We start from the raw sequence: 229,261 nt of genomic DNA, 5'->3' as shown, positions 1-229,261 counted from the left end.
GCGACCTTGGCCGCGGGCCGCCCCGGTGATGAAAGCTACTCTGCCGGCGAGACGTCCGCTCATTTGCTCTCCTTTTGTGCCGCTTTGACGAGGTTGCCCCCGATGATGAGTCGCTGGATCTCACTGGTGCCCTCGTAAAGGCGCAGCAGGCGGACGTCGCGGTAGATGCGCTCGACGGGAACCTCACGCATGTATCCGCTGCCGCCGTGGATCTGCACCGCGAGATCGGCTACCTGACCGACCATTTCGGTGCAGAACAGCTTCGCCGCCGACGGTGCGATGCGGCGGTCTTCACCGCTGACCCACAGCTGAGCGGTATCGCGCACCAGCGCCCGCCCGGCGAGCACGCCGGTCTGCTGGTCGGCGATCATCGCCTGTACGAGCTGGAAGTTGCCGATCGGCGTGCCGCCCTGCGTGGCGGTGGCCGCGTATGCGACGGACTCGTCGAGTGCGCGTTGCGCGGTGCCGACGGCCAGCGCGGCGATGTGGACGCGGCCCCGCGCCAGCGAGGTCATCGCCGCCCGGTATCCGATGTCCTCGCTGCCGCCGACGAGTGCGCTTGCGGGCACGCGAACGTCGTCGAAGCTGACGTCGGAGGTCCATGCGCCCTCCTGGCCCATCTTGGCGTCCTTGGCACCAACCGCCACGCCGTCGGTGTCGGCGGGCACGAGAAAGACCGCGATGCCTGCGCCGGCGTCGTCCGCCGGACGGGTGCGTGCGAAGACGACGAACAGGTTGGCCGTCGGCGCATTGGTGATGAATCGCTTCTGGCCGTTGATGATCCAGTCTGAGCCATCGCGGATGGCCTTGGTCCGCAGCCCCGACGGGTTCGACCCGGCGCCCGGTTCGGTCAGCGCGAACGAGGCGACGACCTCGCCGGTCGCCATCGGTTCGAGCCAGCGCGACTTCTGCTCATCAGTGCCGAATCCCACGAGCACCTGTCCGGCGATGCCGTTGTTGGTGCCGAACATCGAGCGCAGCGCCAGCGACGTGTAGCCCAGCTCCATCGCGAGCTCGACGTCCTGCGCGAGATTCAGGCCGAGCCCGCCCCACTCCTGCGGGATCGCGTAGCCGAACAGACCCATCTTCTTGGCCTGCTCGCGCAGATCGTCGGGCACGCGGTCGTCGGCGAGGATCTCCTGCTCGCGGGGGACGACGGCGGTGCGGACGAAGTGACGTGTCTGCGCCAGGATCTCCTGGAAATCCTCGTCGCTGACCTCGGGTGTCGTCTCGGATGTCGTCATCGGGGGGACGTTCCTCTCCGGCGAGTGGGCCCATGGACCGGGAAATCATATATGAAATATGATGTGCGACCGACGGGCCCCCTACCGGGCTTCCGCTAGCCAAGAGGAGTGATCAGGTGTCGTTGTTGACCGGACAGACCGCCGTCATCACGGGTGGTGCGCAGGGTCTCGGGTATGCGATCGCGGAACAGTTCATCGCCGAGGGGGCGCGTGTGGTGCTCGGCGATCTGGACCTCGGTGCCACTGAGGCCGCGGCGAAACAACTGGGCGGCGATCAGGTCGCACTCGCCGTGCGCTGCGATGTGACCAAAGCCGATGAGGTCGACGGGCTGGTCGCCGCCGCCGTCGAACAGTTCGGCTCATTGGACATCATGGTCAACAACGCGGGCATCACGCGCGACGCGACGCTGCGCAAGATGACCGAGGATCAATTCGATCAGGTGATCTCGGTCCACCTCAAGGGCACGTGGAACGGGCTGAAGGCGGCGGCGGCGATCATGCGGGAGAACAAGCGCGGCGCGATCGTCAACATGTCGTCGATCTCCGGCAAGGTCGGGATGATCGGGCAGACGAACTACTCGGCTGCCAAGGCGGGCATCGTGGGCATGACGAAGGCGGCCTCCAAGGAGCTGGCGCACCTCGGCGTGCGGGTGAACGCGATCCAGCCGGGGCTGATCAGGTCCGCGATGACCGAGGCTATGCCGCAACGGATTTGGGACTCGAAGGTCGCCGAGGTGCCGATGGGCCGGGCGGGTGAACCGTCGGAGGTCGCCAAGGTGGCACTGTTCCTCGCCAGCGATTTGTCGTCCTACATGACGGGGACGGTGCTCGAGGTCACCGGGGGACGGCACCTGTGAGCACCCGCGAGGCCGTCATCTGTGAACCGGTGCGCACACCGATCGGGCGATACGGCGGCATGTTCAAATCGCTGACGGCGGTGGACCTCGGCGTGACAGCGCTCAAGGGCTTGCTGGAGCGCACCGGGGTCGCACCCGACGCGGTGCAGGATGTCATTCTGGGCCACTGCTATCCGAGCAGCGAGGCGCCGGCGATCGGACGTGTGGTGGCTTTGGACGCCGGCCTACCGGTGACGGTGCCCGGCATGCAGGTCGACCGCCGATGCGGCTCTGGTCTGCAGGCGGTGATTCAGGCGTGCCTGCAGGTCGCCAGCGGCGACAACGATCTCGTCGTCGCAGGCGGTGCCGAGAGCATGAGCAACGTCCCCTTCTACTCGACGGATATGCGTTGGGGTGGAGCGCGATCGGGTGTCCAGGTGCATGACGCGCTGGCGCGCGGACGCACCACCGCGGGTGGGCGGCACTACCCGGTGCCCGGGGGCATGCTGGAGACGGCCGAAAACCTGCGCAAGCAGTACGGAATCTCGCGGCTGGAGCAGGACGAGCTGGCGGTGACGTCGCACCAGCGGGCGGTCGCCGCGCAGAAGGACGGCATCCTCGCCGAGGAGATCATCCCCGTCGGGGTCCCTACCCGCCAGGGTGAGGAGATCATCGACACCGACGAACATCCGCGCGCCGACACGACCGTGGAGTCGTTGGCCAAGCTGAAACCCGTTCTGCTCAAGAGTGACCCAGATGCGACCGTCACGGCGGGCAACGCCAGCGGGCAGAACGATGCCGCGTCCATGTGCATCGTCACCACCCCGGACAGGGCCGAGCAGCTTGGCCTGACTCCGCTGGTACGGCTGGTGTCGTGGGGTTCTGCGGGAGTTGCGCCCAACATCATGGGCATCGGTCCCGTACCGGCGACCGAGGTGGCGCTCGCGAAGGCGGGACTGTCGCTGAGCGACATCGACCTGATCGAACTCAACGAGGCGTTCGCCGCGCAGGCGCTGGCGGTGATGAAGGAGTGGAAGTTCGGCGCGGCCGACCTCGACCGGACCAACGTGCACGGCTCCGGTATTTCGTTGGGACACCCGGTCGGGGCCACCGGCGGACGGATGCTCGCCACCCTGGCGCGGGAGCTTCAGCGTCGCGAGGCCCGCTATGGGCTGGAGACGATGTGCATCGGCGGCGGGCAGGGCCTGGCCGCCGTGTTCGAAAGGGTAGGGGCGTGACCAGGCTTGCGCAGACGCTCGGCCTGACCGAGTTGCAGACCGAAATCGTCGCCAACGTACGGCAATTCGTCGATAAGGAGATCATCCCTGCGGCACAGGAGCTCGAGCACGCCGACACGTATCCGCAGGCGATCGTCGACCAGATGAAGGAGATGGGCCTCTTCGGGCTCATGATTCCCGAGGAGTACGGCGGGCTCGGGGAATCGCTGCTCACCTATGCGCTGTGTGTCGAGGAACTCGCCCGCGGCTGGATGAGCATCTCCGGGGTGATCAACACCCATTTCATCGTCGCGTACATGATCCGCCAGCACGGGACCGATGCGCAGAAGCAGCACTATCTGCCGCGGATGGCGACCGGTGAGACGCGCGGCGCGTTCTCGATGTCCGAGCCCGAGCTCGGATCCGACGTCGCCGCGATCCGCACCAAGGCCAAGCGCAACGACGACGGCACCTACACGATCGACGGCCAGAAGATGTGGCTGACGAACGGTGGTAGCTCGACGCTGGTCGCCGCGTTGGTGCGTACCGACGAGGGCGCCGAGAAGGCGCACCGCAACCTGACCGCGTTTCTGATCGAAAAGCCAACGGGCTTCGGCGAAGTCGTACCCGGACTGACCATTCCCGGGAAGATCGACAAGCTCGGATACAAGGGTATCGACACGACGGAGCTGATCTTCGACGGGTACGTCGCTCAGGCGGGCGACATCCTCGGTGAAGCGCCCGGCCAGGGTTTCTTCCAGATGATGGACGGCATCGAGGTGGGACGCGTCAACGTGTCCGCCAGGGCCTGCGGCGTCGGGATCCGTGCGTTCGAGCTGGCCGTGAAGTACGCGCAGCAGCGGCAGACGTTCGGCAAGCCGATCGCGGAGCACCAGGCGATCGCGTTCCAGCTGGCTGAGATGGCGACCAAAGTCGAAGCGGCACATCTGATGATGGTCAACGCCGCCCGGCTGAAGGACTCCGGCGAGCGCAACGATGTCGCGGCGGGGATGGCGAAGTACCTTGCGAGCGAGTTCTGCGCCGAGGTCACCCAGCAGAGCTTCAGAATCCACGGTGGTTACGGCTACTCGAAGGAGTACGAGATCGAGCGGCTGATGCGCGACGCCCCCTTCCTGTTGATCGGTGAGGGGACGAGCGAGATCCAGAAGCAGATCATCAGCAAGCGACTGCTCGCCGACGACTATCGGATCTGACCGTGTCCGTTCCCGAGATTCCGCAGGCGCTGGCCAGGACGCAACTGGCCGAAGATGTCGCGCGCATCGTGCGCAAGCGCATCTTCGACGGCACTTATGCCGCAGGCACATACGTGCGGTTGGACCAATTGGCGGCAGATCTCGGTATCAGTGTGACACCCGTGCGCGAGGCGCTGTTCGAACTGAAAGCGGAGGGGCTGCTGGCGCAGCAGCCCCACCGCGGCTTCGTGGTGCTGCCCGTGACGGGTCGCGATCTGACCGATGTATCCGACGTGCAGGCCTACATCGGAGGTGAACTCGCCGCCCGTGCTGCGGCGAACATCACCGACGAGCAGCTGCATGAGCTGCAACGGATTCAGTCGCATCTCGAAGATGCCTATGCCGCCGACGACGACGAACTGGCGGTGAAGCTGAACCACGAGTTTCACCGCGCGATCAACGTCGCGTCGGACTCTCCGAAGCTCGCTCAGCTGATGTCGCAGATCACCCGCTACGCACCGGAGTCGGTGTTCCCGATCATCGCGGGCTGGCCGGAGAGGTCGAACAAGCACCATCGTCGAGTGCTTGACGCGCTGGAGAAGCGCGACGAAGACCTCGCTCGCACAGCGATGTCGGAGCACCTCGCCGAGGGAGCGCAGCCGCTGATCGAGCACCTCACGGCGCGGGGAGTGGTCACCTAAGTATCGGGAGGGGTCACCTAACTCTCGCGAGCAGACGCGAAACCCCCCATTTTCGACCCAGAAAAGGGGGGTTTCACGTCTGCTCGCGCAAGAGGTCGCGCAGTGCGCGGACGTCGACCTTGCCTGTCGCTTTACGCGGAATCGCGTCGTCGGAGTCGACGGTGAGCCACACCGTCGGGACCTTGAACGCGCTGAGCCGCTGACGCGCCGCGGCGCGCAGCTCGTCGACCGCCAACGCGGAGATCACGGCAGCGCCGACGGCTCCGGACACCTCGGTCACGAAGGCGCCGTCGACGCCGTCGATCGTGCGTAGCGCCGTTTCGACCTCACTCGGATACACCGTCGCGCCGCTGACCTTGAACATGTCGTCGGAGCGACCGTGATAGAACATGAAGCCGTCATCATCAAGGTGGCCGAGGTCGCCGGTGGGGTAGAAGCCGTCGGTGGTGAACACGTCTTCGCGGCTGCGGCGACAGATCCCCCGCATGACGTGGGGTCCGCGGATCTGGATCTCACCGATCGTGCCGGGTGCGACGGGGGTGCCGGTATCGGTGTCGACGATGCGAACCTCCATGCCGTCGAACGGTTTTCCGCAGCTGCCCCACGCCGACCGCGGCATGTCGGTGTCGGCTGGATAGCCGCAGTACGGGCCGAACGACTCGGTCATCCCGAACAGCCGTGCCCGTGCGCCGGGCTCGGATCGCTGCTCGGCGGGCAACAGCGCCTCGAGGCTGCCCGGTCGCAACGACGACAGATCGGCTGCCACGGAATCGGTTTGGCGTGCGAGCGCCTCCGCCTGGTCGGGCCACCCGCGGAACAGGGTGACGCGCTCACGCTCGAGCAGCCGCAGCGTCGTCTCCGGTCGAGGTATCTGCTCGGTCACCAATGTGGCTCCGGCCAGCAGCGCCGACAGCACACCGCTGCCGAATCCGCCCACCCAGAAGAACGGCATCGGTAGATACAACCTGGTGTCGGCGTCGATACAGCGCGCCGCCAGCCCCGACCGCACCGCGCCCAGCGCATTGCCATGCGAATGGATCACACCCTTCGGCGGACCGCTGCTGCCCGACGTGAACATGATCGCCAGCGTGTCGCTCGGGGTGACTGTTCCCATCATCGCGTCGACCACGTCACCACCCGTGCTCCGGGGCAGCGCTGCCGCGTCCCACACATCGCGCAGCGCAGGAAGGTTCGACCGTTCTGCCGCGACGTCGTCGAGGTAGCGGTGGCCGCGGAACTCCTGCACCGCGATCAGGTATTGGACGGAGGCGACGCGCAACTGGGCGACGAGTTCGGGTGCCTGCAGCAGCGTGCTCAACGGCACCAGCACGGCCCCGATACGGGTCAGCGCGATCGCTATCCGCACCCACTCCACACTGTTCGGCATGATCAGCCCGACGCGGGTGCTTTTCGTGACACCCGCGGCCACGAATGCCGCCGCAAGATCGCGGGTCGCCACGTCCAATTCGGCGTAGGTCATCCTGATGTCGGGGTCGATCACCATCGGCTTGTCGGCATTGTGCGCCGCGTGCTGCCGCACCAGTTCGTTGATCGTGTCAGGCATCGAACACCTTTGTCAGACGCGGGAAGTCGATCTTGCCGCTGGACATCAGGGGAACATCGGAACTGGCGATGGCGGCGAAGCGACGGGGAATCTTGTAGGCGGACAGCTCGGTCCTGAGTCGCTCCCGCAGGTCGGCCTCGTCGAAGGCGGCGCCGTCGTCGAGCACGACGACCGCGGCCACCACCTGCCCGCGCTCGGGGTCGGGCAGGCCGACGACGTGTGACACCAGGCCGGAGACCTTGGCGATAGCCTTCTCCACCTCCGCAGGCGCGACGTTCGCGCCGGCGGTCTTGATCATTGCGCCCTGACGACTGATGAAGTACACGAAGCCGTCGGCATCGGTGCGTACGAGATCGCCTGTGTGGAACCAGCCGTTGGCGTCGAAGCACTCCTCGCGGCTGCGCTTGTAGTAGCGCTGCATCAGGAACGGGCCTCGCAGACACAGTTCGCCGACCTGGCCGATCTCGGCGGTCTCACCGGTGTCGGGGTCGACGATCGCGGTCTCGAAACCCGGCGCCGGCTTGCCGAATGACCCGCGCCGATGTTCGGGTTGATCGGTCTCGTCATCGCTGATCGTGACGACGCTGCCGGCCTCCGTCATGCCGAGCATGCCGTGCCGCAGTTCGGGATCGGCGGGCCGGACCTCGGGCGCCATGATCGGGTACAGGTTGCCGCGGCGCATGGATGACAGATCGCGGTGCGCGAGGCTGGGATGACGGGCCAGATGCGCGATGCCCGCGACGAATCCGTTGGTCATGGTCGGCTTCTCGGCTTCGAGCAGGTCGAGCGTGTCGGCCGGATCGACGGCGTTCGAACACACCAGCGTTGCACCGGCGAGCAGGCAGGCCAGTATCGCGAACGCCACACCGCCCACCCAGAAGAAGGGGGAGTTGCAGAACAACTTGTCGTCTTGGGTCAGGCCGCGGATCTCGTTGAGTACGCGCTGGTGTTCGAGCAGCGACGCGTGCGTGTGCACGACGCCCTTGGGGGCGCTGGTCGACCCCGACGTGTAGATGATCGCCAACACGTCCGACGCATCGACATCGGCCTCCATCGCCTCGAGCAGGGCCTCGTCGACGATGTCCTCAGGCGTGGTTTCGACCAACACGTGCCGCAGCAGCGGAAGGGCCGACTTGTCGATGTCGGCCAGCCGCTGCCGGTAGTCGTGGCCCCGGTATGCCGCTGCGGCCAGCAGGATCTGGACGTCGGCGTGGGCGAGCTGCGTCGCCATCTCGGGTGCGGTGGCGAACGTCGACACCGGGACGACGACGGCGCCGATCCGCGCGGCGGCCAGCATCGCGACGATCCAGTCGGCGCCGTTCGGATACAGCACCCCGACGTGCGTGCCCTTGCCCGCACCGAGAGCGAGGAGTCCACGAGCCAGGCGCGCGGAGCGGCGGTCCGCCTCGGCGTAGCTGAGCCTGTCGCCGTCGCATATCAGCAGCGGATGGCCGCCGCGACGGCGTGCCTGACCACGCAGGACGTCGGCGACGGTGTCAGGCATGTTCGACGGAGGTGAAATGAGCGCGGACGGCGGTCAGATCGGCCTTTCCGGACGGTGTCCGCGGAATGGCGTCCACGACCGCGATGTCGGTGGGAATCTCGTATCCGGCCAAGCGCGTTCGGAGGTGGTCGAGCAGCGTGTCCGCCTCGACCGGCGCCCGTAGTTCGACCATGGCCACGGGTGTCTCGCCGAGCCGCGGGTCGGGCCGGCCCACGACTGCGGCGCCCCGCACCGCCGGGTGGCTCTCCAGCGCCGTGCGCACATCGTCGGGCATCACCTTGAAGCCGCCCCGGATGATCGCCTGATCGGCGCGGCCGAGGATCCAGAGGAATCCGTCCTCATCGATGCGCGCCATGTCGGTGGTGCGCAACCACTCCCCGCCGGGCCCGAGCTGGCCGGGCTTGACCTCGAGCAGTCCCGGCTGATTCACGCCGACAGGCGTGCCGTTGTCGTCGACGACGCGCAGCTGTGCGCCCAGCGTGGCCCTGCCAACGCTTCCCCGCTTGCTCTGCCAGTACTGCTGATAATCACGCAGCGTCCAGCCGGCGACGCCGCCACCGAACTCCGTTGCGGCATATGACGTGAGGACCGGTATGCCGAACTTCTCGGTGAACGCGTCGGCATCGTCAGCGGACAGGGGTGCCGTCCCCGAGGTCACCGCGCGGATGCTGTGCAGATCGTCGCGGGTCAGGTCGGAGTGCAGCACTGTCCGCAGCGCCGCGGGCACCAACGACACCGCCTGGGGACGGTGCCTGCGCACGGCATCGGCCCACCGATCAAGCTCAAATCGATCCAGTAGCGCGAATGATCGCGCTTCACAGACACATTGAAGGACACGGAACACGCCGCCGATGTGCACCAGGGGAGCGTTGACGATCGCGACCCCGCGCCGCGGTTCGGTAGGGGACGGGGCCCCGTCGAAGTCGGTGCCGATCACGCTGCGTGCCAGCATGTCGTAGGTGAGGTCAATTCTCTTGGGCGGGCCGGTCGTGCCGCTGGTCAGCATGCGCACCGCCACTCCGGGGCGCCCGGCGTCCGGGTCGTGCTCCGACGCCGCGCTGACGTCGGGCACGTCGGCCAGGGCGCCGATCGCCACGGTGGTCGTGTGCGGCGCAGGCGACACCAGCGTCGCCAGATCCTCGCCGGTGCCGATGACCACCGGCAGGCGCAGCGACTCGATGTCGGCCCTGATGCGATCGTCGCCGCGGGACGGGTTGATGACGACGACCGTGCCGCCACCCATCAGCACGCCGAGGAAGGTCGCGACGTGAGTCGGCGTGTTACGCAACAGGATCCCCACCTGGCGCCCTGTCACGTCGAGCGACTCGATGCGCCCCGCCAGTGCGGCGATCTCACCCCACGTCACCCACTGACCCTCGTATTCCACACCGGGCCCGTCGGGGCGTAGCTCGAGGACGGTACGGACACGGCGGCTGAGGGCATGTCCGGTCATCAACGCAGCCTCGGGGTCGGCCTGCCGCTGGGGGAGCGCTCGGCGAGTTCGGCCTGTCCGATCGGGTTTCCCAACCTTGTGTAGATCAGGTTCTGCTCCATCGCCGCCCGATAGGGTTTGTCCAGCGACTCCCAGATCGCCTTGACGGTGCCCTGTGTCGCCGACGGCGGTTTGGCCGCGATCGATGCTGCGATCTCGTGGGCACGCGCCCAGAGGCGTTCCGCGGGAACGACTTCGGTCACCAGGCCGATCTGTCGTGCGGTCTCGGCGCTGACACGTTCGTCGTTGCCCATCAACGCGATTCGTAGCGTCTCGCCCAAGCCCACCCGGCGCATCAGGCCGATCGGCTCCAGCGCGCAGACCAGACCGGCGCTGACGTGGGAGTCGAAGAACGTCGCGTCCTCGCTGCAGATGACGACGTCGGACTCGTTGACGAAATAGAAGGCGCCCGCGGTGCACATGCCCTGCACGGCGCACACAACGGGTTTCCACATCTTCTGCCACTTGGGGCTGAGGTATTCGCCGGGATCCTCGTGGTTCCAGACGTTCTCGGGTTGACCGTAGGGCGATTTGATATCGAGACCCGCGGAAAATGCCCGCTCGCCGGCGGCGCGCACCACCACGGCGTGGACCGAGTCGTCGAGTTTGACCGTCCGCCACGCTTTGGCCATCTCCTCGCACATCGTCCTGTTGAAGGAGTTGAGGGAATCCGGCCGGTTCAGCGTGATGGTGGCGACGTGGTCGGCCGCGTCCACGTCGAGCAGGATCGTCTCGAAGGCCGGCGCGGTCATCGGCACTGCCAGTTCGGGGCGCGCTTTTCCATGAACGCCTTCGGGCCCTCGTCGGCGTCCTCGGTGCGGACCACGCGTTCGCGGAAGGTCTCGGCCAGGATCTCGGCTTCGTGCAGCGGCAGGTCGAGCGTCTTGTGGATGGCCAGGCGAGTACCCCGAACCGCCAGCGGTGCATTGGAGTTCACGATGTCGGCGATCTCGTGGGCGCGTTCGAGGAGCTTGTCGTGCTCGACGACCTCGCTGATCATGCCGAGCTCGTAGGCCCGTTGCGCGCTCATCCGTTCGTGCTTACCCATCAGCGCCATCCGCAGCGCGATGTTGCGGGGGAGCACGCGGGCCAACCGCACCATCTCACGGCCCGCCACCAGGCCGATGCTCACGTGCGGGTCGAAGAACGTGGCCTTCTCCGACGCGATCGCGATATCGCCGGTGGTGATCCAGTCGAGTCCGGCGCCGCAGCACAACCCGTTGACCGCCGTCAGCACGGGCTTCGCCATGCGACGAAACGGCGGTGTGCCCTCCTGCGGCGCCTCCCACTGATCGTAGGTGGTCAGGTACGGCCGTTCATAGATAACCCTGCCGTCCTCGGGAATCTCGCCGACGTCGGCGCCGGTGCAGAACGCGCGACCGGTTCCAGTCACGATCAGGATCCAGACGTTGTCATCGTTCTCCGCCTCGTCGTACGCGGTGCGAAGTTCGGAGATCATCGCGGGGCTGAGCGCATTGAGTGCGTTGGGCCGGTTCAGCGTGATCGTGGCCTTGTGCCCGTCGACCTCGTAGGTGATGTCGTTGTATGACATGGTTTGGTCCTCTTCCGTCCGGGTCACCGGCCACCGAAATCCGGCGTGCGCTTCTCGCGGAACGCCGCGAGTCCTTCCTTGAAATCCTTCGTACGCGACGACAACTCCAGGTTGAACAGTTCCTGGTTCATCGACTGTGGCAGCGTCGCGTGTTGTCCGTAGTGAATGGCCTGCTTGGCGAGTCCGATGGCGACGGTGGGCCCGGAGGCCAGCCGCGCCACCAGTTCCGCGGCGACGTCGTCGAGTTCGTCGTCGCCCACACATCGGTGGATCAGGCCCCAGTCCGCGGCGTCTGGTCCGCTGACCTTCTCGCCGAGCAGCAGCATGCTCTTGGCCCGCGCCAGCCCGACCAGCCGGGGCAGCAGCCATGTCGAACCCGAGTCCGGGCTGAATCCCCGGTCGAGGAACGGTTCCCAGAACACCGAATCTGACGCTGCCACAGTGAAATCGGCGGCGAGCGCGAGGTTGCAGCCGAGTCCCGCGGCCCAGCCACGCACGCTGCACACGACAGGCAGCTGGATGGTGTGGACGAGTTCGATCACGCGGTGCGAGCCGTGCGGGACACGACGTACGAGATCACCGGTACGGGGACGCTCGGCGCTGGGGTTGCTCGACCAGTCGACGCCCGCACAGAAATCGCTTCCCGCACCGCGGATATGGACCGCTCGGAGTGAATCGTCACTGGCTGCCTCGGTCAGCGTGTCGACGAATGCCTTCACCATGGACGGGCTCAACGAGTTGCGCCGGGACGGCCGCTCGAACCTCACGTGCAAAACGCCATCCACGCGCGAGGTCGTCACCGCCCCATCGTCAGCCACCGTTGCCTCCGCACTTCCCTCGCTATACGGTTAGGGATACAGTATTGCTATCTTGTACAAGTTAGCAAGGAAAGCGCCTCGACGGAACCGCCACTGGGCGAAAGGGGACTCATGGCCGAGGGCACACCCCGATTCGGTGAGCAACCGCTGCCGCAGACAGTGGCCGCCGCCGGGGCGCTGCGGCGACTGACCGGGCTGCTGCTGTCGTTGGAGCACGAGCATCCGACCGTCGATGCCATCGTCGACCAGACCGCCGAATGGGAGCGGCAACTGGCGCCCGCTGCGCCGCCTGACCCCACGCCGCGTATAGGCCCGCAGAGCACCGATTCCCAGCGGGTGTATCTGGACCACGCCTTCAACGTCGGTGCCTACAATCCGTGCTTCCCCGAGTACACGTTCGACCACCTCGACTCCGACACCGCATCCGGCCGCGTCACGTTCCCCGTCGTCTACGAGGGCCCGCCGGGGTTGGTCAACGGTGGCTTCCTGGCGGTGTTCTTCGACTGCATCACCCAACATCAGAGCTGCGCATCGGGACGCACCGGCAAGACCCGCTCGCTGACGGTCACCTTCCGCCGGCCCACCCCGGTTCTGGTCGAGCTCGCATTCGACGTCGTTCGCGCCGAAGCCGACGGTCGGGTCACATCGACGGCACGTCTGCTGCTCGGCGACGAGGTGTTGTGCATCGGCGAATTCAGCACGGCCGCCTCGTCACCCGACAAACTGAGCGTCTTCGACTTCGGTCACCGGAGAGCGACCGGCTGATGACCAGCGTGCAGCGGATTCGTCAGCCACGCGTCGCCGAGATCGTGGCGTCGCGGCTGCGCGACCAGATCCTGTCCGGCCGCATCAAGGAAGGCGACGTGCTGCCGTCACAGGACGTCCTGCTCGCGGAGTTCGGCGTCAGCCCGCCGGCACTGCGCGAGGCCATCCACATCCTTGAGACCGACGGGTTGATTTCGGTGCGTCGCGGCAACATGGGCGGCGCGATCGTCCACCCGCCCTCGGCCGAGCGCACCGCACACATGATCAGCATGGTGTTGCAGACACGATCGGCCAAACCCGCCGACGTCAGCCTGGCGTTGATGCATCTGGAGCCGATCTGTGCAGGCATGTGCGCAGCCCGCGAGGATCGGATGACCGAGGTCGTCCCCTATCTCGAAGCGGAGATCAAAACGCAGACAGAGCAATTCGACAACCTGTCGAGATACGTGCCCAACGCCCGCCGGTTCCACGAGGCGATCGTGTCGCGATGCGGCAACGAACCGATGATTCTGCTGATCGGCTCGTTGGAGTTGATCTGGTCGGCACACGAGTCGTCGGTGTGGAGCGACGAAGGTGATCCGATGGAGCACAAGACCATGCGGGCCGCGCTGCGCGATCACCAACGGCTGCTGGACGCCATCCGCGACGGCAACGAGGCTCGTGCGGTCAAACTGGCGAAGGACCACCTGGCCGTCGCGCGGCGCAACACACTCGCCGTGGGAGCGGACAAAACCATTGAGGCCAAACTGATTTCGAATGTCGAGTGAAGGACTTGCGATGACCACCACCGATGACCGGGTGCTTTACGACATCGATCGTGACAAGCGCATCGCCACGATCACGCTGAACAACCCGAGCCAGCGCAACTCCTACGACGCGGCGATGCGCGAAACCGTCGGCCGCTACCTCGACCAGGTGGCCGAGGACGACGATCTCACCGTGGTACTGCTGCGCGGTGCCGAGGGCGTGTTCAGCACCGGTGCCGATATGAACAACGCGTACGGCTGGTACGGCGACAAGGATGCGCCCGAGGCCAAACGGCGGCCCAGTCAGCGTCGTCGCCTGACCGTCGACCGCAAGTCGTTCAGCTTCTACCACAATTTCATGGGCTTCCCGAAGGTCACGGTCGGCGAGATCAGCGGCTATGCGCTCGGTGGTGGCTTCGAGATGGCGTTGATGACCGACATATCCGTGATCGGCCGCAATACGAAGATCGGCATGCCCGCGACCCGGTTCCTCGGCCCCGCGCTGGGCAGTCTGCACATGTTCTTCCACCGGCTCGGTCCCGTGCTGGCGCGACGGCTGCTGCTGACCGGCGACATCATCGAAGCCGGGGACGTCGAACACCTCGGCGTGTTCACCGACACCTGCGACCCGGGATCGGTCACCGCGCGGGCGCGGTACTGGGCGGAGAAGGCCGCGAAGATGCCCGCCGACGGCGTCGTCATCGCCAAGGAGGCGTTCCGGCTCGTCGAGCAGAGCCAGGCGTATCAGGGCGAGGAAGTGGCCAGCTACCTGTTTCACGCGTACGGGACGAACCTGCAGTTCGCCCCGGGTGAATTCAACTTCGTCAAGACCCGCGCCCAGCACGGCACCAAGGAGGCGTTCCGGCTGCGTGACGAACACTTCTTCGTGCCCGAGCCGGAGTGAGTACGCTCACCCTTCTGGGAACGAAACATTCTCTGCTACTTTTGTAAAGTCAGCCAAGCCGAAACCCGAGGTCGAAACCATGTCAACACCCGTCATTGTCGGTGCAGCCAGGACGGCGATCGGCCGTTCCTTCAAGGGCACCTTGGTCAACACCCCGCCCGAAACACTGATCACCACTGTGCTTCCCGAGGTGGTCCGCCGGTCGGGTGTGGACCCCGCCGACATCGACGACATCATCTTCGCCGAATCACATTACGGCGGCGGCGATCTCGCGCGTTACGCCGCTGACGCCGCGGGGCTGCACCACGTTCCGGGGCAGTCGGTGAACAGACACTGCGCCGGCAGCCTGACCGCGATCGGCAACGCGGCCGCGCAGATCGGCTCGGGTATGGAGCGGGTCCTGATCGCGGGCGGCGTCCAATCGCTGTCGATGACGCCACTGACGAACTGGCGGATTCCCGGCCCTGAGCTGAAGTTCGAGGAGCGGTGGATGCCGCCCACGCACGTCGAGACCCCCGACGCGCCCTCCAAGGACATGTCGATCACGGTCGGCTGGAACACCGCGCAGGCGGTCGGCATCACCCGCGAGGAGATGGACGAGTGGGCGGCGCGGTCGCACCAGCGGGCCGTCGCCGCACAGGACGCAGGCAAGTTCCTCGACGAGATCATCCCGATGAAGATCCAGCAGTTCGACGGATCGGTCGTGGACTTCAGCGTCGATGAGCATCCGCGCCGCGACACCACCGTCGAGAAGCTGGCCGGACTGAAGGTCCTGCACCCCGAGATCGAGGGCTTCTCGATCACCGCGGGCAACAGCAGCGGCACCAACGACGCCGCGGCGGGCGTCGCGCTCGTCGAGCGGGCCTACGCCGAGGCCAACAACCTGTCAGTGATGGGCACGGTGAAGGCCTGGGCGGCAGCGGGTGTCCCGGCTCGCGACTGCGGTCTGGGCGCGGTGAAGGTGATCGGCAAGGTGCTCGACCGTGCCGGCCTGAAGCCGTCGGATGTCGCGCTGTGGGAGATCAACGAGGCGTTCGCGTCGGTGCCGATCGCGGCCTGCCGCGAGTACGGCCTGGACGAGGAGTTGGTCAACTTCTCCGGAAGCGGCTGCAGCCTCGGCCATCCCATCGCCGCGTCGGGCGCCCGTATGGTGACGACGCTGCTCTACGAGCTGCAGCGGCGCGGTGGCGGTATCGGCGTCGCCGCGATGTGCGCCGGCGGCGGCCAGGGCGGCGCGGTCGTCGTCGAGGTTTAACCACGATTTGTGTACATCGAGGAGCGGTGAGCGCTCCGAAACGCACACAAATCGCTGGAATTCAGCGCTTGCGCGTCGGCTTCTTGGCGCTCCTCGCGTCTTCGATCAGCCGCTCGGCGTGGTCGAGAATGCACTCGAGACCGAACTCGAAGTTCTTCTCGTCGGCCGCGCCCAGGTGATGGCCCTTCTCGGTGACCAGCGCGAGCAACGGCGTCGACTCGCTGTCGATCGCCATCGCCTCGTCGATATCGCTCGGCCCCTCGTTGGCCGCCCGGTTCTTCTCGCGAAGCCGCTCAAGCACCACCGAACCGCGGACGTGCACCGACACCGCGGAATACGTGTCGAACGCGTCCTCGGGCGACAGGCCCGCCTCCGTCAGGCTGGCGATCGCCTTCTCGACCTCCTGCACCCCGACCCGCGCCGCACGCGGGCTCAGCGCTGACCGAATGAGAATCAGATCGGACAGAATCGGGTTACCCAGGAACGTCTTTCGCATCGAGCGGGCGTGGTTGCGCAGCGTCTCGCGCCAGTCTTTCGCCTCGACGTAGGGCGTGGCGAACACGTACTGGCGCAGTGCCCGGTCGGTCATCGCATTGAGCAGGTCGTCCTTCTTGCGGAAGTACCAGTAGATGCTGGTCACGCCGACCCCGAGGTGCTTACCGAGCAGCGGCATGGACAGGTTGTCGATGCCCACCTCTTCGGCCAGGTCGAAGGCGCCCTTGATGATGTCGTCGGGATTGATGGACCCCCGTTCGCGCCGTGGGCGCTTCTCGGCGGTCGCCTGCCTAGCCACGGTTGGCACCTCCATCAAATCGACTGGTGGCTTGAATGTACCGGCAATTGCACGCTGATCTGCATCTTCGCAGGTGTGTCGCCATTCGACCGGTGCGGTGTCCACCGTTTCAGTTCTTTACTGTAAGACCTATAGTAAGTGTTTCTAGCGGGAGAAGCGAAGGAACGCGATCCTGATGGAGGGCGCACAGTGGATCTCGGATTGAAGGATGCGGCGGCCGTTGTCGTCGGGGGTGGCCGTGGCATGGGGCTGGCTTCTGCCCGCTGCCTCGCCGAGGACGGTGCGCGCGTGGCCGTCGTCGGCCGAACCGCGGACGTACTCGAGGCTGCCGCAACGGATTTGGCCGAGCGGGGCAGCCCTGACGCGCTCGGGCTCGTGGCCGACACCACGGACGCCGACCAGGTTCAGCGGGTGTTCGACGAATTGGGCGCGCGGTGGGGCGGTGAGCTCAACATCCTCATCAATGCGGTCGGGCCCGGGTCCGTCGGCGGCTTCGAGGATCTCACCGACGAGCAGTGGCGCGCCGCGTTCGACGACGGCGTGCTGGGCATGGTGCGCTGCGTGCGGTCCGCGTTGCCGCTGCTGCGAAAAGCCGAGTGGGCCCGCATCGTCAACTTCTCCGCTCACTCGACGCAACGTCAGAGTGCGATCCTGCCCGCCTACACCGCCGCCAAGGCGGCTCTGACGAGCATCTCGAAGAACCTGTCGCTGGTCCTCGCCAAGGACGAGATCATGGTCAACGTCGTCTCGCCGGGCAGCATCGCGTCGGAGGCGCTCATTGGGTGGGCGGCAACGGTCGGCGTGGACGGCAACGATCCCTACGCGTTGATGTCGGCCATCGACGAGCACTTCGGGCATCCCGCGCATCTCCCACGCGCGGGCCTGCCCGACGAAATGGGCCCCGTCGTAGCGTTTCTCGCGTCTCGGCGAAATTCGTACATGACCGGTGCCAACATCAATGTCGACGGCGGTAGCGACTTCACTTAGAGGAGGCGGCAGTGGCGACGGCCAAAGAGGCGCGCGAGTGGGCCCGGACCAACCTGCGCGGCATCGGCAACTCCCTGTACACGCCGTTCTGCGGCAACGACGGCGACGACATCGACTGGGACGCCTACCGAACGTTGGTGCGCTACTGCGTCGGCGAGCTGCATCACCCGATGCTCTGGTGCACCAGCGGTATCGCAGAGTTCTGGTCGTTGACCATGGATGAGCGTAAGCGGTTGCTGGAGGTCGCAATCGAGGAGGGCCGCGCCGCCGATCCCAACGTCGTGGTGCAGGCCTGCACCGCCGCCATGTCGGCGAAGGACTGTCTGGAACTGACGCTGCACGCCCAAGAGGCGGGAGCCGACATCGTCTACATCCAGACGCCGATGATGGAAGCTCATGGCGGAGAAGGCGTCCTGAAGTTCTTCAAGTACGTCGCCGAGCGCACCGATATCGCGCTGGGAATGTTCAACTCGCCGTCGTCGGGATACGTGTTGACGCCCGCGGAGAGCGCGCGGATCTACGAAGAGGTCCCGGCGGTGTGCGCCACGAAAGAGGGCGCGTTCCGGCCCATGGCCAGCCGCCTGCTGCACGACCTCGCACCCGATCTGACGATCTGGGAATGCGATACGACGGTCTACCGCGCCGGCTGGCTACGTGCGGGCATCGTCGGGCCCGCGCAACTCGGCACGTCGGGCTACCTGTACGAGACTCCGCAACACCCGGTGCTCTCCGAGTACTGGGAGCTCATCTGGAGCGACAAGCTGTCCGAGGCGATGGACTACGCCGAGAAGTCCGGCATGGACCAGTTCGGCGTCGACATACGCTCGTGGTTCACGTGCTATCCGGGCCGGGCCGACTATTTCACCCACTGGGGCGGCGCGTTCAAGTACGCGGCATCGGTGCTCGGACTGCCCATCGGGTCGTATCCCCATTCGCGGCCTCCGCAGGCCGAGCTGCCGCAGGAGGCGAAAGACACCATCGACGCAGCGTACCGGCGGTACGGACTGGTCGGCGCCTGAGCCGCCGGACGGTTGCGGAAGACGCTACCGATAGGTGTACAGTATGGACATACATCCAGTTCGAATGCCCCAGGAGGCTGACGGGTGAGCGTTGGAGACCGCGTCGACCCTGATGCCGACCCCGACGCCGCCGGGCCGATCGAACCGGTGCGCTACGACGTCCTCGACACCGGCGTCGCGGTTCTGACCCTCAACAGGCCCGACCGGATGAACGGCTGGGGCGGCGGCCTGGCCACCTCGTTCTATCTCTATCTCGACGCCGCCGAGTCCGATCCCGATGTCCGGGTCATCGTGGTGACCGGGAAGGGTCGCGCGTTCTGCGCAGGCGCTGACATGGGCGACCTCACGTCGATCAGCGCCGCCACCGTCGACGCCGCCGCGGACACCGACGTCGGCAAGCTCGTCGGTGCGCGTCATCCGCACTTCACCACCTCGATGCGCAAACCCGTCATCGCGGCGATCAACGGCGCGTGTGCCGGCATGGGCCTGACGATGGCGCTCATGTGCGACGTCCGGTTCGCCGCCGACGGGGCGAAGTTCACCACGTCGTTCGCCCGCCGTGGCCTGATTGCCGAGTACGGGATCTCCTGGATCCTGCCGCGCATCGTGGGTCAGGGGGTCGCGCTGGATCTGCTGCTGTCCGGGCGGGTCTTTCTGGCTGACGAGGCCTACCGCCTGGGTCTGGTCAAAGAGGTCGTCCCGCCGGACGAACTGATGGCGCGCGCGATCGGCTACGCCGAGGACATCGCCGCCAACTGTGCCCCCAGCTCGCTGGCGGTGATCAAACAACAGGTGTACGCAGACACCATGCGCGACGTGTTCGTCGCCAGCGACGACGCCGAGAAGCTGATGCACGAGTCCATGCAGCGGCCTGACTTCATCGAGGGCATCACCAGCTTCTTCGAAAAGCGCCCGCCGAACTTTCCGCCGATCCAAGAATCGGGCCAAGGACTTCCGAAAGGACAGGACTCATGACTTTGGACTACATGGCGATCGACGTCGACAACCACTACTACGAGACCATCGACTCGTGCACCCGTCACCTGCCCAAGGAATTCAAGCGCCGCGGTGTGCATATGCTCACAGAGGGCAAGCGCACGTACGCGGTGATCGGCGGTGTGGTCAACCATTTCATTCCCAATCCCACATTCGATCCGATCATCGAACCCGGCTGCCTGGACCTGCTTTTCCGCGGTGAGATCCCCGAGGGCGTCGACCCGGCGTCGCTGATGAAGGTCGACCGCCTCGCCGACCATCCCGAGTACCAGAATCGCGACGCCCGCCTGAAGTTCCTCGACAAGCAGAACCTCGAGACGGTGTTCATGCTGCCGACGTTCTTCTGTGGTGTGGAGGAAGCCCTCAAGCACGACATCGAGGCGACGATGGCGACCGTCCACGCGTTCAATCTGTGGCTTGACGAGGACTGGGGCTTCGACCGGCCCGACCACCGATTCCTGGCGGCGCCCGTCATCTCGCTGGCCGATCCGGACAGGGCCGTCGAAGAGGTCGAGTTCGTCCTGTCCCGCGGAGCCAAGAACGTGTGCGTGCGGCCCGCGCCCGTGCCGGGCCGGGTGAAGCCGCGCTCCCTGGGCGATCCGTCGCACGATCCGGTGTGGGCGCGGCTCGCCGAGGCCGGCGTCCCCGTGATCTTCCACCTCTCCGACAGCGGCTATCTGGCGATCGCGGCGCAGTGGGGCGGCAAGGCCACCTTCGAGGGCTTCGGCAAGAAGGATCCGCTGGACCAGGTGCTGCTCGACGACCGCGCGATCCACGACTCGATGGCCTCGATGATCGTGCACCAGGTCTTCACCCGGCATCCGAAGTTGAAGGTGGCCAGCATCGAAAACGGTTCGTACTTCGTCTACCGCCTGATCAAGCGGCTCAAGAAGGCCGCCAACACCGCGCCGTACCACTTCAAGGAGGACCCGGTCGAGCAGCTGCGCAACAACGTGTGGATCGCGCCGTACTACGAGGACGACGTCAAGCTGCTGGCCGAGACGATCGGTGTCGACAAGATCCTGTTCGGTTCGGACTGGCCGCACGGCGAGGGTCTTGCCGATCCGATGACCTTCACCGCCGACATCCCGCAATTCCCCGAGTTCAGCTACGAGGACACCCGGAAGGTCATGCGCGACAACGCACTCGAGTTGCTCGGTGCGAACGTGACGGCCTCCGCGTAGTCATGGGGGAATGGACCATCGGGGCGGTGCTCGACGCCATCGCCGACGCCGCACCCGACCGGTTGATGACCATCTGCGGCACGCGTCGCAGCACGTTCGGCGAGTCCGCCGAGCGTACCCGCTGCCTGGCGAATTTCCTTGCCGGACAGGGGCTGGGCGCACATCGCGAACGCGCTGAGCTCGAGAACTGGGAGTGCGGCCAGGACCGCGTCGCGCTGCTCATGCACAACGATCTGTATCCCGACATGGTGATCGGTTCGCTGAAGGCGCGGACCGTTCCGGTCAACGTCAACTACAACTACGCCCCGCGCGAGGTGGCCGAACTCCTGGAGTACCTGCGGCCGCGGGCGGTGATCTACCATCGCTCGTTCGGGCCGAAGTTCGCCGACGTGCTGCCGCCCGCCACCGCCGACGTGCTGATCGCGGTCGACGACGGTGGCTCCGAACCGCTGCTGCCGGGTGCCATCGGTTTGGAAGAGGCGCTGGCTCAAGGGGATACGGATCGCGACATCAGGCCATCGCCCGACGATGTGATGATGGTGTGCACCGGCGGGACCACCGGCCGCCCCAAGGGCGTCATGTGGCGCCAGAGCGACACCTACGTGGTATCGATGAACGGCGCCGACCACGAATCCGTCGACGAGATTCACGCCAAGCTCGGACTGGAGGGGCAACCGTGGTTCGCCGTGTCGCCGCTGATGCACGCCGCGGGCATGTGGACGGCGTTCGCGGGGCTTCTCAACGGGCTGCCGATCGTCCTCTACGACAAGACGCGCTTCGACCCGCGTGCGGTACTGGAGACCGCCGAGCGTGAGAAGGTCGGCATGATGACGATGGTCGGCGATGCCTATGCGGCACCGTTGGTCGACGAATTGCGCAGCGGCACTTACGACCTGTCCTCGATGTACGCCATCGGCACTGGCGGCGCGGCCACCAATCCGAAACACCAACAGGCGCTTCTCGAACTGCTGCCGCAGATCACGTTGATCAACGGCTACGGATCGTCGGAGACCGGCAACGTCGGCTTCGGCCGCAGCCAGCACGGGGAGCAGAAGGACACGTTCGTTCTTCGCGAAGGCGCGCTCGTCCTTTCGGAGGACTACACACGCTTCCTGGAGCCGGGGGAGCAGGAGGTCGGGTTCGTGGCGCGCGCCGGGCGCATCCCGCTCGGCTATTTCGACGACGAAGCCGCCACCCGCAAGACATTTCCCGTCGTCGACGGGAAACGCGTCGTGATCTCCGGGGACAGGGGTTCGCTCGCACCCGACGGCACGCTGAGGTTGTTCGGCCGGGACTCGCTTGTCGTCAACACCGGCGGCGAGAAGGTGTTCGTCGAAGAGGTCGAGGAAGTGTTGCGCGCGTACGCCGGTGTGGCCGACGCGCTGGTGGTCGGACGGCCGAGTGAGCGATGGGGGCAAGAGTTGGTCGCCCTGGTCGCCCTGCAACCGGGTGTCGACATCACTTCTGAACAGCTGCATGATCAGTGCACCTCGCAACTGGCTCGGTTCAAGGCGCCGAAGGAGTTCATCATCGTCGATCAGGTACGCCGGCTCGGGAACGGCAAACCGGACTACCGCTGGGCGAAAGCCACTGCGGCGCAAGAGGCATCCCTGACATGAGCCATAAAGCGATTGATTGTTTGGTCAACGTGCACTTCGGCGAGACCGAGAAACAGCCCGAGTTCATGCTCAAGGTGCGCGACGACTACTTCAAGGGCCCGCAGTCGCTCTACGACCAGGTCGAGTTGCCCCAGCTGCTCGAGGAGATGGAGGAGCGCGGCGTCGAGAAGGCCATCCTGATGGACAGCATCGCGAAACCATCGGTGACGGCCCGCAAGTTCGTCGACCAGCGACCCGACAAGTTCGCCCTCGCCATGGGCGGTGTCAACCTGCTGCGACCGATGCCCTCGCTGCGGGAGCTCACCGCGGTGGTGCGGGATCTGCCGGTGGCCTACACCGCAGTGGGACCGAGCTTTTGGGGCGACGGCCAGTACCCGCCGAGCGACGCCGTCTACTATCCGCTCTACACGAAATGCGCGGAGATCGGGCTGCCGTTGTGCATCAACACCGGCCTGCCGGGACCTCCCATCCCCGGCGAGGCGCAGAACCCGATCCACCTCGACCGGGTTTGTGTGCGATTCCCGGAGCTGAAGCTCTGCATGATCCACGGCGCCGACCCGTGGTGGGACGTCGCGATCCGGCTGATGATCAAGTACAAGAACCTGCGCCTGATGACATCGGCGTGGTCGCCCAAGCGGCTGCCTGAGAGCCTGCTGCATTACATGCGCACCCGCGGACCGGACAAGGTGATCTTCGCCTCCGACTGGCCGGTGCTGCGGATGCACCGCGTGGTGCCAGAGGCTTTGGCGCTGGATCTGCCTGCTGACGTGCTCGACAACTACCTCTACAACAATGCGAATGACTTCTTCTTCGGCCCTCGAGAGGAGCTGTGACGATGGACCGTTACGAACTGCGGAGGCTGGACTACAGCCTCTCCGAGGACCACGAGGCGGTGCAGTCCGCCTACCGGGAGTTCTTCAAGACGCACTGCCCGATCGAGACCGTGCGTGCTGCCGAGGAATCGGGCTTCGATAAGAGCCTGTGGGAACGCCTGTGCGCCATGGGCGCAACCAGCATGGCGCTGCCCGAGTCCAGCGGAGGTGACGGCGCCACCCTCGTCGATCTGACGTTGGTCGCCGAGGAACTGGGCCGAGCGCTCGGCCCGGTCCCGTGGATCGACCACGTGTGCGCGGCGCGGCTGCTGGGTCGCCTCTGCGCCGTCGAGCCGGACGTCGTCAACGGCAAGCAGCTGGTCGCGATCGATCCCCAACACGAGAGCGTATCCGGCGTCCGCCTGATCCCGACCGGCTCGATCGCCGACCACATCATCGTGCGCGACGGTCAAGACGTCGTTCGTCTGACATTCGGAACCAGGCCGGTCAAGGTCGACAACATCGGCAAGCTGCCGATGGCGTGGGTCGATCCGGCCGCGGCCGATGAACGCACGGTGCTGGGAAGCGGCCCGCAGGCGTTGACCGAATACCAACGGGCACTGGACGAATGGCGGGTGCTGACGGCCGCGGCCTTGGTCGGTCTCGTCGAGGAGACGATGACCATCGCCGCGGAGTTCTCCAAGACCCGTTACACCCTGGGCGTCCCGATCTCGACGTTGCAGGGCATCTCACATCCGCTGGCCAACATCGCCATCACCGTGCAGAGCGGACGGAACCTCGCGCGTCGGGCGGCGTGGTTCCTCGACAACGAACCCGACGAACGCCCGGAACTGGCGCCGTCGGCGTTCGTGTTCATGGCGGAAGAAGCGTCGAAGGCGGCGACGATGGCAGTGCACGTCCAGGGCGGACTGGGAGTGTCCGCGGAGGCCGCCGCCACCGCCTACCTCGTGCGCGCCCGTGGATGGGCGCTGGCCGGCGGTGATCCGGGAGTCACCGCCAAGTACATCGCTGAGATCGTCTCCGCTCGGGAAAGCAGGTAAGGGGCGCAATGGATTTCTCACGGGTCGAGCTGTCCGACGACGATCAGGCCTTCCTCGAGGAGGTGCGCACGTTCCTGCGCACCCACGTCACCGAGGAGGTCATCCGTCGGGACCGCGAGACGGGCGACAACTTCGACGAAGGTGTGCATTTGGCGCTCGGAGCGGCGGGCTACCTGAAAAAGGAGTGGAAGCCGGAGTCCGAGGGCGGCTTCAACCGCCTCCACAATCGCATCTGGCAGCTGGAGAAGCGACGGGCGCACGTTCCGTGGGTCACGTCGGGCACGACGGCGATGATCGCCCGCTCGGTCGAGAAGTTCGGCTCGCCCGAACTGAAAGCCGAAGTGATGCCTGGGGTTTACAGCGGCCATATCCGGCTCTGCCTGGGCTATACGGAACCGGAGGGCGGTTCCGACGTCGCCACGTGCAAGACCCGCGCGGTGCGCGACGGTGACGGCTGGGTTATCAACGGTTCGAAGATGTTCACCACCGGCGCGCACAACTGCCAGTACGTCTTCCTGATCACCAACACCGACCCCACCGCCCCGAAACACAAGAGCCTCACCATGTTTCTCGTCCCGCTCGACTCGCCGGGCATCGAGATCCAGGGCATCCGAACCGTCGACGGTGACCGCACCAACATCGTGTACTACAGCGACGTGCGCGTCGACGACAAGTACCGGCTGGGCGAGGTGAACGACGGCTGGACCGTGGTGCGCGAACCCCTCAACGTTGAGCACGGTGCGGTGGAAGCCGCGAAGGACGGTCTTCAGGACGTCTCGATCATGATGCACCAGGCCAGTTTCATGGCCGCCGCTGTGGACAAGGCGGCCGCCAAGGTCGCCGAGGTGCGTCCCGACGGTCGCCGCTTGATCGACGACGGCTCCGTCGCATACCGCCTCGGGCGAAGCGTCGCCCGGATGGAGGCGGCGTTCAGCGCGACGAGCATCTTCGGCCGCGTCGCGCTCGCCCAGACCATGCGCGACATCTCGCCGGACCTGATGGACATCCTGGGGACGGCCGCGTCACTGCCCATCGGCACCGACGGCGCCGCCGACGACGGTGCCGCCGAATATGTGTACCGGTTCGCGCCGTTGGTCGGCATCTACGGCGGCACCCTCGAGGTGTTCCGGAACATGATCGCGCAGTACGTACTTGGCCTGGGCAAGCCGGCGTACGCGCCTGTCGCCAAGAAGGCGTCGTAGTTGGGATCGCAGAAGCGGCGCACGTCGTTGGTGATGGGCGCCAGCGGGTTCGTCGGATCCCATGTGGTTCGAAAGCTCGTCGAACGCGGCGACGACGTCCGGGTGTATCTGCGCAAGTCCAGTCGGACGGTGGCGATCGACGACCTCGACGTCGAACGTCACTACGGCGACCTGTACGACGAAGCGGCACTGCGCGCGGCGATGTCCGGCTGCGACGTGGTGTTCTACTGCATCGTCGACACGCGCTTCTACCTACGTGATCCAGCGCCACTGTTCGAAACGAATGTCGAGAGCCTGCGGCGTGTGCTCGACGTCGCCGTCGATGCTGACCTCCATCGATTCGTGTTCTGCAGCACCATCGGGACGATCGCGCTTGGCGATGGACGTACACCGGTGACCGAGGACATGCCGTTCGACTGGGCGGGCAAGGGCGGACCGTACATCGAGTCACGCCGTGCGGCAGAGGATCTGGTGTTGCGGTATGCCCGCGAACGGGCGCTGCCTTCCGTCGCGATGTGCGTGTCCAACCCCTACGGTCCGCGCGACTGGCAACCGACCCAGGGCCTGATGGTGCAGTACGCGGCGCTGGGGAAGATGCCCGTCTACATCAAGGGGGTGTTCACCGAGGTGGTCGGCGTCGAGGATGTGGCCGACGCGTTTCTGCTGGCCGGTGAACGCGGGCGCATCGGGGAGCGCTACATCATCTCCGAGACCTACATGTCGATGCGGGAGATGCTGGAGACGGCGGCAACCGCAGTCGGGGCCAAGCCGCCGCGGTTCGGTGTGCCGCTCGCTGCCGCGTATGCCTTCGGCGGAGTGTTGTCGGTGGCGAGCCGACTGCTGCGACGCGACCTGCCGATGAACGTGACCGGGGTGCGGCTGCTGCACATCATGTCGGAGGCCGACAACGGAAAAGCCAGGCGCGAACTCGGATGGCGGCCCCGTCCGGCCGCCGAGTCGATACGCAAGGCCGCCCAGTTCTATGTCGAACAGACCGACGGTCAGGTCTCGGCCCGAATCCTGCGCTGATGCCGACTGCTAGGAGCGGATGAACTCCAGCAGGTCGGCCTGGGTCGCCGGCGAGCAGACGTGAAAACCCCTCAAATGAGCCGATTTTGGGGGAGTCCGCGTCTGCTCGGCAATCTGCTAGGTCGTGAGGATCGTCGCCGCCGCGGTGCCGGGGGCACCGTAGAGCTGGGCGAAGCCGACCTTCGGCTCACCGGGTACCTGCCGGTCGCCCGCCTCGCCACGCAATTGGCGGACCAACTCGTGAATCTGACGCAGACCCGACGCACCGATGGGTTCGCCGTTTGCGATCAGCCCGCCGTCGGTGTTGATGGGCAACGCGCCATGGATCTCGGTGGCGCCGTCGGCCAGCAGCTTCTCCTGGTCGCCGTCCGCGCAGAAGCCGCATTCGGCCATGTGGATGATCTCCGCTCCGGCGTCGGTGTCCTGCAGCTGGATCACGTCGACGTCTTCCGGTGCCACACCGGCCTTTTCGAATGCTGACCTGGCGGCGAAGACGGTCGGGGCCGGCACCTCGTCGACGGGCGCGAAGGTCGTGTTGACCTCGTAGGCCCCATAGGTGCGGGTGCGGACCTCGACGGCGCGCAGGTATACGGGCTTACCGGTGTACCGGTGCGCGATGTCGGCGCGACACATGACCACGGCCGCCGCGCCCTCGTCGGGTGCACAGAACATGTACTGGGTCAGGGGGTAGTTGAGGATCGGCGAGTTGAGGATGTCTTCCTCGGGGATGGGCTTGCGGCGGAACGCATTCGGGTTCAGCGCGCCGTTGCGGAAGTTCTTAGCGGCGACCTTGGCCAGTGTCTCCTGCGAGATGCCGTGGTCGTGCAGGTATTTGTTCGCCTTCATTCCGAAGAACTGCGTGGTGAGGTACTGGCCGTTCTCGGCGTACCACCTCGGCATGCCGACCAGCGCCGGGTCTTCGGTGAAAGCGCCGCGTGGGTGCTTGTCCAATCCGACCGCGATGCCGATGTCGTAGTCGCCGAGCCGGATGCCGTCGGCACAGGCCTTGGTGGCACTCGCCGCGGTGGCGCATGCGTTGAACACATTGGTGAACGGGATACCCGACAGCCCGACCATGCCGACGATCGCGTCGGGATTGGCGACCGTCCAGCTGCCTCCGGTGGCCGCCTGGATGTCCTTCCACTCCACCCCGGCGTCGGCGACTGCGGCGAAGATGGCGTCGACGCCCATCTCCATCGCCGACTTGCCCTCGAAGCGACCGAACGGGTGCAGCCCGACACCGATGATGGCGACGTCGTTGGTCATGTGCGAGGCCTTTCCTCCCTAGTCGGGCCATCAGGCTATCCCAACTGTAATGATTACAGTATCGTAGTCGACGTGGCCCCGGTGATTGAACACAAGCCCACGTTCTGCCGGATATGTGAGCCGCTCTGCGGCATGATCGCGACCGTCGAGGACGGCCGTCTCGTCGCGTTGCGCCCCGACAAGGAACATCCGCTGTCGGCGGGGTTCGCGTGCCAGAAGGGCATCGCCTTCACCGAGGTCCAGAACGACCCGGATCGTGTGACGACGCCGCTGCGCCGTGGACCGAACGGCTTCGAACCGGTCACGTGGGACGACGCGATGTCCGATATCGCGGCGCGGTTGTCGGCAGTGCTGCGCCGGCATGGTTCCGGTGGTGTCGGCTGGTATATGGGTAACCCGGGTGCGTTCAGTTACGCCCACACCTTTGCGGCGCTGTTGTTCATCAAGGGCCTTGGCCCCCATGGGCACTACTTCACCGCGTCGTCGCAGGACACGAACAGCCGGCTGATCGCCAGCCAGCTGCTGTACGGCGTGCCGATGTCGGTGCCGATCCCCGACCTCACGCGGACCGAACTGTTGGTGCTGATGGGCGCCAACCCCGTCGTCTCGCACGGCAGCTTCCTGACGGCGCCCCGGATCAAGGACCGCATGCACGACATCGTCAAGCGGGGAGGGCGTGTGGTGGTTGTCGATCCCCGCCGAACCGAAACCGCCGTTGCATTCGAGTGGCTCGGTATCGTGCCCGACTCCGATTCTTTTCTGCTGCTGTCGCTGCTGCAGGTCATGTTCGCCGAGCAGCTCGTCGACATCGCCAGGGTGAGTGGGGACGCGGACGGTGTGGAGTGGCTGCGCTCGCTGAGTGAACCGTTCACACCGGAGGCGACGGCCTCGCACACGGGCATCGACCCCGCGAGCGTCAGGGCGCTGGCGCGTGACCTCGTCCGCACGCCGCGCGCGGCCATCTACGGAAGACTCGGTACCTGCGTGGGTCGGTACGGCACGCTGACGACGTACCTGATCGACGCCGTCAACCTTGTCGCGCGAAACCTCGACGTGCCGGGCGGTTCGGTGTTCAGCACGATGCAGACCGTCGGCCAGAAATGGCAGAACACCATGATGGGCGTCGTGATGCGGCGCTCACGCCGGCGCAGGCGCTCGCGTATCAACGGTATTCCCAGTGCAATCGGTTCCGAGCCGGCCGCACTGATGGCCAAGGAGATCACGACACCCGGCGACCGTCAGATCAAGGCGATGTTCGTGTCGGCGGGCAACCCGGTGCTCTCGGTGCCCAACGGCGACGAACTCGAGGCCGCCTTCGAGACCCTGGAACTGTCGGTGGCGCTCGATTTCTACGTCACGGAAACCACCGCGCGGTGTGACTACATCCTGCCCGTCACCACGATGTACGAGCGCGACGACTTCCCCTACACGTTCCAGGGTTTTCAGGCCACGCCATTTCGTCAAGCCACCGAGGCCGTCGTCGCCCCGGCAGGGGAGGCGCGCACGGAATGGGACATCGTCGCAGACCTCGCATCTCGACTTGGACGGCGGGTCCCGATGTTCGCGGCCTTCGCCGCCGCACGAAAGGCGTTGAGCGCCTTCGGAGCTACGCTGACACCGCGCATCATGATGGATGGGCTCGTCCGGATGTCGCAGGGTGGCGACCTTTTCGGACTGCGCCGCGGAGGACTGTCGCTGCGTCGTCTGACCGAACAGCATCCGCACGGGGTGGTGGTGGCGCCGCATATCCGTACCGGCGTGCTGCGTGACGCGGTGGGCTATCTGTCGCGTCGCGTCCAGCTGGTGCATTCGGAGATCGCCGACGAGGTCGCCAAGCTGACCCGCAACGACTATCCGGAGGGCTACCCGCTGAAGATGATCGGGATGCGAGAGCCACGCTCGGAGAACTCATGGATGCACAACTCGCCGTTGCTGATGCGCGGCGAGCGTCGTCACTACGCGCTCATGCACGTCGACGATGCGGCGGAGCTGCAGATCGCTGACGGCGACATCGTGCAGATCAGTTCGCCGTACGGCCAGATCACTGTGCCGGTCACCTCGACGAAGGACCTCGTCGCCGGCGTCGTCGCCATTCCACACGGTTGGGGCCACAAGGGCACCGGCGGATGGCAGTTGGCCAACCGCGCCGGCGGGGCGAACGTCAATCGGCTGACGTCCAGCGAGCCCGACGACGTCGAGTCGGTGTCTGGAATGGCGTGGCTGACAGGGGTACCTGTGCGCGTCGAGCGGATTGACTCTGCGTCTACGGCGCAAGAAGTCGAGCAACCGACGCCCTGAGCGCAGAGTCAACGTGGGCGGGTCAGCGGGCTAATCCGAAGTCTGCGCGTCGCGCCGCGGGTACCAGGTCGAGATACTCGCGGTGACGGGCGATGAAGCGCTGCACGAACGGGCAGTAGGGCTGTACCGCCAAGCCCTCAGCGCGGGCGATGTCGAGCGCGCCCTTGATCAGCCGAGTCCCGAGACCTTCGCCTTTGCGCGCCGGGTCGATCTCGGTGTGCAGCAATGAGATGACGCCGGGCCGGCGGCGGTACTCGACGTAACCCAGAACCGTTTCGCCGGCGGCGATTTCAATACGTCTGCGGTCGGTGGCGTCGGAGACTGTCGGGTTCATGTCAGGACCCCGCGAGGTAACGATGCACGTGCGCGATCGCCACCCCGCCCTCACCGACGGATGCCGCCACGCGCTTCACCGATCCGGAGCGGACGTCGCCGATGGCGAAAATGCCGGGCGCGCTCGTCTCGAGAGGGAAGGGTTCGCGTTCGGTACTCCACAGTCCTGAGTTCATCGCATCGGTTCCCGTCAAGACGAATCCGTGGCTGTCGCGCGAGATCTCCGGAGGCAACCATCCGGTCGCCGCTTCGGCGCCGATCAGGACGAAGAGCACCTTCGCCTCCCGTCGTGATGTCATGCCGGTCTTGCGATCGATCACGTCGATCGAGTCGAGTTGGTCGTCGCCGTACGCCGTGACGACCTCCGACTGAGTTTCCACCCGGATGTTCGCCTTGGCTCCGATCTGCTCAATGAGATAGTGCGACATGCTTTCTGAAAGCGATTCGCCGCGAACGATCAGCGTCACGGAGCGGGCGTGGTTGGAGAAGAAGATCGCGGCCTGCCCGGCGGAGTTGCCTGCGCCGATCAGATAGAGGTCGTTGCCCTGCGCAAGACCTGCATCGCTGGGCGCCGCACCGTAGTACACGCCGGATCCGATGAATCGATCGATGGAATCGAGTCCGAGGCGCCGCCACTCCACCCCGGTCGCGAGAACGATCGCCCTGGTCCGCAGCATGTCGCCGCCGTCGAGCCCGATGGTCATCTCAGCGGGATCGATGTCTTCGACCCTACGGGTCACGACGATCTCAGCGCCGAGTCGCTTGGCCTGTTGAAGTGCCCGCCTGGCGAGCTCGTCGCCGGAAACCCCGTACGGGAACCCCGTGTAGTTCTCGATCCGCGTCGAGGTGCCCGCCTGACCACCCGGGGCGAACGACTCGATCAGCGCGGTCTTCAGACCCTCGGATGCGGCGTTGACCGCTGCCGTCAATCCTGCCGGACCGCCTCCGACGATCACCACGTCGTAATGCGACAAGGCCGGTTTGACAGTCAGGCCCGAGAGCGTGGCGACGGCACGCATCGTTGGGGCAGTGAGCTGAGTGCCGTCGCGGAGCACTACCACCGGATAGGGCGCCGCGACGGTCGATTGACCGCCGGTGCGCGCGATGGCGCGCGAATCGTCCTGGTCGAGGCGTTCGTACGGAATCTGGTTGCGGTAGAGGAAGCTGTCGCAGCTATGCACCTTCGGGTCGAGGCGGGGACCGATGACGGATATCGCGGCGTCGTTTGGCTGCGCCGTGGCGCTGCTGAGCATTTGGATGCGCTCCAGCGCGGCCGCCCCGACTGCTTCGGAGATTTCCGGCGCCATCGCCGACAGCGTGTGGTAGACCTCGACGGTCACCTTCAGCACACGTGACGGCGCGATGGCCCGCATGCTCGCGGGCAAGGGCGTGCCGAGCGTCATCGGGATCTCGCCTCCGAGTTCGCCGGGTAGCCGGACGCCGATCACCTGCTCGACACCGTTGACCTGCTTCGTCAGCTCCGTCTTGCCCTCGACCACAACGGCCAGGGCACGGATGTCACCCTCGTGCGCGACGTACTCGCCTGCCGCTAGATGTATGTCCTCAACTTCGCCGACAAGGTACTCCAGCGCCTTCTCCTCGAGATTCGAGAAGAGCGGAAGCGCGGCCAGCTCGTCGATGGTGAACATGATTGCCTCCCAGATGTTTCTGTCCGCTTGTCCGCGGGCGGAGAATTCTCATGGGGACACAGTGCGCCGACGAACCAGCGTGACACGTGGGGCATCTGCCTCAACATTCAACGAGGGCTAGGCGATGGCGCCGGCGTTCTTGAGCTCCTCGATGCGATCCCAGTCCATTCCGAGTTCCATGAGCACGATCTCGGTGTGCTCGGACGCCTGCGGGGCACGCGTCGTCTCGAGCGGTTCGTGGTTGAACTGGACGGGGCCGCGCACGACCTTGAACGGGGCTCCGCCGTCGGCGGCCTCCACCTCGACGATCATGTCGTTGGCGATCGCCTGCTCGTCGGACGCGAGATCGACGAGGCTCTGGAACGGCGCCCACTGACCTTTCATGGTCTTCAGCCGCTTGCGCCAGTAGTCGAAGGGCTTGCTCCGGATGGATTCAGCGATCAGTTCCGCTGCCGCTGCGGCGTTTTCGATTAGCGGCATGACGTCGTTGAACCGAGGGTCGTCGGCCAGCTCGGGCAGGTCGAGATGTTCGAACGCATCACGGATATACCCCGTGGGGCTGACTATGCACAGGTTGATGGTGCCCCCGTCGGAGGTGAGGTAGTTGCCGAGGAACGGGTTCACGGTCGGGCCGATCGTGTCGGGCATCTGCGAGCGCATGGTCTCGCCGGTCTCCATGCCCTGCGTGACGCTGGCGCCCGCCGCCCACCATGCGGTGCTCAGCAGCGAGACGTCGAGTTCGACTGCCTCGCCGGTGCGTTCGCGATGAAACAGCGCCGCCGAGATGCCGCCCGCGATGTTCATCCCGCCGATGGAGTCGCCGAACGCCGGGATGCCCTGCGACAACGCGCCGCCGAGCTCTTCGGGGGTCAGCGCATGGCCCACACCGCTGCGCGTCCAGAACGCGGTGCCGTCGAATCCGCCGGTGTCGCGTTCGGCGCCCTTGTCCCCGTAGGCGCTGCCACGCGCGTAGACGATGTTCGGGTTGACCGCACGGATGTGTTCGACGTCGAACTTGTTCTTCTGCCGCTGCGCGGGCATGTAGTTGGTGAGGAACACATCGGCGGTCTTGGCGATCTCGTAGAGCACTTCCTGACCGCCGGGGGTGGACACGTCGATACCGACGCTGCGCTTACCCCGATTGGGGTGCTCGATCAGCGGGTGCCGGTTCGGATCCAGCTGGAAACCGCCCATGTTGACGAAGCCGCGCTGCGTGTCACCGCGCACCGGGTGCTCGACCTTGATGACGTCCGCGCCCCAATCGGCGAGGATCGCCCCCGCGGCCGGAACGAACGTGAACTGCGCAACCTCGAGGACGCGAACGCCGTCCATCACCTTGATCAAGTCGACTCTCTCCAGCCCGTCTCGTCGTTGTAATCGCCTACTGTAATCGTTACAGTTGAGCGTCCAGCATTGTTTGTTCTGAATTGTACGAGGTAACTGGTGAGCCTCACCGAGGACCAAGTAGACCGGACCGAAACCAGCGTCGACGTGGGCGTGCGGGCGGCGGCACGCGCCGAGTCGCGCATGCTGATCGACGGCGAGCTCGTTGCAGCGTCCTCCGGGGCCACCTTCGACAACTTCAGCCCGGCGACGGGGTTGCTGCTGGGTGCGACGGCCGCCGCAGGCGCTGACGACATAAGTCTTGCCATCGCGGCGGCCCGCCGCGCGTTCGACGAAACCGACTGGTCGACCAACCGCGCGTTGCGTAAGCGGTGCCTGACTCAATTGCAGGTGGCCATCGAGTCCGAGAAGCAAGACCTGCGCGAGGAACTGATCGCCGAGGCGGGCGCTCCGGCGATGACGACGCAGACCGCACAACTGGAATGGCCGGTCGCCGAATCGCTGCGCTATCCCGCCGGCTTGATCGACGACTTCGAGTGGGAGCGCACGCTCGATGGCGGCGGGTTGTTCGGCGAACGCAACGTGCGCACCGTGGTCAAGGAACCAGTCGGCGTCGTCGCGGCGATCACCCCGTCCAACTTCCCGATCGAAGTCATCCTCAACAAGCTGGGGCCTGCCCTGGCGGCGGGCAATACCGTTGTCCTCAAACCGGATCCGAACACGCCGTGGAACGCGACGCGGCTCGGCAGGCTCGTCGCCGAGCGCACCGACATTCCGGCGGGCGTGCTGAACGTGGTGACGACCCCGTCCAACGACGTCGCCGGACTCGTCGGCACCGATCCGCGTGTCGACATGATTTCGTTCACCGGCTCGACGGCCGTCGGCAAGCTGTTGATGCGGCAGGGCGCCGACACCATGAAGCGGATGTTCCTCGAACTCGGCGGCAAATCCGTGGCCATCGTGCTCGACGATGCCAACCCCGCTGCGGTCCTGGGCGCCGCGATCGGAGTGTGCGTGCACGCCGGTCAGGCGTGCGCGGCCACCACCCGGATGCTCGTGCATCGGTCGCTGTACGACGAGGCCGTCGCCACCGTCACCGCCGCATACCAGAATGTGCCGGTCGGAGATCCGGTGCTGCCGGAAACCCTTGTCGGGCCGGTGATCAGCGCCGCGCAGAAGGACCGCGTGCTCATGGCTGTGGAGCGGGCGCGCGCAGAAGGGGCCGAGATCACCACGGGCGGAGGCACCGTCGACAACCTGCCCGAACACCTTGCCGGCGGGCACTACGTGGAGCCGACGGTGATCGTCGGGGTCGACAACAGCGCGGCGATCGCCCAGGAGGAAGTCTTCGGCCCGGTGCTGATCGTGATGCCGTTCGACGACGACGATCACGCGGTGCGCATCGCGAACGACAGCGCGTACGGCCTTGCGGGAGCTGTGATCTCGCGATCGATGGAGCGCGGTATGGACATCGCCCGCCGCATCCGCACCGGATCCTTCGGCGTCAACGGCGGGATGTTCTACGGCGCGGATGCGCCGTTCGGCGGGTACAAGAACAGCGGCGTGGGGCGTCAATGTGGCATCGAGGGTTTTCAGCAGTACCTCGAGACGAAGACGATCGCTTGCCGGGTGCCTCGCCAGAGATGATCACGACGCGTCGATGAGCGTCTGCGCGTGGTCGAGAATGCTTTCGAGGATGTAGTCGTAGTCGATGTTGTCGGCAAAACCGATGTAGCGCTTACCGTTCGAGCGCTGCGCGGGAAATCCCTCGGTCTTGGCCTGAATGCGCTCCAGCACGGCGGAACCGCGGGTGTGTACCGAGATCGCTCCGTAGGTGGCGGCGGCCGGTTCGGCGTCTAGACCGGCCTCGATGAGCGCCGTAATGGGTTGTTCGATCTTGTGGAGTGCCCCGCGTACCGCGCGCCCGCTGAACTGGCCGCGGATGAGCACGAGATCGCAGAGGGTCGGATTGTCCCGGAAGTGTGCGCGCATGGTCCGTGCGTGGTCACGAAGCGACGTACGCCAGTTGGTCGCGTCGATGGTCGGCACCGTGAACTCGAACTGCTCCAGCGCTCGATCGGCCATTGCGTCGAGCAGGTCGTCCTTGCGCCGGAAGTACCAGTAGATGCTCGTGACTCCGATGTCGAGATGTTTCGCGAGCACCGGCATGCTCAGGTTGTCGATCGATACCTGATCAGCGACCTCGAAAGCGCCGGAGATGATTTCGTCGACACTGATCGATCCGCGGTCCCGTCGCTTGCGGACCTCGGCCTTCGTGTTGGCGGCCACAACTCAACCGGCGGGGGCGAACGTGACGGGAATGGCGGTGGGGGAGCGGAAGGGTTGCCCGTGGATGTGCGGGTTGTCGTCGGTGACGAGTTCGATATCGGTCAGCCGGTCCAACAGGCACTCGAGCGCGACGCGTGTCTCCATGCGAGCGAGGTGCAGCCCCATACAGGTGTGCTCACCCGCGGCAAAGGAGATGTGCGGCAGGCGTTTCCGGTGGATGTCGAACTCCTCGGAGCGTTCCCACCGACGTTCGTCACGGTTGGCCGATCCGATGCACACGTCGATGACCGCACCCTGCGGAATGGTGACGCCCTCGACTTCGGTCTCCTCGGTGGCGTAGCGCTGCACCGTCGTCAGTGGTGTCTCGTACCGCAGTCCTTCCTCGATCGCGGGTGCGATGAGGCTGCGGTCGGCCTGCACCGCCCGGAACTGCTCGGGATGGGTGAGCAGCAGGAAGATCAGGTTTCCCGATGAACGGAAGGTGGTTTCCAGCCCGGCGGGCAGCAAGAGACGCAGGAAAGAGTAGATGGCTTCGTCGGAGAGCTTCTCGCCGTCGATCTCGGCGGTCACCAGATCGCCGATGATGTCCTCGGTCGGCTTGCTGCGGCGCAGCTCGATCTGTTGCAGGAAATAGTCTTTCAGCGCCGCGGACGCCTCGAAGGCGCGCTTCCATTTGACGTGGTAGCTGATCAACTCGACCGCACGCTTGCGGAACCACGGCAGGTCTTCCTCGGGCAGACCCAACAGCTTCGAGATGACCCGGGTTGGGAACTCGAGGGTGAACTGCTTGACCAGATCGGCGTGGCCGGCATCGATGAACTCGTCGATCAGCCCGTTGACGACCGGGCGGACGATCTCGGGTTCCCATCGCGCCAGCGACCGGGACTTGAACGCCGCGGACACCAGATTGCGGTGCTCCCAGTGCTTCTTGCCTTCCATGGCGAGGATCGTCGGGCCGATGAACAAGCCGATGGTGCTGTCGTAGATGTGGGAGTTGAAGGCCTTGCTGTCACGGAACACCCTGTTGACCGCATCCCAGGAGACCGCGGCGTAGAGGTTTTCGGGAAGCATGGACTCCGGCGTCTTGGACCAGTCCATGACGCTGCCCTTGAAGACACCGAACTCGTGCCGTCTCCTGGCGAACAGGGGATAGGGGTCGCGAAGGAGGTCGGCCGACTCTTCGACCGTCACGTTGTGCACTGAGCTCTCCACGACTGCTCCAGCATCTCCGGGTCCGGCTCGGTCCTGCGAACGGTACTGTAAATATTACAGTAGACTATACCAGCTGGATAGGTGCCCAGCGGTCATCGAGGTAAGGAAGCCGGCGCCGACGTGAATGTCCTGGCCGGTGATCCAGCGTGCCTCCGGCGAACCGACGAACGCGATGACAGGAACGATGTCGTCGACGGTCGCGTGCCTGCCCCGGTGGACCGCACATGTCGAGAACCTCCTTGCCCATTGTCGCTTCGAAGTCGGCGAGGATCGGTGTTTCGACGGGTCCCGGGCTGACGGTGTTGACCCGCACCCCGATCTCGGCCCACGCGGGGCCGGCGAGCCGTTTCGTGTCTAGGATCGCCGCCTGCTTCGAGGTGCCGTATACGGAATTACCTTGCTGCGCAGACTGATCCGTCGTTCTAAGCGTCTCCGCTGATCGCCTGCTCACGCGCCCATCGGTAGTCGGCCTTGCCCGCCGGGCTGCGCTCGATGACGGGGCGGAAGACCACCGCCTTGGGCAGCTTGTACCGCGCGATGGACGTCGACGCATGGTCGATCAGCTCCTGAGGGTCCGCGCTGGCGCCTTCCACGAGGGCCACGATGGCGACGACTTCCTGCCCCCACCGCTCGCTCGGACGGCCGGAGACCACGACGTCGGCCACCGCGGGGTGCGACAGCAGCGCAGTCTCGACCTCCTCGACGAAGATCTTCTCCCCGCCCGAGTTGATGGTCTGCGACTCGCGGCCGAGCAGCTCGATACCGCCGTCGGCCAGATGGCGCGCACGGTCGCCCGGTATCGAAAACCGCACGCCGTCGATGACCGGAAATGTCTTGGCCGTCTTGGCTTCATCGCCCTTGTAGCCCAGGGGAACGTAACCGCGTTGCGCCAGCCAGCCGATGCCGTCGTGGCCGGGCTCGAGAATCGCATCGAGTTCCTCGGACGCGACGAAGGTGTCCGGACCGGCGTTGAACTTGCCGGTCGACACGGCGCCGGGGGCCGACATGTGGTTCATCTGGATCCCGGTCTCGGAGGAGCCGACGCCGTCCATGACGATCAGGCCGGGCTTGACGTCGATCAGTCGCTGCTTGGCGGTCGGGGTCAGCAGCGCCCCGCCGTTGGCCACCACGGCCATCGACGACAGATCCGCCGACGAGCGTTCGATGGCGTCGGCCAGCGGGCGCGCCATCGCGTCGCCGACCACCTGCACGGCCAGCACCTTCTCCCGCTCGATCGTTCGCACGACCTCGTCGGCGTCGAACGTGTGCGGATTCTCCGCGAACACGACCGTCTGCCCTGTGGTGAGCGCGGTCATCACGGCCCACTGTGCGGCGCCGTGCATCAGTGGCGGCAAGGTGAAGATCTTGGTGCCAGGGTTCTCCTTGACGCGCGTCGCGATGTCGTCATAGGACCGGGTGAGTTCGCCGGTGCCCATGTTGCGACCGCCGAACGACGTCATGAAGATGTCGTGCTGGCGCCACAGCACGCCCTTGGGCATGCCCGTCGTGCCGCCGGTGTAGAGGACGTAGAGGTCGTCGGGCGACGGCTCGACCGGCGGCGGCGCGGACGGCCCCGACGCGACGATCGACTCGTAGTCGACCGCACCGTGGACGAGGTCGTTACCTGACTCGTCGGCGATCTGGATGAGCACGCGCAGGTGTGGAAGGTGGGGGAGCACCTCTGCGACGCGGGGTGCGAACCTCGCGTGGTAGACCAGCGCGGTCGCACCGGAATCGTTGAGCAGGTAGTGCAGCTCGCTCTTCACGTAGCGGTAGTTGACGTTGAACGGTGCGACCCGGGCGCGCCACGATCCGAGCATCGACTCGACGTACTCGGGCCCGTTGTAGGCGTAAATGCCGAGCAGGTCCTGGCCCACCTCGTGGCCGGCGAGCTCCGAGCGCTCCTTCTTGACGCCCAATCCGCGGGAGCGCAGGTAGGAGGCGAGCCGGTTGGACCGTTCCAGGATCTGGGCGTAGGTGTAGCGGCGGTCGCCCTGGACGACGTAGTCCCGGTCACCGATCACCGCGGCGACAGTGTCCAAGGCGGCCGGAACGGTGAACTGTGGTGCGGAGTCGGACATCGTGCCTCTCATGGCTGGTGCGGAAGCAGGCGGACCATCAGGCCGTTGGCTTCACTCAGGACGTTGCCGTCAGAGTCTGTCATCGTCGCAGTGATGAAGGCCTTCCGCCCGTCGATGGAATCTATCCGACCGCGCGAAACCAATGGTTGGTCTATCGGCGTGATCTTGCGGTAGTCGACGTGTAGGAAGGCGGTGCGGCTGTTGGCGCGCCCCGCGGCCGTGACGATCATCCCGAAGTGCCAGTCGAAGAACAACGGTATGACGCCGCCGTGCACGGCGTTGTTGCCGCCGACGTGGAAGCGGCTGAACTGGCCCTCCATGACGACGCCGTGGGGGCCGACCTCCGTCATCGTCCACGGCGGCATCAATGGATGACCGAGACCCGGCAGGTGGGGCCCGCGACCGGCGGGCGCAACACCCTGCGGAGCCCGGTGGGCCTCCAGGCGCGCACACAACTCTTCGACCTGGCCGGCGGCGTCGGCCCACAGCGCGTTGTCCGGATTGGTCGACACGACGATGTCCTGCAGGCGTCGCATGGCGGTCATGAACCTGCCCAGTTCGGGACCGGTGTCGACGGGTTGGATCTCGGGGAACGGGGCGCTCTCGGCCGGGATATGACGGTCGGTTTCGGTCACGCTGGTTTCCCTGCCTCGAGTAGGCCGTCGGTGGTCGTGATGGTCGCGAGCAGCGAGAGCATGGTGTCGATGATCGTGTTCGCGTAATTGATGGGGATGCCGGCGACGGCGCCCTGGCACTCCTGGGTGACGATCGCGGTATGGGACGGCTCGACGAGGTCGATTCTCATACCGATGCGGGTACCTCGTAGAACTGCTGCGCCCACTTCCGCAGTGTCATATAGGGTTTCGCGTCGATCTTCGCCAGCGGGGGATTCTCGACGTACTCCTGATAGCGCCAGATGTCGAGGTCCTCCCACACCGTGCGGAGGAACTGCTTCTCGACGCGTTCGCGGACGTCGTCCGGCGGTATGTCGGACGTCTCGCCCTCACGCTTGGGCCACCAGATCGAGTAGAACATCGTCGAGAGTCCGTCCTCGACAGGAGATACGGCAAAGATCAGCCGGTGATTCGACGAGCCCTCGAACACGCTGATCGCCCCGCCGAGGCCGAACATGTGGCTGTGGATGTACAACGCCATCTTGTTCGGATCGTCGCTGCGGGCATCCGGCCAACCGGTGAGGAACTGCCATTGCGGCCCGACGATCTTCCACTCCAGGTTCACCGGGGTGACGGTCGCGCCGTGCACGTAGTGAAAGTGCGAGCTGTCCGGCCCGTTCTCCGCGACGATCTGCGGGTGGACCGGCTCGTTTTCGGTGCGGCGCGAAAACTCAGGGTACGGACGGTAATACGCCGACGGGTCGGTCTCGAACTGCGGGAAGGACGTGAAGATGTCCGGCATCTCCCACTGCGGTTCCTTGCCCTGCGGTTGATGCCAGACGAACACGCAGCCGTGCTGTTCGTTGACGGGAAACACCCGGAGCTTGAGCGCGCGGTTGGGCCGATCCGGTTGATACGGGATGTGGCGGTTGGTCCCGTCGGGTCCCCAGCGCCAGCCGTGGAACGGGCATTCGACACAGTCACCGACGACCTTGCCGCCGTGCCCGATGTGCGCGCCGAGGTGCCTGCAGTGCGCCGACAGCACATGCAGTTCGCCCGACTCGTCGCGGTAGGCGACGAGGTCTTCGCCGAAGTAACGAAGCGGACGGGTCTCGCCCTGAGGAAACTCGGCCGACCAACCCACCATGAACCAGCCGGTGACTTTCCAGGTGAACGGGACTTTCACGTCGCCTCCTAGTGAGCCAGCGTAGTCAACGGAAGATATTACAGTAGAGGTTTCGACAGCTGGGCCGCGCTGGGGTGGGGCTGCGAAAGAGGCTGGCTGTCAGGCGTCGCACGGATGCGTGACCGAACTGCGTACACGCTTGCATTTCCGTCAACCTACGGTAGCGTAGGTTACGCAGCCGTAGGTAAAGCCTGAGTATTGGAAAGACCTCGATGACGTCAACCCAAACTGCATTGCTCACCGAGCTGGAACCGGTGGTGGAGGCGAACCTGAACCGCCACCTCGAGAAGGCCAAGGCGTGGAACCCGCACGACTACGTGCCGTGGAGCCGCGGGCGCGACTTCGCACTACTCGGCGGAGAGGACTGGGTCCCGGAGGATTCGCCCCTCGACGACGTCGCCAAGGCGGCCCTGGTCGTCAACCTTCTGACCGAGGACAACCTGCCCGCCTACCACCGCGAAATCGCCTTGCGTTTCGGACCGGACGGCGCGTGGGGGCAATGGGTCGGTCAGTGGACCGCCGAAGAGGCGCGGCACAGCATCGCGATTCGCGACTACCTCATCGTCACCCGCGGCGTCGATCCCGTCGCGCTCGAGCAGGCTCGCATGGTGCACATGAAGGCCGGCTACGACTCTGGTGACAAGTCGATGCTGGAGGCGCTGGCGTACGTGTCGTTCCAGGAACTGGCGACCCGGATCAGCCACCGCAACACCGGTCGGGCGTCGGGTTGTCCGGTCGCCGAACAACTCCTCACCCGGGTTGCGACCGACGAGAACCTGCACATGGTCTTCTACCGGAACCTCGTCGAGGCGGCGTTCGACATCTCGCCCAACGCAACGATGGAAGCCGTCGCGCGCGAGGTCATCAACTTCCAGATGCCCGGCAGCACCATGCCGGGCTTCGCAGAGAATGCGGTGACGATCGCCAAAGCCGGAATCTACGACCTCCGTTCACATCTCGACGATGTCGTGCGTCCGGTGTTGCGGTTCTGGCAGGTGTTCGAGCGCGACGACATCGACGGCGAGGGCGCGCGTGCGCGCGAAGAGCTGGCAGCGTTCCTCGACCTCGTGGAGGAGAGGGCCCGCCACTACGAGCGGCGCCGCGAGGAACGGCTGGCGGGCGCGGGCGCAGTGTGACCCTGCGCTGACGGCATCGGCTCGGACTCGGTCGACATCCGATTGTGTCAACGGGTCGCCCCGCGCCTGATACTGTAATAGTTACAGTATCTGCCGTCGGAGCGAAGACGAGGTGCCGACCCGTGACCACGCCCAGCCCTGCCCGATTCGATGCGATCGTCATCGGAGCGGGATTCTCCGGTCTGTACGCGCTGCACCTGCTGCGTGAGCGGGGTGTCCGCACGGTCGCGCTCGAGTCGGCCGAGGGCGTCGGCGGAACCTGGCTGTTCAATCGGTATCCCGGCGCGCGCTGCGACATCGAGAGCATCGAGTACTCCTACAGCTTCTCCGACGAGATCCAGCAGGAGTGGGTGTGGACGGAGACCATGCCGGCCCAGCCGGAGATCGAGGCGTACCTGAACTTCGTCGCGGACAAACTGGACCTCCGCCGCGACATCCGGTTCAACACCAAGGTCGTCGCGATGACCTTTGACGAAGATGCCGCCGAGTGGGCGATCCAGACCCAATCAGGCGAGACGTTCGTCGCGTCGTACGTCGTCGCCGCCTCCGGCATCCTGTCGGTGCCCATCGATCCCGACTTTCCAGGGATGGAGAGCTTCACCGGCGCATCGTTGTTCACCGCGCGCTGGCCGAAGGAAGGGTTCGACCTGTCGGGTAAGCGTGTCGGCGTCATCGGCACCGGGTCCACCGGCGTGCAGCTGATCCCGGTGGTGGCGCAACAGGTCGAGCACCTCACCGTGTTCCAGCGCTCGCCGGCGTACACGTTGCCGTGGGAAGTGCGCGCATTCGACGACGGCGAGCTCGACGAACTGAAGGCGAACTACGCCGAAATCCGCGCCGCACAGCGCGATCACGCGGTCGGGGCCGCTCGGCTGAGTGCGTTCTCGGTGATGTTCGAGATGATGTCGAAGCCGCCGCTGAAGTCGGCGTCGCGACAGGACCAGCTGCGCGCGATCGAAGAGGGCGGGGTGCTGGGTGCGCTCAGCTGGGGCGACGTGTTCTTCGATATCGAGGCCAACCGGATGGCCGCGAAGCTGTACGGGGAGGCTGTCGCCCGCATCGTGAAGGATCCGGAGACGGCGGCATCGCTGACGCCGAGCCATCCGTTCGGGTGCAAGCGGCCGATCATCGACCAGGGTTACTACGAGACGTTCAATCGCGACAACGTGACGTTGGTCGACCTTCGCAAGGGGCCGATCGTCGAGATCACGCCGACGGGCATCCGTACCGAGCAGGGCCACTACGACCTCGACGTGATCATCTACGCGACCGGCTTCGATGCGATGACGGGCGCGCTGTCCCGAATCAATGTCCACGGCCGGGACGGAATGTTGTTGGGCGACTTCTGGACATCGGAAGGCCCGTACACCTATCTGGGGATCGCGGTCGCGGGTTTCCCGAATCTTTTCATCGTGCAGGCGCCAGGAAGCCCTTCGGCGGCAACGAATTTCGTGGCCGCACTCGAGCAGCATGTGGAGTGGATCGGCGACTGTATCGGGTACCTGCGAGACAAGGGATACCGCACCATCGAGGCACTGCCGGACGCGCAGCGGGAATGGATCGAGCACACCACCGAACTCGTGGCGCCCACCGTGTTGGTCGATCCGTCGTGCAACTCCTGGTACAACGGCGGCAACGTCCCTGGGAAGAAACGGATGTACATGGGCTACACGGCGGGGATTCCCGAGTACCGGCGGCGTTGCAACGAGATCGCCGACGCGGGCTACACCGGTTTCAAGCTCGCATGAGGCCAGCCGAGCGCGCCCGGATCATCGGGCGGGATTTTGTCGGCGTGGTACCGAGGGCGCATGCCGCCGTTGCAGGGTCCGGTGACTGGAGGCCGGTGTCGCAGCGCGGCGCGCGTCAATTCGGTGAGGTGGTGCTCGACGAACTCGCCTTGTCCGGCATGACCTTGACCGCTCCGCCGCCGAAACTCGAACGGACGATTGACGCCTGTGCGGCCACGGCGAACGAGCTGTCGGGACTGACCGTGGCCGAGGCCAACGCGGAGCCGGAACCGTTGCGGGTCAAGTCCGTTCGACGGCGTCGGATCGGGCGACTGGCCTATGAACAGGTGAGATTCGACCACGATCCGCAGTTGCCTCAGTCGCTGGCGGTTGAGGGTCTGGGTGGTCCCGCGACGGCGCTGGTGCACGTCTGCCGCGTCGGCGACGATAAGCGCCCCTGGCTGGTGTGGGTGCACGGCGCAGGCCAGGGTCAACCGATCGATCTGCTGTTCTCGCGGGCCCGTCGGCTCCAGGAGGAGCTGGGGTTCAACATCGCGTTGCCGGTGCAGCCCGGCCACGGTGCCCGTCGTAACGCGTGGCCCACGTATCCCAACATGGATCCACTGAACAACGTCGCGGGCATGATGCGGGTGGTGTCGGAGGTCCGCGCGGTGATCCGATGGCTGCGGCCGCAGTCCACCGCGATCGCGGTGTCGGGCGTGTCGATGGGCAGTCCGGTGGCGGCGCTGGTGGCGCACCTCGAAAAGGTCGACGGCGTAGCGGTTTACACGCCGATCTTCGGGCTCAACGGAATGATCGCCCAGCACCTCGGCAGGTGGGGACCGTCGGTGCAGGAGACCATCGAGCTGCTGCGCTCCGACAACGTGGCAGCCGTGGCGTCCGTCGTCGACCATCTGGACGTCGAGCCGACGCCCCCTCCGGCGAACCGTCTCATCGTGGGCGCCTGGCACGACAGGATGGCGATGCGTGAACCCGCCCAGCAACTGCACGAACGGTGGGGCGGCGAGCTGTACTGGCATCCGGGCAGCCATGTCGGGCATCTGTTCGCCGGCGGCGTGCAGCGTGCATCGGAGCGGTTTCTGCGTGGAATCAGCGAGCCGTAGTCGCGAATGAACCGGTCGCGAAGGCAACTATGTTAGGTGCGTTGCGTCAAACGTTGCGTCGATTGAGGTGCGGAGGAACTCAATGGTGAGTGCTGGCACGACGCTGGTTCCCGACGGTGTCGACGGCCTGACTCCGCAATGGCTGACCAGTGCGCTTGGGCGCGAGGTGACCGGCGTGCGCGCCGAGCAGATCGCGCAGGACAGCGGGTTCTCGTCGCTGCTGTACCGGCTGCATCTCACCGGTGATGGTGTCCCGTCGACGTTGATCGCGAAACTGCCTGCGGTGTCCGAGGCCCGCGGTGCGATGGATCTGATGGGCGGCTATCGCAGGGAGGTCGCCTTCTACCGCGACATTGCGGGTCGGGCGCCCATGAAGACGCCGAAGGTGCACGTCGCGCGGATCGACGACAACGGCGTCGACTTCGTGCTGCTGCTCGAGGATCTTGCCGGCTGGGACAACGCCGACCATCTGGCGGGGCTGTCGATGGAGCGTGCGCGAACGTGTCTCGAGTCGTTGGCCGGACTGCACGCGTGGTCCTGCCAGTCTGCCAACAAGGCTGCGCTGGAGCATTTTCCGAGTATGGACAATCCGATGATCCGCGAGGCCATGGTGCCGGCCTTCGGCTACGGATGGCAGATGTACCTCGAGAAGAGCGACAAAGCGGTGCCGCAAGAGCTGGCGGGGTTCTTCGAGCACTTCTCGGATCGTGCACCGGCTGCCTTTTCCGCGTTGACCGAACACGACATGCTGATTCACGGTGATATCCGGGCCGACAACCTGTTCTTCGACGGCGACGCAGTCAAGGTGGTGGACTTCCAGTTCGCGGCCCGTGGGTCCGGCGTCGCGGATCTGGCGTATCTGGTCACGCAAGGTTTACCCATCGAGACGCGCACCGGCCAGGACGAGGCCTTACTCCGTGAGTATCTAGGCCACCTGGCCGGTCACGGAGTCGATTACGAATTCGACGTCGCGTGGCGCGATTACCGGATCGCGGCGGTGTACCTGACACTGATGCCGATCGTCGCGCTGCTGACCTGGGAAGTCGTGCCCGAGCGGTCGCGCCGGCTCTGCCTCGCGCTCGTCGATCGCGCGCTCGCCGCCATCGACGAGATCAATGCGCTGGAGGTGTTCGCATGACCCGTTCGGCCCGCGAGGTGGTGGAGCTGTACAACCTCGTCGTCTGGAACGAGCGCAACTTCGATCTTGCCGAGGAGTTGATGGGCGACACGGTGATTCGTCATGACGTCGGTGAATCGACGACGCTGACCCATGAGCAGGCGGTGGCACGCATCGTCGACCATTGGCAGATGTTCGAGACGATTCGCTTCGACCTCAATCTGGTGGTTGCGGGCGATGACGGTGAACACGTGGCGATCGTCTACCAGTCGCCGATGGTGATGAAAGACGGCACCAAGGTCGACGTCGGCAGCATGGAGATCTTCCGAGTGGTCGACGGCCGGATCGTCGAAGTATGGAATTGCGGCTACAAACAAGGAGTCTGGCAATGACTGAATCACCGGCTCAGCCGGCGGCTACTGAACGGGTGCTGGATGAACTCGGCTTCTACCTACTTGCCGGCGCGGGCGGTGAGGGGCCGGCTGGGCTCATGGACGAGGCTCGCCGCGGTGAGGAACTCGGCTTCGGAACCGGGTTCATTTCCGAACGCTGGAACGTCAAAGAGGCGTCGTCGTTGACCGGCGCTGCGCTGGCGGTCACCAACCGGTTGCAGATCGCCACCGCCGCAACGAATCACAACACCCGTCACCCCCTGATCACCGGTTCGTACGCGACCACGATGCATCGGCTGTCGAAAGGCCGCTTCACGCTCGGAATCGGCCGCGGCGTGGCCGCGATGTACGCGGCGTTCGGAGTTCCGGCGGTGACGACCGCCCAGATGGAGGACTTCGCCCAGGTGATGCGACGGCTCTGGCACGGCGAGCTGATCTTCAACCATGACGGGCCAATTGGGAAATACCAGTTGCTGTTCCTCGACCCGGACTTCAACGAGGACATCCGATTGGCGATCGTGGCGTTCGGACCGCAGACGTTGGCGCTCGGTGGGCGCGAGTTCGACGACGTCATCCTGCACACCTACTTCACGCCCGAAACCCTGCAGCGCGCCGTCAAGACCGTGAAGGACGCCGCCGAGAAGGCGGGGCGCAACCCCGACGACGTCAAGGTCTGGTCGTGCTTCGCGACGGTCGGTGACCATCTGCCCGAGGAGCTGCGGCTGAAGAAGACGGTGGCACGGCTGGCGACGTATCTTCAGGGCTATGGCGACCTGCTCGTCAATACCAACGGCTGGGATCCGTCAGTGCTGCAACGCTTCCGGGACGACCCGGTGGTCCAGTCCGTCGGCGGGGGCATCGATCACAAGGCCACCGCCGAGCAGATCGAGCACATCGCCACGCTCATCCCCGATGAGTGGCTGGAGCCGTCGGCGACCGGATCGGCCCGCCAATGTGTCGACCGCATCCGTAAGGAGTTCGACTATGGCGCCGATGCGGTGATCATGCACGGCTGCACGCCCGACGAACTCGAACCGATCGTCGTGGAGTACCGCGCACGGCTGTGATTTGTGTGCGTTCGGGAGCGCCTACCGCTCCTAAACGCACACAAATCGCTGGAATTAGGGCGTGATGACGGTGCGGCTCACCGGTTCTGCGGCCGCCTGCCTGCTGTAGATCGCGCGCTGCAGCGCCGACAGCAGCGCGTTGCGCGTCTCCTCAGGGCTGATGAGGTCGTCGAAGCCGAGATGGCCTGCCGACCGGAACGACGCATCGACCTCGGCCTTGCGCAGCTTGGCCTCCAGGTCCTCGCCGGCGTGCGAGGCCTTCGTCAGCGCGGCGGCGCTCATCGCACCCATCGTGGCGCCCGGATACGCAAACGTCGCGCTCTGATTGTCGAAGCCGAGCAGCGACATCACCATCGACCCGAAACCGTAGGCCTTACGGAGCGTCACGTGCAGCTTGATCGTGGTGGCCGCGGTCTGCGCCGCGAACATCCGGGCGCCGCTGCGCAGCACCCCGGTCTTCTCGGATCGGCTGCCCGGCAGCATGCCCGGATTGTCGGCGAGGAACACGATCGGCAGATGGAATGAGTCGGCGACATTGATGAAATGCGCTGCCTTGTCGGCGGCGTCGGCGTCGATCGAGCCGGCCAGCACCTTGGGCTGATTGGCGACGACTGCGACGGGGTGGCCGCCGAGATGGGCCAGCGCGCAGATCATCGCCCGGCCGAACTTCGGCTGCACCTCGAACCAGCCCCGGTCGTCGAATACCACGTCGAGTACGGCGCGCATGTCGTAGACGCGCCGGTTGCCGCGCGGCACGAGGTCGAGCAGCTCGGGTGTCAGGCGCGGCTCGCTCGCTTCGTCCGCGGGCAGCGACGCGGGATACGACCATGCGCTCGGCGGGAAGTACGACAGGTAGCGGCGGATATCGTCGAGGACCGCCTCGTCGTCCTCGGCCAGGTTGTGGATCACCCCGCTGGCGAGCGCGACTGACGGCCCGCCCAGGTCTTCCTTCGAAATCTCTTCGCCCGTCGACTCTTTCACGACCGGCGGTCCGGCGGTGAAGATCGCGCCCTGGTTGCTCATGATGGTCCAGTCGCACACCGGCGCCACCAGCGCACCGTGGCCCGCCGACGGGCCGAGCAGACCGCCGACCATCGGCACCTTGCCGGAGCACTGCGCCTGGGCCAGCAGATCGGTGGGGGTGCGCCCGTAGTGTTCGCCGCTGGGCCGGAAGCCGGCGCCCTCGAGCAGCATCACGAGCGGAATCCGGTCTCGCAGTGCCAACTCCGCGAGCCGGTAGCGCTTCGCGTTTCCGCCAGGGCCGATACTGCCCGCCAGCGTGGTGAAGTCCTCCGCGCCGACCATCACCGGCGATCCGTTGATGAGCCCGGAACCGGCGACGATCCCGTCGGCCGCGATATCACCGCCCACCAGGGTGCCGAACTCCCGGAAGCTGCCCTTGTCGAGGAGGTGGTCGAGGCGCGCCCGGGCGTCGAGCTTGCCCTTGCCGCGATGCTTGGCCAACCGCTCCGTGCCGCCCATGGCTCGCGAACGCTCACGCCGAAGCTCGAGGTCTTCGAGCGTCTCCTTCCAGCCCTGCTCGTTCGTCATGCGCTCTTCCTGTCGTTGAAAGGCGATCGTCGCACCGGCATGTTCACGTTGACCATACTGAATTGCTTACTGTAGCGTCGGCGGGCATGGGAAGTGGCGCCGGCCTCAAGGTCGACGGCGGCGTGTTCAGCCAACTCCATGCGGTGGTCGACGCCGCGGTGACCCTGGAACGTCGCGGCTATGACGGCTGCTGGACGGCGGAGGTCAGCCACGACCCGTTCCTGCCGCTGACATTGGCCGCCGAACACACCGAGACCATCGAGCTGGGCACCAGCATCGCGGTGGCTTTCGCCCGAACCCCGATGACCGTCGCCAACGTCGGCTGGGATCTGCAGGAGTACTCGAAGGGCCGGCTGAACCTGGGGCTTGGCTCGCAGATCCGACCGCACATCGAGAAGCGCTTCAGCATGCCGTGGAGCCGCCCGGTGGACCGGATGCGCGAGTTCGTGCTCGCGCTGCGGGAGATCTGGGCGTGCTGGCACGACGGGACGAAGCTGCGGTTCGAGGGGGACTTCTACACCCACAAGCTCATGACGCCGATGTTCACTCCGGAGCCGCATGACTACGGCATCCCGAAGGTGTTCATCGCCGCCGTGGGTGAGGCGATGACGGAGATGACGGGCGAGGTGGCCGACGGAGTCCTCGCGCACGCCTTCACGACCAAGCGCTACTTCGAAGAGGTGACCACGCCCGCGCTGCTGCGGGGGATGAGCCGATCGGGGAGGCGGCGCAGCGACTTTCAGGTGTCGTGCCCGCTGTTCGTCGTCACGGGAAACGACGAATCCGAGCTGAACGCCGCGGCCGTCGGCACCCGCAAGCAGATCGCGTTCTACGGTTCGACGCCCGCCTACAAGAAGGTGCTCGATCTGCACGGCTGGGGTGCGCTGCACGACGAACTGCACGCGTTGTCGCTGAAGGGCGACTGGGACGGTATGGGCGCGCTCATCGACGACGAGATTCTCGACACGTTCGCGGTGGTCGCTCCGAACGACAAGCTGGCGGCCAAGATTCGCGATCGGTGCGACGGCTTGATCGACCGCGTCATGGTGGGCTTCCCGAGCACGATTTCGGAATCGACCATCTCGGCCGTATTGCAAGAGCTGCGCGAGCCGACCACATAGCGGAGGAACCGGTAATGGCTACCCGGATCATGGACGAAGCGGCAAAGGTGTTCGCAGATCCCAAGTCCTACACCGATGAGAAGGCTTTGCATGCGGCGCTGACCCATCTGCGCGCCAACGCGCCGGTGTCCTGGGTCGAGGTACCCAATTACCGCCCCTTTTGGGCGATCACGAAACACGCCGACATCATGGCGATCGAACGCGCCAACGACATCTTCACCAACTCGCCCCGCCCGGTGTTGACCACTCTGGCGGGTGATGATCAGCAGGCTGCAATCGGTGTCAAAACCTTGATTCATCACGACGATCCGGAGCACCGTGCGATCCGTGCGATTGGGGCCGACTGGTTCCGCCCGAAAGCCATGCGTGCGCTCAAGCTCCGCATCGAAGAGCTCGCAAGGCGTTACGTCGATCAGATGGTCACAGCGGGACCGGAGTGCGACTTCGTTCAGGAGGTCGCCGTGAACTATCCGCTGTACGTGATCATGTCGATGCTCGGCATCCCCGAATCCGACTTCCCGCAGATGCTGAAGTACACACAGGAGCTGTTCGGGAGCGACGACGAAGAGATGCAGCGCAGTGCGTCCATCGAGGAGTCCATGGACGTGCTGCTCGAGATGTTCGCCTATTTCAACGATTTGACCGCCGCGCGGCGCGCCTCGCCCACCGAGGATCTGGCCTCCGCCATCGCCAACGCAACGATCGGCGGCGAACCGCTGTCCGACATCGACACCGTGTCGTACTACCTCATCATCGCCACGGCCGGACATGACACCACCAGCGCCGTGATCTCCGGCGGTCTGCACGCGCTCATCGAGCACCCCGACCAACGGGAGCGGTTGCGCGCCAACATGGATCTCATGCCGCTGGCGACTGAGGAGATGATCCGATGGGTCACACCGGTGAAGGAGTTCATGCGTACGGCGCAGCAGGACACCGAGGTCCGCGGCGTACCGATCGCGGCGGGGGAGTCCGTGCTGCTGTCGTACGTATCGTCGAACCGTGACGAAGACGTCTTCGACGAGCCGTTCAAGTTCAACGTGGGACGCGACCCCAACAAACACAACGCATTCGGCTACGGCGTGCACTTCTGCCTGGGCGCGGCCCTGGCCCGGATGGAGGTCAACAGCTTCTTCTCCGAGCTGATACCTCGGCTGGACTCGATCGAACTCACCGGCGATGCGGAGTACATGGCGACGGTCTTCGTCGGCGGGCCCAAGCACCTGCCGATCCGCTACTCGCTGCGGTGATCTGAGCGCTCACTTCTGGCTCGCGGTGGCCCTGTTCAGCTGGTCCTGCAGCGTCGACGCGCCGAGACTCTTGTCCTTCTTGTGGTGAGACAGCGCCTGAATGGAGACGTCGTGGCCTTCGGCCGCCTTGCGTAGCGCGCCGACGGTCGCCTGCTCGCGGGTGATGTGGGTGAACGGGTCCCAGTGGTACCACCGCATGGCGTTCTCGTAGGTCATCTTGTTGATCTCGTCGTCGGGCACGTTGTTGGCCTTCAGCACCTCATCGAGTTGCTCAGGGGCGCCGGGCCACATCGAATCGCTGTGCGGGTAGTCGGCTTCCCAGCAGATGTTCTCGACGCCGATCTGGTTGCGCATCGCCACTCCGACCGGGTCAGAGATGAAGCACGTCAGGAAGTGCTCGCGGAACACCTCGGAAGGCAGCTTGCCCTTGAAGTCCTGGCCCGTCCACGTCGAGTGCATCTCATACGTACGATCCGCGCGTTCGAGGAAGTAGGGGATCCAGCCGGTGCCCCCCTCGGAGAGCGCGATCTTCAGGTCGGGATATTTCTTGATGGGCTTGGACCACAACAGATCCGCGGCCGCTTGGACGATGTTCATCGGCTGCAGCGTGATCATCACGTCCATCGGCGCGTCGGGGGCGGTGATGGCCAGCTTCCCCGACGAGCCGATGTGCACGTTCATCACCGTGTCGGTGTCGACCAGTGCCTCCCATACCGGCATCCAGTAGTCGTCGTGGAAGGACGGGTAGCCCATCGCGGCGGGGTTCTCGGTGAACGTCAGTGCATGCACACCGCGCGCCGCGTTGCGCCGGATCTCCTTGGCGCATGCTTCGGCGTCCCAGATCACCGGCAGCGTCATCGGGATGAACCGCGCGGGGTAGGCGCCGCACCACTCCTCGACGTGCCAATCGTTGTAGGCCTGTAACAGCGCCAGGCTGAACTCGGGATCCTCCGTGGCGAACAACCGACCCGCGAAGCCGGGGAAGGTGGGGAAGCAGATCGACCCGAGGATGCCGCCGGCGTTCATGTCCTTGACCCGCTCGTCGACCTGCCAGCAACCTGGGCGAATCTCATCCAGTCCCTGCGGCTCCAGGCCGTACTCATCCTTCGGCCTGCCCGCCACGGCATTCAACGCGACGTTCGGGATGACGACGTCGCGGAACTGCCAGGTGTCCGACCCGTCCGGGTTGTGCACCAGTCGCGGCGCCTCGTCCAGATACTTCTTCGGAAGGTGGTTACGGAACATGTCGGGAGGCTCGACGATGTGGTCGTCGACGCTGATCAGGATCATGTCGTCCTTGTTCACGGCGCACCCCTTTTGTAGTTGCTTACCGTATGGGCAACAGTTTAGCTCGCACGGCAACCGCGTTACGGTGGTTCTCAGCCCCAACCTACGGCGATGTGAGGTCCCGATGTCCCGAATTGCACCTTCCGCAGCCTTCGCTTCGATCCCGGTGGACGACCTCGGTCAGGGCGATCGGATCAACCTCGGTGTGGCGTCGATTCTCGGCCACCGCCCGGAGGTGGCGGGCGCGCTCGGAGCGTTGCGAGCAGCCCTCACGTCGACCGGGACGCTTTCGCCGCGGCTGGTCGAACTGGTGCGACTGCGGATCGCCTTCCACAACCAGTGCCGCAGCTGTATGTCGGTGCGCTACCAGAGCGCCATCGACGACGGGCTCACCGAGGATGTGGTGTGCTCGTTGCAGCAGCCGACGGAGGCCGACGATCTCACCGACGCCGAGCGCAGCGCGCTGCGTTATGCGGACTTGTTCGCCACCGATCACCTGGCGATCGACGACGCCGTCTACGACGACCTGCGCACGCACTTCAGCGAGGACGAGCTCGTCGAACTCGGCGTGCACTGCGCATACGCGGTGGGGATGGGTCGGCTGGCGGCCACATGGCAGGTCACCGACGATGTGCCCGACGCATTCCGGTCGGAGTCGGGTTCGACTCTGGCGCCGTGGGATTCCGCAGGCGTCGTCGCATCCGGGTAGGCGCTAGCAGCACCGCGGATTGGGATTGGAGTCCGTCGCCGCGTGGCGCATCCGCCAGTACTCCCGTTCGGACAGCACACGCTCGCCGGGATGTGTCTGCGTGCGATGGGCGACGTAGCGGCGGTAGTGGTTGTCACCCATCAATGAGCCCCAGTACCAACCGATTTGGCGGCCGATTTCGGCAACGCGTCCCATTGCTTCTGCACCTCCCTCTCGACCTTGGTCGGAATCATTCCCGACGGAGCGAAGATGCGTGACGGCACCGGCTCTTCCTCTGTCGTCGGCGCACCACGACCCCGGATCGCCCGCAGTGCCATGATCACGCCCGCGACGAAGACGATGACCACCAGCGTCGCGAACAGAATGGACAGCGAACCCTGGATGAACGTGTTGCGGACGATTTTCTCCATGTCCCCAGGCGTTTTCGCCGTCGAACACAGCTTGCCCGCCTCCTGCGCGGCACTACAGATGCTGTGCAGCTTCCAGTAGCCGAGTTTCGGGTCGGCCGAGAAGATCTTCTGCCAGGAAGCCGTCAGCGTCACCGTGAGATCCCACAGCAGTGGAACCCCGGGCACCCATGCCCATTTGTACAAGCCCTTCTTGATCACCACCACGGTGACGACCGTCAGCGCGATCGCTGCCAGCAGCTGGTTGGCGATTCCGAACAGCGGGAACAGCGTGTTGATGCCGCCGAGCGGATCGGTGACGCCCATGATCAGGATGGAGCCCCAGCCCGCGACGACGAGGATGCTGCAAACCCACGCTCCGACACGCCAACTCGGGTCCTTGAGCTTGCGCAGCGGCCCGCCGAGGTTGCTCAAGCCGTCCGACAGCATGAAGCGCGCCACCCGCGTGCCGGCGTCGACCGTCGTCAGGATGAACAGCGCCTCGAACATGATCGCGAAGTGATACCAGAACGCCTTGAGGCTCGCGCCGCCGAACACCGAATGCAACACCTCCGACATGCCGAAGGCCAATGTCGGCGCGCCGCCCGTGCGCGACACGATCGAATCCTCGCCGACGCTCTTGGCGGCCTGGGTGATCTCGTCGGCTGTGATCGGTGCCCCCGAGAGTCCTAGGCCGTTGACGTACTCGGCGGCGGTCTGCGCGGTGGCGCCGGTCTGCGCGGCGGGGGCGTTCATCGTGAAGTACAGGTGTTGATTGAGGATGGCCGCGGTGACCAACGCCATGACGGCGACGAACGATTCGGTGAGCATGCCGCCGTAGCCGATCAACCGCATCTGGCCTTCCTTCTCCAGAAGCTTCGGCGTCGTGCCCGATGAAATGAGCGCGTGGAAGCCCGACAGCGCACCGCACGCGATCGTGATGAACAGGAACGGGAACAGCGATCCGGCGAACACCGGACCCGCGCCGCTGCTCGCGAACGAGGAGATGGCCGGAGCCTCCATGACCGGGCGAGCGAGCAGGATGCCGATCGCCAGCAGGGCGATGGTGCCGACCTTCATGAACGTCGACAGGTAGTCGCGTGGGGCAAGCAGCAGCCATACCGGCAACACCGAAGCGGCCAGGCCGTAGATGATGATGCACCAGGACAGCGTCACCTTCGACAGCGTGAACCACTCGGTGCCCCAGCCGGTTTGGGCCACCCATCCACCCGCGACCACCGCCAACAGCAGCAGGACGACCCCGATGAGCGACACCTCGGACACCCGGCCGGGACGTAGGAATCGAAGGTAGAGGCCCATGAAGAGGGCGATGGGGATCGTCATCGCGATCGAGAAGACGCCCCATGGGCTCTCGGCCAGCGCACCGACCACGACGAGTGCGAGGACCGCCAACAGGATCACCATGATGGCGAGGACGCCGACGATGGCGGCCGCACCACCGATCGCCCCGAGTTCGTCGCGCGCCATCTGGCCCAGCGAACGGCCGCGCCGTCGGGTCGAGATCGACAGCACCATGTAGTCCTGCACGCAGCCGGCGAACACCGCGCCGATGATGATCCAGATGGTGCCGGGCAGGTAGCCCATCTGCATCGCGAGCACCGGGCCGACGAGCGGGCCCGCGCCGGCGATCGCGGCGAAGTGATGACCGAACAGCACCCGCCGGTCGGTCGGCATGTAGTCGGTGCCGTTCTCGAAAATCTCGGCGGGAGTGGCGTTGTCGTCGCGAGGCTTGATGACGTTCATCTCGATCAGCCGCGCATAGAACCGGAAGCCGATCACGTACGTACAGATCGCGGCGATGACGAACCACACCGCGTTGACGGTCTCACCGCGGACGAACGCGATGATCGCCCATGCTACGGCGCCCAGGACCGCGATGATCCCGAAGACGATGCGGTGGCGGACGCTGATCGGCGAACGGTCGATGACTGCGACCGGCGGCAGATCCTTGTCGGTGCGGATGTAGGTGACGTCGCCGTCACGCTCCGTGATGCGCTCCGATGGTGTGGTCGATGTGGCCACGGTCCCTCCTCGTCGCTGAAGACGGTGCGCCGGAAGCGGGCCTTCGGCCGCGCAGGCGACTGGAAGAGGGGGTCCCGCTTCGACGATTCTAAGCACCGAGTCGGTCGCAAATCGGCAGCTTGCGAACGATATCTGTGGGGATATCGGCGCGACGAGCCGCAGACTGCGAAGGGCGCTGGCATGATGTGCGTTTGCCAAACGGTCGTTAGAGAGGCGGGAGATGAGTTCAGACACCGTGGACGGCGATGTGATCGGCGGGGTTCCGCGCCGCCGCATCGTGATCGCATCGATGGTGGGTACCACCATCGAGTTCTACGACTTCTACATCTACGCCACGGCCGCGGTGTCGGTGTTCCCGCACCTGTTCTTCCCCAAGGGTGATTCGACGACGGCGTTGCTGGCGTCGCTGGCCACGTTCGGCCTCGCCTTCGTGGCCCGCCCCGTCGGGTCGATCCTGTTCGGGCATTTCGGCGACCGGGTCGGCCGCAAGGCGACCTTGGTCGCGTCGCTGCTGGTGATGGGAATCGCGACCTTCGTGATCGGCCTGCTGCCCACCTACCACCAGGTCGGCGTGATTGCTCCGGCACTGCTGGCGATCATGCGCTTCTCGCAGGGCTTGGCTCTCGGCGGCGAATGGAGCGGAGCGGCACTGCTGGCGACGGAGACGGCGCAGCCCGGTAAGCGCGGTTGGGCCGCGATGTGGCCGCAACTCGGGGCGCCGATCGGATTCCTGCTGGCCAACGGGCTTTTCGTGGGTCTGCTGTTATGGCACGGGCACAGCAATCTGAAACCCGATCTCGACGGCGCATTTCTGACATGGGCCTGGCGGATACCCTTCCTGCTGAGTGCGGTGATGGTGGCCATCGGCCTGTACGTGCGGTTGCGCCTCATCGAGACGCCCGTGTTCACCCGCGCCGTCGAGCGCGGCGAAAAGGTGAAAACCCCACTGACCGAGGTGTTTCGGACCAGTTGGCGTCAACTGATCATCGGCACCTTCGTGATGCTGGCGACTTACACGATCTTCTATATCGTGACCACCTGGGCGTTGAGCTTCGGCACCGGAAAACGGCCTCCGGATGGTGGGGGACTCGGGTTCGGCTATGTCGATTTCCTGCAACTGCAGCTGATCGCGGTGCTGTTCTTTGCGGCGACGCTGCCCCTTTCGGGTTTGATCTCGGACCGCTTCGGCCGCAGACGCTCGCTGCTGGTCGTCACCATCGGCATCATGGCCTACGGCGGGTTGTTCGCCCCGATGCTCGGCTCCGGCGACACGTCGAAGGGCACCATGCTGCTCTTCTTGATCATCGGAATGACGTTGATGGGCTTCACTTTCGGGCCGATGAGCGCGGTTCTACCTGAACTGTTTCCGACCAATGTGCGCTATACCGGCTCCGGAATCTCCTACAACGTCGCGAGTATCCTCGGCGCCGCGGTTGCGCCGTTCATCGCCACCTGGCTGGCGACGTCCTACGGTGTCGGCTGGGTAGGCCTGTATCTCTTCGTGGCGGCGACGCTCAGCCTCATCGCGATTCTGATCATGCATGAAACCAAGGACGCCTCGCTGGATTCCGTGGCCGAGCCAGATCCGAATACCGTCATCACACCGTAGCTGTCAGCAAAGCAGTCAGGGTTGCCTCAGTCGCGAGTGGTGCGCGTTCACCCGTTGTGATCATGGTTCTGCTTCGGCGGCAACAGTTTCCGCGAAAGCCACACCGCGCCAGCCGCCGAGTGGTTTTCTAGGGACGTGAGCACGGCGACGACGCCGGACACCAGCACCAGCAGAAGCGTGAATCTGGTACTGGCGACGTGGGTGTCGGCCATCAACTTCTGGGCCTGGAACATGATCGGGCCGCTTTCGACCACCTACGCCGGCGACCTGTCGCTGAGCAGTACCGAGGCGTCGATGCTGGTGGCCACGCCGATCCTGGTCGGATCGCTGGGACGCATCGTCATCGGATCGCTCACCGATCGCTACGGCGGACGGACCATGTTCATCGCGGTGTCCGCGGCATCCATCGTGCCGGTCCTGGCGGTGGGGGCTGCGGGCACGGCGGGGTCGTACCCGTTCCTGCTGGTATGCGGCTTCTTCCTCGGCATCGCGGGGACGATCTTCGCGGTCGGCATCCCGTTCGCCAACAGCTGGTATGAAGCCTCGCGCCGTGGCTTCGCGACCGGGGTCTTCGGCATGGGGATGGTCGGTACGGCGCTGTCGGCGTTCTTCACCCCGCGGTTCGTGCGGTGGTTCGGCCTCTTCACCACCCATGTCATCGTCGCGGTCGCGCTGGCGCTGACCGCGGTGGCGTGTGCGCTGGTGATGCGCAATTCTCCGAGTTTCACCCCGAACACCGACCGGGTGGTGCCCAAGCTGATCGTCGCCGCGAAACTTCCGGTCACGTGGGAGATGTCGTTCCTCTACGCGGTCGTTTTCGGCGGTTTCGTAGCGTTCAGCAACTATCTGCCCACGTACATCAAGACGATCTACGGCTTCAGTGCGGTCGACGCGGGTGCGCGCACGGCGGGGTTCGCGTTGGCCGCGGTGCTGGCCCGCCCGGTCGGCGGGGCGCTGGCCGACCGGATCGCGCCCAAGTACGTGGTGCTGGCATCTTTCGCAGGTACCGCGGTGATGGCGTTCATCGCCGTGTTCCAACCGCCGCCGGACGTGTGGTCGGCGGCCACGTTCATCACGCTGGCGATCTTCCTCGGCATCGGTACCGGCGGCGTCTTCGCATGGGTCGCGCGTCGGGCACCCGCACAGTCGCTGGGCTCGGTGACCGGAATCGTGGCCGCGGCGGGCGGGCTCGGCGGCTACTTCCCGCCGCTGGTGATGGGCGCGAGCTACGACTCGGTCGACAACGACTACACCGTCGGTCTGCTTCTCCTGGTTGCCACGGCGGCGATCGCCTTCGGCTACACGGCATTGCGATTGCACGCGCACGAGCCGGAAACCCAACGCAGTAAGGACCCGCCATGACGAAGGCACCGCGCACCGGCGGGCCGATCGAAGAACTACTCGAACGCAGCGGGCGGTTCTTCACACCCGGCGAGTTCTCCGACGACCTGCGCACCGTCACACGGCGCGGTGGCCGCGAGGGCGACGTCTTCTACCGCGACCGCTGGAGCCACGACAAGGTGGTGCGCTCCACCCACGGGGTCAACTGCACCGGATCGTGCTCGTGGAAGATCTACGTCAAGGACGGCATCATCACCTGGGAGACCCAGGAAACCGACTACCCGTCGGTCGGCGCCGACCGGCCCGAGTACGAACCCCGCGGTTGTCCACGCGGCGCGGCATTCTCCTGGTACACCTACTCGCCGACGCGGGTGCGCTACCCGTATGCCCGCGGCGTGCTGGTGGAGATGTATCGCGAAGCCAAGGCCCGGGTCGGCGATCCGGTGCTGGCGTGGGCCGACATCCAGGCCGACCCCGAGCGCCGTCGCCAATACCAGTGCGCCCGCGGCAAGGGCGGCCTGGTGCGCGTGACGTGGGCGGAGGCGACGGAGATGATCGCCGCCGCCCATGTGCACACCATCAAGACCTACGGGCCCGACCGGGTCGCCGGTTTCTCGCCGATACCGGCCATGTCGATGGTCAGCCACGCGGCGGGCTCGCGGTTCGTCGAACTGATCGGTGGAGCGATGACGTCGTTCTACGACTGGTATGCCGACCTGCCGGTGGCCTCACCGCAGGTGTTCGGCGACCAGACCGACGTGCCGGAGTCCGGGGACTGGTGGGACGCCGCCTATCTGATGATGTGGGGTTCCAACGTCCCCGTCACCCGCACCCCGGATGCCCACTGGATGGCCGAGGTGCGCTACCGCGGCACCAAGGTGGTCAGCGTGAGCCCCGACTACGCCGACAACACGAAGTTCGCCGACGAGTGGATGCCTTGCGCGGCGGGCAGCGACGGTGCGTTGGCGATGGCGATGGGCCACGTCATCCTCACCGAATACTATGTGCGCCAGCGTGTCCCGTATTTCGTGGACTATGCGCGCAAGTTCACCGACCTGCCGTTCCTGGTCAAGCTGGAGGAGCGGAATGGCGCGCTGGTGCCCGGAAAGAACCTGACAGCCGCGGATCTCGGCCAGGACGTCGAGAATGCCGCGTTCAAACCGGCCATTCTGGACGGTGCGACGGGAACGGTCGCCGTGCCGCAGGGCTCGCTGGGTTTCCGATTCGGGGACGGCGGTGTCGGCCAGTGGAACCTCGACCTCGAGGGCCTGGTGCCCGCGCTGACGGTGGCGGCCGATATTGGTGAGACCGCGCTGATCCGGTTGCCGCGCTTCGACACCGTCGACGGACACGGTGAAACCCTGGAGCGCGGCGTGCCCGTACGCAGGGTGGGCGAACACCTGGTGTGCACCGTGTTCGACCTGATGCTCGCGCAGTACGGGGTGGCCCGGGACGGCTTGCCGGGCGACTGGCCCACCGGCTACGACGACGCGGGGGTCCCGTACACACCGGCCTGGCAGGAATCGATCACCGGAGTCGCCGCCTCGCAGGCCATCCGGGTGGCGAAGGAGTTCGCGCGCAACGCCGAAGACACCAACGGCCGGTCGATGATCATCATGGGCGCAGGCATCTGTCAGTGGTTCCACGGCGACGCCACCTACCGCGCGGTGCTGGCACTGCTGCTGCTGACCGGATCGATGGGCAGAAACGGCGGCGGCTGGGCACATTACGTCGGGCAGGAGAAGTGCAGGCCGATCACCGGGTGGGCGACGCTGGCGATGGGCACCGACTGGTCGCGCCCGCCTCGGCAGATGGCGGGCACGTCCTACTGGTACGTGCACACCGACCAGTGGCGGTACGACGGGTATCGCGCCGACACGCTCGCCAGCCCACTCGGGCGGGGCCGCTTCGCCGGGAAGCACACCATGGATGTGCTGGCATCGGCGGCCGCGATGGGGTGGTCGCCGTTCTTTCCCCAATTCGACCGGTCCAGCCTCGACGTCGCCGACGACGCGCTGGCCGCGGGTTACGAGAAGTCGCAGATCCCGGAATATGTGGCCGGACAGCTCGCCAGCGGCGCGCTGACGCTGGCCGTCACCGATCCCGACGATCCGGCGAACTGGCCACGCGTGCTGAATGTTTGGCGGGCCAACCTGCTCGGCTCGTCGAGCAAGGGCAACGAGTACTTCCTGCGCCATCTGCTCGGCACCACCTCCAACGTGCAGGCCCAGCCCGGCGAGTTGCGGGCGCGCGACGTCACGTACACCGACGAGATTCCAGAAGGCAAGCTCGACCTGTTGATGTCGATCGACTTCCGGATGACGTCGACGACGCTGCTATCGGATGTGGTGCTGCCCGCCGCGACCTGGTACGAGAAGGCGGACCTGTCCAGCACCGACATGCATCCCTACGTCCACGCCTTCAGCCCGGCCATCGACCCGCCGTGGGAAACCCGTTCGGACTACGACGCTTTCGGGGCGATCGCCAGATCGTTCAGCGCGCTGGCCGCCAAACACCTCGGCACGCGTACCGACGTGGTGCTCGGCACGCTGCAGCACGACACCCCTGGGGCGATGGCGTATCCCGGCGGTACCGAGCATGACTGGCGCGTCATGGGGGAGACCCCGATTCCGGGCAAGACCATGGGACCGATCGCGGTGGTGGAACGCGATTACGCGGCAATCGCCGAAAAGTGGGTGACCCTGGGGCCGCTCGTCGACAGCTTGGGCGTCACCACCAAAGGTGTCACCACCCATCCGAATGCCGAAGTGAGTGAACTGGCAGCCAAGTTCGGGGTGATGGACTCCGGTGCGGCGCAGGGTCGTCCGGCCATGACATCCGCGGAGCGGATGGCCGATGTGATTCTTGCGCTGTCGGGTACATCCAACGGCAGGCTCGCCGTCGAGGGGTTCCGCGAGTTGGAGCGACGGACCGGCCGCAAACTGGTGCACCTGGCCGAGGGCAGCGAGGAACGCCGCATCACCTACGCCGACACGCAGGCGCGGCCGGTGCCGGTGATCACCAGTCCGGAGTGGTCGGGCAGCGAGACCGGTGGCCGCCGCTACGCCCCGTTCACGGTGAACATCGAGGAACTCAAACCGTTCCACACCCTGACCGGTCGGATGCATTTCTACGTCGACCACGACTGGCTGGAAGAACTGGGCGAACAACTGCCGATCTACCGGCCGCCGTTGGACATGTCGCGGCTGTTCGGTGAACCCGCGGTCGGCACTGCCGACGGCATCGGACTGACGGTGCGCTACCTGACCCCGCATTCGAAGTGGTCCATCCACTCCGAGTATCAGGACAACCTGTTCATGCTGTCGTTGTCCCGCGGTGGGCCCGTCATGTGGATGAGTCCGGCGGACGCAGCGAAAATCCAGGTCAACGACAATGATTGGGTCGAGGCCGTCAACCGCAACGGTGTGGTGGTGTGCCGCGCGGCGGTCAGTCACCGAATGCCCGACGGCGTGGTTTTCGTATACCACGCCATGGAGCGCACGATCGATGTGCCGCTCACCGAGACCACCGGAACCCGCGGCGGGATTCACAATTCGCTGACCAGGCTGCTGATCAAACCCAGCCATCTCGCCGGCGGCTATGCGCAGCATTCCTTCGCGTTCAACTACCTCGGTCCGACTGGTAACCAGCGTGACGAGGTGACGGTGGTGCGCCGTCGCTCCCAGGAGGTGAAGTACCGGTGAGAGTCATGGCGCAGATGGCGATGGTGATGAACCTCGACAAATGCATCGGCTGCCATACCTGCTCGGTGACCTGCAAGCAGGCGTGGACCAACAGGTCGGGCACCGAGTATGTGTGGTTCAACAACGTCGAAACCCGTCCGGGCCAGGGATATCCGCGCACCTATGAGGATCAGGAGCGCTGGCACGGGGGATGGCGTCTGGACGGCCGGGGTCGGCTGCGATTGCGCGACGGGGGCCGGCTGTCGAAGTTGTTCCGGATCTTCGCCAACCCCAAGCTGCCGTCCATCGACGACTACTACGAACCGTGGACGTATGACTACGAGAACCTGACCTCCGCGCCGCTCGGGGATCAGATGCCGGTCGCGCCGCCGCGCAGCCTGATCAGCGGCAAGCCGATGAAGGTGTCCTGGTCGGCCAACTGGGATGACGATCTCGCCGGCTCACCCGAAATCGTGCCCGGTGACCCGGTTTTGGCGAAGGTCAGCGAAGAGGTGAAGCTGCAGCTGGAGCAGACGTTCATGTTCTACCTGCCGCGGATCTGCGAGCACTGCCTGAATCCCTCGTGTGTGGCGTCGTGTCCCTCCGGCGCGATGTACAAGCGCAGCGAGGACGGCATCGTGCTGGTCGACCAGGATCGCTGTCGCGGCTGGCGGATGTGTGTGTCCGGCTGCCCCTACAAGAAGGTGTACTTCAACCACAAGACGGGGAAGGCCGAGAAGTGCACGCTGTGCTACCCGCGCATCGAGGTCGGGCTGCCCACTGTCTGTTCCGAAACCTGCGTCGGCCGGTTACGTTATCTGGGCCTGGTGCTCTACGACGTCGACCGCGTGCTCGAGGCGGCATCGGTGGAAGACGAGAAGGATCTGTACGAGGCGCAGCGCCGGATTCTGCTCGACCCCACCGATCCACAGGTCATCGCGGGTGCGCGGGCCGAGGGTATCTCCGACGAATGGATCGAGGCCGCCCAACGGTCGCCGGTGTATGCGCTGATCAACACGTATCAGGTTGCGCTGCCGCTGCATCCGGAATTCCGGACGGTGCCGATGGTGTGGTACATCCCGCCGTTATCGCCGATCGTCGACGCGGTCAGCCGTGACGGCCACGACGGGGAGGATGTCGGCAACCTGTTCGGTGCGCTGGATGCGCTGCGAATCCCGATGGAGTACCTGGCTGGACTGTTCACCGCAGGGGACACCGGCACCGTGGAGAGCGTACTGCGGCGGTTGGCGGCGATGCGTTCGTACATGCGCGACGTGAACCTCGGCCGTGAGACTCAGCCGCACATCCCGGCGGCGGTCGGGATGACCGAAGAGCAGATCTACGCGATGTACCGGCTGCTCGCCCTGGCGAAATACGAGGAGCGCTACGTCATTCCGACGGCCTATGTCGCCGAGGGCAGGCGGCTGGAGGAGACCGACTGCTCGTTGTCGTTCGAGGGCGGACCCGGGATGTACGAATCCGGCCCGTTCGGCGAGGCCAGCGGTGGGCCGGTCCCGGTGGCGGTGGAGACGTTCCATGCGTTGAAACACCGGCAGAGTAACGAGGGCATGGCGGCGAATTCCGAGAACCCGTCGCGGGTGAACCTGCTCAACTGGGACGGTAGGGGAGTGCCGTCGGGAATGTTTCCGGGCGGGAAGTCGTGAAACGGCGCGACCGTGATCTGCAGGACCGCCTGGTGTGGCAGGCGGCGTCACTGTTGTTGGCCTACCCCGACGAGCAGCAGGACCGTCGACTCGACACCGTCGACCGGCTGCGGGACCACATCACCGGCCGACCGGCGACGCTGCTGGGCGAGACGGTCGAGGTGTTGCGTGGTTGGAGGCTCACGCGGGCGGCAACCCATTACGTCGAGACGTTCGACCTGAAACGGCGTTCGACGATGCTGTTGACCTACTGGACCGCGGGGGATACCCGCAACCGCGGTGCGCAGATGCTGTCTTTCGCACAGACCTACCGTGCCGCCGGCGTCCAGCCTCCGAAAGGCGAAGCGCCGGATCACCTTCCGGTCGTGCTGGAGTTCGCCGCGGCAGTCGACCCACATGGTGGACGACGTCTGCTCGTCGACCACCGCGTCCCGATCGATGTGCTGCGACAGGCGCTCGTCGATGCCGGCTCGCCGTACGCGCCCACCGTCACCGCGGTGAGTTCGACGTTGCCCGCCGTCGGCGAACACGACGCGCGACGACTGCTGCACGCCGGGCCGCCCTCCGAAGCGGTTGGTCTGCAACCGTTTCAGTTGACTGTGCCGCCCCGCCGGGTGGAAGGGGGCCGTTGACGATGTCCGGGTGGGAGATCTTCTGGGACGTGGTGCCGTACGTGACGCTCGCGATCGTCATCGTCGGCACCTGGTGGCGCTACCGGTACGACAAGTTCGGCTGGACCACGCGGTCGTCCCAGCTATATGAGTCGCGGCTGCTGCGGATCGGCAGCCCGCTGTTCCACTTCGGAATGCTGGTCGTCATCGTGGGCCACATCATCGGATTGGTGATCCCCGAGTCGTGGACCAACGCGATCATGAGCGACCACGTGTACCACCTGCAAGCGGTGATTCTCGGCGGGATCGCGGGAATCGCGACCCTGACCGGAATCGCACTGCTCATTTATCGCCGCCGGACGACGGGCCCGGTGTTCATGGCGACCACCGTCAATGACAAGGTGATGTACCTCGTTCTGGTGCTGGCGATCATCGCCGGGTTCAGCTGCACGCTGATCGGCGCGACGCCGGAGGGTGCCGAGCACGACTACCGGGAGACGGTCTCACCGTGGTTCCGCTCGATCTGGGTGCTGCAGCCGCGAGGTGATCTGATGGTGCAGGCGCCGTTGTACTTCCACATCCACGTGATGATTGCGCTCGTGCTGTTCTGCATCTGGCCGTTCACCCGGTTGGTGCACGTGTTCAGCGCGCCGATCGGCTACCTGTTCCGGCCCTACATCGTGTACCGCAGCCGTGAGGTGTCCGCCGGCAAGGGGGCCGAGATGGTGGGCTCGCATCCGCGGCGCCCCGGTTGGTGAATCGGGCGGTCAGCCGACGGCCACCGCGTCGACGTCGCCCGCGTCGGCCCCTCTCAGACGGCGGTGCATGGCCCTGGCGATTCGGCCGGCCTGAAGCTTCGCCCGCTCCGCCGCCGGACCCTCGTACATCTCGTCGACGGTGGCCTCCCAGATCGCCAGCCAGCGCGCGAAGTGCTTGGCGTACAACGGATGTCGACTATCGAGTTGCCGATGAACCACCAACGCGTTGCCACGGTAGCGTCCGGCGCGGAACAGGACCGTCTCCCAGAAATCGCACATCACCGGGATATGTGACTCCAGTCCCTGTGCGCGCAACTCGCTGAACGGCTCGGCAAGCACGTCGTCTACGAACACTCGACCGTAGAAGCGTCGCAACAGCACGTCGACGTCATCGCGATCGCTCAGGTCACGGGCCGCTTCACTCATCACAACCCCTTGGTTTTTACAAGAGCAGTTGTATAAACTCTAGCGTATGCCGAGGACGCAGACCATGAGCTCCGCGTCACAGCCGGCGGGTCGTCGCGAAGACGTCCTGGCGGTGCTGAGGCGTGCCGACGGCGCCATGACCATCGTGGATGTCGCCGAACAGCTTGGAGTGCATGCGAACACGGTCCGGTTCCATCTGGAAGCCCTGATCGCCGATGGCAGGGCCGAGCGTGTCGAGCCCGATCAGAAAGGTCCGGGCCGTCCGCCGCTGATGTATCGCGCGGTGCGCGGAATGGACCCCGGCGGGGCGCGCCAATACCGGTTGCTCGCCGAAATCCTCACCCTCGGTCTGGTCGGGCAACGCAACGCGAGTGCCAAGGCGCTCGAAGCCGGACGTGCCTGGGCGGACCGGGTGACCCGTCCGGCCCCGAAGGCGCTGGGCATACGTGCGTCGGTCAATCGGCTCATCGGCCTGCTCGACGACCTCGGGTTCGCACCGCAGCGGTTGGACGCCGACGGTGAGACGAACGTCGGCCTACGCCACTGCCCGTTCCTGGAACTGGCCGAAGACAGCCGGGCCGTCGTCTGCCCGATTCACCTGGGCCTCATGCAGGGCGCACTGAAGACGTGGCGAGCGCCCGTCACCGTCGACAGGTTGGAACCGTTTGTCGAGCCCGACCTGTGCTTGGCCCACGTCACCGTCGAAAGGCAGTCATCATGAGCGCGGGTCTCGCCGCCGCCACCGCATTGACGTTCGTCTGGCTCGGGATGGTACTGGCCATCTCGTTCCTCGAGGCGCCGCTGAAGTTCCGTGCGCCCGGGGTCACGCTGCAGATCGGGCTCGGCATCGGGCGGTTGGTCTTTCGTGCGCTCAACGCGTCCGAAGTGGTGCTGGCCGTCGTCATCGGCGTCGCCTTGGTGCTGAGTCAGCCGCGCACCGGCGTCATCGTGGCGCTGGTCGTCGCCGCCGGCGCTCTTATCGCCCAACTGGTTGGAGTGCGACCGCTTTTGACGCGCCGCTCAAATGCGGTGCTGGCCGGTGGGGACGGACCTCGATCCCGTGCGCACTATGTGTATGTCGGGTTCGAAGCCGTCAAGGTCGTTGCGCTGATCGTGGGCGGAATTCTCCTGCTGTCCAGCTGAATCCGCTCCGGTTGTGTTCAACTCCGCAGCGCTAGCGCGCCCGATCCTTAGACTGCGTTGATGGCCGGTGAACCTGTGGATGTCCTATCGGCGGACGAGAGCTGGAACCTGCTGTCGAGTAGGTCGGTGGGTCGGCTCGTCATGTGCGTCGAGGGCTCCCCGGAGATCTTTCCGGTCAACTACGTCGTGCAGCGCAGGACCGTGCTGTTCCGGACCGCGAACTTCGCCAGCAAGCTGTTCGCCCTCGTGATGAACGCCCGGGTGGTGTTCGAAGCCGACGACTACAACGTGTCGGAAGGCTGGAGCGTCATCGTCAAGGGCTTCGGCCGTGTGCTGCACACCAACGAAGAAATCGAGGAAGCGCAGCGAGCCCAGCTGATGCCGTGGACAGCGGGACGCAAGCCGCGTTTCGTTCGGGTGGATCCGACGGAAATCAGCGGTCGGCGCTTCCGATTCGGACCTTCGGTCGATATCGACTGACCGGGGCTGCCAACGAAGGGACCTTTGCCCCTGCCGTTGAGCTCGGAAAAGGTCGACAGTGGTCCCATGGAGCAATTGACGACGCTCGACGCGGGGTTCTTGCACGCGGAGGACTCCGACCGCCATGTCAGCCTCGCGATCGGTGCAGTCGCCGTCCTCGCCGGGCCGATGCCCGATTTCGATTCGCTGACCGCGACCATCGGTGACCGCGTGTTGTCGGTGCCGAGGTTCACGCAGGTACTGCGGACGCAGCCGCTGGACCTCGGCGCTCCCAGTTGGGTGGAGGATACGGACCTCGATTTCTCCCATCACATTCGGCGGGCGGCGCTGCCGGCTCCCGGAGACGACGCGGCCCTGTCGCGTTGGGTTGCCGACGTCATGGAGCGCCGTCTCGACCGTGACCGCCCGTTGTGGGAGTGCTGGGTGGTCGACGGCCTGTCGCAAAACCGGTGGGCGATCCTGATGAAGGTCCACCATTGCATCGCCGACGGTATCGCGGCCAGCCACCTGCTCTCCCGGATCTGCGACGGCGGGGCGGTCGATACGTTCGCGACCGAAATCCGTGCGGCACAGCGCTCGACGCGCAGACCACGACTGCCGGCGCGCTCGCTCAACCCGATCGATTGGATCGCCGGAGCATGGCGCACATCGCTGAGTGTGACGGCTGCCGCCGCGCACGCGCTGCAGGGGGCGGCCGAGATCGCAGGCGGACTGCTGCGTCCAGCGGCGCCGTCGTCACTGACCGGACCGCTGACCAGTATGCGACGATACGCCTCGGTCGAGGTCTCGCTCGAGGACGTCGAAAAGATCTGCGCCGGCTTCGGTGTGACCGTCAATGACGTTGCGCTGACGGCGATCACGGACAGTTACCGCACGATGCTGCTGAGTCGGGGCGAGCTGCCCCGGCCGGACTCACTGCGCACGCTGGTGCCGGTCTCGGTGCGCTCGGCCGATGCCGCGGACGAAACGGATAACCGCGTCTCGGTCATGTTGCCGTGCCTTCCGGTGGAGAAGGCCGATCCCATCGAGCAGTTGCAGTCCGTGCACGCGCGCCTCATGCGTACGAAGGCAAGCGGACAGCGCCAAGCCGGAAACATCTTCGTCACTGCTGCGAAGGCGGTGCCTTTCCCGTTGACGGCGTGGACCGTGCGTACGTTGACCCGGCTACCTCAGCGCGGTGTCGTCACCCTGGCCACGAACGTGCCGGGTCCGCGAAAGCGCCTCTACGTCAAAGGTCGAGAAGTCGTTCGGCTGCTGCCGATACCCCCGCTGGCGATGAATCTACGCACGGGTATCGCGATCATGAGCTATGCCGACCATCTCGCGTTCGGCATCATCGGCGACTATGACGCGGCGCCCGACGTCGATGAGTTAGCCTGCGGCATAGAGCGTGCAATCGCCCGTTTGACGGCTGTGAGCGGTGGTCACTGGCGCTCCACGCCCGTGGGGACGCTCGCACTGGTACGAGGGAGTTGACGATCATGCCCAACACCAAAGAGCTCGATGTCCTCAACCGTCGCCAGTGTCTGGACCTGTTACAACAGGTTCGCGTGGGCCGACTCGTCTTCACCGAGGACGCGCTCCCCGCGGTGCAACCGGTCAACTTCCGGCTGTGGCACGACGACATCGTGATCCGTGTCGCCGGTGGGCCCAAGCTCGAGGCGGCCACCGACAACCAGGTCGTCGCGTTCGAAGCCGATGAACTCGATCCGGACCTGCGTACCGGATGGAGTGTCACGGTGGTCGGGCATGCGCAGCCGATCACCGATGTCGACGACTTGGTCGAGGTCTCAGGAACTTTCGTGGAGCCGTGGGTGCAGGGCAGGCGCGATCACTTCGTGCGGATCCGGACCGAGAAGATCACGGGACGCCGATTCCGCGAACGCAGTGTGCCGCACTTCGGAAGCGACGCTGACAGCTAGCCGCAAGCGGGTCAGCCCCCGCGTTGGTAAAGGGCGCGGACGGTGTCGATGGTGTCGGCCTCGGCCGGGTTCTTGTCGTCGCGGTACCGCAGCACCCTTGCGAATCGCAGCGCCATTCCGCCGGGGTAGCGCGTCGAGGTCTGCACACCGTCGAGCGCGATCTCGACCACCTGTTCGGGCCGTACCTTGACGACGTAGCCGTCGGTGGGACCGTCGGCCAGCTCGGTGAACCGGGCGGTCTGCCAATCCAGCATGGCGTCGGTCATCCCCTTGAAGGTCTTCCCGAGCATGATGAATTCACCGGTCGCCGGGTCTCTGGCGCCGAGGTGGATGTTGGACAGCTTGCCGGTGCGCCGTCCGGAACCCCATTCGACGGCCAGAACCACGAGGTCGAGGGTGTGCACGGGCTTGACCTTCAGCCAGCCGGCGCCGCGGCGACCCGCCTCGTAGGGTGCGGTGGCCGATTTCGCCATCACACCTTCGTGACCGGCCGCCAGCGTGATGTCGAGAAAGTTCTGCGCCGCGCCCGCGTCATCGGTGATGAGCCGGTCGACCCGATGCGTCTGCGGCACCACGGAATCGAGGACCGCTATGCGCTCGCTGGTCGGCAAGTCGAGCAGGTCGGTGCCGTCGAGATGCAGAAGGTCGAACACGAACACCGACAGCGGTTGGGCGGTTCTCGCCGCGTCGATGTCCACGGAGCGCCCGAAGCGGGACGCGGTGACCTGGAATCGATGTGGCCGGCCGTCGGGGCGCAGTGCTATCGCCTCGGCGTCTGCGATCAAGTCGGTGACGGGGAGCGCCAGCGTCGCGTCGACCACCTCCGGCAGTCGTGCGGTGACGTCGTCGAGGCTGCGCGTGTAGATCGAGACCGAGTCGCCCGACCGGTGGATCTGTACCCGCGCGCCGTCGAGCTTGGCCTCGAAAACCGTTGTACCACCGATACGTTCGAGCGCATCGGTGACACCGGTCGCGGTTTGCGCCAGCATCGGACCGACGGGCCGACCGACCGCGAGCGTGAACTGCTCCAGCGCGGCTTCCCCTCCGGTGAGGGCAGCAGCAGCGACCGCAGGCAGGGCGCCGCCGAGCATCGCTGCGCGCCGCACCGCCGGCGCGGGAACCCCGGCCGCCTTGGCCACCGCGTCCGCCATGACGCCGATCAGCGCGCCCTGCCGTAGCTCACCGCTGAGCAGGCGGCGCAGGAACGTCTGCTCGGCCTCCGTGGCCTGGCCGAACAGTGCGGACACCAACTCCGCCCGCCTAGTCTGCGACCCTTTCCCCGCGACCGCGCCGATCTCGCTGAACCGGGCGTCGACGTCCGCGACCGTGAGCGACGGCTCCGTCGCCGCCGCGGGCAACGACCGAAGCGCGGCCCAGCCGACACCGATCTGACGTTGCGGCAGCTCGCCCGACAGCCAGGACACGACCACCGCCACGAGGCCGGCGTCACCCTCCGCACCGGCCGTGCGCAGGAGCTCGGCGATTCTGGCGATCTTCTTCAGTCGCGCCGAGGTGGCGCCGACCTCGGCCGAGGCGGTGGCGACGTCAAGCAACTGCACGCCATCAGACTGGCACGGGTGTCAGACATGTTCGAGGAGGAGCGATTACTTCACCGCGAACGACACGGTGTGCCAGCCGGTTGCGCCATCGGGAGCCGGGTTCGCGATGTCACCTGTCTGGACGGCGCCGGTGTTGTCGATCGCGCGGACCGAGATGGTGTGCAGCCCCCGCTCGGTGGCCTGCCACGGAAAGCTCCAGAGCCGCCAGGTGTCGTCGGCGTAGTTGGCGCCGAGGTCGGCCCGCTGCCAGTCGCCCTCGTCGATGCGCACCTCGACGGCGCGCACCCCGCGGTTCTGGGCCCAGGCCACCCCACCGAACGTCACCGGTCCCCGGGGCACGTCCTGCCCGCTGCGTGGCACGTCGATGCGGGACTGCGTCTTGATGGGTCCGTGCGCGGACCAGCCCAGCGGCGTCCAGTACCCCTGTGCGCGGTCGAAGCGGGTGAGCTCGAGATCGACGACCCACTTGGTCGCCGACACGTAGCCGTAGAGGCCGGGCACCACCAGTCGCGCGGGATAGCCGTGCTCGGTGGGCAGCGGCTGGCCGTTCATGCCGACCGCAAGGAGGGAGTCGCGGTCGTCGGTGAGTGCCTCGACGGGGCTGCCCGCGGTGAACCCGTCGATCGACTTCGACAGCACCATGTCCGCGTCCGAGTGAATGCCCGCCTCCGCCAACAGGTCCCGCACACGGTACCCCGTCCAGGCCGCGTTGCCGATGAGACTGCCGCCGACGGGATTGGACACGCACGTCAAGGTCACCAGCTTTTCGATGACCTCGAATTTCTCCAGATCCTCGAAGCCGTAGGTGATCTCGCGGTCGACCATGCCGTGGATCCTCAGCTGCCAGTTGGCGCGGCTCAGCTGCGGTACCGACAGCGCGGTGTCGATCCGGTAGAACTCGTCGTTGGGTGTGACGAAGGACGGCAGCGTGACGCCATGCGGTTGGACGGCGGCTGGGACGGACGGTGCGGCCACGTCGATCTTCGGCAGCGCGAAGGCGTTTCGATCGCCGGCGACCGAGGTCGTCAGGCGCGACAGCACGGCGCCGCCGACACCCGCCAGCGCGCCCGCTCCGAGAAACGCGAGCGTGATGAGCGACAGTCGCCTACCGCGGTCCGGCGCGTCGGTCACCGGGTCGCTCTCCGGGGCGTCGGTGAACCGGCCCGAGGTGAGCAGCCGCAGCACTGCGACGCCGCAGACGGTGCCGACCACCGTCGGCAGGATGTCCGCAACGCCGGCTCCCTCCCGCGAAAGCACGGCCGCGCAGCCCGCGACCCCTGCGAGCACGATCGCTGCGCTGCCCACCGGCATGCGACGCGTCTCGTATTGGGCCGTTACTGCCGCAATGCCCGCGATCACCGCCACCACGAGCACCGACAACACCAACTTGTCGGCCATGCCGAAGGTCTGGATGGCCCATTCCTTGACGGGGCCGGGCGTCAGGTCGATGACGGTCGATCCGACCGCGGTGCGCGCGTCGGCCTCCGGGCCGAACAGGACGGCGAGCAGTTGGGTCACCCCGAGCGCCACCGCCGCCGCCGCGATACCTGCCATCGCCTTGGCGCCGCGCGCGGTCATGACGCCAAGCTACCCACGCACCGACCCGAAAGGCTTACCAAAAAATGACATCGGATAGGTTGCTTTACGGTTTGGGCACTTTTTGGAAAGGAAGCCACAATGGAGATCGAAGGCAAGAACGCCATCATCGTGGGCGGGGCGTCGGGCTTCGGCAAAGCCACGGCGGAACTGCTGGCCAAGCGCGGCGCGAACGTCGCGGTGCTGGACCGCCCGCAGTCGAAGGGCAAGGAAGTCGCCGACGCGATCGGCGGCTCGTTCTTCGAGGTCGACGTCACCGACTTCGAGGGCACCGAGAAGGTGCTGCAGCAGGCCATCGACAAGCTCGGCGGTCTGCACATCATCGTCACGACTGCCGGCGGCGGCGCCGCCGAGCGCACCGTCAAGAAGGACGGGCCGCACAGCCTGGACACGTTCCGCAAGTGCATCGATCTGAACCTGATCGGCACGTTCAACATCAGCCGGCTGGCCGGTTGGCAGATGAGCAAGCAGGACCTGGTCGACGACGAGCAGGAAGAGCGCGGCGTCATCATCAACACCGCCTCGATCGCGGCGTTCGAGGGTCAGATCGGGCAGGTCGCCTACACCGCGGCCAAGGCCGCGATCGCGGGCATGTCCCTGACCATGGCCCGCGACCTGGGCAGCCTGGGCATCCGGGCGCTGGCGATCGCGCCGAGCCTGTTCGCCACCGGTCTCACCGAGGGCATTCCCGACGAGTTCGCCAAGGCGCTGACGAAGGACGCGGCGTTCCCGAAGCGGCTGGGCAAGCCGGAGGAGTACGCGAAGCTGGTCGCGGCGATCGTCGAGAACCCGATGCTCAACGGGCAGTGCCTGCGGCTGGACGCGGGCCAGCGCTTCGCCCCCAAGTAATTCGGTGATTTCGGTGTAGTTGGTCGCGCTCAGCACGACTAACTACACCGAAATCGCATAGGGTGGCCGGGTGGCGACCGTCGCCGATCACGTCATCGACGCTCTGAAGGTCAGCGGGGTGCGCCGCGTCTACGGGCTACCCGGCGACAGCCTCAACGGCTTCACCGACGCGATCCGCCGTAGCGGCGAAATCACCTGGGAGCATGTCCGTCACGAGGAGACCGCAGGCTTCGCCGCCGCGGCCGATGCGGCGCTCACCGGCGGCCTCGCCGTCTGCGCGGGCAGCTGCGGCCCCGGCAACCTGCACCTGATCAACGGACTGTTCGACGCGCAGCGCAGCCGCGTCCCCGTGCTCGCGATCGCGGCGCACATCCCGCGCACCGAGATCGGTTCGGAGTATTTCCAGGAGACGCACCCGCAGGACCTGTTCCGCGAGTGCAGTGTGTACCGCGAACTCGTCAGCACACCCGAGATGGCACCGCGCATCCTCGAGATGGCGATGCGCGCGGCCGTCGAGGAGAACGGCGTCGCGGTCGTCGTCATCCCCGGTGAGATCTTTCTCCAACGCGCCGACGCCTCCGCGTGGAACGCGCGCCCGGTTCTCCCGTCGCGGTCGGTGGTGCGCCCCGACGACGAGTCGCTGCGGCAGGCCGCCGCCATACTCAACGACGCCCAGGCGGTCACGATCCTGGGCGGCGCCGGGGTGGCCGGCTCGCACGAAGCCCTGGTGAGCCTGGCGGCGACGCTGAACGCGCCGATCGTGCATGCGCTGCGCGGCAAGGAGTTCATCGAATACGACAACCCATACGACGTCGGCATGACCGGGCTGCTCGGTTTCGCCTCCGGCTACAAGGCGATCAAGGAATCCGACGCGCTGCTGATGCTGGGCACCGACTTCCCGTACCAGCAGTTCTATCCCGACGACGCGAAGGTCATCCAGGTCGACATCCGCGGCCGCAACATCGGCCGGCGCACGCCCGTCGACCTCGGGCTCGTGGGTACCGTCAAGGACACGCTGGCGGCGCTGGCACCGCTGTTGCGGCAGAAGGCCGAGCGTGAGCACCTCGATCGGTCCCTGCGCCATTACGCCAAGACCCGCAAACGCCTGGACGAGCTGGCCGTCAACGATCGCGACCGGACGCCGATCCGGCCCGAATACGTTGCCGGCCTTGCTAATCGGCTGGCTGCCGACGATGCGGTGTTCACGGCGGACGTGGGGTCGCCGGTGGTATGGGCGGCGCGATACCTCACGATGAACGGCCGTCGACGACTCATCGGGTCGTTCAACCACGGCACGATGGCGTGCGCGCTGCCGCTGGCGATCGGCGCGCAGACCGCCTACCGCGACCGCCAAGTGGTTGCGCTCGCCGGCGACGGCGGGCTGACGATGATGTTCGGTGAGCTCGTGACGCTGATCCAGAACCGGCTGCCGGTCAAGCTGATCGTGTTCAACAACTCCTCGTTGAACTTCGTCGAACTGGAGATGAAGGCCGCGGGCATCGTCAACTTCGGCACCGATCTGGTGAACCCAGACTTTGCCGCCGTGGCGCAGGCAATGGGAATCTTCGGCCGCCGCGTTGAGCAACCGGCCGATCTGGAGCAGGCGCTAGTGGACGCATTCGCCCACGACGGGCCCGCGCTCGTCGACGTGGTGACGGCCCGACAGGAGCTGTCGATTCCGCCGGCGATCACCGTTGAGCAGGCGAAAGGCTTCTCGCTGTACGCCATCCGCACGATCCTCGCCGGGCGCGGTGATGAGCTGCTCGATCTGGTGACGACGAATGTCGCGCGACGAATTCTCGACTGATCCGATTCAGCTGCGCACTTACCGCAAAATTTCTGATCTTGGCCGCTAATGTTCGCGCATGCGCACATGGGTGGCCGCGGTGGCGGCCGTTGTCCTGCTCGTGGCCGGCTGCGGCGGTGGCGCCAAATCGCAGTCGGCGGCTCAGGGTGAGAAGAAGGATGGGGCGCCGGACACCAGCACCGTGAAGATCGACGGTGACGCGTCGGCGCCGGTAAACAAGGTCGCGATCAAGGCGATCGCGGACCTCGAGAAGTATTGGGGCGAACAGTTTCCCAAGCTCTACGACAAGGAATTCGAGCAGATCGCGGGCGGCTACTACGCCGTCACCGAGGAGAGCCCCGCTCCGCCGTGCACGACCGAAGCCGCGGAGGTCGCGGGTAACGCGTTCTACTGCTCGACCGAGGACGTCGTGGCGTGGGACGCCCAGGGGCTGCTTCCCGACTTGCAGGACAAGTACGGCGAATTCGTCATCGCGGTCGTGATGGCGCACGAATGGGGCCACGCGGTTCAGGCTCGGTCGCACTTCACCGCGCGCACCGTCACGAGCGAGCTGCAAGCCGACTGCTTCGCCGGCGCGTGGTCCCGACATGCGCACGACGACAAGGTGTTCGACATCAACGCCGCGAACTTGGACACCGCCCTCGCAGGTGTCCTCGACCTGCGAGACAACCCCGGCACGTCCAAGATCGACCCGAACGCCCACGGCAGCGGGTTCGACCGCGTCAGCGCATTCCAGGACGGCTTCGACAACGGGCTCGACAAGTGCAAGGACTACCGCGACGACGAGCCGATGGTGCTCGAACTGCCCTTCAACGACGACGAGGACGAGTCGCGCGGAGGCGACGCGCCCTACGACTCGATCGTCAACGGCGTGCCGTATGACATCGAGGACTACTTCACGCAGGTCTACCCGGAGCTCTCCGACGGCAAGGAGTGGCCGCCGCTGCGGTCCATCGAGCCGTTCGATCCCGCCAAGCCGCCGATGTGCGGCGACCAGTCGGCCGAGGGATACTCGCTGTTCTATTGCGTGCCAGAGGATTACGTGGCATGGGACAACGTCGACGCCATGCCGCAGGTGTACCGGCAGGGCGGCGATTACGCGGTCACCACGCTGCTGGCCACGCAGTGGGGATTGGCGGCGTTGACGAGGTTGGGTGACGAGTCCGACGAGAAGACGTCGACGTTGCGCGGGGACTGCCTCGCCGGTGGCTATACGGCCAGCGTCATCCTCTACAACCGTCCCGAAACCAGCACGTTCCACATCTCGCCTGGCGACCTCGACGAGGGCATCAAGGCGCTGCTGGTGTTCCGCGGTGACGGCGATGTCGAACGCCAGGGTGCCGGCTGGGCCAGGGTCAAGGCGTTCCGTCAGGGTGTGATCGACGGAGCCGTATCGTGCCTGAACTATCAGGCGTAGCAAGTGACCTGACAATATGTCTGCATGCCCGATGACGCGCAGCAGCTACCGACACTGAGCGACGAGGACCAAGCCACCCTGCAGCAGTGGGTGCAACAGCAGGGGCTGGGCTCCACCGTCACCGACGTCGAACCGCTCACCGGCGGGACGCAGAACATCGTGGTGCGACTGCACATCGACGGCCGTCCGATGGTGCTGCGTCGTCCGCCGCTTCACCCGCGGCCGACGAGCGACAAGACGATGCTGCGCGAGATCGCGGCGCTGCGCACGCTCGCGGGTACGGACGTCCCGCATCCCGGCTTCATCGCCGGCTGCGAAGACCCCAGCGTGCTCGGCGTCGTGTTCTACCTGATGGAGGAGATCGACGGCTTCAACCCCGGCGCCGAGGTGTCCGAGGCATATGCCCGCGACGAGACGCTGCGACACGACGTCGGCCTGTCGTACGCCGCGAGCCTGGCCCGGTTGGGTAACGCCGAATGGCGGGGCAAGCCGCTCGAGGAGCTGCGGCGGCCGGGGTCGTTTGTAGAGCGCCAGGTTCCGCAGTTCCTCCGGCTGCTGGGGAGCTACCGGCACGACAACTACGACCCCGAATCGCTGGCGGTCACCGACCTCGCCGACTGGCTACAGGCCAACCTTCCCCCGGAGGGCGAGCCCGGAATCATGCACGGCGACCCGCACATGAGCAACGTCCTGCTGCGACGGGACAAGCCCGAGTTGGCGGCGTTCGTGGACTGGGAGATGTGCACCGTCGGAGACCCGCTGCTGGACATGGGCTGGATGCTGATCACCTGGCCGCTGAACACCAGCATGATCACGGCCGGCGCCGCGCTGGCCGCGCTCGGCGGGCTGGCCAGCAGAAGGGAACTGCTCGAGGCCTACTTGAACGCCGGCGGGCGGGAGACGCCGCACCTCGACTGGTACATGGCGATGGCGTGTTTCAAGCTCGGCGTCGTCATCGAGGGCACGTGGTCGCGCTATCTGATGGGTAAGGCGAGCCGTGACGCGGGGGAGGCGTTGCACGCCAGCGCGCAGAACCTCATCGACGTCGGCACGCGGGTTGTCAAGGGCGACAACCCGTTCGACCTGACCTAGCTTCTTCGCGAGCATACGCAAAAGTCCCCGCACACGCCGCGAAAGACGGGCAGTTTGCGCCTGCTCGCGGGTCTAACCGTAGGCGTCGATCCCGAGCTTGACGGCCAACGCCAGCCCCGCCGCGCCGATCGCCAAGCGCATCGGCTTCGCAGGTGCGTGACGCACGACGACGGGCCCCAGCCGCGAACCCGCCAGGCAACCAAGTCCGAGGGGGATCACCGCCGACCACTGCACCGGTGCCGCCACGATGAAGATGACCGCAGCGACGACGTTGGCGATACCGAGGACGACGTTCTTGCCCGCGTTGGCGTGAGCCAGCGTCGGCCCACCTGTGCGCAGCAACACCGCGATCAGCAGCACTCCGGCGGCGGCACCGAAATAGCCTCCGTAGATACAGATTCCGAAGATCGCGACCCATTCGACCAAAGCCGTCACCGCGTGCCTGCGATAGGTGGCAACGGTCACTTCCCTGCGAGGGCGGGTGGGGATGACTATCGCGACCGAGGCGAATCCGAGGAGAAGCGGCACCACCTTCTCGAAACCCTCGGCGGGTAGCGACAACAACAGGACCGCACCCACCACGCCGCCCAGCGCCGCGGCCGGGGCGATCCGTTTGAGCCAGGCGCCCTGGCCCTTGAGTTCGGGGCGTGAGCCCAGGACCGAGCCGATTCCGTTGAACACCACGGCGACGGTGTTGGTCACGTTGGCGGTGACCGGCGGGAGGCCGACCATCAGCAGGGCGGGGTAGGTGGCCACCGACGCCAAGCCCGCGATGCTGCCGGTGAGGCCACCGAGCACCCCTGCCGCGGCGAGAAAAGCCGCATCCCACCACGTCATCGGGCGCACACGTTACGCGGCCGAAGGCGGGGCGTCGCGCCGGGAGATGCTCGAAAAGCCGTTTGCGCGGCCCGTCCGGCGGCGTCTAATATCGCGGACGTGCCGAGGCGACTCGTAGTAGCAACCCGCAGCGGGGTCTGATCCTGACCGACCCCTCGCTGTGGGTCGTCGCTACTTCGTCGGTCATTTCCTCTGAACTGAGAAGACCGGCACATGACTTTCGAAGCAACCAGCGCAGGCCTGAGATCGGGGCCATCGACACTTGCGACCTACCTGGATGGACCGGTGCCCCGCGGTCTGCGCGAGGAGGCCGCCGCCATGTCGTTCGACACGTTCCTCGACTGGTACGCGCCCACCACGGGACCCCTGCGACTGGGCCAGTGGGCCTGCACCGACGCTGACCGTCCGGCCACCCGGCTGGGTCCGCAGCCGCGCACCTTCCAGGCCACGCTGGCCCTGGGTGACCGCATCGCCACGGCGTCGGCCAAGGCGCCGGGGCCGGTCGCAGCGCTGACGGAGATGCTCTACGAGCAGGGGATCGCGGTCGAGATGACCGCCTTTCACCAGTTGCCCGCCGGCGAGAACACCGCCACCTTCATCTGCGGCTCCGACGGCGGACACACCGAATGGGCGATGGGTCTGGCTGCCGACCCGACGCAGTCGGCGTTGCGCGCCGTCATCGCCTGCGCCAACCGGCTGTTGGTGACGGCCTGATCGTCCGCGAATAGCGTTCCGGGCTGCCAATCGGCGCAATCGGCGACCTGGAATGCTATTTCGCGAAGAGGTGACTCAGCGCAGCGGCCGCAGCACGATCGGCATGCCGTCCATCGGCACCGGCATCCCGCCGTAGTCGTAGCGGGCCTCGTAACCCGGCCGCGGCAGCTCCAGGCGGTACCGGCGCAGCAGTCGGTGCATGATCGTCTTGACCTCGAGCTGGCCGAACACCATGCCGATGCACTTGTGCGCGCCGCCGCCGAACGGGCTGAACGCGTAGCGGTGCCTCTTGTGCTCGTTGCGAGGCTCGGTGAAGCGGCCCGGATCGAACTTGTAGGGGTCGGGGTAGAACTCCTCGAGCCGGTGGTTCATCCCCGGGTACGCAATCACGTTGGTGCCCTTGGGCAGGTAGTAGCCGAGCAGTTCGGTGTCGCGGACCGTCTGCCGCATCGCCCACTGCACGGGCGTCACCAGCCGGATCGACTCGTTCATCACCAGATCGAGCGACTCGAGCTTCTCCAGCGAGTCGATGTCCACCGGTCCGTCACCGAGCCGGTCTGATTCGTCGCGGCAGCGTTCCTGCCATTCCGGATTGGCGGCGAGGTAGTACGACATCGTCGTCGCCGTGGACGTCGACGTGTCGTGGGCAGCCATCATCAGGAAGATCATGTGGTTGACGATGTCCTCGTCGGAGAACTTGTTGCCGTCCTCGTCCTCGGTCTCGCACAGCACCGTCAGCAGGTCGTTTCCTTCCTTGCCGCGGCGCTCCTTGACCCGTGCCTCGAAGTAGCTCTCCAGGTATTCGCGGGCCTTCAGGCCACGCCACCAGGTGAACGGCGGCACGCCCGTGCGGATGATGGCGTTGCCCGCCCTCGTGGTGATGGTGAACGCCCGGTTGACCTTCGTGACCAGTTCCTTGTCGGTGCCCGGCTCATGGCCCATGAACACCATCGAGGCGATGTCGAGGGTCAGTTCCTTCATCGCGGGATAGAGCAGGAAACGCGGGTCGTTGCTGACCCAGTCGTTCGCGATGACCTGCGAGACGACCTTGTCGACCTGCTCGGTGTAGCCGACGAGACGCGTCCGGACGAACGCCTCCTGCATGATCCGCCGGTGGAACATGTGCTCGTCGAAATCGAGGAGCATCAGGCCGCGCTTGAAGAACGGTCCGATGGCGGGTACCCAGCCCTGCTGAGAGAAGTCCTTGTTGCGGTTCGAGTAAATCGCCTGTGCGGCATCGGGTCCCAGCGCCGCCACCGAAGGGATGATCGGCGAGTCCATGAGAAACAGCGGACCGTGCTTGCGATAGAGGTGCAGGAAGAAGTCCGGGCCGCCGCGGAACATCTCGACCATGTGGCCGACGATCGGCAATCCGAGGTCACCCATGACGGGCTTGAGATCGCTCCCGGCGGGCGGCTCCGCCCATGCCCGCTGGGGCCAGTCGTGGGCCAGCAGCCGCTTCTCCAGCAAGCCCATCCCCGGCAGGGTGAGCAGCGGCGACGTCGTGACACGCCGCCTGGCCTGGTCGAGAACGTAATCTTTGGTGCTGATCGTCGGCATCAACGCTCCTGAATCAGAAAAGACTGTGGCCGTTGTCACTCTCATCCCCATCCTGGATGGCAGACTTGACGCATGTCAAGTTTGGTGTCGACGTGTCACGGTGCGAAGGTCTACTCCCATGACTGCTGAGTCCGCACCCACCGAACTCCGCCGCAGCAGAGGCGACCGGCAACGCGATGCGATCGTGACCGCGGTGCGGGAACTCCTTCAGGAGCGCTCCTTCGCCGATCTGTCCGTCAGCACCATCAGTGAGCGCGCCGGCGTGGCCCGGTCGGGCTTCTACTTCTACTTCGACTCGAAGTACGCGGTGCTGGCGGTGATCCTCGCCGACGCCAGTGATCTTCTGGACAGCCTGACGCACCACTTCGCGTCCCGGGAGCCGGGGGAGACGCCCGAGGCGTTCGTCAAGCGGATGGTCGGCAGCGCCGCAGCCGTGTACGCGAACGACGATCCGGTGCTGCGTGCCTGTGCGGTGGCGCGCAACACGGACGCGCAGATCCGCGAGATGATGGACGACTTCTACGACGGCATCATCGAGAAGCTGATCACGCTGCTCGAGCAGGATTCCGAGTTGCGGCCGATCTCCGACGACCTGCCCGCGCTGGTGCGCACGATGGCGGCGGTGACCACCATGACGCTGACGCACGACAGTACGTTCGTCGGCCGCGACCAGGAGTACGCGCGCGCCGTCGACATCGTCGAGAAGCTGTGGCTCAACGCGATGTGGGGCGGAGCCCCGAAGCCGAGTAGGTAGTCTCGGCCAAATGGCGGGCGATTTCGCAGGCAAGCGTTGTCTTCTCACCGGAGCCGCCAGCGGTATCGGCCGCGCGACCGCGTTGAAGCTCGCCGCCGAAGGCGCCGAGCTGTTTCTCACCGACCGCGACGCCGACGGTCTGGAGACGACCGTTGCCGACGCCCGCGCGCTGGGTGGTGTCGTCCGCGTGCACCGCGCCTTCGACATCTCCGACTACGACGCCGTCACCGCGTTCGCCACCGACATTCACGCCGAGTATCCGGCGATGGACGTCGTGATGAACATCGCGGGCGTCTCGGCATGGGGCACCGTCTCGACTCTCACACACCAGCATTGGAAGTCGATGATCGACATCAATCTGATGGGCCCGATCCACATCATTGAGTCGTTCGTGCCGCCCATGGTCGCTGCGCGCAACGGCGGGCACCTGGTCAACGTGTCCTCGGCCGCAGGTCTCGTGGCATTCCCGTGGCACGCCGCCTACAGCGCGAGCAAGTACGGGCTGCGCGGTCTTTCCGAGGTGTTGCGGTTCGATCTGGCGCGACACCGCGTCGGGGTGTCGGTCGTGGTGCCGGGGGCGGTGAAGACGCCGCTGGTGCAGACGGTGCAGATCGCGGGTGTGGACCGTGAGGATCCTCGGGTGCAGAAGTGGACGAACCGATTCGGCGGGCACGCGGTGTCGCCCGAACATGCCGCCGAACGCATCTTGAAAGGCGTGCGTCGCAACAGGTTCCTGATCTACACCTCACCCGACATCCGAGCGCTCTACCTCTTCAAGCGGACCATGTGGTGGCCCTACAGCGTGGCGATGCGTCAGGTCAACGTCATCTTCACGCGCGCGTTGCGGCCGTCCAAGTCCGGCTGACGGCTACGGCTTGATGCCCAGTGCACCGGTCATCGTGAAGAACAGATCCGTCTGATCGGTGAGGCCGACGACGTTGGCCGCGCGCGGACCGTAGGCCGCGATCCGCACCTGTGTACCGGTGTGGGTCTCGTCTTCGACACCGACATCGGCGGAAGTGCCGTAGCTGAGGGTCATTTCGGCGTCGTCAGCGGTCGTCAGCTTGATGGTGAGACCGGGGTACATGATGTCGCGCACCCGCTCGATGGGCTGCTTGACGTCCTCAGCGATGCCCCTGAGGTCGTCCTCGCTGAGCGGCTCGACGATCTGGCTGGTATGCCCGTGATCGGCGGTCACGATCACCAGCGTGTTGCCGTCCTGCTTGGCGAAGTCGAGTGCTGCCTTGATTGCTTCGTCGAACGCGAGGGTCTCGCCGATCTGGCCGCACGGATCCGCGGCGTGGTCGCGCTTGTCGATCGACGCGCTCTCGACCTGAAGGAAGAAGCCCTTGTCGGCACCGCTCTTGCTGCTCTTGAGCAGTTCGATCGCCTTCGTCGTCATCTCGGCCAGTTTCGGTACGTCCGAACCGTGTTCCGGATTGTCGCCGCACTTGACGGTCGGCTGCAGATATCCGTGGCGAACGGCGGGTGGACCCGCCAAGGTCACCGGCATGTTGCCGTCGGCGAACAACGCGAGTAGCGGAGCATCTTGGTCGGCCTTGCTCACGCTCGCGAGTTCGCCTGCGGTGCGCACGATTTGGAAGCCCCGCTCCTTGGCCTGTACCTCGAGCGTCTTACTTGCATACTCACCGCCGGTCGCTGTCTGCGCGAACGTCTCGGCTCCTCCGCCCATCGTGACGTCGGGCCGGGTGGCCAGCAGCTGTTCGGTGACAGAACCCTTGCCGCCCTTCTCCAGAGTCTCGTCAACGCAGTCCTCGGCCATTTCTTCGGGGCCGTAGCAGTCTCGTTCGCTGATGTGGGAGAACAACGCCGCCGGAGTCGCATCCTGGATTTCGGAGGTGGTGACGTCGCCGGTGGCGAAGCCCTGGTCCTTGGCGAGTTCGAGGATCGTCTTCTGCGCCTCGCCCTTGATGTTGATGCCCAGCGCGCCGTTGTAGGTCTTGGTGCCGGTGGACCAGCCCGTGGCGCTGGCCGCCGAGTCGGTCACGTAGTCCGGCTTGCCATCCTTGCGGAGCGCGTAGGTGGTGTACGACCCGGTGAGGGGGAGTGCGTCGATGCCCTCGAAAAAGCCGCCCGCACCCTTCTCGTAGTTACGCGCGATGGTGATCTCGGAGTCACCCATGCCGTCGCCGATCAGCAGGATGATGTTTCGCGCGCCGGAGCCGTTGATGGCTTCGCGGACCGCGCCGGTCTGATCGCCGTCGAGGCGGGCGGCGCCGCCGTTGGTGCTCAGTTCGCCCTTAGTCGGACGGTCGAGCAGGCTGCCGTTCGATTCGGTCCTGTCGTCGCTGCCGCACCCGGCGAGCACCAGTACTGCGGCCGTGCTGACGACGCCGACCACCTTGTACGCCGACTTAACCGACATATTTATCTCCTCAGTCACGGGATGAGCCGTGCGCATTGAACGGGACGTAGGTGAACGCCGCTTGTCCTGCGCGCGAACTGTGAGTGCGACTCAGTAGCCGCCTTCAGGCGGTGCCAGCTCCAGCCGCACACCGAGCAGCCGGACAGGGCGGTCGAGTTCGAACTGGTGCAGCAGATCCAGCGCGGTGGCGACGATCGCCGGCTGGTCATTACCCGGCGACGGCAGCTTACGGATCTTGGTGCGGGTGAAGAACGTCTTGGTGCGGACGGTCACCGCCACCCGGGTGGCGACGCGGCCCTGGTCGGCGATCTCGGCGAGTGTCTGTTTAGCGAGTTCGACCACGGCCGAGTCGATTTCGGCGTGGTCGGTCAGGTCGCGGGGGAACGTGGCGACGTGGCTGCGTGAGCGCGGCACCCACGGTTCGGCGCTGACGTTCGTGTCGCCGCCGCCTTTGGCCAGCAGCAGGATCCACAGACCGGTGGTCGGGCCGAACGTCGACGTCAGTAGTTGCGCGTCGGTGGAGGCAAGATCGGCCACCGTCGTGATGCCCATGCCTGCAAGCTTTTTGGCCGTCTTCGGGCCGACACCCCACAGTGCGTCGACGTCGCGGTCACCCATGACCGTCATCCAGTTGTCCTCGGTGAGGGCGAAGATGCCCGCCGGCTTACCGAAACCGGTCGCCACCTTGGCCCGCTGCTTGTTGTCGCTGATACCGACCGAGCAGGACAAGCCCGTCTCCGCGGCCACCACCTCACGGATCTGTTCGGCCAGTTGGAACGGGTCGACCGAATCGCCCTGCGGAACACCGACATACGCCTCATCCCAGCCCCACACCTCCACCGGATGACCGAAGTCGCGCAACAGGCCCATCACCTCTTCGGAGGCCTCGTCGTAGGCGTCGGTGTCCAACGGCAGGAACACCGCATCGGGACACTTGCGCGCCGCGGCGCGCAGCGGCATCCCCGCGTGCACGCCGAACGCCCGTGCCGGATACGACGCACAGGTGACGACCTTTCGGGGCTCGGCCGGATCGCCGTTGCCGCCCACGATGATCGGCAGGCTGGCGAGATCGGGGTTGCGCCGCGCCTCGACGGCAGCCTGGAACTGATCGAGGTCGACGTGCAGCACCCACCGAACGTTCATCGCGCTCAAGTGCCGCAGAGCTTGCGCGCCAGGGTGTCCCAGGCTTCGCCAAGGGATTCCAGCGTCTGGCCGCGTTCGGTGAGTTGGTGATGCACGTAGTCGGGATCGAGAAGCGCGAGCAAGGCGGTGGCCTGGGCGTCGAGATCGCCGGTGGTGCCCGCTTCCTCCAGCAGCACGGTGACGTGGCGCTGGTGCAGGGTGGCAGGCGCGTTGAACCGCATCTGCGGGTCGCGGTTGGCATCCGACAGCAGCGCTCGGTGTGCCCTGACGAATTCCAGTCGGGCGTGGCCGTAGGCGATCAGGCGGTCCAGTGGTGGCGCGCCGGGTCCCAGCGGCGGAGGGCCGAAGAGGAAGGCCTGTTGTTGCACCTTCTCGTCCTCGTCGAGCAGCACGATCATCAGCCCCGCCCGGCTGCCGAACCGGCGGAACAGCGTGCCCTTGCCGACACCCGCGGCCGCGGCGATGTCGTCGGTGGTGACGGAGTCGGCGCCGCGTTCGGCGATCAGGCGGCGCGCGGCCTCCAGCAGTAATGTTCGGTTGCGTGCCGCGTCGCCCCGCTCCTGTGGCGCTTCATCCGAGATCGGTAGCGCGTGCGGAGGCATGTCACCACTTTAATTCAGCCGGGATGAATTCGGACCGGGGTCCGGTTACACAGTGCGAGGATGGATCGGACCAACGAAAGGGATACACAGATGTCGGACGTCAAGGTGCTGGTGCTGGTCGGCAGCCTGCGTAGTGCGTCGATCAACCGTCAGCTCGCCGAGCTTGCCGTCGAGACCGCTCCCGACGGGGTACGGCTCGAGTGGTTCGACCGACTGGGCGAGCTGCCGTTCTACAACGAGGACATCGACACCGACGACGTCGGCGAACCGGTCGTGGCCCTGCGGCAAGCCGCCGCCGCTGCCGACGCGACCCTGGTGATCACCCCCGAATACAACGGCAGCATCCCGGGCGTGCTGAAGAACGCGATCGACTGGCTGTCGCGGCCCTACGGCAGCGGCGCGCTGAAGGATAAGCCGCTTGCGGTGGTCGGCGCCGCGCTCGGTCAGTACGGCGGAGTGTGGGCCCACGACGAGACCCGCAAGTCGTTCGGCATCGCGGGACCGCGCGTGGTCGAGGACCTGAGCCTGTCGGTGCGTACGACGGTGTTCGACGGTAAGCACCCGCGCGAGAACGCCGAGGTCGCCGGGCAGCTGCGCGACATCGTGGGCAAGCTGGCTGCCGAAGTCGGCTGAGGTCGGCTCGAGGAGATTCCGCACAGCGACGCCTCCGGGGTTCCGTGACCCTCGAGAGGCTTTGCTGTTATGTCACTGTGACGGTTGGGGCCAGGCTGCCTGTCGGTGGCCGGTGGTAGACCTAGCCCTGACGTGCGACACGCACAGCCTGTGATGTGCGACACGCCGGATAGTCGAGGTGTCCGATACTCACGACCAGGGAATTTCAAAAATGTTATTCAGAACATCTGGTATCCCTTCGCAATGTCGGACACTAGGTGTAGTGTTTCGAACACCGACAGACCCCCACGGTTTCCAAGCTTCAAAGGGTCGGCCGGAGTCCTGAAATCCACCGGAGTCGTGCCCTCGACCCCGCGGACGACGGCTCCGGGCGGCAGGAATTTTGAGGGCCTCCGGGCCGCTGAATTTCAGCGACAAGCAGTAAATGAATCAGTTGCCAGTCTCAGGTCGCAGAGGAGCCGTACCGAAGATGAGTCACACACCGGTCACCGTGTACACCAAGCCGGCATGCGTGCAGTGCAACGCCACCTACAAGGCGCTGGACAAGCAGGGCATCGCCTACGAGAAGGTCGACATCAGCCTGGACTCCGAGGCACGTGACTACGTCATGGCGCTCGGCTACCTGCAGGCTCCGGTTGTAGTGGCAGGCAACGAACACTGGTCCGGCTTCCGTCCCGACCGCATCAAGGCGCTCGGCGCGGTCGCGGTCACGGCCTAAGGGGTATCCAGACAGCAGAGAGGAGAAAACGATGAGCAATCTCGTCTATTTCTCCAGCGTGTCGGAAAACACCCACCGCTTCGTCGAGAAGCTGGGTCTGCCCGCTACCCGGATCCCGCTGCACGGTCGCATCGAGGTCGACGAGCCGTACGTGCTGGTGCTGCCCACCTACGGCGGTGGGCACGCCAACGGACCCGATCCCGACCGCGGGGGCTATGTCCCCAAGCAGGTGATCGCCTTCCTCAACAACGAACACAATCGGTCGTTGATCCGCGGCGTCATCGCCGCGGGCAACACCAACTTCGGCGCCGAGTTCGGCTACGCGGGAGTCGTCGTCTCGCGTAAGTGCGGCGTCCCGTTCCTCTACCGCTTCGAACTGATGGGCACGACCGACGACGTCCTCGCCGTCCGGGCCGGCCTCAACGACTTCTGGAAGGACCAGACGTGTCACCAACCGTCACAGCTGCAGAGCCTGTAGCCGCCAGCGCGCACGCGCTGCCGGGGGAGACCGACTACCACGCGCTCAACGCGATGCTGAATCTGTACGACGCCGAGGGCAAGATTCAGTTCGACAAAGACCGCGAGGCGGCTCATCAGTACTTTCTGCAACATGTGAACCAGAACACGGTCTTCTTCCACAACTACGACGAGAAGCTCGACTACCTGATCCAGAACGAGTACTACGAGCGCGAGGTGCTCGACCAGTACTCGCGTAACTTCGTCAAGTCGCTGATCGATCGCGCCTACGCCAAGAAGTTTCGGTTCCCGACGTTCGTCGGCGCGTTCAAGTACTACACCAGCTACACGCTGAAGACCTTCGACGGCAAGCGCTACCTGGAGCGCTTCGAGGACCGCGTCGTGATGGTCGCGCTGACGCTGGCCGCAGGTGACACCGCGCTGGCCGAGAAGCTGGTCGACGAGATCATCGACGGCCGGTTCCAGCCAGCGACCCCGACGTTCCTCAACTCGGGCAAGAAGCAGCGCGGCGAGCCCGTCTCCTGCTTCCTGCTGCGCATCGAGGACAACATGGAGTCCATCGGGCGTTCGATCAACTCGGCGCTGCAGCTGTCCAAGCGCGGCGGCGGGGTTGCCTTGCTGCTGACCAACATTCGCGAGCACGGCGCACCGATCAAGAACATCGAGAACCAGAGCTCGGGTGTCATTCCCATCATGAAGCTGCTGGAGGACTCGTTCTCCTATGCCAACCAGCTCGGTGCCCGGCAGGGTGCGGGTGCGGTGTACCTGCACGCCCACCACCCCGACATCTACCGCTTCCTGGACACCAAGCGGGAGAACGCCGACGAGAAGATCCGTATCAAGACCCTGTCGCTGGGTGTCGTGATCCCGGACATCACGTTCGAGCTGGCGAAGAAGAACGAGGACATGTACCTGTTCTCGCCATACGACGTCGAGCGCGTGTACGGCGTTCCGTTCGCCGACATCTCGGTCACCGAGAAGTACTACGAGATGGTCGACGATGCGCGGATCCGCAAGACGAAGATCAAGGCGCGCGAGTTCTTCCAGACGCTGGCCGAGCTGCAGTTCGAGTCCGGTTACCCCTACATCATGTTCGAGGACACGGTGAACCGTGCCAACCCGATCGCGGGGAAGATCACGCACTCGAATCTGTGCTCGGAGATCCTGCAGGTGTCGACACCGTCGGAGTTCAACGACGATCTGTCCTACAAGAAGATCGGCAAGGACATCTCCTGCAACCTGGGCTCGCTGAACATCGCCAAGGCGATGGATTCGCCGGACTTCGCACAGACCATCGAGGTGGCCATCCGCGCGCTCACGGCGGTCAGCGATCAGACGCACATCACGTCGGTGCCGTCAATTGAGCAGGGCAACAACGACTCTCATGCGATCGGCCTCGGCCAGATGAACCTGCACGGCTACCTGGCGCGCGAGCGGATCTTCTACGGCTCCGAAGAGGGCATCGACTTCACGAACATCTACTTCTACTGCGTGCTGTACCACGCGCTGCGCGCGTCGAACAAGATCGCGATCGAGCGCGGTAATGCGTTCGGTGGCTTCGAGAAGTCCAAGTACGCCTCCGGCGAGTTCTTCGACAAGTACACCGAGCAGGTCTGGGAGCCCAAGACCGACCGGGTCAAGGAACTGTTCGCCAAGGCCGACATTCGCATTCCGACACAAGAGGATTGGGTGCGGCTGAAGGAGTCGGTGCAGCAACACGGCATCTACAACCAGAATCTTCAGGCGGTGCCGCCGACGGGGTCGATCAGCTACATCAACCATTCGACGAGTTCGATCCACCCGATCGCGTCGAAGGTCGAGATCCGCAAGGAAGGCAAGATCGGCCGCGTCTACTACCCGGCGCCGTACATGACCAACGACAACCTGGAGTACTTCCAGGACGCCTATGAGATCGGCTATGAAAAGGTCATCGACACCTACGCCGCGGCCACCCAGCACGTGGACCAGGGGCTGAGCCTGACGCTGTTCTTCAAGGACACCGCGACCACTCGCGACGTCAACAAGGCGCAGATCTACGCGTGGCGCAAGGGAATCAAGACGCTGTACTACATCCGCTTGCGTCAAATGGCTCTGGAGGGAACCGAGGTCGAGGGCTGCGTGTCTTGCATGCTGTAGGCCCACGCGGTGGCGGTGGGCGGGGGCCATGCGCAATGGCTCAGGCCCATCGACTCGGACTCGGTGCACTCCTAGACTCGGTTCATGGCTGACCAAAAGCAGAGCTATGACCCGAAGAAGGGCGGCAAGTTCGAGCCGACCACCAAGGCCAAGCCTGCTCCTGCCGCCCAGCCGGGCGGCAACAAGAAGAAGTAGCGACCCGGCCGGCAAGGCCGAGTTCGCTTAGGCGCGCGGATACTCCGACACCGCGGCGCCCCGGGTCAGTCTGTGCCTGAGTTGGCAACCTAGGCGCGTCCGAGCGGCTCCCACCTGAGCGTTAGCCACATCACCAAAGGTAAGCCTTGCCTCATCTGTGTTGCGGCTCTACATTAACCGGAAACATTTCCTCTAAATAGGAGCCGGTTGATGTCGATGCGCAGGGCATTCGCAGCGGGAATGGTGGTCGGCGCCGCCACGGCACTGATCGGTGTCACCCCGCCCGCGTACGCCGAACCCGGCGTGCCGGCAGATCCTGGCGTGCAGGCCGAACCCGGCGTCCCGGTCGAGCCAGCCGCGCAGGCCGAGTCCGAACCCAGTGTGCAGACCAACTACGGCGGGCCACTCGACCCTGCCACGATTGAGAATTTCGCGATCACGTCGGAGGTGCCCTCGCTCGCCGAGCTCGATGCACAGATCCGGCTGCTCGTCGGCACCCCGGCGCCCGATGCGGTCAAGGCCGCGCAGTTGGAGGGCGGCAATCGCGCCGTCATCGCCCCGAAGATGGTCTACCGCATCGGGTTCTTCCGTCCGCCGCGCGGTTCGAGCCTGGTGACCGGTCCCGAGACGCACGAACCCGATCGCCACACCGCCATCATCAACGCCAGCAGGCAGGGCGCTCCCACCATCCAAATCCCCGCCGAGTGGCGGCGCATCGACGGCCGATGGAAGGTGGCGAGCAAGTCGCTGTGCAATGGCATCAAGACCCTCGGGCTGCCCATCCCGTGCAACTTCCAGTGATTGCGTCGTGATCGAAACTACCGAGCTGACAAAGTCATTCGGCCGCCATCGTGCCGTCGACAACGTGACTGCCGAGTTCCCGGCGGGCTCCGTCACCGCCCTGCTGGGCCTCAACGGTGCGGGGAAGACCACCCTGCTGCGTCTGATCGCGGGCCTCGACCACCCCGACGGCGGCACCGTGACCGTGTGTGGTCAGCGCCGGTCGAGCGACCCGCGACTGCTCGGTGTCCACCTCGGCCCCGACGCCATGAATCCTGGGCATACCGTGCGCAGGCACCTGTCCTGGCTGGCCGCGCTCGCCGGGATTCCTCAGGCGCGCGTCGACGCCGTGCTCGACGAGGCCGGACTGCTCGAACAGCGGTCCGTGCGCATCGGCCGGCTGTCATTGGGCGCGCGGCAGCGGTTGGCCATCGCCGGGGCGCTGTTGGGTGAGCCGCGAGCGCTACTGTTCGACGAACCGCTCAACGGCCTCGACGTGCCGGGCATCGTCTGGTTCCGGGCACTTCTGCGCCGGCTCGCCGCCGACGGCGCCACGGTGGTGATCGCCACTCATCTACTCGGCGAGGTGACGCTGACTGCCGATCGAATCGCGTTGCTGGTCAACGGAAAGTTGGAAACCGTCGGTCCGTTGGAGCAGTTGGCCCCCGTGGGTGAGGACACCCGCGAATGGCTCGAGACCACGTTGTTGGAATGCGCGTGAGCACCGCGGGCGCATTGGCCGTGCGCAGCCTGCGCGCTGAACAGATCCGTACCGGCGGGCGCAGCAGGCTGTGGACGGTCATCGTGCCCGCCGCCGCGGTGATTCCGATGGTCATCACGTTCGGGATCGCCGCGGTGGCCGAGGCGTTCGCGCGCATCCCGGGACAACTCTCGGTGCTGCAGGTGTCGACCTCGAACGCCGCCTACTGGGTCATCACGATCACGGTGGTGCTGGTCGCCGTCGCCGCTGCGGACGGGCAGGCCTCCGAAAGTCGCTATCGCGCGAGGGAGTACGTCCGCATCGCGATGCCGCGGCCGTGGGCGGTGCTCGTCGGGCGGTGGGTGTTCTACGGCGCCGTGGGTGCGGTGGTCGCCGCCGTCACGCTGGTCCTCGTGCTCGCGCTGCTGCCGGTCGTCTCGCCGCTGGTGTACGGGCCGGTGTCGGTGACCGATCCGGTCGCGCGGCGTCTGCTCTGGACGGTGGTCGTGCTCGCGTTCTTCGCAGCCGGTGCCGGTGTGGGCGTCGGCGCGATCATCCGGTCGCCGCTCGGCGCCGTCGGCGCAATCCTGCTGTGGGCGTACGTCGTTGAGTCCGCCGCCGGATACCTGCCCAGCGGGGCGTCGCTGCAACGATTCATGCCCCTGCTCAACGCGGTGTATGCGACGGGACAGGACACCGTACTCATCCCGCCGTGGGGCAAAGACACCGCACTGCTCTACACGTGCGCACTGTTCAGTGTGATATTCATGGTCGCCGCAGCCGAAAGGATGATTCGAAAATGACAGGCAGAGAAGCTCTTCCGCTCGCTGAGCGGTCCGACGCCGATCTACCCGGACACTGGCTGCTGGCCCGTTTGGGTAAGCGGGTGCTCCGACCGGGTGGCCTCGAGCTGACGTCCCGGATGCTTGCCGCCGCAGGCGTCAGCGGATCTGACGTCGTGGAACTGGGACCCGGCCTTGGCCGCACGGCTCGCGACATTGTCGCCTTGCGACCGCGGTCGTACGTCGGAGTCGACGACACCGCCGCGGCGACCGACGCCGTGCGCCAGGTCGTCGCGCCGGTACAGGGCAAAGTGGTGGTCGCCGACGCCGCGGTGACCGGGCTCCCCGACGACAGCGCCGACGTCGTCATCGGGGAAGCCATGCTGACGATGCAGGGGGACAAGGCCAAACGCGCGATCATCGCCGAGGCGTTCCGTGTCCTGCGCCCCGGCGGCCGCTACGCGATCCATGAACTGGGCCTGAAACCCGACTCGATACCCCAGGAGACCAAGGACGACATCCGGCGCGATCTCGCGCGCTCGATCAAGGTCAACGCGCGCCCACTCACGACCGCCGAGTGGGTGCAGTTGCTCTCCGACGCCGGATTCGTGGACATCAGGGTGGATTACGCGCCGATGGCGCTGCTCAACCCGGCACGTGTGCTCGCCGACGAAGGACCGCTCGGAGCCCTGCGCATCGTGGGAAACCTCATCGTCCGCGGCGCTGCGCGGGCACGGGTCATCGGCATGCGGCGGACCTTCCACAAGTACCGGCGTTCGCTCACGGCGGTTTCGGCAGTCGGTGTTGTGCCGGCGGCGTGACAAACTCGAGGAATGCCAGTGCCGCGCCACGACCTCGCTTCGCCGCCGGAACGGGCTGCCGGTCAGCAACGGCAGAAGGTGCTCGGCCTGTTGCAGAATGCGTCCGGCCCAGTCGATGCCCAGCACGTCGCCGACTCACTGCAGATACACATCACCACGGCTCGATTCCATCTGACGACGCTGGAGGAGCAGGGCTACATCCGTCGCGGCGGCGGGGCGAAGGTCGCACGCGCGGGGCGGCCCCGGCTGACCTACGAGTTGGCGCCGAGGCTGGACTACGCCGACATCGTGTCGCTCTTCGCCGCCCATCTCGGCGGGACGGCCGAGGAACGGGAACAACGGGCGCTACGCATCGGCGCAGACCTCGCCCACCGGGTGCATCTGGCCAGGAAGCGCGAGGAAACGTCGATCGCCGACCTGGTGGTGGCGACCCTGACCGAACTCGGCTTTCAGGTGCGCTCGGTGCTGAATTCGTTCGGAGAAGTGACGGTTCAGCTGTGCACATGCCCGCTCGCCGAAGTCGCAGCGACCGCACCAGAGGTCGTCAGAGGTATTCAGCAGGGCCTGATCCAAGAGGTGGTCGACCTCAACGCCGACGCGATCGGTGCGTCGTATCGCGTTGCGGTGACACCGGATCCGCGGGGCGGCTCCTGCGAAGTCGGTTTGATTCTCAGCCCTAAGAAATAAACCAAGAATCGTGGAGGTAGGTCCGGTGAGCACGGTCGAGGCACTGTCGCTGTCAACACTGGGTGACGAACAGGTCGCCGCTGCGGCGGCAGCGACCGCGGGTCGCTCTGCCAAGAGCATCTACGGCGGAAGTGGCCGCGTGCTGCGTCAGACCGTGCTGGCGCTGGCGAGTGGTCACGGCCTCGACGATCACGAAAGCCCCGGCGAGGCAACGCTATTGGTGCTGCGCGGTCGGATCCGCCTGGGCAGCACCACGCAAGCGATCGAGGCCGCAGCGGGTGACTATCTCGTGATCCCGGAAGAACGGCACAACGTTGCGGCGCTGGAGGATTCGGTCCTCCTGCTCACGGTCGTCCCGCGTTCCTGACAGCCGGTTACCTCAGTACGTGTGCTCGGGTCCCTGCGCTTTCTTGTACAGCGCCTTGAGCATACGGTCGCGGAACGCGGCGTTGTCGATCAATTTGATCCCGGCATTCGCGAATTTCGGATAGCCCAGCAGCTTGTGGAAGTAGCGGCCGCGCTTGTACTCCCGGCCCCACGCCGCTTCCATCCGCTGCGCGTAATTGGTGAAGTTGTCCGGTCCGCCGTTCTGCAGCGCCGCGATGGCGCATTCGCCCGCCGCGAGACCCGACTCCAACGCCTTGGAGATGCCCGCGCCGGACGTCGGCCTACCCGCACCCAGCGAGTCGCCGGTGAACAGCACGCCCGGTCGCCACGGCGGCCAGGCGGTGAAGCCCATGGGCAGCCTCCACGCCCGCACGCTCTTGTTCTTCTTGAGCTCCTCGATCGGCGGCAGCTCCCAGTCGGCGGGCAACGTGCGCAGGAACTCCCCGAGGAACTGCGTGGCGTTGATCGACTGCCAGTTCTTGTAGCTGTTGACGTAGCCCAGGCCGATATTGAATAGGCCGCCGCCCATCGGGAACACCCAGCCGTAGCCGGGCAGCTGATCGCCCTCGAACACCAGCTTGAGATAGATGTCCAGGCTGTCGGAGTCGGGCCGGTTCGCGTGCATCTCAGAACGGATCGCGATCGCCGAGTAACCGTTGTACTCCGAATCGATCTTCAGGGCACGCTTGATCGGGGAGTAGGCGCCGTCGGCCGCGATGACGGCATCGCCGTACACCGTCTCGCCGTTCTTGAGCTTCACGCCGACCACCCGGCCGCTGCGATCGAGCTCGGGGCCCGTGACCTCGGTGCCCTGGCGTACCTCGGCGCCGGCCGACTCCGCGTGCTTCAGCAGCAGCGTGTCCAGGTGCTCGCGGCTGACGGTGTGGCCGTGGTCGGGCATCCCGGGGCGGCGGGGAAACGACAGCTCCCACTGGCTCGGGCTGAACACGGTCACCCGGTTGACGCGGTGGAAGGTGGCGACCTCGTGGGCCAGGCCCATCTTCTGCAGGTAGCTCACCGCCCGCGCGGTGAGCCCGTCGCCGCAGGGTTTGGCGCGCGGGAATTGCGCTTTGTCCAGGACCACTACCTTGGCGCCAGTCTGCGCGGCCTGCCACGCGGCTGCTGAGCCAGAAGGCCCGCCACCTGCAATGACCAGGTCGTATCGCTGCGTCATGAATCTCGTCTCGTCGATCGGTTGTCGTAGAAATAGTACCCAAGTCGGCGCGACCCATCTCTGCGAGAGAAATGGCCCGACACCGCGATAGTCGTCCTGACCAGGGCCGGTCTGAGCAGGTCAGCGGTATCTGGGCGGTACAGTGATCGGGTGCGACGAGGGTCCAGGCCACGGTCCAGTGGTGAACCGGGTGTCAAGGTCGACGCCCGTAGTGAGCGCTGGCGCGAGCATCGCAAGAAGGTCCGCGCGGAGATCGTCGACGCGGCCTTCCGTGCGATCGACCGCCTCGGTCCCAACGTCAGCGTGCGTGAGATCGCCGAGGAGGCGGGTACCGCCAAGCCCAAGATCTACCGACACTTCACCGACAAATCCGACATGTTCGCCGAAATCGGTCAGCGGATGCGCGACATGTTGTGGGCGGCGATCATCCCGTCGATCAACGTCGAGACCGATTCGGCGCGGCAGATCGTCGGCCGCGGGGTCGAGCACTATGTGGAGCTCGTCAATCAACACCCGAACGTGGTGCGATTCCTGCTGCAGGGCCGGTTCGCCGACCAGTCGGCGGCTGCGATGACGACGGTGAACAAGGGCAGTGAGATCACCCTCGCCATCGCCGACATGATCAGCACCGAGCTCGAAGAACTCGCTCCGGAGCCGGAGGCATTCGAGCTCGCGGCGTTCGCGATCTTCGGCACCGCGGCGTCGGCGACGGACTGGTGGCTGGGCGTCGACGACGACAGCCCGCGGCGGATGCCGACGGACAAGTTCATCGCGCACATGACGACGATCATGGTGGGCGCCATCAACGGCACCGCCGAACTGCTGGGCATCAAGATCGACCCCGACCAGCCGATCCACACCGCGGTTCGGCGGCAGCAACCCGTCGCCTGAACATTTGAGGCACCTCGTTTTTGAGGCAGGCGCCTCAGGTGCTGAGGTCGTGTCCGGCCCGACCATCGGGGCATGACAAAACAACACACCCCCCAAGAAACTGTTGCGGCCGTGCTGGCCAACCCGACCCTGCCTTCCGGTGACGACGAGCGATTCGTCGGCTTCGGGATCATGGGCCTACCGTTCGCCAACGGGCACTACCTGGCGATGCGCCATTTCCCCGCAACGACTTTCGCGCCGCCGTACGTCTCCGTGTGGCACCGCGATCCGTCGTGCAACTGGACGTTCTACGCGACGACGCCCGGACAGCAGAGTTGTGCACGCTACTTCAGCTCGGCCACTCCGAACGACGCGGTCCAGTGCGACATCGGTATCACCTGGACCGGGCCATGGTCTGTGGTCATCGAGATTCCCGAGGTGCTGCAGTGGACCGTCGAGCTGGAGTCCACCCGGGCCACCCGCACGATGAACAGGATCGGTAGCCGGCTGTCCGAGTCGGCGTGGAACGACCCCGCGGCGCTGAAGCGGCTGGGCTGGGTCGCGCGGCGCACGCTCGGTGTCGGCGACGTGCGGCTGACCGGGCGTGCGCCCAACGGCCAGTGCTACTCGATGGCCCCGAAGCAGATGTGGTTCGTCGCCGACTCGAGCGCGGTACTGCACGGTCGCGACCTAGGCCCGAGCGGGCCGCTGCTGCGGCAGGCCCGGCTCGGCGACTTCCGGATGCCTCAGCGGGGAATCGGAATGGTCGGATCGGGTCACTTCGAGACCTTCGACCCGGATCGGCATCTGAGCAGCAGGCCAGCCCTTTCCTACGCCTAAGCTGCATCGTCGTCGTCTCGGCAAGCGTCACGTTGACACCTGGGCCCGCGGTCCGGAGACTGGCATAAATACCCGGTACCGGCGTTCCCAGGAAAGGCCCGATATGACGCTTGCCGAGCACACGCCAGAGACGGCGGCGGCCAAGCCCGTGCACACGCGCGCGCTGATCATCGGCTCGGGCTTCTCCGGTCTGGGAATGGCGATCGCGCTGCAGAAGCAGAACGTCGACTTCGTGATCCTGGAGAAGGCCGACGACATCGGCGGCACGTGGCGGGACAACACCTATCCCGGGTGTGCGTGCGACATCCCGTCGCACATGTACTCGTTCTCGTTCGAGCCCAAGCCGGACTGGACGCACATGTGGTCGTTCCAGCCGGAAATCCAGGACTACCTGCAGGGCGTCACGAACAAGTACGGGCTGCGGCGCTACATCCAGTTCAACTCCCATGTCGACCGCGCGCACTGGGACGACGACGAAATGCGTTGGCACGCCTTCACAAAGGACGGTCGCGAGTTCGTCGCGCAGTTCCTGATCTCCGGCGCCGGCGGGCTGCACATCCCGCTGATCCCGGACTTCGAGGGGCTCGACCACTTCGAGGGCGCCCTCTTCCACTCCGCGCAATGGGACCACAGCGTCGACCTGACCGGCAAGCGCGTCGCGGTGATCGGCACCGGGGCCAGCGCCATTCAGATCGTGCCCGAGATCGTGAAGGACGTTGCGGCGCTTCAGCTTTACCAGCGCACCCCGGCCTGGGTGATGCCGCGGCCCAACAATCCGATCCCGCGATGGATGCGGCAGATGTTCACCTACGTCCCAGGCACCCGCGCGGCGATGCGGGCCGGGATCTATTGGATTCACGAAGCCGTCGGCTTCGCGATGACCAAGCAGCCGCGGCTGCTCAAGATCGGTGAACTGATGGGTAAGGCCAACATTCGCCGCTCCATCAAGGACCCGGAGCTACGCAGGAAGCTGACCCCGAACTACCGGGCCGGCTGCAAGCGCATCCTCAACTCCGACACCTATTACCAAGGCATCGCGAACCCGAAGACGGAAGTCATCACCGACGGCATCGCACGGTTCACCAAGACCGGCATCGTCGCGGGCGACGGCACCGAACGTGAGGTCGACGTCGTGGTGGCCGCCACCGGTTTCCACGTCACCGACTCCTATACCTACGTCGACATCAAAGGCCCCGGCGGCGAGGACCTCGTCGACCGGTGGAACCGCGAGGGCATCGCCGCACTGCGCGGTATCACGGTCGCCGGGATGCCCAACCTGTTCTTCCTACTCGGCCCCAACACCGCGCTCGGACACAACTCGGTGGTGTTCATGATCGAGTCGCAAATCCGCTACGTCGCCCACGCGATCGCGGCCGTCGACAAGTCGGGCGCCCAGGCGCTGGCGCCGACCCGGGCCGCCCAGGACGCCTACAACGCCGAGCTGCAACACGAGCTGGCCGGAACGGTCTGGAGCACCGGCGGCTGCCGCAGTTGGTACCTCGACGAGCACGGTGTCAACCGCACGCTGTGGAGCGGGATGACGTGGCAGTACTGGCTCGCGACGCGCAGATTCGACCCGTCGGAGTACGAGTTTCTGACGGCCGACAGCCGTGTCGCGGCCTAGTTTGCGCGACACGCCCAGACACAACATCTCGTATAGCGGCGGTTCGTCAGACCCCAGTTGTAGTGTTGAAGGCGCTATAGCTGCCCTATAGCTTCCACCAACAAAGACCAGGTGAAACGGGGTACTCGTGAGTGATGGCATGAAACTGATCGACCGCGTCTCGGCCATCAACTGGAACCGTGTGCAGGACGAAAAAGACGCCGAAGTCTGGGATCGGCTGACCGGCAACTTCTGGCTGCCGGAGAAGGTCCCGGTCTCCAACGACATCCCGTCCTGGGGCACGTTGAACGAGCACGAGAAGCAGCTGACGATGCGGGTCTTCACCGGCTTGACACTGCTGGACACCATCCAGGGCACCGTCGGTGCGGTCAGCCTGATTCCCGACGCGCTGACACCGCACGAGGAAGCTGTGTACACCAACATCGCGTTCATGGAGTCGGTGCACGCGCGCAGCTACAGCAACATCTTCTCGACGCTGTGCTCGACGGCCGAGATCGACGATGCGTTCCGCTGGTCGGAGGAGAACCCGAACCTGCAGCGCAAGGCCGAGATCGTCATGCAGTACTACAAGGGTGACGAACCGCTGAAGCGCAAGGTCGCCAGCACACTGCTGGAGAGCTTCCTGTTCTACTCGGGCTTCTATCTTCCGATGTACTGGAGCAGCCGGGCCAAGCTGACCAACACCGCCGACATGATCCGGCTGATCATCCGCGACGAGGCCGTGCACGGTTACTACATCGGCTACAAGTACCAGAAGGGGTTGGCGCAGCAGGACGCCGCCATGCAGGCCGAGCTCAAGGACTACACGTACGAGCTGCTGTTCGAGCTCTACGACAACGAGGTCGAGTACACCCAAGACCTCTACGACGAGGTCGGCCTGACCGAGGACGTCAAGAAGTTCTTGCGCTACAACGCCAACAAGGCGCTGATGAACCTCGGCTACGAAGCGTTGTTCCCGCGCGACGAGACCGACGTCAACCCGGCGATCCTGTCGGCGTTGAGCCCCAACGCCGACGAGAACCACGACTTCTTCTCTGGCTCTGGGTCGAGCTACGTCATCGGTAAGGCCGTCGTCACCGAAGACGAGGACTGGGACTTCTAAGGCGCAGGGCTACAGTTTGCCGGCGACGATGCCGGCGGCCTGATCAATCAGTCCGGAGCCGAGGTATGAGGGCTGCAGGTGCGAATCCCAGTTGAGGCCTCGCCCGCAAATGGGGTCGCCGTCGGCGCACTGGTCGATCGTCCTGTCGGCATAGGCGGGGGCCGGGCCGAGACGCCTGGTGCCGTTGCCGAACAACACGATCGCTGCGACGTGCCGGTTGATATCCGGCGGAAGTGAATTCGCCCTCGCGAACAGATCGGCAGCCGTCGCCCCCAGGGAATAGCCGCCGACCACCATCCGGGTGTTCGGGCAGTCCCTCGCCATCGATCGGATGTGGGCGCCGATATCCCTGGCGCCTTCGGCGGCGTCGAGGTCGGCCACGTAGTTGACGCCATACACGCCGACCGACCTCGCCGTCTTGGAGCGCAGCGCATTGACGAGTGCATCACCGATGGCGCCGACGCCGGGGGGTTCCAGCCGGCCGCGGGCGAAAACCACTTCGGCATCGGGGCACGCCGCCGACGCCACGGGAATCAGGGAAACGGGGACCGTCGCCGAAGCGGCCATCAATATCGCGGCAACGGCGGCGCCGACCGCCAAATTGAAAATTAGTGGGGTTCGTGAGACGCGTGTGATCGAGAAAAGAGACCTCATGATTGATTGTCGGACCAGCGGCGGCGTGTGTTACGTCGCGCACGAATCTCCAACCGTCGCCACCGCGCGGCGACACGAGCCAAATCGCCTGTGGCGCTCGTCATTCGGCGTGCTTGAACACCGCGATGACCGTCAGCAGCAGGATCTTGATGTCCAGCCAGAACGACCTGTTCTCGATGTAGTAGTTGTCCCATTCCGCCCTGTCGGCGATCGACGTCTGCCCTCGCAGACCGTGCACCTGGGCCCAGCCGGTCAGCCCCGCCTTGACCCGATGCCGCTGACCGTAGCGGTGGATCTGCATTTCGAAGAGCTCGACGAATTCCGGTCGTTCGGGCCGCGGGCCCACGAGGCTCATGTCGCCGCGTAGGACGTTGATCAGCTGTGGCAGTTCGTCCAGCGACAACATGCGCATCACCTTTCCCACGAGGGTGCGTCGGTCTTCTCCCTCGACGCCGCCCGGCGCCGTACCTGGCTTCGGTTGGAAGGCGGTGCCGGGATCGCTGGCCTCACGCATCGAGCGGAACTTCAGGCAGTCGAACGGTTTGCCGTCGCGTCCGACGCGACGCTGGCGGTAGAAGATCGGACCGGGCGAACTCAGCTTCACGAGTAGTGCCAACGTCAGAAACAGCGGAGAGATGAGCAGCAGCGCCAGCGCGGCGCCGATGCGGTCAGTCGCGTACTTGATCGCGAACTGCCACCCAGAGGGATTGACCGGAGGAAGCACGAGCAATGGCACCCCGCCGAGATGATCGATGCGGGCCCGTTTGCCGACAGCGTCTTGCAACCGTGGCACCACCCACACCCGGATGTCGTGTCGGTGCGCCTTGCCGATCAGGTCGACCAGTTCGTCGTCGCTGGTATCACATTTGGTGATGACCACCTCTTCGACACCCATGGATTTCGCAACCTCGACGAACTCACCAGGAGTGCCCACATAAGGTACCGGTGGCCCCGTGGTCGACTCGACAGAACGGTTCGGCGGCGTGGATGCCATGATCCCGACCGGCCGTAGCCCGTATTCAGGGAATGAGCGCATACGCGCGATCAGACGGTCAACGACCTGAGTGTTCCCGATTATCAGCGTCGGCCCTGCCGATTTTTGCGCTCGGCGAAAACTGCGCTGAGCCCAGTTACGGACCAGTCGGACGAGCTGCACCAGGATCGCGGCGCACACCCCGGTCCATATCACGTGGAAGCCCGGGTGCGTGTTATTGGCCAGGAGCAAGATGCCCAGCATGACGAAGGACGCGATCGCGATGGAACTCAGGATCGGATACACCTCGTCGAGGAAGTCGCGTGTCAGATTACGCCGGTACAACCCGTCGTGCGTAAACGCCAGGAGCACCACCGGAACGAACAGCCACACAAGCCAGTCGTCGTGCTCGAGGTGGGTCGTGCCCCAGAAATCGGGCACGACCACCGCAACCGACAGCGCCAGCACGTCGAGAGTGATTGTGAGTGCGACACTTCCGACCCTGCTGCGGGCGATGTCGAAAAAGGTGCGGCGCCGTGTCGGTGCCGCCGGGGACTCGACTCCTCGCCGGGGGTCAGCGTCAAGGGTCATGGATGCAGATCGTCTTTCCACACAGATCCATCTCGATACGAACTGATTTTCGCGGTTGCGAGCGCGCTCCGGCGCCGTTCCGACGACGTTCGCGGGAGTGTCAACAAGTTTGCTGTCCGGAAGTCGTGCTCATTCCGGAGCGATGCCGAATATACGCGCGCGGATCATCATGACGAAATCTTCCATCAGCTGGATGTGACCTGATGACCACCGCCGCGGCCGGGTGTTCCATGCGGCCAGCGTGCCGATGGTGTGTCCGTGCCCGTCTTTCAGCGGGAAGCCCGCGTAGGCCACTATGTAACCGTTGCGCACCGCGAAATGGTCGATCAAATGCGGATCCTTGCGGACGTCCTCGAGGATAAGCGGTTTGCCAGATGCGACGATCTCGCGGCCGAGTGAACCCTCGGAAGGCCCTTGTCGGGTGCGGGCCACTTCTCCCTTGAGGCCGATCGCGCTGCACATGTACTGGGTGTCACGGTCGACCAGCGACACGGCGGCAGACGGCACGCCCAGCGCCGCCACCACCATGGCTACAACTCGGTCGAGGCTGTGGGCCCGTTCGGCGTTGAGGAATCCGCTGTCGTACAGCGCCCGGAGTCGGTCCGGATCGGAGAGGACGGCATCGCCGGAGATGGGGCCGGGCAGGTCCAGATGCGCTGCGCGGACGTGCGCCAGCAGTTCCTGGATGTCGACTTCGCCTCGGCGGGCCCGCCCGATGACCATCCTCGCGGCGACAGCACGGGCGATGTAAGTGTCGACGGACTCGCCGGCCATGTCCGCTTCCTCGACCAGTGCGTTTTCCAACCAGTCGTCGAATTCGGGCAACGTGTGCGTCATCGCTGTCACGCTAGTCCGGACCAGCACGTCTGCGGGTCAGTCTGAGGGGTTATGGACTAAATCACGTCGTGCCGTGAGAGCATCAGCCCTGCAAGGTGTCCGCTCACGTTGGGACAGACATGATTCGGAACGTAATCGTCGTGGTCGGTGCGATGTTCGCCGCCGTTGCGGTGCCCCTGGCCCCGCCCGCGGCGGCCGACGACGGCACGATGGTCGTCACCCCGGACGGCAAGATCCGCTGCCTGGTCAGCGCCGACAACGTGCCCCAGGGCGGCGGCCCGATGGTGATCTGCGAACAGACGGACGGCCAGCCGTTCGGGTTGTCACCGTGGGCCGCGACGAAGTTCAGCCAGCGACTGAACCTCGCCGTCAAGCGGGGCGCCGGGCAGTTCTACTGGGCCAAGGTTCCCATCCTCGGCGCCGGGCCGGGAACCCAGAACGTCTCCCTGAGCGTCGGCCAGACCTATCACATCAACGGGTGGACGATCGAACCCGAGGAAACGCGGACCAAGTTCACCAACGACGCCTCCGGCAAGGGCATGTACTTCGGCGTGGCCACCCTGCGCCAGTTCTGATCGGAGCTACTTGCGGCGCAACGTCGCGGTATCGATCACAAACCGGTAGCGCACGTCGCTGGCCAGCACCCGCTGATACGCGTCGTTGATGTAATCCGGTGTGATGACCTCGATTTCGGGTCGTACATCGTGCTCGGCGCAGAAGTCCAGCATCTCCTGCGTCTCAGCGATGCCGCCGATCAACGAACCAGCCAGACTGCGCCGTCCGGACACCAGCACCGGCGCCCCAACTGTCATGGGGTGCTCGGGCATCCCGAGCTCGACCAGTGTGCCGTCCACCGTCAACAGTTCCAGGTAGGCATTAAGGTCGAGGTTCGCCGACACCGTGTTCAGGATGAGATCGAATGTGCCGGAAAGGGTTTCGAACGTCGCGGGGTCGGAGGTGGCGTAGTACTCGTCGGCGCCGAGTCGGAGGCCGTCCTCCATCTTCTTCAGCGACTGGCTCAGCACCGTCACCGTCGCGCCCATCGCATGGGCGAGCTTGACCGCCATGTGTCCGAGCCCGCCGAGCCCGATCACCGCAACCTGCGTGCCCGGGCCCGCATTCCAGTGGCGCAGAGGCGAATACATCGTGATACCCGCGCACAGCAGGGGCGCGGCGGCATCCAGTGTGATGCTGTCGGGAATGTGCAACACGTAGTTCTCGTCGACGACGATCGCGCCGCTGTAGCCGCCCTGGGTCCGCTCGCCGTCGCGACCGATGCCGTTGTAGGTGCCCACCATTCCCGGATTGGTGCAGTACTGCTCCTCACCGGCTCGGCACTGCGCGCATTCGCGACAGCTGTCGACGAAGCAACCGACGCCGACCCTATCGCCGATCTTGAATTTGGTGACCTCGGAGCCGATTTCGGTGACGACGCCCGCGATCTCGTGTCCAGGCACCAACGGGTAGGCGACATCGCCCCACTCACCCTTGACGGTGTGGATGTCGGAGTGACATATGCCGGCGAAATGGATGTCGAACGCCACATCGTGGGGTCCGACCTCGCGGCGTGTGATCGTGGTCTCGGTCAGCGGTGCGGTCGCCGACGTGGCGGCGTACGCGGAAACAGTGGTCATAGCGGCCTTCTACCTCGGGTATTCACTAAGGAAAATTTCGCCGCGACAACGCGGCGGCTCTCACTCAAGTAAAACGAGTGCGACGCCCGCGCGCTTCCTGGCGAAGGTGTGAGTTAGCCCCTAAAGTCCTGGGGCCCGGAAGGCGCCGTTGAAGGACAGCCGCTCGTAGCGGGCCACCTCGGCCGCCGTATAGGGATCGTTGTCGACGATGGCCTGCGCCTCGTCTGCGCTCATGTCGCCGGTCAACAGAATTGCCCCGGACTCGTCCTCCAGGCGGCCCGCCAGCACTATGCGGCCGGCGGCGACCTCGCCCTTCAGCCACTCCAAGTGAGCAGGTCGGGTCTCGTTCACGACGTCGGGCGGCTGCAGATAGGTGGATTTCAAGACGTGGAACATTTGCGCCAGGCTAGTTGATCGGGGCGTTGATCCACGGTAGGTCGGCGAGTATGCCGCGGGCGGCGACGATGCCTTCGCCGGTCTGCCACACCTCATTGTTCACCGCGAAGACTCGGTTGTCGCGATTGGCGGACAGCTTCTTCCACGCGTCGCTTTCCAAAACTCGGGGCGCACGGTCTTTGGCCGCGGGGGAGTCGAACGAGAGGTAGACGATGTCGCCGTCGGCCGCCGAAAAGTCCGGCGAGTCCTCCAGGTCCGCGTCGGTGATACCGATCTCGATATACGGCTTGTCGGTAAACCGTTGAGACGCAGGGCGATCCACGCCCACCGCGGCCAGCACGCTGCCGGGGAAATTCTCCAGGCCGTAGACCCGCATCACGCTGTCGGTGAACTGTACGACCGACGCCTGGAAATGGGTGGCGTCGTTCTCGGCGCCGGTCTTGTCGGCGGCCCGTTCGAAGCCGTCGATCATCTCGTTGGCCACGTCCAGTCGACCGGTCGCGGCGCCGACGGTTCGCATGTTGTCCTGCCACTTGGCGCCGGGCGGGCCGGTGAACACCGTCGGAGCGATCGCGGAGAGCTCACCGAAGTCGCCGGGTGTCAGTGCCTCCGAACCGAGGATCAGGTCGGGGGTCGCGGCCTTGATCGCCTCGATATCGGGTGCGCTACGGGTGCCGGCCGGCGGCACATCATGGAGGACCTGGCCGAGGTAGGACGGTTGGCTGGTGGAGCCGTCGGGCAGCGCGGCCGCGACCACGCGTGACTGCAGGCCGAGCGCACACAGCGTGTCGAGCTGATCGCCGGAGAGCACCACGATGCGCTGCGGATCCGCGCGCACCTCAGTTTCGCCTGCCGCGTGTTGGACCAGTCGGTCCGGTGGGCCGGGGTCGACCGGGGTGGGTTCGGGGGCGCAGGACTCGTCTGGCCTGCGCTGATTGCCCAGGACGCCGGCACTGGCGATCTTCGTGGTGCTGGTGATGGCGGATGACTCGCCTGCGGTGGGCGGCGTGTCGCCGCCCAGGGATCCGCAGCCGCTGACGACGGTGATGGCCAGCGCTGACGCGATCGCCGCCGACGAGGCCAGCAGGCCGGCACGGGGTCCGCTGATCAGCACGTCGCAGACGTTAACATCCGGCCGACTTGCGGCAGGTCAGCCCGTGTGGTGAATCATTTACGACGGTTTGTAGGACCACCACGACTTCCGGGTACACCGGGAGCTAGGATTCATCAGTGAAGACCGCCGGGATTTCCCGACTGGATGTTTGGAGGATCTGTTGGTAGCCGAAGCGCCCCCAATCGGAGAACTCGAGGCTCGCCGTCCGTTCCCGGCCCGGCTCGGCCCCAAGGGCAACCTGGTCTACAAGCTGATCACGACGACCGATCACAAGATGATCGGCATCATGTACTGCGTCGCCTGCTTCATCTTCTTCTTCATCGGTGGGCTGATGGCGCTGTTCATGCGCACCGAGTTGGCGATGCCCGGGCTGCAGTTCCTCTCCAACGAGCAGTTCAACCAGCTGTTCACCATGCACGGCACGGTGATGCTGCTGTTCTACGCGACGCCGATCGTGTTCGGCTTCGCCAACCTGGTCCTTCCGCTGCAGATCGGCGCGCCCGACGTGGCGTTCCCGCGGCTCAACGCGTTCTCCTTCTGGCTGTTCCTGTTCGGCGCGTTGATCGCCACCGCCGGCTTCATCACCCCCGGCGGGGCGGCGGACTTCGGCTGGACCGCGTACTCGCCGCTGACCGACGCCATCCATTCGCCCGGCGCCGGCGGTGACCTCTGGATCATGGGCCTGGCCGTCGGTGGTCTCGGCACCATCCTGGGCGGCGTCAACATGATCACCACGGTGGTCTGCATGCGTGCCCCGGGCATGACCATGTTCCGCATGCCGGTCTTCACCTGGAACATCATGGTCACGTCGATCCTGGTGCTCATCGCGTTCCCGATCCTGACCGCTGCGCTGTTCGGTCTGGCCGCTGACCGCCACCTCGGTGCACACGTCTACGACCCGGCCAACGGTGGCGTGTTGTTGTGGCAGCACCTGTTCTGGTTCTTCGGCCACCCCGAGGTGTACATCATCGCGCTGCCGTTCTTCGGCATCGTGTCGGAGATCTTCCCGGTGTTCAGCCGCAAGCCGATCTTCGGTTACACCACCCTGATCTACGCGACGCTGTCGATCGCCGCGCTGTCCGTGGCGGTGTGGGCGCACCACATGTACGCCACGGGCGCCGTCCTGCTGCCGTTCTTCAGCTTCATGACGTTCCTGATCGCCGTGCCGACCGGTATCAAGTTCTTCAACTGGATCGGCACGATGTGGAAGGGCCAGTTGACGTTCGAAACACCGATGCTGTTCTCGGTGGGCTTCCTCGTCACCTTCCTGCTCGGTGGTCTGTCCGGTGTGCTGCTGGCCAGCCCGCCGCTGGACTTCCACGTCACGGACTCCTACTTCGTGATCGCGCACTTCCACTACGTGCTCTTCGGCACCATCGTGTTCGCAACCTACGCGGGCATCTACTTCTGGTTCCCGAAGATGACCGGTCGCCTGCTCGACGAACGCCTCGGCAAGCTGCACTTCTGGCTGACGTTCATCGGCTTCCACACCACCTTCCTGGTGCAGCACTGGCTCGGTGACGAGGGCATGCCGCGTCGCTACGCGGACTATCTGCCCAGCGACGGCTTCACCACCCTCAACGTCGTCTCGACGATCGGTGCCTTCATCCTCGGCATCTCGACGATTCCGTTCGTGTGGAACGTGTTCAAGAGCTGGCGCTACGGCGAGCCGGTCACGGTCGACGATCCGTGGGGTTACGGCAACTCGCTGGAGTGGGCCACCAGTTGCCCACCGCCGCGGCACAACTTCACCGAGCTGCCCCGAATCCGTTCGGAGCGGCCCGCATTCGAGCTGCACTACCCGCACATGGTGGATCGGATGCGCGCCGAGGCGCACGTCGGCCGGGCGCACGGGCCGGACGACGGCGACGTGACGCGGCTGGACAACGAGAACGTCCGCACCTGACGGGGCCGAAAGGCTAGCTGGGCACATGGTCGCAAGGTGACTTCACCTACCGGCTCGTCGCGCACGCGCTCGTCGCTGCTGATCACCGTCACCGGACCCGACCAACCGGGCGTCACTTCGGCACTCTTCGAGGTGCTGTCCCGGCACAAGGTCGAGCTTCTCAACGTCGAACAGGTCGTCATTCGGCGTCGGCTGACCCTGGGCGTGTTGGTCGCGGGCACCGACGAGGTCACCGGAGGTGCCGAGCTGCGCGACGAGGTGCGCGCCGCCATCGAGGCCTTTGGTTTGGATGTGTCGATCGAGCCCAGCGACGACCTGCCCGTCCTTCGCGAGCCCTCCACCCACACCATCGTCGTGCTTGGCCGTCCGATCAGCGCGGAGGCGTTCGGCGTCGTCGCTCGCGAAGTCGCCGCGCTCGGCGTCAACATCGATTTCATCCGCGGGGTCTCCGACTATCCGGTGACGGGGCTCGAGTTGCGGGTGTCGGTGCCGGAGGACGGAACGTACGGGCAGCTGCAAGCCGCCTTGGCGCGGGTCGCTGTCGAAGAGGGCATCGACATCGCCCTCGAGGACTACAGCCTGTCCCGACGGGCCAAGCGGCTCATCGTCTTTGACGTCGACTCGACGCTCATCCAGGGCGAGGTCATCGAGATGCTCGCCGACCGGGTCGGGGCGCACGCGGCGGTCGCAGAGATCACCGAGGCGGCAATGCGGGGCGAGTTGGACTTCGCGGAGTCGCTGAACCGCCGCGTCGCGACACTGGCGGGCCTGCCTGCCAACGTGCTGGAGGAGGTCGGCGAGCAGATCGAGCTGACGCCGGGTGCGCGGACGACGCTACGGACGTTGCGGCGGCTGGGTTTCTACTGCGGCATCGTGTCCGGTGGCTTCCGTCAGGTCATCGAGCCGCTGGCGCACGAGCTCGAGATGGACTTCGTCGCGGCCAACGAACTCGAGATCGTCGACGGGAAACTGACGGGCCGCGTGGTGGGCCAGATCGTCGACCGGCCCGGAAAAGCCAAGGCGCTGCGGGACTTTGCGAATCAGGCCGGGGTGCCGATGGAGCAGACGGTCGCCGTCGGCGACGGCGCCAACGACATCGACATGCTCAGCGCCGCCGGTCTGGGCGTGGCCTTCAACGCCAAGCCGGCCCTGCGTGAGGTCGCCGACGCCTCGCTCAGCCACCCGTATCTGGACACCGTGTTGTTCATCCTGGGTATCACGCGCGCGGAGATCGAGGCGGCCGATGCCCGCGACGGTGTGGTGCGTCGCGTCGACATCCCCGACGACTAGTTCCTGAGCCTGCGCGAGCAGACGCGACAGTCCCCGACACGCCGCGACTTTGGTGCACTTTGCGACTGCTCGCTGGATTAAACGACGACGGTCGTCGGCTCCGGCGCCGTCGCACCCGTGATGGAATGCCAAGCGCGGGCGAGCAGTTCGATGGCCTCGGTGAGTTGCTCCTCGGGCAGCGCGTACGGAATGCGCACAAACCGCTCCAGCGTCCCGTCGACACCGAATCGCGGCCCGGCGGGCAGCTCGAGTCCGAGGCGCAGGGCCGCCGCCGACAGCGCGGTGCTCATCGGGGCGGGCAGCCGTACCCACAGCGACATACCGCCGACTCCCGGGCCGGGTTCCCAATCGGGTAGATGGCGGCTCAGCAGCGACTGCAACAGGGCGCGACGGGTCCGCAGGATCTCGCGGCGTTCGGGCAGCACCTCGTCGCGGCGGCCGAGAAGTCTTGCGGCGGCGAACTGTTCGAGCACAGGGGTGCCCATGTCGATCGACGGGCGCAGTGCGGCGATCGTCGCGATCGTGGCGCGCTCGGCCCTGATCCAGCCGATGCGCAGTCCGCCCCAGAACGACTTGGACATCGAGCCCACGGTCAGAAGCAGATCGCGACGTGTAGTCATCGACGCCGCCAGGGGAGCGGGCATCGGCCCGTCCAGCCACATGTCGAGGATCGTCTCGTCGATGATCGTGCGGGTGCGCGATTCGGCGATGATGCGCGCCAGGCGTTTTCGGTCGTCGGCGGGCATCGTGAGCCCCGTGGGGTTCTGGTTGTCGGGGATGAAGTACGCCAGGTTTGGGGCCAGTTGGTTGATCGCGGCCTGCACGGCATCGAGTTCCCAGCCCGCCTCGGTCATCGCGACGGGGACCGGGCGCGCTCCTGTGGTGGTGATGGCCGAGAGGGCCCCGTGATAGGTGGGCTGTTCCACCAGCACGCGATCGCCGGGCTGCACATACGTCGTCAGGATCAACGAGATCGCATGGAGTGCACCGGTGGTCACCAACACTTCGTCGGGATCGGTGGGAAGTCCACGCTCACAATATCTTTCGGCAATGGCCTCGCGCAGCGCGGTCACGCCGACGAGCTCGTGGCCGGGGTCGTGGAGATAGGGCGTGACGTCACGCGTCGCATCGACGAACGCCTCCATCACCGCGGAGGCCGGAGCCGACAGGGCCGCGGCGGCCAGGCTCACCGTGGCAGGCAGCGCGTCGGTGCGGATGGCGGGCGTCACCGGCAGCGCCGTCGTGCTGCGCGCCCCACGCCGGGCATGGAGGTAGCCGTCGTCACGCAACTGGGTGAAGGCCGCGGTGACCGTCGTGCGCGATACGTGCAATGCGTCGGCGAGCGTGCGCTCGCTCGGGAGTCGGGAGCCGACGGGGACGCGGCCGTCGATGATCAGCAGGCGGATCGCGTCGGCCAGCCCCTGGTAGGCCGGTCCACTTTGACTGGACGTGCGCCAGTTGCCCAGTTCGCGGGCCAACAAGTCCACATCGAGCGCGCGCCCCGCCATTTCGACCGTCATTTGCAGGCCAGTATGCGGCAACTGGCTATTGATGAGCAAGCCAGTTGGCCCTAATTATCGAATCATGAGTACGAAGTGGATGTCGAAATTGGGTCGGCGACTCGCGCGGGTCTTCAGCTGGGAGGTGCCTGCCGGGTGCGTGGACTACTTCGACCGCGACGCCGAGCGCATGGCTCGCGAAGTGGAACTCATCCGGATGCGCTTCCCCCACCACGCGTGACGGGGCTGCTGCGAGGTACGGCGCTGCTGGTCGGGCTGGCCGGTTACGGCTTCTCGATGGCGATGATGGTGCGTGCCGGGCTGGGCCTGGACCCGTGGGACGTTTTTCACCAGGGCCTGACCCTGCACACACCGATGACCATCGGCGCGGCGTCGGCCGTGGTCGGAGCGGTCGTGCTGCTGGCCTGGATTCCGCTGCGGAACCGGCCTGGCATCGGCACCGTCGCCAATGTCGTGGTCATCGGGATCACCGTCGACGTCGGAATGCTGCTGATGGAGCAGCCGACATCGATGGCGTTGCGGATCGCGATGATGGTCGGTGCGGTCGTGCTCAATGCACTGAGCACCGTGCTCTACGTCGGCGCCGGACTCGGTCCCGGCCCGCGCGACGGCCTCATGACGGGACTTGTGGTGCGAACCGGGCTGTCGGTGCGGCTGGTCCGCACGTCGATCGAGGCGACCGTGCTGGCCGTCGGATGGCTGCTCGGCGGCACCGTCGGCGTCGGCACCGTGCTGTACGCGTTCGGCATCGGCCCGCTGGTCCAATTCTTCGTCCGGATCACCCCGAAGCGCGTCCTCGCCGTCAGCGGCTGGGCCTCGGTGGCCGAAGCCAGCGATTTGGGCGTGGGCAGTCACCCTGAGCGCGACCGAGCACGCCGAAATCGCTTCATTACGATGGGCGGGTGCCAGTCGCCGAAGGAGATACAGCCGACCCCGACCTGCTGATCGACTTCGCCAAGGTGTCGCTGCGCCGCGGCGGCCAGGTTCTGGTCGGTCCCGTCACGTGGTCGGTCGAACTCGACGAACGCTGGGTGGTCATCGGACCCAACGGTGCAGGCAAGACCTCGTTGCTCCGCATCGCGGCGGCGATGGAGTATCCGTCCACCGGAACCGCGTACGTCCTGGGCGAACGACTGGGCCGCACGGACATGTCCGAACTGCGCTCGCGCGTCGGTCTGAGCAGTTCGGCGCTGTCGCAACGGGTGCCCGACGACGAAGTGGTCCGCGACCTGGTGGTGTCGGCCGGCTACTCGGTGCTGGGCCGCTGGCGGGAGCAATACGAAGACGTCGACTACGAGCAGGCGATCGACATGCTCGAAAGCGTCGGTGCCGAACATCTCGCCAACCGCGCCTACGGCACCCTGTCGGAAGGGGAGCGCAAGCGCGTGCTCATCGCGCGGTCGATGATGACCGACCCCGAGCTGCTGCTGCTCGACGAACCCGCCGCAGGCCTCGATCTCGGCGGACGCGAGGACCTGCTCGCGCGGCTCGAGGACCTGGCGCTCGACCCCGATTCGCCCGCGCTGGTGTTGGTCACCCACCACGTCGAGGAGATTCCGCGGGGCTTCTCCCACGGCTTGATCCTGTCCGAGGGCAAGGTCATAGACTCCGGCCTGCTTCCCGACGTGCTGACCGCCGAGAATCTGTCGAAGGCGTTCGGGCAGTCGATCGTCCTCGAATACTCCGACGGTCGTTATTTCGCGCGCCGGGCCAGGAGCCGGGCCGCGCACAGGAGGCGAGCATGACCGAAGACCCGTTGGTGCCGAGACCGGCCGCGACGGTGATGTTGATCCGGGACAAGAATCCCGGCCAGATCGAGGTGTTCCTGATGCGGCGCCACCGCAAGATGGACTTCGTCGGTGGCGTGATGGTCTTCCCGGGCGGCGGCGTCGACGACCGCGACCGCAACGCCGACATCGACTGGCACGGCCCCGACAAGCACTGGTGGGCCGAACGGCTCAACACCGACGCCGACCTCGCCGAGGCGTTGGTGTGCGCGGCGGCGCGCGAGACCTTCGAAGAGTGCGGCGTGCTCTTCGCCGGCGCCGCCGACGACCCGGACCTGCTCGTCGACGATGCGTCGAGCTACCGCGACGCCCGGGCCGCACTCGTCAGCAAGGAGCTGTCGTTCGGTGAGTTCCTGCGCACCGAGAAGCTGATGCTGCGTGCCGATCTGCTTCGGCCATGGGCGAATTGGGTGACGCCGAAAGAGGAGCGCACCCGCCGCTACGACACGTACTTCTTCGTCGGCGCGCTCCCGCACGGCCAACTCGCCGACGGTGACAACACCGAATCCGATCACGCCGACTGGATCACACCCGAAGAGGCGCTCGACGATTTCGCGGCGCACCGGACCTTCCTGCTGCCGCCGACGTGGACGCAGCTCGACGCGCTGGCGGGCCACACCGTCGCCGAGATCCTCGCCGTCGAACGGAAGATCGAGCCGGTCTCCCCGAACATGAACATGACCGACGGAAATCTGGAGTTCGAGTTCTTCGACGGCGAACGCTACAACCAGGCGCTCGGGGGACGCACCCCGTGAAGGAGTTCGTCTCCATCCACACCAGCGACGACCAGCCCGGCGTCGCCACCCTGCTGCTGTCACGGCCACCCACCAACGCGCTGACCCGGCAGGTGTACCGCGAGCTCGAAATGGCCGCGGCGGAGATCGGCGAACGTGACGATGTGCGCGCCGTCATCCTGTTCGGCGGCCACGAGATCTTCTCCGCCGGTGACGACGTGCCCGAGCGATCGCTGCTCAACAGTGCCGAAGCCGCGACGGCGGCGCAGGTTTGCCGGCAGGCCGTCGACGCCCTGGCCGCGATTCCCAAACCCACCGTCGCCGCGATCACGGGGTACGCGCTCGGCGGCGGGCTGAACCTGTCGCTGGCCGCGGACTGGCGCGTGGCAGGAGACAACGTCAGGTTCGGCGTGACCGAGATCCTCGCCGGGCTGGTGCCCGCCGGCGGCACCGCACGCCTGGCCCGCACCGTCGGCCTGTCGAAGGCGAAGGACATGGTGTTCAGCGGCCGGTTCATCGACGCCGAGGAGGCCCTGGCGTTGGGACTGATCGATGAGATGGTCGCCCCCGACGGTGTCTATGACGCGGCGCTGGCCTGGGCGCAGCGGTTCGTCGAACATCCTGCTCAGGTACTGGCCGCCGCGAAGGCGTCCTTCGACCTTTAGGCTGCCCTGTTATGACCGTTGACCCGAAACCTAATCCGCACGCCACCGCGGAGCAGGTCGAGGCGGCCCGCCACGACTCCAAGCTCGCCCAGGTGCTCTATCACGACTGGGAGGCCGAGTCGTACGACGACAAGTGGTCGATCTCCTACGACAAGCGTTGTGTCGACTACGCCCGCGATCTGTTCGACGCGACGGTGCCCGAGGACGAGCTGCGCAACCTGCCCTACGACCGTGCCCTCGAGCTCGGCTGCGGCAGCGGATTCTTTCTGCTCAACCTGATCCAGGCCGGGGTGGCCCGACGCGGCTCGGTGACCGACCTGTCGCCGGGGATGGTCAAGGTGGCCGTGCGCAACGGCGAGAACCTCGGCCTCGAGATCGACGGCCGCGTCGCCGACGCCGAAGGCATCCCGTACGACGACAACACCTTCGACCTCGTCGTCGGGCACGCCGTCCTGCACCACATCCCCGATGTCGAGCTGTCTTTGCGTGAGGTCGTCCGTGTCCTCAAGCCCGGCGGCCGCTTCGTCTTCGCCGGCGAGCCGAGCAATGCCGGCGAGAACTATGCACGGCCGTTGTCGACGCTGACGTGGCGCGTCGTCACGAACCTGACGAAGCTGCCGGGTTTGTCCGGCTGGCGTCGCCCGCAGGCCGAACTCGACGAGTCGTCGCGCGCGGCCGCGCTGGAGGCGATCGTCGACCTGCACACGTTCTCGCCCGGCGATCTGGAGCGCATGGCCCGCAGCGCCGGTGCCGTCGACGTCTCGACAAGCACCACGGAGTTCACCGCGGCGATGCTCGGGTGGCCGCTGCGCACCCTGGAGGCCGCAGTGCCGCCCGGCCGGTTGGGTTGGGGCTACGCGAAATTCGCGTTCAACAGCTGGATCACCCTGAGCTGGGTCGACGACAACCTTTGGCGTCGCGTGGTGCCCAAGGGCTGGTTCTACAACGTGATGGTCACCGGAGTTAAGCCGTCGTAGCTTTCAGCCTCGACGACGTCGCCTATCTACGCAGCGACGCCGGCAGGCAGGCGCTCGGCGAAGTCGCCGGCCTGCGCCTGGAGGCGGCCACTCTGGTCGCCGACATCGCTTCTGTCCGTGAGCGTTTCGGCGACCGGGCGGCGGTCCTGGTGGAGACAACGGTTTTGCGCCGCAAAGCCGCGGCGAAGTTCGACGATGCCGCGGACTGGCTGTTCACCGACGAGGCGCTGCAGCAGGCGACGACTCAACAGGTCGCCGAGCACCGAGCCCGGCGGCTGACGGGTGCGGTCGTGCATGACGCGACCTGTTCGATCGGCACCGAGCTTGCCGCCCTGCGTGATTCGACGGCTGCGCTCGTCGGCAGCGACGTGGATCCGGTCCGGCTGGCGATGGCACGGCACAACGTCGCCGACGTTGACCTGTGCCGCGCCGACGCGCTGCGCCCGATCACCAGTTCCGCCGTCGTCCTGCTCGACCCCGCGCGCCGACGTGGTGGGCGGCGCCGCTTTGATCCGCGTTATTACACCCCGGGCCTCGACCTGTTGCTCGACGTGTACCGCGGTCGGGACATCGTCGTAAAGTGCGCGCCCGGAATCGATTTCGATGGTGTTACCCGGTTGGGGTTCACCGGTGAGATCGAAGTGACGTCCGCCGGCGGCGGTGTGCGCGAGGCGTGCCTGTGGTCGGCGGGCCTGGCCGCCCCCGGCGTGACTCGACGCGCCAGCATGCTGGACACGGGGGAGGAGATCACCGACGCCGAACCCGATGACTGTGCCGCGGCACCGGTCGGCCGATGGATCGTCGACCCCGACGGTGCGGTCGTGCGTGCGGGGCTGGTGCGCCACTACGCGGCCCGGTACGGCCTGTGGCAACTCGACCCCGCCATCGCCTACCTGTCCGGCGATCGGCTGCCCGCCGGGGTGCGTGGCTTCGAGGTGCTCGAGGAGCTCTCCTACAGCGAACGCCGACTGCGCCAGGCACTTTCGGATCGTGACGTCGGTGCGGCCGAAATCCTGGTGCGCGGTGTGGATGTCGATCCCGATGCGCTGCGGCACCGGCTGCGGCTGCGCGGAACGCAGTCGCTATCGGTGGTCATCGCCCGCATCGGGACCGGGGCGTCAAGCCAGGCAAAGGCGTTCATCTGCCGTCCGTCGCGCTGAGGTCCGCGGGCCCTCCGAAACGACACGTACCCTGGCAATGAAGCGCCGGTGGCAGAGCCGGCGCCCGCTTCGAGGACGTCCAACGATGCGCATTCTGAAGTCGGCAGCCGCTGTACTGGGTGCCTGTGCCCTCCTCGGCACCATCGGCACTCCGGTGGCGTCGGCACAGTCGGCGTGCGCCGCGTTGGGAGGCACGGTGAACGCGGACCAGATCTGTCGGGTGCACGCCCAGAACGACACGTACATTCTCGACTTCACGTTTCCCGCGCAATATCCCGATCAGCAGGCGGTGGTCGACTACCTCACGCAGACCCGCGACGGGTTCGTCAACGTCTCGGATATGCCCGGCTCGCGCGGTCTGCCGTACGTGCTCGACGCCAAGGGCACCGGCTACCGCTCGGGACTACCCCTGCTGGGCACGGAGAGTCTCGTGTTCGAGGTGTATCAGAACGTGGGCGGCGCACACCCGGTGACGTGGTATCAGGCGTTCAACTGGAATCACGCCACCCGCTCACCGATCACCTTCGGGTCGCTGTTCAAGCAGGACACCAAGCCGCTCGACGTCATCTACCCCGAGGTGAACACCTACCTGTCTAAACAGCAGGGTCTGGCCGACGCGATTCCGGCGAGCGCGGGCCTTGATCCGGCCAACTATCAGAACTTCGCGCTGACCGATGATTCACTGATCTTCTTCTTCAGCCAGGGCGAGATGTTCCCGGAGTCGGCAGGCCCGGTCCAGGCGTCGGTGCCGCGGGCGGCCGTCGCACCGATGCTGGCGCTCTGAGCCAGCCCTCTAGGCCGGTGCGAAACCGTAGACGCGGCCCTCGCTCGTCGCCGTGACGACGCGGCGGTCGTGGCCGATGGACACCCCGACCGGCCAGCCGCCCGCGCTGGGCAGGGGATAGCTGTTCACCGTGCGGCCGTCGGCCGGATCGAAGACCACCAACGCCTGACCGTCTTCGCCGTCGCGCGCCACCGCATATGCCACGTGTGGGCCGGACCGACTCGACGTGGTCAGCGGTTCGACGTCGCCGCGGGTCCATACGATCTCGCCCTTGTCTCCGGCGTCCTTGATGCCGACGAGCTTGGCGCCTGGACCGCCGCCCGCCACGATCAGTCCGTCAGGCGATACCGACGGCGGCGTCTGCGCCAGATAGTCCAGCGGCACCGACCATTTCGGCTCGCCGTTGGCGGTGTCGATCGCCCACAGATGCTCGTCGCGCCCGTTGACGTACGCGGTCGAGCCGTCCGCGGACAACACCGGGCTGGCCAGCGGTCCGCCGCCAACGGCATCGCTGGTCCATTCGCGGGTCAGCACGGGGTTCTGATCCGGGCGGTAGCGCAGCCCGACCAGCGCGGGAGCGTCGGTGTCCGGTTCCCACAGACTGAGCACGATGATCCCGGTCTGCTCGGAGAATGCCGGTGCCGCCGCCACCGGACAGCGCGCATGTGCGGGTTTGCAGTCGGCGAGGCCGCGCTCGGGATCCTTGGGGTCGACCCCGTCGATCAGGTCGAGCGGGGATCCGTCGACGACGCCCTTGTGTGCGTCGAACACCAGCACCTGACCCAGGTGCGTGACCACCAACAGGTGGCCGGGCGTCAGAATCCGCGGCGTGGTGGGCATCCCGATCACCGGTTGGCGCCAGCGGATCCACTGTGTGGGCGGGAACGAGATGATGGCGCCGGGTTGACCGACATAGAGGTTGTCGAATCCGTCGAAGAGCGGGCTGGACAGCGGCCCCTCAGTTCCCGGGCCCTGCACCAGCCGGGTGCACCAGCGTTGCCTGGCGCGGTTGTCGGCCTCCCACACCATCAGCGAGCAGCCGGCCGGCGTCTGGGCGTTGACGGCCAGGTAGCTGCCGGAGCCCAACGCCACCTGCGCCCCGAGCTCACCCTTGACCGAGCGGACCCACTCCAGGCGCAGCGAGTCGGCGCCGTCGTTCGGTTGGTAGCTGCTGTTGCGGGCGTCGCCGTACTGCGCGGCCCAACCCGACGCCGCGTGTGCCTCGACCCAGGAGTCGGTGTTTCCGCAACCGGCGGACGCGGCCGTGATCAGCGCTGTTGCCGCCAGCACGATCGATCGCCGGAACACTGCGCCCCTTCTGTCGTGGTCTGCCCGCCTTGGAAGTCCCAGTGAGGGTAACCGTTCGGCACCCGATGGCTCGCGTAGGCTTTCCGGCCATGACAACGATGTGGGGCGCGCCGCTGCACAAGCGGTGGCGAGGTTCGCGTCTGCGCGACCCGCGCCAAGCCAAGTTCCTCACCATGGCCTCGCTGAAGTGGGTCATCGCGAATCGGGCGTACACCCCGTGGTACCTCGTGCGTTACTGGCGGTTGCTGAAGTTCAAGCTCGCCAACCCGCACATCATCACCCGCGGCATGGTCTTCCTCGGTAAGGGCGTGGAGATTCAGGCGACGCCGGAGCTGTCCACGATGGAGATCGGTCGCTGGGTGCACATCGGCGACAAGAACACGATCCGCTGTCACGAGGGTTCGCTGCGGTTCGGCGACAAGGTCGTCCTCGGCAGGGACAACGTGATCAACACGTATCTCGACATCGAGCTCGGCGACTCCGTGCTGATGGCGGACTGGGTTTACGTGTGCGACTTCGACCACCGGATGGACAGCATCGAGTTGCCGATCAAGGACCAGGGCATCGTGAAGGGCCCGGTGCGGATCGGGCCCGACACCTGGATCGCCACCAAGGTGACGATTCTGCGCAACACGACGATCGGGCGTGGGTGCGTGCTCGGCTCCCACGCGGTGGTCAAGGGTGAGATCCCGGACTACTCGATCGCCGTCGGCGCGCCGGCGAAGGTCGTGAAGAACCGCAAGCTGTCGTGGGAGACGTCGGCGGCTCAGCGTGCCGAGCTCGCCGCGGCGTTGGCGGACATCGAGCGCAAGAAAGCCGCGCGCTAGGTGTTCTCGGTCATGACGTTGGTTGCAGTCGGCTGATGGGTGGTACCCCGTCGAGTGCGCTGTGGCGGCGTTGAGTGTTGTAGAACTCGACCCAGGGCGCAAGTGCTCGGGCGCGGTCTGCGTTGGAGGCGAACACCCGGCGATAGGACCATTCGCTTTGCAGGGTGCGGTTATAGCGTTCCACCTTGCCGTTCTGCCATGGGCAGTGCGGCTTGATGAACAGGTGTTTGGCGTGCAGTTGGTCGATGACGGCAGCGACGTGGGCCGAGCGCCGATAGCTCAGATGGTTGTCGGTGATCACGCGCTCGATACGCGAAATGCCCTGCGATTGAAAGTATTGCGCCGCCCGAGCAATGAACCCGGCACACGTCGGACCTTTCTCATCGGCATGGATCTCTGAGTACGCCAGCCGGCTGTGGTCATCGACCATCGAGTGCACGTAGTCATACCCGATACCGCGCCTGCGGACCTGTTCACTACGCCCGTGAGCGCGCCACCCACCCCCGTCGGGGATACGACCGAGCTTTTTGACATCGACATGCACCAGCTCGCCAGGCCGTTGTCGCTCATAGCGTCGTGTCGTGGCCTTCGACGACTTGATCACCGCACCGGTCATCGGATCGCAGTCACGCAGGTAGGGCACAGCGCGACGGCGCAGAATCCGTCCCACGGTCCGGGGCGCAATGCCCAGTTCAGGACCCAGCCAGTCCTGGCCCCGACGATGTTTGCGCCGCGCGGCATCACTTGGCGCTCCACCCGCGCCGAGGTCCGCGAGGGGCTGTGGTGCGGTCGTGAGGACCGGTCATGCAGTCCGGCCTCACCTTCAGCGGCATAACGGCTGATCCAGGTGTGGACGCATTTGCGGGAGATGCCCATCGCCGCGGCGATATGGGCCTGCGGCCACCCTTGCTGGTGGCGCTGCACGATCAGCATTCGGCCGTGCAGCGTGGTGCGGGCATTACGGTGGGACACGAGAACCTCCGGGGTGGTGATGGGCCTTCGACAAGCCACACCTCACCCGGAGGTTCTCCTCACATCAAGCCAACACGCCTGCTACCAACGTCATGACCGAGAACAGCTAGGGACCAAACGGCAGCAACGGTCGATGTGCTCGTCGGGTGCACCGGTTTCGACGCCGCCCGGGTCATCGAGTCCAGTCAATGCCGAAACGGTCGCGCAGCGCCTCGCGACCGCGGTCCGTGACCGTCAACGCGCGACTTCGTGTCGCTCGCTTGACCCAGCCGGCCGCAAGAAACCGATCGAACACGGCGCGTCCGAGCGCACCGGAGAGGTGATGCCGCTGCTCGGTCCAGTCCACGCAGTAGCGAATGAGTGGCCTTCTGCCCGTCGGTATTTCGACTCCGGCGTCGGCGAGAAACTCGTGGCCGGATTCGGTCAACTCATAGGTTATTTCGTGACCGGCAGTACTGAGCCTGTCGTGGCTGTCGCGCATCGGATCGTAGCGGCCGTCGCCTCCGACGAGCGCGTTGCGGGCGAGCAGACTACCCATCACCCTCACACCGAGCCGACCGGCAATGTGGTCGTAACAGGTACGCGCAGAACGCAACCGGGCCGCGCGCGTGCCCTCTCGCAGCGACCGCACCGGACGCGACGGGGAGAGCCTGCCGAGTTGTTCCAGGAGCGCGCCGACCTCAGGGCCCGCCAGCCGATAGTAGCGATTTCGCCCATGCGCCTCGACAGTCAGGAGACCGGCCGCGGTCAGCTTTGCCAAATGGCTGCTGGCCGTCGACCGGCTGATGCTCGCTTCGTCGGCGAGCACGCTCGCAGGCAGTGCGCGTCCGTCGTCAAGTGCAAGTAAGACCTTGCAGCGCGCGGGGTCGGCCAGCAATGTGGCCAGCGCCGCGATGTCCACATCGCTCGTGGCGATCTCGGTGGCATCACGCATAACAGACCTCCTCGGTCGAAGTCGCCTCGGTCCGCGACCAGCGCAGCGCCAGCACCGCGCCGACCAGCTGGACCAAGGCGCCAGTGAGGACCGCGATGCGGGCACCGCCGGCATCCATCGCAGTACCCAACACCGCGACACCGACAGTGATACCCACCAGGCGGGCGAGGTTCACCACGCCGGACGCCAGGCCTGCGTACCGCACCGGGACCGCGGACATCGCGAGCGTCACGGCCGGACCGGTCGTCACCGCCAGGCCGACGCCCGTCACGACGAAGGACGCGAAGAGTACCCACAAATCGCCCTGCGGGCCTGCTGCCGAGTACACCGCCATACCTGCTGCCATCACCACCAGTCCGACGGTGATCGGCCAGCGGGGACCGATGCGTTGCCCGACCGCGTTGACCACGGGGATGAACAGCAGATAGGTCACCGGCATCGGAAGAAACCAGAGTGCGGTCGACAGCGTGGTGGCTCCTCGTTGTTGTTGAAACGCAAAGCTGTTCACAAACAACAGGCCGTAGATGCCAAACGTCATCGTGAAGGTCGAGACCAGGGAAGCGGCCAGCGCCCGGCTTCGGAAGAGATCCAGTGGCAGCATCGGATGGTCGCTGCGGCGTTGCTTGGATACGAACAGCCACAGGCACGTAGCCGCTGCAAAGGCCAGCGTGCCGGTGAGCACCCGCCCGGTTGTCCTCCCTTCGACGAGCAGAGCGGTCAACGCGGCTAAGCCGAAGATCGCAAGGGCCTGGCCGCGCACGTCGACGCGGTCCGCATCGGTGTCGCGCGATTCGGGCAGGAATCGGTAGGTCAACGCCAGCGCGACCACGCCGATCGGCACATTGAGCCAGAAGATGTAGCGCCAGCCAACGGTGTCGGTCAGAACGCCGCCCAGGATGGGACCGAGTGCCGTGCTCAGCGCAGCGGCCATGGCCCACCCGGCGGTTGCCCTGCCGCGCTCGATCGGATTCGGAAACGCTGCCGCGGTGATCGCCAACCCTTGGGGCAGCATCAGCGCGGCGCCGACTCCCTGCACCGCGCGCGGCCAGCAGCATCGGCAGGGACGCAGCGCTCGCGCATAGCAGCGACGCGAGGACGAACGTCACCAATCCCACGCGTAACACCGATCGCCTGCCGAACCGGTCGCCGAGCGACCCGGAGGTCAGCAGTAGGGCGGCGAAGGTGACGTTATAGGCGTCGATCGTCCATTGGGCGCCGGAGATTTCACCGCCAAGGTCGTCGCCGATCGCAGGCAGCGCCAGGTTGACCGCGTTGGCGTCGATGAGGCCGATGAACAGTCCAAGGTACGCGGCGATCAGCGTCATCACCGTGCCGATGGTCAGCCGATTGGTGTGCATATTCGCACGCTAGGCGCGAAATGATTCGACGCCGATCGAACTGTTTACCGGTCGGGCAGCGCGTGCTCGACGATGGTGCGCCGTCGATGTGGTTCGCGCTCACGGCGTTTGGCGGCCAGGTAGACCTGCGCGGTTTCGCCTGCAATCGTGTGCCATTCGAAATCGGAGTTGAGCCGCTCGCGGGCGGCGATGGCCCGCTGCTGCGCCGCGTCCAGGTCGTCGAGAACGGTGCGGACGGCGGTCGCGATCCCGGCGATGTCGCGTGGGGGGAACGAGACGCCGGTCTGTCCGTTGATCACCAACTCGCCGAGACCGCCGACGTTGGACGTGGCCAACGGGATTCCGGTGGCGGCGGCTTCGAGTGCGACGATCCCGAATGGCTCGTAGTGGCTGGGTAGTACGGCGACGTCCGCGGTGTGCAGCATGCTCACCAGTTCCTCGTGGTGCAGATGCCCGGCGAACCTGACGGCCTTGAGCACTTTGTGTTTACGCGCCTGCTCGACGAGGAACTCCTGCTGTGTGCCGGTTCCGGCAATCGTCAGCCTCGTGCCCGGATGGGTGCGACGGATGCGGGGCAGCGCGGCGATGAGATCGTGGATGCCCTTCTCGTACTCCAGACGCCCCAGATACATCAGATGGGCGGGGCCCTTGCGTGGACGACGGGCCGCGAAGGGCCAACGCGCTGTTTCGATACCGTTGCGGATGACCCGCGTCTCCACCAGTCCCGGCCCGAAGAGCTCGACGATCTCGTCGCTCATCGACGCCGAACAGGTGATGAGCGAATCGGATTCATGCACCAGCCAGGACTCGATCGCGTGGACCTGCCTGCTGATGGCGCCCGAGACCCAGCCCGAGTGCCGACCGGCCTCCGTCGCATGGATCGTGGAAATCAGTGGCGCATCGAAGTATTCGGCCAGTGCGATCGCCGGATGCGCGACCAACCAGTCATGGGCATGCACGACGTCGGGCTGCCACGGCTTGCCGCGGCGGCCCTTGATGGCCAGTCCGGCGCGGATCATCGAATGGCCCATCGCCAGCACCCACGCCATCATGTCGTTGCCGAAGTCGAACTCGTGCGGGTCCTGTGCGGCGGCGACGACGCGTACGCCTTCGACGATCTCGTCGGTCGACGGGTGCGTGCTGGGATCGGTACCGCTGGGCCGACGGCTGAGCACCACCACTTCGTGGCCCGCTTCGGCCAGCGCCGTCGCGAGGTGGTGGACGTGACGCCCCAGCCCGCCGATGACGACCGGCGGGTACTCCCACGACACCATGAGGATCTTCACGGGCGGGGGAGTCTTCGTGCGTCGAGCGCGCCGAACAGGCCGTCGGCGCGGTTCCAGCCCTCGGCGAGGCGCTGTGCGTGATCGTGGCGGCCCGAAGCCATCGCGCCGGCGATCTCGCGGGTGGCGTGGGCGTGCAGGTGTGCGCGATACCGCGCGTAGTCGGCGGCCGAGTCCTTGCTGACCATGAACGGCCAGTCGCTGGACACCGTCAACAGCGTTTCCCGCAGGATCTGGTCGGCGACGAAGTTTCTGGCAGGCGGTGCGTCCGTCTCGCCGAGCGTCTTGTCCACGGTCGTGAGCGCGGTGTCGACGACCTCGCTGTTCAACTGGACAAGGTCGGCGACCTTTTCGCCCGCCCACACCTGCCAGTCCTTGCCGGAACCCCAAGAGCTGGGCGGCAATTCGACGGGTGACCCGACGAACCCCTCCGCTTTCGCGTCGGACAGTGTGCCGACCCGGATCCCGGCTTCGGGCAGGGCGCGCAACACGCGTTCCAGCCAGACCGGGCCCTCGTACCACCAATGCCCGAACAGCTCGGTGTCGAAGGCGGCGATCACGTGTGCGGGGCGGCCGATGCGTGCGCTCTCGTCGATGAGGCGCTGACGTACGTGGTTGACGAAATCGGCGACGTGGCCGTCGATTGCGGCGTCGGCGCGCTGGGGGTCGTAGGGCGCCTTGTCGTCCGAGGCGACGTTGCGGCCGGTGACCCGGGCCGGCTTGAGGCCTGTCGTGTGGTCGTAGGTGTGGAAGTCGCGATAGGCGGCGTGGCCGGGATAGCCGGATTTCGGCGACCACACCCGATAGCTGACCTGCAGATCACGCCCGAACGCGATGACGTCCGACGAGGCGACGGGCCTGCCGAGCGCGGTATCGCCGTGCAGCGAGGGACCGTCGACCATGAAGTGACCGACACCCGCTGCGGCGTAATCGATTTCCATGCCCGGCGCGTATGCGCATTCCGGTGCCCAGATGCCGACGGGTGTGTGCGCGAAGCGAAGTTGCGCGTCGGCGAGCCCTTCCCGCAGCGCGAACTCGCGCAGCCGCGGATTGAGCAGCGGCTGGAAGGGATGCGACAGCGGTCCGCCGAGCAGTTCGATCGCCTCGGCGTCGATCAGCTGACGCAGCAATGGGCTGCCACCGTGAGCCCACAACGTGGCGAAGTCCTCGAGTGCGCGCTCGGCTTCGGCGTGCTCGCGAATGCCGAACTCCCGCAAGGGATCACCGAGCGTCGTTGCCTCCAGGGCGCGCAACCCCCAGTTGGCGAGCCAGTGGTGCATCCCGGTCAGGCAGTAGGGGTCGTCGAGCTGGGCCGTGACCACCGGCGTCATGCCCAGTGTCAGGAGGTGCTTGCGGTTCTCGGAGGCTAGGGTGCGCAGGACACGCATGAGCGGGATGTAGGCCGCCGACCACGACTGGTAGAGCCACTCCTCGCCGACCGGCCAGCGTCCGTGATGGGCCAGCCAGGGCAGGTGGGTGTGGAGGACGAGGGTGAACATGCCCGGAGTGACGTCGGAGCCCGGAGCCGGAGAACCGGCGACATCGGACCTGCGCGCGGTTTCGGTCATGGCCGCACCGCGATCGCGACCAGGTCCAGGCTTTCGTCGATGTTGCGTTCGGTTGCGTCGAGCAGGTCGAAGTCGTCGGTGGTCACCGAGGCGACGTCGTCGAGCAGCTCGGTGGGCCACGGCGAATCGGCCAGTGCGCGCACGATCTGTGCGTCGATGATGGAGCCCCCATGTCGCGCGTCGAGCTCGACCAGACGGGCACCGTGGAAGACACCCAGCATCGATTCGACCGAAAAGCCCTCTCCGGACAGCAGTTCGGACAGCTCGGCGGCGTTCAGTTCCCGGGTGTGGAACGGGTTGATCGGGGTGTCGCGGCCGGGGGAGAAGGTGATCCGGTTCGGCGTCGACATCAGCAGTAGTCCGCCGGGCCGCAACACACGGAGACACTCGGCGACGAATTGCCCTTGATCCCACAGGTGTTCGATCACCTGGAAATTCACCACGACATCGACCGAGCCGTCGGCAAGCGGGAGCTCGGCCAGGTTGCCCTGCCGCATGTCGACCCGCGGATAGCGGGCGCGCACGTGGGCGACCGCAGACTCGTCGTAGTCCAGCCCGATGACACGGTTGGCCACCTCCGCGATCAGCTCCGCTCCGTACCCCTCGCCGCACCCCGCTTCGAGCACGTCGCGATCCGCGCACAGAGCAGCCAACCGCTCGTAGACGACCTCATGGCGACGGAACCAGTAGTTCTCCTCCGCAAGCCCGGGAACCGTGCGTTCCCCGGTCAATGGCAGGTCTGGACCGTCGGTGACGAATGCGCTCATTGGAAGGCAGGCTAACGTGAAACAGCTCACTGGCGAACAGTTGACCGCCTACGTGCTGCTAGAACGCGAACTTCGACCAGCTATGGTGTTCCTGCGATCCATCTTAAGTTACCCACCAGTAACATGATGGTGGTTGCTTGAAACGTGGTATGCGGGCCGGTCATCGGCCCCTACGAGGAGGACGAACCAGACTCATGACGAACATCGTGGTCCTGATCAAACAGGTCCCTGACACCTGGTCGGAGCGCAAGCTGTCCGACGGCGATTTCACCCTCGACCGTGAGGCCGCCGACGCCGTGCTCGACGAAATCAACGAGCGCGCCGTCGAAGAGGCGCTCCTCATCAAGGAGCGCGAGGGCGATGCCGCCGGCACTGTGACAGTGCTCACAGCCGGACCGGAGCGCGCGACCGAGGCCATCCGCAAGGCGCTGTCGATGGGCGCCGACAAGGCGGTGCACCTCGTAGACGAGGGCATGCACGGGTCGGACATGGTTCAGACGGGTTGGGCGCTGGCCCGCGCGCTGGGCACCATCGAGGGCACCGAACTGGTCATCGCCGGTAACGAGGCAACCGACGGCGTCGGCGGCGCAGTGCCCGCGATCGTGGCCGAGTACCTGGGCCTGCCGCAGCTCACGCACCTGCGCAAGGTGACGGTCGAGGGCGGCAAGGTCGTCGGCGAGCGCGAGACCGACGACGGCGTGTTCACCGTCGAGGCGCCGCTGCCCGCCGTGATCAGCGTCAACGAGAAGATCAACGAGCCGCGCTTCCCCTCCTTCAAGGGCATCATGGCCGCGAAGAAGAAGGAAGTCACGACGCTGACGCTGGCTGAGATCGGTGTCGAGCCCGATGAGGTGGGTGTCGCGAACGCCGGTACGAAGGTGACCGCGTCGACCCCGAAGCCGCCCAAGACCGCGGGCGAGAAGGTCACGGATGAAGGTGACGGTGGCACGAAGGTCGCCGAGTACCTCGTCGCCCAAAAGATCATCTAGCCCCAGACGCCGAACAGAACCCAGAAAGTAACGAAGACACATGGCTGAAGTACTTGTGCTCGTTGAGCACGCTGAAGGTGCCCCTAAGAAGGTCACCGCCGAACTCATCACTGCTGCACGCAAATTGGGTGAGCCCTCCGCCGTGGTGGTGGGCAAGCCGGGTACGTCCGAAGGATTGATCGACGGGCTCAAGGCGGCCGGTGCCGCCAAGATCTACGTCGCCGAGTCGGACGACGCCGAGAACTACCTCATCACTCCGTTCGTGGACGTGCTCGCCTCGCTGGTCGAGTCCGCAAGCCCCGCCGGCGTGGTGCTGGCTGCGTCGGCGGACGGCAAGGAGATCGCCGGCCGGCTGGCCGCGCGTATCGGCTCGGGTGTGCTGACCGACGTGGTCGAGGTCAAGGAGGGCGGCAAGGCCGTTCACTCGATCTTCGGTGGCGCGTTCACCGTCGAGGCCGAGGCGACCACCGAGGTGCCCGTGATCACCGTGCGTCCCGGCGCCGTGGAGGCCGAGCCCGCCGAGGGTGCAGGCGAAGTGGTCACCGTCGAGGTGCCCGCGCAGGCCGAGAACGCGACCAAGATCACCAAGCGTGAGCCCGCCGTCGCCGGTGACCGTCCGGAGCTCACCGAGGCCACCGTCGTCGTGTCGGGTGGCCGTGGTGTCGGCAGCGCTGAGAACTTCAGTGTCGTCGAGGAATTGGCCGACTCGCTCGGTGCCGCCGTCGGTGCGTCGCGCGCCGCCGTCGACTCCGGCTACTACCCGGGCCAGTTCCAGGTGGGCCAGACCGGCAAGACCGTGTCGCCGCAGCTGTACATCGCGCTGGGCATTTCGGGCGCGATCCAGCACCGCGCCGGTATGCAGACGTCCAAGACGATCATCGCGGTGAACAAGGACGAGGAGGCGCCGATCTTCGAGATCGCCGACCTCGGCATCGTCGGCGACCTGTTCAAGGTCGCGCCGCAGCTGACCGAGGCCATCAAGGCTCGCAAGGGCTAGCTCGCAGGACTCGCAAAGTCGCACGTTTCGCCTGGCGGAACGTGCGACTTTGCATTCCGGCATGAATGAAGTGCGAATTTGCACACGTGAGCCCCTAGCTTCGGCCAACTCGTCACCTAGCGCTCACGGACACGTCACGCTCGCGATGCCATCCAGAGATGTGGCTAGGCGACCGTGCAGCCATGAGCACTGCTTCTGTACTCATCGCCCCCGACGACAGTTCCGCTGCGGCATCAACCCCGCGCTACACCCTGCTGCTGTCCACCGACCCGGCGCTCATCGACGCGGCTCAGCGCCTTCGCCACGACGTGTTCACCTCGGAGCCGGGCTTTGCGCTGACCGGATCCGCCGACGGCAGGGACGCCGATATTTTCGACGAGTACTGCGATCATCTGGTGGTCCGCGAGGACAACTCGGGTGAACTCGTCGGCTGCTACCGGATGCTGCCGCCGCCCGGCGCCATCGCCGCCGGGGACCTTTACACCGCAACCGAATTCGATGTTCGTGGCCTCGACGCACTGCGGCCCTCGCTGGTCGAGATGGGCCGTGCGGTGGTGCGCCAGGACCACCGCAACGGTGGTGTGGTGCTGTTGATGTGGGCCGGCATCCTGGCCTACCTCGACCGCTGCGGCTACGACTACGTGACCGGCTGTGTGTCGGTGCCTGTCGCGGGTACCGACGGCACCGCGCCCGGCAGCCAGATCCGCGGTGTGCGGGATTTCGTCCGCGGCCGCCACGCCGCGCCCGCGCAGCACACCGTGTATCCCTACCGGCCCGTGACAGTCGACGGGACGGGCCTCGACGCCATCGATCCGCCGGCGCGGTTGGCGGTGCCCCCGCTGATGCGCGGCTATCTGCGACTCGGCGCGCGGGTGTGCGGCGATCCGGCCCACGACCCGGAGTTCGGAGTCGGTGATTTCCCGGCTCTGCTGGACAAACGACAGGCCGACACCCGCTACCTCACCCGGCTGAGGTCGGTCGGTGCGGCGGCGTCATGACCATCGAGAATCCCTGGGTTCCACGCGCGACGTGTGACACCAGTTGCGTCGCGCCCGAGGCGCCGACCGGTCAGTGGATAGTCGTTGCGTGGCGCGTCGCGATACGCGCCACGTTCGCCCTCTTGTTGCTGTCCGCGGTGCCGTTGTTGGCGATTCCGATGCCGGGCCGCTCCCACGTACAGCGCAGCTATTGCCGCCTGATGTTGCGGTGTCTGGGTGTGCGAATCACGTTGTCCGGCGGGCCGATTCGCAATCTGCAGGGCGTCCTGGTGGTGAGCGGCCACGTGTCGTGGGTGGACATCTTCGCGATCGGTTCCGTCCTGCCGGGGCGGTTCGTCGCCAAGTCCGAGATGATCAACTGGCCCGGACTGGGGCTGCTGGCCAGGCTGATGAAAGTCATTCCGATCGAGAGAGGCAATCTGCGCCGACTGCCCGACGTGGTGTCTGTCATCGCGGAACGGTTGCGGGCAGGGCAGACGGTCGTGGCCTTCCCCGAGGGCACGACATGGTGCGGTCTGGAGTACGGGCACTTCCGTCCCGCGATGTTTCAGGCTGCGGTGGACGCCGGCAGGCCGGTGCAACCGCTGCGGCTGAGCTACCACGGCCGCGACGACCGCCCGTCGACGCTGGCCGCCTACGTCGGAACCGACACGCTGCTCGCATCGATCCGGCGGCTGATCACCGCACAGCGCACCATCGTGCGGGTGCATGTCGAGTCACTGCAGCTGCCCAGCACCGACCGCCGCGACCTCGCCATTCGCTGCGAATCCGCGGTGCGCGGGGACGGGTCGCGTCGAGGACACGGTCACGCGCTGGTGGCCTGACCACGGAATCTGGTCGACCGGTCCTGGGCGGCTACCATGGAACGGCTATGACCTCGTCAGATGTTCTGCGTGCTAGCGGCTCCTCGCCGGTCTATCTGGATCACGCCGCCACCACCCCGATGCACCCTGTTGCCATCGAGGCGATGACGTCTGTCCTGGCGACGGTCGGCAACGCGTCGTCACTGCACGGCACCGGTCGAGCGGCGCGTCGCCGCATGGAGGAAGCGCGCGAGACACTCGCCAAGCTGCTCGGCGCGCGGCCCTCCGAGGTGTTGTTCACCGCCGGCGGAACCGAGAGCGACAACCTCGCGGTCAAGGGCATCTACTGGGCGCGCCGCGACGGCGATCCGCGCCGCCGGCGGATCGTCACCACCGGCGTCGAGCATCACGCGGTGTTGGACGCCGTCGAATGGCTCGTCGAGCACGAAGGCGCCGAGGTGACCTGGTTGCCCGTCGACTCAGACGGATCGGTCTCGCCGTCGGCGCTTCGCGATGCACTGCAGGAGCACGACGACGTCGCACTGGTGACGATCATGTGGGCCAACAACGAGGTCGGTACGATCATGCCGATCGCGGAACTGGCGGCGATCGCCGCCGAATTCGACATCCCGATGCACAGCGACGCCGTACAGGCCGTGGGCCAGCTTCCCATCGACTTCGGCGCGAGCGGACTTTCGGCGATGAGCATCACCGCGCACAAGTTCGGCGGACCGACCGGTGTCGGCGCCCTGCTGTTGCGCCGCGACACGGCGTGCGTACCGCTGCTGCACGGAGGTGGTCAGGAACGCGATGTCCGTTCGGGTACACCGGATGTCGCGGGTGCCGTCGCGATGGCCGCCGCAGCGAAGATCGCGGTGGACGGTCTGGAAGCCCACAGTGTGCGCGTCGCCGAACTACGCGACCGCCTGATCGACGGCGTGATGTCGAGCATCGATGATGTGCGTCTCAACGGCGCGGCCGGTGCGGATCGACTTCCCGGCAACACCCACTTCACGTTCCGCGGCTGCGAGGGTGACTCGTTGCTGATGCTGCTGGACGCCAAGGGTGTCGAGTGCTCGACGGGTTCGGCGTGCACCGCAGGCGTCGCGCAGCCTTCCCACGTGCTGATCGCGATGGGCGCCGATCCGGCGAGCGCCCGCGGCTCGCTGCGACTGTCGTTGGGACACACCAGCACCGAGGCCGACGTCGACGCAGCGTTGGCGGTCTTGCCCGCCGCCGTCGAACGGGCGCGCCAGGCGGCTCTGGCCAGTTCGGGAGTTGTCGACTAGTGCGCGTACTCGTAGCGATGAGTGGTGGCGTGGACTCGTCAGTGGCGGCGGCCCGCATGGTCGACGCCGGTCACGACGTGGTCGGCGTCCACCTGGCGCTCTCTGCCGCGCCCGGCACGCTGCGCACCGGATCACGGGGCTGCTGCTCGAAGGAAGACGCCGGCGATGCACGCCGGGTCGCCGACGTGCTCGACATCCCGTTCTACGTCTGGGATTTCGTGGATCGGTTCGCCGAGGACGTGGTGGACGACTTCGTTTGGTCCTACGCCCGCGGTGAGACCCCGAACCCGTGCGTCCGATGCAATGAGCGAATCAAGTTCTCCGCGTTGGCGGCTCGCGCGCTCGCGCTCGGATTCGACGCGGTGGCGACCGGACACTACGCGCGGCTGTCTGACGGGCGGCTACGTCGCGCCGTCGACGCCGACAAGGACCAGTCCTACGTCCTGGGGGTACTCACCGCCGAGCAGTTGCGCCACGCGGTGTTTCCCGTCGGCGACACCCCCAAACCGAAGATCCGCGAGGAAGCGGCGCGGCGGGGACTGGCAGTGGCCGAAAAGCCGGACAGCCACGACATCTGCTTCATCCCCTCGGGTGACACACGCGCGTTCCTCGGTGCCCGCATCGGCGTTCGAAGGGGCACGGTGGTCGATGCACGCGGAACGGTGCTCGCGGAGCACGAGGGCGTGCATGGGTTCACCATCGGCCAGCGCAAGGGCCTCGGCATCGCCGGGCCTGGACCGGATGGTCAGCCGCGGTACGTGACGGGTATCGACGCCGAGACCGGGACGGTGCACGTCGGGACCGCGGCGGATCTCGACGTGTGGACGCTGACCGGTGAACGGCCGGTGTTCACTTCCGGTGTCGCGCCCGCGGGTCCAATCGAATGCCAGGTGCAGGTGCGTGCGCACGGAGGGATCGGCGATGGTGTCGCCGAGGTGCGGGACGGCCGCATCGTCGTCGAACTGCGTGCCCCGATCCGCGGGGTGGCCGCGGGGCAGACCATGGTCCTCTACCGCCCGGATCCCGACGGCGACGAGGTGCTAGGCAGCGCGACGATCACGCGCTAGCGGCGATCACTCCGGCACATTCGCGAGGATGTTCGTCATCACGATGTCGGGTACCGAGCCGGGGAAGTGACAAAACGTGACCTCAACCAGCACCACCGATTTCACTCGATAATCGCGACCGCAGGCCCCAGGACGTGTCCTCACCATGTCGCCCGCCACCGTCCACTCGCCGACCAGGTCCGCCCCCAAAGTGCTTGAGCCACAGTCGTCGACCAGCGCCACGAGAGTGTCGAACGCGGCGCGGGCCACCTCGGGGGAGCGGTAGGCGGCGACGGCCTCCGAGATGAGTCCGCCGTCGGGAGGATTCTGGAACGTGGTCTTGTGGAATTCCTCGACGTCGGGGCCGAACGTCTGTGTCTCTGCGAACAGCCATTCGCATTGCGGGGGAGCGCCTTTGACGAACGGCTCGATGTCGACCGGAATCTTTCCGTCCATGCTCGGGATGATCGACAGGTCCTCGCCCGCTCCCGTGATCGCCCGCATCTGCGACTGATCCAGCACGACGGTCTCGACGTCCACCGGCGAGCGCGAATCGTCGTCGATTCCCGGGATCGCCCGCACGGCCGTACCGGTGATGGACTGTGTGCACCCCGCTGCCAGTAGCGCCGCAGCGGTCCAGACCATCACCAGCCGGGCCGCTGCGGGCATGGGACCTCCCCTTTCGGGTCGAGCCTAGCCCTATCGAATACTGTTCAACGAGTGAGTGTTTTCGCCGCAGCCACCGGCATCGGATCGTGGCCGGGTACCTCGCCGCGCGAGGCCGCGGAGATCGTCGTCGGAGAACTGCACACTCTGCCGCATTTGGTCGAGCTGCCGGCCCGGGGTGTCGGCGCGGACATGATCGGCCGCGGCGGCGCGCTCCTCGTCGACATCGGTATCGACACCGTGCCGCGGGGCTACCGAATCGCCTCGGGCCGCAGCGGGGTTCTGCGGCGGGCCGTCAGTCTGCTGAACGAGGACCTCGATGCGCTCGAGGAGGCGTGGGAGAACGCCGGGCTGCGCGGAGTCACGCGCACGGTCAAGGTGCAGAGCCCGGGCCCGATCACCCTGGCCGCGCAGTTGGAGCTGCCCGGCGGGCATCGCGCCATCACCGATGCGGGTGCCGTGCGTGATCTGGCCGCCTCGCTCGCCGAGGGGGTGGCGGCACACCGCGCCGAGGTCGCCAGAAGGCTGGACACCGCAGCGGTGGTGCAGTTCGACGAACCGCTGTTGCCCGCGGCGCTCGAAGGTCGGCTGTCGGGCGTCACCAGTCTCACGCCGGTGCACCCGGTGGACGAACCGGTGGCGATCGGTCTGATCGACGACTGCATCGCAACGGTGGGCGCCGACGTGGTGCTGCACAGCTGCGCAGCCGCGCTGCCGTGGAAGATGCTGCAACGCAGTTCGATTCATGCGGTATCGGTCGATGCGTCGACGCTCGTCGCCGCCGATCTGGACGGCATCGGTGAGTTCGTCGAAACCGGGCGGACCGTGCTGCTCGGTGTCGTCCCCTCGACCGCGCCCTCGCCACGCCCGTCGTTCGAGGAGGTCGCTAAGTCGGCGGCCGCCGTCACCGATCGTCTCGGCTTTCCACGAGCGGTCCTGCGTGAGCGCATCGGCGTCACTCCGTCCTGCGGCCTCGCGGGAGCCACCCCAGAGTGGGCCCGCATTGCCGTCGAACTGGCGCAGAAGGCCGCTGACGTGTTCGCCGACGATCCCGACGCGGTGTAGCCCGCACGAACAAAACGCAACTAAAAGGTTGCGCATTGCCCCGCATCGCGGCTAGCGTAAAAAGCAACTAGGAGGTTGCATATGAATTCAGATCGGGTCGAGAAGGAAGTTGTTTTGAAGGCGCCGCTGGACCGCGTCTGGCGGGCGATCAGCGACTCCGAGGAGTTCGGCCGGTGGTTCGGAGTCCGCTTCGATGGGCCGTTCGTCGCGGGGAAGTCGGTCACCGGCACCATGACGCCCACGGAGGTGGATGACGACGTCGCAGCGACCCAGCAGCCTTACGCCGGTGAGGCCGACGCCTGGCACATCGTCGCGGTGGAGCCGCAGCGGCGGCTGGCCTTCCGCTGGCATCCGTTCGGGGTTGAAGCCGGCGTGGATGTCTCACAGGAACCCACGACGCTGGTGGAGTTCACGCTCGAAGACACGCCCGACGGCGTCCTGCTGCGCATCGTCGAATCCGGCTTCGAAGCCGTTCCGGCAAACCGTCGACGGACGGCGTTCGAGGCCAACAGCGAAGGCTGGGCGGCGCAGACCGAGCTAATCCGGAAATACCTGGCCCTTGGCGAGAGAGTGTGAGCACCTCCGTCGTTGCCAGGGCGCCGCTGTTCGACGCCCTGGGCGATCCGAATCGACTGCGTATCATCACGCGCCTGTGCGACGGCGGACCCTGCTCCACGACCAAGATCACCGAGGTGGTGTCGGTTAGCCGACAGGCGGCGACCAAACACCTGTTGCTGTTGGAGTCGGTGGGTTTGGTGAGCAGTCAGCGCCACGGCAGGGAACGGATCTGGCGAGTGCGGCCGGAACCGCTGAGTGACGCGAGCGAATACCTCGACGCGCTGTCACGTCGGTGGGACAATGCAATTGGCCGATTGCGTACTTACGTTGAGGACAATTAAACCGCTCGACGATGACCTTTCCGCGTTCGTGGGACGGGTCGGCCAAGGGTCAGCGCCGCGTGCAACAATGCATCGACGACACCGTCGAATCAGCTTTGCCACCCGCAGGAGAAACTGTGGCCCGATTCAGTCCGCGCCTCGCAGCAGGTGTGGGGTTTCTGGCGGTGTTTCTCCTGCTAGGCGGGACGGCTGCGGTAGCGGTCGCTGATCCGGGCGGTTCGCATTCAAACCGCGGCAGCGGGTTCGATCGCGGCAGCGGCGGTGGCAACGGCCGAGGTGGGTCGGAACGCCACGATCGCGACCGTGTCGGCAACGTCGACAGCGGCAAGCGTGGCGAAGTCGACCAGCAGCGACGCATCGCCGAGAGCCCGACCGTGCGAGTCGGCTCGGGTCGTACCGACGTCGCAGAGGTTGCGCCGAGCACCGCGGCCGATGCGGGTGAAACGGTTCCGAGCGGAACTGGGCCGGGGCTGTACAGCGGCACCGGTGGATCCGGTTCAGCTCGCGCCGGCGCTCCCAGCCTCCGAATGAGTCCTCCGCCCGTGACAGTGGGCAACGGGCGCGAGCCGGGCATCAGGAGAGGCGCCCCGGAACCGCAGTGGCGGGGCCCTGCGCCGCAGGAACCGCTGCCGGTCGCGCCGCCGCCTCCGCCCCCTGCCGCGCCCGCTCCGGCGCCGCCACTGACATCGGTCAAATTGAACCCGATCCAGCCGGTCCTGACGCAGCGGCTGAACGTCGCTGAGCCAGACGACTGGCAGAACCCGTGGTGGGGCCTCGCGGGACTGCTGCTGATCCCCTGCGCGGGCGCGGCTCTCGGGTACCGGCAGGCACGCGCCGCGCACGCGGCGGAGAAGTTACGCCGTCCGTAGGTCCTTGCGCAGGATCTTGCCCGACGCCGACTTCGGGATCGCCTCGATGAACTCGACCTGGCGCACCTTCTTGTACGGCGCGACCTGTCCCGCGACGAAGTCGATCACGTCGTCTGCGCTCAGATCCGCATCGGATTGCTTGACCACAAACGCTTTTGGCACTTCTTCTCCGTCGGCATCGACAACACCGACGACCGCCGCGTCGGCGATCGCGGGGTGGCTCAGCAGCACCGCCTCGAGCTCGGCCGGCGGCACTTGGTAGCCCTTGTACTTGATCAGCTCTTTGAGCCGGTCGACGATGTAGACGCAGCCGTGCGCGTCGACCTGCGCGAGATCGCCGGTGTGCAACCAGCCGTCGTCATCGATGGTCTCCTTGGTGGCTTCCTCGTTGTTCAGATAGCCCGCCATCACGTTCGGGCCCTTGAACCAGAGTTCGCCGGTTTCGCTGAGACCCTCTGTCGGAACATCGATTTCGGCACCGGTCTCAGGATCGACGATCTTGGACGCGGCGTTGGACACCGTCCAACCGACCGAGCTCAGCGGCGCGGTCGCCTTCATGTCATGCGCGCCCGCGTCGAACGGGGTGATGTGGCTGACCGGGCTCAGCTCGCTCATGCCGTAGCCCTGCACGACGCGGCACCCCAGTCGGTCGGCGACGGCCTGACCGAGGTCGGCATCCAGGGGGGCGGCGCCGGACATGACGACCTTCAGTGACGTCATGTCGTAGTCGTCGATCAGCGGGTGCTTGGCCAACGCCACAGCGACCGGCGGCGCGATGAACGCGATCGTGCATTTGTGGTCAGCGATGTTGGCGAGAAACTTGGTCAAGTCGAAGCTGCTCATGATCACCAGCCGCGCCCGGGCATGCAGGGCGGCGTTGAGCAGCACCGTCATTCCGTAGATGTGGAAGAAAGGCAGCACGGCGACGATCACGTCGTCGGCGACCATCCCGTGCAGCGGCCGGATCTGCGCGACGTTGGCCACCAGGTTGCGGTGGGTCAGCATGACGCCCTTGGGATTTCCCGTGGTGCCGGAGCTGTACGGCAGCACCGCGAGATGTGACGACGGCGCGAAGCTGACGTCGGGCGCGGGCAGTCCCGGCGCCATCAGGTCGGCGGCGTTGGGATGGCCGGCGATCTCGTGTCCCTCGCCGTCCAGCACGACGAGGTCGCTGTCGGCCAGACCGACAGCCTCGGCCGCCTCTTTCGCCTGCGCCAGCAGTGGCGTCACCGTCACCAGCATCTTGGCGTTTGAATCGGTCAGCTGTTTGGCGATGTCCTTCGCCGTGAACAATGCGTTGATGGTTGTGGCCGTCGCACCCGAGCGCAGGATGCCGTGAAAGACCACCGCGAAACGCGAGCTGTTCGGCGCCAACAGTCCGACGACGTCGCCGACGCCGATGCCGCGGCCGGTCAGTGCGCCGGCGAACGCGTCGACCCGATCGACCATCTCGCGGTAGGTGGTCTCCCTGCCCGAATCCGCGTCGACGAGCGCGACCCGGTCGAGGTCGGCCTCGTCGATGTCGGCGAACAGATAGTCGTAGATGCTGGCCGATGGGATATCGACTTCGGGGAAGGGACTCGCGAAGCTCATGGCCCTGATCGAACCATGGCCCGCCGACGGCCCGTCAAGCTTGGTCCAGTCGCGCGATTAGCTTCTTGGGTGCCACCAAGCGGTACGACGCGTCAATCAGCTCGGTGACCTCTGTCCAGTCGACTTTCTTGGACGCGAGATCCAGCCCGAGCCACCCCGCCGGCCCGAGGTACGCCGGGAAGAAGAACCGGCGATCCTGCTCCAGGGCGCGACGGTCGCTCTCGTCGACTTTCACCATGATCGACTGCGGGTAATGGTGATAGTGGGCGCCCTTGGTCTCCGGCTTCACGCTGCCTCCGTACATCACGAACATCTTCGTGACGAAGAAGGCCGGCCGGCCGTGGGAGACCTTCTCGAACGCCTCGGGGAACCCAAGCGCGATCGCGCGCACCCTGGCCAGCACCGGGTCGTCCTCGCGGAACATGATCGGGTGCGGCATGCGGTCAGGCTATCTGCTCGGGACGACGTGTCCGGGGCCTCGGTTAGCCTGCGAGGGTGAGTCCTAAGGCGACCCCTGATCCGAAGACCACGTTGGCCGAACAAGCACTGGCCGAACAAGCCGGGGACGACCTCGACGCGGACCTGCGTCGCCGGTGGCAAGAACTGGCCGACGAGGTGCGCGACCACCAGTTCCGGTACTACGTCAGAGACTCTCCGATCATCTCCGACGCGGAGTTCGACAAGCTGCTGCGTGAACTGCAGGCACTCGAAGACGAGCACCCGGAACTGCGCACTCCCGACTCGCCGACGCAACTGGTCGGCGGCGCGGGCTTCGCCACCGATTTCACCTCGGCCGAACACCTCGAGCGCATGCTGTCGCTCGACAACGTGTTCACCCCTGACGAGCTCGCGGCGTGGGCGGCACGCACCAAGGGCGAGATCGGCGAGAACGCCCACTACCTCTGCGAGCTCAAGATCGACGGCGTCGCACTCTCACTGGTCTATCGCGACGGACGGCTGGAGCGCGCCGCCACCCGGGGCGACGGCCGCACCGGCGAGGACGTCACGTTGAACGCGCGGACCATCGACGACATTACCGAAAAGCTCACCGGCACAAAGGAATTCCCGGTGCCGAAGGTGCTCGAAGTGCGCGGCGAGGTGTTCTTCCGCGTCGCCGACTTCGAAGACCTCAACGCCGGGCTCGTCGCCGAGGGCAAGCCGCCGTTCGCCAACCCGCGCAACAGCGCGGCAGGGTCGCTGCGCCAGAAGAATCCGGCTGTCACCGCGCGCCGCAAGCTGCGGATGATCTGCCACGGCATCGGACACACCGAGGGCTTCAGACCCAAGACCCTGCATGACGCGTATCGCGCGCTGCATGCGTGGGGGCTGCCGGTATCCGATCACACCGCGAGGGTCCAGGGCATCGACGCCGTCATGGAACACGTCGCGTACTGGGGCGAGCACCGACACGATGTCGATCACGAAATCGACGGTGTGGTGGTCAAAGTCGACGAGATCGCGCTGCAGCGCCGCCTCGGCGCCACGTCGCGTGCTCCGCGCTGGGCCATCGCCTACAAGTATCCGCCGGAAGAGGCGACCACCAAACTTCTCGACATCAAGGTCAACGTGGGCCGCACCGGTCGCGTCACGCCGTTCGCGTTCATGGAGCCCGTCAAGGTCGCGGGCTCCACCGTCAGCCAGGCGACGCTGCACAACGCGTCGGAGGTCAAACGCAAGGGTGTGCTGATCGGCGACACAGTGGTGATCCGCAAGGCGGGCGACGTGATTCCCGAGGTGCTCGGGCCCGTCGTCGATCTGCGTGACGGAACCGAACGCGAATTCGTCATGCCCACAAAGTGTCCCGAGTGCGGCACCACGCTCGCCCCGGCCAAGGAGGGCGACGCCGACATCCGTTGTCCCAATTCGCGGTCGTGCCCGGCGCAGTTGCGTGAGCGCGTGTTCCATGTCGCCGGGCGGGGCGCGTTCGACATCGAGGGACTTGGCTACGAGGCGGCGACTGCGCTGCTGCAAGCGGGTGTGATCACCGATGAGGGCGACCTGTTCACGCTCGGCAGCGCCGACCTGCTGCGGACCGACCTGTTCAGGACCAAGGACGGCAACCTGTCGGCCAACGGCAAGCGACTGCTGGTGAATCTGCACGAGGCGAAGTCGAAGCCGTTGTGGCGGGTGCTCGTCGCGTTGTCCATCCGGCACGTCGGCCCAACGGCCGCCCGCGCACTGGCCACCGAGTACGGCTCGCTGGACGCGATCATGGCCGCGTCGGAGGAGGAGCTGGCAGCCGTCGAAGGCGTGGGCCCAACGATCGCCGCAGCGGTCAAAGAGTGGTTCACCGTCGACTGGCACCGCGCGATCGTCGACAAATGGCGGGCGGCCGGTGTGCGGATGGCCGACGAACGCGACACCAGCGTCGAGCGCACACTCGAGGGACTGTCGATCGTGGTGACCGGGTCGCTGACGGGGTATTCGCGGGACGACGCGAAGGAGGCCATCGTCGCGCGCGGCGGTAAGGCGGCCAGTTCCGTGTCGAAGAAGACGGCCTACGTCGTCGCGGGGGATTCACCGGGCTCGAAATACGACAAGGCCGTCGAACTCGGCGTGCCGATCCTCGACGAGGACGCCTTCACCCGACTGCTGGAGAACGGACCCGACGCCGTCTAGGTCGCCCGCGTTTGTCGCCATAGGGCACCGGGCACCCGTCCGGTGACGAACTTCGGCGACGAACAGGGGAGTGACGATGGCGATCTGCGATACCTGCGGAAACGATTACGACAAGACGTTCACCGTGAGCTGGGGCGACGGCAAGACCGCGACGTTCGACAGCATCGAGTGCGCGGCGGCTCAACTGGCGCCGGAGTGTGCGCACTGCGGGTGTCGGATCCTGGGCCACGGGATCGAGACACCCGACGCGATCTTCTGCTGCGCGCACTGCGCGCGGAAGGACAGCAACGCCGACGTCAACGACCGCTACCCGGTGCCCGCCGGAGCCTGAGTCAGCGCAGGATCGTCGCGACGATGCCGGCCAGGTAACCCAGCCTCGCCACCTCCGACGGGCGGAACAGCGGGCCACCGGGCCGACCCAGCACCACAGCGGTATTGGGGTTGCCGAGGGGCGCCGCGGCCAGCGTGGTGTTCATGTCGCGCCACAGCTGCGGCACCCAATCCGCTTCGCCGTCAAGCGCTTCGGCGTGCTCCAGCGGAAGCCAGGGCACCTCGGCGGCCTGCGTCTCGGGCGCGCCATGGCTGCCGACTATGCGCTCGGGGCCGGACTCGGTGAGGCGAACGACGGTGCACCAGCCGACGCGCAGTACGCGCGGTGACTCATCGGCGAGCACCTGCAGCTTGTCCTTGTCCGGCGCTGCGGCGATGTGATCGATGAGCTCGAGTTCGCGGTGCGCCTCCAGCAGGCCCGTGTGCGGCCGGATGGTGTCGACGTAGACGCCCTTGATCTGTTCGGCCGCCGTGATCAGCATGTCGGGCATCGCACCGGGAGGCAGGTCGACGACCAGATCGTCGATGGCGAAGCCGGTGCCGCGTTCGACGACGTCGAGCGACAGGATGTCGGCGCCCACGGAGCCGAGAGCCACGGCCAAGGAGCCGAGGCTGCCCGGTCGGTCCTCGAGCTGGACCCGCAGCAGATACGAAGGCACGCGCAACACTGTTTCACAGCGCCCGAGGCTCAGCATTTCCGGCAACGGGGGCCGACGGGGTCCGGAGACGGCAGATTCACCGCCGCAACGGCGGTGACTAGGTGTTCTCGGTCATGACGTTGGTAGCAGGCGTGTTGGCTTGATGTGAGGAGAACCTCCGGGTGAGGTGTGGCTTGTCGAAGGCCCATCACCACCCCGGAGGTTCTCGTGTCCCACCGTAATGCCCGCACCACGCTGCACGGCCGAATGCTGATCGTGCAGCGCCACCAGCAAGGGTGGCCGCAGGCCCATATCGCCGCGGCGATGGGCATCTCCCGCAAATGCGTCCACACCTGGATCAGCCGTTATGCCGCTGAAGGTGAGGCCGGACTGCATGACCGGTCCTCACGACCGCACCACAGCCCTCGCGGACCTCGGCGCGGGTGGAGCGCCAAGTGATCGCCGCGCGGCGCAAACATCGTCGGGGCCAGGACTGGCTGGGTCCTGAACTGGGCATTGCGCCCCGGACCGTGGGACGGATTCTGCGCCGTCGCGCTGTGCCCTACCTGCGTGACTGCGATCCGATGACCGGTGCGGTGATCAAGTCGTCGAAGGCCACGACACGACGCTATGAGCGACAACGGCCTGGCGAGCTGGTGCATGTCGATGTCAAAAAGCTCGGTCGTATCCCCGACGGGGGTGGGTGGCGCGCTCACGGGCGTAGTGAACAGGTCCGCAGGCGCGGTATCGGGTATGACTACGTGCACTCGATGGTCGATGACCACAGCCGGCTGGCGTACTCAGAGATCCATGCCGATGAGAAAGGTCCGACGTGTGCCGGGTTCATTGCTCGGGCGGCGCAATACTTTCAATCGCAGGGCATTTCGCGTATCGAGCGCGTGATCACCGACAACCATCTGAGCTATCGGCGCTCGGCCCACGTCGCTGCCGTCATCGACCAACTGCACGCCAAACACCTGTTCATCAAGCCGCACTGCCCATGGCAGAACGGCAAGGTGGAACGCTATAACCGCACCCTGCAAAGCGAATGGTCCTATCGCCGGGTGTTCGCCTCCAACGCAGACCGCGCCCGAGCACTTGCGCCCTGGGTCGAGTTCTACAACACTCAACGCCGCCACAGCGCACTCGACGGGGTACCACCCATCAGCCGACTGCAACCAACGTCATGACCGAGAACAACTAGGCTTTGCAGTCGTGTCGCAGATCTCCCGAGACGAGGTAGCCCATTTGGCGCGCCTGGCCCGGCTTGCCCTCACCGAGGACGAGCTGGACAGCTTCGCAGGACAGCTGGACGCCATCCTCAGTCACGTCAGCCAGATCCAGGCCGTCGACGTCGCAGGAGTCGACCCGACCGGCAATCCCCTCAAGGACGTCAACGTGTTCCGTCCCGACCAGGTCGAACCGTGCCTGACCCAAGAGGAAGCGCTGGCCCAGGCCCCCAAGGCGGTCGATGGCCGGTTCGCCGTCCCGCGGATTCTGGGTGAAGCCGAATGAGCGACCTGATTCGGCTCGACGCGGCCACACTGGCCGCCAAGATCGCGGACAAGGAGGTGTCGTCCACCGAGGCGACGCGTGCCTGCCTGGATCAGATCGCGGCGACCGACGGCGAATACCACGCGTTTCTGCACGTCGCGGAGGAGAAGGCACTGGCGGCGGCGGCGCAGGTGGATGCGCAGATCGCCGCGGGCGAGACGCTGCCGTCGCCGCTGGCCGGTGTGCCGCTGGCCCTCAAGGACGTGTTCACCACCACCGATATGCCCACCACCTGCGGCTCGAAGATTCTCGAGGGCTGGACGTCGCCGTACGACGCGACGTTGACGGCGCGGCTGCGCGCGGCGGGCATCCCGATCCTGGGCAAGACGAACATGGACGAGTTCGCGATGGGTTCGTCCACCGAGAACTCTGCGTACGGACCCACCCGCAACCCCTGGAACACCGATCGCGTGCCCGGGGGTTCCGGCGGCGGCAGCGCCGCAGCGCTGGCGGCGTTCCAGGCGCCGCTGGCCATCGGGACCGACACCGGCGGCTCGATCCGCCAGCCGGCCGCGTTGACCGCGACGGTCGGGGTGAAGCCGACCTACGGCACGGTGTCGCGCTACGGACTGGTGGCATGCGCCTCGTCACTGGACCAGGGCGGGCCGTGCGCGCGCACAGTGCTCGACACCGCACTGCTGCATCAGGTGATCGCCGGACACGACCCGAAGGACTCGACCTCGGTCGACGCCGAAGTGCCGGACGTGGTGGGCGCGGCGCGCGCAGGCGCCGCGGGAGACCTGAAGGGTGTGCGGATCGGTGTGGTGAAGCAGTTGCGCGGTGACGGTTACCAGGACGGCGTGCTGGCGTCGTTCAACGCCGCCGTCGAACAACTCACCGCGCTGGGCGCCGAGATCAGTGAGGTCGACTGCCCGCACTTCGACTACTCGCTGCCCGCGTACTACCTGATCCTCCCGTCGGAGGTGTCGTCGAACCTGGCCCGTTTCGACGCCATGCGGTACGGGCTGCGGGTCGGTGACGACGGCACCCGCAGCGCCGAGGAGGTGATGGCGCTGACCCGCGCGGCCGGATTCGGTCCAGAAGTGAAGCGCCGCATCATGATCGGCACGTACGCGTTGTCGGCGGGCTATTACGACGCCTACTACAACCAGGCGCAGAAGGTGCGGACGCTGATCGCGCGCGATCTCGACGAGGCGTACCAGAAGGTCGATGTGCTGATCTCGCCGGCTACTCCGACGACGGCGTTCCCGTTGGGGGAGAAGGTCGACGATCCGTTGGCGATGTACCTGTTCGACCTGTGCACGCTGCCGCTGAACCTGGCCGGGCACTGCGGAATGTCGGTGCCGTCGGGACTCTCGCCGGACGACAACCTGCCGGTGGGGCTGCAGATCATGGCCCCTGCGCTCGCCGATGACCGGCTGTACCGGGTGGGTGCCGCCTATGAAGTTGCCCGAGGTCCGCTGCCAACGGCGCTCTGACGGGGGAGGATGGTGCTATGCGGATCGGAATACTGACCGGTGGGGGCGACTGTCCTGGACTGAACGCGGTGATCCGGGCGGTCGTGCGGACATGTGACGTGCGCTATGGCTCGTCGGTCGTCGGTTTTCAGGACGGTTGGCGCGGGCTGCTGGAGAACCGCCGCATCCAACTGGCCAACGACGACCGCAACGACCGGTTGCTGGCCAAGGGCGGAACGATGCTGGGCACCGCGCGCGTGCACCCCGAGAAGCTGCGCGCCGGGCTCGACCAGATCAAGCAGACCCTCGACGACAACGGCATCGATGTGCTGATCCCGATCGGCGGCGAGGGCACGCTGACCGCCGCGCATTGGCTGTCGGAAGAGAACGTGCCGGTGGTCGGCGTACCCAAGACGATCGACAACGACATCGACTGCACCGATGTGACATTCGGGCACGACACCGCGCTCGGAGTCGCCAGCGAGGCCATCGACCGGCTGCACAGCACCGCCGAGTCGCACCAGCGCGTGATGCTGGTCGAGGTGATGGGTCGCCACGCAGGCTGGATCGCGCTGAACGCCGGCCTGGCATCCGGGGCGCATATGACGCTGATCCCCGAGCAGCCCTTCGATGTCGAGGAAGTGTGCCGGCTGATCAAGGCGCGGTTTGTGCGCGGCGACTCGCACTTCATCTGTGTGGTGGCCGAAGGGGCGAAGCCCGCCGAGGGCTCAATGCCGTTGCGCGAGGGCGGAATCGACGAGTTCGGACATGAGAGGTTCACCGGCATCGCCCAGCAGCTCGCCGTCGAGGTCGAGAAGCGGATCAACAAAGAGGTGCGGGTGACCGTGCTCGGGCATGTGCAGCGCGGCGGGACCCCCACGCCGTACGACCGGATCCTGGCTACCCGCTTCGGAGTGAACGCCGCCGACGCCGCGCACGCGGGGGAGTACGGGATGATGGTGTCGCTGCGCGGGCAGGAGATCGGCCGGGTGCCGCTTGCGGATGCGGTGCGTCAGCTCAAGCTGGTGCCGCAGAGTCGGTACGACGACGCCGCGGAGTTCTTCGGCTGAGTTTGTTTGCGCGACCAGACGCAAAAGGGCGTGTCACACCGGCGCGTCGCGGGCATTTGCGTCTGCTCGGCGGGAAAAGGTGACCCACTAGGATCGGAATCATGACTGTCGCGGCTGCTGAGCTTCTTGACTACGACGAGGTCATCGCCAAGTACGAACCGGTGATGGGGATGGAAGTCCACGTCGAGCTCTCCACTGCCACCAAGATGTTCTGCGGGTGCGCCAACCAGTTCGGCGGCGAACCCAATACGCAGGTGTGCCCCGTCTGCCTGGGTCTGCCCGGATCGCTGCCGGTGCTCAACCAGGCCGCCGTCGAATCGGCGATTCGGATCGGGCTGGCGCTGAACTGCGACATCGCGCCGTGGGGCAGGTTCGCGCGGAAGAACTACTTCTATCCTGACCAGCCGAAGAACTACCAGATCAGCCAGTACGACGAACCGATCGCGATCAACGGTTACCTCGACGTGCCACTGGAAGACGGCACCACATGGCGCGTGGAGATCGAACGCGCGCACATGGAGGAGGACACCGGCAAGCTGACACACCTCGGCAGCGACACCGGCCGCATCGAGGGCGCGACCACGTCGCTGCTCGACTACAACCGCGCAGGCGTACCGCTGATCGAGATCGTTACCAAGCCCATCGAGGGCACCGGTGAGCGGGCACCCGAGATCGCCCGGGCATACGTGACCGCGCTGCGGGATCTGTTGCGCGCCTTGGGGGTTTCCGACGTCCGCATGGATCAGGGCTCGATGCGGTGCGACTCGAACCTGTCGCTGAAGCCCAAGGGCGCCATCGAGTTCGGTACGCGCACCGAGACCAAGAACGTGAACTCGCTCAAAAGCGTCGAAGTCGCCGTGCGTTACGAGATGCGGCGCCAGGCAGCGATTCTCGAGGCGGGCGGCACGATCACGCAGGAGACCCGCCACTTCCACGAGGACGGCTACACGACGGCGGGACGCAGCAAGGAGACCGCACAGGATTACCGGTACTTCCCGGAGCCCGACCTCGAACCGGTGGCACCGAGCGAGGAACTCATCGAACAGCTGCGCGCCACCATCCCCGAGCTACCGTGGTTGACCCGCAAGCGGATTCAGCAGGAGTGGGGTATCTCCGACGAGGTGATGCGCGACCTGGTCAACAACGGCGCCATCGATCTGGTCGCCGCGACGGTCGAGCACGGCGCGTCCAGCGAGGCGGCGCGGGCCTGGTGGGGAAACTTCCTGGTGCAGAAGGCCAATGAGGCCGGCGTCGAACTCGACGCGTTGCCGATCACGCCGGCACAGGTGGCCGCGGTGGTGAAGTTGATCGACGAGGGCAAGCTGTCGAACAAGTTGGCGCGTCAGGTCGTCGAGGGTGTGCTCGCCGGCGAAGGTGAGCCCGAACAGGTGATGACCGACCGCGGGCTGGCCGTCGTGCGCGACGACTCGCTGATCCAGGCCGCCGTCGACGAGGCCCTCGCCGCCAATCCCGATGTCGCGGAGAAGATCCGCGGCGGCAAGGTGCAGGCGGCAGGCGCGATCGTCGGCGCCGTCATGAAGGCCACCAAGGGCCAGGCCGACGCGGCGCGCGTGCGGGAACTGGTGCTCGCCGCCTGCAGCTAGGCGTCTGCGCCGAACGTGCGTACTGCGAACTCGAAGGATTTTTGGCAGCAGGCCCGCGCGTCAGGTGTTGTCGGCGTTGCTGCGTGGGAAGCCGCCGCCCTGCGGGAACAGCGGGAAGACGACGTCGTCCAACTTCTCGGCATCGCCGGCGGTCTTGTTGATGGTCGCGGCCCACACGTTGCCGTCGGGTGACACATCCATCGCCCACGCGTGTCCGTGCACGTCCTGGCGGACCACCTCGGGATCGCCGGTGACGGCGCCGGTCTCGGGGGCCAGGCGGACGGCGACCGACTGCTTGGTGTTCACCAGGTTCACCAGCACGGTGCCGTCGAGTGCTGCGCATCCCGCGACGCCGGGCCGATCCGGCCACGTCCACACCGTCGACACCTTGGAGTCTTTGGTGATGCGCTGAAGGCGATCGCCCGTCGGGGTGCGGTCGGTGACGTACAGCGACTGGTCCGACGGGTCGATGCACAGTCCGCCGGCCGCGCCGAGGCCCGACAGCGCCGTCGTCGTCGGGGCCTGATTGACCGTCGTCGGCTGCTCGATCCGCAGCAGCTTGCCCGCCAGCGAACGCGGGTCGTTCGCCTCAGCGGGGTTGCCGGCGTCACCGGTCTGTACCAACAGCGTGGTCGGGCTGGTGAAGATGAGCGCGCCGGTGTTACCCGTGGCCCCCTTCGGAATGCCGGTCAGGATGGGCTTGGGAATGTCGCCGTCGGCGATGCGGATGACCCGGTTATCGGTCGGCGTGCTGACGTAGGCGTACATCAGCCGGTCCTGGCTGTAGGTCGGCGACAGCACGATGTCCATGAGCCCGCCATCACCGCTGCCGTCGACCGGTAAAACGGTCTTGACCTTAGGTTCTGCCCGCACCGACACCTCTTTGACGGTGCCGGTCGTCCGCTCGGCCACCAGGGCGGACTGACTGTCGGGCAGCATGATCAGACCGCTGGTGCTTTCCAGGCAGCCCTGCATCACCCCGGGCGCCGGGCATTCCTTCGGGAACGGCTTCGGCGGCAGCGGCGGAGGGGGCGGTGGCGACGTCGTCGGCCCGGGCGCCAGCTCCGGTTCGGTGGTGAACGGCTGCGATTGCGCGTCGTCGAACCGGGCACAGCCAGACCCGACGAGCAAAGCCGCGCACACGACGGCGAGCACACCCCGCATCGGCCGGCGCATTCTCATGCGAGCCAGGTTACGGATTGTTCGGGCCTACGCGCCACGCACCTGCCGCTCGCGCGCCTGTGCAACACCCGCGAATAGGGTGCCGAAAGCGCCGCGCCAATACGCGGTTCACGGGTGACTAGCACTTACGCTGGCTGTCGTGACCAGTAATCCCCACGACCCAAGCGCGTGGCAGCGGCCGGACGACGCGGCTGGGCGCCCCACGTCGGCAAGTCTGGTCGACCCCGAAGACGATCTCCCGTCGGCGGACTACGGGGGCGATTTCGAAACCACGGCGATCCCGTCGTACGACTCGAGTCGCTCCTCGACAGAGACTCCCGCCTTCTCGCTGCTCAACGACCCGGAACCGCTGCCGTACGTCCAGCCGGGCGGCCGGCATGCCATGACCCCGTACGGGGCGGAACCAGCCGAGTTCGGGCCGGATCACGACACCTCGGGAGCGGACCGGCGGGGCACCCAGGACCTGGGGCTTCTGCTGCTGCGGATCGGCGCGGGCGCGATCTTGATCGTGCACGGCCTGCAGAAGGCCTTCGGCTTGTGGGGCGGCCCCGGCCTGGACGGCTGGCGCGACTCGCTGACCGCGATGGGCTTCAAATACGCCGAAATCCTGACCTATGTCACGACGGTCGGTGAGCTCGCCGCGGGCCTGCTGCTGATTCTGGGCCTGTTCACCCCGGTGGCGGCGGCCGGCGCACTGGCGTTCCTGGTCACGGGATTGTTGGCCGAGGCGATGGCGGCGCACGAAGCGGCCAGGCTGGCGTCGTTCCTCACCGACGGCCACGAGTACCGGGTGTTCCTGGCGTGCGGAGTCGCGGCGCTGGTCCTGACGGGTCCGGGCCGATATGGACTCGATGCCGGACGCGGCTGGTCCCGTCGGCCGTTCGTCGGCTCGTTCATCGCGCTGCTGCTGGGCGTCGGTGTGGGCGTCGCGGCGTGGGTGCTGCTCAACGGCGGCAATCCGCTGGGCTGAGAGCTCACGCGTAGGGGTTGGGGATCCGGCCGCCGCTGATTTCTGCGAGCTGGGGCAGGGTCGAGAAGGTCACCGCGGGAAGCCGTAGTTCCTGACCGCTCTTGAGCTGGGCAGACGCCCACGACGACCTGTCGAATCGCAGTCCGTCGATGTCGTCCCACCCGACCGTTTCGCTGCCCAGCAGCGAACGAGCGGTGACGGTCTTGGCGTCGGCGACGGTCCGGTACCGCACCACCGCCACCGAGAGCATGATCGGGATGACGAGCAGGATCGCCACCCATGGCGGACCGGCGAGAATCACGGCCAACAGGCCCAACGTGAGGAATCCGACCGCGAAATGCGCCATCGGGGAAATCCGGATGACGACGGGCTTCTGGTCGGTGTCCGCGCTCACCTCGCCATCTTCGCACCAGGAGGGGGTGGGTACGGAAATTGACCGCCCCGGCCGGGCCGGGAATTTGACCACCCCGGCCGGGCCGGGAATTTGACCGGTGACCAGTGCGGAGGCTACCGTCAACGGTTATGCAGGCCCTGGGAATGCTCGTAGTAATTGGGAAGCGCGTTGATGCCGCGCTTGCCCTCGCCCGGGCATAGCCAACCGCATCAACGCGCGACCCTCGTACAGCAGCCCAGCTGACGGGGGTTTTTTGTTGCCCCACCACCGATTTGAGACCCTAGAAAACACAGGAACAGAGAGAGACGATCGTGAGCGCACCCACCACGCGACCGCCCGAACAGTCGGAGACCGCGCCTAACGGGGCAGCCGCCGTATCCAAGCCAGGGTCGGCGCAGTCCAAACGCATTGCGCCGCACCAACTCACGGGTGCGCAGGCGGTAATCCGGTCGCTGGAGGAACTCGGCGTCGACACCATCTTCGGCATCCCGGGCGGTGCGGTGTTGCCGGTCTACGACCCGCTTTTCGACTCGAAGAAGCTGCGCCACGTCCTGGTGCGCCACGAGCAGGGTGCCGGACATGCCGCCAGCGGCTACGCGCATGCCACGGGCAGAGTCGGTGTGTGCATGGCGACTTCGGGTCCCGGTGCGACGAACTTGGTCACCCCGCTCGCCGACGCGTACATGGACTCCATCCCGGTGGTCGCGGTCACCGGACAGGTCGGCCGCCAGCTGATCGGCACCGACGCCTTCCAGGAGGCCGACATCTCCGGCATCACCATGCCGATCACCAAGCACAACTTCCTGGTCCGCAACGGCGACGAAATCGCGCAGGTGATGGCCGAGGCGTTCCATCTCGCGCGGTCGGGTCGGCCGGGCCCGGTGCTGGTCGACATCCCCAAGGATGTGCTGCAGGGGCAGTGCACGTTCAGCTGGCCGCCGCAGATCGATCTGCCGGGCTACAAGCCGAACACCAAACCGCACAGCCGCCAGGTCCGCGAAGCGGCCAAGCTGATCGCGGCGTCGCGCAAGCCGGTGCTGTATGTGGGCGGCGGTGTGATCCGCGGCGAAGCCAGCGAGGAGTTGCTGAATCTGGCCGAGCTGACCGGCATTCCGGTCGTCACCACGCTGATGGCGCGCGGAGCGTTCCCGGACAGCCACCCGCAGAACATGGGCATGCCCGGAATGCACGGCACGGTGGCCGCGGTCGCCGCGCTGCAGCGCAGCGATCTGCTGATCGCACTCGGCACTCGTTTCGACGATCGGGTGACGGGCAAGTTGGATTCCTTTGCGCCGGAAGCCAAAGTCATCCATGCCGACATCGACCCGGCCGAGATCGGGAAGAACCGGCATGCCGACGTGCCGATCGTGGGCGACGTCAAGGCGGTGATCGTCGATCTGATCGAGGCGCTGCGGCGCGACGGCAGTATCGGAACGATCAAGATCGACAACTGGTGGGAGTACCTGCGCGGCGTGCAGGCGACCTACCCGTTGAGCTACGGCGCGCAGAGTGACGGAAGCCTGTCGCCCGAGTACGTCATCGAGACACTCGGCAAGATGGCGGGTTCAGATGCCGTCTACGTCGCCGGCGTTGGGCAGCACCAGATGTGGGCCGCGCAGTTCATCAAGTACGAGAAGCCGAAGACCTGGCTGAATTCGGGTGGTCTCGGAACCATGGGTTACGCCGTTCCCGCCGCGATGGGTGCCAAGTTCGGTCGTCCCGAGGCCGAGGTGTGGGCGATCGACGGCGACGGCTGCTTCCAGATGACCAACCAGGAGCTGGCGACGTGTGCCGTCGAGGGTGCACCGATCAAGGTGGCCATCATCAACAACGGCAACCTGGGGATGGTTCGGCAGTGGCAGACGCTGTTCTACGAAGAGCGGTACAGCCAAACCGATCTGGCCACTCACTCGCATCGCATCCCGGACTTCGTCAAGCTGGCCGAGGCGCTTGGCTGCGTCGGATTGCGTTGTGAGCGAGCCGAAGACGTGGAAGCCGTCATCCAGCAGGCGCGTGAGATCAACGACCGGCCTGTTGTGATCGACTTCATCGTCGGCGCCGATGCCCAGGTGTGGCCGATGGTGGCCGCAGGCACCAGCAACGACGAGATCCAAGCCGCACGTGGCATCCGCCCGTTGTTCGACGATCCAGAAGAAGGGCATGCCTGATGTCGACGACTCCAACTCACACTCTCTCGGTGCTTGTCGAGGACAAGCCCGGCGTGTTGGCGCGGGTGGCGTCGTTGTTCTCCCGGCGCGGCTACAACATCCAGTCGCTGGCGGTCGGCGCGACCGAGCAGAAGGACATGTCCCGGATGACGATCGTCGTCAGCGTCGACGAAGCGCCGCTGGAGCAGATCACCAAACAGCTCAACAAGCTGGTCAACGTGATCAAGATCGTCGAGCAGGACGAGGACAACTCCGTCGCCCGCGAGCTGGCGCTCATCAAGGTGCGGGCCGATGCGTCGACCCGCAGCCAGGTCATCGAAGCGGTGAATCTGTTCCGCGCCAAGGTCGTTGACGTCTCAACTGAGTCTTTGACCGTGGAGGCCACGGGTACCCCGGAGAAGCTCGAGGCGTTACTTCGCGTCCTGGAGCCCTACGGAATCCGTGAGCTCGTGCAGTCCGGTGTGGTCTCGCTGTCGCGTGGGCCGCGCGGAATCGGCACGGTCAAGTAGCCCCGAATCACCAGAAAAATCCCCAATCTCCAAAAGAGTCAAAGAGAAGGAAAGTTACGAATGCCAGTTGAGATGTTCTACGACGACGACGCGGACCTGTCGATCATCCAGGGCCGCAAGGTCGGCGTCATCGGCTACGGCAGCCAGGGCCACGCCCACTCGTTGAGCCTGCGCGACTCCGGCGTGCAGGTGAAGGTAGGCCTCAAGGAGGGCTCGAAGTCCCGCGTGAAGGTCACCGAGCAGGGGCTGGAGGTTGATACGCCGGCCGAGGTGGCCAAGTGGGCCGACGTGATCATGCTGCTGGCGCCCGACACCGCCCAGGCTGAGATCTTCAAGAACGACATCGAGCCCAACCTGGAGGACGGCAATGCGCTGTTCTTCGGTCATGGCCTCAACATCCACTTCGACCTGATCAAGCCGCCGGCCAACGTCACCATCGGCATGGTCGCGCCGAAGGGTCCGGGCCACCTGGTGCGCCGTCAGTTCGTCGACGGCAAGGGTGTGCCGTGCCTGATCGCGGTCGACCAGGACCCGAAAGGTGAGGGCCAGGCGCTGGCGCTGTCGTACGCGAAGGGCATCGGCGGCACCCGCGCCGGCGTCATCAAGACGACGTTCAAGGACGAGACCGAGACCGACCTCTTCGGTGAGCAGGCCGTATTGTGCGGTGGCACTGAGGAACTCGTGAAGACCGGCTTCGACGTGATGGTCGAGGCGGGTTACGCGCCCGAGTTGGCGTACTTCGAGGTGCTGCACGAGCTCAAGCTCATCGTCGACCTGATGTACGAGGGTGGCATCGCGCGGATGAACTACTCGGTGTCCGATACCGCCGAGTTCGGCGGCTACCTGTCCGGGCCGCGGGTCATCGACGCCGACACCAAGAAGCGCATGAAGCAGATCCTCGCCGAGATCCAGGACGGCACCTTCGTCAAGCGCCTCGTCGCCAACGTCGAGGGCGGCAACAAGGAGCTCGAGAAGCTGCGCAAGGAGAACGCCGAGCACCCGATCGAGGTGACCGGCAAGAAGCTGCGCGACCTGATGAGCTGGGTCGACCGGCCGATCACCGAGACCGCCTAAGTCTGCGATTTCGGCGTGCTGGGTCACGCTCAGCGTGACCAGCCACGCCGAAATCGCTATGACGCGAGGCGGTTTGCGACCTCAACAACGCGCTTGGCCAGATGGCCAAGCGCGTTGTTCGTTGCGCCGTCGATCTCGGTGATGTTGTCGTGCGTTGCGACGAGGCTCGCGCCGTAGGGGTTTCCGTCGACGAATTTCAGTGGGTCGGTGTAGCCGGGCGGCACGATGATGCCGCCGAAATGCATCAGCGTGACGTACAGCGTGAGAATCGTCGTCTCCTGCCCGCCGTGCGCGGTGTTCGACGACGTGTACGCCGCGTAGACCTTGTCGGCGAGCTTGCCCTCCGCCCAGAAACCACCCAGCGAGTCGAGGAAGTTGCGCAGCTGGGAGGCGACGGAGCCGAACCGCGTGGGCGAGCCGAAGATGACGGCGTCCGCCCAGACGATGTCGTCGCCGGTCGCGGCGGGCAGATCCTTCGTCGCCTCGTAGTTGGCGGTCCATGCGGGGTTCTGTGCGAACGACTCCGGGTCGCGCGTCTCGGCGACAGGGCGGATGCGCACTTCGGCGCCGGCGGCCTCGGCCGCGGCGCCGACGCGCTTGGCCATCGTCGTGCCGTGACCGGTCGCCGAGTAGTAGATGACGGAAAGCTTGGTCATGGCGTCGAGTTAAGCAGCGATTTCGGCGTGTTGGGTCACGTTCGGCGTGACCCAACACGCCGAAATCACTCGCGACTCGTCCACGGAAAGTTGATCCAGAGATCGGTGTGGCGCCACACGTACTCGCAATCGACTTCCGATTGCGGCTTCTGGTAGACGACGGCGCACCGCACCTCGGCGACATGCTCGGCGCAGAAGTCGCGCACGAAACACAGCGTCGCCCCGGTATCCGCGACGTCGTCGGCAATCAGCATGCGAGCACCACCCAGGTCGGCGATGTCCGGCATCGGCGGCAACAGCACCGGCGCGTTCAGCCGCTCGTCCACCCCGGTGTAGTACTCGACGTTCATCATGTGCACGTTCTTGACGCCGAGCGCATAGCCGAGTGCCCCCGCGACGAACAACCCGCCGCGCGCGATCGCCAGGATCACATCGGGTGCGAAACCGTCCGCGACGACGGCGGAGGCGAGTTGCCGTGTGGCGGCACCGAACTGGTCCCACGACAGGTCTTCCCGATCGGCCATTGGCAAACCGTAAACCGTCGCGGGCGCGTCGGCGAGCGCAACGGATTTCTACGGGCGGTGTTCGTGGCCCGCGTTGCCGTGAGTCCGGCGCCGCTCCTTCATCTCGGCTTCGAACACGTGGCGCACGCCCAGCTGCAACTCGTCGCGGACGCGTCGTTCATGGTCGCGGAACACCGACCAGTAGTCGTCGTCGAACTCCTCCACGATTTGAAACGTCCAGCGACCCTGCAGGACGTTGCGACCGACGAGCTCCTTCTCGAGGCGGTCGGCCACCGCGTCGTGGCCGGCGTCGCGCAGTTTGTCGCACGCCTCGCCGAGCAGCAGGTCGGCACGACCCATCAGCTGATGAAACGAGTACAACTCACCCCGCGCCCGCTCCACCCACTCCAACGCCTCGGACACCGCGCCGACGGCCTCGACCGTCGCGTCGTCCACACCATCCGGTCGCAGGGTCCTCTTCGTATCGGGCTCGGTCATGCCGCGCGGATACCCCTGCCCAATCGCGCGAAACCCGCTACGGCGACAGCCGCGGCAGCTTCTTGATGCCGAACTCGCGGCGCAGCATTGTGCGTGCCGCATAGAACCCCGACATGCCGTGGACGCCACCGCCGGGCGGCGTCGCCGACGAACACAGATAGACCTTCGGAATCGGGGTGGCCCACGGGTTCAATCGTGGGGTCGGCCCGGCCAGCGCGTGCACCAGCGAGTTGCCCCCGACACCGATGTCACCGCCGACGAGGTTGGCGTTGTGGTCGGCCAACCGTGCGGCCGGCACCGAGCGTGCCGCGACGACGATGTCGCGGAAACCGGGTGCGAAACGCTCGAACACCTTGGTGATCGTTTCGGTCTGGTCGACGGGTGAACCGTGCGGCACGTGCGCATACGTCCACAGTGGGCGGTGACCCTTCTCGTCGACGCGGTTCGGATCGGCCAGGTGGGGAAGTGCGGCAAGGATCATCGGCCAGTCGGCATGTCTACCCGCGGCGATCTCCTTCTCCGCGTGGGCCATCTGCTCGCGGGTGCCGCCCATGTGCAGTGTGGGAGCTTCGGCCGCGCGCGGATCCGCCCAGGGAATCTCGTCGGACAGTACGAAATCGACCTTCGCGACCCCCGGGCCGAACCGGTAGCGCTGCAACGCCTTTGCGTACCGGCCGGGAACCCGGTCGCGGTAGATCTTCAGCAGTGCGGTCGGTGCGGTGTCGAAAAGCACGACGCCGCTTGGCGGTTCGGTGATCTCCTCACCGGCGGTGATGACGCCGCCGTGGGCACGCAGATCAGCGATCAGCGCGTCCGGAATCGCCTGGCTGCCGCCGACCGGAATCGGCCAGCCCACGGTGTGCGCGAGCGTCGCCAGCATCAACCCGGCGCCGGTGGTCACAAACGAGGGCATCTTGTTGATGGCGTGTGCGGCGACGCCGGTGAACAACGCGCGAGCATCCGCGCCGGCGAGCTTGCCCCACAGCGGAGTCCCCTGTTCGAGCATGTTCCTGGCGATGAAGACCGCGGCGATCGGATCACGAGGAATCGAACGCTTGTCGCCGAGCAGAAGGTTGACGACGCCGTCATCGCGGTCGGTGAGTGGGCCGAGCAGTCGGCGCCAGGAATCACCGTGGACCAACTCCGCACAGGTGCGCTCGAGGTCGTGATATCCGACCGCGGTCGGCTTGCCGGGAAGGGGGTTGGCGTAGGAGACCGACGGCACCTTCAGCGTCACCCCGCGGGCGGGCAGATCGAACTCCGCCAGGAACGGCGATGCGAGTGCCAGCGGATGTACGGCCGAGCAGATGTCGTGGGAAACCCCACCGAACTCGGGGTCGGCGAGGGTCCGTGCGCCGCCGCCGAGCGTCGGTTGCGCCTCCAAAACCTGCACCGACAGACCGGCGCGGGCGCACACGACGGCGGCGGCCAGGCCGTTGGGTCCGCTGCCGACCACGGTGACGTCCACGCTCGCGATTCTGCCGCCCTCCACTTGCGGGATTCTCCCGGCCCCCAGCTCGCGATTCTCCCGCCCACCACCCGGCGAATGCAGCCCATTAGGCTGACCGCGTGAGCCTGCCCGTTGTATTGATCGCCGACAAGTTGGCGCCATCGACCGTGGCCGCCCTGGGTGACCAGGTGGAAGTGCGCTGGGTCGACGGTCCGGACCGAGAAAAGTTACTGGCCGCGGTGCCTGAGGCCGACGCGCTACTGGTGCGCTCGGCGACCACCGTGGACGCCGAGGTGCTCGCCGCGGCCCCCAAACTCAAGATCGTCGCCCGCGCCGGCGTCGGCCTGGACAACGTCGACGTCGACGCGGCCACCGCCCGCGGTGTGCTGGTGGTCAACGCGCCGACGTCGAACATCCACAGCGCCGCCGAGCATGCGGTGGCGCTCCTGCTGTCGGCGGCCCGGCAGATACCCGCCGCCGACGCGACCCTTCGCGAGCACACCTGGAAGCGCTCGGCATTCTCCGGCACCGAGATCTACGGCAAGACGGTCGGCGTCGTCGGCCTTGGCCGTATCGGGCAGCTGGTGGCGCAGCGGCTGGCTGCGTTCGGGACGCACATCGTGGCCTACGACCCGTACGTGTCGGCGGCCCGCGCCGCCCAGCTCGGCATCGAATTGCTCACGCTCGACGAACTGCTGGCCCGGGCCGACTTCATCTCGGTGCACCTGCCCAAGACCAAGGAGACCGCCGGCCTGATCGGCAAGGAGGCGCTCACCAAGGTCAAGCCGGGTGTCATCATCGTCAACGCCGCGCGCGGCGGCCTGGTCGACGAGGCCGCGCTGGCCGAAGCCATCACCGACGGACGTGTTCGCGCCGCCGGCCTCGACGTCTTCGCCACCGAACCGTGCACGGACAGTCCGCTTTTCGAGCTGCCCCAGGTGGTGGTGACTCCGCACCTCGGCGCATCGACGGCCGAGGCCCAGGACCGGGCGGGCACCGACGTCGCCGAGAGCGTGAAGCTGGCGCTTGCCGGGGAGTTCGTGCCCGACGCGGTCAACGTCGGCGGCGGGGTCGTCGGCGAAGAGGTCGCACCGTGGCTGGACCTGGTGCGCAAGCTGGGACTGCTGGTCGGCGTCCTGTCCGCCGACCTGCCGGTGTCGCTTTCGATTCAGGTCCGCGGCGAGCTGGCATCCGAAGATGTTGAGGTACTTCGTCTTTCGGCGTTGCGCGGATTGTTCAGCGCCGTCATCGAAGACCCGGTGACGTTCGTCAACGCTCCTGCGCTGGCCGCCGAGCGTGGCGTCGAAGCCGATATCAGCACCGCCACCGAGAGCCCCAACCACCGCAGCGTCGTCGACGTCCGCGCGGTCTACTCCGACGGGTCGGTTGCCAACGTCAGCGGAACCCTGTCGGGGCCGCAGCTGGTGGAGAAGATCGTCCAGATCAACGGCCGCAACTTCGATCTGCGCGCCGAGGGCGTCTACCTGATCATCAACTACATCGACCAGCCGGGCACGCTGGGCAAGATCGGCACGCTGCTGGGCACCGCCGACATCAACATTCACGCCGCCCAACTCAGCGAGGATGCCGAGGGTCCCGGCGCGACGATCCTGTTGCGCATCGATCGCGATGTGCCCGAGGACGTCCGAGCCGCGATCACCGCGGCCGTGGGCGCCAAGCTGCTGGAAGTGGTGGACCTGTCGTGAAATTGGCGATCATCGCCGGCGACGGCATCGGCCCCGAGGTCATAGGCGAGGCCGTCAAGGTGCTCGATGCCGTCCTACCCGGTGTGGACAAGACCGAATACGACCTCGGCGCGCGCAGGTACCACGCCAGCGGCGAAGTACTGCCTGACTCCGTGCTCGACGAACTGCGCGGGCACGACGCCATTCTGCTTGGCGCGATCGGCGACCCGTCGGTGCCCAGCGGTCTGCTGGAACGCGGTCTGCTGCTGAGGATTCGATTCGAACTTGACCACCACATCAACCTGCGGCCCGCCCGGCTGTATCCGGGCGTGAGCAGTCCGCTCGCCGGAAACCCCGACATCGACTTCGTCGTCGTCCGCGAGGGCACCGAGGGGCCCTACACGGGCAACGGCGGTGCGATCCGGGTCGGGACGCCGCACGAAATCGCCACCGAGGTCAGCGTCAACACGGCGTACGGGGTGCGACGGGTCGTGCACGACGCCTTCGCGCGGGCATCGCGGCGGCGCGGACAGTTGACCCTGGTGCACAAGAACAATGTGCTGACGTATGCGGGCGCACTGTGGTGGCGCACCGTGCAGGAGGTCGGCACCGAGTACCCGGATGTCGAGATCGCCTATCAGCACGTCGATTCCGCGACCATCCATCTAGTCACCGATCCGGGTCGATTCGACGTCATCGTCACCGACAACCTGTTCGGCGACATCGTCACCGACCTCGCCGCGGCGGTGTGCGGTGGCATCGGCCTGGCGGCGAGCGGCAACATCGATGCGACGCGGACGAACCCGTCGATGTTCGAACCCGTGCACGGCAGCGCACCCGACATCGCCGGACAGGGCATCGCCGATCCCACCGCGGCGATCATGTCGGTGGCGCTGCTGCTGTCCCACCAGGGTGAGATCGATGCGGCCGCCCGCGTGGACAAGGCCGTCGAGCAACATCTGGCCACCCGCGGCGACGAGCGGCGCTCCACCACGGAGATCGGTGACCGGATCGTCTCGCTTCTCTGAGCTGGCTCGCGCGGCGACCCTCAGACGGCAATGCTGGTTGTTCGCAATCGGCTCGTCGCTGTTCGCGCTTGCGACCGTTCCGGGGATGTCCGCGATCGCCGGCGCCGGGATCGCCAACCTGCTGTGCTTCATCGGCTCCTGGTTCTTCAGCACCGCGGGCTGGATGCAGCTCGTGTTGTCCGGACCACCGATGCGGATCGGCTGGCTCTCGGCGGCCACTCAGTTCGTCGGGACGATCCTGTTCAACATCAGCACGGGTTCCGCGCTGTGGGCGCATGCGGTCGCACCGGAGCGGCGATTTGTGTGGGCGCCCGACGCCACAGGATCGCTGGCGTTCCTGATCAGTGGCCTGCTCGGAGTGGTCGCCGTGACCGCCGCCGTTGGGATCGTCGAGCTGAAATCCCGTGACTGGCAGGGGGAGTGGATCAACTTGATCGGCTGCGTGGCCTTCGCGGTGTCGGCGCTCGGTGCGTTCGTGAGCAACTCCGGTGTCACCGAGGACGCACTGCTGGCCAACGCAGGCACGTTCGTTGGCGCGTTGTGCTTCCTGGTCGCGGCATTGGTGATGTTGCCGCGGCGCTCTCAACACGCGTGACGCGTCAGGTCCGCTTCGGCTCGGCGGGGACGACGCGTACCGCCAACAGGGGGAGGAGGGCGCTCACGGCGAACGCCGCCGCATAGCCGGCCACACCGATCAAGGCGCCGAAGAGTGGTGCGGCAGCTGCGGAAGCCAGATGTTGACTGGTGTTCTGCACACCGAGCGCGCGTCCACTCCAGAACGGACCGGCGATCTCGGCGATTGCGGTGAACGCCAACCCGTTGTCCGACACGGTGATCACTGAGGCGATGACCATCATCGCCACACTGACCGGGGAACTGAGCCAGTCGGTCAGCGCCAACAGGCCCATGGTCAGCGCGGCGGCGAGCGCGATGGTGCGGATCGGCCTCAGCCGCGAGCCCGCGACGTCCGACCAACGCCCGGCAGCGATTCGGCCGCCGGCGCCAAACACCTGGGCCACCGTGACAACGGCGCCTGCTGACGCCGCCGACCACCCGCGATCGGTCATCAGCCACACCAACGCGAATGTCCACAGCACCGCCTGCGGCACCACCAGCAGGACGGACGCGGCGTGAATACGCGTCAGCACCGTCGACGCGCGGTACGGGTTCGCCAGGTGTTCGGCCGGCGCCTCGGCACGTGGCGGCCGCGGCGGGTCGATCACGGCGACCGCGCAGACCACCGCGGACACCGCGCAGACCACCGCGGGAAACAACAGGGCGACCGAGATGCTGTAGCTCTCGGCCAGCCGCGGAATCACCAAGGCGCCCAGGCCGACTCCGAGAGGGGTCGCGGTCTGGCGGATCCCCATGACCAACCCGCGTTGGTCCGGTGGAAACCAGCCGACCACCAGCCGGCCGCTGGCCGAATTACTGCTCGCCGCGGCCATTCCGCCGAGGAGCAGGAACGCGCCCATCGCGAACAGGGAGTCCACGGAGGCGGCCGCGAACGCCGCGGCGGCGATGAGAGCCGAGCCGAGGGACAACACGATGCGTTCACCGACGCGGTCGACCACGTAGCCCCAGGCGATGAGTGTGAGCACCAGGCCGAACCCGGCCATCGACGAGAGCAGTCCCGCGGCCGCCAGGTCCAGCCCTCGCTCGGAATGCAGGGTCGGAATCAGGAATGCCGCACCGTTGATGAAGACGTTGGCGCTTGTCGTGGCGGTCAGCGCGATGACGAGCAGCGACCAGCGGCGCGCGGTGCTGATCGTCTCGGCGGCCATGACCCAATGTTCGCATGGCTGTCTCATATATCTGAATATATTTCTCAATATATGGGACTCAGTCACAGACAAGTGCGGTCGCAGCGCCGTTGATCGCGGCCACTAGGCTGAGGGAATGCGCCTTGGTCGTATCGCCAGCCCCGACGGGGTCGCCTTCGTTGCCATCGAAGGTCCCCCCGATGACCTCAGCGAGGCGGTCGCTCGAGAGATCGCCGAGCACCCCTTCGGCACGCCGACCTTCACCGGCAGGCAGTGGCCGCTGGCCGATGTGCGGTTGTTGGCACCGATCCTGGCCAGCAAGGTGGTCTGCATCGGCAAGAACTACGCGGCCCACGTCGCCGAGATGGGCGGAGGAGATTTCCCCGACCCGGTGATGTTCATGAAGCCCAACACCGCGATCATCGGCCCGAACGTGCCCATCCAACTGCCCGCCGACGCCAACCCGGTGCACTTCGAGGGCGAGCTCGCCGTCGTCATCGGCCGGCCATGCAAGGACGTGCCCGCCGCCCGCGCCGCGGAGAACATCCTGGGCTACGCGATCGGTAACGACGTATCGGCGCGCGATCAGCAGAAAAAGGACGGTCAGTGGACCAGGGCCAAAGGCCACGACACGTTCTGTCCGATCGGGCCGTGGATCGTCACCGATGTCGATCCGGCCGATCTAGAGTTGCGCACCGAGGTCAACGGAGAAACGAAACAGCTCAGTCGGACGTCGCTGATGATTCACGACGTCGGTGCCATCGTGGAATGGATCTCGGCGGTGATGACGCTGCTGCCCGGCGACCTCATCCTCACCGGGACGCCCGAGGGCGTCGGTCCGATCGAGGACGGCGATACCGTGAGCATCGGTATCGAGGGCATCGGCACGTTGTCCAATCCGGTTGTGCGCAAAGGAAAGCCATGACACCAAGCACCGATATGCGGGTGCGGTTCTGCCCATCGCCGACGGGCACACCGCACGTCGGTCTGATCCGCACAGCGCTGTTCAACTGGGCGTATGCTCGCCATTGCGGCGGCACGTTCGTGTTCCGGCTCGAGGACACCGACGCCCAGCGCGACAGCGAGGAAAGCTATCTGGCGCTGCTGGATGCCCTGAGTTGGTTGGGACTCAACTACGACGAGGGCCCCGATATCGGTGGTCCGTATGCGCCGTACCGGCAGTCAGAGCGCCGCGAGATCTACCGTGACGTGCTCGCGCGCCTCGTGGAATCCGGCGAGGCCTACGAGGCGTTCTCGACAGCAGAGGAAGTGGAGGCGCGGCACGTCGCGGCGGGCCGAAATCCCAAGCTGGGCTACGACAATTACGATCGCGAACTGACCGAGGCACAGCGCACCGCGTTCATCGCCGAAGGGCGCAGGCCGGTGCTTCGACTACGGATGCCCGACGAGGACATCACCTGGCACGATCTCGTACGCGGGGAGACGACGTTCGCCGCGGGCGTCGTCCCGGATTTCGCGTTGACCCGCGCCAGCGGAGATCCGTTGTACACCTTGGTCAATCCCGTCGACGACGCGCTGATGAAGATCACGCACGTGCTGCGCGGCGAGGATCTGCTGCCGTCCACACCGCGCCAGATCGCGCTGTATCAGGCGCTGATCCGAATCGGCGTCGCCGAATGGATACCCGAATTCGCCCATCTGCCAAGCGTGCTCGGAGACGGCAACAAGAAGCTGTCCAAACGCGATCCGCAGTCGAACCTGTTCATGCACCGCGAACGTGGCTTCATTCCCGAGGGCCTGCTGAACTACCTCGCGCTGCTGGGCTGGGGCATCGCCGAGGACCGCGACGTCTTCAGCCTCGACGAGATGGTGGCCGCCTTCGACGTCGTGGACGTGAACTCCAACCCGGCACGCTTCGACCAGAAGAAGGCGGACGCGCTCAACGCCGAACACATCCGGCTGTTGAGCGAGGAGGATTTCACCGCGCGGCTGGCGGCGTTCTTCGCCACCCACGGGCACGACACCGGGCTCGACGAGGCGCAGTTCGCGGAGGCCGCCCGGTTGGTGCAGACCCGGATCGTCGTGCTCGGCGACGCGTGGGACCTGCTGAAGTTCCTCAACGACGCCGAGTTCGCGCTCGACGAGAAGGCCGCGGCCAAGGAGCTCGGCCCGGACGCCGTGGCGGTCCTGGACGCCGCTCTCGGTGCGCTCGAGGCGATCGGGGAGTGGACCACCGGCGAGATCGAAAAGGCCCTCAAGGACTCGCTGTTGGAGAAACTGGCGCTCAAGCCGCGCAAGGCGTTCGGCCCGATCCGGGTCGCGGCCACCGGCGCGACGGTCAGCCCGCCGCTGTTCGAGTCGCTCGAGCTGTTGGGTCGAGACCGCAGCCTGCACCGGCTGCGGGCGGGTCGTGACCACGCTGCCGCCGCCGCAGCCCACGCGTGAAAAAGCACCCGCGAATCTTTGGTAGTCTGCACGTCGGCCCGGAACAACACGCGGCGGCACAGACGTTGCCGTGACAGGGTCGAAAAAGGCTCGTGACCAGCGGTTACGAGCGGCCAATGGGGTATGGTGTAATTGGCAACACAGCTGATTCTGGTTCAGCCATTCTAGGTTCGAGTCCTGGTACCCCAGCCATTCCGGTGAGCTCCGGCGCGAAGGGCGTCGGGCTTCGCGGATTATGAACCGCATAATCCGCTGGGCTATGCTGGCTCTCCGGAAATGTTCTAGCCCCCGTCGTCTAGCGGCCTAGGACGCCGCCCTCTCACGGCGGTAGCGTGGGTTCGAATCCCATCGGGGGTACCAAGTTCGCGCGAGGGGTCCACGTCAGCCGCGGACCGTGCAGCCCCGAACACCCCGACACTTCCCGGGACTTTTGGCCATGTATCTCAGGACGAATGCCTCCTGAGGCCAGGTCGTTCACGACGTTAGCCTCCGATCGGCCGTGTGATTCTCCACGGCGAGTCGAGGAGAACGAAATGTCCGCTAAGTCAGATCCGGAGCTCAAAGGCCACGGCATTGTGGTGGGCGTCGACGGCTCACCCGCATCACGTGTGGCGACCGACTGGGCGGCACGTGAGGCGGCCCTTCGCCGTGTGCCGCTGACGGTGGTGACTGTCGTCCCCCAGGCCGACTTCGGTCCCTTCGTCGATGCTCCCTACTACGCAGAACAACGCGAACAACGCGCGCAGGAGGTCATCGACGACGCGCTGAAACTCGTGTTCGACGCGACGGCCGACGAGCCGAAGATCGCCGTCGACCACCGCGTGGTGTCAGGCAGCGCGGTGTCGACCTTGGTGGAGATGTCCAAGGACGCCGAGCTCGTGGTGGTCGGCTGCCGCGGATTGGGTGGGGTAGCGGGACTGCTGCTCGGTTCGGTCAGCTCCGGGGTGATCCATCACGCGCACTGCCCGGTGGCGGTGATCCACGATGAGGACCCGCTGATGGACTATCCGAGTGCCGCCCCCGTCGTGGTCGGCGTGGACGGTTCGCCGGCGTCGGAACTGGCGACGGGGATCGCGTTCGACGAGGCCAGTCGTCGAGGAGTCGATTTGGTTGCGGTCCACACCTGGATGAACTTCGCGGACTTTCCCACGGACATCCTTCCCGACGAGGTGGCCACGCAGGCTGAGGAGGAACTGGCTCAGCGGCTGGCCGGCTATTGCGAGCGATACCCGGACGTCGTCGTCCGGCGGGTTGTCGGACAGGACAATCCGGCGCGCCGGCTCGTCGAGGAATCCGAGAAAGCGCAACTGCTGGTGGTGGGCAGCCGCGGCCGCGGCGGGTTCGCGGGACTGCTCCTGGGTTCGGTGAGCTCGGCCGTCGCGCAGGCGGCACGGATGCCGGTGATTGTCGCCCGCGACAAGTAATACGTGACCGAAGCCCCTGTGCCGCTGTGTGATTGACCCCGGGAATCCCAGCAGACCGGGTTGAACGGCTACTCCTCGGTGTGCTGGCGGGATTGGTTCAACTTCGACACGAACACCGCCGCCTGGGTGCGACGTTCCATGCCGAGCTTGGCCAATAGCCGTGACACGTAGTTCTTTACAGTCTTCTCGGCGAGGAACATCCGCGCGGCGATCTGTTTGTTCGTCAGGCCCTCACCCAGTAGGTCCAGCAGGACCCGCTCTTGGTCGCTGAGCCCCGAGAGGGGGTCGGATTTGTCGGCGGCGCCGCGCAGCTTCGCCATCAGTGCCGCCGCGGCGCGGTTGTCGAGCAGGGACCGGCCTGCGCCGACCTCCTTGACCGCCCGCGCCAGTTCCATGCCCTTGATGTCCTTGACGACGTAGCCGCTGGCACCGGCCAATATGGCGTCCAGCATCGCCTCGTCGGAGGTGAACGACGTCAGCATCAAGCACCGGAGATCGGGCAGCCTGGACAACAGGTCGCGGCAGAGTTCAATGCCGTTGCCGTCGGGCAACCGCACGTCGAGCACGGCGACGTCGGGTTTCAGCGCGGGAATCCGAGCCATCGCTTGGGTAACCGAATCCGCCTCGCCGACCACCTCGAGTTCGGGATCCGAATTCAGCAGGTCGATCAGCCCGCGTCGCACCACCTCATGGTCGTCGACGAGAAAGACCTTGACCATGAGTTGCCCCTCCTCCGCGCTCGTGCCCGTCACCATACTGACCGGCGACGGCGAAGGAGGACAGAACAACCCGCCGTGCGTACTCATTGCTGTTGCGAGCGCACCTCGACGACCTCGTCGATGGGCCGCCGCGGCGTCGGCGGCGGCAGCTGCTCCAGGCCGGGCGCCTGGCCGACGCGAATGATGACCTGCGGCGTCGTCGTCTGCCCGATCAGCGACGCCACGACGTCGCGTCCGGGCCACAACTCGGTGATGTTGGTCAACGTGCACGTGGCCAGGCCGGCCACGGTCGCCTCGAGCAGAACGGCGGACAGCATCTCGCCGCACTCGAGCACAGTGGTGCGGTCGGTGTCGTACGTCGACAACACGAGAATCCTGGCCTGGTCACGACCCACTTGAGGGCGCCGTTCGGTGTTGGGGGTGACCGGAAAGTGGCGGCCGATCTCGACACGGTCGCTTTCGGATGCGGACACCAACGAGCTGTGTGGAATCCCCTCGCTGGACTCGAAAAGCCCTGTCCACCAATCAAGTTCGGACTGATACGCCGAATCGTAGACTCGGAGTGTTTCGGCGATGTCCGATGCCTGCGCCAATTCGCTGCGCAGTTCGTCCGGTACCTCGTCGAGGCGCACGGCGTCGCTGGTGACGGCTCGTTCCAGCGCAACCGAAACCGACTCCCAGTCGCGTGCCGGGCCGAATGGTAGTCGGTCGGTACGCCGACGGAGTATCGCGTCGGCGAGGGCGCGGTGCCCGTCGGTCACGTAATCCATGGGAGTGAAGTCGACCGATGCCAGGTGCATCCGGTTGTTGGGGTTCGGGTATCGCTCGATGTGCGCCACCCACCCGGCGGCGGCCATCGCCACGCGAAAGTGGTCGAGGACAGCGCCGCAGCCGAGTAGCGCCTCCGCACCCGTGTGGTCGGTGGCGTGCAGGACTCGGTCCGGGTCGAGGTACAGCATCACCGTGCCGCCGTCGACCACCCAGCGCCAGGGCTGGCTGTTGTGCAGCGACGGCGCGCGGCAGGCCAGCTTGAGGGCCTGTTTGATGATTCGGGTGTCGACCACGGTGTCGCGCATGCCTTCAGCATCGGCCCTTAGACCGGCCGTCACCAGGGTCAATGGTCCCCACGGCTGGGTCTTAATACCCTGGAAAGCGACATTCATCACGTCCCATGATTTGACCCATGGAAGCCACGACGATGTCTGATGAGACGACGAGGTCCGACGAGACGACGAGGTCCGATGAGACCCGCGAGCCGTGGACTGTGGCCGGAAACCTCGCCGCGGAGGTCTATGAAACGCACACCGGCGTCGTCATGCTGCTGGGCGACAAGGCCTACAAGGCGAAGAAGCCGATTGCCACGGACTTCCTCGACTTCACGACCGTCGAGCAACGGGAAAGCGTGTGCGAGCGTGAGGTTGCTCTCAACAGCAGACTCGCACCGCACAGCTACCTCGGTGTGGCGCACTTCGTGGGCCCCTCCGGGCGACCGGCGGAACCGGTGGTGGTGATGCGTCGCTACGGCGACCACCATCGACTGTCCTCGCTCGTCAAGGCGGGCGAACCGGTGAACGAGCAGTTGACCGCCATCGCTGACGCGCTCGCACGGTTTCATCGCGACGCCGTTCGCAGCGACACGATCGCGCAGCAGGCCGGCCCAGCCGCCGTCACGGCTCGGTGGGAACAGAACCTGCGCGAGTTGGAACACCACGGGGTGATCGCATCGGACAAGATCAGCGAAATACGTCAGCTGGTCACGGCGTTCATCGCGGGCCGTGAGGCGTTGTTCGCCCAGCGCGTGGCGGACGGCAGGGTCGTCGACGGACACGGGGACCTACTCGCCGACGACATCTTCTGCCCGCCAGGCGAGTTGGCGATCCTCGATTGCATGGAGTTCGACGACGCGCTCCGATTCGTCGACGGTATCGATGATGCCGCCTTCCTGGCGATGGACCTCGAGTTCCTGGGCCGCGCGGATCTGGTGACCCACTTCCTCGACGCGTACCGACGAGCCGCGGGGGAGACGGCACCCGAATCGCTCGTGGACTTCTACATCGCATACCGCGCGGGCGTCCGCGCCAAGGTCGATTGTGTGCGAGTGGCACAGGGCCACCCCGCCGCAGGCGTGGATGCGCAACGACACATCGACATCGCGCTGGATCACCTCAGAGCGGGTGCCGTCAGGCTTCTGCTCATCGGTGGCGGCCCAGGTACGGGTAAGACCACCGTGGCCCGTGCACTGGCGGAACAGATTCGCGCACAGGTGATCTCGACCGATGATGTCCGCCGCGAGCTGCAGCAGAGCGGTGTCATCGAGGGCGAGCCGGGCAGTCTCAACGCCGGCCTCTACGCCCCGCAGAATGTGGCTGCCGTGTACGACGAAGTGCTGCGGCGCGCGAGTGTGCTGCTCCACGGCGGTGTGTCGGTCGTTCTGGACGGGACGTGGCGCGATACGGCACAGCGGGAACGGGCGCGCCGCATCGCGGCCGACGCTGCAGCTCCGTTCTCCGAATTCACCTGCTCGGTGCCGACGGATCAGGCTTCGGCACGGGTCGCGTCCAGGCCTGCGTCGACGTCCGACGCCACGCCTGAGATCGCGGTCGCGTTGGCAGAGGAAGGCCAGGGGTGGTCGGGCGGACATCGGCTGGATACCAGCCGACCAGTGGCCGACTCAGTCACAGAGGCACTTGAAATCTGTTGCTTGCAGTTCTGACAGAGAGTGAGGCAGCAGTGGAGCGATTGACGGCGCTTGATGCCGGCTTTCTCGAGGCGGAGGACGCCGATCCGCACATCAGCCTCGCGATCGGTGGCCTGTCGGTGCTGGAGGGCCCGATCCCGGATTTCGAAACGCTGGCCGCGGCGGTGTTGGAGAGAGCGACCGTGGTGCCCAGGATGAGGCAGGTGCTTCGCACTCACCTGCTTGATCTTCAGCCGCCGGAATGGGAGGACGCGCCGGACATCGATCTGTCCCACCATGTTCATCACATCGCGGTCCCCGCGCCGGGAAGCGACGCCGAGTTGTTCAGGCTGACCGCGGACATCATGGAACGGCGGTTGGACCGAGAGCGCCCGTTATGGGAATGCTGGATCATCGAGGGCCTCGCGGGCGGACAATGGGCAATGCTGCTCAAGATTCATCACTGCATTGCGGATGGAATCACGGTCATGCACATGCTGTCCGAGCTCGTCGACGGGGGCAAGGGCGAAACCTTCGCCACCGAGATCCGGGCTGCTAAACAGCCACCCGCGAAACGGGATGATCTCTTCAAACTCAGCCTGAATCCCCTGGATTGGGCTCGGACCACCTGGAACCTCGCCACAGAGGCTGCGACGGGTGCGGAGCGCGCGGTCGGAGGTGCTGTCAAGATCGCCAGCGCAATCCTCAGCCCCGCAGACGACTCACCGCTCATCGGTCCCGTGACGACCATGCGGCGCTACAGCGCTGCGGGGGTGAGCCTTCGGGACGTTGCGAAAATCCAGGATGCGTTCGATGTGACGCTGAATGACGTGGCGCTGGCTGCGATCACTGCCAGCTATCGGGAGGCGTTGATCCGGCGCGGCAAGCCGCCGAAGCGAAACTCGCTGCGGACGCTGGTGCCGGTGTCCGTGCGGTCGAGTGACGAGATGGACATCGCGGACAACCGCGTCTCCGTGATGCTGCCCTTCCTCCCGGTGGACCGCGAGGACCCGCTCGACCGGCTCCAGACGGTGCACAAACGGTTGACGCGTGCCAAGTCCAGCGGCCAGCGCGAGGCAGGGAGCGCTTTCGTTGCTGCCGTCAACTTGGTGCCGTTCGCGTTGACCGCGTGGACCGTTCGCACGCTGACCAAGCTGCCGCAGCATGGGGTCGTGACGCTGGCCACCAACGTCCCCGGGCCTCGCCACCGACTCCGGATCATGGACCGCGAAGTCCTGCGAGTGATGCCCATTCCGCCGATCGCGCTGAACCTTCGCACCGGTGTGGCGATCGTGAGCTATGCGGATGAACTCACCTTCGGAATCACCGCGGACTACGACGCCGCGCCCGATGTGGACGAACTCGCACGCGGTATCGAGCAGGGAATCGCCGAATTGGTCGACCTGGTCTGAAATACATGAGCCCGATGCAGTGATCTGATGGAAGGAGGATGACATGAAAGCCGAAGTGGGCGACTGGCTGGTGACGAAGGGCCTCACCATCGACCATCCCGAGCGACGGGGATTGATCACCGAAGTGCATTCCGACGACGGCTCGCCACCCTATGTCGTCCGGTGGCTCGACAACGACCACACGGCGACGGTGTTCCCTGGGCCCGACGCGGTCATCGTCACGGCTGCCGAACAACAAGCTCTGGATGAACGCGCACAGCATCACGTCGAGTCCGCCACGTGAGTCCCGACGAGGTGGGCGTCGTTGTCGCCGTTGACGGTTCGCCTTCGGCCGAGGCTGCCCTCAAATGGGCCGCACAGGCTGCCCGCCTCAGGGACACCCGCTTGACCATCGTGCATGTCATTGCGCCGGTGGTCGGCACCTGGCTGGCGACACCCGTGCCGGCTGACGTGTTGAGTTGGCAGAACGACCTCGGTCAGCAGATCCTCGAAGAGGCTGTCTCGATGGCGACGGATGCCGCGGACGGGACACTGCATGTTTCGACCGAACTGCTTCGCGCCACGGCGACGCCGGCGCTGGTCGAGATGTCACAGCACGCCCAAATGGTGGTGGTGGGCAGTCGAGGTAGAGGACGGCTGGCACGTGCATTGCTTGGCTCGGTGAGCATGGGCCTCGTGCACCATGCGCGGTGTCCGGTGGCCGTCATCCGTGCGGAGACACCGAATCTCGACGGGCCGGTTCTGCTCGGCGCCGACCTGTCACCCTCAGCGGAGGCCGCGACGTCACTGGCCTTCGAAGAAGCATCGCGGCGTGGAGTCGAATTGGTGGCGCTGCACGCGTGGTGGGGTTCGGGGGCGTTCGAATTCGACCTCGACTGGGAGAATCTGCGCGTCGAGGTGGACCGACAGGTCGCAGAACAGCTGTCCGTCTGGCATGACCGCTATCCCGAAGTTGCGGTGCGCAGGGTGATCGTTCGCGATCAACCGGCCGTGCGTCTGGTCGACTATCCCGGACCGCCGCAGATGATCGTTGTCGGCAGCCATGGGCACGGAGCGATCGCAAGCACCCTACTGGGTTCGGTGAGCACTGCGGTTGTGCAGGCAGCGCAGACCCCGGTGATCGTCGCCCGCACGTAAAGTCAGTGACAAATGACCACCGGGGTTGTGCAGTGGTTCAAAAGATTTAGCCCGGTGGATCCCACCAGCGTAGCCGCCAGCAGGGTGCGCTTCCGGCTGCCGACGATGACGAGCTGCGACTCGGCCGCATGCCGCAGGAGAACCTTCGCGGGTCCATCCGGCTCGATGTAGTTCGTCACCTTGACGTTCGGATATCGAGCGGTCCACGGCTCGAGCGTGTTGAGTAGCTTCGCCCACTCGAGACTCTCCAGACCATCCCAATCGGTTAGCAGCGGCTCGGTGACCCACGCCGGCGGCCGGACCGACGGCCACGCGTGAACCGCTCTCAACTCGACGCCGAATCTGCTCGCCAACTCGAAAGCAGTTTCAAAAGCGACCGCACCGGTCCGTTCGCCGTCCACGCCGAGCACGATGGGCTTCGTTGTGGGCACGTCACTCTCACCGCGCCACACGACGACGGGACACGCCGAATGTGCCGTTACGGCAAGGGTTGTCGACCCGACCAACAGCGCGGCCGCCGGCGATATGGACCCGGCGCCGAGAACCACGAATCGTGCGGAGCGGCTGCGCGAGATCAGTAACGCGTCGGCCGGCTCATCGGACAGCAACGTGGTCACCTCGAGTCCGGGCGCCGCGGCTCGCACCTGTTCCTCTGTCGATTTGAGGAGCGCGGCTGCCTGCTCGTGGTGTTCGGCGAGCGCGGCAGCACGGATGGCCATGGCGGCATCGGTCACCAGGTGACCGGTTTCAGGTGCGCCGCTGACCAATTCGAGTGGGACCTCGAATTTCAGCGCTACCGCGGCCGCCCATATCGCCGCCGACATCGCGGCGTCGCTGCCGTCGACGCCGACGACGATGGGCTTGGGGGTGTCCGTCACTGGAGTGTCGGTCATTTCGAACCATGCCGGGCGCGGACGACGATCACGGGAGCCTTCGACGCCTGCGCCACCTTGGAACTGACCGAGCCGACCAGCATACCGGCGAGCCCGCCGCGACCGTGGCTGCCGAGGACCACGAGCTGAGCCTTTTCAGACTCCTCGATGAGCCAGCGTGCGGGTTGGTCGCAGACGATTCGGCGCTGGATGTGCACGTCGGGGTACTGCTCCTGCCATCCGGCGAGACGTTCGCCCAGCACCTCGTGTCCTTCTTCTTCGTATTTGTGCCAGTCCATCCCGAGTACTGGAAAGACGCCGACGTCGCTCCACGCGTGCAAGGCCACCAGATCGACGCCCCGTCGGGATGCCTCGTCGAACGCCAGGGCCGTCGCGTCCTCGGATGCGGGCGAGCCGTCGACGCCGAGAAGAACGGGTGCGGAGCTGTCGGCGGGAGCCTGGTCGGTGGGAATGATCACGATCGGGCCGTGCCCGTGGTGGAGCAGACCGCCGCTGACCGAGCCCAGAATCGTGCGGCTGATCGCGCCAAGCCCTCTACTGCCGGCCACCGTCATATACGCGTCGCGTGACGCTGTCGCCAGTGCGGACGGCGGGTCGACATGCATGACCTCGGTTCGTACATCCGGTGGTTGCGCCTCCCCGACGCTTGCCTGGACTGTCTTTTGTGCCTTGTCGAGAACCTCGCGGGCGAAATGCTCCTGCGCCTCGGCGAAGCTCGTTTCCAGATATGCCACCGGCCAGCTGACGACCACCGGAGGGATGGCGTGCAACAGGGTGACCGGTTGGTTGTGCAGGACGGCTTCGTGGGTGGCCCATCGGATCGCCGCCTCGGATTCCGGCGACCCATCGACTCCGACCAGGATCCCGTACTTGGGGGAGCTCATCGTGATTCCTCCTATTTCTTGGAAAAGCGGCCGTTGATATATGTGGTCAACACCGCCATCACGGCAATGACGACAGCAATCAAGACAGCGGCAGTGGGCCAATCCATGGTTAGCCTCCTTTTCGTCCGACGTTACGGCCGGCGGCACACGTCAGGCAGGGCCGTTGGTCCCTTGGCGCGGTGTCTGTCGTCCCCGATCGAACGGTAATCCGCGGCCGGCCGGCGGCGTGGCCGAACGGGGATGTCTAGTCGGCCTTCCTTTTTCGCGCGATGAGCACGGACGCTGCGGTCCGGTGGAATCTGGAATGCCCAGGCGGCCCGAGGATGCGCGCCAGTTCGTCAGCATCGATCGCGCCGACGACCACCAACTGAATCCACTCGTCGTGGGTCTTCAGGAATCGGCCGATATCGGCGCCATCCGCGACGGGATAGACGTGAACGTCGGGGTAGCGGCCCTTCCATTGTTCGACGATGACGTCCAATTCGGTTGTGCCGCCCAACATCAGCACGGGTGCCCGGCGCAGCTTCGCTTCCTCCATGGCTCGCTCGATCACCGACTCGTCACCCGGGTCGCCAGTGGCCGCGACCACGATCCAGTCGGGCGACTCGGGGTGCGCGTCGTCCTGCGGCCGGATGATCGCCACCGGGCAGTGTGCCTCGGTGGCGACGTAGGTGGCGGTCGAGCCGAGGACGTCGCGGGCGAAGCGGTTGATCCCGACCGATCCGACACACAGCATCTCGGCATCGAGTGCCTCTTCGACGAGGGAAACCCCGGGGACACCGGAAACGGTCGCGGTCTGGATCTCGACGGGTTGGCCGGTCGCCTCGATCGCTTTCTGTGCGTTGCGAAGCGCTTCCTCGGCACGCTGAATATCGTCGTAATAGTCCTCGGCAGAGGGGTGAGTCGCTTTGGTGACATACAGCAGGCGCAGCGGCGCAGAACGACTGACCGCTTCAGCGACAGCCCACTGTGCCGCGTGAATTGCCGTGTCAGACCCGTCGATACCCACCACCACCGGCGGGCGCGAGTTGTACATCACTGTGTACTCCTGGTACTCCCGAACTCCGCTCAACAGCGTTGACACGTCAACGGTATTCAGCCGGGCTGTCTTTCGGCCTGGGTCGTTGGTCCCTCGTCGATGGCCGAAGGTCACCAGAGTGCGTGGCGGGTGCCGCGTGACCGGCACAGATCGGTAGCGTCCACACGCATGACCAGTGATCTTGCGAGGCCGCCGGGTTCACCTAGCCTCGACTTCCTGCTCATGACACCGCCGTTCGGGAGACACTGATTTCCACTATGGGCAACCTGCGAAGCCTTAGCGGTTGGCTGCCGGGCGTCGCGCAGTTTCGGAACTACGAGCGCGCCTGGCTACGCGGCGATGTCCTCGCGGGGCTGACCGTCACGGCCTACCTCGTTCCGCAGGTGATGGCCTATGCCACCTTGGCCGGCCTGCCCGCTGTCGTCGGGTTGTGGGTCGCGGTGGTTGCGTTGGCGGTCTACGTACTCCTCGGCTCGTCGCGCAAGCTGTCGGTGGGGCCCGAATCGACCACCGCGTTGATGACGATTGCCGTTCTCGCCCCGCTCGCCCTCGGTGACGGCGAGCGATACGCCATGCTCGCGGCGCTGCTGGCGATTCTCGTCGGAGCCGTATCTTTCCTCGCGGCGCTGGCGCGGTTGGGGTTTCTGGCCAACATGTTGTCCAAACCCGTGCTCATCGGCTATATGACCGGCATCGCGCTGTTGATGATCGCGAGCCAACTCGGCAAGGTCACGGGTACCGCGGTGGAGGGTGCCAACTTCATCCAACTGATCCGGTCGTTCATCACCAACATCGACGAGTGCCATTGGCCGACGATCGTGCTCGCCGTGGGTGTGCTGCTGCTGTTGGAAGGGCTTGGGCGGTGGGTGCCGCGAGCGCCTGGGCCGTTGATCGCCGTGCTCGCGGCGGCGGCCGCGGTGGCGCTGCTGTCGTTGCAGGCCAAGGGAATCAGCGTGGTCGGCTCGATCCCGAGTGGCTGGCCGACGCTGGGGGCGCCCCGCGTGCATCCCAGTGACGCCGTTGCGCTGATTCTGCCTGCGGTCGGAATCGCGATCGTCGCCTTCTCCGACAATGTGTTGACCGCGCGTGCATTCGCTGCTCGCGAGGGCGAGGAGATCGACGCCAATGCCGAGCTGCGTGCGCTCGGGGTCGCCAACCTGGGTGTGGGTTTGACACACGGATTCCCGGTGAGTTCAAGCGGATCCCGCACCGCAGTCGGAGATACCGTAGGCAGCCGCACCCAGTTGTATTCGATCGTTGCGGTGGTGACCGTGCTGGCGGTGTTGTTGTGGGGACGAGGTGTGCTGGCCCACTTTCCGACAGCTGCGCTGGGGGCTCTGGTCGTCTACGCCGCCTGCCGGTTGATCGACGTCGGTGGGTACCGCCGGCTCGCGCGGTTTCGCCGCAGCGAGTTGCTCCTGGCGGTGGCAACCGCCGCGGCCGTCCTCGGTGTCGGTGTGCTGTACGGGGTGCTCGCAGCGGTAACGCTTTCCATCCTGGATCTGCTGCGCCGCGTCGCGCATGCCCATGACAGCGTTCTCGGCTTCGTCCCCGGCATCCCGGGGATGCACGACATCGAGGACTACCCGGAGGCCACCTCGATACCGGGACTCGTGATCTATCGGTATGACGCCCCGCTGTGCTTTGCGAACGCACAGGACTTCCGGCGCCGGGCGCTGGCGGCCGTGACCGAAAACGATGGACCCGTCGAGTGGTTCGTGCTGAACGCCGAGGCGAACGTCGAAGTCGATCTCACCGCGCTCGATGCGCTCGATGCGCTGCGCGAGGATCTCGCGCGCCGCGGCGTCGTCTTCGCGATGGCACGGGTCAAACAGGATCTGCGGCAGGCGCTCGACGCCGCGGGTCTGCTGGAAAAGATCGGCGAGGACCGGATCTTCATGACGCTGCCGACTGCGGTCGAAGCGTTTCGGGAGCGACGAGACGACCGCGACTGACGTCGTTCACAATCGGCGCGTAAGCGCCTCGGAAGCGGCCAACAGATCAGCAGCCCAACGCGCTCCCGGCCGTCGGCCCATTCGGTCGATGGGGCCGGACACCGACACCGCGGCAATCACCGTGCCGTGCGCATCGCGCACTGGTGCGGACACACTCGCCACGCCCGGTTCGCGTTCGGCGGCGCTCTGCGCCCAACCGCGTTTGCGTACCTCGGCCAGCGTCCGATCGGTGAACTTCGCCGCGGGCAGCACCGCCTGTTGGGTGGCGACGTCGGCGTAGGCAAGCAGCACCTTGGCCCCTGAGCCGGCCGTCATCGGAAGTCTCGTGCCGACCGGCACGGTATCGCGAAGCCCTGCAGGTGGTTCGAGCGCGGCGACACAGATGCGTGAGGTGCCTTCGCGGCGGTACAGCTGAACGCTTTCGCCGGTGATCTCGCGCAGGCGGGGCAGTACCACCGCGCCAGCGGCCAGCAGCGGGTCGTTGACCTGCGCCGCCAACTCGGTGAGCCCGGGTCCCAGCCGCCATCGGCCGTCTCCGTTGCGGGTCAGCAGCCGGTGCACCTCCAGGCCTGCGGCCAGCCGATGCGCGGTGGCCCGCGGCAGCCCGGTGCGTTCGCACAACTCGGCGAGTCCGCATGGTGACTCGGCGACGGCGTGCAGCACGCCCACCGCTTTGTCTAACACGCCGATGCCGCTATCCTGTCTCACAGGGAGATACTAGCTTCCCAGAATGTGAGAAAGTCAAGATGGTTACCGAAGAGAAGCCGCGCACGCTGGCAGAGAAAGTGTGGGACGACCATGTCGTCGCCTACGGTTCCGGCGAAGGTGCCGCGCGCGAGCCCGACCTCATCTACATCGACCTGCACCTCGTCCATGAGGTGACTAGCCCGCAGGCATTCGACGGGCTTCGACTCAACGGCCGCGCGGTGCGCAGGCCCGATCTGACCATCGCCACTGAGGACCACAACGTCCCGACGATCGACATCGACAAACCGATCGCCGACCCGGTGTCACGCACGCAGGTCGAAACGCTGCGTCGCAATTGCGAGGAGTTCGGCATCCGTCTGCACTCGATGGGTGATGCAGAACAGGGCATCGTTCACATCATCGGACCGCAGCTGGGGCTGACGCAGCCGGGCATGACGGTCGTGTGTGGCGACAGCCACACGTCGACGCACGGTGCGTTCGGCGCGCTCGCGATGGGCATCGGTACTTCCGAGGTCGAGCACGTTCTCGCGACGCAGACGCTGCCGCTGCGGCCGTTCAAGACGATGGCGGTCAACGTCGACGGCCGACTGCCCGCCGGTGTGAGCGCCAAGGACATCATCCTCGCGGTGATCGCGAAGATCGGCACCGGCGGGGGACAGGGATACGTCATCGAATACCGCGGCAGCGCCATCGAATCGCTGTCGATGGAAGGCCGCATGACGATCTGCAACATGAGCATCGAGGCGGGCGCACGGGCAGGCATGGTCGCGCCCGACGAGACAACCTTCGAGTTCCTGCGTGGTCGTCCGCACGCACCGAAAGGTGCCGATTGGGATGCGGCGGTGGCGGCGTGGCAGCAGCTGCGCACCGATGAGGGCGCCGAGTTCGACACCGAGGTGTACATCGACGCCTCGACCTTGAGCCCGTTCGTCACGTGGGGTACCAACCCCGGGCAGGGCGTCCCGCTCTCGGCGTCGGTGCCAGATCCCGAATTGATCGTCGACGAAGGCGAACGCCAGTCCGCCGAGAAAGCGTTGGCGTACATGGACCTTCGGCCCGGTACGGCGATGCGCGACATCGCCGTCGACACCGTTTTCGTGGGCTCGTGCACGAACGGTCGAATCGAGGACCTGCGGGTGGTCGCCGATGTGTTGAAAGGCCGCAAGGTCGCCGACGACGTGCGGATGCTCATTGTGCCCGGCTCGATGCGCGTGCGTGCACAGGCTGAATCGGAGGGTCTGGGCGAAATCTTCACCGCCGCCGGCGCTGAGTGGCGGCAGGCTGGTTGTTCGATGTGTCTTGGAATGAATCCAGATCAACTGTCCCCGGGACAGCGTTGCGCATCGACGTCGAACCGAAATTTCGAAGGTCGCCAAGGTAAGGGTGGCCGCACACATTTGGTGTCTCCAGCGGTCGCCGCCGCCACCGCTGTGCGCGGCACGTTGTCCTCACCCGCAGATCTGACTTAGTAAGACTTAGCAGCAAGGAATCTTCGATGGAACCATTCCGCACGCATACCGGTATCGGCGTTCCGCTTCGGCGCTCCAATGTCGACACCGACCAAATCATTCCCGCGGTCTATTTGAAGCGGGTAACCCGAACGGGTTTCGAGGACGGTTTGTTCGCCGCGTGGCGGACCGACCCCACGTTCGTGCTCAATGTCTCACCGTTCGACAAAGGCTCGGTGTTGGTCGCGGGCCCCGATTTCGGCACCGGTTCGTCGCGCGAGCACGCCGTCTGGGCACTGATGGACTTTGGATTCAGAGTCGTCATCTCGTCGCGCTTCGCCGATATTTTTCGGGGCAACGCGGGTAAGGCGGGCCTCTTGGCGGCGCAAGTCGCCCAAGATGATGTCGAACTGTTGTGGAAGCTCCTCGAGGAGCAGCCAGGCATGGAAATTACTGTGAATCTTCAAGATCGGAACGTGGTCGCCGGAACGGTCATGGTGCCGTTCAACATTGACGATTACACCGCCTGGCGACTTCTCGAAGGACTCGACGATATAGGCATTACGCTGCGGAAATGCGATGAAATCGAGGAGTACGAGGCGCGTCGTCCGAGCTGGAAACCACGCACGCTGACAACGTGACGAAACGGCTCTGTGAGCCGACGAATTCATTACTTAACCCGGTTATCCGGGCCCCCGGCAGGAGTCCAAGGGGGGCAAGAAAGTTCGCTAGTTTCTCTTGAAATTGCGCGTGGCTCTTGGAAATCAGTGGCCAATAGGTTTACCGTGTCCACTAGTCGGCCCAAAGTGGGCTACTGGTTTTCGGAGGTTTTGGATGAACAAAGCGGAGCTCATCGACGTACTCACGGAGAAATTGGGCTCGGATCGTCGGTCGGCAACCCTCGCGGTGGAGAATGTCGTAGACACCATCGTGCGTGCGGTTCACAAGGGTGACAGCGTCACAATTACCGGCTTCGGCGTTTTCGAACAGCGCCGTCGTGCCGCTCGTGTTGCGCGTAACCCGCGCACCGGCGAGACCGTGAAAGTCAAGCCAACGTCCGTACCGGCATTCCGGCCAGGTGCTCAGTTCAAAGCGGTTGTCTCTGGCGCACAGCGCCTCCCAGCGGAAGGACCAGCAGTGAAGCGTGGTGTGACTGCGGGCGGTGCCCGCAAGGCCGTGAAGAAGGCTGCGGCCAAGAAGGCGGCCAAGAAGGCTGTGAAGAGAGCAGCCGTCAAGAAGGCTGTGAAGAAGACCGCAGCCAAGAAGGCCGTGAAGCGCACCGCCGCTAAGAAGGCCGTGAAGAAGGCAGCAGCCAAGAAGACCGTGAAGAAGGCGGCAGCCAAGAAGACGGTCAAGAAGGCAGCAGCCAAGAAGACGGTCAAGCGTGCCGCGGCCAAGAAGGCGGTGAAGCGCTCGCCGGCCAAGAAGGCTGTGAAGCGCGCTCCGGCCAAGAAGGGCCGCCGGTAGGTTCAACAACGAACGCGCCGTGGGTCTCACGACCCACGGCGCGTTTGTCTGTCAAACGGCTTACTTCTTGACGGCGAGCGGACTTCCGATGTGGTCGGCGGCGATCACATGTCCGTCGAACATCGACAACACCCACGTGCTGCCCTTGCGATTGCGCGACTTGTCGGGACGAACACCGTCGCGCTCACACCACCATGAGATGAGATCCGGAATCACCTTGCCCTGCGTGCAGATCACCGGTGTGCCGTCGGACGCGGCGATCTCGAGGAAACGGTTGCGGGCCGCCTTGCGGTTGTCGGCGTAGGCTTCCTCGGTCAGCAGCGGTTCACACTCGATGGTGGCGCCGAGTTCCTCGGCCAACGGTTCGAGCGTCTGCCTGCAGCGTGTCCGGTCAGCGGCGTAGAGCGTATCGGCGCCGAACGCCAGCAGCACTCCGACGAGAGATTCGGCCTGCGCACGCCCGCGCTTGTCCAATGGACGGTGTCGGTCGTCACCTTTGTAGCGGGACTTACTACCCGCGGTGCCGTGCCTGACAATCAGCACCGTCTTCGTTTCGGCGGGCAGCTTCATGAAGCGGCGTAGCACCTTTCGGTCATGCGGATAACCGAGTGTCTTCACGGCTTGGGAGGCGGGCAGCCACTTGAGTTCGTCGACTTCGTCGTTCGGGGTGAACTCACCGCCGATGGCGCGCGCGGACCAATACCGCACCTTCTTGATGCCCTGGTCGATGGGGTAACTCACGGCGGCGAGGCGACGACCGAGATGCGCTGTGTAGCCGGTCTCCTCGGACACCTCGCGCACGGCGGTCACAGGTTCGGTTTCACCGGGGTCGACTTTGCCCTTCGGAAGTGACCAGTCGTCGTACCGGGGTCGATGGATGATCGCGACTTCGGGGATGGCGGGATCATCACCGGGACGCCACAGCACCGCACCCGCGGCAAGAACGGCCTTGCCCGTAGGAACGGCGTCGGGGATCTCCTTCGGCACGTCAACTCCTGCTGATCATTCGGGCCCCGGAGAGCTCACCGCCGACAGAACTCAAGGGTGCCGGCGCAGATCCATCAGCGACACCTGGTGGTCGCGCACCGTGTGACCCTCTTGCGGTGACGCCGTCCACTTACCGTCGCTGTCCAACTCCCAGCAGCGGGTGGAGGGATCAAGCGCGGAATCGAGGACGTCGTTCAATTGCGATGTCAGCCTCGGATCCTTGACCTGAGCCATCACCTCGACCCGTCGATCGAGATTACGGTGCATCATGTCGGCACTACCGATCCAGAATTCGTCGATGGCGCGGAAGTGGATAATTCGCGAGTGCTCGAGGAAGCGGCCCAGAATCGAGCGCACCGTGATGTTTTCGGAGTAGCCGGGCACGCCGGGTCGCAACGCACAGATACCGCGAACCACCACCTCGACCGGCACCCCCGCCTGCGACGCACGATAAAGCGAATCGATCACCTGCTCATCGACCAACGCATTCGCCTTCAGTCGGATGCGGGCGTCGGCACCTGATTGTTTGGCGGCGATCTCTTGTTCGATTCGCTCGATGATCCCCTTGCGCACACCATAGGGCGCGACCAACAGGTTGCGATACGACTCTTTGCGCGAGTATCCGGTCAGCGAGTTGAACAGATCGGTGAGGTCCGCACCGATGTCCGGTGCCGCCGTCAACAAGCCGACGTCCTCGTAGAGACGCGCGGTCTTGCTGTTGTAGTTGCCGGTTCCGATGTGGCAGTAGCGCCGAATCGTCGATCCTTCGCGCCGCACCACAAGACAGGTCTTGCAATGTGTCTTCAACCCGACCAGTCCGTAGACGACGTGCACACCCGCGCGTTCCAGCGCGCGCGCCCATTTGATGTTGGCCTGCTCGTCGAAGCGCGCCTTGATCTCCACCAGCGCGACAACCTGTTTGCCCGCTGCGGCGGCGTCGATCAGCGCGTTGACGATTGGCGAATCACCCGATGTGCGGTACAGCGTCTGCTTGATGGCCAACACGTTGGGATCCGCGGCGGCCTGCTCGATGAACCGTTGCACTGTCGTGGAAAACGAGTCGTACGGGTGGTGCACCAGCACGTCGCCGTCGCGCAGTGTCGAGAAGATGCTCTTGGGGGTCTCGCGCTCACCGAACGCAGGCGGTGTCGCGGGTACGAAAGGACGGTCCTTGAGCGCAGGGCGATCCTGATCGTAGATCTGCCACAGCGACGACAGATCGAGAAGGCCGGGCACCTCGATGACATCGCCGGTGTCCACGTCGAGTTCGCGCAAGAGCAACTCGAGCATGCTCTCGGTCATGTCGTCGGATACCTCGAGGCGAACCGGCGAACCGAAGCGCCGCCGCGCCAGTTCTCGCTCCAACGCCTGCAACAGATCTTCGTCACGGTCCTCTTCGACCTCGAAATCCGCGTTGCGGGTGATGCGGAACGCGTGATGCTCGACGATCTCGAGTCCCGGGAACAGCACCGGCAGGAAGGCGGCGATGAGTTCCTCCATCGGGAGGAACCGCACGATGTCGGAGGAACCTTCGCGACGCGCCAACTCCACGAAGCGGTCGACGTTGTCGGGCACCTTGATTCGCGCGAAGTGCTGTCCGCCATCCTCCGGCTGCCGCACCGTGACGGCAAGGTTCAGGCTCAGCCCGCTCACGAACGGGAAGGGGTGTGCCGGATCGACCGCCAGCGGCGTCAGCACCGGGAACACCTGCTCATGAAAGTACGTCGACAACCGTGCGCGCTCGTCCTCGTCGACGTCGGCCCACGTGACGATCACGATGCCCTCGTCGGCGAGCGCAGGCCGCACCGCATCGAGGAACACGTGCGCATGGCGGTTGGAGATCTGTTGCGTGCGCTCGTTGATCCGACGCAGCTGTTCACGCGGCGACAGGCCATCGGCCGAACGCACCGACAACCCCATCTCGTCGCGCCGTTTCAGGCCCGCCACCCGAACCATGTAGAACTCGTCGAGGTTGGACGCGAAGATCGCAAGGAACTTCGCCCGCTCCAGAAGCGGCAGCGACGGATCGGCTGCGAGTGCCAGCACACGTGCGTTGAAGTCAAGCCAGCTCAGCTCGCGGTTGAGGTAGCGATCCTCGGGCAGCGCGTTATCGACGGCCTGCAACGTCGCCGCGGGCGGCGCCTCAGGCGCTGAATCTCCTGACTGCGGTGCGCCGGGACGCACGGTCGAGTCCGACGTCGACGGCCGCGCAGCGCCGGCCGACGGCCCGGGGTCGGCGGCGAGGATCTCGGTATCGGCTTCCGTCATTCCTCAGATGATCCCCTATTAAGTAGTCGTGCTGCCAGCGCGATGAGGTAACTGTTATCTGCTACCCGCAATGGCCTGCGCGGTTGCCGAGCCGACCCCGAGCCGACGCGCCACCAGCAGGTCATCGGGGGTGTCGATATCGCAGCGCAGGCCGGGCCATGCTCCGGTCAACTCGATGGCACCCGAATGGCGATGGCGCTGAGCCGAATCTGCGCCGAATTGCGGGTCCAGCGGTGCGCCGAAGGCCATCAACGCCGAGGTACCCGTGCCGTGCCGGTCTCCGACGAAGCTGCGGGGGTAGGTTCGGGCCGCCGTAATGGCCTCGCCCAACTCCTGCGGTTGCAGCGCCGGTAGATCACCCTGCAGCACAACGACGTTCGACGTCTCCGCGCGAACTGTTTCCTCAGCGGCCGCGATGGCGTTGTTCAACGGGTTCCGATGGCCCTGCGGCGTCGGGTCGGCCAGCACGCGCGCGCCCAGCTGACGAGCGGCGTCGCCGGCGACATCGTCGGGCGTCACCACGGTGATCGACTGCACCGCCGGCACCGCCGACGCGGCAGTGACGGTGTCGATCAGCATGGCCAGCACGACGGCTTCGCGGGTCCGTGCCGAGAAGATCGGCGCGAGCCGGGTCTTGGCGGCGGTCAGACGTTTGACCGCGATCACCAGCCCGACATCGGCTTCGGATGACCCGCCCATGAGCGCCATCCTGCCAGCCGCCCGCACCGCGCTAGGGTGAAGGCGTGGTCGACGCGGCGGTGCTGGGCGCCGGAGCTTGGGGAACGGCACTGGCCAAAGTCCTGGCAGATGCAGGCAATGAGGTGAGATTGTGGGCGCGTCGCCCCGAACTGGCTGCGGAGATCAACGACACACATCGCAACCCCTCGTATCTCGGTGACGCCGAGTTGCCGGAGACCATCCGCGCGACCAGTGATCCGGCGGAGGCGCTGGCCGGCGCGTGCACGGTGCTGCTTGCCGTGCCCGCCCAGACGCTGCGGGCCAATCTCGAGCAGTGGGCACGGCTGATCGGCGACGACACCACGCTGGTGAGCGTTGCCAAGGGCATCGAACTCGGCACCTTGATGCGGATGAGCCAGGTGATCGTGCAAGTCACCGGCGCGGACCCGTCACGTGTCGCGGTGATCTCCGGACCGAACCTCGCCAGTGAGATCGCCGACGAACAGCCCGCTGCCACCGTCGTCGCCTGCAGTGACTCCGGGCGTGCGGTGGCGCTGCAGCGCGCGTTCTCGACCGGATACTTCCGGCCGTACACCAACGCCGATGTCATCGGCGCCGAAGTCGGCGGCGCGTGCAAGAACGTGATCGCGTTGGCGTCGGGGATGGCGGCCGGTGTGGGACTGGGTGAGAACACGGCGGCGGCCATCATCACCCGCGGTCTCGCCGAGATCATGCGACTCGGAATCGCGTTGGGCGCCAAACCGGCAACGTTGGCGGGCCTCACCGGTGTGGGCGACCTGATCGCGACATGCACGTCGCGGCATTCGCGTAATCGTGCGTTCGGCGAACGGCTCGGTAAGGGCGGCACCATGGAGTCGGCGTTGCGCGCGGCCGAAGGTCATGTCGCCGAGGGCGTCGCATCGTGTCAGTCCGTGCTGGCCCTGGCCGCCAGCTATGACGTCGAGATGCCGCTTACCGACGCCGTACACCGTGTCTGCCACAAGGGCGCATCGGTCTACGAGGCGGTCGCGCTGCTCCTCGGCCGCAGCACCAAACCGGAGTAACTCGATGGACGGCCGATACGGCGATTCCACTCGGAGCGTCAAAGCGGTTGGCTCGGAGCCGATTCCGGGTAACCCGGTTGTCTCGCCCCCGGTACCCGCGTCGACGTTTCATCTGTCGCTCGATGATTCAGAGTCATTGGACAAGTACGGACGCTACTCGAATCCCACGTGGCGGCAACTGGAATCGGCACTGGCCGAACTGGAGGGCGCCGCAGCGGCGTTGGCGTTCGGCTCCGGCATGGCCGCCATCACCTCGGTGCTGCGGGTTCTCGCGAAGCCGGGACGCAAGCTCGTCGTACCCGCCGATGGATACAACCAGGTTCGTCGCTACGCCCGGGAATACCTTGCACCGCAAGGGGTTACCGTCGTCGAGGCGACCAGCTCGCAGATGTGCGCCGCGGCGTCTGACGCCGATATCGTGCTCGCCGAGACGCCGGCCAACCCCGGCCTCGATGTCGTGGACCTTCACCGGTTGGCAATGGACTGTAGGAGCAGGGGCTCGACGCTGATCGTCGACAACACCACCGCGACGCCGCTCGGTCAGCAACCGCTGTCGCTCGGTGCGGATCTGGTGGTGGCCAGTGCGACCAAATCGCTGTCGGGGCACAGCGACCTGATCGCGGGATATGTCGCAGGCAGCCACGAGGAGTTGATGGCCGCGGTGGAACAGGAGCGCTTGCTCGCCGGCCCCATCCTCGGGCCCTTCGAAGCGTGGCTGTTGCTGCGGAGTCTCGGCAGCGCCGGACTGCGGTTCGAACGGCAGTGTCAGAACGCCCAGGCGCTCGCGGTGACGTTGGCCGGCCATCCCGCGGTCAAATTGGTCCGCTATCCCGGATTGCCCGATGATCCGTCTCATCCGGTCGCGACGCTGCAGATGAGGCGCTTCGGCGGGCTGATCGCCATCGAGTTGGAGGACGCCGAAGCGGTCAACGAACTCGTCGAGCGCAGCGCACTGCTCATCTCGTCCACGAGTTTCGGCGGCATCCACACCTCGCTGGACCGCCGGGCCCGCTGGGGTGATTCGGTCAGCGACGGCTTCGCCCGCATCTCGCTGGGCATCGAGGACACCGACGACCTGATCAGCGATTTCGAGCAGGCGTTACGGTGAAATCGCAGGTCAGCCTACTGACACCGCCCCTACCGGGCCTGAGCGGTAGCCTCTCTAGGTTGTGACTGCCCGCAAGGAATCCGCTGCAACACGACGCATCCGCGTCGCCGTCGTCTACGGCGGACGCAGCTCTGAGCACGCGATTTCCTGCGTTTCCGCAGGCAGCATCCTGCGCAATCTCGATCCGGAACGCTTCGAGGTGGTCGCAGTAGGCATCACCCCCGACGGAGCGTGGGTGCTCACCGACGCCGAGCCCGACGCTCTCGCCATCGCCGACGGACAGTTACCGCACGTCACCGACGCGTCGGGCAAGCAACTGGCCCTCGCAACCGATCCGGGGCACCGGGGCGAACTGCTGTCGCTCGGCCAGGGCGCGGGGGAGGTGCTGGACACGGTCGACGTCGTGTTCCCCGTCCTGCACGGCCCATACGGTGAGGACGGCACCATCCAGGGGCTGCTCGAGTTGGCGGGCGTGCCCTATGTCGGTGCGGGCGTGCTCGCCAGTGCGTCGGGCATGGACAAGGAGTTCACCAAGAAGCTGTTGGCGGCCGAGGGTCTGCCGATCGGCCCCCACGCCGTGCTGCGTCCGCGCCAGGAGACGCTGGACTTGTCGGAGCGCGAACAACTCGGGTTGCCGGTGTTCGTCAAACCGGCCCGCGGGGGATCGTCGATCGGGGTCAGCCGCGTGACGGCATGGGATCAACTGCCTGCGGCCATCGAGCTCGCTCGGCGTCACGATCCCAAGGTCATCATCGAGGCCGCGATCGTCGGACGCGAATTGGAGTGCGGGGTACTGGAATTCCCCGACGGCCGAGTCGAAGCGAGCACCGTGGGCGAGATCCGCGTGGCGGGTGTCCGCGGCCGTGAGGATTCGTTCTACGACTTTGCGACCAAGTATCTCGAGGACGCCGCGGAGCTCGACGTGCCCGCGAAGATCGATGACAGCCTCGCAGATGAGGTCTGCCAGTTGTCGATTCGCGCCTTCCACGCCATCGACTGCCAGGGTCTGGCCCGCGTGGACTTCTTCCTCACCGACGACGGGCCGATCATCAACGAGATCAACACGATGCCCGGCTTCACCACCATCTCGATGTTCCCGAGGATGTGGGGCGCCAGCGGTGTCGACTACCCGACGCTGTTGGCCACCATGGTCGAGACCGCGCTCAAGCGCGGAACGGGCCTGCGCTAGCGCACCGGCGCGGGGTCAACATCCTTGGCAGGCAACAAATTTGCGATCACCCGCGAGATCTCCTGAATCGGCGTCGGTCCCGAACCCGGGGGCAGCGTCAGCGCCACGTAGACGGGGCGGTCGACGGCGAACCACGTGCTGCGCCCGTCGTCATCCGCCCCGGTTTCACCCGCCCCTGCTTCACCCACCCCGGTTTCACCCGCCCCTTCTTCGCCCACCCGGAACCACGACACCGCATCCACGACCTGCAGCGGGCTGCCGAGGACGAACTCCGCGGGCCGCTCCACACCGCACCGCAGCACCACCGGCTCACCGTCCGGTGTCGCGCGCCACGCCGCAGCTCCGGAGGGTGCGGGTTCGGCCACCGTCGCACGCCGGTAGTCGTCGAGCCGCTCAGGCAGCGCCTCGACCAGTTCCAGGCACTGCGCGCTATCGGCCTGCGGGGCGGGGATTGTGACGATCGCGACAGGCTGTTCTGGGACGGGACGCTGGCGCAGGGCCACCACGACCAGGATCGTGACGATGGCGCCGACGGCCACCACGATTGCCGCGATCAGCAACGCCCGGGGCGGGCCGTCACGGGTCTCGGTGTCCACTCCCAAACTTTATGGGTGCGCCCCGTCGGCGATCGGGCAGGTCAACGTCCTGGTGATGCCGGCGACCTGCTGAATACTCGGCACAACGCTGGACTGCAGCTCATCGAGGGTTTCCGAGCCGATTCGCACCACCACGTCGTAGGGACCGGTGACGTACTCCGCGGACAGCACTCCAGGCAGGCCGGCGAGCTGCTTGGCGATCACTTCTGCGCGGCCCACCTCGGTCTGGATGAGCATAAACGCCTCGACCACCCGGCTGTCCTCCCTCCTGGCTGCATAGACTCCGCCGCAGGGACCAAACGTACCGCAGCGCAGGGGAGGTGACATGACGAGTGAGCAGCCCCCCGAGACTCTTGCCGGAGTGGGCGAGTTCGCCGTCATTGACCGGCTTGTCGCCGGCCGTCAACAACCCGATGTGGTGGCGTTGGGCCCGGGCGACGACGCCGCGGTCGTGCGGGTCAGTGATGGGGCGACGGTGGTGTCGACGGACATGCTCGTCGAGGGAAGCCACTTCCGGCTCGACTGGTCCACCCCCCACGACGTCGGCCGCAAGGCGATCGCGCAGAACGCCGCGGACATCGAGGCGATGGGTGCGACGGCCACCGCATTCGTCGTCGCATTCGGGGCGGGGGGTGATACGCCCGCTGCGCAGGTCGTCGAGCTTGCCGACGGGCTGTGGTACGAGGCGCGGTTGCTCGGCGCGGGCATCGTGGGCGGTGACCTGGTGACGGCGCCGCAATGGGTGATCTCGGTGACCGCGCTGGGGGATCTGGGCGGCCGCGAGGCGGTCCGACTCGACGGCGCGCGCCCCGGCGACCGCGTGGCCATCATCGGCGACGTCGGCTGGTCAGCAGCCGGATATGCGTTGTTACGCAACGATATTGACGGCTTCGACACTCTCCGTCGTCGTCACCTGGTGCCGAAGCCGCCGTACGGGCAGGGCCGCGTCGCGTCCGAGGCGGGTGCGACGTCGATGACCGATGTCTCTGACGGGCTGGTCGCCGATCTCGGGCATATCGCGCGCGCATCGGAGGTGGGCATCGACCTGTCGACGGATTCGCTGCGGGCAGACCACGATCCACTCACCGAGGCGGCGGCCGCCGCGGCGACGGACCCATGGGGGTGGGTGCTCGGCGGAGGCGAGGATCACTCGCTGGTCGCGACGTTCCCTGGCGCTGTGCCCGCGGGTTGGCGGGCGATCGGGCGGGTGCTCGATGGCCCGTCGCGCGTACTGGTCGACGGCGAGCAATGGCGCGGACACGCGGGTTGGCAGTCGTTCTGAGTGCCGACGCACGCTAAGTTGACCCATCGTGGGTGCACGACCGCTGACAGAACTCGTCGATGAAGGCTGGGCGCGCGCGCTGGAGCCGGTGGCGCCTCAGGTCGCACAGATGGGAGAGTTCCTGCGCGCCGAACTCGCGGCGGGTCGTCGATACCTGCCCGCCGGTCAGAATGTGTTGCGGGCCTTCACTTTTCCGTTCGACCAGGTTCGCGTGCTCATCGTCGGTCAGGACCCGTATCCGACGCCCGGCCACGCCGTCGGCCTGAGCTTCTCGGTGGCACCGGAGGTGCGGCCGTTGCCGCGCAGCCTGGCCAACATCTTCACTGAGTACACCGACGATCTGGGCCATCCCACGCCCGCGACCGGCGATCTGACGCCGTGGGCCGAACGCGGGGTGATGCTGCTGAACAGGGTGCTGACCGTCGCGCCGGGAACGCCGGCGTCGCATCGCGGCAAGGGCTGGGAGGCGGTGACCGAGTGCGCGATCCGAGCGCTGGTCACGCGAGGGCAACCCCTTGTCGCGGTGCTGTGGGGGCGCGACGCGTCGACGCTGAAGCCGATGCTCAACGGCTCCGATTGTGTGGCCATCGAATCCCCGCATCCGTCGCCGCTGTCGGCGTCGCGGGGCTTCTTCGGGTCGCGACCGTTCAGTCGCGCCAACGAGCTACTGGAGAAGTTGGGCGCCGACCCGATCGACTGGCGCCTTCCCTAGTTGCCGAGTGCACGCTTGTTTACGACGTTCACGGCGTGTCGCGTACAACAAGCGTGCAGTCGGCGCCCCGTGGCGGCTATCCGACGCCGGGGATCGGCGGAGGTGACGGGATCGGCGGGGGTGAGGGGATGGCCGGCGGCGACGGGATGTCGGGCACCGGAATCTCGACGGTGTTGTCGCCATCAGTCGTCGGCGGCAGCTCCGGAGCCGGCGCGACCGTGGTTTCGACGGTCGTCGTCTCGACAGTCGCCGAGGTGGTCTCGGTCGTTGTCGTCGTCGTGGTGGTTGTGGTCTCTTCGTCGGCCTTGTCGCTGCTACACGCCGTCAACAACGAGGCGACCGCAGCGCCGGAGGCTAGTGCGAACAGAGCTGTTTTGGATACACCGCGGGATGTCATGCCGCCACGGCTACCCGCCCGCCCGCTGGGGCTAAACCGTCAGCGCCGTCAGCGCTCTAGCCGCGCGAGACCTTTCCGGCCTTGATGCAGGACGTGCACACGTTGACACGCTTCTTGTTGCCGCCGGGATGGGTCACGGCGCGCACAGTCTGGATGTTCGGGTCCCACCGACGGCTGGTCCGGCGATGGGAGTGCGACACCGACTTGCCGAAGCCGGGGCCCTTCCCGCAGATATCGCACACGGCAGCCATATGTAGAACTCCTCGAATCAGTACTTGGGGGTCTGGGTTCCCGCCGCGACCGGCGGCGGTTCGACCGACAACCTGATCAGGATACCGGCCACCACGAGTATCACCAAAATGGTCTCCACAGGCGGGAACGTTCCGAAGGGAGCTGTCAGCGGCAGTGGATAGGCTTGCGCGCACGGCGGCACCCCGAGCCAGCGGGTGTCGCCACGGTGGGCTGGAGGTGGGCATGTCGAATAGGCGGCTCGACGCCTCCGCATTGCGGGACTGGGCACACACCGCCGTCGGCGACCTCATCACCCACACCGACGAGATCAACCGTCTCAATGTCTTCCCGGTCGCCGACGCCGATACCGGCACAAACATGCTGTTCACGATGCGTGCGGCGTGGGAGCAGGCCGACGCGCTGGCGGGGTCCGACGACGTCGCGGAGGTGGCAGCCGCCCTCGCCCGCGGCGCGCTGCGGGGCGCGCGGGGCAACTCCGGGGTCATCCTGTCGCAGATTCTGCGTGGGTTCGGCGACGTCACCGCCTCGGCGGCCGCCGATCGCGGTGGCGTGCTCGCCGATATCGGCGGACCGCTGTTCGGGGCCGCGCTGCGGCATTCGGTCGGCCTGGTCGTCACCTCGATGGGTGAGACCGTGCCCGGCACCATCGTCTCGGTTTTGCAGGACGCGGCTGGTGCCGCCGAGGCCGCCGTCGCCGACGACGCCGGGCTGGCCGAGGTGGTGGCGGCCGCCGCCGATGCCGCGGCCATCGCCCTCGACAAGACGACCGGACAGCTCGACGTTTTGGCCCAGGCCGGCGTGGTGGACGCCGGCGGTCGGGGACTGCTGGTACTCCTGGACGCGATGAGCGCCACCCTGACCGGGCACGTCGCGCGCCGCGCGGAATACGTGCCGTCTCCGCCGCACGACCACATCGCCCAGCCCGACGCGTCGGCGGCGCCTCAGTTCGAGGTGATGTACCTGCTCAGCGGCTGCGACGCCGCCGGTGTGGAGACACTTCGCGGCAAACTCGACCAGCTCGGGGAGTCGGTCGCGATCGCGACGACAGCCGGCGCAGGGCAGTACTCAGTGCACGTGCATGCCGACGATGCCGGCGCCGCCGTCGAAGCGGCCCTACCGCTGGGCACGCTGAGTCGCATCCAGATCACGTCGCTGACAGGTGGGGGTGCGTGGCCCGCCGGGGGATTCGCCAGAGACCGGGCCGTGCTCGCCGTCGTCGACGGTGCGGGCGCCCACGAGCTGTTCGCCGGCGAGGGCGCGCACGTGCTGCAGCTCGACGCCGGTGCGCCCGTCAGCGCCAAGGACCTGCTGCACGCGTTGGTCAACACCGGCGCGGCGCAGATCATAGTGCTGCCGAACGGATACGTCGCCGCCGAGGAACTCGTGGCGGGCTGCACTGCCGCGATCGGTTGGGGCATCGACGTGGTGCCGGTGCCGACGGCGTCGATGGTGCAGGGCCTGGCCGCACTGGCCATGCACGAGGCCGACAGGCAGGCCGTCGACGACGGCTACACGATGGCCCGCGCCGCCGCTGGGGCCAGGCACGGATCGGTGCGGGTCGCCACCGAGGAAGCGCTGACGTGGGCGGGCACCTGTCAGCCCGGCGACGGGCTCGGCATCTCGGGTGACGAGGTGCTGATCGTCGGAAGGGACGTCGCCGAGGCCGGCGCCGGCCTGATCGACCTGCTCTTGGCGGCGGGGGGTGAACTCGTCACGGTGCTCACGGGCGCGGGCGTCGACGCGTCGGTGGGTGAGGCGTTGGCGCAGCACGTCCATCGCGAACACCTGGGCATCGAACTCGTCACCTACCACACCGACCACCGCGGCGACGCGCTGCTGATCGGCGTCGAGTAGCCGTGGCCAAGCTGACCGACCGGCTCGACTTCGTCATCGGCAAGAAGTCCGCCGCTCCGCTGGAAGAGCACTTCGGTATCCGCACCGTCAACGACCTGCTGCGGCACTACCCGCGCAAGTACAGCGATGGAATGAATGTGCTCGGAGAGGGTGACGAACTCGAATTCGAAGAGGGCGAGCACGTCACGTTCGTCGACCACATCACCGCCACCCATGTCGGCGACATGAAGCCGCAATTCGACAAGAGGACGAAGAAGTTCCGGTCGCGCAAGTGGCTCCGCGTCACGCTGGGACACCGCAAGCCTGAGGTCACGGCTACCTTCTTCAACGCCGACTGGATGATCGACAAGCTCGACAAGGGCACCCGGGTGATGCTGTCCGGCGAGGTTGGATACTTCAACCGCACACTGCAATTGACCCATCCCGCCTTTCTCGTGCTGAATGCCCCGGGCGGCAAGCAGATCGGCACCAAATCACTCAAGACCATCGCGTCGACATCGGGTGACACCGAAGACGACCTACTGAAGGCCTTCGAGCGCGAGTTCTTCCCGATCTACACGGCCAGCGCCAAGGTGCAGAGTTGGGACATCTATGCGTGCGTGCGCCAGGTGCTCGACGTTCTCGATCCCATCGATGAGCCGTTGCCGGAATCGTTTCTGCGCGAGAACAATCTGATCGGCGAGGACCAAGCCCTGCGTGCGATCCACCTTGCCGAAAAGGCGTCGGAACGCGACGCCGCGATCACTCGCCTGACCTATGACGAGGCCATCGGGCTGCAATGGGCGCTGGCGCAGCGCCGGTTCGGCGAGTTGAGCGAGGCAGGCCCCGTCGCTGAGCCCATCGACGACGGTCTGGTCGCGGCGATGCGTCACCAGATGCCGTTCGAACTGACGGCAGGCCAAAAGGAAGTCCTCGAGACGCTGTCCGCCGAACTGGCGTCGAGTCGGCCGATGAACCGGATGCTGCAGGGTGAGGTCGGCTCCGGCAAGACCATCGTGTCGGTGCTGGCGATGCTGCAGATGGTCGACGCGGGCTATCAGTGTGCGCTGTTGGCACCCACGGAAGTCCTTGCCGCCCAACATGCCCGCTCGGTTCGCGACGTTCTCGGCCCGCTGGCGATGGCGGGGCAGCTCGGCGGTGCCGAGAAGGGGACACGGGTCGCGCTGTTGACGGGATCGATGACGCCACAGCAGAAGAAGCAGGTGCGCGAGGAAGTCGCATCGGGTGAAGCGGGCATCGTCATCGGTACACACGCGCTGCTGCAGGATGCGGTCGAGTTTCACCGCCTCGGCATGGTCGTCGTCGACGAACAGCACCGATTCGGCGTCGAACAACGAGATCGCCTGCGCGCCAAGGCTCCCGAGGGCATCACCCCGCACCTGCTCGTGATGACCGCGACGCCGATACCGCGCACCGTCGCGCTGACCCACTACGGCGACCTCGAGACGTCGGTGCTGCGCGAACTGCCGCGGGGTCGACAGCCGATCACCACCAACACCATCTTCCTCAAGGAACGTCCGACGTGGCTTGACCGGGCGTGGCAACGGATCACCGAGGAGGTGGCCGCCGGACGACAGGCGTACGTCGTCGCATCCCGCATCGACGAGGGCGACAACGGGGGTAAGAAGGGCGCGGCCAAGAAACGCACCCAGGAACAGGGCCCTCCTCCGACGACCGTCGTCGAACTGTTTGAGCGGCTGCGCGAGGGCCCACTGTCGGGACTGCGGCTCGGGCTCATGCACGGTCGACTGTCGGCCGACGAGAAGGATGCGGTGATGGCCGCGTTCCGGGCGGGCGAGATCGATGTCCTCGTCTGCACCACCGTCATCGAGGTCGGTGTCGACGTGCCCAACGCGACGGTGATGCTCGTGATGGATGCCGACCGCTTTGGCATCAGCCAGCTGCACCAGCTGCGCGGTCGCATCGGCCGGGGCGAACATCCCAGCCTGTGTCTGCTCGTCACCAAACTCCCGGAGAGTTCGAAGGCGGGGGAGCGCCTCAAGGCCGTCGCGTCGACGCTCGACGGGTTCAAACTCGCCGATCTCGACCTCGCGGAGCGGCGCGAGGGAGATGTGTTGGGCTACAACCAATCCGGGCGTCCCGTGACATTGCGTTTCCTGTCACTCTTCGAACATCTCGATCTCATCCTCACCGCGCGCGATTTCTGCAATGCGCATTACGAGAAGAATCCGGACGACCCGGGAATGGCGGCGTTGGCCGCCCCGTTCGTCGACACCGACCGCATCGAGTATCTGGAAAAGGCGTGAACCGCAAGCGTCTGCTGTGGCTGCTGGCGATCGTTGCCGTCGCGGTACTGGTCGCCGTTCAGGCCACCCATTCGTCGATCGAGCGATCGCAGTTCATCGCCAGCGCAGACACCCCCACGCTCGAACCGGGAGTCGACCCGCTCGCGGGTATCGCCGTCATACCGCTGCGCATCCGCGGCTACGACTATCGGCGGGATGCGTTCGGCGACAGCTGGACCGATGACAACCCCGCACCCGGCGGCCACAACGGGTGCGACACTCGCAACGACATCCTCGACCGCGATCTCGTCGACAAGACCTACGTGTCGATAAAGCGATGCCCCACAGCCGTCGCGACGGGTCTGCTGCACGATCCGTACACCAACGCAGAGATCGCCTTCACGCGAGGCGAACAGACCGGCGCGGCGGTGCAGATCGACCACATCGTGCCGCTTGCGCTGGCGTGGGACCTCGGGGCGCGTTACTGGACCGATGAGCAGCGGCTGAGGTTCGCCAACGATCCGGCGAATCTGTTGGCCGTGGCCGGCGGGGCCAATCAGGACAAGGGCGATCGCGAGCCCGCCAGTTGGATGCCGTCCAACACGGCGTTCCGGTGCCAGTACGCCATTCAGTTCATCGAGGTGCTGCGCGGGTATGCGCTGCCCATCGACGCGCCTTCGGCCACGGCGCTGCGTGATGCCGCGGCGACGTGCCCAACCGGCTGAACTGAAAAGTCAGGAACCCGTGTAGGTTTCGGGATCCGGCCGGAAGCGGGTGCCGTCGTTCAGGCCGTTGAGAGTGGCCATCTCGTCGTCGGTCAGCTCGAAGTCGAAGACCTCGATGTTCTCCTTGATCCGCTCGGGCGACTTGGAGCGCGGAATGACGATGTTGCCGAGCTGGATGCTCCACCGGATGAGCACCTGCGCCGGCGTCTTACCGTGCGCCTGCGCCACGGATCCGATCGTCGGGTTGTCCAACAGATTGCCGACACCCAGCGGGCCGTAGGCCTCCGTGACGATCTCGTGTTCGGCGTTGACCGCACGCAATTCCGCCTGATTCAGCAGCGGGTGCAGCTCGATCTGGTTGACCGCAGGCGGGAAGTACGACAGGTCGATGATGTTCGACAGATCCTCGGCGTGGAAGTTGGCCACACCGATCGACCTGGTGTCACCATCTTGCTTGCGCTTCATCATGCCGCCCCAGGCATCGACGTACCGGTCGGGGTTACCGGCCGGCCAGTGGATGAGGTAGAGGTCGACGTAGTCGAGGCCGAGCCGTTCCAGGCTGGCCTTCAGTGCGTCCTGCGAGGCCTGGAAGCCCTGTTCATCGGTGGCCAGCTTGGTGGTGACGTACAGCTCTTCGCGCGGAATCCCCGATGAGGCGATCGCGCGGCCGACGGCCGCTTCGTTTCCGTAGGCCTTCGCGGTGTCGAACAACCGGTAGCCCGCCTCCAAGGCGGCACTCACCGCCTGTTCGGTTTCGGCCTCGGAGAGTTCGCCGACGCCGAGACCGATCACTGGGAGGCTGTTGCCGTCGTTGAGCGCGACGGTCGGGATTACCGCGCCGGGCGATTGGATCATGACACCTAACCTGTGAAATCGAAGGTCCGTGGATCGGGACCCAACCGTTTGCCGCCCTCGCCAAGCGAGGAAATGGACGCCATGTCCTCCTCGCTCAGTTCAAGATCGAACACGTCGAAGTTACTCACAATTCGTTCGGGGGTCACCGACTTCGGGATGACTATATTGCCGAGTTGGATATGCCACCTAATCAGTACCTGGGCCGGTGTCTTCCCATGGCGTTCGGCGACCTCGGTCACCTTGGGGTTGTCCAGCAGCGCACCCTGTCCGAGCGGGGCCCACGCCTCCGTCGCGATGCCCATCCGCTGATGCACCTCACGCAGCTCTTGCTGTTGGAACAGGGGATGCAGCTCGATCTGGTTGACGGTCGGAACGATGCCCGTGGCGTCGACCAGGATCTTCAGGTGCTCGGGCTCGAAGTTGCTGACGCCGATAGAGCGGATGCGACCTTGATCACGTAGCTGCGCGAACGCCTTGAAGGTGTCGACGAACGTGTTGCGCGCCGGCAGCGGCCAGTGGATCAGATAGAGGTCGACGTAGTCGAGACCGAGTCGCTCGGCGCTCTTGTCGAAGGCCTTCAGCGTCTTGTCGTAGCCCTGCTCGGAGTTCCACAGCTTCGTCGTGATGAACACGTCCTCGCGCGGCAGACCGGACGCCGCGAACGCCTGGCCCACACCGCGTTCGTTACGGTAGGCCGCAGCGGTGTCGATGTGCCGGTATCCGGCCTCGAACGCGATGCTCACCGCACGTTCGGTTTCTTCAGGCGGTGTCTGAAAAACGCCGAATCCAACCTGCGGGATCGCATTACCGTCATTGAGCGTGATCAAGGGAGAGGCCATGACGAAGAGTCTGCCAGTTCAGCAACCGCGGGTCCTCAGCCGCAAGGAGACGATCCTCAATTCGGCCGCCGGCTTCACCCTGCGCGCGTTGCCGCGGATCCCGAACCCGGTCAAGCGCGCGATGCTCGGCGGCAAGTCCATCACTATCGACGGCAACACCCTGGACACCACGCTGCAGTTGATGCTGGCCGGCCAGCGTGCGGTCGGCATCACGGGATTGGTGACCGACGATGAGGTGCCCATCGCCAGGGACAACCTCGAGATCCTCAGCGCCAGCTTCAAACAGCACATCCCGGTCGCCGCGGTGACCAATCTCTCCATCCCCAGTCCCGCGGGCGAGATGCGCGCCAGGCACTACCGGCCGGTCGACGGCGACGGAGCCCCGCTGCTCGTCTTCTACCACGGTGGCGGCCACGTCATCGGGAGCCTCGACACCCACGACGACCTATGCCGGAAAATCTGCCGGGAGGGGCGGATGCATGTGCTGTCGGTCGACTACCGGCTTGCCCCGGAGCACAAGGCCCCGGCAGGTGCCGACGATGCGCTGGCGGCTTTCCAATGGGCACTCGACAACGCCGCCGAGTTGGGCGCCGACCCGGACCGCGTCGCGGTCGGGGGCGACAGCGCGGGCGGCAACCTCGCGGCGGTCGTGGCTATGCGCGCCCGCACCGAGGCGTCACGCCTGCCCGCCGTGCAGCTGCTCTTCTACCCGGTGGTGAACTACCGCGACGAGACGCGTTCCCAGATCCTGTTCGCCGAGGGGTTCTTTCTCACCAAGAACGACATCGACTGGTTCAGCGACCAGTTCCTCGACGGCGCGGACGTCGACGCGTCCGATCCCCGGGTGTCGCCGCTGCTCGCCGACGATTTCTCCGGTCTGCCACCCGCACTGGTGCTGACCGCCGGCTTCGACCCGTTGCGCGACGAGGGCAGGCAGTACGCAGAGGCGATGCGCAAGGCGGGCGTCGCCGTCGACTACCGGGAGTTCGGTTCGCTCGTGCACGGTTTCGCCAACCTGTTCGCGCTGGGAGGCGGCAGCGCGACCGCCACCGCGGAGTCGATTTCGGCGCTGCGCGCCCATCTGGCCCGCAGGTGACGGACGTGGAATAGGCCGCCGGTACTCTTGTCGCGTGGCTTCGAAACCTAAATACGATCTGAAGGCGTCCGATCGCAGGCGGAATCTGGCCGTTCAGATCGGTCTGACGGCAATCGTGGTGATCTTCGCCGTCGCTATCGTGCTCTACATCGTGCTGTCGGCCGACAACAAGCCGACCGCGGGCGAAGCCGAATCCATTCGGATCACCTCGCCGCAGTTGATCAAGAAGGAGGGCACTGACGAGCCCAAGGTCGTGCTGTCGCTGTACGAGGACTTCCTGTGCCCGGCCTGCCGCAACTTCGAGCAGAACTTCGGGCCCACCGTCAACAAGCTGATCGATTCCGGGGCCGTCGCCGCCGACTATTACATGGTCTCGATCCTGGACCGTCAGGGCCAGGGGTACTCGACGCGCGCGGCCAACGCGGCGTACTGCGTCGCAGGTGATTCGATCGATGCGTTCCGCCGCTTCCACGCCGCGCTGTACGCCCAGCAGCCCGAAGAGGGCGTCGGTCCGTTCCCCGACAACGCCCGGCTGATCGAAGTCGCGCGCCAGGCAGGCGCCGGCGGGCAGGTCCCCGAGTGCATCAACAAGGGGACCAACTCCGACATGGTGTCGGGATTGGCCGAGGCCTCCAAGGTGAAGGCCACGCCGACCATCCGCATCAACGGCGAGGACTACAACCCCACGACTCCTGACGCATTGATCACCAAGATCGAGGAGATCGTCGGCAACGTGCCTGCGCTCGACGCCGGCGCACCGCCGCCGGCCGCCGATCCCAAGACGCTCGTTCCTCCCACACCCGCGCCGGCGCCGAAGCCATGACCGTCGCCGCACCCAGCACCGTGGAACCGAGCGAAGCAGCCTCGACACGGTCGGCGGGTGCTGCGGTCGGCAGGCCCAGCGCCATCTGGGTGCTGATCGCCGGGGTGCTCGGCCTTACGGCGTCGCTGACGCTCACGGTCGAGAAGATCGAGATCCTGATCAACCCCGACTATGTGCCGACCTGCAGCATCAACCCGGTGCTGTCGTGTGGATCGGTGATGATCACCCCGCAGGCATCTCTGTTCGGTTTTCCGAACTCGCTCATCGGCATCGTGTCGTTCACCGTCGTGCTGGTCACCGGAATACTCGCGGTTGCCAAGGTCGCGCTCCCACGCTGGTACTGGACCGGGTTGGCGATCGGCAGTCTGCTCGGCACCGCATTCGTGCACTGGCTGGCGTGGCAGAGCCTCTACAGCATCGGCGCGCTGTGCCCGTACTGCATGGTGGTGTGGGCCGTGACGATTCCGCTGTTCGTCGTCGCGACGTGGGTCGCCGCGGGCTCTGCGACGTCCAACAGTGTTGTGCACCTATTGCATTCGCTGCGCTGGTCGTTGGTGGCGTTGTGGTTCACCGGGGTGCTCCTGCTCATCCTGGTGCGCTTCTGGGACTACTGGTCCACACTGCTCTAGACGACGACGGGGGCGCAGCGCGTGATTTCCAAGGTCCTGGTGGCCAATCGTGGTGAGATCGCGATCCGAGCTTTCCGGGCCGCCTATGAGATGGGCATCACGACCATCGCGGTGTACGCCCACGAGGACCGCAACTCCCAGCACCGGCTGAAGGCCGACGAGTCGTATCAGATCGGCGAGACGGGTCACCCGGTCCGGGCCTACCTGTCCGTCGACGAGATCATCCGCGTCGCACGGCAAGCGGGCGCCGACGCCGTCTATCCGGGTTACGGCTTTCTGTCGGAGAATCCGCAATTGGCCGCGGCGTGCGCGGAGGCGGGTATCACGTTCATCGGTCCGAGCGCGGAAATCCTCGAGCTGACGGGTAATAAGGCCAGAGCCATCGCCGCCGCACGGGATGCGGGCCTGCCGGTGCTGACGTCGTCGGCGCCGTCCTCGTCCGTCGACGAGTTGGTGGCGGCGTCGGCGGACATGGAATTCCCGTTGTTCGTCAAGGCTGTTTCGGGCGGTGGTGGACGCGGCATGCGGCGGGTGACCGATGCGTCCGCGCTGCCCGAGGCCATCGAAGCGGCCAGCCGCGAGGCCGAGTCGGCATTCGGCGATCCCATGGTCTATCTCGAACAGGCAGTGCTGAACCCGCGCCATATCGAGGTGCAGATCCTGGCCGACCGGCACGGCAACATCATGCATCTGTTCGAGCGGGACTGCAGCGTGCAGCGCCGCCATCAGAAGGTGATCGAGTTGGCGCCGGCACCGAATCTGGCGCCCGAGTTGCGCGACAAGATCTGTGCTGACGCGGTCGCTTTCGCGCGCCAGATCGACTACACCTACGCGGGCACCGTCGAGTTCCTGCTCGACGAGCGCGGTCACTATGTGTTCATCGAGATGAATCCGCGCATCCAGGTCGAGCACACCGTCACCGAGGAGATCACCGACGTCGACCTGGTGGCCAGTCAGTTACGCATCGCCGATGGCGAGACCCTGGAAGACCTTGGGCTGAGCCAGGACGGATTGCCGGCGCCACGGGGCTTTGCCGTGCAGTGCCGGATCACCACCGAGGACCCGGCGAACGGTTTTCGACCGGACACCGGGCGCATCACGAGCTATCGGTCACCGGGTGGTGCGGGCATCCGCCTCGACGGCGCAACGCATTTGGGCGCCGAGATCGGAGCACATTTCGACTCGCTGTTGGTGAAGCTGACCTGCCGTGGACGCGATTACGCGGCGGCGGTCGCGCGGTCTCGGCGTGCGTTGGCGGAGTTTCGGGTGCGTGGGGTGTCGACGAACATCCCGTTCTTGTTGGCGGTGGTCAACGATCCGGACTTCCGTGCCGGTCGGATCACGACGTCGTTCATCGACGACCGCCCGTATCTGCTGACGGCGCACACCCCGGCGGACCGGGGTACGAAGATCCTGAACTATCTGGCTGATGTGACGGTGAATCAGCCGCATGGTCCGCGACCGTCGACGGTGTATGCGCAGGACAAGTTGCCCGATATCGATGTGTCGGCGCCACCGCCGCCGGGATCCAAGCAGCGGTTGACGCAGCTGGGGCCCGAAGGGTTTGCGGCGTGGATGCGGGAATCCAAGGCGGTCGGGCTGACGGACACGACGTTCCGCGATGCGCATCAGTCGTTGTTGGCGACCCGGTTACGCACCAACGGTCTGGTGATGGTGGCGCCCTACATCGCGCGGATGACCCCGCAGTTGTTGTCGGTGGAGTGCTGGGGTGGCGCGACTTACGATGTGGCGCTTCGGTTCTTGAAAGAAGACCCGTGGGAGCGGCTGGCCGCGCTGCGTGAGGCGATGCCCAACATCTGTCTGCAGATGCTGCTGCGTGGGCGAAACACGGTGGGCTACACGCCGTATCCGGAGTCGGTGACCAAGGCGTTCATCGAGGAGGCCACCGCGACGGGGATCGATATCTATCGCATCTTCGACGCGTTGAACAACGTGGAGTCGATGCGCCCGGCTATCGACGCGGTGCGCGAGACCGGCACGTCGATCGCCGAGGTGGCGATGAGCTACACCGGGGATCTCTCCGATCCGGGGGAGAACCTCTACACGTTGGACTACTACTTGAAGCTGGCCGAGCAGATCGTCGACGCCGGGGCGCATGTGTTGGCGATCAAGGACATGGCGGGGTTGCTGCGTCCGCAGGCGGCTTCGGTGTTGGTGGGTGCGCTGCGTAGCCGGTTCGATCTGCCGGTGCATGTGCACACCCACGACACTCCGGGTGGGCAGTTGGCGACGTATGTGGCGGCCTGGCAGGCCGGCGCGGATGCGGTCGATGGGGCCTCAGCACCGCTGGCGGGCACCACGAGTCAGCCGGCGCTGAGCTCGATTGTCGCTGCGGCGGCGCATACCGAGTTCGACACGGGGGTGTCGTTGTCGGCGGTGTGTGATTTGGAGCCGTACTTCGAGGCGGTGCGCAAGGTGTATGCGCCGTTCGAGTCGGGACTGCCGGCGCCGACAGGGCGGGTGTATCACCATGAGATCCCCGGTGGTCAGTTGTCGAACCTGCGTCAGCAGGCGATTGCGTTGGGGCTGGGGGATCGGTTCGAGGACATCGAGGCCAATTACGCTGCGGCGGACCGTATTTTAGGCCGCCTGGTAAAGGTGACGCCGTCGAGCAAAGTAGTCGGAGACCTGGCGCTGGCCCTGGTGGGGGCAGGGGTCAGCGCCGACGAGTTCGCCGCTGACCCGGCGCGCTTCGACATCCCGGATTCGGTGATCGGGTTCCTGCGCGGTGAGCTCGGAGACCCGCCAGGTGGCTGGCCCGAACCGTTGCGCACCAAGGCGTTGGCCGGGCGCGCCCCGGCCCGACCCCCGGAAGAGCTGGCCGCTGAGGATGAGGCGGCGCTGGCGACACCGGGGCAGGCCCGCCAAGCCACACTGAACCGGTTGTTGTTCCCGGGGCCCACCAAGGAGTTCGAGGCGCATCGGGAGCTGTACGGCGATACCTCCGGCTTGTCGGCCAACCAGTTCTTCTACGGGCTGCGCCAGGGTGAGGAACACCGGGTGCGCCTCGAGAAGGGTGTGGAGCTGCTGATCGGGCTCGAGGCGATCTCCGATCCCGACGAACGCGGTATGCGCACGGTGATGTGTATCTTCAACGGCCAGCTGCGCCCGGTGTTGGTGCGCGACAACAGCATCGCCAGCGAGGTCCCCGCCGCCGAGAAGGCCGACCGGTCCAACCCCGATCACGTCGCGGCCCCCTTCGCCGGTGTGGTGACCGTCGGGGTGGAAACCGGCGACAAGGTCGAGGCGGGACAGACGATCGCCACGATCGAGGCGATGAAGATGGAGGCCGCGATCACCGCGCCCAAAGCCGGCGAGGTCACCCGCGTCGCCGTGTCGGCCACCGCACAAGTCGAAGGCGGCGACCTCCTGGTGGTGGTCAGCTGACCCGCATCGTCGCAGGCGACCTGGGTGGACGGCGAATCACGGTGCCGCGCACCGGAACCCGCCCCACCACCGATCGAGTACGGGAATCGCTGTTCAATCTCCTGACGGCCCGAATGGATCTCGACGGAATCGCGGTGCTCGATCTGTACGCCGGATCGGGGGCGCTTGGCCTGGAAGCGATGTCGCGCGGTGCGGTGTCGGCGACGTTCGTGGAATCCGACCCACGCGCCGTGAGCGTCATCGACAAGAACATCGCGGCGCTTGGTGTCATGGGTACGACGGTGCGGCGCGGTGCCGTCACGTCGGTATTGGCCTCGGCCGTCGCGCGGCCCGTCGACCTGGTGCTCGCCGACCCGCCCTACGAGGTCGACGGTGTCGAGATCGAATCCGTGCTCGCGACGCTGACACAAGCCGGGTGGACGACCGCCGGGACCGTCGCCGTCATCGAACGCCCGGCGTCGGCTCCGGAACTGACGTGGCCGGACGGATGGCAGGTGTGGTCGTCGCGCACATACGGCGACACCCGGCTGGAACTCGCCGAATTCGACGACACCGCCGTTGCTCGGTAGTTGGCCCGCTGCCCTGTACCGTCTTCCCCCATGAGCGGCGCCGTATGCCCGGGTTCCTTCGACCCGGTAACCCTCGGCCATGTCGACATCTTCGAGCGCGCGGCGGCCCAGTTCGATGAGGTCGTCGTGGCGGTCCTGATCAATCCCAACAAGAAGGGGATGTTCACCCTCGACGAGCGCATCGCGATGATCGAGGAGTCCACGGCACACCTGCCGAATCTGCGCGCGGAGTCCGGCGAGGGACTGGTCGTCGACTTCGTCAAGAGCCGCGGCCTGACCGCGATCGTCAAGGGTCTGCGCACGGGGACCGACTTCGAATACGAACTCCAGATGGCGCAGATGAACAAGCACATCGCGGGCGTCGACACGTTCTTCGTCGCGACGACGCCGACGTATTCGTTCGTATCGTCGTCGCTGGCGAAGGAGGTCGCGACGCTCGGCGGCGACGTCTCCCATCTGCTGCCCGAGCCCGTCAACGTGCGGCTTCAGGCCAAGCTCAAGGGTTAAGCACCTCGCTCACGGGGTAGGTAGAAGGCGGCGCACAGCCCATTGCGCCCTAACTAATTCCCATGAGTTTTGGAGGTTTTGCCGTGGTTGAGACGTTTGTTCAGTCCACCGATGACGTCGTGAAGTTCCTCAAGGATCAGCACAACCTGATCAAGGACATGTTCGACGAGGTGTTCAGCGCCTCGGACGCGAAGGCGCGCGAGGAAGCCTTCGTCGACCTGCGCCAGTTGCTGGCCGTGCACGAGACCGCCGAGGAGATGGTGGTCCACCCGCGGGTCCGTCACGAGGCGGCCAAGGGCGACGAGATCGTCGACGCGCGCCTGGCCGAGGAGCACGAGGCCAAGAAGATGCTGTCGGCGCTCGAGGGCATGGACATCGATTCGAAGGAGTTCCTCGACGAGCTCGCGAAGTTCCGCGACGCCGTCATCGACCATGCCGAGCACGAGGAGAACGAGGAGTTCACCAAGCTCGAGAACAAGCTCTCGGCAGACGATCGCGGCCGGATGGCGAAGGCGGTGCTGGCGGCGCAGGCCATCGCGCCCACCCGTCCGCACGCAGGCGTGGAGAGCGCCAAGGCGAACTTCATCGCGGGTCCGTTCGCATCGATGCTCGATCGGGCGCGCGACGCGATCGCCGCGGCGGTCCGCTAGTCCGCATCCCGCGACGGTGAATCCCACGAGATTCACCGTCGAGCCCCACGTATGGGGCCGCCGCTTCGGCGTGTTGACATAATGTTCCCGGCGAAACGCAGACGGACCTGCGGCCTGGGGAAGCGGTGGCGCAGAAATTATCAGCCTGGACGCGACACACCGAGTCGGTAGCTGAGTCACAGGCGTAACACCAGGCACACTGGTAACTGTCAACTATGCCTGGAGGGTGTTGCCGTGTACCGAGTATTTGAGGCGCTCGACGAATTGGGCGCGATTGTGGAAGAAGCACGCGGTGTGCCCATGACCGCCGGCTGCGTGGTGCCCCGCGGCGATGTCCTGGAGTTGATCGACGACATCAAGGACGCGATCCCCGGTGAACTCGACGACGCCCAGGATGTGCTGGACGCCCGCGATACGTTGCTGAGGGAGGCCAAGGAGCATTCGACCTCGACGGTCTCCGCGGCGGCCGCCGAGGCGGACTCGCTGGTCAACCACGCCAGGGCGGAGGCGGACCGACTGCTCGCGGACGCGAAGTCGCAGGCTGACCGCATGGTCGCCGAGGCTCGTCAGCACAGCGAGCGCATGGTCGCCGAGGCCCGTGAGGAGGCCGCGCGCCTGGCCGCCACCGCCAAGCGGGAGTACGAGGCGAGCACGGGACGCGCCAAGACCGAGGCCGACCGGCTCATCGAGAACGGCAACCTCGCCTACGAGAAGGCCGTGCAGGAGGGCATCAAGGAGCAGCAGCGCCTGGTCGCGCAGACCGAGATCGTCCAGACCGCCACGTTGGAGGCCACCCGCCTCATCGACGCGGCCCACGCCGAGGCGGACCGGTTGCGCGGCGAGTGTGACATCTACGTCGACAACAAGCTGGCCGAATTCGAGGACTTCCTCAACGGGACGCTCCGCTCGGTGGGCCGTGGTCGGCATCAGCTGCGCACCGCCGCGGGTACACACGACTACGCCACCCGCTAGTCCCGCGAGGTCGCCGTAAGATCGATATTTATGGCGACCCATGCGAATGCGCCTGCCCGGCGGGCATCGGGGTCGCCGCTTGTGCTGAATATCTCCAGGCTGGGACGCAGGCCGGGCTCGATGATGACCGTCGCCGAGACCGTCGCCAGCCCGGTGCGTATCGGGCTGGATCTCATCGCCATCGCCGAGGACGCGCCGCTCGACCTCGATCTGCGCATCGAGTCCGTCTCCGAAGGTGTGCTGGTTTCCGGCACGGTCTCGGCGCCCACGACGGGCGAGTGTGCGCGCTGTCTGACGGCGATCACCGGGCACGTCGACATCGACCTCACCGAGCTGTTCGCCTATCCGGACAGCGCCACCGACGAGACGACCGAGGCCGACGAGGTCGGACGCGTCAGCAAGGTCGGTGGTGCCGACGCCGTCGATCTCGAGCAGCCGATCATCGACGCCGTCGGGTTGGCTCTGCCCTTTGCGCCGTTGTGCACCGCGGACTGCATCGGGTTGTGCCCCGACTGCGGGGTGCCGCTGGCGACGGCCGAGCCCGGACACCAGCACGAGAAGCTCGATCCGCGGTGGGCGAAGCTGGCCGGCATGTTCGACGAGGACACCCGTGACTGACCGCGCGCCGCTCTTGGAGGCGCTGGGTGTCGATCTGCCCGAAGACCTTCTCACCATCTCACTCACGCACCGCAGCTACTCCTACGAGAACGGCGGCCTGCCCACCAACGAGCGCCTCGAGTTTCTCGGCGACGCGGTACTCGGGCTCACCATCACCGAGGAGCTCTACCACCGCCATCCCGATCGCAGCGAAGGGGATCTGGCGAAGCTGCGGGCCAGCATCGTCAATACCCATGCGCTGGCCGACGTGGGTCGCGAGCTGTCAGACGCCGGACTCGGCGCGTATCTGTTGCTCGGCAAGGGCGAGGAGAACTCCGGCGGCGCCGACAAGGCCAGCATCCTCGCCGACGGTGTCGAATCTCTGCTCGGCGCAATCTATTTGGCGCACGGGATCGCCACCGCGCGAGAAGTGATTCTGCGGCTGTTCGCGTCGCTGTTGGACACCGCGCCGACACTGGGCGCGGGGCTGGACTGGAAGAGCAGCCTGCAGGAGCTCACCGCATCCCGCGGCATGGGTGCGCCGACGTATGTGGTGACGTCGACGGGTCCCGACCACGACAAGGAATTCACCGCGACGGTCGTCGTCGCCGACACGGAGTACGGCAAGGGTGTCGGCCGCACGAAGAAAGAGGCCGAGCTCAAGGCCGCCGCGGCGGCATGGAATGCGCTCGAATCCGCTTCCGATGTAGATGCCTGAACTTCCCGAAGTCGAAGTTGTACGTCGAGGGCTGGACGCGCACGTCGTCGGCAAGACCATCACCGCGGTGCGGGTGCACCATCCGCGCGCGGTGCGGCGTCACGAGGCCGGCCCCGCCGATTTGACTGCACGGCTGCTGAATTCACGGATCGTCGGCACGGGGCGGCGGGGGAAGTACCTGTGGCTGACGCTTGACGACGGATCGGCGCTCGTCGTCCATCTGGGGATGAGTGGACAGATGCTGCTCGGCCCTTTGCCGCGGGAGGATCATCTGCGCATCGCGGTGCTGCTGGACGACGGCACCGCGCTGAGCTTCGTGGACCAGCGCACGTTCGGCGGGTGGATGCTCGCCGACATGGTCACCGTTGACGGCACCGATGTCCCGGTGCCGGTCGCGCATCTCGCTCGTGATCCGCTTGACCCGAAGTTCGACCGCGAGGGCGTCATTACGGTGTTGCGGCGCAAGCACTCCGAGATCAAGCGGCAGCTGCTCGACCAGACCGTGGTGTCGGGTATCGGCAACATCTACGCCGACGAGGCGCTGTGGCGGGCGAGGATCAACGGCGCGCGGTTGGCGTCGTCGCTGACGCGCACACAGCTGGGCGCGGTGCTCGACGCGGCGGCCGAGGTGATGACGGAGGCGCTCGGTCAGGGCGGAACGTCGTTCGACTCGCTGTACGTGAACGTCAACGGCGAGTCCGGGTACTTCGAGCGATCACTGGATGCCTACGGCCGCGAAGGTGAGCCGTGCCGGCGCTGCGGTGCGGTGATGCGACGCGAGAAGTTCATGAACCGCTCGTCGTTCTATTGCCCGAAATGCCAACCGCGACCGCGCGTCCGTCGGGCCTGATTTCCGCGCGAAATTGAATTCCAGCAGGCCTCTACTTGAACTTTCCCTGCTGGAATTCCATTTCGCGACGAGTTGTAGAAATAGGTCATGACGGAACTCTGGGTTGAGCGCACCGGTGTGCGCAGCTATACCGGGCGTAGCTCTCGCGGCGCGCAGGTCCTCGTCGGCAACGAGGACGTCGAGGGCGTCTTCACCCCCGGCGAGCTGCTGAAGATCGCGCTGGCGGCCTGCAGCGGGATGGCCAGCGACGCGCCACTTCAGCGACGACTCGGCGAGGACTACGCGACCACCATCCGGGTGTCCGGGCCGCCCGACCGCGAGCAAGAGCGCTACCCGCTGCTCGAGGAGCGCATGGAGCTCGACCTGTCCGCCCTGTCGGAGGACGAGAGGGCGCGGGTACTCACGGTCGTCGAGCGGGCCATCGATCAGGTCTGCACCGTGGGCCGGACCCTGAAATCCGGTACCAAAGTGACGTTTGAGGTCAATGATGCAGGAGTTAGCTGAGGTACGACTCACCGCGTGGGTGCACGGCCACGTCCAGGGAGTCGGCTTCCGGTGGTGGACCCGCTCCCGCGCCCTGGAGCTAGGGCTGACCGGGTACGCGTCCAACCGGCCCGATGGCCGCGTCCAGGTGGTCGCTCAGGGTCCGCGGCGGGACTGCGAAAAGCTCCTTGAGCTGCTACAAAGCGGGAAAGCGCCCGGCCGTGTCGACAAAGTCATCGCCGATTGGTCCGAAGTGGGCGAAACGCTATCGGGGTTCATCGAGCGTTAGCCCGCGCGACGGTAGTGTGGCGCGTTGTGCACCTCAAGAGTCTGACCCTGAAGGGCTTCAAGTCGTTTGCTTCGCCGACGACTCTGCGCTTCGAGCCAGGCATCACCTGTGTCGTGGGACCCAACGGCTCCGGCAAGTCGAATGTGGTCGACGCGCTCACGTGGGTGATGGGCGAGCAGGGGGCAAAGACGCTGCGCGGCGGGAAGATGGAAGACGTCATCTTCGCCGGCACATCGTCGCGTCCGCCGCTGGGCCGCGCCGAGGTCACCGTCACGATCGACAACTCCGACAACTCGCTGCCGATCGAGTACTCCGAGGTGTCGATCACCCGGCGGATGTTTCGCGACGGCGGCAGCGAATACGAAATCAACGGCACCAGTTGCCGTTTGATGGATGTCCAGGAACTGCTGTCCGACTCGGGCATCGGTCGCGAGATGCACGTGATCGTCGGGCAGGGCAAGCTCTCCGAGATCCTCGAATCGCGCCCGGAGGACCGGCGTGCGTTCATCGAGGAGGCCGCGGGCGTCCTCAAGCACCGCAAGCGCAAGGAAAAGGCGGTCCGCAAGCTCGAGTCGATGTCGGCCAATCTCGCGCGACTGACCGACCTGACGACGGAGCTGCGGCGTCAGCTCAAGCCCCTCGGCAGGCAGGCCGAGATGGCCCGTCGCGCCCAGACCATCCAGGCGGACCTGCGCGACGCCCGGCTGCGCTTGGCCGCCGACGATCTGGTCACCCGTAAGGCCGAGTTCGAGAACACCAATCAGACCGAGACGACGCTGCGACGCGAGCACGACGAGCTGGCGGCCCGCCTCGAGGCCCGCACCGTCGAGCTCAACACCCATGAGGCGGCGGTCGGCAGCCTCAGCGAACGCGCGGAAGCTGCTCAGCAGACCTGGTTTTCGCTGTCGGCGCTGGCCGAACGCGTCAGCGCCACGGTCCGTATCGCCAGCGAGCGCGCGCAGCACCTGGACACCGAGCCCGAAGCCTCCACCGGCCCCGACCCCGACGCCCTGGAAGCCCAGGCGGAGGAGGTCGCCGCCCAGGAACGCCGGCTGCTCGCCGCGCTCGAGGAATCGCGAGCCCGCTTGGAGGCCGCGCGCGCCGAGCTCAGCGAACGCGAGGGTGTGGCCGCCGAAGCCGAGCGCGCGCATCTGGCCGCCGCCCGCGCCGAGGCCGATCGCCGTGAGGGCTTGGCCCGGCTGGCCGGCCAGGTCGACACGATGCGCACCCGGGTCGAGTCGATCGACGAAACCGTCGCGCGGCTGACGACGGGGATCGAGGAGGCCGCGGCCAAGGCTCAGCAGACTCAGGCCGAGTTCGAGATCGTGCAGGGCCGGGTCGGTGAACTCGATGCGGGTGAGGTCGGCCTCGACGAGCACCACGATCGGACGGTCGCCGCGCTGCGGCTCGCCGACGAGCGCGTCGCCGAATTGCAGGCCGCCGAGCGCAGCGCCGAACGCCAGGTCGCCTCGCTGCGTGCCCGCATCGAAGCGCTGTCCGTGGGCCTGGACCGCAAGGACGGCGCGGCCTGGTTGCAGAAACACCACAGTGGCTCAGGGCTTTTCGGCTCGATCGCCAATCTGGTCAAGGTGCGCCCGGGTTATGAGGTGGCGATCGCGGCCGTCCTTGGTGCGGCCGCGGATGCGGTCGCCGCCGAGAATTCGGTCGCCGCGCGTGCGGCCGTCGACGCACTGAAGCAGTCCGACGGTGGCCGGGCGGCCATCGTCCTCGGTGACTGGCCGCACCACTCCGTCCCGAACACCGGCACCCCGCCCGAGGGCGCGTTGTGGGCGCTCGACCTGGTCGATACACCGCAGCGGCTGCAAGGGGCGATCAACGCTCTGCTGTCGGGCGTTGTGGTGGTCCGTGACCTTTCAGTGGGGCTCGACCTGGTCGCGGCCCGCCCGCACCTGAAGGCGGTCACTGTCGACGGTGACCTCGTCGGCGCCGGCTGGGTCAGCGGCGGATCCGACCGCAAGCCCAGCACGCTGGAGATCACGTCGGAGGTCGAGAAGGCCAGAGCCGAGCTCGCCGAGGCGGAAAAGCAGGTCGGCGAGCTGTCCGCCGCGTTGGCCGGCGCACTGGAGGAGCAGGCCGCCCGGCAGGACGCCGCCGAGCAGGCCCTGGCCGCGCTCAACGAGTCCGACGCGGCGATCTCCGCGGTCTACGAGCAGCTCGGCCGACTCGGCCAGGACGCCCGCGCCACCGAGGACGAATGGCAGCGGCTGATCCAGCAGCGCAACGAACTCGAGGCCGTGCGCAGTCAGACCGTTGAGGAGCTCGCCGAACTCGAGCAGCGGCTGCACAACGCGCAGCAGGAGCCGACGTTCGAATCCGAACCCGTCGATCGGCAGGCGACGATGGCGGCGGCCGAGGCGGCGCGGGCGGCCGAGGTCGAGGCGCGACTGGCAGTGCGCACGGCGGAAGAGCGTGCGAACGCCGTTCGCGGTCAGGCGGATTCGCTGCGCAGGGCCGCCGCCGCCGAGCGTGAGGCCCGGTTGCGCGCACAACGGGCACGGGAGGCGCGTGTACACGCCGCCGCGGTTGCCGCGGCGGTTGCGGAGTCCGGTCGTCTGGTGGCGGAGCGGCTCAGCGCGGCGGTGGCTCATGCGTCGCGGGTGCGCGACAACGTTGCCGCCGAGCGTCAGCATCGGGCCGCAGCGCTGGCGAAGGCGCGCGAAGAGGTCAACGAGATCGGCGCCAAGATCGCGTCGCTCACCGACGCCCTGCACCGTGACGAGATCGCGAAAGCTCAAGCGGCGCTCCGTATCGAACAACTCGAGGAGCACATCCTCGAGAGCTTCGGGATGGCAGCCGACGACCTCGTCGCCGAGTACGGCCCCGACGTGCCGCTGCCCCCGTCCGAACTGGAGATGGCCGAGTACGAGCAGGCGAAGGAACGCGGCGAACAGGTGACGATGCCCGCGCCCATGCCGTTCGACCGGGCGACGCAGGAACGTCGCGCCAAGAAGGCCGAGCGGGAACTCAACGAGTTGGGTCGAGTGAACCCGCTGGCGCTGGAGGAGTTCGCGGCGCTCGAGGAACGGTACAACTTCCTGTCCACCCAACTGGAGGACGTCAAGGCGGCCCGCAAGGACCTGCTCGACGTCATCGACGATGTCGACGCACGCATTCTTCAGGTCTTCACCGAGGCGTACGCCGACGTGGAACGTGAGTTCCAGCAAGTGTTCTCGGCGCTGTTCCCCGGCGGCGAGGGTCGGCTGCTGCTCACCAATCCCGACGACATGCTCACCACCGGCATCGAGGTCGAGGCCCGCCCGCCGGGCAAGAAGATCAAGCGGCTCTCGCTGCTGTCCGGCGGTGAGAAGTCGCTGACGGCCGTCGCGATGCTGGTGGCCATCTTCCGCGCCCGACCGTCGCCGTTCTACGTCATGGACGAGGTGGAGGCCGCACTCGACGACGTGAACTTGCGCCGGCTGCTGGGGCTGTTCGAACAACTGCGTAGCCAGTCGCAGCTGCTCGTCATCACGCACCAGAAGCCGACGATGGAGATCGCCGACGCGCTGTACGGCGTGACGATGCGCGACGACGGCATCACCGCGGTGATCAGTCAGCGCATGCGCGGCCAAGAATTGGTCGGGGTTAGTTAAGTGATTTCGGCGTGTTAGGTCTCGCTGAGCGTGACTGAACACGCCGAAATCACATCGGGCTGACGCCGCGATCGCGGAGTTCGGCGAGGTCGGCCGCCCCGCAGCCGTGCAGGCAGATCAACAGCTCCTCGATGAAGCGCTGCAGCCAATCCACCACGGCGGCAGGCGATTCGATCGCCGGTGCCAGCAGCGGGCGCGCCAGCGACACCACATCGGCGCCCAGCGCCAGCGCCTTGGCCGCATCCATCCCGGTGCGGATGCCGCCGGATGCGACCAGCGGTACACCCGGCAACTCGCGACGCACCTCCAGAATCGCCTGCGCGGTGGGAATACCCCACTCGGCCAGGGCCGGGTACCGGATCTCGCCGTACCGGACGAACTGTTCGACGCGCGCCCACGACGTGCCGCCCGCCCCGGCGACGTCCACCGCCGCGATGGGGCAGTCGACGAGCTCGGCGGCCGCCGCGGCCCCGATACCGTGGCCGACCTCCTTGAGCATCACCGGATAACCGATGGTGCCCGCGATCTCACGCAGGCGCGCGATCGAACCGGAGAAATCGGTGTCGCCCTTGTGCTGCATGGCCTCCTGTAGCGGATTGGTATGCACCGCAAGGGCGTTGGCGTTGACCCGGTCCAGCGCTTCCACGAGCGCGGGCACGATGTCCGGGGTCAGCTGGGTGAGCCCGATGTTGCCGATCAACAGCACGTCCGGCGCGATCTCGCGGACACGGAAGGTTGATGAGGCGGCTCCGTTGTCGAGCATGATGCGCTGCGACCCGAGCATCATGCCGATGCCGAGCTGCTGGGCCGCGTCGGCCAGATTGCGATTGATGGTGCCGGACAGTTCCGCGCCGCCGGTCATCGGGCCGATGAGCACCGGGGCCCGCAGTCGGGTGCCCAGGAAGTCCGTCGCCAGGTCGATGGACCCGAGGTCGGTCTGGGTCAGCGCGTTGTACGGCAGCCGGTAGCGCTCCAAGCCGGTGGTCACCGTCTGGAAGTCGACGTCCTCACTGAGACACACGTCGATGTGTCGTCGTTTGCGGGTCTCCATGCCCCCGGGGTCGAGCGTCACCGCCTATCCCTCCTGACACAATGACGCAGTGACGGATTCTGTCTTGTGGATCGCGATCGCGGTCATCGCCGTACTGATCATCGCCGCGCTCGTCGTGGGCCTGGTGCGGTATCGGCGCCGACGGATCAGCTTGTCGTCTGCAGACACCGCCACTCCTGTCGACCGCTCCGGCGGCTATACCGCCTCGTCAAGCATCACGTTCTCACAGTCAGCCCCGGCTGAGCCGGTCGAACGGATCGACACCAGCGGACTGCCCGCCGTCGGCGATGATGCCACCATCCCGCGTGACGCACCGAAGCGGGCCATCGCCGACGTGCAGCTTCCCGAGCCGCCGGTGGTCGAAGAGCCCCCGGCCGAGGTCGCCGCACCACCCGCTCCCGAAGAACCGGCAGTCGAAGAAGCGCCCGCTCCCCAAGAACCCGAAGGGCCACCGGCCGCGCCGCTGACACCCGCCGCACCCGCGATCGACGAGATCGCCCCACCGGATGGCCGGCTGGAGCGACTGCGGGGGCGCCTCGCCAAATCGCAGAACACGCTGGGCAAGAGCATGCTCGGCCTGCTCGGCGGCGGTGATCTCGACGAGGACTCCTGGCAGGACGTCGAGGACACGCTGCTGATCGCCGACCTCGGCCCGGTCGCGACGGAATCGGTCGTCACGGCGTTGCGGTCGCGCATGGCCAGCAGCCGCGTCCGCACCGAGGCCGAGGCCCGCGAGGTGTTGCGCCAGGTCCTGATCGAGGAACTGCAGCCCGGCCTCGACCGGTCCATCAAGGCGCTGCCGCACGCCGACAAGCCCTCGGTGCTGCTTGTCGTCGGCGTCAACGGCACGGGCAAGACCACGACCGTCGGCAAGCTGGCGCGCGTGCTGGTGGCCGACGGACGCCGCGTCGTGCTGGGCGCGGCCGACACCTTCCGCGCCGCCGCCGCCGACCAGCTGCAGAGTTGGGCGTCGCGCGTCGGCGCCCAGGTGGTGCGGGGCCCCGAGGGCGCCGACCCGGCGTCGGTCGCCTTCGATGCGGTGGACGCCGGCATCGAGAACGGCGCGGATGTCGTCGTCATCGACACCGCGGGGCGACTGCACACCAAGACCGGTCTGATGGACGAACTCGGCAAGGTCAAGCGAGTGGTGAGCCGACGGGCCGAGGTCGACGAGGTGCTGCTCGTGCTTGACGCGACGATCGGCCAGAACGGACTGCCTCAGGCGCGCGTGTTCGCCGAAGTCGTCGACATCACCGGCGTGGTCCTCACCAAACTCGACGGCACCGCCAAGGGCGGGATCGTCTTCCGCGTCCAACAGGAATTGGGTGTGCCCGTCAAACTCGTCGGTCTGGGCGAGGGCCCAGACGACCTTGCGCCGTTCGAACCGGCGGCGTTTGTGGACGCGCTGCTCGGGTAGCCGGCACCCGAATTGGCCGGATAGTACGCGCGCTTTCTGTGGTGAAACATGAGCGTAACCACGAATGCCTGCGCGTTCACATTGATGAAACTTGAGCGCATCACGGGTGAAACGCGCGCCACAGAGTCTCTTTGCGAGGCCGATGCGATTGGCCCGCTTCCCAAGGAGGTTCACACAAAGTGGTTCTAGCCTTACCTACAGCCCTACCCGACGATGCGTTTGCGCCCTTCGGTCCAGACGGCCTGAGCGCCGGCGACACCGCGTGGGTACTTACGGCTGCGGCGCTGGTGTTGTTCATGACACCGGGCCTGGCATTCTTCTACGGCGGCCTGTCGCGTCAGAAGTCCGTGCTCAACATGATGATGATGTCGTTCGGCTCCATCGGCACCGTCAGCGTCATCTATGTGTTGTGGGGCTACTCGATGTCGTTCTCCTCGGCACACACCGGTGAAAGCGACATCCTGGGTATCTTCGACAACCCCTTCTCGTTATTCGGGGTAAGCCAACTGCTGGAAACCAAGGAGGTCGGCGAGGACACGCTCTACGTCCTCGGCGGTTTCGGCACGGTACCCGCGATCGTCTGGGTCGGTTTCCAGCTCACCTTCGCGGTCATCACCGTCGCCCTGATCAGCGGCGCGGTGGCAGAGCGGATGAAGTTCGGCACCTGGCTGCTCTTCGGGGGCATCTGGGTCACCCTGGTTTACTTCCCTCTGGCTCACATGGTTTGGGGAGGCGGGCTGCTGTCCGGAGCTGAAAACAGCTTCGCATCATGGATATTCGGTTACGACGAAGAGGCGGGCCTGGCGAAGGTCGCTCCGATCGACTTCGCCGGTGGCACCGTGGTGCACATCAACGCAGGTATGGCAGCGCTGGTGCTCGCGCTGCTGCTCGGTAAGCGCAAGGGCTTCGGCAAGATCGCTTACCGGCCGCACAACGTGCCGTTCGTTCTGCTCGGTGCGTCGATCCTGTGGTTCGGATGGTTCGGCTTCAACGTGGGCTCCGAGGGTGCTGCCGATACGATCGCCGGCCAGGTGTGGGTGAACACCACTGCTGCGACGGCCGCCGCGATGCTCGGCTGGCTGATCGTGGAGCGGATTCGTGACGGGAAGCCGACGAGCGTCGGTGCCGCTTCGGGCGTCGTCGCAGGCCTCGTGGCGATCACTCCGGCGTGCGGTGCGCTGTCGCCGGTGGGTTCGTTGATTCTCGGCGCCATCGCCGGTGTGCTGTCGGCACTCGCCATCAGCCTGAAGTACAAGCTCGGCTACGACGACTCGCTCGACGTCGTCGGTGTGCACCTCGTCGCCGGACTGTGGGGCACCGTTGGCATCGGGCTACTTGCGACCGAAACCGGGCTGTTCTACGGCGGCGGTTTCCAGCAGTTGGTCATCCAGGCGGTAATCGCAGTGGTGGCAGTCGCGTTCACCGGGATCATGACCGTGATCATCGCGTTCATCGTGAAGCCTCTGGGCTGGCGTGTGAGCGAGGAAGACGAGGAGACTGGTATCGATGAAGCCGAACACGCTGAAACGGCTTACGAGTTCGCCTGATCGGCGACAATTTCATCGGAAGGGATGAACTAAATGAAGCTGATTACCGCGATCATCAAGCCGTTCACGCTCGAAGACGTCAAGACCGGGCTCGAGCAGACGGGCATTCTCGGAATGACCGTCAGCGAGGTGCAGGGTTACGGCCGTCAGAAGGGCCACACCGAGGTGTACCGCGGTGCGGAGTACTCGGTTGACTTCGTGCCCAAGGTCCGCGTCGAGGTCGTCGTCGACGATTCCGCCGTGGACAAGGTGGTGGACGTGATCGTTCAGGCCGCACGCACGGGCAAGATCGGCGACGGCAAGGTATGGGTCAGCCCCGTTGAGACCGTGGTGCGGGTGCGCACGGGCGAGCGCGGGAGCGATGCCCTTTGACCGATGTGACGAAATAAGAGGTTGTCTCCCGGCCGTTGCACCGTGAGCGTTTAGAGGTAAGGCCCGGGGGAGGACACGAAATGACAGAGCAGAGACAAGATCCCGCCGCCGGGCGTCCCCGATGGGAGGCTCCGGCGGCGGGCTCTTTACGTCCTGCGACAGACCTCGCCGCGGCCGCCGAGCAGCTGCTCACCAACGACGCCCGCCAACTGGATGCGGCGGCGTTGCGCGACGCGCTGCTGGATCTGCACGAATTCTGGCTCAACACAAAGGCCGCCGAGATCGGCATCACGCCGACCAGCGGCTTCGCCATCGTCGCGACTGGTGGGCTCGGCCGGGGTGAACTGGTGCCCTACTCCGACCTCGACCTGATGCTGTTGCACGACAACATGCCTCACGATGTCGTCGGACAGGTCGCCGAGTTGCTCTGGTATCCGTTGTGGGATGCAAACATTCGCATCGACCACAGCGTGCGGACCGTGCCCGAGGCGCTGGCCGTCGCCAGCGACGACATCTCCGCCGGACTCGCGATGCTCGAAGCACGCCATATCGCCGGTGATGCGGACCTGTCGAACCTGCTGATCGGGGGAGCTCGGCGGCAGTGGCGCACTGGAATCGCCTCGCGCTTCGAAGAACTCGTCAAACACACCCGCGAGCGGTGGGAGCGCAGCGGCGAGATCGCCCACCGCGCGGAGCCCGACCTGAAATGCGGGCGCGGCGGCCTCCGCGACGTACAACTGCTCAACGCGTTGGCGATCGCCCAGCTCGCCGACGTCTATCCCAGCCGGTCCCTCGCGTCTCCGACCGAGTCGTTGGGTGAGGCGCACATGACGCTGCTGAACGTGCGCACCGAGCTGCACCGGGTGGCCGGACGTGGCCGCGAGTTGCTGCTCGCCCAGCACGCTGACGAGATCGGCGCGGCACTGCGGATCGGCGACAGGTTCGATCTCGCTCGCATGCTTTCCGACGCGGCGCGCACCATCAGCTTCTACGTCGAGGCCGGCATCCGCACCGCCGCCAACGCGCTTCCGAGACGCGGACTCTCGGCGTTTCGCCGTCCCACCCGCCGTCCACTCGACGAAGGTGTGATCGAGTTCGCGGGTGAGGTGATTCTCGCGCGCGACGCCCGTCCCGAACGCGACCCCGGCCTGATCCTGCGGGTGGCGGCCGCATCAGCCACCACCGGACTGCCGATGGCGTCGTCTACGTTGGCCCGGCTCTTGGAAACCGCGCCCGAGCTGCGCACCCCGTGGCCGCGCCAGGCGCTCAAGGACCTGCTGGTCATGCTGGCTGCCGGACCGCCCGCCGTGGCCACCATCGAGGCGCTGGACCGGACGGGTCTGTGGGGGCGACTCTTTCCCGAGTGGGGTGCGGTGCGCGACCTGCCGCCGCGCGACGTCGTGCACATCTGGACCGTCGACCGCCACCTCGTCGAAACCGTTTCGCGGGCAAGTGCATTCACCACCAGGGTGTCGCGACCCGATCTGTTGCTCCTCGGTGCCCTGTGCCACGATATCGGCAAGGGTCGCGGCGGTGACCACAGCGTCATCGGTGCCGACCTCGCGGTTCAGATCGGCACCCGGCTGGGCCTGTGGCCGTCGGATATCGACGTCTTGGCCAAGGTGGTGCGCCACCATCTGCTGCTGCCGCACACCGCCACGCGACGCGATCTGCAGGATCCCAAGACCATCGCTTCGGTGGTCGACGCCCTCGGCGGTGACCCCGTCGTGCTCGAACTGCTGCACGTGCTGGCGGAAGCGGACTCGCTTGCGACGGGTCCGGGGGTGTGGGGTGACTGGAAGGCCTCGCTCATCGGAGATCTGGTGCGGCGCTGCCGGCTGGTGATGGCCGGTGAACCATTGCCGCAGCCCGATCCCATTGATCCGCGCTATCTTTCGCTCGCGGCCGATGTCGGCGTGCATGTCGAGCTCACGCCCGCCGACAGTCCCCACATCTACAACGTGACGATGATCGCGCCCGATCGAACGGGGTTGTTGTCCAAAGCGGCGGGTGTGCTCGCGCTGAACTCGCTGCGCGTGCATTCGGCGTCGGTCAATGGGCATGCGGGTTCGGCGATCAACACTTTCGTGGTATCCCCGCACTTCGGATCCCCGCCTGCGGCCGAGCTGGTGCGGCAGCAGTGGATCCTTGCTCTCGACGGTGACCTCGACGCGCTCGCGTCGCTGGACAAACGTGATCGCGAAGCCGCGCAGTACGGGACGGCACGCGCGGGGGAGGTGCCGGACGCGGTGCCGATCAACCACGTCTCCGCCCCGCCGCGGATCCTGTGGTCCGAAGGCCGGGCCCCGGGCGAGTTGGTCGTCCAGATCCGCAGCACCGACCGCACGGGGTTGCTGGCGAGGCTGACGGCGGTGTTCGAACGCGACGGCGTCGATATCTCGTGGGCGAAGGTCACCACCCTGGGTTCGTCGGTGGTGGACCTCTTCGGCATTTCGGGACCCGCGCTGACCTCCGGCGACGTCGAGACGGTGCGTGCCGAACTCGAGCGCGACTTGTACGCCGTCCTGCCCTCACCTGCGCCTGCGAAGCCGGTTTCAGAGGCCAGTTAGGGTCCGGCGGGCAGGAGCGGAGCGACCGGGGGAAGTAGGGTGGAGCGCGTGTTTGAATCGCTGTCCGACCGGTTGACCGGCGCCCTGCAGGGGCTGCGCGGCAAAGGACGGTTGTCCGACGCCGACATCGACGCGACGACCCGCGAGATTCGGTTGGCGCTGCTCGAAGCGGACGTGTCGCTGCCGGTGGTGCGCGAGTTCGTCGCACGCATCAAGGAACGCGCCAAGGGCGCGGAGGTGTCCGGTGCGCTGAACCCCGCCCAGCAGGTCGTCAAGATCGTCAACGAGGAACTGATCACGATCCTCGGCGGCGAGACCCGCCAACTGGCGTTCGCCAAGACCCCGCCGACGGTCATCATGCTCGCCGGTCTGCAGGGCTCCGGTAAGACCACGCTGGCCGGCAAGCTCGCGAAATGGCTGAAAGGGCAAGGACATACGCCGCTACTCGTGGCGTGCGACCTGCAGCGGCCCGGCGCCGTCAACCAGCTTCAGATCGTCGGCCAACGGGCTGGCGTCGAGGTATTCGCCCCGCACCCCGGCACCATCGAGGGCTCCGACGACTCGGCGCCCGGCGACCCCGTCGCCGTCGCGGCCGCCGGCCTCGCCGAGGCCAAGGCCAAGCACTTCGACATCGTCATCGTCGACACCGCGGGTCGGCTGGGCATCGACGACGAGCTGATGAGCCAGGCCGCCGCGATCCGCGAAGCCGTCACGCCCGACGAAGTGATCTTCGTGCTCGACGCGATGATCGGCCAGGACGCCGTCACCACCGCCGAGGCGTTCCGCGAGGGCGTCGGCTTCACCGGCGTGGTGCTGACCAAGCTCGACGGCGACGCCCGCGGTGGTGCCGCGCTGTCGGTGCGCGAGATCACCGGCGTGCCGATCCTGTTCGCCTCGGCGGGCGAGAAGCTCGAGGACTTCGACGTCTTCCACCCGGACCGCATGGCCAGCCGGATCCTCGGCATGGGCGACGTGCTGACCCTCATCGAGCAGGCCGAGCAGGTCTTCGATGCCCAGAAGGCCGAAGAGGCGGCCGCCAAGATCGGCTCCGGCGAGCTGACCCTGGAGGACTTCCTGGAGCAGATGCTCGCGATCCGCAAGATGGGTCCGATCGGCAACCTGCTGGGCATGCTGCCCGGCGCGGGGCAGATGAAGGACGCGCTGGCGGCTGTCGATGACAAATCGCTCGACCGGCTGCAGGCGATCATCCGCGGTATGACCCCGGAGGAGCGCGCCGACCCGAAGATCATCAACGGTTCGCGCCGGCTGCGTATCGCCAACGGCTCCGGTGTCACCGTCGGTGAGGTCAACCAGCTCGTCGAGCGGTTCTTCGAGGCCCGCAAGATGATGTCCTCGATGGCGGGCCAGATGGGCATGCCCTTCGGCCGCAAGTCGAACCGCAAGTCGGCGAAGGGCAAGAAGGGTAAGGGCAAGAAGGGCGGAAGGGGGCCGACGCCGCCGAAGGTGCGCAATCCGCTGGGCGCCGGAATGCCCGCAGGCTTTCCCGACCTCTCGAATATGCCCAAGGGTCTCGATGAGCTCCCGCCCGGCCTTGCCGACATCGACCTGTCGAAGCTGAAGTTCCCCAAGAACTGATGCGCCTGCACCTGCGCGGTCGGGGTTTACCCGACGAAGAGCCGGTGGAGTGGTGGATCGTCGACGGCCAGCTGAGCGCTGAACCCGTCGCCGATGCGGAGACCGTCTTCGACGGCGGATGGATCCTGCCGGGCCTCGTCGACGCGCACTGCCACGTCGGCCTCGGTGAGCATGGTGCGATCGATGACATCGAGGAGTGCGTCGAGCAGGCCAAGGTCGAACGCGACGTGGGCGCGTTGCTGCTGCGCGACGCCGGCTCGCCCATCGACACCCGCAGCCTCGACGATCATGACGACCTGCCGCGGATCATCCGCGCGGGCCGCCACCTCGCCAAGCCCAAGCGCTATCAACGCGGTTTCGCAATCGAGTTGGACGACGAGTCCCAGCTGCCCGACGCGGTCGCCGAACAGGCGCGTTTCGGCGACGGCTGGGTGAAGCTCGTCGGCGACTGGATCGACCGTGAGGTCGGGGACCTGGCACCGCTGTGGTCGGACGACGTGCTCAAGGCCGCCATCGACGCCGCCCACGACAACGGCGCCCGGGTCACCGCGCATGTGTTCAGCGAGGACGCGTTGCCGGGTCTGATCAAGGCCGGAATCGACTGCATCGAGCATGGCACCGGTTTGACAGACGACACCATCGACCTGATGGTCGAGCACGGTACCGCGTTGGTGCCCACACTCATCAACATCGAGAACTTCCCCGGAATCGCCGATAACGCAACGAAATTCCCGGCCTACGCCCGCCACATGCGCGACCTGCACCAGAAGTGTCCCGCACGCATCGCCGCCGCGAGGGAAGCGGGCGTACCGCTTTACGCAGGTACCGATGCGGGCAGCATGGTGGCCCACGGCCGGATCGCCGACGAAATCGAAGCTCTCAAGGGCGTCGGGATGAGTCCCACCGACGCGTTGGGTGCGGCGTGCTGGAACGCCCGAGAATGGTTGGGCCGGCCGGGAATCGCGCACGGCGCCTCGGCTGATCTGGTGTGCTACCGCGACGACCCCAGAGCAGGTGCGGACGTCGTCAATCACCCGGACCTGGTGATCCTTCAGGGCAAAGTGTTCCGCTAGTAGACGTCGCGCAGTTACCGGTGTCACCGCGTCAGCGGGACTGGCTGAAACCCCAGTCGAACAACTTGATCGCCTGGCCGTACAGATCGCCGGTGCCGTACATCTCGACGACGATGAGCCGCCGGTTGCCCCGCTGGGAGGCCGCGACATAGGTGTGGCGGGCGAGGTTCGTGAACCCGGTCTTGCCCGCGAAGTTGCCGGGGTAGCGGGTCAGCAGTTCGTTCTGGTTGGTGAGGGTCTTACCGGGGAACTCCGCCGATTGCGCCCGCATGATCTGCGCGATCAGCGGGTATTTCAGCGCCGCGCGGTAGATGACGGCGAGGTCGTGCGGCGTGGTGTTGGATTCCCAGCCCGGCCCGTCGAGGCCCGACGGCGACGAGGCGTTCGTCGACCGCGCACCGACGGCGGCCGCCTTGCGGTTCATGGCGGGCAGTGCGACGCCTTGTCCGCCGAGCATGTCGGCCAGCATGTTCGCGGCATCGTTGCCCGACACCATCAGCAGCGCCGCGAGCAGCTGGCGCACCGTGTACGGCTGGCCGGGCTTCAGGCCCACGCAGGAGCACTCGACCTCGGTGTGCGACGAGTTGGCGCGTGCGAAGCTGTCCGGGTGCAGGTGGTCCAGCACCACCATCGCCAACAGTGGCTTGATCGTGCTCGCAGGGGCATGCGGCTCATATGGGTTGCGGGAGGCCAGAATTGCGCCAGTGTCCAGATCGGCGAGCAACCATGCCTGCGCCGGTCCGTCGGGCAGCGCGACGGCACCTGCCGGCTCGTCACCCGGCTGGGCTGCAGCAGATGGCGCGACCGTGGAGGCCGCGCATAGCGTGATCGCCAACGCGGCCAACAACTTTCGCACGAACGCCGAGCCTAACCGGCGCGATTCCGGACCCGGTCTCGAACGCGTTGCGATTCAGCAACTTTGCGTCGTTCAGAGCGTGCCGACGCTTGCATTCCTGTCGAGGGAGAAACCCCAGTCGAACAGGCTCGTGGCCTGGTCCCAGTAGGTGGGCTGGCCGGGTTTGTCCATGCCGTACATCAACGCGACGACCAGACGCCTGCCGTTACGGCCGGCCGCGCCGACGAACGTCTTCTGCGCGAGGTCGGTGAAGCCGGTCTTGCCCCCGAGCATGCCCGGATAGCGCTTGAGCAATTCGTCCTGATTGACCAGCACCTTGTCCCCGGTCTTGGTGGGAAAGACCGCGGTCGGCTGCGCGGTGATCTGCGCGAACACCGGGTTGGCCATGGCCGCACGGAAGATGACCGCCAGGTCGTGCGGAGAGGACCACATGTCGATGCCAGGACCGTCGAGTCCCGAGGGCGAGCCGACGTTGGTGCCGTACGCGCCGAGCAGTGCGGCCTTGCCGTTCATCTTCATCACGGCGACGTCCTGGCCGCCGAGCATGCTCGCCAGGGTGTTGGCGGCGTCGTTGCCGGACACCAGAAGCAACGCCTCGAGCAACTGGCGCGCGGTGTAGACCATGCCGGGCGTGACGCCTGCACAGTTGCATTCGACCTTGGTGTCGGCTTCGTTGGCGACGATCGTCGTGTCGAGCGGGAGCTCGTCGAGCACCGTCAACGCGAGCAGGACCTTTATGGTGCTGGCCGGTGCGTACTGGCCGTACTCGTCGCGCGACGCCAACACCGCGCCGGTGTCCATATCGGCGAGGATCCAGGCGCGGGCCGGGCCGTCGGGAATGGGCACCGAACCCGATGGTTGGGTGACGCCTGCGGGTACCGCCGACGCGACCGCGGTCCCACCGGCGACCAAGCACAGCGTGGACGCGATGCAGGCGAGAAACCTCCGCATGACGGGTGAGCCTATAGCCGCGCTGCGATCGTGTTCAATCAACGCATGTTGAGCTTGGAAGAGATATCGGATCGGCTCGAGATCCAGCAGTTGATGGTCGACTACTCGACGGCGATCGACCGCAAGCAGTTCGACGACCTGGATCACGTCTTCACCCCGGATGCCTACATCGACTACCGGGTCACCGGTGGAATCGACGGCCGCTTCCCGCAGGTCAAGGCATGGCTGAAGGATGTGCTGCCGAATTTCCCCGCGTACTACCACATGCTGGGCAACTTCGATGTGCGCATCGACGGCGACTCCGCGTCGTCGCGCACCATCTGCTTCAACCCGATGGTGTTCAACGTCGAAGAGAAGCAGATCCTGTTCGTCGGCATCTGGTACGTCGACGAGTTCGTTCGCACCGCCGAGGGCTGGCGGATGAGCAAGCGCGTCGAAGAGAAGTGCTTCGACAAGTTTTCGACAGGTTGATGTAAGGCTCAGCGGCGAGCCAGTTTGGCGGCGGTGCGGCTCATCCGATCCGAAATGCGCACGGAGAACAGCGGATTGAAGATGTCAGTGCGCAAACGAGTCAGTGTCGAGCTCTTGATGCGCCACTGACCGTCGATCTTCTCGTAGGTTTCGTGATAGTGCCCCCACCCGTCGAGGTTCAGGCCGGGTGCCAACCGCACGATGTCATTGAGCGCCCAGACGCCGCGCGCCGTCGTCGGTGAGGTCAGTTCGATCTCCGGTGCGTGCACCTGGTGCACGGTTGGTTGGTCCTTCAGGTTCTTGCGCACGAATGCGACGAACTTGTCGGCGCCGTCGATCACCTTGCCGCCCGACGGCGACGTGTCGCTGTGAAAGTCGTCGGCGAAGATGGTCCGCCACGCCTGCCAGTCCTTGGTGTCCAGGAACCGGCAGTAGCGTGCCTTCAGCTGCTTGATGGCCTCGATCTCGAGCAGGGTGGTCGCGGCGTCCATCCCGCGAGCGTGACACTCTTGGCTGAAGTTGTAAAGGTCAGGGCGGTGCGAGGCGGAGCCGGGACGAATCCGCACGCTGGAGAGCGATTTTCCCCGGTAGGTCCTGTTCTGGCACAATGGTCGGCTGTCTGCCATGCGACTACGGCTGCATGGCGGTCACACACGTAAAGCAAAACCGGGTGCAGGCAACCGGCCGGCACCGCTGAATTGCGGCGTGGCAATTACAGGAGAAGTCGCTTAACCATGGCTGTCAAGATCAAGCTGACCCGGCTTGGTAAGATCCGCAATCCCCAATACCGCATCGCCGTCGCCGACGCGCGCACCCGCCGCGACGGTCGCTCGATCGAGGTCATCGGCCGGTACCACCCGAAGGAAGATCCGAGCCTCATCGAGATCAACTCCGAGCGCGCTCAGTACTGGCTGAGCGTCGGCGCTCAGCCCACCGAGCCCGTCCTGCAGCTGCTGAAGATCACCGGCGACTGGCAGAAGTTCAAGGGTCTGCCGGGTGCCGAGGGCACGCTGAAGGTCAAGGAGCCCAAGCCGTCCAAGCTGGATCTATTCAACGCGGCGCTCGCCGCGGCCGAGGGCGGTCCGTCGGGCGAGGCCACGCAGCCCAAGAAGAAGAAGGCGCCGGCGAAGAAGGCCGCCGATAAGGGCGAGGAGAAGGCTGAGGAGTCGGCCGCCGAGACCGAGCCGGCCGCTGAGGCCGCCGAGGCCGCGCCCGCTGAGGCCGCACCCGAGTCGTCCGAGAGCTGACCGCTGTGAGTTCTGTCGTCGTCGATGCAGTCGAGCACCTGGTTCGCGGGATCGTGGACAATCCCGACGATGTTCGTGTCGATATGGTGACGAGCCGCCGCGGGCGCACTGTCGAGGTGCACGTCCATCCCGACGATCTCGGCAAGGTCATCGGCCGCGGCGGACGCACCGCGACCGCCCTGCGCACCTTGGTGGCCGGCATCGGAGGCCGGGGAATCCGCGTCGACGTGGTGGACACCGACCAGTAGAGCGGTCGATATGGACCTGGTTGTCGGGCGGGTCGTCAAGGCGCACGGCATCACCGGCGAGGTCGTCGTCGATGTCCGAACCGACGACCCCGACACCCGATTCGCGCCTGGCGCCAGCCTCCGTGGCCGCGCCAGGGGTGGAACCGAACGCCGCTTCGTCGTCGAGTCCGCCCGCCCGCACGGCGGGCGACTGCTGGTCCGGCTCGACGGGGTCGCCGATCGCGACGGCGCGGACGCGTTACGCGGCACCCTGTTCGTCGTCGATACGTCCGAGCTGCCGCCCATCGATGACCCGGACGAGTTCTACGACCATCAGCTCGAAGGGCTGCAGGTGCGCACGACGGACGGGGCGGCGGTCGGCACCGTCGCCGAGGTGCTGCACACCGCGGCGGGGGAGCTGCTGTCGGTGCGCACCGGTGAACGTGAAGTCCTCGTGCCCTTCGTCGAAGCCATCGTGACGTCGGTGTCGCTGGCCGATCAGGTCATCGAGATCGATCCACCCGACGGCCTGCTGGAACTGGAATGACGAGCGCATATGCGTATTGATGTGGTGACCGTCTTTCCGGACTATCTCGACCCGCTGCGGCAGGCCTTGCCGGGCAAGGCGATTGCTGCGGGCATCTTCACGCTCGCCGTGCATGATCTGCGGCGCTGGACCCACGATGTGCACCGGTCAGTTGACGACGCGCCGTACGGCGGCGGCCCGGGCATGGTGATGAAGGCCCCGGTCTGGGGTGAGGCTCTCGACGAAATATGCTCTGAGGAAACGCTTCTCGTGGTACCGACGCCCGCGGGCAGACTGTTCACCCAGGCTGACGCTCAACGGTGGAGCACCGAGAAACACCTGGTGTTCGCCTGTGGCAGATACGAAGGGATCGATCAGCGCGTTGCCGACGACGCGGCCCGAAGGATGCGCGTCGAAGAGGTGTCGATCGGCGACTACGTGCTGCCCGGTGGGGAGTCCGCAACGCTGGTCATGATCGAAGCGGTCGTGCGGCTGTTGCCTGACGTACTCGGCAATCCCGCGTCACACCAAGATGATTCGCATTCCGATGGGCTGCTGGAAGGTCCGAGCTACACCCGGCCGCCGAGCTGGCGCGGGCTCGACGTGCCCGAGGTTCTGCTGTCCGGCGATCACGCCAAGATCGCGGCGTGGCGACGCGAGCAGAGTCTTCAGCGCACTCGCGAGCGACGGCCCGACCTGTTGGACTGAACGCGCTCAGGTGACGTACTCGACGCTGCCGTTGAGGTCCATGATGCCGAGTTCCACCTCAAGCAGTGGCTGACGCTGCTGCACTTGGGTGCGGAATTCCCGCAGCGCGGTCGACAGTACCTCGGTTTCGTACGCCCTGTCCGTCTTGATCCGGTCGCCATAGGCGACCGCGGCGGCGCCGCAGTCGCGGTGAGTCATGCCGACGATCCGGTTCAACCAGTGCAGTTCCACCGAGATGGCGAGGTTTTCCCAGAACGTCTCCTGCCACGCCGCGAAGGCCGGTGCCACCACGCCCACGGGTCCGCCGGCGATCGCGAACTCGCTGTAGTTGTTCTGCCAGCCGCGGCTCGTCATGTAGTTCCAGGTATCGGTCGTGAACCGAGGGTCGATGCACTTCATCAACATCGCCTCGTAACCCACGTCGGGGGCGGCCTCGGCCAGCGGGCCGGTCCCCGTGGCTATTGCAGTGGACACCGCTGCGGCCCCGATGCCTAGCCCGGCCAGTAGTGCACGACGTGTGAGATGGCCCCCCGAGCCGTCGATCTCTGCCATCGCGTCACCTTTCGCCAGCGTTAATTATCGTCCGGCACGAATATTCCATCTGCGCGACGGCCGGTGTCACTTTTGCCCGACGTCGGCGTGGCGAGCTAGATGCGGCCGCCCGGGAACATGGTCTTTACCACCTGCGTGATCGTGTTGCGGGCGGTGACGTCGTCGGTCGGCTGCATGGATCCGATCGCCATGACGTATCGGCGATCCGGCCCGATCACCCCGGTCGACAGGTGGACCCAGTCGCCGGGACCCCAGCAGCAGAACCAGCCTTGTTTGACGGCGACGGGCTCGTTGTAGAAGCCCTCGGGGATGCCGAAGCGCTGCGGGTACACGCCGCCGGGGACTGTGCCGTCCGGCGCGGTCGGGGTGGAGGCTGCGAGATTGGAGAGGATGATGCTGGCCTGCTCCGGTGGCAATCCGCCGGCGCCGGAGAGCAGCTTGTCGTAGTACCGAACAAGGTCTTCCGTCGTGCTCAGGGTCGTGTACCAGCGCCCGTCGTACGGCGTCGTCGTCGACTTGAGCCCGTACCTCGCGGTGACCCGCGAAATGATCTCGCTGCCTCCGCTGCGATTCCAGAAAACCTCGGCGGCGCTGTCGTCGGAAGCCCGCAGCATGAAGTCGAGCGCCTTGCGGTCGTCCGGGGATAGCTCCATTTCACCGCGTGACTCCTGGAGCAGCAGGTCATCGGCGATGAACAGCTTCGACACCGAGGCGATGGGCATCGGCTTGGAGTCGCCGCTGGAGATGATCTGGCCGGTGTTGCGGTCCAACACGGTGAGCGTGATATCGGCTCCGGCCTCGGTGGCCTCGGCGACAGCCTGCTCGGCGCGTGCGTCGAGACCCGTGAAGGCGGCCGCCGGCTCGTCGGGCGGTGCTTCCGGCAGGGGCGCCATCCGGCCCTGCGGCACGACGACGGTCAGCTGCGGGCCGGCAGACTCCGGAGCCACGCCATAGACCCGCGCCTCGCAACCGTTGACCAATGGGGCTGCGACGATAACGATCGCAGTCGCCGTGACCAGCTTCAATGGCCGGCGTTGCATTGGCCTCCCTTGCCTCTCCACATCCCGAATCTCAGCCATTATCAGCGTAACGGCAGCCCTGTGCCCCCGCTTGCTTAGGTAGGCTTCGTGTTCTGGCGGTGTTCGGGCGCGGTTTAGGCGCGAATATCGCACCGTCCCAGGTCACCTGATTTCACTGGATCGGGGCTCATCTGGCACAATTGAGCAGTTGTCTGCGTGCGGCGAGCATCCGCCCACCGCGAGATACACCCCGATACACCCGATAGACCGGCTCAGCGCCGCGAGTACGAAGCGCGACAGCACGCCCGCAGCCGGCCAACAGCAAGGAAGAGTCTCACCGATGAACACGCTGGACTTCGTCGATCAGACGTCGCTACGCGACGACATCCCGGACTTCAGCCCCGGCGACACCGTGAATGTGCACGTCAAGGTCATCGAGGGCTCCAAGGAACGTATCCAGGTCTTCAAGGGCGTCGTGCTGCGCCGCCAGGGCGGTGGCATCCGCGAGACGTTCACCGTGCGCAAGGAAAGCTACGGCGTCGGCGTCGAGCGGACGTTCCCCGTGCATTCGCCCAACATCGACCACATCGACGTCGTCACCCGCGGTGACGTGCGCCGCGCGAAGCTCTACTACCTGCGCGAGCTGCGTGGCAAGAAGGCGAAGATCAAGGAGAAGCGCTGACCGTGTCCGGCCGCCGACGCGCAGGGTTCTGACGCGTGGCAGCCGATGACCGGGGCGACGAGCATCGCGCTGGCTACCCTGATGCGGTGACTGAATCCACCGACCCGGATGGGCCGTCCGAGGGTTCGACCGACGTTCCCGATACGACGGACGACGCCGAAGAGCCGAAGAAGAAGCACGGCGCCCTACGCGAGTTCGGGATTCTCATCACGATCGCACTGGTGCTGTACTACGTCATGTTGACGTTCGTCGCGCGCCCATATCTCATTCCGTCGGAGTCGATGGAGCCCACCCTGCACGGCTGCCCGGGCTGCACCGGTGACCGGATCATGGTGGACAAGCTGACGTATCGGTTCTCCGAGCCGCAGCCCGGCGACGTCGTCGTCTTCAAGGGCCCGCCGAACTGGAACATCGGCTACAAGTCGATCCGATCCGACAACACCTTGGTGCGCTGGCTGCAGAACGGGTTGTCCTTCATCGGCTTCGTCCCGCCGGACGAGAACGACCTGGTCAAGCGCGTCATTGCGGTGGGCGGCCAGACGGTCGAATGTCGTGTGAACACCGGCCTGACCGTCGACGGCAAGCGCCTCGATGAGCCGTATCTGAACTACGACACGATGAATGTCGAGCCCTCGAATCCGTACGCCGCGTGCCTCGGCAATGAGTTCGGGCCGGTGAAGGTACCGGAGGGCAAGCTGTGGGTGATGGGCGACAACCGCACCCATTCCGCCGATTCGCGAGCGCACTGCACCAGTACACCCACCGATGCTCAACGCGGGCTGCTGTGCACGGGTGACCCGCAGGCCGGCACGGTGCCGATAGAGAATGTGATTGGAAAAGCACGGTTCATCGCCTGGCCCCCGTCGCGATGGGGTGGTGTGGGCTCGGTGAACCCGCAGACCCAGTAGGAGTTGCATTTGCCGGCGACATGGCCTCCGCGAACGGTGATCCGGAAATCCTCTGGACTGCGCACGCTGGAGTCCGCGCTGTACCGCAGTGGGCTGGGACCGGTGGCGGGCGTGGACGAGGTCGGCCGCGGCGCCTGTGCGGGCCCCCTGGTGGTGGCGGCCTGTGTGTTGGGGCCCAACCGGCTCGAAAGCCTTGCGGCGCTTGACGACTCCAAGAAGCTCAACGAGCGGGAGCGCGAGCGGCTGTTTCCGCTCATTCGCCGGTATGCGCTCGCCTACCACGTGGTCTTCATTCCTTCGGCCGAGGTTGATCGCCGGGGCGTCCACGTGGCCAATATCGAGGGCATGAGACGTGCCGTGGCGGGGCTGTCCGTACGGCCCGGGTACGTGTTGTCGGACGGCTTCCGGGTGCCCGGTCTGCCGATGCCGTCGCTGCCCGTGGTCGGCGGTGACGCGGCCGCGGCCTGCATTGCGGCGGCCAGCGTCCTGGCGAAGGTGAGCCGTGACAGGCTCATGGTCAAGATGGAGGCCGAACATCCTGGATACGGCTTCGCCGAGCACAAGGGTTACAGCACGCCCGCCCACAGCGCCGCTCTCGCGGAGCTGGGTCCGTGCAGCGAGCACCGGTACTCGTTCATCAATGTCCGGCGGTTGGTGGCAGTGGACGGTCAGGTGAGCAGCCAGATGGACACCTTCGTGGTACCCGACGTCGACCTCGAGGGCGAACCCGAGCAGCAGAGCCGATTCGGGTAGGGGAGGATTGGAGTGGCGATGGGTGCTTGGGTGACGTGGAACCTCACGGGGCGCGGGGCCGGAGAGCGAGATGGACATGAAGGGCGACTGAGCAGATGAGTGCCGAGGATCTCGAGAAGTATGAAACCGAGATGGAGCTCTCGCTCTACCGCGAATACAAGGACATCGTCGGGCAGTTCAGCTATGTCGTGGAGACCGAGCGCAGGTTCTACCTCGCCAACAGCGTCGAGCTGGTGCCGCGCAACTCCGACGGCGAGGTCTATTTCGAGCTGAGGCTGGGCGACGCCTGGGTGTGGGACATGTACCGGCCCGCGCGTTTCGTCAAGCAGGTTCGTGTCATCACTTTCAAAGACGTCAATATCGAAGAGGTCGAGAAGCCCGAGCTTCGCCTG

The 229,261-nt window shown here is 66.2% G+C and carries 221 protein-coding genes, 2 tRNA genes and 4 pseudogenes (2 of these 227 only partly in view); 147 read left to right on the top strand and 80 right to left on the bottom strand.

Features of this window, described 5'->3' with window-relative positions; translation table 11 throughout:
* Both G6N43_RS22390 and G6N43_RS22385 read right to left on the bottom strand, forming a co-directional pair.
* On the bottom strand, positions 1-63 hold the beginning of the coding sequence (locus tag G6N43_RS22390; RefSeq protein WP_083150334.1) for a mycofactocin-coupled SDR family oxidoreductase. Its footprint begins 765 nt before the window's first position; the window shows 63 of its 828 coding nt (coding positions 1-63); it begins with the start codon at positions 61-63; the stop codon falls past the left edge of the window.
* Entirely contained in the window at positions 60-1,244 is a 1,185-nt protein-coding gene (locus G6N43_RS22385; protein ID WP_083150335.1) for an acyl-CoA dehydrogenase family protein, read from the bottom strand. The genes G6N43_RS22390 and G6N43_RS22385 overlap by 4 nt, the downstream gene beginning before the upstream one ends.
* 116 nt (positions 1,245-1,360) lie before the next feature.
* Here G6N43_RS22385 and fabG point away from each other — a divergent pair, with 116 nt between their 5' ends.
* Genes fabG through G6N43_RS22365 form a run of 4 tightly spaced genes read left to right on the top strand, consistent with a single transcriptional unit; the run spans position 1,361 to position 5,191 of the window.
* A complete protein-coding gene (gene fabG, locus G6N43_RS22380; RefSeq protein ID WP_083150336.1) occupies positions 1,361-2,101 on the top strand; it encodes a 3-oxoacyl-ACP reductase FabG in 741 nt (246 codons plus the stop codon).
* Between the two features lie 59 nt (positions 2,102-2,160).
* Positions 2,161-3,318 (top strand): acetyl-CoA C-acetyltransferase, encoded by a 1,158-nt coding sequence (locus G6N43_RS22375; RefSeq protein WP_234810055.1) that lies wholly within the window; start codon positions 2,161-2,163, stop codon positions 3,316-3,318.
* Positions 3,315-4,511 (top strand): acyl-CoA dehydrogenase family protein, encoded by a 1,197-nt coding sequence (locus G6N43_RS22370; protein ID WP_083150338.1) that lies wholly within the window; start codon positions 3,315-3,317, stop codon positions 4,509-4,511. The genes G6N43_RS22375 and G6N43_RS22370 overlap by 4 nt, the downstream gene beginning before the upstream one ends.
* A 2-nt stretch (positions 4,512-4,513) precedes the next feature.
* Complete coding sequence (locus tag G6N43_RS22365) at positions 4,514-5,191, top strand: GntR family transcriptional regulator (RefSeq protein ID WP_083150339.1); 678 nt, start codon at positions 4,514-4,516, stop codon at positions 5,189-5,191.
* A 73-nt stretch (positions 5,192-5,264) separates the two neighbouring features.
* Here the strand turns inward: G6N43_RS22365 and G6N43_RS22360 are convergent, their stop codons facing one another.
* The 6 genes from G6N43_RS22360 to G6N43_RS22335 are packed head-to-tail and all read right to left on the bottom strand — an operon-like array spanning position 5,265 to position 12,121.
* The gene (locus G6N43_RS22360; protein WP_083150340.1) at positions 5,265-6,755 is read right to left on the bottom strand and encodes a class I adenylate-forming enzyme family protein; all 1,491 of its coding nucleotides are present in this window, start codon (positions 6,753-6,755) and stop codon (positions 5,265-5,267) included.
* Positions 6,748-8,259: a class I adenylate-forming enzyme family protein gene (locus G6N43_RS22355; protein WP_083150341.1), complete on the bottom strand. Its 1,512-nt coding sequence runs from the start codon at positions 8,257-8,259 to the stop codon at positions 6,748-6,750. Before G6N43_RS22355 ends, G6N43_RS22360 begins: the two co-directional genes overlap by 8 nt.
* Complete coding sequence (locus G6N43_RS22350) at positions 8,252-9,712, bottom strand: class I adenylate-forming enzyme family protein (RefSeq protein ID WP_083150342.1); 1,461 nt, start codon at positions 9,710-9,712, stop codon at positions 8,252-8,254. The genes G6N43_RS22355 and G6N43_RS22350 overlap by 8 nt, the downstream gene beginning before the upstream one ends.
* Positions 9,712-10,503: an enoyl-CoA hydratase/isomerase family protein gene (locus tag G6N43_RS22345; protein ID WP_083150442.1), complete on the bottom strand. Its 792-nt coding sequence runs from the start codon at positions 10,501-10,503 to the stop codon at positions 9,712-9,714. Before G6N43_RS22345 ends, G6N43_RS22350 begins: the two co-directional genes overlap by 1 nt.
* Positions 10,500-11,303: an enoyl-CoA hydratase/isomerase family protein gene (locus G6N43_RS22340; protein ID WP_083150343.1), complete on the bottom strand. Its 804-nt coding sequence runs from the start codon at positions 11,301-11,303 to the stop codon at positions 10,500-10,502. The genes G6N43_RS22345 and G6N43_RS22340 overlap by 4 nt, the downstream gene beginning before the upstream one ends.
* A 23-nt stretch (positions 11,304-11,326) precedes the next feature.
* Positions 11,327-12,121, bottom strand: coding sequence for an enoyl-CoA hydratase/isomerase family protein (locus G6N43_RS22335; protein ID WP_083150344.1), 795 nt, complete (start codon positions 12,119-12,121; stop codon positions 11,327-11,329).
* A gap of 111 nt (positions 12,122-12,232) precedes the next feature.
* On the opposite strand from G6N43_RS22335, the gene G6N43_RS22330 reads away from it, so the two are divergent.
* The 4 genes from G6N43_RS22330 (at position 12,233) to G6N43_RS22315 (ending at position 15,791) form a co-directional block, all read left to right on the top strand.
* Positions 12,233-12,886: a hotdog family protein gene (locus G6N43_RS22330; protein WP_083150345.1), complete on the top strand. Its 654-nt coding sequence runs from the start codon at positions 12,233-12,235 to the stop codon at positions 12,884-12,886.
* Complete coding sequence (locus G6N43_RS22325) at positions 12,886-13,653, top strand: FadR/GntR family transcriptional regulator (protein WP_083150346.1); 768 nt, start codon at positions 12,886-12,888, stop codon at positions 13,651-13,653. Before G6N43_RS22330 ends, G6N43_RS22325 begins: the two co-directional genes overlap by 1 nt.
* Positions 13,654-13,663: 10 nt before the next feature.
* On the top strand, positions 13,664-14,536 hold the full coding sequence (locus tag G6N43_RS22320) for an enoyl-CoA hydratase/isomerase family protein (RefSeq protein ID WP_083150347.1): 873 nt from the start codon (positions 13,664-13,666) through the stop codon (positions 14,534-14,536).
* 79 nt (positions 14,537-14,615) lie between these two features.
* Entirely contained in the window at positions 14,616-15,791 is a 1,176-nt protein-coding gene (locus G6N43_RS22315; protein ID WP_083150348.1) for a thiolase family protein, read from the top strand.
* Between the two features lie 61 nt (positions 15,792-15,852).
* Here the strand turns inward: G6N43_RS22315 and G6N43_RS22310 are convergent, their stop codons facing one another.
* Entirely contained in the window at positions 15,853-16,584 is a 732-nt protein-coding gene (locus tag G6N43_RS22310; RefSeq protein WP_083150443.1) for a TetR/AcrR family transcriptional regulator C-terminal domain-containing protein, read from the bottom strand.
* Between the two features lie 189 nt (positions 16,585-16,773).
* Between G6N43_RS22310 and G6N43_RS22305 the strand changes: the two genes are divergently transcribed.
* From G6N43_RS22305 to G6N43_RS22265, 9 genes are all read left to right on the top strand, one after another.
* Positions 16,774-17,571: an SDR family NAD(P)-dependent oxidoreductase gene (locus G6N43_RS22305; protein ID WP_083150349.1), complete on the top strand. Its 798-nt coding sequence runs from the start codon at positions 16,774-16,776 to the stop codon at positions 17,569-17,571.
* 11 nt (positions 17,572-17,582) lie between these two features.
* Positions 17,583-18,590, top strand: a complete 1,008-nt coding sequence (locus G6N43_RS22300; RefSeq protein ID WP_083150350.1) for a dihydrodipicolinate synthase family protein — start codon at positions 17,583-17,585, stop codon at positions 18,588-18,590.
* An 84-nt stretch (positions 18,591-18,674) separates the two neighbouring features.
* Positions 18,675-19,565, top strand: coding sequence for an enoyl-CoA hydratase (locus G6N43_RS22295; protein ID WP_083150351.1), 891 nt, complete (start codon positions 18,675-18,677; stop codon positions 19,563-19,565).
* Positions 19,562-20,770, top strand: coding sequence for an amidohydrolase family protein (locus tag G6N43_RS22290; RefSeq protein WP_083150352.1), 1,209 nt, complete (start codon positions 19,562-19,564; stop codon positions 20,768-20,770). Before G6N43_RS22295 ends, G6N43_RS22290 begins: the two co-directional genes overlap by 4 nt.
* A 2-nt stretch (positions 20,771-20,772) precedes the next feature.
* Complete coding sequence (locus G6N43_RS22285; RefSeq protein WP_083150353.1) at positions 20,773-22,389, top strand: acyl-CoA synthetase; 1,617 nt, start codon at positions 20,773-20,775, stop codon at positions 22,387-22,389.
* The gene (locus tag G6N43_RS22280; RefSeq protein ID WP_083150354.1) at positions 22,386-23,222 is read left to right on the top strand and encodes an amidohydrolase family protein; all 837 of its coding nucleotides are present in this window, start codon (positions 22,386-22,388) and stop codon (positions 23,220-23,222) included. The genes G6N43_RS22285 and G6N43_RS22280 overlap by 4 nt, the downstream gene beginning before the upstream one ends.
* A 2-nt stretch (positions 23,223-23,224) precedes the next feature.
* On the top strand, positions 23,225-24,262 hold the full coding sequence (locus G6N43_RS22275; protein WP_083150355.1) for an acyl-CoA dehydrogenase family protein: 1,038 nt from the start codon (positions 23,225-23,227) through the stop codon (positions 24,260-24,262).
* A gap of 8 nt (positions 24,263-24,270) precedes the next feature.
* Complete coding sequence (locus G6N43_RS22270) at positions 24,271-25,464, top strand: acyl-CoA dehydrogenase family protein (RefSeq protein ID WP_083150356.1); 1,194 nt, start codon at positions 24,271-24,273, stop codon at positions 25,462-25,464.
* Between the two features lie 33 nt (positions 25,465-25,497).
* The gene (locus G6N43_RS22265) at positions 25,498-26,493 is read left to right on the top strand and encodes an NAD-dependent epimerase/dehydratase family protein (protein ID WP_083150444.1); all 996 of its coding nucleotides are present in this window, start codon (positions 25,498-25,500) and stop codon (positions 26,491-26,493) included.
* 117 nt (positions 26,494-26,610) lie between these two features.
* On the opposite strand, the gene G6N43_RS22260 is transcribed toward G6N43_RS22265, so the two are convergent.
* A complete protein-coding gene (locus G6N43_RS22260; protein WP_083150357.1) occupies positions 26,611-27,759 on the bottom strand; it encodes a thiolase family protein in 1,149 nt (382 codons plus the stop codon).
* 132 nt (positions 27,760-27,891) lie between these two features.
* Between G6N43_RS22260 and G6N43_RS22255 the strand changes: the two genes are divergently transcribed.
* On the top strand, positions 27,892-30,057 hold the full coding sequence (locus G6N43_RS22255) for a molybdopterin-containing oxidoreductase family protein (protein WP_407664920.1): 2,166 nt from the start codon (positions 27,892-27,894) through the stop codon (positions 30,055-30,057).
* 22 nt (positions 30,058-30,079) lie between these two features.
* On the opposite strand, the gene G6N43_RS22250 is transcribed toward G6N43_RS22255, so the two are convergent.
* The 3 genes from G6N43_RS22250 to G6N43_RS22240 all read right to left on the bottom strand — a co-directional run bounded on the left by G6N43_RS22250 (position 30,080) and on the right by G6N43_RS22240 (position 33,371).
* Positions 30,080-30,391, bottom strand: coding sequence for a GNAT family N-acetyltransferase (locus G6N43_RS22250; protein ID WP_083150359.1), 312 nt, complete (start codon positions 30,389-30,391; stop codon positions 30,080-30,082).
* A gap of 1 nt (position 30,392) precedes the next feature.
* A complete protein-coding gene (locus G6N43_RS22245) occupies positions 30,393-32,039 on the bottom strand; it encodes an FAD-dependent oxidoreductase (protein WP_083150360.1) in 1,647 nt (548 codons plus the stop codon).
* A 117-nt stretch (positions 32,040-32,156) separates the two neighbouring features.
* Complete coding sequence (locus G6N43_RS22240) at positions 32,157-33,371, bottom strand: CaiB/BaiF CoA transferase family protein (RefSeq protein WP_083150445.1); 1,215 nt, start codon at positions 33,369-33,371, stop codon at positions 32,157-32,159.
* Between the two features lie 111 nt (positions 33,372-33,482).
* Between G6N43_RS22240 and G6N43_RS22235 the strand changes: the two genes are divergently transcribed.
* The gene (locus tag G6N43_RS22235) at positions 33,483-35,030 is read left to right on the top strand and encodes an aldehyde dehydrogenase family protein (protein WP_083150361.1); all 1,548 of its coding nucleotides are present in this window, start codon (positions 33,483-33,485) and stop codon (positions 35,028-35,030) included.
* Here the strand turns inward: G6N43_RS22235 and G6N43_RS22230 are convergent, their stop codons facing one another.
* The 7 genes and pseudogenes from G6N43_RS22230 to G6N43_RS22200 form a co-directional block, all read right to left on the bottom strand.
* Positions 35,031-35,672, bottom strand: a complete 642-nt coding sequence (locus G6N43_RS22230) for a TetR/AcrR family transcriptional regulator (protein ID WP_083150362.1) — start codon at positions 35,670-35,672, stop codon at positions 35,031-35,033.
* A 3-nt stretch (positions 35,673-35,675) separates the two neighbouring features.
* On the bottom strand, positions 35,676-36,884 hold the full coding sequence (locus G6N43_RS22225) for a cytochrome P450 (protein WP_083150363.1): 1,209 nt from the start codon (positions 36,882-36,884) through the stop codon (positions 35,676-35,678).
* Positions 36,885-36,948: 64 nt separating this feature from the next.
* Positions 36,949-37,272 (bottom strand): annotated as a pseudogene (locus G6N43_RS22220) (SDR family oxidoreductase); the annotation flags it as partial.
* A gap of 34 nt (positions 37,273-37,306) precedes the next feature.
* A complete protein-coding gene (locus tag G6N43_RS22215) occupies positions 37,307-38,965 on the bottom strand; it encodes a medium-chain acyl-CoA ligase Mig (protein WP_083150364.1) in 1,659 nt (552 codons plus the stop codon).
* An 8-nt stretch (positions 38,966-38,973) separates the two neighbouring features.
* Complete coding sequence (locus tag G6N43_RS22210; RefSeq protein ID WP_234810047.1) at positions 38,974-39,600, bottom strand: PaaI family thioesterase; 627 nt, start codon at positions 39,598-39,600, stop codon at positions 38,974-38,976.
* Positions 39,597-39,770, bottom strand: a complete 174-nt coding sequence (locus G6N43_RS22205) for a hypothetical protein (protein WP_163658161.1) — start codon at positions 39,768-39,770, stop codon at positions 39,597-39,599. Before G6N43_RS22205 ends, G6N43_RS22210 begins: the two co-directional genes overlap by 4 nt.
* Positions 39,767-40,765 (bottom strand): aromatic ring-hydroxylating oxygenase subunit alpha, encoded by a 999-nt coding sequence (locus G6N43_RS22200; protein WP_083150365.1) that lies wholly within the window; start codon positions 40,763-40,765, stop codon positions 39,767-39,769. Before G6N43_RS22200 ends, G6N43_RS22205 begins: the two co-directional genes overlap by 4 nt.
* 212 nt (positions 40,766-40,977) lie before the next feature.
* On the opposite strand from G6N43_RS22200, the gene G6N43_RS22195 reads away from it, so the two are divergent.
* The 6 genes from G6N43_RS22195 (at position 40,978) to G6N43_RS22170 (ending at position 47,328) form a co-directional block, all read left to right on the top strand.
* The gene (locus tag G6N43_RS22195; protein WP_083150366.1) at positions 40,978-41,901 is read left to right on the top strand and encodes an acyl-ACP desaturase; all 924 of its coding nucleotides are present in this window, start codon (positions 40,978-40,980) and stop codon (positions 41,899-41,901) included.
* Positions 41,902-42,023: 122 nt separating this feature from the next.
* Complete coding sequence (locus G6N43_RS22190) at positions 42,024-43,649, top strand: flavin-containing monooxygenase (protein WP_083150367.1); 1,626 nt, start codon at positions 42,024-42,026, stop codon at positions 43,647-43,649.
* On the top strand, positions 43,646-44,752 hold the full coding sequence (locus G6N43_RS22185; protein ID WP_083150368.1) for an alpha/beta hydrolase family protein: 1,107 nt from the start codon (positions 43,646-43,648) through the stop codon (positions 44,750-44,752). Before G6N43_RS22190 ends, G6N43_RS22185 begins: the two co-directional genes overlap by 4 nt.
* Before the next feature lie 82 nt (positions 44,753-44,834).
* Entirely contained in the window at positions 44,835-45,890 is a 1,056-nt protein-coding gene (locus G6N43_RS22180; RefSeq protein WP_083150369.1) for a phosphotransferase, read from the top strand.
* Positions 45,887-46,261: an ester cyclase gene (locus tag G6N43_RS22175; protein WP_083150370.1), complete on the top strand. Its 375-nt coding sequence runs from the start codon at positions 45,887-45,889 to the stop codon at positions 46,259-46,261. Before G6N43_RS22180 ends, G6N43_RS22175 begins: the two co-directional genes overlap by 4 nt.
* The gene (locus tag G6N43_RS22170) at positions 46,258-47,328 is read left to right on the top strand and encodes a TIGR03857 family LLM class F420-dependent oxidoreductase (RefSeq protein ID WP_083150371.1); all 1,071 of its coding nucleotides are present in this window, start codon (positions 46,258-46,260) and stop codon (positions 47,326-47,328) included. Before G6N43_RS22175 ends, G6N43_RS22170 begins: the two co-directional genes overlap by 4 nt.
* A 54-nt stretch (positions 47,329-47,382) precedes the next feature.
* On the opposite strand, the gene G6N43_RS22165 is transcribed toward G6N43_RS22170, so the two are convergent.
* Positions 47,383-48,879, bottom strand: coding sequence for an acyl-CoA carboxylase subunit beta (locus tag G6N43_RS22165; protein WP_083150372.1), 1,497 nt, complete (start codon positions 48,877-48,879; stop codon positions 47,383-47,385).
* An 86-nt stretch (positions 48,880-48,965) separates the two neighbouring features.
* Here G6N43_RS22165 and G6N43_RS22160 point away from each other — a divergent pair, with 86 nt between their 5' ends.
* Together G6N43_RS22160 and G6N43_RS22155 are read left to right on the top strand one after the other, a co-directional pair.
* The gene (locus tag G6N43_RS22160) at positions 48,966-50,000 is read left to right on the top strand and encodes an LLM class F420-dependent oxidoreductase (RefSeq protein ID WP_083150373.1); all 1,035 of its coding nucleotides are present in this window, start codon (positions 48,966-48,968) and stop codon (positions 49,998-50,000) included.
* Between the two features lie 29 nt (positions 50,001-50,029).
* On the top strand, positions 50,030-51,250 hold the full coding sequence (locus tag G6N43_RS22155) for a cytochrome P450 (RefSeq protein ID WP_083150447.1): 1,221 nt from the start codon (positions 50,030-50,032) through the stop codon (positions 51,248-51,250).
* Between the two features lie 9 nt (positions 51,251-51,259).
* Here G6N43_RS22155 and G6N43_RS22150 read toward each other — a convergent pair whose 3' ends face one another.
* Positions 51,260-52,555, bottom strand: a complete 1,296-nt coding sequence (locus G6N43_RS22150) for an amidohydrolase family protein (RefSeq protein WP_083150374.1) — start codon at positions 52,553-52,555, stop codon at positions 51,260-51,262.
* 106 nt (positions 52,556-52,661) lie between these two features.
* Between G6N43_RS22150 and G6N43_RS22145 the strand changes: the two genes are divergently transcribed.
* A complete protein-coding gene (locus tag G6N43_RS22145) occupies positions 52,662-53,246 on the top strand; it encodes a carboxymuconolactone decarboxylase family protein (protein WP_083150375.1) in 585 nt (194 codons plus the stop codon).
* 3 nt (positions 53,247-53,249) lie between these two features.
* On the opposite strand, the gene G6N43_RS22140 is transcribed toward G6N43_RS22145, so the two are convergent.
* Both G6N43_RS22140 and G6N43_RS22135 read right to left on the bottom strand, forming a co-directional pair.
* On the bottom strand, positions 53,250-53,387 hold the full coding sequence (locus G6N43_RS22140) for a CstA-like transporter-associated (seleno)protein (RefSeq protein ID WP_234810048.1): 138 nt from the start codon (positions 53,385-53,387) through the stop codon (positions 53,250-53,252).
* Entirely contained in the window at positions 53,387-55,675 is a 2,289-nt protein-coding gene (locus G6N43_RS22135; protein WP_083150377.1) for a carbon starvation CstA family protein, read from the bottom strand. Before G6N43_RS22135 ends, G6N43_RS22140 begins: the two co-directional genes overlap by 1 nt.
* Positions 55,676-55,895: 220 nt before the next feature.
* Between G6N43_RS22135 and G6N43_RS22130 the strand changes: the two genes are divergently transcribed.
* The 6 genes from G6N43_RS22130 (at position 55,896) to narI (ending at position 65,341) form a co-directional block, all read left to right on the top strand.
* Positions 55,896-57,284, top strand: a complete 1,389-nt coding sequence (locus G6N43_RS22130) for an MFS transporter (RefSeq protein WP_083150378.1) — start codon at positions 55,896-55,898, stop codon at positions 57,282-57,284.
* Between the two features lie 135 nt (positions 57,285-57,419).
* Positions 57,420-58,646, top strand: coding sequence for a nitrate/nitrite transporter (locus G6N43_RS22125; protein WP_083150379.1), 1,227 nt, complete (start codon positions 57,420-57,422; stop codon positions 58,644-58,646).
* Positions 58,643-62,329: a nitrate reductase subunit alpha gene (locus G6N43_RS22120; protein WP_083150380.1), complete on the top strand. Its 3,687-nt coding sequence runs from the start codon at positions 58,643-58,645 to the stop codon at positions 62,327-62,329. The genes G6N43_RS22125 and G6N43_RS22120 overlap by 4 nt, the downstream gene beginning before the upstream one ends.
* A complete protein-coding gene (gene narH / locus G6N43_RS22115; RefSeq protein ID WP_083150381.1) occupies positions 62,326-63,972 on the top strand; it encodes a nitrate reductase subunit beta in 1,647 nt (548 codons plus the stop codon). The genes G6N43_RS22120 and narH overlap by 4 nt, the downstream gene beginning before the upstream one ends.
* Positions 63,969-64,604 carry a nitrate reductase molybdenum cofactor assembly chaperone gene (gene narJ, locus G6N43_RS22110; RefSeq protein ID WP_179967910.1) on the top strand — a complete coding sequence of 212 codons (636 nt, stop codon included), beginning with the start codon at positions 63,969-63,971 and terminating at the stop codon, positions 64,602-64,604. The genes narH and narJ overlap by 4 nt, the downstream gene beginning before the upstream one ends.
* A gap of 2 nt (positions 64,605-64,606) precedes the next feature.
* A complete protein-coding gene (gene narI, locus G6N43_RS22105; protein ID WP_083150382.1) occupies positions 64,607-65,341 on the top strand; it encodes a respiratory nitrate reductase subunit gamma in 735 nt (244 codons plus the stop codon).
* 9 nt (positions 65,342-65,350) lie between these two features.
* Here narI and G6N43_RS22100 read toward each other — a convergent pair whose 3' ends face one another.
* Positions 65,351-65,767 (bottom strand): group III truncated hemoglobin, encoded by a 417-nt coding sequence (locus G6N43_RS22100; protein WP_083150383.1) that lies wholly within the window; start codon positions 65,765-65,767, stop codon positions 65,351-65,353.
* Positions 65,768-65,831: 64 nt separating this feature from the next.
* Here G6N43_RS22100 and G6N43_RS22095 point away from each other — a divergent pair, with 64 nt between their 5' ends.
* From G6N43_RS22095 to G6N43_RS22075, 5 genes are all read left to right on the top strand, one after another.
* Positions 65,832-66,488, top strand: coding sequence for a helix-turn-helix transcriptional regulator (locus G6N43_RS22095; RefSeq protein WP_110810331.1), 657 nt, complete (start codon positions 65,832-65,834; stop codon positions 66,486-66,488).
* Positions 66,485-66,910, top strand: a complete 426-nt coding sequence (locus tag G6N43_RS22090; RefSeq protein ID WP_083150385.1) for a hypothetical protein — start codon at positions 66,485-66,487, stop codon at positions 66,908-66,910. Before G6N43_RS22095 ends, G6N43_RS22090 begins: the two co-directional genes overlap by 4 nt.
* A 57-nt stretch (positions 66,911-66,967) precedes the next feature.
* Positions 66,968-67,390: a pyridoxamine 5'-phosphate oxidase family protein gene (locus G6N43_RS22085; RefSeq protein WP_083150386.1), complete on the top strand. Its 423-nt coding sequence runs from the start codon at positions 66,968-66,970 to the stop codon at positions 67,388-67,390.
* Between the two features lie 66 nt (positions 67,391-67,456).
* Positions 67,457-68,866: a WS/DGAT/MGAT family O-acyltransferase gene (locus tag G6N43_RS22080; protein ID WP_083150387.1), complete on the top strand. Its 1,410-nt coding sequence runs from the start codon at positions 67,457-67,459 to the stop codon at positions 68,864-68,866.
* A 5-nt stretch (positions 68,867-68,871) separates the two neighbouring features.
* Positions 68,872-69,312, top strand: a complete 441-nt coding sequence (locus G6N43_RS22075; protein ID WP_083150388.1) for a pyridoxamine 5'-phosphate oxidase family protein — start codon at positions 68,872-68,874, stop codon at positions 69,310-69,312.
* Positions 69,313-69,323: 11 nt separating this feature from the next.
* Here the strand turns inward: G6N43_RS22075 and G6N43_RS22070 are convergent, their stop codons facing one another.
* A complete protein-coding gene (locus G6N43_RS22070; RefSeq protein WP_083150389.1) occupies positions 69,324-70,871 on the bottom strand; it encodes an ATP-dependent DNA ligase in 1,548 nt (515 codons plus the stop codon).
* Between the two features lie 45 nt (positions 70,872-70,916).
* Positions 70,917-72,449, bottom strand: a complete 1,533-nt coding sequence (locus G6N43_RS22065) for a molybdopterin-dependent oxidoreductase (protein ID WP_083150390.1) — start codon at positions 72,447-72,449, stop codon at positions 70,917-70,919.
* Positions 72,450-72,548: 99 nt separating this feature from the next.
* Here G6N43_RS22065 and G6N43_RS22060 point away from each other — a divergent pair, with 99 nt between their 5' ends.
* The 4 genes from G6N43_RS22060 (at position 72,549) to G6N43_RS22045 (ending at position 77,632) form a co-directional block, all read left to right on the top strand.
* Positions 72,549-73,316: an SDR family NAD(P)-dependent oxidoreductase gene (locus G6N43_RS22060; protein WP_083150391.1), complete on the top strand. Its 768-nt coding sequence runs from the start codon at positions 72,549-72,551 to the stop codon at positions 73,314-73,316.
* Between the two features lie 70 nt (positions 73,317-73,386).
* Positions 73,387-75,123 carry a ubiquinone-dependent pyruvate dehydrogenase gene (gene poxB, locus G6N43_RS22055; protein ID WP_083150392.1) on the top strand — a complete coding sequence of 579 codons (1,737 nt, stop codon included), beginning with the start codon at positions 73,387-73,389 and terminating at the stop codon, positions 75,121-75,123.
* A 58-nt stretch (positions 75,124-75,181) separates the two neighbouring features.
* Positions 75,182-76,540: a neutral zinc metallopeptidase gene (locus G6N43_RS22050; RefSeq protein WP_083150393.1), complete on the top strand. Its 1,359-nt coding sequence runs from the start codon at positions 75,182-75,184 to the stop codon at positions 76,538-76,540.
* Between the two features lie 24 nt (positions 76,541-76,564).
* On the top strand, positions 76,565-77,632 hold the full coding sequence (locus G6N43_RS22045; RefSeq protein ID WP_083150394.1) for a phosphotransferase family protein: 1,068 nt from the start codon (positions 76,565-76,567) through the stop codon (positions 77,630-77,632).
* Between the two features lie 72 nt (positions 77,633-77,704).
* Here G6N43_RS22045 and G6N43_RS22040 read toward each other — a convergent pair whose 3' ends face one another.
* Positions 77,705-78,469 (bottom strand): sulfite exporter TauE/SafE family protein, encoded by a 765-nt coding sequence (locus G6N43_RS22040; protein ID WP_083150395.1) that lies wholly within the window; start codon positions 78,467-78,469, stop codon positions 77,705-77,707.
* Positions 78,470-78,682: 213 nt separating this feature from the next.
* Between G6N43_RS22040 and G6N43_RS22035 the strand changes: the two genes are divergently transcribed.
* Positions 78,683-79,183: a 2-isopropylmalate synthase gene (locus G6N43_RS22035; RefSeq protein WP_179967909.1), complete on the top strand. Its 501-nt coding sequence runs from the start codon at positions 78,683-78,685 to the stop codon at positions 79,181-79,183.
* A 75-nt stretch (positions 79,184-79,258) separates the two neighbouring features.
* Here G6N43_RS22035 and G6N43_RS22030 read toward each other — a convergent pair whose 3' ends face one another.
* Positions 79,259-80,743 carry a cytochrome P450 gene (locus G6N43_RS22030; protein ID WP_083150396.1) on the bottom strand — a complete coding sequence of 495 codons (1,485 nt, stop codon included), beginning with the start codon at positions 80,741-80,743 and terminating at the stop codon, positions 79,259-79,261.
* 118 nt (positions 80,744-80,861) lie between these two features.
* Here G6N43_RS22030 and G6N43_RS22025 point away from each other — a divergent pair, with 118 nt between their 5' ends.
* Positions 80,862-81,497, top strand: a complete 636-nt coding sequence (locus G6N43_RS22025; protein WP_083150397.1) for a TetR/AcrR family transcriptional regulator — start codon at positions 80,862-80,864, stop codon at positions 81,495-81,497.
* Between the two features lie 10 nt (positions 81,498-81,507).
* Positions 81,508-82,362: an SDR family oxidoreductase gene (locus tag G6N43_RS22020; RefSeq protein WP_083150398.1), complete on the top strand. Its 855-nt coding sequence runs from the start codon at positions 81,508-81,510 to the stop codon at positions 82,360-82,362.
* Positions 82,363-82,365: 3 nt separating this feature from the next.
* Here the strand turns inward: G6N43_RS22020 and phoA are convergent, their stop codons facing one another.
* From phoA to G6N43_RS22005, 3 genes are all read right to left on the bottom strand, one after another.
* On the bottom strand, positions 82,366-83,883 hold the full coding sequence (gene phoA / locus G6N43_RS22015) for an alkaline phosphatase (RefSeq protein ID WP_083150399.1): 1,518 nt from the start codon (positions 83,881-83,883) through the stop codon (positions 82,366-82,368).
* Between the two features lie 90 nt (positions 83,884-83,973).
* Positions 83,974-85,026, bottom strand: a complete 1,053-nt coding sequence (locus G6N43_RS22010) for a DNA polymerase IV (RefSeq protein ID WP_083150400.1) — start codon at positions 85,024-85,026, stop codon at positions 83,974-83,976.
* Positions 85,027-85,031: 5 nt separating this feature from the next.
* Entirely contained in the window at positions 85,032-85,628 is a 597-nt protein-coding gene (locus G6N43_RS22005; RefSeq protein WP_083150401.1) for a TetR/AcrR family transcriptional regulator, read from the bottom strand.
* A 90-nt stretch (positions 85,629-85,718) separates the two neighbouring features.
* Between G6N43_RS22005 and G6N43_RS22000 the strand changes: the two genes are divergently transcribed.
* From G6N43_RS22000 to G6N43_RS21955, 10 genes are all read left to right on the top strand, one after another.
* Positions 85,719-86,261: an NADPH-dependent FMN reductase gene (locus G6N43_RS22000; protein ID WP_083150402.1), complete on the top strand. Its 543-nt coding sequence runs from the start codon at positions 85,719-85,721 to the stop codon at positions 86,259-86,261.
* A 469-nt stretch (positions 86,262-86,730) separates the two neighbouring features.
* Complete coding sequence (locus G6N43_RS21995; RefSeq protein ID WP_083150403.1) at positions 86,731-86,979, top strand: redoxin NrdH; 249 nt, start codon at positions 86,731-86,733, stop codon at positions 86,977-86,979.
* A 31-nt stretch (positions 86,980-87,010) separates the two neighbouring features.
* Positions 87,011-87,457 carry a class Ib ribonucleoside-diphosphate reductase assembly flavoprotein NrdI gene (nrdI, locus tag G6N43_RS21990; RefSeq protein ID WP_083150404.1) on the top strand — a complete coding sequence of 149 codons (447 nt, stop codon included), beginning with the start codon at positions 87,011-87,013 and terminating at the stop codon, positions 87,455-87,457.
* Positions 87,458-87,474: 17 nt separating this feature from the next.
* Positions 87,475-89,592, top strand: a complete 2,118-nt coding sequence (gene nrdE, locus G6N43_RS21985) for a class 1b ribonucleoside-diphosphate reductase subunit alpha (protein WP_179968054.1) — start codon at positions 87,475-87,477, stop codon at positions 89,590-89,592.
* A 405-nt stretch (positions 89,593-89,997) separates the two neighbouring features.
* The gene (locus tag G6N43_RS30735) at positions 89,998-90,588 is read left to right on the top strand and encodes an MTB12 C-terminal domain-containing protein (protein WP_234810049.1); all 591 of its coding nucleotides are present in this window, start codon (positions 89,998-90,000) and stop codon (positions 90,586-90,588) included.
* A gap of 7 nt (positions 90,589-90,595) precedes the next feature.
* Complete coding sequence (locus G6N43_RS21975) at positions 90,596-91,288, top strand: ABC transporter ATP-binding protein (RefSeq protein ID WP_083150406.1); 693 nt, start codon at positions 90,596-90,598, stop codon at positions 91,286-91,288.
* Entirely contained in the window at positions 91,279-92,070 is a 792-nt protein-coding gene (locus tag G6N43_RS21970; RefSeq protein WP_083150407.1) for an ABC transporter permease, read from the top strand. Before G6N43_RS21975 ends, G6N43_RS21970 begins: the two co-directional genes overlap by 10 nt.
* The gene (locus tag G6N43_RS21965) at positions 92,067-92,870 is read left to right on the top strand and encodes a class I SAM-dependent methyltransferase (RefSeq protein ID WP_083150408.1); all 804 of its coding nucleotides are present in this window, start codon (positions 92,067-92,069) and stop codon (positions 92,868-92,870) included. Before G6N43_RS21970 ends, G6N43_RS21965 begins: the two co-directional genes overlap by 4 nt.
* A gap of 12 nt (positions 92,871-92,882) precedes the next feature.
* Positions 92,883-93,557 carry a helix-turn-helix transcriptional regulator gene (locus tag G6N43_RS21960; RefSeq protein WP_083150409.1) on the top strand — a complete coding sequence of 225 codons (675 nt, stop codon included), beginning with the start codon at positions 92,883-92,885 and terminating at the stop codon, positions 93,555-93,557.
* 25 nt (positions 93,558-93,582) lie between these two features.
* Positions 93,583-93,924 (top strand): cupin domain-containing protein, encoded by a 342-nt coding sequence (locus tag G6N43_RS21955; RefSeq protein ID WP_083150451.1) that lies wholly within the window; start codon positions 93,583-93,585, stop codon positions 93,922-93,924.
* Positions 93,925-93,936: 12 nt separating this feature from the next.
* On the opposite strand, the gene G6N43_RS21950 is transcribed toward G6N43_RS21955, so the two are convergent.
* Positions 93,937-95,118 carry an NAD(P)/FAD-dependent oxidoreductase gene (locus G6N43_RS21950; RefSeq protein ID WP_083150410.1) on the bottom strand — a complete coding sequence of 394 codons (1,182 nt, stop codon included), beginning with the start codon at positions 95,116-95,118 and terminating at the stop codon, positions 93,937-93,939.
* Positions 95,119-95,268: 150 nt separating this feature from the next.
* On the opposite strand from G6N43_RS21950, the gene G6N43_RS21945 reads away from it, so the two are divergent.
* The 4 genes from G6N43_RS21945 to nrdF all read left to right on the top strand — a co-directional run bounded on the left by G6N43_RS21945 (position 95,269) and on the right by nrdF (position 99,554).
* Positions 95,269-96,009, top strand: coding sequence for a TetR/AcrR family transcriptional regulator (locus G6N43_RS21945; protein ID WP_110810332.1), 741 nt, complete (start codon positions 95,269-95,271; stop codon positions 96,007-96,009).
* 72 nt (positions 96,010-96,081) lie between these two features.
* Positions 96,082-96,828: a hypothetical protein gene (locus G6N43_RS21940; RefSeq protein ID WP_083150412.1), complete on the top strand. Its 747-nt coding sequence runs from the start codon at positions 96,082-96,084 to the stop codon at positions 96,826-96,828.
* Between the two features lie 103 nt (positions 96,829-96,931).
* Complete coding sequence (locus G6N43_RS21935; protein WP_083150413.1) at positions 96,932-98,452, top strand: flavin-containing monooxygenase; 1,521 nt, start codon at positions 96,932-96,934, stop codon at positions 98,450-98,452.
* A 139-nt stretch (positions 98,453-98,591) separates the two neighbouring features.
* Positions 98,592-99,554, top strand: a complete 963-nt coding sequence (nrdF, locus tag G6N43_RS21930; protein WP_083150414.1) for a class 1b ribonucleoside-diphosphate reductase subunit beta — start codon at positions 98,592-98,594, stop codon at positions 99,552-99,554.
* 9 nt (positions 99,555-99,563) lie between these two features.
* Here nrdF and G6N43_RS21925 read toward each other — a convergent pair whose 3' ends face one another.
* The 3 genes from G6N43_RS21925 to G6N43_RS21915 all read right to left on the bottom strand — a co-directional run bounded on the left by G6N43_RS21925 (position 99,564) and on the right by G6N43_RS21915 (position 102,609).
* A complete protein-coding gene (locus tag G6N43_RS21925; protein ID WP_083150415.1) occupies positions 99,564-100,208 on the bottom strand; it encodes a cutinase family protein in 645 nt (214 codons plus the stop codon).
* A 100-nt stretch (positions 100,209-100,308) separates the two neighbouring features.
* On the bottom strand, positions 100,309-101,772 hold the full coding sequence (locus G6N43_RS21920; RefSeq protein WP_083150416.1) for a sugar transferase: 1,464 nt from the start codon (positions 101,770-101,772) through the stop codon (positions 100,309-100,311).
* A gap of 129 nt (positions 101,773-101,901) precedes the next feature.
* Positions 101,902-102,609, bottom strand: a complete 708-nt coding sequence (locus G6N43_RS21915) for a GAF domain-containing protein (protein WP_083150452.1) — start codon at positions 102,607-102,609, stop codon at positions 101,902-101,904.
* A 119-nt stretch (positions 102,610-102,728) separates the two neighbouring features.
* Between G6N43_RS21915 and G6N43_RS21910 the strand changes: the two genes are divergently transcribed.
* Positions 102,729-103,184, top strand: coding sequence for a hypothetical protein (locus tag G6N43_RS21910; protein WP_110810333.1), 456 nt, complete (start codon positions 102,729-102,731; stop codon positions 103,182-103,184).
* 6 nt (positions 103,185-103,190) lie between these two features.
* On the opposite strand, the gene G6N43_RS21905 is transcribed toward G6N43_RS21910, so the two are convergent.
* The 3 genes from G6N43_RS21905 to G6N43_RS21895 form a co-directional block, all read right to left on the bottom strand.
* On the bottom strand, positions 103,191-104,243 hold the full coding sequence (locus G6N43_RS21905; protein WP_083150417.1) for an NAD(P)-dependent alcohol dehydrogenase: 1,053 nt from the start codon (positions 104,241-104,243) through the stop codon (positions 103,191-103,193).
* A gap of 120 nt (positions 104,244-104,363) precedes the next feature.
* A complete protein-coding gene (locus G6N43_RS21900; protein WP_083150418.1) occupies positions 104,364-104,639 on the bottom strand; it encodes a YciI family protein in 276 nt (91 codons plus the stop codon).
* A gap of 10 nt (positions 104,640-104,649) precedes the next feature.
* On the bottom strand, positions 104,650-105,753 hold the full coding sequence (locus tag G6N43_RS21895; protein WP_083150419.1) for an iron-siderophore ABC transporter substrate-binding protein: 1,104 nt from the start codon (positions 105,751-105,753) through the stop codon (positions 104,650-104,652).
* Positions 105,754-105,913: 160 nt separating this feature from the next.
* On the opposite strand from G6N43_RS21895, the gene ctaD reads away from it, so the two are divergent.
* Both ctaD and serB read left to right on the top strand, forming a co-directional pair.
* Positions 105,914-107,659 (top strand): aa3-type cytochrome oxidase subunit I, encoded by a 1,746-nt coding sequence (ctaD, locus tag G6N43_RS21890; RefSeq protein WP_083150454.1) that lies wholly within the window; start codon positions 105,914-105,916, stop codon positions 107,657-107,659.
* Positions 107,660-107,695: 36 nt separating this feature from the next.
* Entirely contained in the window at positions 107,696-108,949 is a 1,254-nt protein-coding gene (gene serB, locus G6N43_RS21885; protein WP_083150420.1) for a phosphoserine phosphatase SerB, read from the top strand.
* A gap of 77 nt (positions 108,950-109,026) precedes the next feature.
* Here serB and yczR read toward each other — a convergent pair whose 3' ends face one another.
* The gene (yczR, locus tag G6N43_RS21880) at positions 109,027-110,469 is read right to left on the bottom strand and encodes a MocR-like transcription factor YczR (RefSeq protein ID WP_083150421.1); all 1,443 of its coding nucleotides are present in this window, start codon (positions 110,467-110,469) and stop codon (positions 109,027-109,029) included.
* Positions 110,470-110,533: 64 nt separating this feature from the next.
* On the opposite strand from yczR, the gene G6N43_RS30445 reads away from it, so the two are divergent.
* The 8 genes from G6N43_RS30445 to G6N43_RS21845 all read left to right on the top strand — a co-directional run bounded on the left by G6N43_RS30445 (position 110,534) and on the right by G6N43_RS21845 (position 116,576).
* Positions 110,534-110,689 carry a hypothetical protein gene (locus tag G6N43_RS30445; RefSeq protein ID WP_165761855.1) on the top strand — a complete coding sequence of 52 codons (156 nt, stop codon included), beginning with the start codon at positions 110,534-110,536 and terminating at the stop codon, positions 110,687-110,689.
* Between the two features lie 56 nt (positions 110,690-110,745).
* Positions 110,746-111,414, top strand: a complete 669-nt coding sequence (gene yczE / locus G6N43_RS21875; protein WP_234810057.1) for a membrane protein YczE — start codon at positions 110,746-110,748, stop codon at positions 111,412-111,414.
* Positions 111,372-112,214: an ABC transporter ATP-binding protein gene (locus G6N43_RS21870; protein WP_083150423.1), complete on the top strand. Its 843-nt coding sequence runs from the start codon at positions 111,372-111,374 to the stop codon at positions 112,212-112,214. The genes yczE and G6N43_RS21870 overlap by 43 nt, the downstream gene beginning before the upstream one ends.
* Positions 112,211-113,011, top strand: a complete 801-nt coding sequence (locus G6N43_RS21865) for an NUDIX hydrolase (RefSeq protein WP_083150424.1) — start codon at positions 112,211-112,213, stop codon at positions 113,009-113,011. Before G6N43_RS21870 ends, G6N43_RS21865 begins: the two co-directional genes overlap by 4 nt.
* The gene (locus G6N43_RS21860; RefSeq protein ID WP_083150425.1) at positions 113,008-113,655 is read left to right on the top strand and encodes an enoyl-CoA hydratase; all 648 of its coding nucleotides are present in this window, start codon (positions 113,008-113,010) and stop codon (positions 113,653-113,655) included. Before G6N43_RS21865 ends, G6N43_RS21860 begins: the two co-directional genes overlap by 4 nt.
* Before the next feature lie 11 nt (positions 113,656-113,666).
* Positions 113,667-114,632: a class I SAM-dependent methyltransferase gene (locus G6N43_RS21855; protein ID WP_083150426.1), complete on the top strand. Its 966-nt coding sequence runs from the start codon at positions 113,667-113,669 to the stop codon at positions 114,630-114,632.
* A gap of 149 nt (positions 114,633-114,781) precedes the next feature.
* Positions 114,782-115,792: a THUMP-like domain-containing protein gene (locus tag G6N43_RS21850; protein WP_234810051.1), complete on the top strand. Its 1,011-nt coding sequence runs from the start codon at positions 114,782-114,784 to the stop codon at positions 115,790-115,792.
* 85 nt (positions 115,793-115,877) lie between these two features.
* On the top strand, positions 115,878-116,576 hold the full coding sequence (locus G6N43_RS21845) for an esterase (protein WP_083150428.1): 699 nt from the start codon (positions 115,878-115,880) through the stop codon (positions 116,574-116,576).
* Positions 116,577-116,585: 9 nt separating this feature from the next.
* Here G6N43_RS21845 and G6N43_RS21840 read toward each other — a convergent pair whose 3' ends face one another.
* Complete coding sequence (locus tag G6N43_RS21840; RefSeq protein WP_083150429.1) at positions 116,586-117,884, bottom strand: BamB-related PQQ repeat family beta-propellar protein; 1,299 nt, start codon at positions 117,882-117,884, stop codon at positions 116,586-116,588.
* 89 nt (positions 117,885-117,973) lie between these two features.
* Between G6N43_RS21840 and G6N43_RS21835 the strand changes: the two genes are divergently transcribed.
* A complete protein-coding gene (locus G6N43_RS21835; RefSeq protein WP_083150430.1) occupies positions 117,974-118,711 on the top strand; it encodes an acyltransferase in 738 nt (245 codons plus the stop codon).
* A 10-nt stretch (positions 118,712-118,721) separates the two neighbouring features.
* Here G6N43_RS21835 and G6N43_RS21830 read toward each other — a convergent pair.
* The 4 genes and pseudogenes from G6N43_RS21830 to G6N43_RS30725 all read right to left on the bottom strand — a co-directional run.
* Positions 118,722-119,683, bottom strand: a pseudogene (locus G6N43_RS21830) (IS481 family transposase).
* Between the two features lie 172 nt (positions 119,684-119,855).
* Entirely contained in the window at positions 119,856-120,617 is a 762-nt protein-coding gene (locus tag G6N43_RS21825; RefSeq protein ID WP_083157734.1) for an ArsR/SmtB family transcription factor, read from the bottom strand.
* On the bottom strand, positions 120,610-121,125 hold the full coding sequence (locus G6N43_RS30730) for an MFS transporter (RefSeq protein ID WP_407664919.1): 516 nt from the start codon (positions 121,123-121,125) through the stop codon (positions 120,610-120,612). The genes G6N43_RS21825 and G6N43_RS30730 overlap by 8 nt, the downstream gene beginning before the upstream one ends.
* Positions 121,123-121,864: pseudogene (locus G6N43_RS30725) on the bottom strand (MFS transporter); the annotation flags it as partial. The pseudogene G6N43_RS30725 and the gene G6N43_RS30730, both read right to left, overlap by 3 nt.
* Between G6N43_RS30725 and G6N43_RS30720 the strand changes: the two are divergent.
* Entirely contained in the window at positions 121,826-121,999 is a 174-nt protein-coding gene (locus tag G6N43_RS30720; RefSeq protein ID WP_234810343.1) for a hypothetical protein, read from the top strand. The pseudogene G6N43_RS30725 and the gene G6N43_RS30720 overlap by 39 nt on opposite strands.
* Before the next feature lie 20 nt (positions 122,000-122,019).
* Here the strand turns inward: G6N43_RS30720 and G6N43_RS21815 are convergent, their stop codons facing one another.
* From G6N43_RS21815 to G6N43_RS21805, 3 genes are read right to left on the bottom strand one after another with little or no spacing between them, the layout of a single operon-like run.
* Positions 122,020-123,261, bottom strand: coding sequence for a glycosyltransferase family 4 protein (locus G6N43_RS21815; protein WP_179967907.1), 1,242 nt, complete (start codon positions 123,259-123,261; stop codon positions 122,020-122,022).
* Positions 123,258-124,826 carry a 1,4-alpha-glucan branching protein domain-containing protein gene (locus tag G6N43_RS21810; RefSeq protein WP_407664816.1) on the bottom strand — a complete coding sequence of 523 codons (1,569 nt, stop codon included), beginning with the start codon at positions 124,824-124,826 and terminating at the stop codon, positions 123,258-123,260. The genes G6N43_RS21815 and G6N43_RS21810 overlap by 4 nt, the downstream gene beginning before the upstream one ends.
* The gene (locus tag G6N43_RS21805) at positions 124,823-125,593 is read right to left on the bottom strand and encodes a class I SAM-dependent methyltransferase (RefSeq protein ID WP_083157735.1); all 771 of its coding nucleotides are present in this window, start codon (positions 125,591-125,593) and stop codon (positions 124,823-124,825) included. The genes G6N43_RS21810 and G6N43_RS21805 overlap by 4 nt, the downstream gene beginning before the upstream one ends.
* 194 nt (positions 125,594-125,787) lie before the next feature.
* On the opposite strand from G6N43_RS21805, the gene G6N43_RS21800 reads away from it, so the two are divergent.
* The 6 genes from G6N43_RS21800 to mnmA all read left to right on the top strand — a co-directional run bounded on the left by G6N43_RS21800 (position 125,788) and on the right by mnmA (position 131,736).
* Positions 125,788-126,582, top strand: coding sequence for an electron transfer flavoprotein subunit beta/FixA family protein (locus G6N43_RS21800; protein ID WP_083157736.1), 795 nt, complete (start codon positions 125,788-125,790; stop codon positions 126,580-126,582).
* Between the two features lie 40 nt (positions 126,583-126,622).
* The gene (locus tag G6N43_RS21795) at positions 126,623-127,579 is read left to right on the top strand and encodes an electron transfer flavoprotein subunit alpha/FixB family protein (protein WP_083157737.1); all 957 of its coding nucleotides are present in this window, start codon (positions 126,623-126,625) and stop codon (positions 127,577-127,579) included.
* Between the two features lie 182 nt (positions 127,580-127,761).
* A complete protein-coding gene (locus G6N43_RS21790) occupies positions 127,762-128,577 on the top strand; it encodes a GNAT family N-acetyltransferase (RefSeq protein WP_083157738.1) in 816 nt (271 codons plus the stop codon).
* Positions 128,574-129,401 (top strand): lysophospholipid acyltransferase family protein, encoded by an 828-nt coding sequence (locus G6N43_RS21785; RefSeq protein WP_083157739.1) that lies wholly within the window; start codon positions 128,574-128,576, stop codon positions 129,399-129,401. The genes G6N43_RS21790 and G6N43_RS21785 overlap by 4 nt, the downstream gene beginning before the upstream one ends.
* A gap of 47 nt (positions 129,402-129,448) precedes the next feature.
* The gene (locus G6N43_RS21780; RefSeq protein ID WP_083157740.1) at positions 129,449-130,669 is read left to right on the top strand and encodes a cysteine desulfurase family protein; all 1,221 of its coding nucleotides are present in this window, start codon (positions 129,449-129,451) and stop codon (positions 130,667-130,669) included.
* Complete coding sequence (gene mnmA, locus G6N43_RS21775; protein ID WP_083157741.1) at positions 130,669-131,736, top strand: tRNA 2-thiouridine(34) synthase MnmA; 1,068 nt, start codon at positions 130,669-130,671, stop codon at positions 131,734-131,736. The genes G6N43_RS21780 and mnmA overlap by 1 nt, the downstream gene beginning before the upstream one ends.
* Positions 131,737-131,742: 6 nt before the next feature.
* Here the strand turns inward: mnmA and G6N43_RS21770 are convergent, their stop codons facing one another.
* The gene (locus G6N43_RS21770; RefSeq protein WP_083157742.1) at positions 131,743-132,384 is read right to left on the bottom strand and encodes a sensor domain-containing protein; all 642 of its coding nucleotides are present in this window, start codon (positions 132,382-132,384) and stop codon (positions 131,743-131,745) included.
* A gap of 51 nt (positions 132,385-132,435) precedes the next feature.
* Between G6N43_RS21770 and G6N43_RS21765 the strand changes: the two genes are divergently transcribed.
* The 4 genes from G6N43_RS21765 (at position 132,436) to G6N43_RS21750 (ending at position 135,214) form a co-directional block, all read left to right on the top strand.
* Positions 132,436-133,446 (top strand): uroporphyrinogen decarboxylase/cobalamine-independent methonine synthase family protein, encoded by a 1,011-nt coding sequence (locus G6N43_RS21765; RefSeq protein WP_083157743.1) that lies wholly within the window; start codon positions 132,436-132,438, stop codon positions 133,444-133,446.
* 81 nt (positions 133,447-133,527) lie between these two features.
* Positions 133,528-134,022, top strand: coding sequence for an SRPBCC family protein (locus G6N43_RS21760; protein ID WP_083157744.1), 495 nt, complete (start codon positions 133,528-133,530; stop codon positions 134,020-134,022).
* Complete coding sequence (locus G6N43_RS21755; RefSeq protein WP_083157745.1) at positions 134,019-134,345, top strand: ArsR/SmtB family transcription factor; 327 nt, start codon at positions 134,019-134,021, stop codon at positions 134,343-134,345. Before G6N43_RS21760 ends, G6N43_RS21755 begins: the two co-directional genes overlap by 4 nt.
* Before the next feature lie 116 nt (positions 134,346-134,461).
* Complete coding sequence (locus tag G6N43_RS21750; RefSeq protein ID WP_133056602.1) at positions 134,462-135,214, top strand: hypothetical protein; 753 nt, start codon at positions 134,462-134,464, stop codon at positions 135,212-135,214.
* Here the strand turns inward: G6N43_RS21750 and G6N43_RS21745 are convergent.
* Together G6N43_RS21745 and G6N43_RS21740 are read right to left on the bottom strand one after the other, a co-directional pair.
* Positions 135,200-136,807, bottom strand: a complete 1,608-nt coding sequence (locus G6N43_RS21745) for a 4-coumarate--CoA ligase family protein (RefSeq protein WP_083157747.1) — start codon at positions 136,805-136,807, stop codon at positions 135,200-135,202. The genes G6N43_RS21750 and G6N43_RS21745 overlap by 15 nt on opposite strands.
* Before the next feature lie 34 nt (positions 136,808-136,841).
* On the bottom strand, positions 136,842-137,246 hold the full coding sequence (locus G6N43_RS21740; protein WP_083157748.1) for an MmcQ/YjbR family DNA-binding protein: 405 nt from the start codon (positions 137,244-137,246) through the stop codon (positions 136,842-136,844).
* Positions 137,247-137,302: 56 nt separating this feature from the next.
* On the opposite strand from G6N43_RS21740, the gene ligA reads away from it, so the two are divergent.
* Both ligA and G6N43_RS21730 read left to right on the top strand, forming a co-directional pair.
* Positions 137,303-139,426 (top strand): NAD-dependent DNA ligase LigA, encoded by a 2,124-nt coding sequence (ligA, locus tag G6N43_RS21735; RefSeq protein WP_083157749.1) that lies wholly within the window; start codon positions 137,303-137,305, stop codon positions 139,424-139,426.
* Positions 139,427-139,502: 76 nt separating this feature from the next.
* A complete protein-coding gene (locus G6N43_RS21730; RefSeq protein ID WP_083157752.1) occupies positions 139,503-139,757 on the top strand; it encodes a metallothionein in 255 nt (84 codons plus the stop codon).
* Position 139,758: 1 nt separating this feature from the next.
* Here G6N43_RS21730 and G6N43_RS21725 read toward each other — a convergent pair whose 3' ends face one another.
* Entirely contained in the window at positions 139,759-140,424 is a 666-nt protein-coding gene (locus G6N43_RS21725; protein ID WP_197745390.1) for an ACT domain-containing protein, read from the bottom strand.
* 198 nt (positions 140,425-140,622) lie between these two features.
* On the opposite strand from G6N43_RS21725, the pseudogene G6N43_RS21720 reads away from it, so the two are divergent.
* The 5 genes and pseudogenes from G6N43_RS21720 (at position 140,623) to gatB (ending at position 146,040) form a co-directional block, all read left to right on the top strand.
* A pseudogene (locus tag G6N43_RS21720) lies at positions 140,623-141,584 on the top strand (IS481 family transposase).
* A 25-nt stretch (positions 141,585-141,609) separates the two neighbouring features.
* Positions 141,610-141,909 carry an Asp-tRNA(Asn)/Glu-tRNA(Gln) amidotransferase subunit GatC gene (gene gatC, locus G6N43_RS21715; protein WP_083157375.1) on the top strand — a complete coding sequence of 100 codons (300 nt, stop codon included), beginning with the start codon at positions 141,610-141,612 and terminating at the stop codon, positions 141,907-141,909.
* Positions 141,906-143,387: an Asp-tRNA(Asn)/Glu-tRNA(Gln) amidotransferase subunit GatA gene (gatA, locus tag G6N43_RS21710; protein ID WP_083157376.1), complete on the top strand. Its 1,482-nt coding sequence runs from the start codon at positions 141,906-141,908 to the stop codon at positions 143,385-143,387. Before gatC ends, gatA begins: the two co-directional genes overlap by 4 nt.
* A 17-nt stretch (positions 143,388-143,404) precedes the next feature.
* Positions 143,405-144,436: an ATP-dependent 6-phosphofructokinase gene (locus tag G6N43_RS21705; protein ID WP_083157377.1), complete on the top strand. Its 1,032-nt coding sequence runs from the start codon at positions 143,405-143,407 to the stop codon at positions 144,434-144,436.
* 101 nt (positions 144,437-144,537) lie between these two features.
* The gene (gene gatB, locus G6N43_RS21700; RefSeq protein WP_083157378.1) at positions 144,538-146,040 is read left to right on the top strand and encodes an Asp-tRNA(Asn)/Glu-tRNA(Gln) amidotransferase subunit GatB; all 1,503 of its coding nucleotides are present in this window, start codon (positions 144,538-144,540) and stop codon (positions 146,038-146,040) included.
* A 60-nt stretch (positions 146,041-146,100) separates the two neighbouring features.
* Here gatB and G6N43_RS21695 read toward each other — a convergent pair whose 3' ends face one another.
* Positions 146,101-147,222: a PQQ-dependent sugar dehydrogenase gene (locus tag G6N43_RS21695; protein ID WP_083157379.1), complete on the bottom strand. Its 1,122-nt coding sequence runs from the start codon at positions 147,220-147,222 to the stop codon at positions 146,101-146,103.
* Positions 147,223-147,361: 139 nt separating this feature from the next.
* Here G6N43_RS21695 and G6N43_RS21690 point away from each other — a divergent pair, with 139 nt between their 5' ends.
* Positions 147,362-148,192 carry a DoxX family protein gene (locus G6N43_RS21690; protein ID WP_083157380.1) on the top strand — a complete coding sequence of 277 codons (831 nt, stop codon included), beginning with the start codon at positions 147,362-147,364 and terminating at the stop codon, positions 148,190-148,192.
* A gap of 4 nt (positions 148,193-148,196) precedes the next feature.
* Here G6N43_RS21690 and G6N43_RS21685 read toward each other — a convergent pair whose 3' ends face one another.
* Positions 148,197-148,538, bottom strand: coding sequence for a PH domain-containing protein (locus G6N43_RS21685; RefSeq protein WP_083157415.1), 342 nt, complete (start codon positions 148,536-148,538; stop codon positions 148,197-148,199).
* Between the two features lie 359 nt (positions 148,539-148,897).
* Between G6N43_RS21685 and G6N43_RS21680 the strand changes: the two genes are divergently transcribed.
* From G6N43_RS21680 to ilvC, 3 genes are read left to right on the top strand one after another with little or no spacing between them, the layout of a single operon-like run.
* Positions 148,898-150,754, top strand: coding sequence for an acetolactate synthase large subunit (locus G6N43_RS21680; RefSeq protein WP_083157381.1), 1,857 nt, complete (start codon positions 148,898-148,900; stop codon positions 150,752-150,754).
* On the top strand, positions 150,751-151,263 hold the full coding sequence (gene ilvN, locus G6N43_RS21675) for an acetolactate synthase small subunit (protein WP_179968052.1): 513 nt from the start codon (positions 150,751-150,753) through the stop codon (positions 151,261-151,263). Before G6N43_RS21680 ends, ilvN begins: the two co-directional genes overlap by 4 nt.
* 60 nt (positions 151,264-151,323) lie before the next feature.
* Positions 151,324-152,337 (top strand): ketol-acid reductoisomerase, encoded by a 1,014-nt coding sequence (ilvC, locus tag G6N43_RS21670; RefSeq protein WP_234810311.1) that lies wholly within the window; start codon positions 151,324-151,326, stop codon positions 152,335-152,337.
* A gap of 56 nt (positions 152,338-152,393) precedes the next feature.
* On the opposite strand, the gene wrbA is transcribed toward ilvC, so the two are convergent.
* From wrbA to G6N43_RS21650, 4 genes are all read right to left on the bottom strand, one after another.
* A complete protein-coding gene (gene wrbA, locus G6N43_RS21665; protein ID WP_083157384.1) occupies positions 152,394-152,993 on the bottom strand; it encodes an NAD(P)H:quinone oxidoreductase in 600 nt (199 codons plus the stop codon).
* A gap of 65 nt (positions 152,994-153,058) precedes the next feature.
* The gene (locus tag G6N43_RS21660) at positions 153,059-153,517 is read right to left on the bottom strand and encodes a phosphoribosyltransferase (protein WP_083157385.1); all 459 of its coding nucleotides are present in this window, start codon (positions 153,515-153,517) and stop codon (positions 153,059-153,061) included.
* A 48-nt stretch (positions 153,518-153,565) separates the two neighbouring features.
* Positions 153,566-153,994: a hypothetical protein gene (locus G6N43_RS21655; RefSeq protein ID WP_083157386.1), complete on the bottom strand. Its 429-nt coding sequence runs from the start codon at positions 153,992-153,994 to the stop codon at positions 153,566-153,568.
* Between the two features lie 37 nt (positions 153,995-154,031).
* A complete protein-coding gene (locus G6N43_RS21650) occupies positions 154,032-155,462 on the bottom strand; it encodes a phytoene desaturase family protein (RefSeq protein ID WP_083157416.1) in 1,431 nt (476 codons plus the stop codon).
* Positions 155,463-155,563: 101 nt separating this feature from the next.
* On the opposite strand from G6N43_RS21650, the gene serA reads away from it, so the two are divergent.
* From serA to G6N43_RS21635, 3 genes are read left to right on the top strand one after another with little or no spacing between them, the layout of a single operon-like run.
* Positions 155,564-157,150: a phosphoglycerate dehydrogenase gene (gene serA, locus G6N43_RS21645; RefSeq protein ID WP_083157387.1), complete on the top strand. Its 1,587-nt coding sequence runs from the start codon at positions 155,564-155,566 to the stop codon at positions 157,148-157,150.
* Positions 157,147-158,157 carry a 3-isopropylmalate dehydrogenase gene (locus tag G6N43_RS21640; RefSeq protein ID WP_083157388.1) on the top strand — a complete coding sequence of 337 codons (1,011 nt, stop codon included), beginning with the start codon at positions 157,147-157,149 and terminating at the stop codon, positions 158,155-158,157. Before serA ends, G6N43_RS21640 begins: the two co-directional genes overlap by 4 nt.
* Entirely contained in the window at positions 158,132-158,752 is a 621-nt protein-coding gene (locus G6N43_RS21635; RefSeq protein WP_083157389.1) for a hypothetical protein, read from the top strand. Before G6N43_RS21640 ends, G6N43_RS21635 begins: the two co-directional genes overlap by 26 nt.
* A gap of 4 nt (positions 158,753-158,756) precedes the next feature.
* Here the strand turns inward: G6N43_RS21635 and G6N43_RS21630 are convergent, their stop codons facing one another.
* Entirely contained in the window at positions 158,757-159,941 is a 1,185-nt protein-coding gene (locus G6N43_RS21630; protein ID WP_083157390.1) for an MFS transporter, read from the bottom strand.
* Between the two features lie 115 nt (positions 159,942-160,056).
* Between G6N43_RS21630 and G6N43_RS21625 the strand changes: the two genes are divergently transcribed.
* The 5 genes from G6N43_RS21625 to G6N43_RS21605 all read left to right on the top strand — a co-directional run bounded on the left by G6N43_RS21625 (position 160,057) and on the right by G6N43_RS21605 (position 163,750).
* A complete protein-coding gene (locus tag G6N43_RS21625; RefSeq protein WP_083157391.1) occupies positions 160,057-160,845 on the top strand; it encodes a fumarylacetoacetate hydrolase family protein in 789 nt (262 codons plus the stop codon).
* Positions 160,842-162,326 (top strand): glutamate--tRNA ligase, encoded by a 1,485-nt coding sequence (gene gltX, locus G6N43_RS21620; protein ID WP_083157392.1) that lies wholly within the window; start codon positions 160,842-160,844, stop codon positions 162,324-162,326. The genes G6N43_RS21625 and gltX overlap by 4 nt, the downstream gene beginning before the upstream one ends.
* A gap of 117 nt (positions 162,327-162,443) precedes the next feature.
* Positions 162,444-162,518 (top strand) — tRNA-Gln (locus G6N43_RS21615).
* Positions 162,519-162,610: 92 nt separating this feature from the next.
* Positions 162,611-162,686: transfer RNA gene (locus G6N43_RS21610), tRNA-Glu, on the top strand.
* Between the two features lie 173 nt (positions 162,687-162,859).
* Positions 162,860-163,750 carry a universal stress protein gene (locus G6N43_RS21605; protein WP_083157393.1) on the top strand — a complete coding sequence of 297 codons (891 nt, stop codon included), beginning with the start codon at positions 162,860-162,862 and terminating at the stop codon, positions 163,748-163,750.
* A gap of 68 nt (positions 163,751-163,818) precedes the next feature.
* Here G6N43_RS21605 and dosR read toward each other — a convergent pair whose 3' ends face one another.
* The gene (dosR, locus tag G6N43_RS21600; RefSeq protein ID WP_083157417.1) at positions 163,819-164,469 is read right to left on the bottom strand and encodes a hypoxia response regulator transcription factor DosR/DevR; all 651 of its coding nucleotides are present in this window, start codon (positions 164,467-164,469) and stop codon (positions 163,819-163,821) included.
* Positions 164,470-164,552: 83 nt separating this feature from the next.
* Entirely contained in the window at positions 164,553-165,545 is a 993-nt protein-coding gene (locus G6N43_RS21595) for an Acg family FMN-binding oxidoreductase (RefSeq protein WP_083157394.1), read from the bottom strand.
* Positions 165,546-165,652: 107 nt separating this feature from the next.
* Between G6N43_RS21595 and G6N43_RS21590 the strand changes: the two genes are divergently transcribed.
* The 4 genes from G6N43_RS21590 to G6N43_RS21575 are packed head-to-tail and all read left to right on the top strand — an operon-like array spanning position 165,653 to position 169,695.
* On the top strand, positions 165,653-167,182 hold the full coding sequence (locus G6N43_RS21590; RefSeq protein WP_407664815.1) for a bifunctional aminoglycoside phosphotransferase/ATP-binding protein: 1,530 nt from the start codon (positions 165,653-165,655) through the stop codon (positions 167,180-167,182).
* Positions 167,183-167,199: 17 nt separating this feature from the next.
* Entirely contained in the window at positions 167,200-168,558 is a 1,359-nt protein-coding gene (locus G6N43_RS21585) for a WS/DGAT/MGAT family O-acyltransferase (protein WP_083157395.1), read from the top strand.
* A gap of 43 nt (positions 168,559-168,601) precedes the next feature.
* Positions 168,602-168,841 (top strand): DUF1918 domain-containing protein, encoded by a 240-nt coding sequence (locus G6N43_RS21580; RefSeq protein WP_083157396.1) that lies wholly within the window; start codon positions 168,602-168,604, stop codon positions 168,839-168,841.
* Complete coding sequence (locus tag G6N43_RS21575; RefSeq protein ID WP_083157397.1) at positions 168,838-169,695, top strand: universal stress protein; 858 nt, start codon at positions 168,838-168,840, stop codon at positions 169,693-169,695. Before G6N43_RS21580 ends, G6N43_RS21575 begins: the two co-directional genes overlap by 4 nt.
* A gap of 2 nt (positions 169,696-169,697) precedes the next feature.
* On the opposite strand, the gene G6N43_RS21570 is transcribed toward G6N43_RS21575, so the two are convergent.
* From G6N43_RS21570 to G6N43_RS21560, 3 genes are all read right to left on the bottom strand, one after another.
* A complete protein-coding gene (locus G6N43_RS21570) occupies positions 169,698-170,588 on the bottom strand; it encodes a universal stress protein (protein ID WP_083157398.1) in 891 nt (296 codons plus the stop codon).
* On the bottom strand, positions 170,585-171,472 hold the full coding sequence (locus G6N43_RS21565) for a universal stress protein (RefSeq protein WP_083157399.1): 888 nt from the start codon (positions 171,470-171,472) through the stop codon (positions 170,585-170,587). Before G6N43_RS21565 ends, G6N43_RS21570 begins: the two co-directional genes overlap by 4 nt.
* Before the next feature lie 244 nt (positions 171,473-171,716).
* Positions 171,717-172,508, bottom strand: a complete 792-nt coding sequence (locus G6N43_RS21560) for a universal stress protein (protein WP_083157400.1) — start codon at positions 172,506-172,508, stop codon at positions 171,717-171,719.
* Between the two features lie 248 nt (positions 172,509-172,756).
* Between G6N43_RS21560 and sulP the strand changes: the two genes are divergently transcribed.
* Positions 172,757-174,466 (top strand): sulfate permease, encoded by a 1,710-nt coding sequence (sulP, locus tag G6N43_RS21555; protein WP_083157401.1) that lies wholly within the window; start codon positions 172,757-172,759, stop codon positions 174,464-174,466.
* Between the two features lie 6 nt (positions 174,467-174,472).
* Here sulP and G6N43_RS21550 read toward each other — a convergent pair whose 3' ends face one another.
* On the bottom strand, positions 174,473-175,174 hold the full coding sequence (locus tag G6N43_RS21550) for an IclR family transcriptional regulator (protein ID WP_083157402.1): 702 nt from the start codon (positions 175,172-175,174) through the stop codon (positions 174,473-174,475).
* A gap of 38 nt (positions 175,175-175,212) precedes the next feature.
* Here G6N43_RS21550 and leuC point away from each other — a divergent pair, with 38 nt between their 5' ends.
* From leuC to G6N43_RS21535, 3 genes are all read left to right on the top strand, one after another.
* Complete coding sequence (gene leuC, locus G6N43_RS21545; RefSeq protein ID WP_083157403.1) at positions 175,213-176,643, top strand: 3-isopropylmalate dehydratase large subunit; 1,431 nt, start codon at positions 175,213-175,215, stop codon at positions 176,641-176,643.
* Positions 176,644-176,669: 26 nt separating this feature from the next.
* Positions 176,670-177,263: a 3-isopropylmalate dehydratase small subunit gene (gene leuD, locus G6N43_RS21540; RefSeq protein WP_083157404.1), complete on the top strand. Its 594-nt coding sequence runs from the start codon at positions 176,670-176,672 to the stop codon at positions 177,261-177,263.
* Positions 177,264-177,456: 193 nt separating this feature from the next.
* Entirely contained in the window at positions 177,457-178,089 is a 633-nt protein-coding gene (locus tag G6N43_RS21535; protein WP_083157405.1) for an HU family DNA-binding protein, read from the top strand.
* A gap of 60 nt (positions 178,090-178,149) precedes the next feature.
* On the opposite strand, the gene mutT1 is transcribed toward G6N43_RS21535, so the two are convergent.
* From mutT1 to cofC, 3 genes are read right to left on the bottom strand one after another with little or no spacing between them, the layout of a single operon-like run.
* The gene (gene mutT1, locus G6N43_RS21530; RefSeq protein WP_083157406.1) at positions 178,150-179,076 is read right to left on the bottom strand and encodes an 8-oxo-(d)GTP phosphatase MutT1; all 927 of its coding nucleotides are present in this window, start codon (positions 179,074-179,076) and stop codon (positions 178,150-178,152) included.
* A gap of 51 nt (positions 179,077-179,127) precedes the next feature.
* A complete protein-coding gene (locus G6N43_RS21525; RefSeq protein WP_083157407.1) occupies positions 179,128-181,344 on the bottom strand; it encodes an RNA degradosome polyphosphate kinase in 2,217 nt (738 codons plus the stop codon).
* Positions 181,345-181,398: 54 nt separating this feature from the next.
* Positions 181,399-182,043: a 2-phospho-L-lactate guanylyltransferase gene (gene cofC / locus G6N43_RS21520; protein ID WP_083157419.1), complete on the bottom strand. Its 645-nt coding sequence runs from the start codon at positions 182,041-182,043 to the stop codon at positions 181,399-181,401.
* A 44-nt stretch (positions 182,044-182,087) separates the two neighbouring features.
* Here cofC and G6N43_RS21515 point away from each other — a divergent pair, with 44 nt between their 5' ends.
* From G6N43_RS21515 to G6N43_RS21505, 3 genes are all read left to right on the top strand, one after another.
* Entirely contained in the window at positions 182,088-183,086 is a 999-nt protein-coding gene (locus tag G6N43_RS21515) for an NAD(P)H-dependent glycerol-3-phosphate dehydrogenase (protein ID WP_083157408.1), read from the top strand.
* Between the two features lie 4 nt (positions 183,087-183,090).
* Entirely contained in the window at positions 183,091-184,194 is a 1,104-nt protein-coding gene (locus tag G6N43_RS21510; RefSeq protein ID WP_083157409.1) for a cystathionine gamma-lyase, read from the top strand.
* 61 nt (positions 184,195-184,255) lie between these two features.
* Complete coding sequence (locus tag G6N43_RS21505; protein WP_083157410.1) at positions 184,256-185,383, top strand: D-alanine--D-alanine ligase family protein; 1,128 nt, start codon at positions 184,256-184,258, stop codon at positions 185,381-185,383.
* Here the strand turns inward: G6N43_RS21505 and G6N43_RS21500 are convergent.
* Positions 185,380-185,979: a DUF3515 domain-containing protein gene (locus G6N43_RS21500; protein WP_083157411.1), complete on the bottom strand. Its 600-nt coding sequence runs from the start codon at positions 185,977-185,979 to the stop codon at positions 185,380-185,382. The genes G6N43_RS21505 and G6N43_RS21500 overlap by 4 nt on opposite strands.
* 9 nt (positions 185,980-185,988) lie before the next feature.
* Positions 185,989-186,231 (bottom strand): Lrp/AsnC ligand binding domain-containing protein, encoded by a 243-nt coding sequence (locus G6N43_RS21495; RefSeq protein ID WP_110810561.1) that lies wholly within the window; start codon positions 186,229-186,231, stop codon positions 185,989-185,991.
* A 73-nt stretch (positions 186,232-186,304) separates the two neighbouring features.
* Here G6N43_RS21495 and G6N43_RS21490 point away from each other — a divergent pair, with 73 nt between their 5' ends.
* Both G6N43_RS21490 and G6N43_RS21485 read left to right on the top strand, forming a co-directional pair.
* Positions 186,305-187,261, top strand: coding sequence for a thiamine-phosphate kinase (locus tag G6N43_RS21490; protein WP_083157413.1), 957 nt, complete (start codon positions 186,305-186,307; stop codon positions 187,259-187,261).
* A gap of 28 nt (positions 187,262-187,289) precedes the next feature.
* A complete protein-coding gene (locus tag G6N43_RS21485) occupies positions 187,290-187,973 on the top strand; it encodes a uracil-DNA glycosylase (RefSeq protein ID WP_083157414.1) in 684 nt (227 codons plus the stop codon).
* Between the two features lie 76 nt (positions 187,974-188,049).
* On the opposite strand, the gene G6N43_RS21480 is transcribed toward G6N43_RS21485, so the two are convergent.
* On the bottom strand, positions 188,050-188,370 hold the full coding sequence (locus tag G6N43_RS21480) for a hypothetical protein (protein ID WP_133056539.1): 321 nt from the start codon (positions 188,368-188,370) through the stop codon (positions 188,050-188,052).
* Between the two features lie 56 nt (positions 188,371-188,426).
* On the bottom strand, positions 188,427-188,621 hold the full coding sequence (gene rpmB / locus G6N43_RS21475; RefSeq protein ID WP_083125945.1) for a 50S ribosomal protein L28: 195 nt from the start codon (positions 188,619-188,621) through the stop codon (positions 188,427-188,429).
* Positions 188,622-188,844: 223 nt separating this feature from the next.
* On the opposite strand from rpmB, the gene G6N43_RS21470 reads away from it, so the two are divergent.
* Genes G6N43_RS21470 through G6N43_RS21460 form a run of 3 tightly spaced genes read left to right on the top strand, consistent with a single transcriptional unit; the run spans position 188,845 to position 193,447 of the window.
* Complete coding sequence (locus G6N43_RS21470) at positions 188,845-190,476, top strand: fatty acid kinase ATP-binding subunit FakA (RefSeq protein WP_083150020.1); 1,632 nt, start codon at positions 188,845-188,847, stop codon at positions 190,474-190,476.
* 2 nt (positions 190,477-190,478) lie between these two features.
* Entirely contained in the window at positions 190,479-192,743 is a 2,265-nt protein-coding gene (gene recG, locus G6N43_RS21465; RefSeq protein WP_083150019.1) for an ATP-dependent DNA helicase RecG, read from the top strand.
* Positions 192,740-193,447 carry an HNH endonuclease family protein gene (locus G6N43_RS21460; RefSeq protein ID WP_083150018.1) on the top strand — a complete coding sequence of 236 codons (708 nt, stop codon included), beginning with the start codon at positions 192,740-192,742 and terminating at the stop codon, positions 193,445-193,447. The genes recG and G6N43_RS21460 overlap by 4 nt, the downstream gene beginning before the upstream one ends.
* Before the next feature lie 9 nt (positions 193,448-193,456).
* Here G6N43_RS21460 and G6N43_RS21455 read toward each other — a convergent pair whose 3' ends face one another.
* Positions 193,457-194,302 (bottom strand): aldo/keto reductase, encoded by an 846-nt coding sequence (locus G6N43_RS21455; RefSeq protein WP_083150017.1) that lies wholly within the window; start codon positions 194,300-194,302, stop codon positions 193,457-193,459.
* A gap of 5 nt (positions 194,303-194,307) precedes the next feature.
* Positions 194,308-195,141, bottom strand: a complete 834-nt coding sequence (locus G6N43_RS21450) for an aldo/keto reductase (protein ID WP_083150016.1) — start codon at positions 195,139-195,141, stop codon at positions 194,308-194,310.
* Here G6N43_RS21450 and G6N43_RS21445 point away from each other — a divergent pair.
* The 14 genes from G6N43_RS21445 to smc all read left to right on the top strand — a co-directional run bounded on the left by G6N43_RS21445 (position 195,140) and on the right by smc (position 210,343).
* Complete coding sequence (locus G6N43_RS21445; RefSeq protein ID WP_083150015.1) at positions 195,140-196,237, top strand: alpha/beta hydrolase; 1,098 nt, start codon at positions 195,140-195,142, stop codon at positions 196,235-196,237. The two genes, G6N43_RS21450 and G6N43_RS21445, sit on opposite strands and share 2 nt — an antisense overlap.
* Positions 196,238-196,271: 34 nt before the next feature.
* Positions 196,272-197,060, top strand: coding sequence for a DsbA family protein (locus G6N43_RS21440; protein WP_083150014.1), 789 nt, complete (start codon positions 196,272-196,274; stop codon positions 197,058-197,060).
* Entirely contained in the window at positions 197,057-197,689 is a 633-nt protein-coding gene (locus G6N43_RS21435; RefSeq protein ID WP_083150013.1) for a vitamin K epoxide reductase family protein, read from the top strand. The genes G6N43_RS21440 and G6N43_RS21435 overlap by 4 nt, the downstream gene beginning before the upstream one ends.
* 21 nt (positions 197,690-197,710) lie before the next feature.
* Positions 197,711-201,097, top strand: a complete 3,387-nt coding sequence (locus tag G6N43_RS21430; protein ID WP_083150012.1) for a pyruvate carboxylase — start codon at positions 197,711-197,713, stop codon at positions 201,095-201,097.
* Complete coding sequence (gene rsmD, locus G6N43_RS21425) at positions 201,094-201,666, top strand: 16S rRNA (guanine(966)-N(2))-methyltransferase RsmD (RefSeq protein ID WP_083150049.1); 573 nt, start codon at positions 201,094-201,096, stop codon at positions 201,664-201,666. Before G6N43_RS21430 ends, rsmD begins: the two co-directional genes overlap by 4 nt.
* A 30-nt stretch (positions 201,667-201,696) precedes the next feature.
* Positions 201,697-202,173 (top strand): pantetheine-phosphate adenylyltransferase, encoded by a 477-nt coding sequence (gene coaD, locus G6N43_RS21420; protein WP_083150011.1) that lies wholly within the window; start codon positions 201,697-201,699, stop codon positions 202,171-202,173.
* 83 nt (positions 202,174-202,256) lie between these two features.
* Positions 202,257-202,823, top strand: coding sequence for a hemerythrin domain-containing protein (locus tag G6N43_RS21415; RefSeq protein ID WP_083150010.1), 567 nt, complete (start codon positions 202,257-202,259; stop codon positions 202,821-202,823).
* A 234-nt stretch (positions 202,824-203,057) separates the two neighbouring features.
* Positions 203,058-203,795: a cell division protein SepIVA gene (gene sepIVA, locus G6N43_RS21410; RefSeq protein WP_083150009.1), complete on the top strand. Its 738-nt coding sequence runs from the start codon at positions 203,058-203,060 to the stop codon at positions 203,793-203,795.
* A gap of 30 nt (positions 203,796-203,825) precedes the next feature.
* Positions 203,826-204,413, top strand: coding sequence for a YceD family protein (locus tag G6N43_RS21405; protein WP_083150008.1), 588 nt, complete (start codon positions 203,826-203,828; stop codon positions 204,411-204,413).
* Complete coding sequence (gene rnc / locus G6N43_RS21400) at positions 204,406-205,110, top strand: ribonuclease III (RefSeq protein WP_083150007.1); 705 nt, start codon at positions 204,406-204,408, stop codon at positions 205,108-205,110. The genes G6N43_RS21405 and rnc overlap by 8 nt, the downstream gene beginning before the upstream one ends.
* Positions 205,103-205,960, top strand: coding sequence for a DNA-formamidopyrimidine glycosylase (gene mutM / locus G6N43_RS21395; RefSeq protein ID WP_083150006.1), 858 nt, complete (start codon positions 205,103-205,105; stop codon positions 205,958-205,960). The genes rnc and mutM overlap by 8 nt, the downstream gene beginning before the upstream one ends.
* Positions 205,961-206,047: 87 nt before the next feature.
* The gene (locus G6N43_RS21390) at positions 206,048-206,464 is read left to right on the top strand and encodes an OsmC family protein (protein WP_083150005.1); all 417 of its coding nucleotides are present in this window, start codon (positions 206,048-206,050) and stop codon (positions 206,462-206,464) included.
* Positions 206,448-206,732 carry an acylphosphatase gene (locus G6N43_RS21385; protein ID WP_083150048.1) on the top strand — a complete coding sequence of 95 codons (285 nt, stop codon included), beginning with the start codon at positions 206,448-206,450 and terminating at the stop codon, positions 206,730-206,732. The genes G6N43_RS21390 and G6N43_RS21385 overlap by 17 nt, the downstream gene beginning before the upstream one ends.
* A 26-nt stretch (positions 206,733-206,758) precedes the next feature.
* Positions 206,759-210,343 (top strand): chromosome segregation protein SMC, encoded by a 3,585-nt coding sequence (gene smc, locus G6N43_RS21380; RefSeq protein ID WP_179967905.1) that lies wholly within the window; start codon positions 206,759-206,761, stop codon positions 210,341-210,343.
* Between the two features lie 49 nt (positions 210,344-210,392).
* Here the strand turns inward: smc and fni are convergent, their stop codons facing one another.
* Entirely contained in the window at positions 210,393-211,394 is a 1,002-nt protein-coding gene (fni, locus tag G6N43_RS21375; RefSeq protein ID WP_083150003.1) for a type 2 isopentenyl-diphosphate Delta-isomerase, read from the bottom strand.
* A gap of 49 nt (positions 211,395-211,443) precedes the next feature.
* Here fni and ftsY point away from each other — a divergent pair, with 49 nt between their 5' ends.
* From ftsY to G6N43_RS21345, 6 genes are all read left to right on the top strand, one after another.
* Positions 211,444-212,811, top strand: a complete 1,368-nt coding sequence (gene ftsY / locus G6N43_RS21370) for a signal recognition particle-docking protein FtsY (protein WP_197745389.1) — start codon at positions 211,444-211,446, stop codon at positions 212,809-212,811.
* Positions 212,812-212,990: 179 nt separating this feature from the next.
* Positions 212,991-214,358 (top strand): ammonium transporter, encoded by a 1,368-nt coding sequence (locus tag G6N43_RS21365; RefSeq protein WP_083150002.1) that lies wholly within the window; start codon positions 212,991-212,993, stop codon positions 214,356-214,358.
* A 33-nt stretch (positions 214,359-214,391) separates the two neighbouring features.
* Entirely contained in the window at positions 214,392-214,730 is a 339-nt protein-coding gene (locus G6N43_RS21360; protein ID WP_083150001.1) for a P-II family nitrogen regulator, read from the top strand.
* 80 nt (positions 214,731-214,810) lie between these two features.
* Positions 214,811-217,300 carry a [protein-PII] uridylyltransferase gene (locus G6N43_RS21355; protein ID WP_083150000.1) on the top strand — a complete coding sequence of 830 codons (2,490 nt, stop codon included), beginning with the start codon at positions 214,811-214,813 and terminating at the stop codon, positions 217,298-217,300.
* Positions 217,301-217,348: 48 nt separating this feature from the next.
* On the top strand, positions 217,349-218,896 hold the full coding sequence (gene ffh / locus G6N43_RS21350) for a signal recognition particle protein (RefSeq protein ID WP_083150046.1): 1,548 nt from the start codon (positions 217,349-217,351) through the stop codon (positions 218,894-218,896).
* Entirely contained in the window at positions 218,896-219,969 is a 1,074-nt protein-coding gene (locus G6N43_RS21345; protein WP_083149999.1) for a metal-dependent hydrolase family protein, read from the top strand. Before ffh ends, G6N43_RS21345 begins: the two co-directional genes overlap by 1 nt.
* A 31-nt stretch (positions 219,970-220,000) precedes the next feature.
* Here G6N43_RS21345 and G6N43_RS21340 read toward each other — a convergent pair whose 3' ends face one another.
* Positions 220,001-220,825, bottom strand: a complete 825-nt coding sequence (locus G6N43_RS21340; protein ID WP_083149998.1) for a D-alanyl-D-alanine carboxypeptidase family protein — start codon at positions 220,823-220,825, stop codon at positions 220,001-220,003.
* Positions 220,826-220,897: 72 nt separating this feature from the next.
* Complete coding sequence (locus tag G6N43_RS21335) at positions 220,898-221,776, bottom strand: D-alanyl-D-alanine carboxypeptidase family protein (RefSeq protein WP_083149997.1); 879 nt, start codon at positions 221,774-221,776, stop codon at positions 220,898-220,900.
* 45 nt (positions 221,777-221,821) lie between these two features.
* On the opposite strand from G6N43_RS21335, the gene G6N43_RS21330 reads away from it, so the two are divergent.
* Positions 221,822-222,247 (top strand): nuclear transport factor 2 family protein, encoded by a 426-nt coding sequence (locus tag G6N43_RS21330; protein ID WP_083149996.1) that lies wholly within the window; start codon positions 221,822-221,824, stop codon positions 222,245-222,247.
* An 8-nt stretch (positions 222,248-222,255) separates the two neighbouring features.
* On the opposite strand, the gene G6N43_RS21325 is transcribed toward G6N43_RS21330, so the two are convergent.
* Positions 222,256-222,738, bottom strand: coding sequence for a nuclear transport factor 2 family protein (locus G6N43_RS21325; RefSeq protein WP_083149995.1), 483 nt, complete (start codon positions 222,736-222,738; stop codon positions 222,256-222,258).
* 243 nt (positions 222,739-222,981) lie between these two features.
* On the opposite strand from G6N43_RS21325, the gene rpsP reads away from it, so the two are divergent.
* Genes rpsP through trmD form a run of 4 tightly spaced genes read left to right on the top strand, consistent with a single transcriptional unit; the run spans position 222,982 to position 224,955 of the window.
* Positions 222,982-223,494: a 30S ribosomal protein S16 gene (gene rpsP / locus G6N43_RS21320; protein ID WP_083149994.1), complete on the top strand. Its 513-nt coding sequence runs from the start codon at positions 222,982-222,984 to the stop codon at positions 223,492-223,494.
* 5 nt (positions 223,495-223,499) lie between these two features.
* The gene (locus G6N43_RS21315; RefSeq protein ID WP_003881089.1) at positions 223,500-223,742 is read left to right on the top strand and encodes an RNA-binding protein; all 243 of its coding nucleotides are present in this window, start codon (positions 223,500-223,502) and stop codon (positions 223,740-223,742) included.
* 10 nt (positions 223,743-223,752) lie between these two features.
* Complete coding sequence (rimM, locus tag G6N43_RS21310) at positions 223,753-224,268, top strand: ribosome maturation factor RimM (protein WP_083149993.1); 516 nt, start codon at positions 223,753-223,755, stop codon at positions 224,266-224,268.
* Between the two features lie 9 nt (positions 224,269-224,277).
* Entirely contained in the window at positions 224,278-224,955 is a 678-nt protein-coding gene (gene trmD / locus G6N43_RS21305) for a tRNA (guanosine(37)-N1)-methyltransferase TrmD (protein WP_083149992.1), read from the top strand.
* Between the two features lie 6 nt (positions 224,956-224,961).
* Here the strand turns inward: trmD and G6N43_RS21300 are convergent, their stop codons facing one another.
* Together G6N43_RS21300 and G6N43_RS21295 are read right to left on the bottom strand one after the other, a co-directional pair.
* Positions 224,962-225,507, bottom strand: coding sequence for a hypothetical protein (locus tag G6N43_RS21300; RefSeq protein WP_083149991.1), 546 nt, complete (start codon positions 225,505-225,507; stop codon positions 224,962-224,964).
* A gap of 95 nt (positions 225,508-225,602) precedes the next feature.
* Positions 225,603-226,547, bottom strand: coding sequence for a serine hydrolase (locus G6N43_RS21295; RefSeq protein ID WP_083149990.1), 945 nt, complete (start codon positions 226,545-226,547; stop codon positions 225,603-225,605).
* Between the two features lie 319 nt (positions 226,548-226,866).
* Between G6N43_RS21295 and rplS the strand changes: the two genes are divergently transcribed.
* From rplS to G6N43_RS21275, 4 genes are all read left to right on the top strand, one after another.
* Complete coding sequence (gene rplS / locus G6N43_RS21290) at positions 226,867-227,208, top strand: 50S ribosomal protein L19 (protein ID WP_014214050.1); 342 nt, start codon at positions 226,867-226,869, stop codon at positions 227,206-227,208.
* Positions 227,209-227,294: 86 nt separating this feature from the next.
* Complete coding sequence (gene lepB / locus G6N43_RS21285; protein WP_083150045.1) at positions 227,295-228,116, top strand: signal peptidase I; 822 nt, start codon at positions 227,295-227,297, stop codon at positions 228,114-228,116.
* A 9-nt stretch (positions 228,117-228,125) separates the two neighbouring features.
* Positions 228,126-228,869, top strand: a complete 744-nt coding sequence (locus G6N43_RS21280; protein ID WP_083149989.1) for a ribonuclease HII — start codon at positions 228,126-228,128, stop codon at positions 228,867-228,869.
* A 95-nt stretch (positions 228,870-228,964) separates the two neighbouring features.
* On the top strand, positions 228,965-229,261 hold the 5' portion of the coding sequence (locus G6N43_RS21275) for a DUF2469 domain-containing protein (protein ID WP_083149988.1). It continues 9 nt past the right edge of the window; the window shows 297 of its 306 coding nt (coding positions 1-297); it begins with the start codon at positions 228,965-228,967; the stop codon falls past the right edge of the window.

The organism is Mycolicibacterium moriokaense, assembly GCF_010726085.1.
Taxonomy (GTDB): domain Bacteria; phylum Actinomycetota; class Actinomycetes; order Mycobacteriales; family Mycobacteriaceae; genus Mycobacterium; species Mycobacterium moriokaense.
The sequence above is the reverse complement of the archived record's forward strand: the minus strand, read 5'-3'. Positions and strand labels throughout refer to the sequence as shown.

Excerpts from the sequence above, each read along its gene's own strand:
- G6N43_RS22385 (WP_083150335.1), bottom strand. The coding sequence starts at position 1,244 with ATGACGACATCCGAGACGACACCCGAGGTCAGCGACGAGGATTTCCAG.
- G6N43_RS22375 (WP_234810055.1), top strand. The coding sequence starts at position 2,161 with ATGTTCAAATCGCTGACGGCGGTGGACCTCGGCGTGACAGCGCTCAAG.
- G6N43_RS22360 (WP_083150340.1), bottom strand. The coding sequence starts at position 6,755 with ATGCCTGACACGATCAACGAACTGGTGCGGCAGCACGCGGCGCACAAT.
- G6N43_RS22355 (WP_083150341.1), bottom strand. The coding sequence starts at position 8,259 with ATGCCTGACACCGTCGCCGACGTCCTGCGTGGTCAGGCACGCCGTCGC.
- G6N43_RS22350 (WP_083150342.1), bottom strand. The coding sequence starts at position 9,712 with ATGACCGGACATGCCCTCAGCCGCCGTGTCCGTACCGTCCTCGAGCTA.
- G6N43_RS22345 (WP_083150442.1), bottom strand. The coding sequence starts at position 10,503 with ATGACCGCGCCGGCCTTCGAGACGATCCTGCTCGACGTGGACGCGGCC.
- G6N43_RS22340 (WP_083150343.1), bottom strand. The coding sequence starts at position 11,303 with ATGTCATACAACGACATCACCTACGAGGTCGACGGGCACAAGGCCACG.
- G6N43_RS22330 (WP_083150345.1), top strand. The coding sequence starts at position 12,233 with ATGGCCGAGGGCACACCCCGATTCGGTGAGCAACCGCTGCCGCAGACA.
- G6N43_RS22325 (WP_083150346.1), top strand. The coding sequence starts at position 12,886 with ATGACCAGCGTGCAGCGGATTCGTCAGCCACGCGTCGCCGAGATCGTG.
- G6N43_RS22320 (WP_083150347.1), top strand. The coding sequence starts at position 13,664 with ATGACCACCACCGATGACCGGGTGCTTTACGACATCGATCGTGACAAG.
- G6N43_RS22315 (WP_083150348.1), top strand. The coding sequence starts at position 14,616 with ATGTCAACACCCGTCATTGTCGGTGCAGCCAGGACGGCGATCGGCCGT.
- G6N43_RS22290 (WP_083150352.1), top strand. The coding sequence starts at position 19,562 with ATGACTTTGGACTACATGGCGATCGACGTCGACAACCACTACTACGAG.
- G6N43_RS22285 (WP_083150353.1), top strand. The coding sequence starts at position 20,773 with ATGGGGGAATGGACCATCGGGGCGGTGCTCGACGCCATCGCCGACGCC.
- G6N43_RS22280 (WP_083150354.1), top strand. The coding sequence starts at position 22,386 with ATGAGCCATAAAGCGATTGATTGTTTGGTCAACGTGCACTTCGGCGAG.
- G6N43_RS22275 (WP_083150355.1), top strand. The coding sequence starts at position 23,225 with ATGGACCGTTACGAACTGCGGAGGCTGGACTACAGCCTCTCCGAGGAC.
- G6N43_RS22270 (WP_083150356.1), top strand. The coding sequence starts at position 24,271 with ATGGATTTCTCACGGGTCGAGCTGTCCGACGACGATCAGGCCTTCCTC.
- G6N43_RS22265 (WP_083150444.1), top strand. The coding sequence starts at position 25,498 with ATGGGCGCCAGCGGGTTCGTCGGATCCCATGTGGTTCGAAAGCTCGTC.
- G6N43_RS22260 (WP_083150357.1), bottom strand. The coding sequence starts at position 27,759 with ATGACCAACGACGTCGCCATCATCGGTGTCGGGCTGCACCCGTTCGGT.
- G6N43_RS22255 (WP_407664920.1), top strand. The coding sequence starts at position 27,892 with ATGATCGCGACCGTCGAGGACGGCCGTCTCGTCGCGTTGCGCCCCGAC.
- G6N43_RS22250 (WP_083150359.1), bottom strand. The coding sequence starts at position 30,391 with ATGAACCCGACAGTCTCCGACGCCACCGACCGCAGACGTATTGAAATC.
- G6N43_RS22245 (WP_083150360.1), bottom strand. The coding sequence starts at position 32,039 with ATGTTCACCATCGACGAGCTGGCCGCGCTTCCGCTCTTCTCGAATCTC.
- G6N43_RS22240 (WP_083150445.1), bottom strand. The coding sequence starts at position 33,371 with ATGGACGGCGTTCGCGTCCTCGAGGTTGCGCAGTTCACGTTCGTTCCG.
- G6N43_RS22215 (WP_083150364.1), bottom strand. The coding sequence starts at position 38,965 with ATGTCCGACTCCGCACCACAGTTCACCGTTCCGGCCGCCTTGGACACT.
- G6N43_RS22205 (WP_163658161.1), bottom strand. The coding sequence starts at position 39,770 with ATGAGAATCGACCTCGTCGAGCCGTCCCATACCGCGATCGTCACCCAG.
- G6N43_RS22195 (WP_083150366.1), top strand. The coding sequence starts at position 40,978 with ATGACGTCAACCCAAACTGCATTGCTCACCGAGCTGGAACCGGTGGTG.
- G6N43_RS22185 (WP_083150368.1), top strand. The coding sequence starts at position 43,646 with ATGAGGCCAGCCGAGCGCGCCCGGATCATCGGGCGGGATTTTGTCGGC.
- G6N43_RS22180 (WP_083150369.1), top strand. The coding sequence starts at position 44,835 with ATGGTGAGTGCTGGCACGACGCTGGTTCCCGACGGTGTCGACGGCCTG.
- G6N43_RS22175 (WP_083150370.1), top strand. The coding sequence starts at position 45,887 with ATGACCCGTTCGGCCCGCGAGGTGGTGGAGCTGTACAACCTCGTCGTC.
- G6N43_RS22170 (WP_083150371.1), top strand. The coding sequence starts at position 46,258 with ATGACTGAATCACCGGCTCAGCCGGCGGCTACTGAACGGGTGCTGGAT.
- G6N43_RS22165 (WP_083150372.1), bottom strand. The coding sequence starts at position 48,879 with ATGACGAACGAGCAGGGCTGGAAGGAGACGCTCGAAGACCTCGAGCTT.
- G6N43_RS22160 (WP_083150373.1), top strand. The coding sequence starts at position 48,966 with ATGGGAAGTGGCGCCGGCCTCAAGGTCGACGGCGGCGTGTTCAGCCAA.
- G6N43_RS22155 (WP_083150447.1), top strand. The coding sequence starts at position 50,030 with ATGGACGAAGCGGCAAAGGTGTTCGCAGATCCCAAGTCCTACACCGAT.
- G6N43_RS22145 (WP_083150375.1), top strand. The coding sequence starts at position 52,662 with ATGTCCCGAATTGCACCTTCCGCAGCCTTCGCTTCGATCCCGGTGGAC.
- G6N43_RS22140 (WP_234810048.1), bottom strand. The coding sequence starts at position 53,387 with ATGGGTGACAACCACTACCGCCGCTACGTCGCCCATCGCACGCAGACA.
- G6N43_RS22130 (WP_083150378.1), top strand. The coding sequence starts at position 55,896 with ATGAGTTCAGACACCGTGGACGGCGATGTGATCGGCGGGGTTCCGCGC.
- G6N43_RS22120 (WP_083150380.1), top strand. The coding sequence starts at position 58,643 with ATGACGAAGGCACCGCGCACCGGCGGGCCGATCGAAGAACTACTCGAA.
- narI (WP_083150382.1), top strand. The coding sequence starts at position 64,607 with ATGTCCGGGTGGGAGATCTTCTGGGACGTGGTGCCGTACGTGACGCTC.
- G6N43_RS22100 (WP_083150383.1), bottom strand. The coding sequence starts at position 65,767 with ATGAGTGAAGCGGCCCGTGACCTGAGCGATCGCGATGACGTCGACGTG.
- G6N43_RS22095 (WP_110810331.1), top strand. The coding sequence starts at position 65,832 with ATGAGCTCCGCGTCACAGCCGGCGGGTCGTCGCGAAGACGTCCTGGCG.
- G6N43_RS22090 (WP_083150385.1), top strand. The coding sequence starts at position 66,485 with ATGAGCGCGGGTCTCGCCGCCGCCACCGCATTGACGTTCGTCTGGCTC.
- G6N43_RS22080 (WP_083150387.1), top strand. The coding sequence starts at position 67,457 with ATGGAGCAATTGACGACGCTCGACGCGGGGTTCTTGCACGCGGAGGAC.
- G6N43_RS22075 (WP_083150388.1), top strand. The coding sequence starts at position 68,872 with ATGCCCAACACCAAAGAGCTCGATGTCCTCAACCGTCGCCAGTGTCTG.
- G6N43_RS22065 (WP_083150390.1), bottom strand. The coding sequence starts at position 72,449 with ATGACCGCGCGCGGCGCCAAGGCGATGGCAGGTATCGCGGCGGCGGCG.
- G6N43_RS22060 (WP_083150391.1), top strand. The coding sequence starts at position 72,549 with ATGGAGATCGAAGGCAAGAACGCCATCATCGTGGGCGGGGCGTCGGGC.
- G6N43_RS22050 (WP_083150393.1), top strand. The coding sequence starts at position 75,182 with ATGCGCACATGGGTGGCCGCGGTGGCGGCCGTTGTCCTGCTCGTGGCC.
- G6N43_RS22045 (WP_083150394.1), top strand. The coding sequence starts at position 76,565 with ATGCCCGATGACGCGCAGCAGCTACCGACACTGAGCGACGAGGACCAA.
- G6N43_RS22040 (WP_083150395.1), bottom strand. The coding sequence starts at position 78,469 with ATGACGTGGTGGGATGCGGCTTTTCTCGCCGCGGCAGGGGTGCTCGGT.
- G6N43_RS22035 (WP_179967909.1), top strand. The coding sequence starts at position 78,683 with ATGACTTTCGAAGCAACCAGCGCAGGCCTGAGATCGGGGCCATCGACA.
- G6N43_RS22030 (WP_083150396.1), bottom strand. The coding sequence starts at position 80,743 with ATGCCGACGATCAGCACCAAAGATTACGTTCTCGACCAGGCCAGGCGG.
- G6N43_RS22025 (WP_083150397.1), top strand. The coding sequence starts at position 80,862 with ATGACTGCTGAGTCCGCACCCACCGAACTCCGCCGCAGCAGAGGCGAC.
- G6N43_RS22020 (WP_083150398.1), top strand. The coding sequence starts at position 81,508 with ATGGCGGGCGATTTCGCAGGCAAGCGTTGTCTTCTCACCGGAGCCGCC.
- phoA (WP_083150399.1), bottom strand. The coding sequence starts at position 83,883 with ATGTCGGTTAAGTCGGCGTACAAGGTGGTCGGCGTCGTCAGCACGGCC.
- G6N43_RS22010 (WP_083150400.1), bottom strand. The coding sequence starts at position 85,026 with ATGAACGTTCGGTGGGTGCTGCACGTCGACCTCGATCAGTTCCAGGCT.
- G6N43_RS22005 (WP_083150401.1), bottom strand. The coding sequence starts at position 85,628 with ATGCCTCCGCACGCGCTACCGATCTCGGATGAAGCGCCACAGGAGCGG.
- G6N43_RS22000 (WP_083150402.1), top strand. The coding sequence starts at position 85,719 with ATGTCGGACGTCAAGGTGCTGGTGCTGGTCGGCAGCCTGCGTAGTGCG.
- G6N43_RS21995 (WP_083150403.1), top strand. The coding sequence starts at position 86,731 with ATGAGTCACACACCGGTCACCGTGTACACCAAGCCGGCATGCGTGCAG.
- nrdI (WP_083150404.1), top strand. The coding sequence starts at position 87,011 with ATGAGCAATCTCGTCTATTTCTCCAGCGTGTCGGAAAACACCCACCGC.
- G6N43_RS30735 (WP_234810049.1), top strand. The coding sequence starts at position 89,998 with ATGTCGATGCGCAGGGCATTCGCAGCGGGAATGGTGGTCGGCGCCGCC.
- G6N43_RS21970 (WP_083150407.1), top strand. The coding sequence starts at position 91,279 with ATGCGCGTGAGCACCGCGGGCGCATTGGCCGTGCGCAGCCTGCGCGCT.
- G6N43_RS21965 (WP_083150408.1), top strand. The coding sequence starts at position 92,067 with ATGACAGGCAGAGAAGCTCTTCCGCTCGCTGAGCGGTCCGACGCCGAT.
- G6N43_RS21960 (WP_083150409.1), top strand. The coding sequence starts at position 92,883 with ATGCCAGTGCCGCGCCACGACCTCGCTTCGCCGCCGGAACGGGCTGCC.
- G6N43_RS21950 (WP_083150410.1), bottom strand. The coding sequence starts at position 95,118 with ATGACGCAGCGATACGACCTGGTCATTGCAGGTGGCGGGCCTTCTGGC.
- G6N43_RS21940 (WP_083150412.1), top strand. The coding sequence starts at position 96,082 with ATGACAAAACAACACACCCCCCAAGAAACTGTTGCGGCCGTGCTGGCC.
- G6N43_RS21935 (WP_083150413.1), top strand. The coding sequence starts at position 96,932 with ATGACGCTTGCCGAGCACACGCCAGAGACGGCGGCGGCCAAGCCCGTG.
- nrdF (WP_083150414.1), top strand. The coding sequence starts at position 98,592 with ATGAAACTGATCGACCGCGTCTCGGCCATCAACTGGAACCGTGTGCAG.
- G6N43_RS21925 (WP_083150415.1), bottom strand. The coding sequence starts at position 100,208 with ATGAGGTCTCTTTTCTCGATCACACGCGTCTCACGAACCCCACTAATT.
- G6N43_RS21920 (WP_083150416.1), bottom strand. The coding sequence starts at position 101,772 with ATGACCCTTGACGCTGACCCCCGGCGAGGAGTCGAGTCCCCGGCGGCA.
- G6N43_RS21915 (WP_083150452.1), bottom strand. The coding sequence starts at position 102,609 with ATGACGCACACGTTGCCCGAATTCGACGACTGGTTGGAAAACGCACTG.
- G6N43_RS21910 (WP_110810333.1), top strand. The coding sequence starts at position 102,729 with ATGATTCGGAACGTAATCGTCGTGGTCGGTGCGATGTTCGCCGCCGTT.
- G6N43_RS21905 (WP_083150417.1), bottom strand. The coding sequence starts at position 104,243 with ATGACCACTGTTTCCGCGTACGCCGCCACGTCGGCGACCGCACCGCTG.
- G6N43_RS21900 (WP_083150418.1), bottom strand. The coding sequence starts at position 104,639 with ATGTTCCACGTCTTGAAATCCACCTATCTGCAGCCGCCCGACGTCGTG.
- yczR (WP_083150421.1), bottom strand. The coding sequence starts at position 110,469 with ATGACGGTCGAAATGGCGGGGCGCGCGCTCGATGTGGACTTGTTGGCC.
- G6N43_RS30445 (WP_165761855.1), top strand. The coding sequence starts at position 110,534 with ATGAGTACGAAGTGGATGTCGAAATTGGGTCGGCGACTCGCGCGGGTC.
- yczE (WP_234810057.1), top strand. The coding sequence starts at position 110,746 with ATGGCGATGATGGTGCGTGCCGGGCTGGGCCTGGACCCGTGGGACGTT.
- G6N43_RS21865 (WP_083150424.1), top strand. The coding sequence starts at position 112,211 with ATGACCGAAGACCCGTTGGTGCCGAGACCGGCCGCGACGGTGATGTTG.
- G6N43_RS21855 (WP_083150426.1), top strand. The coding sequence starts at position 113,667 with ATGACCGTTGACCCGAAACCTAATCCGCACGCCACCGCGGAGCAGGTC.
- G6N43_RS21845 (WP_083150428.1), top strand. The coding sequence starts at position 115,878 with ATGCGCATTCTGAAGTCGGCAGCCGCTGTACTGGGTGCCTGTGCCCTC.
- G6N43_RS21835 (WP_083150430.1), top strand. The coding sequence starts at position 117,974 with ATGACAACGATGTGGGGCGCGCCGCTGCACAAGCGGTGGCGAGGTTCG.
- G6N43_RS21825 (WP_083157734.1), bottom strand. The coding sequence starts at position 120,617 with ATGCGTGATGCCACCGAGATCGCCACGAGCGATGTGGACATCGCGGCG.
- G6N43_RS21810 (WP_407664816.1), bottom strand. The coding sequence starts at position 124,826 with ATGACCGAAACCGCGCGCAGGTCCGATGTCGCCGGTTCTCCGGCTCCG.
- G6N43_RS21805 (WP_083157735.1), bottom strand. The coding sequence starts at position 125,593 with ATGAGCGCATTCGTCACCGACGGTCCAGACCTGCCATTGACCGGGGAA.
- G6N43_RS21800 (WP_083157736.1), top strand. The coding sequence starts at position 125,788 with ATGACGAACATCGTGGTCCTGATCAAACAGGTCCCTGACACCTGGTCG.
- G6N43_RS21795 (WP_083157737.1), top strand. The coding sequence starts at position 126,623 with ATGGCTGAAGTACTTGTGCTCGTTGAGCACGCTGAAGGTGCCCCTAAG.
- G6N43_RS21790 (WP_083157738.1), top strand. The coding sequence starts at position 127,762 with ATGAGCACTGCTTCTGTACTCATCGCCCCCGACGACAGTTCCGCTGCG.
- G6N43_RS21785 (WP_083157739.1), top strand. The coding sequence starts at position 128,574 with ATGACCATCGAGAATCCCTGGGTTCCACGCGCGACGTGTGACACCAGT.
- G6N43_RS21780 (WP_083157740.1), top strand. The coding sequence starts at position 129,449 with ATGACCTCGTCAGATGTTCTGCGTGCTAGCGGCTCCTCGCCGGTCTAT.
- G6N43_RS21770 (WP_083157742.1), bottom strand. The coding sequence starts at position 132,384 with ATGCCCGCAGCGGCCCGGCTGGTGATGGTCTGGACCGCTGCGGCGCTA.
- G6N43_RS21760 (WP_083157744.1), top strand. The coding sequence starts at position 133,528 with ATGAATTCAGATCGGGTCGAGAAGGAAGTTGTTTTGAAGGCGCCGCTG.
- G6N43_RS21745 (WP_083157747.1), bottom strand. The coding sequence starts at position 136,807 with ATGAGCTTCGCGAGTCCCTTCCCCGAAGTCGATATCCCATCGGCCAGC.
- G6N43_RS21740 (WP_083157748.1), bottom strand. The coding sequence starts at position 137,246 with ATGCCGCACCCGATCATGTTCCGCGAGGACGACCCGGTGCTGGCCAGG.
- G6N43_RS21730 (WP_083157752.1), top strand. The coding sequence starts at position 139,503 with ATGGCGATCTGCGATACCTGCGGAAACGATTACGACAAGACGTTCACC.
- gatA (WP_083157376.1), top strand. The coding sequence starts at position 141,906 with ATGAGCGACCTGATTCGGCTCGACGCGGCCACACTGGCCGCCAAGATC.
- G6N43_RS21705 (WP_083157377.1), top strand. The coding sequence starts at position 143,405 with ATGCGGATCGGAATACTGACCGGTGGGGGCGACTGTCCTGGACTGAAC.
- gatB (WP_083157378.1), top strand. The coding sequence starts at position 144,538 with ATGACTGTCGCGGCTGCTGAGCTTCTTGACTACGACGAGGTCATCGCC.
- G6N43_RS21695 (WP_083157379.1), bottom strand. The coding sequence starts at position 147,222 with ATGAGAATGCGCCGGCCGATGCGGGGTGTGCTCGCCGTCGTGTGCGCG.
- G6N43_RS21685 (WP_083157415.1), bottom strand. The coding sequence starts at position 148,538 with ATGGCGCATTTCGCGGTCGGATTCCTCACGTTGGGCCTGTTGGCCGTG.
- ilvC (WP_234810311.1), top strand. The coding sequence starts at position 151,324 with ATGCCAGTTGAGATGTTCTACGACGACGACGCGGACCTGTCGATCATC.
- wrbA (WP_083157384.1), bottom strand. The coding sequence starts at position 152,993 with ATGACCAAGCTTTCCGTCATCTACTACTCGGCGACCGGTCACGGCACG.
- G6N43_RS21660 (WP_083157385.1), bottom strand. The coding sequence starts at position 153,517 with ATGGCCGATCGGGAAGACCTGTCGTGGGACCAGTTCGGTGCCGCCACA.
- G6N43_RS21655 (WP_083157386.1), bottom strand. The coding sequence starts at position 153,994 with ATGACCGAGCCCGATACGAAGAGGACCCTGCGACCGGATGGTGTGGAC.
- G6N43_RS21630 (WP_083157390.1), bottom strand. The coding sequence starts at position 159,941 with ATGGCCGCCGAGACGATCAGCACCGCGCGCCGCTGGTCGCTGCTCGTC.
- G6N43_RS21625 (WP_083157391.1), top strand. The coding sequence starts at position 160,057 with ATGCGCCTTGGTCGTATCGCCAGCCCCGACGGGGTCGCCTTCGTTGCC.
- gltX (WP_083157392.1), top strand. The coding sequence starts at position 160,842 with ATGACACCAAGCACCGATATGCGGGTGCGGTTCTGCCCATCGCCGACG.
- G6N43_RS21605 (WP_083157393.1), top strand. The coding sequence starts at position 162,860 with ATGTCCGCTAAGTCAGATCCGGAGCTCAAAGGCCACGGCATTGTGGTG.
- dosR (WP_083157417.1), bottom strand. The coding sequence starts at position 164,469 with ATGGTCAAGGTCTTTCTCGTCGACGACCATGAGGTGGTGCGACGCGGG.
- G6N43_RS21595 (WP_083157394.1), bottom strand. The coding sequence starts at position 165,545 with ATGCGCGACACCGTGGTCGACACCCGAATCATCAAACAGGCCCTCAAG.
- G6N43_RS21590 (WP_407664815.1), top strand. The coding sequence starts at position 165,653 with ATGGAAGCCACGACGATGTCTGATGAGACGACGAGGTCCGACGAGACG.
- G6N43_RS21580 (WP_083157396.1), top strand. The coding sequence starts at position 168,602 with ATGAAAGCCGAAGTGGGCGACTGGCTGGTGACGAAGGGCCTCACCATC.
- G6N43_RS21570 (WP_083157398.1), bottom strand. The coding sequence starts at position 170,588 with ATGACCGACACTCCAGTGACGGACACCCCCAAGCCCATCGTCGTCGGC.
- G6N43_RS21565 (WP_083157399.1), bottom strand. The coding sequence starts at position 171,472 with ATGAGCTCCCCCAAGTACGGGATCCTGGTCGGAGTCGATGGGTCGCCG.
- G6N43_RS21560 (WP_083157400.1), bottom strand. The coding sequence starts at position 172,508 with ATGTACAACTCGCGCCCGCCGGTGGTGGTGGGTATCGACGGGTCTGAC.
- leuC (WP_083157403.1), top strand. The coding sequence starts at position 175,213 with ATGGTTACCGAAGAGAAGCCGCGCACGCTGGCAGAGAAAGTGTGGGAC.
- leuD (WP_083157404.1), top strand. The coding sequence starts at position 176,670 with ATGGAACCATTCCGCACGCATACCGGTATCGGCGTTCCGCTTCGGCGC.
- G6N43_RS21535 (WP_083157405.1), top strand. The coding sequence starts at position 177,457 with ATGAACAAAGCGGAGCTCATCGACGTACTCACGGAGAAATTGGGCTCG.
- G6N43_RS21525 (WP_083157407.1), bottom strand. The coding sequence starts at position 181,344 with ATGACGGAAGCCGATACCGAGATCCTCGCCGCCGACCCCGGGCCGTCG.
- cofC (WP_083157419.1), bottom strand. The coding sequence starts at position 182,043 with ATGGGCGGGTCATCCGAAGCCGATGTCGGGCTGGTGATCGCGGTCAAA.
- G6N43_RS21510 (WP_083157409.1), top strand. The coding sequence starts at position 183,091 with ATGGACGGCCGATACGGCGATTCCACTCGGAGCGTCAAAGCGGTTGGC.
- G6N43_RS21490 (WP_083157413.1), top strand. The coding sequence starts at position 186,305 with ATGACGAGTGAGCAGCCCCCCGAGACTCTTGCCGGAGTGGGCGAGTTC.
- G6N43_RS21480 (WP_133056539.1), bottom strand. The coding sequence starts at position 188,370 with ATGACATCCCGCGGTGTATCCAAAACAGCTCTGTTCGCACTAGCCTCC.
- rpmB (WP_083125945.1), bottom strand. The coding sequence starts at position 188,621 with ATGGCTGCCGTGTGCGATATCTGCGGGAAGGGCCCCGGCTTCGGCAAG.
- G6N43_RS21470 (WP_083150020.1), top strand. The coding sequence starts at position 188,845 with ATGTCGAATAGGCGGCTCGACGCCTCCGCATTGCGGGACTGGGCACAC.
- G6N43_RS21455 (WP_083150017.1), bottom strand. The coding sequence starts at position 194,302 with ATGATCCAATCGCCCGGCGCGGTAATCCCGACCGTCGCGCTCAACGAC.
- G6N43_RS21445 (WP_083150015.1), top strand. The coding sequence starts at position 195,140 with ATGACGAAGAGTCTGCCAGTTCAGCAACCGCGGGTCCTCAGCCGCAAG.
- G6N43_RS21450 (WP_083150016.1), bottom strand. The coding sequence starts at position 195,141 with ATGGCCTCTCCCTTGATCACGCTCAATGACGGTAATGCGATCCCGCAG.
- G6N43_RS21435 (WP_083150013.1), top strand. The coding sequence starts at position 197,057 with ATGACCGTCGCCGCACCCAGCACCGTGGAACCGAGCGAAGCAGCCTCG.
- coaD (WP_083150011.1), top strand. The coding sequence starts at position 201,697 with ATGAGCGGCGCCGTATGCCCGGGTTCCTTCGACCCGGTAACCCTCGGC.
- G6N43_RS21405 (WP_083150008.1), top strand. The coding sequence starts at position 203,826 with ATGGCGACCCATGCGAATGCGCCTGCCCGGCGGGCATCGGGGTCGCCG.
- mutM (WP_083150006.1), top strand. The coding sequence starts at position 205,103 with ATGCCTGAACTTCCCGAAGTCGAAGTTGTACGTCGAGGGCTGGACGCG.
- G6N43_RS21390 (WP_083150005.1), top strand. The coding sequence starts at position 206,048 with ATGACGGAACTCTGGGTTGAGCGCACCGGTGTGCGCAGCTATACCGGG.
- G6N43_RS21385 (WP_083150048.1), top strand. The coding sequence starts at position 206,448 with ATGCAGGAGTTAGCTGAGGTACGACTCACCGCGTGGGTGCACGGCCAC.
- fni (WP_083150003.1), bottom strand. The coding sequence starts at position 211,394 with ATGGAGACCCGCAAACGACGACACATCGACGTGTGTCTCAGTGAGGAC.
- G6N43_RS21360 (WP_083150001.1), top strand. The coding sequence starts at position 214,392 with ATGAAGCTGATTACCGCGATCATCAAGCCGTTCACGCTCGAAGACGTC.
- G6N43_RS21355 (WP_083150000.1), top strand. The coding sequence starts at position 214,811 with ATGACAGAGCAGAGACAAGATCCCGCCGCCGGGCGTCCCCGATGGGAG.
- G6N43_RS21345 (WP_083149999.1), top strand. The coding sequence starts at position 218,896 with ATGCGCCTGCACCTGCGCGGTCGGGGTTTACCCGACGAAGAGCCGGTG.
- G6N43_RS21335 (WP_083149997.1), bottom strand. The coding sequence starts at position 221,776 with ATGCGGAGGTTTCTCGCCTGCATCGCGTCCACGCTGTGCTTGGTCGCC.
- G6N43_RS21330 (WP_083149996.1), top strand. The coding sequence starts at position 221,822 with ATGTTGAGCTTGGAAGAGATATCGGATCGGCTCGAGATCCAGCAGTTG.
- G6N43_RS21325 (WP_083149995.1), bottom strand. The coding sequence starts at position 222,738 with ATGGACGCCGCGACCACCCTGCTCGAGATCGAGGCCATCAAGCAGCTG.
- rpsP (WP_083149994.1), top strand. The coding sequence starts at position 222,982 with ATGGCTGTCAAGATCAAGCTGACCCGGCTTGGTAAGATCCGCAATCCC.
- rimM (WP_083149993.1), top strand. The coding sequence starts at position 223,753 with ATGGACCTGGTTGTCGGGCGGGTCGTCAAGGCGCACGGCATCACCGGC.
- trmD (WP_083149992.1), top strand. The coding sequence starts at position 224,278 with ATGCGTATTGATGTGGTGACCGTCTTTCCGGACTATCTCGACCCGCTG.
- G6N43_RS21300 (WP_083149991.1), bottom strand. The coding sequence starts at position 225,507 with ATGGCAGAGATCGACGGCTCGGGGGGCCATCTCACACGTCGTGCACTA.
- G6N43_RS21295 (WP_083149990.1), bottom strand. The coding sequence starts at position 226,547 with ATGCAACGCCGGCCATTGAAGCTGGTCACGGCGACTGCGATCGTTATC.
- rplS (WP_014214050.1), top strand. The coding sequence starts at position 226,867 with ATGAACACGCTGGACTTCGTCGATCAGACGTCGCTACGCGACGACATC.